This is a genomic window from Viridibacillus sp. d25.2, from assembly GCF_055456015.2.
Genome location: NZ_CM196652.1, coordinates 230,686 through 461,371, shown reverse-complemented (window position 1 = coordinate 461,371; position 230,686 = coordinate 230,686). Strand labels below are relative to the sequence as shown.

Annotated in this window: 211 protein-coding genes, 21 tRNA genes, 11 rRNA genes, 1 other RNA gene, 2 pseudogenes, 4 riboswitches and 2 other annotated features (2 of these 252 running past the window's edge); of the genes and pseudogenes, 52 read left to right on the top strand and 194 right to left on the bottom strand. The window is 37.3% G+C overall.

Going from position 1 to position 230,686, the window contains the following annotated elements:
* A protein-coding gene (gene floT, locus ACZLO7_RS02350) for a flotillin lipid rafts scaffold protein FloT (protein ID WP_464938991.1) crosses the window boundary here: on the bottom strand, positions 1–689 show its beginning. 862 nt of this gene lie to the left of the window's left edge; 689 of the gene's 1,551 nt are visible here — the first part of the coding sequence; it begins with the start codon at positions 687–689; its stop codon lies off the left edge, out of view.
* 18 nt (positions 690–707) lie between these two features.
* Positions 708–1,241 carry an NfeD family membrane protein gene (locus ACZLO7_RS02345; RefSeq protein ID WP_464939088.1) on the bottom strand — a complete coding sequence of 178 codons (534 nt, stop codon included), beginning with the start codon at positions 1,239–1,241 and terminating at the stop codon, positions 708–710.
* 238 nt (positions 1,242–1,479) lie between these two features.
* Here ACZLO7_RS02345 and ACZLO7_RS02340 point away from each other — a divergent pair, with 238 nt between their 5' ends.
* The 4 genes from ACZLO7_RS02340 to ACZLO7_RS02325 all read left to right on the top strand — a co-directional run bounded on the left by ACZLO7_RS02340 (position 1,480) and on the right by ACZLO7_RS02325 (position 7,286).
* Positions 1,480–2,100 carry a DUF47 domain-containing protein gene (locus ACZLO7_RS02340; protein WP_464938990.1) on the top strand — a complete coding sequence of 207 codons (621 nt, stop codon included), beginning with the start codon at positions 1,480–1,482 and terminating at the stop codon, positions 2,098–2,100.
* 14 nt (positions 2,101–2,114) lie between these two features.
* Positions 2,115–3,113 carry an inorganic phosphate transporter gene (locus tag ACZLO7_RS02335; RefSeq protein WP_464938989.1) on the top strand — a complete coding sequence of 333 codons (999 nt, stop codon included), beginning with the start codon at positions 2,115–2,117 and terminating at the stop codon, positions 3,111–3,113.
* A gap of 145 nt (positions 3,114–3,258) precedes the next feature.
* A complete protein-coding gene (locus ACZLO7_RS02330) occupies positions 3,259–5,376 on the top strand; it encodes an MMPL family transporter (protein WP_464938988.1) in 2,118 nt (705 codons plus the stop codon).
* A gap of 140 nt (positions 5,377–5,516) precedes the next feature.
* Positions 5,517–7,286 (top strand): IS1182 family transposase, encoded by a 1,770-nt coding sequence (locus ACZLO7_RS02325; protein ID WP_511261366.1) that lies wholly within the window; start codon positions 5,517–5,519, stop codon positions 7,284–7,286.
* A gap of 160 nt (positions 7,287–7,446) precedes the next feature.
* Here ACZLO7_RS02325 and ACZLO7_RS02320 read toward each other — a convergent pair whose 3' ends face one another.
* From ACZLO7_RS02320 to ACZLO7_RS02310, 3 genes are all read right to left on the bottom strand, one after another.
* Positions 7,447–8,052, bottom strand: a complete 606-nt coding sequence (locus ACZLO7_RS02320; protein WP_464940837.1) for an alpha/beta hydrolase — start codon at positions 8,050–8,052, stop codon at positions 7,447–7,449.
* A 658-nt stretch (positions 8,053–8,710) separates the two neighbouring features.
* Entirely contained in the window at positions 8,711–9,178 is a 468-nt protein-coding gene (locus tag ACZLO7_RS02315; RefSeq protein WP_464940836.1) for a hypothetical protein, read from the bottom strand.
* Between the two features lie 46 nt (positions 9,179–9,224).
* Positions 9,225–9,764 (bottom strand): histidine phosphatase family protein, encoded by a 540-nt coding sequence (locus tag ACZLO7_RS02310; protein WP_464940835.1) that lies wholly within the window; start codon positions 9,762–9,764, stop codon positions 9,225–9,227.
* A gap of 81 nt (positions 9,765–9,845) precedes the next feature.
* Positions 9,846–10,045, top strand: a binding site (T-box leader).
* 40 nt (positions 10,046–10,085) lie between these two features.
* Here ACZLO7_RS02310 and proS point away from each other — a divergent pair.
* Positions 10,086–11,516: a proline--tRNA ligase gene (gene proS, locus ACZLO7_RS02305; protein WP_464940834.1), complete on the top strand. Its 1,431-nt coding sequence runs from the start codon at positions 10,086–10,088 to the stop codon at positions 11,514–11,516.
* Positions 11,517–11,903: 387 nt separating this feature from the next.
* On the opposite strand, the gene ACZLO7_RS02300 is transcribed toward proS, so the two are convergent.
* Together ACZLO7_RS02300 and ACZLO7_RS02295 are read right to left on the bottom strand one after the other, a co-directional pair.
* Positions 11,904–12,524: an NUDIX hydrolase gene (locus ACZLO7_RS02300; protein WP_464940833.1), complete on the bottom strand. Its 621-nt coding sequence runs from the start codon at positions 12,522–12,524 to the stop codon at positions 11,904–11,906.
* Between the two features lie 9 nt (positions 12,525–12,533).
* A complete protein-coding gene (locus ACZLO7_RS02295; RefSeq protein ID WP_464940832.1) occupies positions 12,534–13,613 on the bottom strand; it encodes an AI-2E family transporter in 1,080 nt (359 codons plus the stop codon).
* Between the two features lie 208 nt (positions 13,614–13,821).
* Here ACZLO7_RS02295 and ACZLO7_RS02290 point away from each other — a divergent pair, with 208 nt between their 5' ends.
* Positions 13,822–15,675, top strand: coding sequence for an LTA synthase family protein (locus tag ACZLO7_RS02290; RefSeq protein WP_464940831.1), 1,854 nt, complete (start codon positions 13,822–13,824; stop codon positions 15,673–15,675).
* A 154-nt stretch (positions 15,676–15,829) separates the two neighbouring features.
* Here the strand turns inward: ACZLO7_RS02290 and ACZLO7_RS02285 are convergent, their stop codons facing one another.
* Complete coding sequence (locus ACZLO7_RS02285; protein ID WP_464940830.1) at positions 15,830–17,527, bottom strand: M3 family oligoendopeptidase; 1,698 nt, start codon at positions 17,525–17,527, stop codon at positions 15,830–15,832.
* Between the two features lie 210 nt (positions 17,528–17,737).
* On the opposite strand from ACZLO7_RS02285, the gene ACZLO7_RS02280 reads away from it, so the two are divergent.
* The gene (locus tag ACZLO7_RS02280; protein WP_464940829.1) at positions 17,738–18,775 is read left to right on the top strand and encodes a YecA family protein; all 1,038 of its coding nucleotides are present in this window, start codon (positions 17,738–17,740) and stop codon (positions 18,773–18,775) included.
* A 37-nt stretch (positions 18,776–18,812) separates the two neighbouring features.
* Here ACZLO7_RS02280 and ACZLO7_RS02275 read toward each other — a convergent pair whose 3' ends face one another.
* The 12 genes from ACZLO7_RS02275 to ACZLO7_RS02220 all read right to left on the bottom strand — a co-directional run bounded on the left by ACZLO7_RS02275 (position 18,813) and on the right by ACZLO7_RS02220 (position 33,590).
* Positions 18,813–19,226 carry an NUDIX hydrolase gene (locus tag ACZLO7_RS02275; protein WP_464940838.1) on the bottom strand — a complete coding sequence of 138 codons (414 nt, stop codon included), beginning with the start codon at positions 19,224–19,226 and terminating at the stop codon, positions 18,813–18,815.
* Positions 19,227–19,250: 24 nt separating this feature from the next.
* Complete coding sequence (locus tag ACZLO7_RS02270; protein WP_464940828.1) at positions 19,251–19,811, bottom strand: YdcF family protein; 561 nt, start codon at positions 19,809–19,811, stop codon at positions 19,251–19,253.
* Positions 19,812–19,907: 96 nt separating this feature from the next.
* A complete protein-coding gene (locus tag ACZLO7_RS02265) occupies positions 19,908–20,342 on the bottom strand; it encodes a GNAT family N-acetyltransferase (protein ID WP_464940827.1) in 435 nt (144 codons plus the stop codon).
* 14 nt (positions 20,343–20,356) lie between these two features.
* On the bottom strand, positions 20,357–21,070 hold the full coding sequence (locus ACZLO7_RS02260; RefSeq protein ID WP_464940826.1) for an AAA family ATPase: 714 nt from the start codon (positions 21,068–21,070) through the stop codon (positions 20,357–20,359).
* Between the two features lie 374 nt (positions 21,071–21,444).
* The gene (locus ACZLO7_RS02255; protein WP_464940825.1) at positions 21,445–21,582 is read right to left on the bottom strand and encodes a hypothetical protein; all 138 of its coding nucleotides are present in this window, start codon (positions 21,580–21,582) and stop codon (positions 21,445–21,447) included.
* Positions 21,583–21,707: 125 nt separating this feature from the next.
* Entirely contained in the window at positions 21,708–23,831 is a 2,124-nt protein-coding gene (locus ACZLO7_RS02250) for a cellulose biosynthesis cyclic di-GMP-binding regulatory protein BcsB (RefSeq protein WP_464940824.1), read from the bottom strand.
* Positions 23,828–25,099, bottom strand: a complete 1,272-nt coding sequence (locus ACZLO7_RS02245; protein WP_464940823.1) for a glycosyltransferase family 2 protein — start codon at positions 25,097–25,099, stop codon at positions 23,828–23,830. The genes ACZLO7_RS02250 and ACZLO7_RS02245 overlap by 4 nt, the downstream gene beginning before the upstream one ends.
* Positions 25,092–26,810: a DUF2334 domain-containing protein gene (locus ACZLO7_RS02240; protein WP_464940822.1), complete on the bottom strand. Its 1,719-nt coding sequence runs from the start codon at positions 26,808–26,810 to the stop codon at positions 25,092–25,094. Before ACZLO7_RS02240 ends, ACZLO7_RS02245 begins: the two co-directional genes overlap by 8 nt.
* On the bottom strand, positions 26,800–27,657 hold the full coding sequence (locus ACZLO7_RS02235; protein WP_464940821.1) for a diguanylate cyclase domain-containing protein: 858 nt from the start codon (positions 27,655–27,657) through the stop codon (positions 26,800–26,802). Before ACZLO7_RS02235 ends, ACZLO7_RS02240 begins: the two co-directional genes overlap by 11 nt.
* The gene (locus tag ACZLO7_RS02230) at positions 27,632–28,732 is read right to left on the bottom strand and encodes a glycosyl hydrolase family 8 (protein ID WP_464940820.1); all 1,101 of its coding nucleotides are present in this window, start codon (positions 28,730–28,732) and stop codon (positions 27,632–27,634) included. Before ACZLO7_RS02230 ends, ACZLO7_RS02235 begins: the two co-directional genes overlap by 26 nt.
* Before the next feature lie 710 nt (positions 28,733–29,442).
* On the bottom strand, positions 29,443–30,156 hold the full coding sequence (locus tag ACZLO7_RS02225; protein ID WP_464940819.1) for a YebC/PmpR family DNA-binding transcriptional regulator: 714 nt from the start codon (positions 30,154–30,156) through the stop codon (positions 29,443–29,445).
* 302 nt (positions 30,157–30,458) lie between these two features.
* On the bottom strand, positions 30,459–33,590 hold the full coding sequence (locus tag ACZLO7_RS02220) for an MMPL family transporter (protein WP_464940818.1): 3,132 nt from the start codon (positions 33,588–33,590) through the stop codon (positions 30,459–30,461).
* 392 nt (positions 33,591–33,982) lie between these two features.
* On the opposite strand from ACZLO7_RS02220, the pseudogene ACZLO7_RS02215 reads away from it, so the two are divergent.
* A pseudogene (locus ACZLO7_RS02215) lies at positions 33,983–34,267 on the top strand (IS5/IS1182 family transposase); the annotation flags it as partial.
* A 98-nt stretch (positions 34,268–34,365) separates the two neighbouring features.
* Here ACZLO7_RS02215 and lepB read toward each other — a convergent pair.
* The 16 genes from lepB to ACZLO7_RS02135 all read right to left on the bottom strand — a co-directional run bounded on the left by lepB (position 34,366) and on the right by ACZLO7_RS02135 (position 47,263).
* Positions 34,366–34,902, bottom strand: a complete 537-nt coding sequence (lepB, locus tag ACZLO7_RS02210; protein WP_464940817.1) for a signal peptidase I — start codon at positions 34,900–34,902, stop codon at positions 34,366–34,368.
* A gap of 201 nt (positions 34,903–35,103) precedes the next feature.
* Complete coding sequence (relB, locus tag ACZLO7_RS02205; RefSeq protein WP_464940816.1) at positions 35,104–35,376, bottom strand: type II toxin-antitoxin system RelB family anti-toxin; 273 nt, start codon at positions 35,374–35,376, stop codon at positions 35,104–35,106.
* Positions 35,377–35,496: 120 nt separating this feature from the next.
* On the bottom strand, positions 35,497–36,102 hold the full coding sequence (locus tag ACZLO7_RS02200; protein ID WP_464940815.1) for a lysophospholipid acyltransferase family protein: 606 nt from the start codon (positions 36,100–36,102) through the stop codon (positions 35,497–35,499).
* Between the two features lie 662 nt (positions 36,103–36,764).
* Positions 36,765–37,277, bottom strand: a complete 513-nt coding sequence (locus ACZLO7_RS02195; RefSeq protein WP_464940814.1) for a DUF2179 domain-containing protein — start codon at positions 37,275–37,277, stop codon at positions 36,765–36,767.
* Positions 37,278–37,410: 133 nt separating this feature from the next.
* Positions 37,411–38,304: an NAD-dependent epimerase/dehydratase family protein gene (locus tag ACZLO7_RS02190; protein ID WP_464940813.1), complete on the bottom strand. Its 894-nt coding sequence runs from the start codon at positions 38,302–38,304 to the stop codon at positions 37,411–37,413.
* A gap of 120 nt (positions 38,305–38,424) precedes the next feature.
* A complete protein-coding gene (locus tag ACZLO7_RS02185; RefSeq protein WP_464940812.1) occupies positions 38,425–39,447 on the bottom strand; it encodes a DUF4097 family beta strand repeat-containing protein in 1,023 nt (340 codons plus the stop codon).
* On the bottom strand, positions 39,444–39,764 hold the full coding sequence (locus ACZLO7_RS02180) for a PadR family transcriptional regulator (protein ID WP_464940811.1): 321 nt from the start codon (positions 39,762–39,764) through the stop codon (positions 39,444–39,446). The genes ACZLO7_RS02185 and ACZLO7_RS02180 overlap by 4 nt, the downstream gene beginning before the upstream one ends.
* 179 nt (positions 39,765–39,943) lie before the next feature.
* The gene (locus tag ACZLO7_RS02175) at positions 39,944–40,084 is read right to left on the bottom strand and encodes a hypothetical protein (RefSeq protein WP_464940810.1); all 141 of its coding nucleotides are present in this window, start codon (positions 40,082–40,084) and stop codon (positions 39,944–39,946) included.
* A gap of 34 nt (positions 40,085–40,118) precedes the next feature.
* A complete protein-coding gene (locus ACZLO7_RS02170) occupies positions 40,119–40,310 on the bottom strand; it encodes a hypothetical protein (protein WP_464940809.1) in 192 nt (63 codons plus the stop codon).
* A 171-nt stretch (positions 40,311–40,481) separates the two neighbouring features.
* Positions 40,482–41,504: a S66 family peptidase gene (locus ACZLO7_RS02165; protein ID WP_464940808.1), complete on the bottom strand. Its 1,023-nt coding sequence runs from the start codon at positions 41,502–41,504 to the stop codon at positions 40,482–40,484.
* An 83-nt stretch (positions 41,505–41,587) separates the two neighbouring features.
* The gene (locus ACZLO7_RS02160) at positions 41,588–42,280 is read right to left on the bottom strand and encodes a toxoflavin lyase-like VOC family protein (RefSeq protein ID WP_464940807.1); all 693 of its coding nucleotides are present in this window, start codon (positions 42,278–42,280) and stop codon (positions 41,588–41,590) included.
* Positions 42,281–42,524: 244 nt separating this feature from the next.
* Positions 42,525–43,529: a GTPase gene (locus tag ACZLO7_RS02155; protein ID WP_464940806.1), complete on the bottom strand. Its 1,005-nt coding sequence runs from the start codon at positions 43,527–43,529 to the stop codon at positions 42,525–42,527.
* A gap of 78 nt (positions 43,530–43,607) precedes the next feature.
* Complete coding sequence (locus ACZLO7_RS02150) at positions 43,608–44,663, bottom strand: phosphotransferase family protein (protein WP_464940805.1); 1,056 nt, start codon at positions 44,661–44,663, stop codon at positions 43,608–43,610.
* An 11-nt stretch (positions 44,664–44,674) separates the two neighbouring features.
* A complete protein-coding gene (locus ACZLO7_RS02145; protein ID WP_511261416.1) occupies positions 44,675–45,235 on the bottom strand; it encodes a TetR/AcrR family transcriptional regulator in 561 nt (186 codons plus the stop codon).
* A 19-nt stretch (positions 45,236–45,254) separates the two neighbouring features.
* Positions 45,255–46,031 carry an SDR family oxidoreductase gene (locus ACZLO7_RS02140; protein WP_464940803.1) on the bottom strand — a complete coding sequence of 259 codons (777 nt, stop codon included), beginning with the start codon at positions 46,029–46,031 and terminating at the stop codon, positions 45,255–45,257.
* A complete protein-coding gene (locus tag ACZLO7_RS02135) occupies positions 46,031–47,263 on the bottom strand; it encodes an acyl-CoA dehydrogenase family protein (RefSeq protein WP_464940802.1) in 1,233 nt (410 codons plus the stop codon). Before ACZLO7_RS02135 ends, ACZLO7_RS02140 begins: the two co-directional genes overlap by 1 nt.
* 1,000 nt (positions 47,264–48,263) lie before the next feature.
* Between ACZLO7_RS02135 and ltrA the strand changes: the two genes are divergently transcribed.
* On the top strand, positions 48,264–49,526 hold the full coding sequence (gene ltrA / locus ACZLO7_RS02130; RefSeq protein ID WP_511261415.1) for a group II intron reverse transcriptase/maturase: 1,263 nt from the start codon (positions 48,264–48,266) through the stop codon (positions 49,524–49,526).
* 55 nt (positions 49,527–49,581) lie between these two features.
* Here the strand turns inward: ltrA and ACZLO7_RS02125 are convergent.
* Together ACZLO7_RS02125 and ACZLO7_RS02120 are read right to left on the bottom strand one after the other, a co-directional pair.
* Positions 49,582–50,894 (bottom strand): IS3 family transposase gene (locus ACZLO7_RS02125; RefSeq protein ID WP_464939532.1). Its coding sequence is split into 2 segments (ribosomal slippage): positions 49,582–50,450 and positions 50,450–50,894, totalling 1,314 coding nucleotides; the frame shifts between segments, so codons are not numbered across the junction.
* 117 nt (positions 50,895–51,011) lie between these two features.
* Complete coding sequence (locus tag ACZLO7_RS02120; protein WP_464939531.1) at positions 51,012–52,043, bottom strand: YecA family protein; 1,032 nt, start codon at positions 52,041–52,043, stop codon at positions 51,012–51,014.
* Between the two features lie 92 nt (positions 52,044–52,135).
* On the opposite strand from ACZLO7_RS02120, the gene ACZLO7_RS02115 reads away from it, so the two are divergent.
* A complete protein-coding gene (locus ACZLO7_RS02115; protein WP_464939530.1) occupies positions 52,136–52,609 on the top strand; it encodes a VanZ family protein in 474 nt (157 codons plus the stop codon).
* Positions 52,610–52,665: 56 nt separating this feature from the next.
* Here the strand turns inward: ACZLO7_RS02115 and ACZLO7_RS02110 are convergent, their stop codons facing one another.
* The 6 genes from ACZLO7_RS02110 to ACZLO7_RS02085 all read right to left on the bottom strand — a co-directional run bounded on the left by ACZLO7_RS02110 (position 52,666) and on the right by ACZLO7_RS02085 (position 59,178).
* On the bottom strand, positions 52,666–53,997 hold the full coding sequence (locus tag ACZLO7_RS02110) for an FAD-dependent oxidoreductase (protein ID WP_464939529.1): 1,332 nt from the start codon (positions 53,995–53,997) through the stop codon (positions 52,666–52,668).
* Positions 53,998–54,048: 51 nt separating this feature from the next.
* Complete coding sequence (locus ACZLO7_RS02105) at positions 54,049–55,521, bottom strand: PH domain-containing protein (RefSeq protein WP_511261379.1); 1,473 nt, start codon at positions 55,519–55,521, stop codon at positions 54,049–54,051.
* The gene (locus ACZLO7_RS02100; RefSeq protein ID WP_464939527.1) at positions 55,518–56,012 is read right to left on the bottom strand and encodes a PH domain-containing protein; all 495 of its coding nucleotides are present in this window, start codon (positions 56,010–56,012) and stop codon (positions 55,518–55,520) included. The genes ACZLO7_RS02105 and ACZLO7_RS02100 overlap by 4 nt, the downstream gene beginning before the upstream one ends.
* Before the next feature lie 89 nt (positions 56,013–56,101).
* Positions 56,102–56,959 carry a putative RNA methyltransferase gene (locus ACZLO7_RS02095; RefSeq protein ID WP_464939526.1) on the bottom strand — a complete coding sequence of 286 codons (858 nt, stop codon included), beginning with the start codon at positions 56,957–56,959 and terminating at the stop codon, positions 56,102–56,104.
* A 192-nt stretch (positions 56,960–57,151) separates the two neighbouring features.
* Positions 57,152–57,496, bottom strand: a complete 345-nt coding sequence (locus ACZLO7_RS02090; protein WP_464939525.1) for a DoxX family protein — start codon at positions 57,494–57,496, stop codon at positions 57,152–57,154.
* Between the two features lie 311 nt (positions 57,497–57,807).
* On the bottom strand, positions 57,808–59,178 hold the full coding sequence (locus ACZLO7_RS02085) for an MATE family efflux transporter (RefSeq protein ID WP_464939524.1): 1,371 nt from the start codon (positions 59,176–59,178) through the stop codon (positions 57,808–57,810).
* A 169-nt stretch (positions 59,179–59,347) separates the two neighbouring features.
* Positions 59,348–59,452: riboswitch (TPP riboswitch) on the top strand.
* Between the two features lie 97 nt (positions 59,453–59,549).
* Between ACZLO7_RS02085 and tenA the strand changes: the two genes are divergently transcribed.
* Genes tenA through thiW form a run of 5 tightly spaced genes read left to right on the top strand, consistent with a single transcriptional unit; the run spans position 59,550 to position 63,015 of the window.
* Positions 59,550–60,239 (top strand): thiaminase II, encoded by a 690-nt coding sequence (gene tenA, locus ACZLO7_RS02080; RefSeq protein WP_464939523.1) that lies wholly within the window; start codon positions 59,550–59,552, stop codon positions 60,237–60,239.
* Entirely contained in the window at positions 60,239–61,048 is an 810-nt protein-coding gene (gene thiM / locus ACZLO7_RS02075; RefSeq protein WP_464939522.1) for a hydroxyethylthiazole kinase, read from the top strand. The genes tenA and thiM overlap by 1 nt, the downstream gene beginning before the upstream one ends.
* On the top strand, positions 61,045–61,881 hold the full coding sequence (gene thiD, locus ACZLO7_RS02070; protein WP_464939521.1) for a bifunctional hydroxymethylpyrimidine kinase/phosphomethylpyrimidine kinase: 837 nt from the start codon (positions 61,045–61,047) through the stop codon (positions 61,879–61,881). The genes thiM and thiD overlap by 4 nt, the downstream gene beginning before the upstream one ends.
* The gene (thiE, locus tag ACZLO7_RS02065; protein WP_464939520.1) at positions 61,874–62,527 is read left to right on the top strand and encodes a thiamine phosphate synthase; all 654 of its coding nucleotides are present in this window, start codon (positions 61,874–61,876) and stop codon (positions 62,525–62,527) included. The genes thiD and thiE overlap by 8 nt, the downstream gene beginning before the upstream one ends.
* Positions 62,524–63,015 carry an energy coupling factor transporter S component ThiW gene (gene thiW / locus ACZLO7_RS02060; RefSeq protein ID WP_464939538.1) on the top strand — a complete coding sequence of 164 codons (492 nt, stop codon included), beginning with the start codon at positions 62,524–62,526 and terminating at the stop codon, positions 63,013–63,015. Before thiE ends, thiW begins: the two co-directional genes overlap by 4 nt.
* A 66-nt stretch (positions 63,016–63,081) precedes the next feature.
* Here the strand turns inward: thiW and ACZLO7_RS02055 are convergent, their stop codons facing one another.
* Both ACZLO7_RS02055 and ACZLO7_RS02050 read right to left on the bottom strand, forming a co-directional pair.
* On the bottom strand, positions 63,082–64,008 hold the full coding sequence (locus ACZLO7_RS02055) for a 1,4-dihydroxy-2-naphthoate polyprenyltransferase (RefSeq protein WP_464939519.1): 927 nt from the start codon (positions 64,006–64,008) through the stop codon (positions 63,082–63,084).
* Positions 64,009–64,184: 176 nt separating this feature from the next.
* Positions 64,185–64,787, bottom strand: coding sequence for a nitroreductase family protein (locus tag ACZLO7_RS02050; RefSeq protein ID WP_464939518.1), 603 nt, complete (start codon positions 64,785–64,787; stop codon positions 64,185–64,187).
* Positions 64,788–64,913: 126 nt separating this feature from the next.
* Between ACZLO7_RS02050 and ACZLO7_RS02045 the strand changes: the two genes are divergently transcribed.
* The 9 genes from ACZLO7_RS02045 (at position 64,914) to ACZLO7_RS02005 (ending at position 71,924) form a co-directional block, all read left to right on the top strand.
* Positions 64,914–65,258 (top strand): winged helix-turn-helix transcriptional regulator, encoded by a 345-nt coding sequence (locus tag ACZLO7_RS02045; protein WP_464939517.1) that lies wholly within the window; start codon positions 64,914–64,916, stop codon positions 65,256–65,258.
* A gap of 66 nt (positions 65,259–65,324) precedes the next feature.
* A complete protein-coding gene (gene asnB / locus ACZLO7_RS02040; protein ID WP_464939537.1) occupies positions 65,325–67,160 on the top strand; it encodes an asparagine synthase (glutamine-hydrolyzing) in 1,836 nt (611 codons plus the stop codon).
* Between the two features lie 588 nt (positions 67,161–67,748).
* Complete coding sequence (locus tag ACZLO7_RS02035) at positions 67,749–68,504, top strand: DUF2087 domain-containing protein (RefSeq protein WP_464939516.1); 756 nt, start codon at positions 67,749–67,751, stop codon at positions 68,502–68,504.
* A 19-nt stretch (positions 68,505–68,523) separates the two neighbouring features.
* Positions 68,524–68,871 (top strand): GIY-YIG nuclease family protein, encoded by a 348-nt coding sequence (locus ACZLO7_RS02030; RefSeq protein ID WP_464939515.1) that lies wholly within the window; start codon positions 68,524–68,526, stop codon positions 68,869–68,871.
* Positions 68,872–68,925: 54 nt separating this feature from the next.
* Positions 68,926–69,025, top strand: a riboswitch (guanidine-I (ykkC/yxkD leader).
* 60 nt (positions 69,026–69,085) lie between these two features.
* Positions 69,086–69,421 (top strand): DMT family transporter, encoded by a 336-nt coding sequence (locus ACZLO7_RS02025; protein ID WP_464939514.1) that lies wholly within the window; start codon positions 69,086–69,088, stop codon positions 69,419–69,421.
* On the top strand, positions 69,421–69,735 hold the full coding sequence (locus ACZLO7_RS02020) for a DMT family transporter (RefSeq protein WP_464939513.1): 315 nt from the start codon (positions 69,421–69,423) through the stop codon (positions 69,733–69,735). Before ACZLO7_RS02025 ends, ACZLO7_RS02020 begins: the two co-directional genes overlap by 1 nt.
* Before the next feature lie 87 nt (positions 69,736–69,822).
* Positions 69,823–70,326, top strand: a complete 504-nt coding sequence (locus tag ACZLO7_RS02015) for a GNAT family N-acetyltransferase (protein WP_464939512.1) — start codon at positions 69,823–69,825, stop codon at positions 70,324–70,326.
* A gap of 166 nt (positions 70,327–70,492) precedes the next feature.
* A complete protein-coding gene (locus ACZLO7_RS02010; protein WP_464939511.1) occupies positions 70,493–70,927 on the top strand; it encodes a GNAT family N-acetyltransferase in 435 nt (144 codons plus the stop codon).
* A 256-nt stretch (positions 70,928–71,183) separates the two neighbouring features.
* Positions 71,184–71,924 carry a hypothetical protein gene (locus ACZLO7_RS02005; RefSeq protein ID WP_464939510.1) on the top strand — a complete coding sequence of 247 codons (741 nt, stop codon included), beginning with the start codon at positions 71,184–71,186 and terminating at the stop codon, positions 71,922–71,924.
* A gap of 342 nt (positions 71,925–72,266) precedes the next feature.
* Here the strand turns inward: ACZLO7_RS02005 and ACZLO7_RS02000 are convergent, their stop codons facing one another.
* On the bottom strand, positions 72,267–73,151 hold the full coding sequence (locus ACZLO7_RS02000; protein WP_464939508.1) for a DMT family transporter: 885 nt from the start codon (positions 73,149–73,151) through the stop codon (positions 72,267–72,269).
* Between the two features lie 265 nt (positions 73,152–73,416).
* On the opposite strand from ACZLO7_RS02000, the gene ACZLO7_RS01995 reads away from it, so the two are divergent.
* On the top strand, positions 73,417–75,060 hold the full coding sequence (locus ACZLO7_RS01995) for a pyridoxal phosphate-dependent decarboxylase family protein (RefSeq protein WP_464939507.1): 1,644 nt from the start codon (positions 73,417–73,419) through the stop codon (positions 75,058–75,060).
* Positions 75,044–76,741: a methyl-accepting chemotaxis protein gene (locus ACZLO7_RS01990; protein ID WP_464939506.1), complete on the top strand. Its 1,698-nt coding sequence runs from the start codon at positions 75,044–75,046 to the stop codon at positions 76,739–76,741. The genes ACZLO7_RS01995 and ACZLO7_RS01990 overlap by 17 nt, the downstream gene beginning before the upstream one ends.
* Before the next feature lie 67 nt (positions 76,742–76,808).
* On the opposite strand, the gene ACZLO7_RS01985 is transcribed toward ACZLO7_RS01990, so the two are convergent.
* Positions 76,809–77,591 carry a tyrosine-protein phosphatase gene (locus ACZLO7_RS01985; protein ID WP_464939505.1) on the bottom strand — a complete coding sequence of 261 codons (783 nt, stop codon included), beginning with the start codon at positions 77,589–77,591 and terminating at the stop codon, positions 76,809–76,811.
* A 280-nt stretch (positions 77,592–77,871) separates the two neighbouring features.
* On the opposite strand from ACZLO7_RS01985, the gene ACZLO7_RS01980 reads away from it, so the two are divergent.
* Both ACZLO7_RS01980 and ACZLO7_RS01975 read left to right on the top strand, forming a co-directional pair.
* Complete coding sequence (locus ACZLO7_RS01980) at positions 77,872–78,291, top strand: MarR family winged helix-turn-helix transcriptional regulator (RefSeq protein ID WP_464939504.1); 420 nt, start codon at positions 77,872–77,874, stop codon at positions 78,289–78,291.
* Positions 78,292–78,307: 16 nt separating this feature from the next.
* Positions 78,308–79,504, top strand: a complete 1,197-nt coding sequence (locus ACZLO7_RS01975) for an MFS transporter (protein WP_464939503.1) — start codon at positions 78,308–78,310, stop codon at positions 79,502–79,504.
* Positions 79,505–79,615: 111 nt separating this feature from the next.
* On the opposite strand, the gene ACZLO7_RS01970 is transcribed toward ACZLO7_RS01975, so the two are convergent.
* From ACZLO7_RS01970 to ACZLO7_RS01960, 3 genes are read right to left on the bottom strand one after another with little or no spacing between them, the layout of a single operon-like run.
* Positions 79,616–80,008, bottom strand: a complete 393-nt coding sequence (locus ACZLO7_RS01970) for a VOC family protein (protein ID WP_464939501.1) — start codon at positions 80,006–80,008, stop codon at positions 79,616–79,618.
* 56 nt (positions 80,009–80,064) lie between these two features.
* Entirely contained in the window at positions 80,065–80,400 is a 336-nt protein-coding gene (locus tag ACZLO7_RS01965; RefSeq protein WP_464939500.1) for an ArsR/SmtB family transcription factor, read from the bottom strand.
* A gap of 2 nt (positions 80,401–80,402) precedes the next feature.
* On the bottom strand, positions 80,403–80,837 hold the full coding sequence (locus tag ACZLO7_RS01960; RefSeq protein ID WP_464939499.1) for an SRPBCC family protein: 435 nt from the start codon (positions 80,835–80,837) through the stop codon (positions 80,403–80,405).
* Between the two features lie 183 nt (positions 80,838–81,020).
* Between ACZLO7_RS01960 and ACZLO7_RS01955 the strand changes: the two genes are divergently transcribed.
* The 4 genes from ACZLO7_RS01955 (at position 81,021) to ACZLO7_RS01940 (ending at position 84,986) form a co-directional block, all read left to right on the top strand.
* Positions 81,021–81,701 (top strand): response regulator transcription factor, encoded by a 681-nt coding sequence (locus ACZLO7_RS01955; RefSeq protein WP_464939498.1) that lies wholly within the window; start codon positions 81,021–81,023, stop codon positions 81,699–81,701.
* Positions 81,698–83,077 carry a HAMP domain-containing sensor histidine kinase gene (locus ACZLO7_RS01950; RefSeq protein WP_464939497.1) on the top strand — a complete coding sequence of 460 codons (1,380 nt, stop codon included), beginning with the start codon at positions 81,698–81,700 and terminating at the stop codon, positions 83,075–83,077. Before ACZLO7_RS01955 ends, ACZLO7_RS01950 begins: the two co-directional genes overlap by 4 nt.
* Before the next feature lie 131 nt (positions 83,078–83,208).
* The gene (locus tag ACZLO7_RS01945) at positions 83,209–84,300 is read left to right on the top strand and encodes an ABC transporter permease (protein WP_464939496.1); all 1,092 of its coding nucleotides are present in this window, start codon (positions 83,209–83,211) and stop codon (positions 84,298–84,300) included.
* A complete protein-coding gene (locus tag ACZLO7_RS01940) occupies positions 84,300–84,986 on the top strand; it encodes an ABC transporter ATP-binding protein (protein ID WP_464939495.1) in 687 nt (228 codons plus the stop codon). Before ACZLO7_RS01945 ends, ACZLO7_RS01940 begins: the two co-directional genes overlap by 1 nt.
* A 389-nt stretch (positions 84,987–85,375) precedes the next feature.
* Here ACZLO7_RS01940 and ACZLO7_RS01935 read toward each other — a convergent pair whose 3' ends face one another.
* The 13 genes from ACZLO7_RS01935 to ACZLO7_RS01875 all read right to left on the bottom strand — a co-directional run bounded on the left by ACZLO7_RS01935 (position 85,376) and on the right by ACZLO7_RS01875 (position 96,798).
* Positions 85,376–86,026 (bottom strand): YgaN family protein, encoded by a 651-nt coding sequence (locus ACZLO7_RS01935; protein ID WP_464939494.1) that lies wholly within the window; start codon positions 86,024–86,026, stop codon positions 85,376–85,378.
* A gap of 233 nt (positions 86,027–86,259) precedes the next feature.
* Complete coding sequence (locus tag ACZLO7_RS01930) at positions 86,260–86,367, bottom strand: DUF1541 domain-containing protein (protein WP_464939535.1); 108 nt, start codon at positions 86,365–86,367, stop codon at positions 86,260–86,262.
* A 70-nt stretch (positions 86,368–86,437) separates the two neighbouring features.
* On the bottom strand, positions 86,438–87,277 hold the full coding sequence (locus tag ACZLO7_RS01925; RefSeq protein ID WP_464939493.1) for a DUF2785 domain-containing protein: 840 nt from the start codon (positions 87,275–87,277) through the stop codon (positions 86,438–86,440).
* A 154-nt stretch (positions 87,278–87,431) separates the two neighbouring features.
* Positions 87,432–88,280: a hypothetical protein gene (locus ACZLO7_RS01920; protein ID WP_464939491.1), complete on the bottom strand. Its 849-nt coding sequence runs from the start codon at positions 88,278–88,280 to the stop codon at positions 87,432–87,434.
* Positions 88,281–88,338: 58 nt separating this feature from the next.
* On the bottom strand, positions 88,339–88,890 hold the full coding sequence (locus ACZLO7_RS01915; RefSeq protein ID WP_464939490.1) for a histidine phosphatase family protein: 552 nt from the start codon (positions 88,888–88,890) through the stop codon (positions 88,339–88,341).
* The gene (gene fosM, locus ACZLO7_RS01910; RefSeq protein WP_464939489.1) at positions 88,890–89,309 is read right to left on the bottom strand and encodes a FosM family fosfomycin resistance protein; all 420 of its coding nucleotides are present in this window, start codon (positions 89,307–89,309) and stop codon (positions 88,890–88,892) included. Before fosM ends, ACZLO7_RS01915 begins: the two co-directional genes overlap by 1 nt.
* Positions 89,310–89,348: 39 nt before the next feature.
* Positions 89,349–89,873: an AAA family ATPase gene (locus ACZLO7_RS01905; protein ID WP_464939488.1), complete on the bottom strand. Its 525-nt coding sequence runs from the start codon at positions 89,871–89,873 to the stop codon at positions 89,349–89,351.
* A gap of 134 nt (positions 89,874–90,007) precedes the next feature.
* On the bottom strand, positions 90,008–91,834 hold the full coding sequence (kimA, locus tag ACZLO7_RS01900; protein ID WP_464939487.1) for a potassium transporter KimA: 1,827 nt from the start codon (positions 91,832–91,834) through the stop codon (positions 90,008–90,010).
* Positions 91,835–91,943: 109 nt separating this feature from the next.
* A riboswitch (cyclic di-AMP (ydaO/yuaA leader) is annotated at positions 91,944–92,088 on the bottom strand.
* 427 nt (positions 92,089–92,515) lie between these two features.
* Positions 92,516–93,610 carry a hypothetical protein gene (locus ACZLO7_RS01895; RefSeq protein WP_464939486.1) on the bottom strand — a complete coding sequence of 365 codons (1,095 nt, stop codon included), beginning with the start codon at positions 93,608–93,610 and terminating at the stop codon, positions 92,516–92,518.
* 77 nt (positions 93,611–93,687) lie between these two features.
* Entirely contained in the window at positions 93,688–94,539 is an 852-nt protein-coding gene (locus ACZLO7_RS01890) for a C39 family peptidase (protein WP_464939485.1), read from the bottom strand.
* A gap of 568 nt (positions 94,540–95,107) precedes the next feature.
* Positions 95,108–95,467 (bottom strand): MmcQ/YjbR family DNA-binding protein, encoded by a 360-nt coding sequence (locus ACZLO7_RS01885; RefSeq protein ID WP_464939484.1) that lies wholly within the window; start codon positions 95,465–95,467, stop codon positions 95,108–95,110.
* 103 nt (positions 95,468–95,570) lie between these two features.
* Complete coding sequence (locus ACZLO7_RS01880; RefSeq protein WP_464939483.1) at positions 95,571–96,047, bottom strand: GNAT family N-acetyltransferase; 477 nt, start codon at positions 96,045–96,047, stop codon at positions 95,571–95,573.
* A 133-nt stretch (positions 96,048–96,180) separates the two neighbouring features.
* Positions 96,181–96,798: an NUDIX hydrolase gene (locus tag ACZLO7_RS01875; RefSeq protein ID WP_464939482.1), complete on the bottom strand. Its 618-nt coding sequence runs from the start codon at positions 96,796–96,798 to the stop codon at positions 96,181–96,183.
* 452 nt (positions 96,799–97,250) lie between these two features.
* Between ACZLO7_RS01875 and ACZLO7_RS01870 the strand changes: the two genes are divergently transcribed.
* The 4 genes from ACZLO7_RS01870 (at position 97,251) to ACZLO7_RS01855 (ending at position 99,680) form a co-directional block, all read left to right on the top strand.
* On the top strand, positions 97,251–98,168 hold the full coding sequence (locus tag ACZLO7_RS01870; protein ID WP_464939481.1) for a S8 family peptidase: 918 nt from the start codon (positions 97,251–97,253) through the stop codon (positions 98,166–98,168).
* An 11-nt stretch (positions 98,169–98,179) separates the two neighbouring features.
* Complete coding sequence (locus ACZLO7_RS01865) at positions 98,180–98,338, top strand: YvrJ family protein (RefSeq protein ID WP_464939480.1); 159 nt, start codon at positions 98,180–98,182, stop codon at positions 98,336–98,338.
* 450 nt (positions 98,339–98,788) lie between these two features.
* Positions 98,789–99,382, top strand: a complete 594-nt coding sequence (locus ACZLO7_RS01860; RefSeq protein ID WP_464939479.1) for a sigma factor-like helix-turn-helix DNA-binding protein — start codon at positions 98,789–98,791, stop codon at positions 99,380–99,382.
* A gap of 76 nt (positions 99,383–99,458) precedes the next feature.
* Entirely contained in the window at positions 99,459–99,680 is a 222-nt protein-coding gene (locus ACZLO7_RS01855; protein WP_511261378.1) for a helix-turn-helix domain-containing protein, read from the top strand.
* 359 nt (positions 99,681–100,039) lie between these two features.
* Here the strand turns inward: ACZLO7_RS01855 and ACZLO7_RS01850 are convergent, their stop codons facing one another.
* The 10 genes from ACZLO7_RS01850 to ACZLO7_RS01805 form a co-directional block, all read right to left on the bottom strand.
* Entirely contained in the window at positions 100,040–100,375 is a 336-nt protein-coding gene (locus ACZLO7_RS01850; protein ID WP_076034731.1) for a zinc ribbon domain-containing protein YjdM, read from the bottom strand.
* A 311-nt stretch (positions 100,376–100,686) separates the two neighbouring features.
* Positions 100,687–101,379, bottom strand: a complete 693-nt coding sequence (locus ACZLO7_RS01845; protein ID WP_464939476.1) for a YjjG family noncanonical pyrimidine nucleotidase — start codon at positions 101,377–101,379, stop codon at positions 100,687–100,689.
* Complete coding sequence (locus ACZLO7_RS01840; RefSeq protein ID WP_464939534.1) at positions 101,376–101,837, bottom strand: DMT family transporter; 462 nt, start codon at positions 101,835–101,837, stop codon at positions 101,376–101,378. Before ACZLO7_RS01840 ends, ACZLO7_RS01845 begins: the two co-directional genes overlap by 4 nt.
* Positions 101,838–101,863: 26 nt before the next feature.
* Complete coding sequence (locus tag ACZLO7_RS01835; protein WP_464939475.1) at positions 101,864–102,562, bottom strand: Crp/Fnr family transcriptional regulator; 699 nt, start codon at positions 102,560–102,562, stop codon at positions 101,864–101,866.
* A gap of 49 nt (positions 102,563–102,611) precedes the next feature.
* Positions 102,612–103,037: a DMT family transporter gene (locus tag ACZLO7_RS01830; RefSeq protein ID WP_464939474.1), complete on the bottom strand. Its 426-nt coding sequence runs from the start codon at positions 103,035–103,037 to the stop codon at positions 102,612–102,614.
* Between the two features lie 167 nt (positions 103,038–103,204).
* Positions 103,205–104,116 carry a DMT family transporter gene (locus ACZLO7_RS01825; protein WP_464939473.1) on the bottom strand — a complete coding sequence of 304 codons (912 nt, stop codon included), beginning with the start codon at positions 104,114–104,116 and terminating at the stop codon, positions 103,205–103,207.
* Between the two features lie 189 nt (positions 104,117–104,305).
* The gene (locus tag ACZLO7_RS01820) at positions 104,306–105,469 is read right to left on the bottom strand and encodes an iron-containing alcohol dehydrogenase (protein ID WP_464939472.1); all 1,164 of its coding nucleotides are present in this window, start codon (positions 105,467–105,469) and stop codon (positions 104,306–104,308) included.
* An 843-nt stretch (positions 105,470–106,312) separates the two neighbouring features.
* Positions 106,313–107,290 (bottom strand): ring-cleaving dioxygenase, encoded by a 978-nt coding sequence (locus ACZLO7_RS01815; protein WP_464939471.1) that lies wholly within the window; start codon positions 107,288–107,290, stop codon positions 106,313–106,315.
* Between the two features lie 75 nt (positions 107,291–107,365).
* Positions 107,366–107,800: a MarR family winged helix-turn-helix transcriptional regulator gene (locus ACZLO7_RS01810; RefSeq protein ID WP_464939470.1), complete on the bottom strand. Its 435-nt coding sequence runs from the start codon at positions 107,798–107,800 to the stop codon at positions 107,366–107,368.
* 214 nt (positions 107,801–108,014) lie between these two features.
* On the bottom strand, positions 108,015–108,533 hold the full coding sequence (locus ACZLO7_RS01805; protein WP_464939469.1) for a YhcN/YlaJ family sporulation lipoprotein: 519 nt from the start codon (positions 108,531–108,533) through the stop codon (positions 108,015–108,017).
* Positions 108,534–108,837: 304 nt separating this feature from the next.
* On the opposite strand from ACZLO7_RS01805, the gene ACZLO7_RS01800 reads away from it, so the two are divergent.
* Entirely contained in the window at positions 108,838–110,577 is a 1,740-nt protein-coding gene (locus tag ACZLO7_RS01800) for a methyl-accepting chemotaxis protein (RefSeq protein ID WP_464939468.1), read from the top strand.
* A gap of 79 nt (positions 110,578–110,656) precedes the next feature.
* Here ACZLO7_RS01800 and ACZLO7_RS01795 read toward each other — a convergent pair whose 3' ends face one another.
* From ACZLO7_RS01795 to ACZLO7_RS01755, 9 genes are all read right to left on the bottom strand, one after another.
* Positions 110,657–112,477: a S9 family peptidase gene (locus ACZLO7_RS01795; RefSeq protein ID WP_464939467.1), complete on the bottom strand. Its 1,821-nt coding sequence runs from the start codon at positions 112,475–112,477 to the stop codon at positions 110,657–110,659.
* Between the two features lie 197 nt (positions 112,478–112,674).
* On the bottom strand, positions 112,675–113,763 hold the full coding sequence (locus ACZLO7_RS01790) for a DUF418 domain-containing protein (RefSeq protein ID WP_464939466.1): 1,089 nt from the start codon (positions 113,761–113,763) through the stop codon (positions 112,675–112,677).
* A gap of 356 nt (positions 113,764–114,119) precedes the next feature.
* Positions 114,120–114,716, bottom strand: a complete 597-nt coding sequence (locus ACZLO7_RS01785) for a TetR-like C-terminal domain-containing protein (RefSeq protein WP_464939465.1) — start codon at positions 114,714–114,716, stop codon at positions 114,120–114,122.
* A 26-nt stretch (positions 114,717–114,742) separates the two neighbouring features.
* Complete coding sequence (locus ACZLO7_RS01780; protein ID WP_464939464.1) at positions 114,743–115,447, bottom strand: MBL fold metallo-hydrolase; 705 nt, start codon at positions 115,445–115,447, stop codon at positions 114,743–114,745.
* A gap of 188 nt (positions 115,448–115,635) precedes the next feature.
* The gene (locus ACZLO7_RS01775; protein WP_464939463.1) at positions 115,636–116,661 is read right to left on the bottom strand and encodes a DUF4179 domain-containing protein; all 1,026 of its coding nucleotides are present in this window, start codon (positions 116,659–116,661) and stop codon (positions 115,636–115,638) included.
* A complete protein-coding gene (locus tag ACZLO7_RS01770; RefSeq protein WP_464939462.1) occupies positions 116,658–117,230 on the bottom strand; it encodes a sigma-70 family RNA polymerase sigma factor in 573 nt (190 codons plus the stop codon). The genes ACZLO7_RS01775 and ACZLO7_RS01770 overlap by 4 nt, the downstream gene beginning before the upstream one ends.
* A gap of 229 nt (positions 117,231–117,459) precedes the next feature.
* The gene (locus ACZLO7_RS01765) at positions 117,460–118,017 is read right to left on the bottom strand and encodes an isochorismatase family protein (protein ID WP_464939461.1); all 558 of its coding nucleotides are present in this window, start codon (positions 118,015–118,017) and stop codon (positions 117,460–117,462) included.
* A 300-nt stretch (positions 118,018–118,317) separates the two neighbouring features.
* Positions 118,318–118,638 carry a YnfA family protein gene (locus tag ACZLO7_RS01760; protein WP_464939460.1) on the bottom strand — a complete coding sequence of 107 codons (321 nt, stop codon included), beginning with the start codon at positions 118,636–118,638 and terminating at the stop codon, positions 118,318–118,320.
* Positions 118,639–118,905: 267 nt separating this feature from the next.
* The gene (locus ACZLO7_RS01755) at positions 118,906–119,379 is read right to left on the bottom strand and encodes a DinB family protein (RefSeq protein WP_464939459.1); all 474 of its coding nucleotides are present in this window, start codon (positions 119,377–119,379) and stop codon (positions 118,906–118,908) included.
* A gap of 228 nt (positions 119,380–119,607) precedes the next feature.
* On the opposite strand from ACZLO7_RS01755, the gene ACZLO7_RS01750 reads away from it, so the two are divergent.
* The 3 genes from ACZLO7_RS01750 (at position 119,608) to ACZLO7_RS01740 (ending at position 122,813) form a co-directional block, all read left to right on the top strand.
* Positions 119,608–119,919: an ArsR/SmtB family transcription factor gene (locus ACZLO7_RS01750; protein ID WP_464939533.1), complete on the top strand. Its 312-nt coding sequence runs from the start codon at positions 119,608–119,610 to the stop codon at positions 119,917–119,919.
* An 80-nt stretch (positions 119,920–119,999) separates the two neighbouring features.
* The gene (locus ACZLO7_RS01745) at positions 120,000–121,175 is read left to right on the top strand and encodes an MFS transporter (protein WP_464939458.1); all 1,176 of its coding nucleotides are present in this window, start codon (positions 120,000–120,002) and stop codon (positions 121,173–121,175) included.
* A gap of 215 nt (positions 121,176–121,390) precedes the next feature.
* Positions 121,391–121,490, top strand: a riboswitch (purine riboswitch).
* 156 nt (positions 121,491–121,646) lie between these two features.
* Positions 121,647–122,813, top strand: a complete 1,167-nt coding sequence (locus ACZLO7_RS01740) for an MFS transporter (protein WP_464939457.1) — start codon at positions 121,647–121,649, stop codon at positions 122,811–122,813.
* Positions 122,814–123,055: 242 nt separating this feature from the next.
* Here the strand turns inward: ACZLO7_RS01740 and ACZLO7_RS01735 are convergent, their stop codons facing one another.
* Positions 123,056–123,607 (bottom strand): GNAT family N-acetyltransferase, encoded by a 552-nt coding sequence (locus ACZLO7_RS01735; protein ID WP_464939456.1) that lies wholly within the window; start codon positions 123,605–123,607, stop codon positions 123,056–123,058.
* A 366-nt stretch (positions 123,608–123,973) separates the two neighbouring features.
* On the opposite strand from ACZLO7_RS01735, the gene ACZLO7_RS01730 reads away from it, so the two are divergent.
* From ACZLO7_RS01730 to ACZLO7_RS01720, 3 genes are all read left to right on the top strand, one after another.
* Positions 123,974–124,867 carry an ABC transporter ATP-binding protein gene (locus ACZLO7_RS01730; protein ID WP_464939455.1) on the top strand — a complete coding sequence of 298 codons (894 nt, stop codon included), beginning with the start codon at positions 123,974–123,976 and terminating at the stop codon, positions 124,865–124,867.
* On the top strand, positions 124,860–125,594 hold the full coding sequence (locus ACZLO7_RS01725; RefSeq protein WP_464939453.1) for a hypothetical protein: 735 nt from the start codon (positions 124,860–124,862) through the stop codon (positions 125,592–125,594). Before ACZLO7_RS01730 ends, ACZLO7_RS01725 begins: the two co-directional genes overlap by 8 nt.
* 145 nt (positions 125,595–125,739) lie before the next feature.
* Complete coding sequence (locus tag ACZLO7_RS01720) at positions 125,740–126,465, top strand: ABC transporter permease (RefSeq protein WP_464939452.1); 726 nt, start codon at positions 125,740–125,742, stop codon at positions 126,463–126,465.
* A gap of 607 nt (positions 126,466–127,072) precedes the next feature.
* Here ACZLO7_RS01720 and ACZLO7_RS01715 read toward each other — a convergent pair.
* The 50 genes from ACZLO7_RS01715 to ACZLO7_RS01470 all read right to left on the bottom strand — a co-directional run bounded on the left by ACZLO7_RS01715 (position 127,073) and on the right by ACZLO7_RS01470 (position 168,837).
* Positions 127,073–127,918 carry a DUF2785 domain-containing protein gene (locus ACZLO7_RS01715; RefSeq protein WP_464939450.1) on the bottom strand — a complete coding sequence of 282 codons (846 nt, stop codon included), beginning with the start codon at positions 127,916–127,918 and terminating at the stop codon, positions 127,073–127,075.
* Between the two features lie 348 nt (positions 127,919–128,266).
* Entirely contained in the window at positions 128,267–128,791 is a 525-nt protein-coding gene (locus tag ACZLO7_RS01710; protein WP_464939449.1) for a GNAT family N-acetyltransferase, read from the bottom strand.
* A 383-nt stretch (positions 128,792–129,174) separates the two neighbouring features.
* Positions 129,175–130,977, bottom strand: coding sequence for a glutamine--fructose-6-phosphate transaminase (isomerizing) (gene glmS, locus ACZLO7_RS01705; protein ID WP_464939448.1), 1,803 nt, complete (start codon positions 130,975–130,977; stop codon positions 129,175–129,177).
* 517 nt (positions 130,978–131,494) lie between these two features.
* Positions 131,495–132,007 (bottom strand): type 1 glutamine amidotransferase domain-containing protein, encoded by a 513-nt coding sequence (locus ACZLO7_RS01700; protein WP_464939447.1) that lies wholly within the window; start codon positions 132,005–132,007, stop codon positions 131,495–131,497.
* Positions 132,008–132,276: 269 nt separating this feature from the next.
* A complete protein-coding gene (gene glmM / locus ACZLO7_RS01695; RefSeq protein WP_464939446.1) occupies positions 132,277–133,629 on the bottom strand; it encodes a phosphoglucosamine mutase in 1,353 nt (450 codons plus the stop codon).
* 47 nt (positions 133,630–133,676) lie between these two features.
* Positions 133,677–134,978, bottom strand: a complete 1,302-nt coding sequence (locus ACZLO7_RS01690) for a CdaR family protein (protein ID WP_464939445.1) — start codon at positions 134,976–134,978, stop codon at positions 133,677–133,679.
* On the bottom strand, positions 134,975–135,817 hold the full coding sequence (gene cdaA, locus ACZLO7_RS01685; protein ID WP_464939444.1) for a diadenylate cyclase CdaA: 843 nt from the start codon (positions 135,815–135,817) through the stop codon (positions 134,975–134,977). The genes ACZLO7_RS01690 and cdaA overlap by 4 nt, the downstream gene beginning before the upstream one ends.
* A 114-nt stretch (positions 135,818–135,931) precedes the next feature.
* Positions 135,932–136,552, bottom strand: coding sequence for a zf-HC2 domain-containing protein (locus ACZLO7_RS01680; protein ID WP_464939443.1), 621 nt, complete (start codon positions 136,550–136,552; stop codon positions 135,932–135,934).
* 13 nt (positions 136,553–136,565) lie between these two features.
* Entirely contained in the window at positions 136,566–137,129 is a 564-nt protein-coding gene (gene sigW / locus ACZLO7_RS01675; RefSeq protein ID WP_464939442.1) for an RNA polymerase sigma factor SigW, read from the bottom strand.
* Between the two features lie 257 nt (positions 137,130–137,386).
* Positions 137,387–138,292 (bottom strand): arginase, encoded by a 906-nt coding sequence (gene rocF, locus ACZLO7_RS01670; protein WP_464939441.1) that lies wholly within the window; start codon positions 138,290–138,292, stop codon positions 137,387–137,389.
* 291 nt (positions 138,293–138,583) lie between these two features.
* A tRNA-Lys gene (locus ACZLO7_RS01665) sits at positions 138,584–138,656 on the bottom strand.
* 12 nt (positions 138,657–138,668) lie between these two features.
* Positions 138,669–138,743 (bottom strand) — tRNA-Gln (locus ACZLO7_RS01660).
* Positions 138,744–138,773: 30 nt separating this feature from the next.
* Positions 138,774–138,857 (bottom strand) — tRNA-Tyr (locus ACZLO7_RS01655).
* An 11-nt stretch (positions 138,858–138,868) separates the two neighbouring features.
* Positions 138,869–138,944 (bottom strand) — tRNA-Val (locus ACZLO7_RS01650).
* Between the two features lie 27 nt (positions 138,945–138,971).
* Positions 138,972–139,046: transfer RNA gene (locus tag ACZLO7_RS01645), tRNA-Glu, on the bottom strand.
* A 145-nt stretch (positions 139,047–139,191) separates the two neighbouring features.
* Positions 139,192–139,264, bottom strand: a tRNA-Thr gene (locus ACZLO7_RS01640).
* A 13-nt stretch (positions 139,265–139,277) separates the two neighbouring features.
* Positions 139,278–139,352, bottom strand: a tRNA-Asn gene (locus ACZLO7_RS01635).
* Positions 139,353–140,012: 660 nt separating this feature from the next.
* Positions 140,013–140,128 (bottom strand): 5S ribosomal RNA (gene rrf, locus ACZLO7_RS01630).
* A 110-nt stretch (positions 140,129–140,238) separates the two neighbouring features.
* Positions 140,239–143,168 (bottom strand): 23S ribosomal RNA (locus ACZLO7_RS01625).
* A 96-nt stretch (positions 143,169–143,264) separates the two neighbouring features.
* A tRNA-Ala gene (locus ACZLO7_RS01620) sits at positions 143,265–143,340 on the bottom strand.
* Between the two features lie 13 nt (positions 143,341–143,353).
* Positions 143,354–143,430: transfer RNA gene (locus ACZLO7_RS01615), tRNA-Ile, on the bottom strand.
* 97 nt (positions 143,431–143,527) lie between these two features.
* Positions 143,528–145,080 (bottom strand): 16S ribosomal RNA (locus ACZLO7_RS01610).
* 148 nt (positions 145,081–145,228) lie between these two features.
* Positions 145,229–145,304, bottom strand: a tRNA-Ala gene (locus ACZLO7_RS01605).
* Positions 145,305–145,324: 20 nt separating this feature from the next.
* Positions 145,325–145,401, bottom strand: a tRNA-Pro gene (locus tag ACZLO7_RS01600).
* A gap of 4 nt (positions 145,402–145,405) precedes the next feature.
* Positions 145,406–145,482, bottom strand: a tRNA-Arg gene (locus ACZLO7_RS01595).
* Between the two features lie 32 nt (positions 145,483–145,514).
* A tRNA-Leu gene (locus ACZLO7_RS01590) sits at positions 145,515–145,603 on the bottom strand.
* Positions 145,604–145,609: 6 nt separating this feature from the next.
* A tRNA-Gly gene (locus ACZLO7_RS01585) sits at positions 145,610–145,684 on the bottom strand.
* A gap of 25 nt (positions 145,685–145,709) precedes the next feature.
* A tRNA-Leu gene (locus ACZLO7_RS01580) sits at positions 145,710–145,794 on the bottom strand.
* Between the two features lie 22 nt (positions 145,795–145,816).
* Positions 145,817–145,892, bottom strand: a tRNA-Lys gene (locus ACZLO7_RS01575).
* 12 nt (positions 145,893–145,904) lie between these two features.
* Positions 145,905–145,980, bottom strand: a tRNA-Thr gene (locus ACZLO7_RS01570).
* Between the two features lie 15 nt (positions 145,981–145,995).
* Positions 145,996–146,071: transfer RNA gene (locus ACZLO7_RS01565), tRNA-Val, on the bottom strand.
* A 9-nt stretch (positions 146,072–146,080) separates the two neighbouring features.
* Positions 146,081–146,196, bottom strand: a 5S ribosomal RNA gene (gene rrf / locus ACZLO7_RS01560).
* A gap of 127 nt (positions 146,197–146,323) precedes the next feature.
* Positions 146,324–149,253: ribosomal RNA gene (locus ACZLO7_RS01555) — 23S ribosomal RNA — on the bottom strand.
* A 184-nt stretch (positions 149,254–149,437) separates the two neighbouring features.
* Positions 149,438–150,990, bottom strand: a 16S ribosomal RNA gene (locus tag ACZLO7_RS01550).
* Together the 16S, 23S and 5S rRNA genes with 11 tRNA genes alongside form the textbook arrangement of a ribosomal RNA operon.
* A gap of 563 nt (positions 150,991–151,553) precedes the next feature.
* Entirely contained in the window at positions 151,554–153,038 is a 1,485-nt protein-coding gene (gene lysS, locus ACZLO7_RS01545; RefSeq protein WP_464940544.1) for a lysine--tRNA ligase, read from the bottom strand.
* Between the two features lie 169 nt (positions 153,039–153,207).
* Positions 153,208–154,236, bottom strand: a complete 1,029-nt coding sequence (dusB, locus tag ACZLO7_RS01540; protein ID WP_464940543.1) for a tRNA dihydrouridine synthase DusB — start codon at positions 154,234–154,236, stop codon at positions 153,208–153,210.
* 29 nt (positions 154,237–154,265) lie between these two features.
* A complete protein-coding gene (locus tag ACZLO7_RS01535) occupies positions 154,266–154,472 on the bottom strand; it encodes a helix-turn-helix domain-containing protein (RefSeq protein ID WP_464940542.1) in 207 nt (68 codons plus the stop codon).
* Positions 154,424–154,945 (bottom strand): 2-amino-4-hydroxy-6-hydroxymethyldihydropteridine diphosphokinase, encoded by a 522-nt coding sequence (folK, locus tag ACZLO7_RS01530; protein WP_464940541.1) that lies wholly within the window; start codon positions 154,943–154,945, stop codon positions 154,424–154,426. Before folK ends, ACZLO7_RS01535 begins: the two co-directional genes overlap by 49 nt.
* Complete coding sequence (folB, locus tag ACZLO7_RS01525; protein WP_464940540.1) at positions 154,942–155,310, bottom strand: dihydroneopterin aldolase; 369 nt, start codon at positions 155,308–155,310, stop codon at positions 154,942–154,944. The genes folK and folB overlap by 4 nt, the downstream gene beginning before the upstream one ends.
* Positions 155,311–155,351: 41 nt before the next feature.
* Positions 155,352–156,203, bottom strand: coding sequence for a dihydropteroate synthase (gene folP, locus ACZLO7_RS01520; protein ID WP_464940539.1), 852 nt, complete (start codon positions 156,201–156,203; stop codon positions 155,352–155,354).
* Positions 156,203–157,039 (bottom strand): aminodeoxychorismate lyase, encoded by an 837-nt coding sequence (gene pabC / locus ACZLO7_RS01515; RefSeq protein WP_464940538.1) that lies wholly within the window; start codon positions 157,037–157,039, stop codon positions 156,203–156,205. Before pabC ends, folP begins: the two co-directional genes overlap by 1 nt.
* On the bottom strand, positions 157,039–157,632 hold the full coding sequence (gene pabA, locus ACZLO7_RS01510; protein WP_464940537.1) for an aminodeoxychorismate/anthranilate synthase component II: 594 nt from the start codon (positions 157,630–157,632) through the stop codon (positions 157,039–157,041). Before pabA ends, pabC begins: the two co-directional genes overlap by 1 nt.
* A complete protein-coding gene (locus ACZLO7_RS01505) occupies positions 157,629–159,008 on the bottom strand; it encodes an anthranilate synthase component I family protein (RefSeq protein ID WP_464940547.1) in 1,380 nt (459 codons plus the stop codon). Before ACZLO7_RS01505 ends, pabA begins: the two co-directional genes overlap by 4 nt.
* Positions 159,009–159,224: 216 nt before the next feature.
* Entirely contained in the window at positions 159,225–160,154 is a 930-nt protein-coding gene (gene cysK / locus ACZLO7_RS01500; RefSeq protein WP_464940536.1) for a cysteine synthase A, read from the bottom strand.
* Positions 160,155–160,485: 331 nt separating this feature from the next.
* On the bottom strand, positions 160,486–161,367 hold the full coding sequence (hslO, locus tag ACZLO7_RS01495; protein ID WP_464940535.1) for an Hsp33 family molecular chaperone HslO: 882 nt from the start codon (positions 161,365–161,367) through the stop codon (positions 160,486–160,488).
* A gap of 18 nt (positions 161,368–161,385) precedes the next feature.
* The gene (locus ACZLO7_RS01490) at positions 161,386–162,150 is read right to left on the bottom strand and encodes a type III pantothenate kinase (protein WP_464940534.1); all 765 of its coding nucleotides are present in this window, start codon (positions 162,148–162,150) and stop codon (positions 161,386–161,388) included.
* A gap of 120 nt (positions 162,151–162,270) precedes the next feature.
* A complete protein-coding gene (gene ftsH, locus ACZLO7_RS01485; protein ID WP_464940533.1) occupies positions 162,271–164,292 on the bottom strand; it encodes an ATP-dependent zinc metalloprotease FtsH in 2,022 nt (673 codons plus the stop codon).
* A gap of 129 nt (positions 164,293–164,421) precedes the next feature.
* Positions 164,422–164,964 carry a hypoxanthine phosphoribosyltransferase gene (gene hpt / locus ACZLO7_RS01480; RefSeq protein ID WP_053418361.1) on the bottom strand — a complete coding sequence of 181 codons (543 nt, stop codon included), beginning with the start codon at positions 164,962–164,964 and terminating at the stop codon, positions 164,422–164,424.
* Between the two features lie 29 nt (positions 164,965–164,993).
* Positions 164,994–166,406 (bottom strand): tRNA lysidine(34) synthetase TilS, encoded by a 1,413-nt coding sequence (gene tilS, locus ACZLO7_RS01475; protein ID WP_464940532.1) that lies wholly within the window; start codon positions 166,404–166,406, stop codon positions 164,994–164,996.
* 16 nt (positions 166,407–166,422) lie between these two features.
* Positions 166,423–168,837, bottom strand: a complete 2,415-nt coding sequence (locus ACZLO7_RS01470) for a SpoIIE family protein phosphatase (protein ID WP_464940531.1) — start codon at positions 168,835–168,837, stop codon at positions 166,423–166,425.
* A gap of 183 nt (positions 168,838–169,020) precedes the next feature.
* Here ACZLO7_RS01470 and ACZLO7_RS01465 point away from each other — a divergent pair.
* Together ACZLO7_RS01465 and ACZLO7_RS01460 are read left to right on the top strand one after the other, a co-directional pair.
* Positions 169,021–169,094, top strand: a tRNA-Met gene (locus ACZLO7_RS01465).
* 39 nt (positions 169,095–169,133) lie between these two features.
* A tRNA-Glu gene (locus tag ACZLO7_RS01460) sits at positions 169,134–169,205 on the top strand.
* A gap of 243 nt (positions 169,206–169,448) precedes the next feature.
* Here the strand turns inward: ACZLO7_RS01460 and ACZLO7_RS01455 are convergent.
* From ACZLO7_RS01455 to ACZLO7_RS01425, 7 genes are all read right to left on the bottom strand, one after another.
* Entirely contained in the window at positions 169,449–169,880 is a 432-nt protein-coding gene (locus tag ACZLO7_RS01455) for a S1 domain-containing RNA-binding protein (RefSeq protein ID WP_427752959.1), read from the bottom strand.
* Between the two features lie 125 nt (positions 169,881–170,005).
* The gene (locus ACZLO7_RS01450; RefSeq protein WP_464940530.1) at positions 170,006–170,428 is read right to left on the bottom strand and encodes an FtsB family cell division protein; all 423 of its coding nucleotides are present in this window, start codon (positions 170,426–170,428) and stop codon (positions 170,006–170,008) included.
* Positions 170,429–170,506: 78 nt separating this feature from the next.
* Complete coding sequence (gene yabQ, locus ACZLO7_RS01445) at positions 170,507–170,935, bottom strand: spore cortex biosynthesis protein YabQ (RefSeq protein ID WP_464940546.1); 429 nt, start codon at positions 170,933–170,935, stop codon at positions 170,507–170,509.
* Between the two features lie 32 nt (positions 170,936–170,967).
* Positions 170,968–171,267, bottom strand: a complete 300-nt coding sequence (gene yabP, locus ACZLO7_RS01440) for a sporulation protein YabP (RefSeq protein WP_038179281.1) — start codon at positions 171,265–171,267, stop codon at positions 170,968–170,970.
* A gap of 580 nt (positions 171,268–171,847) precedes the next feature.
* Positions 171,848–172,138, bottom strand: a complete 291-nt coding sequence (locus tag ACZLO7_RS01435; protein ID WP_464940529.1) for an RNA-binding S4 domain-containing protein — start codon at positions 172,136–172,138, stop codon at positions 171,848–171,850.
* A 3-nt stretch (positions 172,139–172,141) separates the two neighbouring features.
* The gene (gene yabN / locus ACZLO7_RS01430; RefSeq protein ID WP_464940528.1) at positions 172,142–173,608 is read right to left on the bottom strand and encodes a bifunctional methyltransferase/pyrophosphohydrolase YabN; all 1,467 of its coding nucleotides are present in this window, start codon (positions 173,606–173,608) and stop codon (positions 172,142–172,144) included.
* 15 nt (positions 173,609–173,623) lie between these two features.
* On the bottom strand, positions 173,624–175,231 hold the full coding sequence (locus tag ACZLO7_RS01425) for a putative polysaccharide biosynthesis protein (protein ID WP_464940527.1): 1,608 nt from the start codon (positions 175,229–175,231) through the stop codon (positions 173,624–173,626).
* A gap of 223 nt (positions 175,232–175,454) precedes the next feature.
* Between ACZLO7_RS01425 and ACZLO7_RS01420 the strand changes: the two genes are divergently transcribed.
* Entirely contained in the window at positions 175,455–175,784 is a 330-nt protein-coding gene (locus ACZLO7_RS01420; protein WP_464940526.1) for a hypothetical protein, read from the top strand.
* A 42-nt stretch (positions 175,785–175,826) separates the two neighbouring features.
* On the opposite strand, the gene spoVT is transcribed toward ACZLO7_RS01420, so the two are convergent.
* From spoVT to metG, 23 genes are all read right to left on the bottom strand, one after another.
* Complete coding sequence (spoVT, locus tag ACZLO7_RS01415; protein WP_038179271.1) at positions 175,827–176,363, bottom strand: stage V sporulation protein T; 537 nt, start codon at positions 176,361–176,363, stop codon at positions 175,827–175,829.
* 82 nt (positions 176,364–176,445) lie between these two features.
* On the bottom strand, positions 176,446–179,973 hold the full coding sequence (mfd, locus tag ACZLO7_RS01410) for a transcription-repair coupling factor (protein ID WP_464940525.1): 3,528 nt from the start codon (positions 179,971–179,973) through the stop codon (positions 176,446–176,448).
* Positions 179,974–180,118: 145 nt separating this feature from the next.
* Positions 180,119–180,346 (bottom strand): anti-sigma-F factor Fin, encoded by a 228-nt coding sequence (locus ACZLO7_RS01405; RefSeq protein WP_464940524.1) that lies wholly within the window; start codon positions 180,344–180,346, stop codon positions 180,119–180,121.
* Between the two features lie 61 nt (positions 180,347–180,407).
* Complete coding sequence (gene pth / locus ACZLO7_RS01400) at positions 180,408–180,965, bottom strand: aminoacyl-tRNA hydrolase (RefSeq protein WP_464940523.1); 558 nt, start codon at positions 180,963–180,965, stop codon at positions 180,408–180,410.
* A gap of 150 nt (positions 180,966–181,115) precedes the next feature.
* Entirely contained in the window at positions 181,116–182,291 is a 1,176-nt protein-coding gene (dltD, locus tag ACZLO7_RS01395; RefSeq protein ID WP_464940522.1) for a D-alanyl-lipoteichoic acid biosynthesis protein DltD, read from the bottom strand.
* Entirely contained in the window at positions 182,288–182,521 is a 234-nt protein-coding gene (gene dltC, locus ACZLO7_RS01390; RefSeq protein ID WP_427752947.1) for a D-alanine--poly(phosphoribitol) ligase subunit 2, read from the bottom strand. The genes dltD and dltC overlap by 4 nt, the downstream gene beginning before the upstream one ends.
* A 17-nt stretch (positions 182,522–182,538) precedes the next feature.
* Positions 182,539–183,708 carry a D-alanyl-lipoteichoic acid biosynthesis protein DltB gene (gene dltB, locus ACZLO7_RS01385; RefSeq protein WP_464940521.1) on the bottom strand — a complete coding sequence of 390 codons (1,170 nt, stop codon included), beginning with the start codon at positions 183,706–183,708 and terminating at the stop codon, positions 182,539–182,541.
* The gene (gene dltA, locus ACZLO7_RS01380) at positions 183,705–185,225 is read right to left on the bottom strand and encodes a D-alanine--poly(phosphoribitol) ligase subunit DltA (protein ID WP_464940520.1); all 1,521 of its coding nucleotides are present in this window, start codon (positions 185,223–185,225) and stop codon (positions 183,705–183,707) included. Before dltA ends, dltB begins: the two co-directional genes overlap by 4 nt.
* A 17-nt stretch (positions 185,226–185,242) precedes the next feature.
* Complete coding sequence (locus ACZLO7_RS01375; protein ID WP_083446292.1) at positions 185,243–185,389, bottom strand: teichoic acid D-Ala incorporation-associated protein DltX; 147 nt, start codon at positions 185,387–185,389, stop codon at positions 185,243–185,245.
* A gap of 226 nt (positions 185,390–185,615) precedes the next feature.
* Positions 185,616–186,206: a 50S ribosomal protein L25/general stress protein Ctc gene (locus tag ACZLO7_RS01370; protein ID WP_464940519.1), complete on the bottom strand. Its 591-nt coding sequence runs from the start codon at positions 186,204–186,206 to the stop codon at positions 185,616–185,618.
* A gap of 84 nt (positions 186,207–186,290) precedes the next feature.
* A complete protein-coding gene (locus ACZLO7_RS01365) occupies positions 186,291–187,250 on the bottom strand; it encodes a ribose-phosphate diphosphokinase (protein ID WP_464940518.1) in 960 nt (319 codons plus the stop codon).
* Positions 187,251–187,272: 22 nt separating this feature from the next.
* Positions 187,273–188,643 carry a bifunctional UDP-N-acetylglucosamine diphosphorylase/glucosamine-1-phosphate N-acetyltransferase GlmU gene (gene glmU, locus ACZLO7_RS01360; protein ID WP_464940517.1) on the bottom strand — a complete coding sequence of 457 codons (1,371 nt, stop codon included), beginning with the start codon at positions 188,641–188,643 and terminating at the stop codon, positions 187,273–187,275.
* A 480-nt stretch (positions 188,644–189,123) separates the two neighbouring features.
* Positions 189,124–189,420, bottom strand: coding sequence for a septation regulator SpoVG (gene spoVG / locus ACZLO7_RS01355; protein ID WP_053418378.1), 297 nt, complete (start codon positions 189,418–189,420; stop codon positions 189,124–189,126).
* Positions 189,421–189,740: 320 nt separating this feature from the next.
* Positions 189,741–190,115 carry a RidA family protein gene (locus tag ACZLO7_RS01350; protein ID WP_464940516.1) on the bottom strand — a complete coding sequence of 125 codons (375 nt, stop codon included), beginning with the start codon at positions 190,113–190,115 and terminating at the stop codon, positions 189,741–189,743.
* Positions 190,116–190,132: 17 nt separating this feature from the next.
* The gene (gene purR, locus ACZLO7_RS01345) at positions 190,133–190,945 is read right to left on the bottom strand and encodes a pur operon repressor (RefSeq protein ID WP_038179243.1); all 813 of its coding nucleotides are present in this window, start codon (positions 190,943–190,945) and stop codon (positions 190,133–190,135) included.
* Positions 190,946–191,001: 56 nt separating this feature from the next.
* A complete protein-coding gene (ispE, locus tag ACZLO7_RS01340) occupies positions 191,002–191,868 on the bottom strand; it encodes a 4-(cytidine 5'-diphospho)-2-C-methyl-D-erythritol kinase (protein WP_464940515.1) in 867 nt (288 codons plus the stop codon).
* Between the two features lie 239 nt (positions 191,869–192,107).
* Entirely contained in the window at positions 192,108–192,290 is a 183-nt protein-coding gene (locus ACZLO7_RS01335; RefSeq protein WP_076035404.1) for a small, acid-soluble spore protein, alpha/beta type, read from the bottom strand.
* Positions 192,291–192,418: 128 nt separating this feature from the next.
* Entirely contained in the window at positions 192,419–192,682 is a 264-nt protein-coding gene (gene veg, locus ACZLO7_RS01330) for a biofilm formation stimulator Veg (RefSeq protein WP_038179237.1), read from the bottom strand.
* Positions 192,683–192,839: 157 nt separating this feature from the next.
* Positions 192,840–193,721, bottom strand: coding sequence for a 16S rRNA (adenine(1518)-N(6)/adenine(1519)-N(6))-dimethyltransferase RsmA (rsmA, locus tag ACZLO7_RS01325; protein ID WP_464940514.1), 882 nt, complete (start codon positions 193,719–193,721; stop codon positions 192,840–192,842).
* Complete coding sequence (rnmV, locus tag ACZLO7_RS01320; RefSeq protein ID WP_464940513.1) at positions 193,714–194,280, bottom strand: ribonuclease M5; 567 nt, start codon at positions 194,278–194,280, stop codon at positions 193,714–193,716. Before rnmV ends, rsmA begins: the two co-directional genes overlap by 8 nt.
* Before the next feature lie 178 nt (positions 194,281–194,458).
* Entirely contained in the window at positions 194,459–195,505 is a 1,047-nt protein-coding gene (locus ACZLO7_RS01315; protein ID WP_464940512.1) for a 3D domain-containing protein, read from the bottom strand.
* Between the two features lie 130 nt (positions 195,506–195,635).
* Entirely contained in the window at positions 195,636–196,406 is a 771-nt protein-coding gene (locus ACZLO7_RS01310) for a TatD family hydrolase (RefSeq protein ID WP_464940511.1), read from the bottom strand.
* Between the two features lie 341 nt (positions 196,407–196,747).
* A complete protein-coding gene (gene metG, locus ACZLO7_RS01305) occupies positions 196,748–198,715 on the bottom strand; it encodes a methionine--tRNA ligase (protein ID WP_464940510.1) in 1,968 nt (655 codons plus the stop codon).
* Between the two features lie 350 nt (positions 198,716–199,065).
* On the opposite strand from metG, the gene abrB reads away from it, so the two are divergent.
* On the top strand, positions 199,066–199,344 hold the full coding sequence (gene abrB / locus ACZLO7_RS01300) for a transition state genes transcriptional regulator AbrB (RefSeq protein ID WP_464940509.1): 279 nt from the start codon (positions 199,066–199,068) through the stop codon (positions 199,342–199,344).
* A gap of 144 nt (positions 199,345–199,488) precedes the next feature.
* On the opposite strand, the gene rsmI is transcribed toward abrB, so the two are convergent.
* The 18 genes from rsmI to ffs form a co-directional block, all read right to left on the bottom strand.
* Positions 199,489–200,361 carry a 16S rRNA (cytidine(1402)-2'-O)-methyltransferase gene (rsmI, locus tag ACZLO7_RS01295; protein ID WP_464940508.1) on the bottom strand — a complete coding sequence of 291 codons (873 nt, stop codon included), beginning with the start codon at positions 200,359–200,361 and terminating at the stop codon, positions 199,489–199,491.
* Entirely contained in the window at positions 200,358–200,621 is a 264-nt protein-coding gene (locus ACZLO7_RS01290) for a GIY-YIG nuclease family protein (RefSeq protein WP_464940507.1), read from the bottom strand. The genes rsmI and ACZLO7_RS01290 overlap by 4 nt, the downstream gene beginning before the upstream one ends.
* The gene (locus tag ACZLO7_RS01285) at positions 200,605–201,354 is read right to left on the bottom strand and encodes a tRNA1(Val) (adenine(37)-N6)-methyltransferase (RefSeq protein ID WP_464940506.1); all 750 of its coding nucleotides are present in this window, start codon (positions 201,352–201,354) and stop codon (positions 200,605–200,607) included. The genes ACZLO7_RS01290 and ACZLO7_RS01285 overlap by 17 nt, the downstream gene beginning before the upstream one ends.
* 62 nt (positions 201,355–201,416) lie before the next feature.
* Positions 201,417–201,782 (bottom strand): DNA replication initiation control protein YabA, encoded by a 366-nt coding sequence (gene yabA, locus ACZLO7_RS01280; protein ID WP_464940505.1) that lies wholly within the window; start codon positions 201,780–201,782, stop codon positions 201,417–201,419.
* Between the two features lie 22 nt (positions 201,783–201,804).
* Positions 201,805–202,623: a PSP1 domain-containing protein gene (locus ACZLO7_RS01275; RefSeq protein ID WP_464940504.1), complete on the bottom strand. Its 819-nt coding sequence runs from the start codon at positions 202,621–202,623 to the stop codon at positions 201,805–201,807.
* Positions 202,616–203,620 (bottom strand): DNA polymerase III subunit delta', encoded by a 1,005-nt coding sequence (gene holB / locus ACZLO7_RS01270; protein ID WP_464940545.1) that lies wholly within the window; start codon positions 203,618–203,620, stop codon positions 202,616–202,618. The genes ACZLO7_RS01275 and holB overlap by 8 nt, the downstream gene beginning before the upstream one ends.
* 67 nt (positions 203,621–203,687) lie before the next feature.
* Positions 203,688–204,125 (bottom strand): YaaR family protein, encoded by a 438-nt coding sequence (locus ACZLO7_RS01265; protein WP_464940503.1) that lies wholly within the window; start codon positions 204,123–204,125, stop codon positions 203,688–203,690.
* Positions 204,126–204,144: 19 nt separating this feature from the next.
* Complete coding sequence (gene darA, locus ACZLO7_RS01260; protein ID WP_427752926.1) at positions 204,145–204,474, bottom strand: cyclic di-AMP receptor DarA; 330 nt, start codon at positions 204,472–204,474, stop codon at positions 204,145–204,147.
* Positions 204,475–204,546: 72 nt separating this feature from the next.
* The gene (gene tmk, locus ACZLO7_RS01255) at positions 204,547–205,173 is read right to left on the bottom strand and encodes a dTMP kinase (RefSeq protein WP_464940502.1); all 627 of its coding nucleotides are present in this window, start codon (positions 205,171–205,173) and stop codon (positions 204,547–204,549) included.
* Positions 205,174–205,969: 796 nt separating this feature from the next.
* A 5S ribosomal RNA gene (rrf, locus tag ACZLO7_RS01250) occupies positions 205,970–206,085 on the bottom strand.
* A gap of 99 nt (positions 206,086–206,184) precedes the next feature.
* A 23S ribosomal RNA gene (locus tag ACZLO7_RS01245) occupies positions 206,185–209,114 on the bottom strand.
* A gap of 184 nt (positions 209,115–209,298) precedes the next feature.
* Positions 209,299–210,851 (bottom strand): 16S ribosomal RNA (locus tag ACZLO7_RS01240).
* A 389-nt stretch (positions 210,852–211,240) separates the two neighbouring features.
* The gene (locus ACZLO7_RS01235) at positions 211,241–211,519 is read right to left on the bottom strand and encodes a pro-sigmaK processing inhibitor BofA family protein (protein ID WP_464941277.1); all 279 of its coding nucleotides are present in this window, start codon (positions 211,517–211,519) and stop codon (positions 211,241–211,243) included.
* Positions 211,520–211,578: 59 nt separating this feature from the next.
* The gene (locus tag ACZLO7_RS01230) at positions 211,579–211,794 is read right to left on the bottom strand and encodes a YaaL family protein (RefSeq protein WP_427754202.1); all 216 of its coding nucleotides are present in this window, start codon (positions 211,792–211,794) and stop codon (positions 211,579–211,581) included.
* 18 nt (positions 211,795–211,812) lie between these two features.
* On the bottom strand, positions 211,813–212,409 hold the full coding sequence (gene recR / locus ACZLO7_RS01225; RefSeq protein ID WP_038181014.1) for a recombination mediator RecR: 597 nt from the start codon (positions 212,407–212,409) through the stop codon (positions 211,813–211,815).
* Between the two features lie 11 nt (positions 212,410–212,420).
* Positions 212,421–212,741, bottom strand: a complete 321-nt coding sequence (locus ACZLO7_RS01220) for a YbaB/EbfC family nucleoid-associated protein (protein ID WP_390395659.1) — start codon at positions 212,739–212,741, stop codon at positions 212,421–212,423.
* 29 nt (positions 212,742–212,770) lie between these two features.
* The gene (gene dnaX, locus ACZLO7_RS01215; protein ID WP_464941276.1) at positions 212,771–214,552 is read right to left on the bottom strand and encodes a DNA polymerase III subunit gamma/tau; all 1,782 of its coding nucleotides are present in this window, start codon (positions 214,550–214,552) and stop codon (positions 212,771–212,773) included.
* Between the two features lie 144 nt (positions 214,553–214,696).
* Positions 214,697–214,963, bottom strand: an RNA gene (gene ffs / locus ACZLO7_RS01210) — signal recognition particle sRNA large type.
* A 269-nt stretch (positions 214,964–215,232) separates the two neighbouring features.
* Here ffs and ACZLO7_RS01205 point away from each other — a divergent pair.
* Positions 215,233–215,325, top strand: a tRNA-Ser gene (locus ACZLO7_RS01205).
* Positions 215,326–215,526: 201 nt separating this feature from the next.
* Here the strand turns inward: ACZLO7_RS01205 and ACZLO7_RS01200 are convergent.
* From ACZLO7_RS01200 to ACZLO7_RS01185, 4 genes are all read right to left on the bottom strand, one after another.
* The gene (locus tag ACZLO7_RS01200) at positions 215,527–216,063 is read right to left on the bottom strand and encodes an LOG family protein (RefSeq protein ID WP_464941275.1); all 537 of its coding nucleotides are present in this window, start codon (positions 216,061–216,063) and stop codon (positions 215,527–215,529) included.
* Positions 216,064–216,218: 155 nt separating this feature from the next.
* The gene (locus ACZLO7_RS01195; protein ID WP_464941274.1) at positions 216,219–216,890 is read right to left on the bottom strand and encodes a deoxynucleoside kinase; all 672 of its coding nucleotides are present in this window, start codon (positions 216,888–216,890) and stop codon (positions 216,219–216,221) included.
* Positions 216,890–217,525: a deoxynucleoside kinase gene (locus ACZLO7_RS01190; RefSeq protein ID WP_464941273.1), complete on the bottom strand. Its 636-nt coding sequence runs from the start codon at positions 217,523–217,525 to the stop codon at positions 216,890–216,892. The genes ACZLO7_RS01195 and ACZLO7_RS01190 overlap by 1 nt, the downstream gene beginning before the upstream one ends.
* A 175-nt stretch (positions 217,526–217,700) precedes the next feature.
* Positions 217,701–218,843 (bottom strand): glycosyl hydrolase family 18 protein, encoded by a 1,143-nt coding sequence (locus ACZLO7_RS01185; protein WP_464941272.1) that lies wholly within the window; start codon positions 218,841–218,843, stop codon positions 217,701–217,703.
* 89 nt (positions 218,844–218,932) lie between these two features.
* On the opposite strand from ACZLO7_RS01185, the pseudogene tadA reads away from it, so the two are divergent.
* The 3 genes and pseudogenes from tadA to ACZLO7_RS01170 form a co-directional block, all read left to right on the top strand.
* Positions 218,933–219,409 (top strand): annotated as a pseudogene (tadA, locus tag ACZLO7_RS01180) (tRNA adenosine(34) deaminase TadA); the annotation flags it as partial.
* Between the two features lie 21 nt (positions 219,410–219,430).
* A complete protein-coding gene (locus ACZLO7_RS01175) occupies positions 219,431–219,886 on the top strand; it encodes an SF0329 family protein (protein ID WP_464941280.1) in 456 nt (151 codons plus the stop codon).
* An 18-nt stretch (positions 219,887–219,904) separates the two neighbouring features.
* Complete coding sequence (locus ACZLO7_RS01170; RefSeq protein WP_464941271.1) at positions 219,905–220,489, top strand: SF0329 family protein; 585 nt, start codon at positions 219,905–219,907, stop codon at positions 220,487–220,489.
* 16 nt (positions 220,490–220,505) lie between these two features.
* Here ACZLO7_RS01170 and serS read toward each other — a convergent pair whose 3' ends face one another.
* The 3 genes from serS to pdxS all read right to left on the bottom strand — a co-directional run bounded on the left by serS (position 220,506) and on the right by pdxS (position 223,644).
* Positions 220,506–221,792, bottom strand: a complete 1,287-nt coding sequence (gene serS, locus ACZLO7_RS01165) for a serine--tRNA ligase (protein ID WP_464941270.1) — start codon at positions 221,790–221,792, stop codon at positions 220,506–220,508.
* Between the two features lie 120 nt (positions 221,793–221,912).
* Positions 221,913–222,127 (bottom strand) — a binding site (T-box leader).
* A gap of 31 nt (positions 222,128–222,158) precedes the next feature.
* A complete protein-coding gene (pdxT, locus tag ACZLO7_RS01160) occupies positions 222,159–222,755 on the bottom strand; it encodes a pyridoxal 5'-phosphate synthase glutaminase subunit PdxT (RefSeq protein ID WP_464941269.1) in 597 nt (198 codons plus the stop codon).
* A gap of 1 nt (position 222,756) precedes the next feature.
* Positions 222,757–223,644 (bottom strand): pyridoxal 5'-phosphate synthase lyase subunit PdxS, encoded by an 888-nt coding sequence (gene pdxS / locus ACZLO7_RS01155; RefSeq protein WP_464941268.1) that lies wholly within the window; start codon positions 223,642–223,644, stop codon positions 222,757–222,759.
* A 103-nt stretch (positions 223,645–223,747) separates the two neighbouring features.
* Here pdxS and pdxR point away from each other — a divergent pair, with 103 nt between their 5' ends.
* Positions 223,748–225,157 carry a MocR-like pyridoxine biosynthesis transcription factor PdxR gene (gene pdxR / locus ACZLO7_RS01150; RefSeq protein ID WP_464941279.1) on the top strand — a complete coding sequence of 470 codons (1,410 nt, stop codon included), beginning with the start codon at positions 223,748–223,750 and terminating at the stop codon, positions 225,155–225,157.
* A 35-nt stretch (positions 225,158–225,192) separates the two neighbouring features.
* Here the strand turns inward: pdxR and ACZLO7_RS01145 are convergent, their stop codons facing one another.
* The 5 genes from ACZLO7_RS01145 to ACZLO7_RS01125 form a co-directional block, all read right to left on the bottom strand.
* Entirely contained in the window at positions 225,193–226,509 is a 1,317-nt protein-coding gene (locus ACZLO7_RS01145; RefSeq protein ID WP_464941267.1) for a D-alanyl-D-alanine carboxypeptidase family protein, read from the bottom strand.
* Between the two features lie 137 nt (positions 226,510–226,646).
* Positions 226,647–228,113 carry an IMP dehydrogenase gene (gene guaB, locus ACZLO7_RS01140; RefSeq protein ID WP_464941266.1) on the bottom strand — a complete coding sequence of 489 codons (1,467 nt, stop codon included), beginning with the start codon at positions 228,111–228,113 and terminating at the stop codon, positions 226,647–226,649.
* Between the two features lie 105 nt (positions 228,114–228,218).
* Positions 228,219–228,698 carry a glutathione peroxidase gene (locus ACZLO7_RS01135; protein ID WP_464941265.1) on the bottom strand — a complete coding sequence of 160 codons (480 nt, stop codon included), beginning with the start codon at positions 228,696–228,698 and terminating at the stop codon, positions 228,219–228,221.
* A 287-nt stretch (positions 228,699–228,985) separates the two neighbouring features.
* Positions 228,986–229,101 (bottom strand): 5S ribosomal RNA (gene rrf / locus ACZLO7_RS01130).
* A 99-nt stretch (positions 229,102–229,200) separates the two neighbouring features.
* A 23S ribosomal RNA gene (locus tag ACZLO7_RS01125) occupies positions 229,201–230,686 on the bottom strand; it runs 1,444 nt beyond the window's last position.

Sequence of the window (230,686 nt, the reverse complement as noted above, 5' to 3'; positions counted from 1 at the left end):
GCACGTTTAATACGTGTTTCTTTTTCCGCTTCCGCTGTTGCAATGTCAGCATCGCGTCTCACTTGTGCAATTCTTGGCTTCCCTAATGAATCGAGGTAACCATTTTTATCACGTACATCCTTGATTGTAAACGATACGATGATCAAACCCATTTTCGCTAAATCTTGTGATGCAACACGTTGGACTTCTTGCGAGAATTTATCACGGTTTTTATAAATCTCTTCAACTGTCATAGAACCTAAAATTGAACGTAGATGCCCTTCTAAAACTTCCTTCGCCTCATTTTCACGTTCTTCTTTTGGTTTTCCTAAAAACTGTTCTGCTGCTGTCGCAATTTCAGAAATTGATCCACCAATTTTTATGATAGCAATACCATCAGCCATTACTGGAACACCTTGCTCTGTATATACTTCAGGTGTAGTGACTTCTAGTTTACTAGATAATAAGCTTAGTGGTTCTGCTTGTTGGAATACAGGGAGTACAAATGTACCTCCACCACGAATAATTTTAATTCGATTTCCTGATTCGTCTGTATGTACATTTTTTGACCCTAAATAACTACCTGTTACGATGAGTGCTTCATCTGGACCTGCAGTCCGATATTTTGTTACGTAAACACCGATAATTGCTAATAATATGAAAGCTACAATGCCAATTACGACTAATAACCCTATATTTCCGAAATCCATTTCATTTCCCCCTTTAATCTATTTTGAAAACATTGGTTCATATGCTCTGACATACACCGTGCCTTCTTTTACATCTACTATAAGGACCTGTTGATTATACTCAACTTCTTCATTATCAAAACCTACAGCACGTTTTGAAATTAAGCCATTAACCGTTTCAATAACAACCTCGCCGAACCCATCAATAGGGATAGGTACAATCACCTTCCCAATTTGCCCAGCCAATGACTCATCTGTATACGCCATTGATACTTCCGCAGATTTTAATGGCAATAAAATAAAGAAATAAAGAAGAACACTTAATACGGTAGAGATAATTGTTGCCATTAAGATGATCATGATACTAGAAAATGCCGTTAAACTTTCAAAGATGAAACCAATTGCTGCAAAGAATGTTAGAAAAGAAAGAATAACCGCTGGATTAAAAAACGGAATACCTTCTCCAACACCATCAATCACATCTCCAAAAAATAAAAATAAGACCATGCATACTGCAAAAATTATTAGGGAATATAAATATACTTGTTGGATTGCTATACCAAACAGTTCTATTAGACTCACCTCTCATACTTATGTTATTTTCCTTACAATACGTTATACGGTTAAACAGCAGGAAAGTTTCATTTTTCAAATAATTTACACACTTTATATATAAATATTACTTATATTACGGGAATGTAAATTTTAGTCGAAATCATGTAAATAATGTGGGGATTCCTAAGGCATTTTGTTATGATTGTGTAGCGTCAAAAGAGATTGATAAGTTGATATTCAACCTAGGAGGATTCACATGTTTAGCTCAAAAAAACAAGACCCTTTTTTTGCGTCGCTGTTGAAAATTGCAGAAACAGTTAATGAAGCTGTACATTATGCAAATGACTTTAAAATTACAAGCATCGCAGATTTAAAAGAGCTTAGCGTATCATTAAAACAGTATGAGACCGATGGAGATAAATTAATTCATGAATTAATTTTCATGTTAAACAAATCATTTATGACACCGATCGAACGTGAAGACATATTAGAATTAGCTGTACGTATGGATGATGTACTTGATGGTATTGAAGGCTGTATTGCCCACTTTGAAATGTTCTCTTTAACAGAGGTAGACGACTATATGCGCGACTTCCTTAAATACATCGTAAAAAGTACAGATGAAATAGTCGCAGCTATGGGACATTTAACAAATAAAAAACTGATCGATATGCGTGATCATTCCATCCTCATTAAAGACTATGAACGCAAATGTGATGAAGTTCTTCGCACATCTATTAAACAACTATTTTTACACGAAAAAGATCCTATTCGCATAATTCAATTCAAAGATATTTATGAACAACTTGAAGAAGTAGCTGATTACTGCCAAGATGTTGCAAATACAATGGATACAATCATAATGCGTAACGCCTAGGAGATGTAGATATATTGGATACTGTTCTATTTTTAACCATTCTAGTTGTAATTTTCGCATTATTATTTGACTTCATTAATGGTTTTCACGATACTGCAAATGCTATCGCAACAGCAGTTTCTACACGTGCATTACCCCCTCGTGTAGCTGTCTTAATGGCTGCAACTATGAACTTTATAGGTGCAATAACATTTACAGGCGTAGCAAAAGCACTTGCCAAAGATATTGTTGATCCTTTTGCAATTGATAATGGTGTTGTAATTATTTTAGCTGCTTTACTGTCCGCTATTATTTGGAACTTAGTAACTTGGTATTATGGTATTCCATCTAGTTCATCACATGCTTTAATCGGCTCTTTAGCTGGTGCAGCAATTGCTGCTGCAGGTTTTGCTGCATTGAACTATGAAGGTTTTATTAAAATCATTAAAGCATTAATCTATTCACCATTTATCGCCATCATTGCTGGTTTTATCATGATGTCCCTTTTCAAAGTGTTATTCAAAGACTTGAACTTGTACCGTACGAATAAGGGATTCCGTAGACTACAGATTTTCACTGCAGCAGTACAATCTTTTACCCACGGTACTAATGATGCACAAAAATCAATGGGTATTATTACAATGGCTTTAATCGCTGCTGGTTTACAAACTGGTGACGATATTCCAATGTGGGTACGTATTGCAGCTGCAACTGCAATGGGTTTAGGTACATCCATTGGGGGTTATAAAATTATTAAAACGGTTGGCGGTAAAATTATGAAAATCCGACCTGTTAACGGAGCAGCCGCTGATTTAGCTTCTGCAGCTGTTATTTTTGGTGCTACACAGCTTCACTTACCTGTAAGTACAACACATGTTATCTCTACTTCTATTATGGGGGTTGGTTCAGCTCAACGTGTGAAGGGTGTTAAATGGGGCGTAGCAAGAAAAATCGTTATTACGTGGATTATCACTTTACCAACATCAGCAATAATGGGAGCAGCTATCTTTTTTGTTCTCAACTTATTTTTCTAATACCTACCTTAAAAGGTTTCCATTCGTTATTGGATGGGAATCTTTTTTTGTGCAGAAAAACTTTTGATTGATTAACGACAAAATACGACAAAATGTTTTACACTAATAAATAGAGAGTTGTTTGAGAAAGGTGGTACACATAAATTTGCAAAGCTTATCTCGGTTTATAACAAAATATTATAAATTAATCGCTACAGTTTGGTGTGCATTATTCATCATTTTCGCATACTTTGCTATTCAATTACCCGGACAATTGCAAGGGGATGGATTTAAGGTTAACGGGGACCATCAAGAGGTAATGGACGAACTGACAAAAGAATTTGGTTTGCCTGCTGAAACTATATTTGTCGTATTTGATAAAGTCAAAGACAAAGATATTAAAGCGACCTTACAGAAAATCGAAGAGGTAGAAGAAATCGATTCCATTCAATCTCCTTTAAACGTCGCTGATCTTCATAAAAAAAATATCTCCTATGCCATTTTAAATTTTGATAATACCGTAAAGGATATGTCAGTTGTCGTAACGAAAATAAGAGACAATATAAACGGTAAAAAAGGAGTTACTATTACAGGTGGATCGGTAATTTCATCGGATCTTAACACAGCCAGTCAAAAGGATTTAGCTAATGCAGAAGCAATCGGATTACCTATTGCTGTAATTGTGTTATTACTAGCATTCGGTAGTGTTGTCGCTTCCATTCTACCAATTGTAATTGGCATTATTACTGTCGTATCCGCATTTGGCATACTATCTATGTTGAGTGGACAATTCGATTTATCCATTTTCATCATGAATATTATTCCTATGCTCGGACTAGCACTCAGTATAGATTTCGCATTGCTATTTATCAATCGCTATCGTGAAGAAAGATTGCAATCAACAATTGGACAAGCTGTACAAAAAACGATTCAAACAGCGGGTCGATCAATTATCTTTTCTGCATTCTGTGTCATGATTGGTCTCGGGGCAATGATTGTTATTCAAGTGGAAATCTTCCATAACATCGCACTTGGTGGCTCAATCGCGGTTTTCCTAGCTGTCGTTGCTTCATTAACGTTGTTACCTGCAAGCATATTGCTATTGGGTGATCGCTTAAATAAATGGACCATTATTCGGGTGAAACCGAACAGCGTATCACGTTGGCACAGTTTTGCTACAATGGTCATGAAACGCCCAGTAATAGTTGCCATTATTTCCTTGATAATCTTAGGAATAGGCATTGTCCCAGTGAAGGATATGAAACTAACTATTCCACAAATGGATGCTTTACCAACTTCATATGATGCACGTACTTCTTTTGAGAAGCTACAAAAAGAGTTTGATTTAGGCAAAAATTCCACAGTTTATCTATTAGCAGAACGTGAAGATGGCTGGGGTTCTAAAGCCGGTTTAAATGAGCTCTTAGAGTTGCAACAAGCATTACAGAAGGATGCTTTAGTACTCGATGTGAAGACCATTTTTACGGAATCCAAAATCAATCACGTTGATGTTTGGCAACAAAGCATGAAAAACCCCTCTGCTAGTGAACAACTAAAACCATTGCAAGAAACATTTATACATGACAAACAGTTATTTATCCCAATTACACTGGATGCTAAAGGAGCTTCTACAAAAGCACAAGATTGGGTACGGAAGTGGTCGGATAAAGATTTAAATATAAACTTTAAACTTGGTGGAGAAGCTAAATTTAATCAAGAAATTTTTGATGAAATTTCAAATAAAATCATCGTAGCCTTATCCATTATCATAGTTTCAACATTTTTTATTCTAATGCTTGCATTTCGTTCTGTATTAATTCCGATAAAAGCGATTTTAATGAATATAATTGGTTTATCATCTGCTTTTGGGATTCTCGTTTATATCTTCCAATATGGAAGTTTTGGAATAGAGGAAGGGACAATTGTATTGATCATACCTGTTATCACGTTCTGTCTTGTATTCGGCTTAAGTATGGACTATGAAGTATTCCTTATTTCAAGAATTCAAGAAGAGTATGAAAAAGGTGCGAGTAATACACGCGCTACGATTGACGGACTTACCTCTACAAGTAAAATCATTACATCTGCTGCATTAATTATGATTGTTATTACCGGAGCTTTTGCCTTCACTGATGTAATGCCCGTGAAGCAAATTGGAGTAGGTATAGCCATAGCAATCGCTATAGATGCTACGATTATACGTTTAATGCTTGTACCCAGTCTTATGAAATTATTAGGTGACTGGAACTGGTGGATGCCGTTCCAAAAGAAAAATCATAAATAAAAAAGAGGGGCTGTCCCAAAAGTCGGTGAAAACCGACTTTTGAGTGCAGCCCTATTTCTTTAAATTTAAATACAAAAAAATCGCCTTTTCTTGTAAAATGTAAGTGACAAAACAAACAATTACGGAAAGGGCGATTTTTTATGAGCAATCCAAAGACTACTAACGAAAATTATAACATGACTCAAACAACGCTTCCACTAGAAATTGGGGAAGAAACTCTCGTTTCTAGAAATCAAAATGAAAACCCTACATTCATTCCATATAATAACCAACAAAGTATATGCCTCTTCGATCTTCAAGACCTTATTCCAATTAATCATATTGCGCGAGTAGTGGATGAAATGATCGAAGGAATAGACGATGAATACTTCTTCGAACCATACAAAGGTGGTGGTCGCAGTGCATATCATCCTAAAATGATGGTAAAAGTCCTTCTCTATGCGTATTCGCAAAAAGTATATTCTTGCCGAGAAATCGCCAAATTACTGAATGAAAATCTCCCAGCAATGTGGCTAGCTGCGATGCAAAAACCAGATTATCGTACAATTAACCGTTTCAGAACATCGTTTATGGTTGAACGAATTCAACTATTATTTGAAAAAATGATTCATCAACTTATCGAACAAAAGTATATAACAATGGAAAACTACTTTTTAGATGGCACAAAGATTGAAGCTAACGCTAATAAGTATTCTTTTGTATGGAAAAAAGCAACAACTCGTTTTGAAGAAAAACTGAAAGAGAAAATTGATGAGACTTATCAATTTATTCAATCTGTCGTAAAAGGGGATGAATGCTCTATCGTGAGTGAGGACAACCAGTCCTCTATTACGCCAAAAGAGAAGCTAGAACAAGCAGAAGAGATTCTTACACGCCAAATCAGCAAGCAAACCAAAGAATTCCAAGATGAAACAGAACCAGAAGCCCGAAAGGAAAAACGTAGAAAGTTAAGCGAATCCAAGAAACTCAAAAAGCAAATTCGTGAAGATTTTCGTCCACGCCTTGAAAAGTATGAATACCAACAACAGTTATTCGGTGAGCGCAATAGCTATTCTAAAACGGATACCGACGCCACATTCATGCGGATGAAAGAAGATCACATGCAAAATGGACAATTAAAACCGGGTTACAATATACAAATGGCAACAGAAAATCAATTCATTCTTTTTTATACTCTGCATCAACGTCCAACTGATACACGATGCTTTATTCCACATTTGGAAGAATTGAAAAAATCATCCGTTCCGTTCCCAAAAAACGTCATAGCAGATGCCGGTTATGGAAGTGAAAGCAATTATCTCTATTCAATGGACCAAGAATTTCAGGCATTGATTCCTTATGGCACATTTTTAAGTGAACAAAAACGAAGTTATAAAAAAGACATTCGTCATGCAAGTAACTGGGTTTACAACGAACAAGATGATACATACATATGCCCTAACAATCGAAAAGTACCTTTTAAACGTTATTCTACACGTACAGATAAATATGGTTTTTCACGAGACTTCAAAATATATGAATGTGAAGATTGTACAGATTGCCCATTGAAAGCACAATGTTCAAAATCTAAAGGGAATCGACAGATTCACTACAATACCGTTTATGAAGAACTCAAAGCAAAAGCACAAACTAGCCTTTGGTCTGAACCAAACGCACAAATTTACGCTCGACGGAAAATCGAGGTAGAGAGTGTATTTGGTCATATCAAGGGCAATCGGTCGTTTCGTCGATTCTCACTTCGAGGTTTAGAAAAAGTGAGAACGGAGTACGGCATTGTGGCAATGGCCCACAATTTACTGAAAATAGCTGGAATCCTCCAGCTATTTTCACCAAAACAGAGAAAAACGAAAAAAGTTCCAAAGAAAAACAGTACGTTTTTCTTTGGAACTTTTATTTTAGGGACTTATTAGACAGCCCCTTAGACTTTAGACAAACTCGAAGAAATTCGAGTTCAACTACGGTTCTATTTTATATTAAAAAGACCGTTGATTTCCGCTGCGGCGGACGCCAAGTTGCTTCGTCGCTATGCTCCTGCACATACTGAAGCAACCTGTTAATAATCAGGTTGCTTTAAAAGTGATTAGCATACCAAGTTTTTGCTGCATTTAATTCATCGTGTGTTAATTGATGACCGTAATCACTCCAATATACTTCTACTTCTGCACCAGCTGATGTTAATAACCCTTCTAAATCTTTTGATTCTTGAGGAGGGCACATATAATCATTTTTTCCAGCACCAATCCAAACGGGAAGCTGTGACAATGCCGGTACTTTAATGTCTCTTCTTGGAACCATTGGATGATGCAAAATAGCACCTTTCACAATTGACCCATTATGAAATAACAAACTACCTGCAATGTTTGCACCATTTGAATAGCCGATTGCTACTACATTATCGCGATTAAAGCTATATTGTGTTGCTGCATTATCGATAAACTCAGCCAATTCCTCTGTTCGAACCTCTAAATCGGCCATATCAAAAACACCTTCTGCTAAACGTCTAAAAAAACGCGGCATTCCATTCTCTACAACATTTCCTCGTACACCCAAAAGTGAAGCAGTTGGATCAATCTCTTTCGCTAAAGCAATTAAATCATGCTCATTACCACCAGTACCGTGCAGTAATAACAACGTGGGCTTACTATCATCAGTACCTTTAATAAAAACATGTTGCATGGAGAATCCCCCTATCTATGTTCTATAATGAATATCTTGAATTCGAGATAATTATAGATTGAACAGTACTAGGAGTCAATGAATATGCTTTGGAACCTTGTGTTGGATGATTCTTATAAAAAAATTGAATTGAAAGGACAATCAATATAGCTACAATTATCACGACACTTATTAATGCAATAACTGTTTTTTTGCCAGACATAAATTTCCCTACTTCCTTTAGCATTCCTTTGCGAGAACTATCCGATCTCGACATTGTATGCCATTTTCAAAAATTTATTCTTTATAATTCTTTGTAAAATAATCATGTTCATTTGGATCAAGCGGTATCCACATTTTTGATACAGCGCCAGTTGACCGATGCTATGGTTACTAATTGCAATTAAAATTGACGATGACCACTAGCTATCGATTCACTAATAGCGTACTGGACAAACGACTTACCGAAGATTTATCCTTGTCACTTTTCTGCTGCAGCAACGTTCATTATTTCAATAGTTTCTCTTTTATGAGGCAACAAAACGACCACCCCAACATACTCACCCAACATACTCGCGATATAACAATTACCATCATGAATATATTGTGCAATCATGTGCTCAGACGGATCAAGTCCATTGGTGATCGTTCAGTTACCGCAAATAAACGCTATGTTAACTCATTTTTTAGACGGCTTAAAGCCTTCAGAATATAAATAGTTTTCCGCATCTTCTTGTGTTCCGAAGCTTTCCTCTAAATTGAAGCCATGATAAACATTCCAGAAAGGATCTTCTTCTACTAATAGAAGTTGGTCGTCATTACGGTTACGCCAACTTTGTTCAATTCTTACTTCAGGAACTACTTCATCAACTTCAGAAAGATACGTAAGGGAATCTTCAATAATTTCACGCAGCTCTTGCTCAGAGAAATCACGAATATTTACTAGACCGCGGTCATCTGCTTTATAGCGTAGTAAATCTCCTACGTAAACAAAACCATTACCATTTGGATGTAATTTTTCTACTACAATTTTTTTCTCATATTGGCTACCATCAAAGTGATAATTTAATCGTTTCATCGAAATTTCTTTACGTGTTAATTGAGGGAAACTTTCGATGATCGCTTGTTTTTGTTCAAATGTTAACATAATTAACTCCTTTTTCGTTTGCATTCATCTTTTAGTATAGCATTTTTTATTCATCAATTCGCTTTATAGCAACATCTTGTCCATCTTTAGTTAATAAAAATACATCGGGGTTTCTCATAGCTTTCCAACCTGTGAAGCCAAAATCCGGATTGTATTTTGTGATGAGTAAGGATAAAATATTGCCATGTGAAATAATTGCGGAATCCTCAATAGATGACTCGAATAGTTCTTCAATCAATTGTTCAATTCGTGTGACTGCTTCTTTGCTTGACTCTCCACCTATGTATTTCAAGTTTTCATCAAGAAAGGTTTGTTCCAACTTTTCAATCCAATCATCAAAATTTTGTGTACTTAATATGCGTTCAGTTAATCTTTCATCCTGTTCAATTTCTATTTGCACTTTCTTGGAAAATGGTTCTATTGTTTGGATTGCTCTTGTAAATGAACTAGAAATAATTCTTTTTATATCGTATTGCTGTAATCTCTCTGCTAACTTTTTAGCCTGTTCAATACCCTCAACCGTTAACGTCGCCTCTACTTCTTGACCCATAGCCTTACAATGGCGAATAATATAAATTTTCTTCATTAACAATCCCCCACTCTTTTGAATATTATTATAAATCATTGACATACTATTCGGACAATATTATAATCACAAACAACAATAATTGAAACAAAGACAAGGATTAGTAGAGAATGGTCTGTTTTTAAAGAGAGAGGATTGATTGCTGGAAGATCCTTATTTACAGCTTCTTGAACCTACCTTTGAGTTCATCATTGAAAAATGATGCGGCGACAGTCGTTAACATGTTTGAGAGTAGAGCTTCGCTTTAAATAAGGGTGGTACCGCCGTAATGGGTCCCTTATTTAAGGCGGAGCTTTTTATTTTTAGGAAGAGGTGTTTATTATGGCAAAACAATTTGTAAAAGATGTAACAGCAATGGATGAAGATTTTGCACAATGGTATACAGACGTTGTGACAAAAGCTGATTTAATCGATTATTCAAGCGTTCGTGGTTCTATGATTATCCGTCCATATGGCTATGCATTATGGGACAATATCAAAAATGAGCTAGATGCAAAACTAAAAGAAACAGGTCATGAAAATGTCTATATGCCTCTTTTCATACCTGAATCCCTTTTACAAAAAGAGAAGGATCACGTTGAGGGATTCGCACCCGAAGTGGCATGGGTTACGCATGGTGGAAATGAAAAATTACAAGAGCGCTTAGTTGTACGTCCAACTTCAGAGACGCTATTTTGCGAACACTACGCTAATATAATTCATTCTTATCGCGACTTACCAAAGCTTTATAATCAGTGGGCTAATGTCGTACGTTGGGAAAAAACGACACGCCCATTCTTACGTACACTTGAATTTTTATGGCAAGAGGGCCACACTGCTCACGCTACTCAAGAAGAAGCCCAAGAAGAAACATTACGTATGTTAAATGTGTACGCTCAAATTTGTGAAGAGTACTTAGCAATTCCTGTATTAAAAGGTCAAAAAACAGAGAAAGAAAAATTTGCAGGTGCTGAATCAACTTACACAATCGAAACACTAATGCATGACGGGAAAGCACTACAATCTGGAACATCTCATAATTTTGGAGATGGTTTTGCACGTGCATTTGATATTAAATATCTTGATAAAGAAGGAAAACAACAATTTGTTCATCAGACATCTTGGGGTTTCACGACACGTATTATTGGTGCACTTATTATGGTTCATGGCGATAATCGTGGTCTAGTTGTTCCTCCACGTATTGCGCCAACACAAGTAATGATTGTACCAATTGCTCAACATAAAGAAGGCGTACTAGACTTTGCTTATGATTTAAAAGAACGTCTTGGTAAAGTGGCGCGAATTGGAATTGATGCCAGTGATAAAAAACCTGGTTGGAAATTCAATGAGTACGAAATGAAAGGTATACCGTTACGTCTAGAAGTAGGGCCAAAAGACATTGAAAATAATCAAGTGGTTTTAGCTCGTCGTGACTCCGGAGAAAAAATTATCGTGCCACTTGATGAACTAGAATCAAAATTACCATCATTACTAGAAGAAATTCAAAATGATTTATACAATAAAGCTCTAAATCATCGTAAAGAAAATACATTTACCGTTCAGACATTTGATGCATTCAAAATTCAACTTGAAGAAAAACAAGGATTCATCAAAGCTATGTGGTGTGGTAATCAAGCTTGTGAAGATAAAATAAAAGAAGAAACAAGTGCAACTTCACGTTGTATACCATTCGAACAACAACAGATCTCAGAAACATGTATCTGTTGCGACAAACCAGCAGAAAAAATGGTCGTATGGGCAAAGGCATACTAAATGCTGAAGGCGCTCGTATAGCTGCGAGGTCGTTGGAAGGCGGAAGCCAAAGTCGCTCTTAGACTTTGAGCGCCCGACTGAAACGACCCAAGCAGCTAGCGCCTGAAGCTGGATAATTCTAAATGCTGAAGCGGCCCGTTCAGCCCCGACAAGCACTGGAAGGCTCGAATCAAAAGCATCACTTCAGCTTTTGACCGAGAGACTGAAGTGACCTCGAGGGGCTGGCCGCTGAAGCTGGATATGCTGGTTAAGGTATACAACCTAAGTTCGCGACGTCCTGTCGCAACGGTTGCATGACCAACATCCTGTTGGCCCTAGTCACCCATGCAATAACCGCTTAACTTAAAAAAGAACAAAAAAGCACGTTGCAAACGCAACGTGCTTTTCTTATAGAGCCTCACTTAATTTAGCCAATACATGATCCATATAAGATGCATTATGCTCAACAAAATCAGCGTGTGTAGCATTTTTCACAAGAGGTACTTTCTCTCCCTCTTCATTTACTTCAAAACCTTCGACATATAAGGTACTACTCCTACCCGAGTAAAAATCATGCACTGTTCTAAGCTCTGCTCGAACGATGCCAGCAACTTCTTCCTCTTGCAATTGGAATCCATCAAAGTCTGTATCACTAAACGCATAGTACACATGTGCAAATTCCATATCAATCATCGGTGGCTGTTGGATACTTGTTTCAAATACTCCGAGCTTTTTCATATCATTAACCGTAAGTGGGAGACCAAGCTCTTCCTGTAATTCACGAATACCATCCTCAGCTCGCTCACTCGCTAGTAAATGCCCAGCCGCTGTAATATCAAACTGACTTGCATAATCTTTCTTACAAGCACTTCTGAGTTGAAAATAAAGATAAAACTGTCCTTCTATCTTACTAACAAGCCAGCAATGGAAAGTCTCATGCCATAAACCTTTTGCATGAACCTCCGCTCTAGTTGCCTCACCGATATGTTCATGGTTTCTATTAAATATCCTTAATAGTTCACTATCCATTGCGATCACCTAAACATTTTTCGTGGCGGCTGAACGGATCGCTTTTCTATGTTCATAAATATTTTTCACAATAACTTTCCCAACAGCATAAGCTGGTACACCTAATAAAATGCCTAGGAATCCAGCTATGTTACCTGCGGCTAAAATAATTGTAATTACAGTGAGTGGATGTATATCTAGTGATTTCCCCATAACATTTGGAGTAATTAAATTACTATCAATTTGTTGTGCGACTAATGTGACTACGCACACCCAAATGGCTAGCTTTGGATCTTGTAAAAAGCCAATTATTAGCGCTGGTACAAAAGCAATCCATGGCCCAATGAATGGAATAACATTCATAAAAAATGCAAAAACGACTAATAACAACGCGTAATCTAATCCAATAATTAAATAGCCGATATACATCATAGTTGCTAATAACAAACTGATTAGCAACTGTCCTTGAATATACGAACGAAGTACATCATCTATATCTCCCAATGTTTTCTTAATCCATTCACGACGATTCCCAGAAAACATTTTATAAATTGATGGTGCAAATTTTTCGTGATCCTTCAACATGAAGATAAAGAAGAATGGCACTAATATTAAGATAAATGTCCACGAAACAATTGTTTGTATTAATTGCACTAAAAATACGCTTGTCAACATTGCATACTTTTGTATAGAGTTTGCAACCCTATCAATCGCTTCATTTACTTGTGGAGGTAAGCTTCTACTATTATCTTGAATATAGTTTGCCATGTTCATAATTTCATGCGCAAGATTTGGTGCACTCTTTACTAAATTATTCGTTTGCTCTGACACAGAGGGGGCAATCATTAAGGCAAAACCACCAATAGCTGCTATTAAAGCGAGGATAATAGTTAAAATACTCGCCCAACGCGGAAGTTTACGCTTTTCTAAAAAACGCTGAATAGGTTCTGTTATGTAATATAAAATTCCGCCAAGTAAAAGCGGTGTGAAAATTGCGCTCGCAATAATAATCACTGGATAAAACAAATGTTGAATTTCTAAAAAATACTTAACTATTAATAAAGCGAGTAATAAACCCACGCCTGCTTGAAACCATAATTTTTTCGTCACAAAAATTCACTTCCTTATCGCCTAAAAGGCCCATTTTATCATTAAGTATACGATATCTTATACTGGAAATGAAATCTAACAATTACAATAAAAAATATAATAATACAATAATCCTAAAAAAATTAAGTAATTTCAGAGACATTGGTTGATTTTCCAGTTGGGTGTTGTTACGTTAATTAGTAGAACTTTACATAAAGGTGATGGTGTAATGAAAAACAATTGGGCTCATGTAGCCAGGAAATATTTACTACATCCATATACTCTCATTCTCATCGTATTACTTGTGAAAATAATCGCATTTCGTACGGTGATTTTCCACAACCGCTCTATAACACAAATTGTGTTAATAGAGTATCCAATGTGGGCTTTGGCACTGACACTTGTCGTCGTGTTATTTAAAAAGCGCACATGGCTTGCTATATGGATTTTTAACGCTATTTTATCTACATTATTTATCGTCATACTGTACTACACTCGGTATTTTTCAACATTACCTTCATATTATGATGTCAAGCAAATTTACCAATCTCATTCAGTCGGAGGAACCGTTGCCTTACTTGGAACCCCTTATGACTATCTATTTTTCTTGGACATTATTCTAGTACTTCCTTTGATTCGCTATTTTACAAAAGACAAACAGTCACTACACTATAATGGAGCTAGAAAAGGGCTACTTACCCTCACATGTATTTGTGTCATAACGACAGCACTTGCATTTAGACAACCACTTATTGACGTATCTTATTTCGCCAAAGAAAACGGTTACTTGCAATCGCAGGTTGTTCAACTCTATGCACGGAGCTTTGGTATCGCACTCGCTACTAAAGAAAAGCTAAGCGATGCCGATCTTGAAAAACTAAAAGGCAATGATTATGTACCATTTAACAAACACAATACATTTGGAGTTGCCAGAAACCGCAACGTCTTTGTAATTCAAGTAGAATCATTACAAAACTTTGTTATTAATCGTAATATTAATGGACAAGAAATCACACCTAATCTTAATAAATTATTAAAAGATAGTGCATATTTCAATAATGTTTACCAACAAATCGGTGCAGGTAACACTTCAGATGCAGAATGGGTTATGCATACAGGACTTTATCCTGAAGGAATGGATCCTACTGTTAACTTGTTAAAAGATACTGAAGTTGCATCCTTGCCACAAATGCTAAGTTCTAAAGGTTATGGTACAGCGACATTTCATGCAGATGATATATCGTATTGGAATCGTAATAAGCTATATCCCGCACTTGGTTTTGAACATATTTATACCTCTGAGGATATTCCAGAACAGCAAATTATCGGATTTGGCCCTGCAGATGAAGTAACATTCCATTTTGCTGAATCTCAAATTCAAAGCTTGTTGCATCAATACAGGAAAATTTATGCAAATATTATTACTCTAACTAGCCATACACCATTTAAGATGCCGGAAGAGTATAAATATCTAGAATTACCAACAAACTTTAATGACACTTATGTCGGGAACTATTTACAATCAGTTCGTTATACAGATAGGCAAATTGGACAGTTTGTTGCTAATCTAAAGCGTTTAGGACTATATGATAATTCTGTTATTCTCATTTACGGCGATCATTCTGGTTTACATGGAAAACCTGTTACAGAAAAAGACCAAGTACTATTGGAAGATTTGCTTGGTCACCCTTACAATTTCAACGATAGATTCATAGTACCTGTTCTATTTACGGCGCCTGGTATTTTTGACAGTGAGCAGATTACACATCTTGGTGGACAAACAGATTTAATGCCTACACTATTGAATTTACTAGGCATTGAACCTACTTCACAGCTCATAGGACACAACTTATTCCAATATGAACATAATCTACTCGGTATGCGGTATTACTTGCCAGGGGGCTCTTATATAAGTGATCACACGATGTATATCGCACCGAGCGCCCAACACCCCGCGTCATTGTTGATACGGGAAACAATGGAAAAGGCAAAACTCACGAATCGTTCACAGAAAAACATTAATAATACGTTATCAATTCTGCAATATTCCGATCAACTACGTCGAGAGCAAATCGGACAATAAGAAAAAAGCCTTATTGAATATCAAATTCAATAAGGCTTTCCTTATGCATATATAACTCTTTCCTTTAACTTTTCACTTCAACACTCTTATTCATTTCTAATAAAGTAAGATTATATACTTATAAAACGTAAGTGGAAGGTTTACCGAATATCATTTACAATTTGTCATCCTCAACTGTATTTAGGTATTCTTCAATCGAATCAATAACAGATTCAACACAACCTTCTTCAAATGGTGATACTAGATTCGCTTCCGCTACAAGTTTAGTGAAAGATTGTGAACCGCCTAATTGGCAAAGGTGGATATAATCTGCCCATGCTTCCTCATGATTTTCTCTTGAACGTTTCCAAAATTGGAATGCACAAATTTGCGCTAGCGTGTAATCAATATAGTAGAACGGGCTAGCATAGATATGAGCTTGACGCTGCCAGAAACCACCTTGCTCTACATACTCAATACCATCATAGTCACGATGAGGCAAGTAAATTCCCTCTATTTTCTTCCATGCTGCCTTTCGTTCTGCTGGTGTCATTTCAGGGTTCTCATAAACAATATGTTGGAACTCATCTACTGCTACACCATATGGTAAGAATAATAATGCACCGCTTAGATGAGCGAATTTGTATTTCTCTGTATCTTCTTTGAAGAATAGCTCCATCCATGGCCATGTGAAGAATTCCATACTCATAGAATGGATTTCACAAGATTCAAATGTAGGCCAAATGTATTCCGGGATACCAATATTACGGCTTGTATATACTTGGAAAGCATGGCCTGCTTCATGTGTTAACACATCAATATCACCAGAAGTGCCATTAAAGTTAGAGAAAATGAACGGTGATTCGTAATCATCGATAAATGTACAGTAACCGCCCCCTTCTTTCCCTTTCTTAGCTACTAAATCCATCAAATCATTATCAATCATAAAGTTGAAGAATTCTGAAGTTTCCGAGGATAACTCTTCATACATTTTTTTACCGTTATCCACAATCCATTCCGGTGTTCCCTTAGGTGTCGCGTTACCTGTTAAGAAGTTCAAACCTTCATCTTGGTATTTTAATTTATCTACACCTATGCGTTTGGCTTGGCGTTCATATAACTTATTCGCTACAGGAACAATATAATCTCGAACTTGATCACGGAACTTTTTCACCATGTCAGCGTTATAGTCAATACGATTCATTTGAATATAACCTAGTTCTACAAAGTTTTTATATCCTAATTTCACAGCCATTTCATGACGGACTTTTACGAGCTGATCATAAATATCGTCAAATTTCGTTTCATTTTCTTTAAAGAAACCAAAGCTTGCTTCTTTTGCTTTTTTACGAGTGTCAGCGTTTGTCGATTCTCCATAAGGACCTAATTGTGCAAGCGTTAATACTTCACCGTTAAAGTCAATTTGAGCTGAAGCTACTAATTTAGAATACTCCGAAGTTAGTTTGTTCTCTTTCTGCATTAATGAAATGAGCTCTGGTGAGAACGATTTAATTTGGAATTCAGCTAGATCAAATAGCTGTTCTCCCCATTTTTCTTGCAATTCTTGTTTAAATGCTGAAGTTGTTAGTGCTTTATAGTACTCAGTGATTAGTTCATCCATCTCTGGACTAATTTCATCAAAGTAATCTCGTTCTTTTTGATAAAATTCATTGTTCGTATCGATAGAAGCACGAATTTCTACTAAAGTAGATTGCGTAGTGAAACTATTACGTAAATTATTAATAGCACCGATAACTGAACTCTGTTCTTCTACTGTTTGAGCAGCTTTAAATTCCTCTAATAGTTTGTGAAACTTACTTTTAGTAGCAGCTAAATCAGGTTGGTTATATTCATAGTCTTTAAAAGTTGTCATATGTATCCTTCTCTCCTTTATCTTTCGATAGTCGAAACGTTAAGTTTATTGTTCAATATTTTCAGAAATATTGCAACTATTATTGTCGTAATTAGTTAAAAAAATGGTATTTAATTACTTATTTAAAATACTCCGTCTAAAAGACTTATGTTTTAGCTCATTTTGTGCTAACCTATTTTCATGCCTAATTATAAAGTGAGGTGCTTTACATTGATAGGTCGTAACGATCCTTGTCCATGTGGCAGTGGTAAAAAATACAAAAAATGTTGTGGTAAAAGTGCAGTAGGCGATATTTCGACACTTGTAAGTGAAGATATCGATCGCATCGTAGAAGGTTTTGTAAAAGAATCCTTTAATACAGCTGACTATCATGCATTAGAAAAACGCAATAATCAATGGCAAAACGCATTAAATCATGCATTTGCAGACAGCTTAATAGATACAATTGCTATGGAAACATATATTTATATTGATCGCCCGAATTTGTGGAGAAACTATTTAAATAAACAATTAGCACAACCTATTCGTCCTCAAGTAAAAGATATTTTATCAGCTTGGTTAACTCCAGCCTTCTTACTTGCAAAAGTTGAATCGCAAAATGGCGAATTAATTACTCTAATAGATGAAGTATCTAAAAAACGTTACTTGATGACCGGCTCACCATCTAAGAAATTCAGCGGTAACTGGTTATTCGGTATTTTCATGCCGGATAAACGTAAAGGTGAAAATGGCTTAACTGCAACAAGTAGCGTTATTTTCATTCCAAATGACAAAGTTAACATTACACAAGCTTTACGTAATAAGCTTGAAAGTAACATCACTGATTCATTTGAATTGTACAAAACGTTCCTAGAAGCTGTTGCCCCTGCGATGCAATCAGAAGTGGCATCTACTGTAGTAGAAGAAGTACCTGTAACTAAAACTGTAGAAGAAGAGAAAACAGTAACAGAAAGTAAACTATCACCTTTCCAAACTGAAATTCTTGAACTAGTACAGCAATACGTAACTGAACACAATCTATCTGCAGATGCATTTACTGCCTTACTACAACAATATCTAGAACAAAACACAGTAAAAGCTAAAAAAGCGAATACTGTCGCTGCAGGTGCAGTACTTGCTGGACAAGCTGCTGCTATCATTCCTGAAGGCGGTTTAGTTAAAGTCAAAGATGTTGCAGCATACTACGAAGTATCCGCTTCATCTGTATCAAAATATCGCGACCAAATTAGCGAATTTTTAGCACAATAATAAAAAGGCGATCCATTTATGGACCGCCTTTTTATATTTATTTTAACGCTCGAATGAACTCCTGTAATAACGGTACATCGTCAGAATACGACATCGTTAACGCCGAAAGCTCTTCTCCCTTTTTCCATGCAATTTCATATATTAAATTGTCGGGATCTGCAATAACTTGCTCTCCACCTATAATTTCCACATGAAAATAATGTACGTCAATCTCAATACCTAGCGCTTTAAGTTCGTTTGACTTCGTATAAAGTTCTCTTATCACTTTTACTTCATAACCTGTCTCCTCAAAAAATTCTCGACGACAGCACTCCTCAAACGTTTCATTACCTTCGACACCACCACTAGGTACTGTCCACTTCTTCTCTTCACCTGGTGCGGCTTGAAGTACCATTAGTACTTCTCCGCTGTCATTTAGACAAACTCCTGCCGCACCTTGCCATTTATAAATACTCACTTAACAGCCTCCTATTAACTACTTCCCTAGTATATACGATTTTACTAATGCAAAACGTTCACGGAAGCGTACCTTTGCCTCAATAATTTTTGGCGTTTTTGCTGCAACGACATCCACTTTAAGATTCAGTCGATTAGCAAGCATCTTGGCTCTTTCTAAATGATAATCACTTGAAATGATTGTTAGAGAACTAATATCCTTATTCAATAACTCTAAAGAATAAACAATATTCTCATAGGTAGTTGTTGCTTTTTCCTCTATTAAAATACGGTCAGAACTTAAACCACGCTCTTCTAGATATGCTTTCATAACAGACCCTTCAGTAGCATCTTCATCCGGCCCTTGCCCACCTGAAACAATCAATTTGACTTGAGGATATTGCTTTGCATATTGAAGCGCAGCATCTAAACGATAGGAAAGCGATTTTGAAGGTACGCCCCCCTTCTTCACTTTTGCACCTAGCACCAGTGCATACTCATTCGAGCCATCCGCTATCGGCTCTGCTCCTTCTGAAAGCCATCTAGTTGTCACAACCCAAAACGTTACACCAGCAACGACAACAATGCCTCCTCCAATCATGAGAAGCCTCCTCATTAAACGTTTCAACATACCAACCTCTTCCACTTTTTATTTATAAACGAGAAAGATGATGGAAAAGATTCACAGACAAAAGAATTATAAATCTTTTTCTAATATTATTTTATGTGTACCCTTTTTACTTTTAAATGTTTCGATTACATTAAAACCATACTTAATATTAAGTATAAGCATCGCTCGACGGTGATTTCTCCCAATTGTGCGAATTCTTTTATATCCGCTCTCCTGCACTATTTTATGTTGTAGCTCCATTAAACGAGAAGCGATTCCTTGGCCACGGTAATCGGAATGAACTCCACCAAGCCAACTATAAAATTTTCCTTCTTCTATCGCATACCCTAATTTGAAGCCAGCTAGCCTAGTGTTATCCATAGCGACACAGCACAGCAATTGAGGTTTCTCCTTCAACTCACTCACCTCAAGCTCCGCGCCTTCAAACACATACTTATGAAGCTCTTGTATACCTTTGACTATCTCTTCATTAGAAACTCCCTTGAAATATGTATAATTCATTTTTCTCTCTCCTTCTAATCATCCGCAAAAAGTTCCTGTAAGATAGCTTCCCTATTATCTAAAAAACGCTTTGTTAAAATATAATGCAATGTTTCCTCATAACGTACTTCTTGAATAGGTTGACTATCAAAATCATAAATAGCCGCTCCTGGATAACCAAGTAAAATAGGTGAATGTGTTGCAATAATGAACTGTGCTTCTTGCTCTAGATCTTTCATAATACGCATTAAAGATAATTGTCTAGCAGGCGATAATGCTGCTTCGGGCTCATCTAATAAATAAATAGCTTTTTTACCGAAACGATTTTTGAAAAGTGATAAAAACGCCTCTCCATGTGATTGTTGATGTAATGATTTCCCACCATATGCCTTTAAATGATCGGGATCCGAATCGATATATGATGCAAACTCATAAAACGTCTCTGCTCGGAGAAAAAAACCATTCATCACTTTTGGTGACCATGACAACCGTAAATGATTACCTAAAACAGATTCTGCAGCATGAACCTCATATAAATTGTTGCGGCTTCCACCTGCTGTATTAAACTCGCATTTATCGGCGATACCCTCTAATAATGTCGATTTTCCAGAACCATTTTCACCGACTAAAAAAGTTACATTTTGCGTAAATTCTAATGTTTCAAGTGATTGCAAAGAAGGAATATTGAAAGGGTACTCATGTGAATTTTCAAAGCCTTCTCTTAGTAAAGTTACTTTCTTTAGAAACATGTCATTTTCCTCCTTCTGAATATCATAATTATATTAAAGATACCCTAAGAACTATGAATGCTCCAAGGGTATTTAAATACTATCTATGAATATTAATTATAATCTGCTTTGTAGAGTGCGACATGGAGCTACCTATCGTTGCAGGCATTGCCAAAAGATTTCAATCTACGCACTCATATAATATGGGGGGACTCCTATTTTTTCTCCAATTCGTTCTGAGATTAATTGTACTTCTCTTAAATGATTCGAGACCGATTGTTCCATCGAATCTGATTCGCGTATATGGGCTATGGCATTATCAACTAAGAATTTTGTTGATTATTCATAATTGCATTGTACCAATTTTTTTCTAATTTAGCGGTACTTTCTTATTCCTAATCGAATGACTTTTGAGACGTTAGGTCGCGTGCGGAATTTGATTGTTGCACTATCTCGGAGGATTGTTGCGCTAACTCCATCGATTGTTGTGTTATCTCGACTGATTGTTGCACTATCTCCATCGTTTGTTGCACTATCTCACCCGATTGTTATTTAGCAGAATATTCACGTCCTTATAAACTTTCAGCTCAATGAGTTCAAAAGTAATTCATTCTCAAAAAAGACTAGCCCATTAAATGTAGACTAGTCTTCTTTCCAACTATCTTAACTTCTTTTGTTTTCTTCTTTTTATCCTAAAAATCAAAAGTCCAGTCAACAGAAGTAATCCTGCAAATCCAACAATCCACCATTTTGAAACTGAGTTATTACTTGTCTCATGTTCACCTTGAGCTTTTAGTTGATTATTTGCTTTCACGTATTCAGCATTAGTAAAAAACTGCTTATTACTAGATTGTACGACTACCGTTGCTAATTTATCTGTGTTTATCATTTCATCAAGAAATTTATTCTCCATAAAACCTGGAGTTGACCCTTGATGATCAATGACAAGAATTGAATTGTTACCTTGACTCCAAGGATTTTTTTGAATCCAGCTAAATTGTTCAGCTGTTTCTGAAACAAAACCTTCATCAGATAATACAGCCCTATCTCCCTTATAAGTAACTATTAAATCATTTACCTTTTTTTGTAGTAAAGGTTGTTCTAGGGGGCCTCCGATAAATATAACATTCGCTTTCTCAACATCTTTAACCGTTACTTGATTCGCCGCTTTTAATTGTATAGTAGGATGTTGAGCACCTTGTAAAATTGCACTATATAACTTTTCTAATTGCTCATCTGCAACATCTGTTTTTTGAGGTAAAACAACAATCGGCATCCCCTCATCACTTACAAAAGGATAAGGAAACGCAGCAAATGTTGTCATCTTTGACTCATTGGCATTTTGCATTGGAAATACAAAAGAGCTCTCCTTCTCAATGTAAACCCAACGCTTCTCATCTGTTTCTTTACAAGCGTCGTTAACACTTAAGCCGGTAGTTTGGAATTGCAAATCAAGCAAACGATTATCCTTTATAACTTTAGCATCAATTGGTACTGTCACGGTGTAAGTACCATCCTTACTTTCCCCTAATGTCCGTAGATTTACTGAATGAGGTGTATTATTTACATTTACGATTAACTCGATATTCGTATCATTATCTATTTCCGTTTGCTCTTTTAATGATGTGATACTTTCTGATTTCTTTAATTTCAAATTTAGTGTAAATGCTTTATTTAATGGAACATTAGCTGACACGTGGTAATAATAATGCGCGCTATTACTACTTTGACTATCAAGCGTAATATTCTCTGCACCAAATTGTTCTAAGGTAGCACTTCCACTCTGTATCGGTTGCAGCTGCTTTGGTAATTCCTTTACTGACAAATCATAGCCACTCAGTTGTTTTGAAAATTGTGGATTAGTTAAAACTGCGATTCTTTCTTCTAAATCAGTCGCAGTGTTTGCTGTTACAAACATTGCTGAATTTTGTTGCTGTCCTTGTTTTAATGTACGAATGGATAAGTTAAGTGCATCTGCGGTTTGCTTCACATTAGCATCTTGCCATAGTTTTTTAATAGTTGAATTTGAGAATTCAGAGGGTACACCGATAAATACTACATTCTGATTTAATTCTTTTATTTTAGATTCTCGAGTAATTTGTACGACGTTTTTTCGAACTGACTGATTTGCCAAAAAACTAGTCAGCTGAAGTGCGCTATTCAACGTGCTTGTTGAAGCCTTATCCGGCATAACAATATAGACAGGTTGTCCCTCAGTTCCAACAAAATTAGCGGGATACTCCCCTAACGTAACATCGGATTTCTTCACTAGACCACTTAACTGATAATATGAATTAATGTTAAGTGTAAGCCAATTAGCTGAAGTTCCTTGCTTAACGCATATACCTTCTTTTAATACACCATAATATTTAACAGTGACAGCGTGAATACCTTCTTTTAAAGTGTCATCTTTAAGAGGAATAATCATTTCACGTACAGGTTTGTCCCCATGAATCGCGATTGATTTGACCATTTTATTATCCACACTAACTGATAGTGACGATGGCGCAATCAATAATTCTGAATTTTCGGTATTCAGTACAATTTTACTTTCTTTCCCTTTTGCATCTCCTACTAATTCATAGTAGAAAGTGACCTCTCCTGCTGGGCCATTTAGCGTAATGGGAGCATTGGTAATCGGTTGACGTGGGTTCGTGTCTTTAACATTATTCACCTTTAATCCGTCCACTGAAATCGTAGCACTAGCCTCACTCTTTACAGGAGTAATTGCCACTAGGATGATGCATAATAAACCCGCTATTAATAACTGATATCGCTTCATTTTTTTTCCCCTTTATCTTTTTGTTCAAAGCGCTCTGTTTTATACCATTTTACTTCTTGTTTAAATAACACCCTTTTCATTTCTAGATATAATGAATAGACAACTAGTACGATCCACATTTGTGAATACGTAAAGTACATTAATATTACATAAAAGAAATTTGTTCGGTTCATCTCAGCTTTTTCTATACTCAGCGTTATCATTACCTCAGCTAAGAATAGCAGGAATGCTAGAACCCATAGAGCAAGAGCTACATTACCAATTGAGAGATTTAAATCATAGAAGAGATTAATGATAAAAAGAGTATTTGATAAAATAACACCGAAGAAGAATAGGAAGTACGTAAAGAAAAAATAAAATAAATCAAAAATAATACGTTTACGTTTTAACTTAAAAAATTGTCCCAAGAACTTAAGAACAACATATTGATTTCCTCTTGCCCAGCGAGTTCTTTGCTTCCACCAAACATTTAGTGTTTCAGGTTCTTGCTCCCATGTTATAGCCTTAGGGAAAAATCGAATATGGTAACCCTTATTGTAAACGCGAATGGTTAACTCAGTATCCTCAGCTAATGCTTTAACATCCCAGCCACCAAGTTCTTCTACAATACTTCTTCGAATAGCAAAGTTAGTCCCCGGAATAGTTGCCACTTTGAACCATTTAAATCGACCACCTTGCGCCATCCATTGAAAACAAATCGTTTCAATATTTATAAAACGAGTAAGCCATGTTTTAGCTGCATTGATAACTCGAAATTTACCGACAACTGCGGCTCCTTTTGGATCATTTACTAAGCCCATTACTAGATACCACACCGACATTTTCTCCGGTGTATTATCAGCATCATAAACAACAATTACATCACTAGATGATTTTCTTAATGCTTCATTTAATGCTGAAGATTTGCCCTTCCCCTTATTTGGAGGCTCTGTTTCAATGACCCGAATAAAGGGGTACCTTTCTGTATATTGCCTAGCAATTTCACCTGTTCTATCAGAAGAATTATCATTTATAACTATTACTTCGAGTTTCTCTTTTGGATAGTGTAACCGCGACATTGCTTGCAAAGTTTGCCCAATTACAACCTCTTCGTTATGTGCCGGTATAAAGACACTTACCGTCGGCAGATCAACCATTTTCTTTTCCCATTTAGGAATAACACGCTCATATGTCCTAAAATGAAGATAACCGCCTTGCATTAAAAACATATGGTACAAAAGCATAATCCATATTAAGAATAGCGCAATGTAAAATAATATATTAGCCATTAAAATTTCGCTCCTCAAACAATCGTTTTCGCAGCTTTGTACGCAAGCTAACAACATAGATAAAGAATGCTATTACAAATAATGCGACGATAATTGCTAAAATCCATAACACCATTTCAAATGGATTCTCTTCCATTCTTTGCTTCACCTTGTCTGTCCATTTAATGTGAGAGACTACTTTTAGCTCTCCATTTTCCTTTTGCTGAATCATAATTTTATCAGACCGAACAGTTTGGTTCGTTTTTCGTAAATCGAGCCATTCTATATTAGGTACTGCTTCCATTAAGCTCACCATTTCCGGTAAGTATTCCATCCCAAGATACGGATGATAAAATCCTCCAATAACCGAACCAGGAACTTGTTGCACTTTTTTTATATTTTCTCCTATAGTTTTTAATGGGTTCGGCAAACTAGGATCAATAAAACCAATTGTCTCAGGATATAAAGTCATATCTTTTAACAAAGAAGGCTGGCCGATCATCAACGGAGAGCCCATCCTTTTCCATGTATCATCTGATAATTGAATTTGCCCAAATATGGATGTAAATTGTTTTGCAATGAATTGATATCCTTCGGAGCTCATAGCATAATGTGGCGCTTCAAAGGATATCGGGTACAATTGCAACTCAGTTAATTTTTCAATGGAGCTCTTCACCCTCTCTTCAATATATTGCTTCTCTATCTCATCAATAGATTCAATATATTGTTGAAATGCTTTTTCCGTTGTAAAATCAGCTCTTTTTCTTAATTTTTTTGGTTCTTCTTCAGCATTAATAGATGAAATTTTTTGGTTATTTATAGAATCCCAAAATTCGAAACCTTCTCCTGTTTCTGTATGACGATACGTATGTGTATAGCCATGTGCGATAACCATTCCACCTTTTTTTTGTAAATAGCGCAATACTTTAACGAGTTCTTTTTTATCCTCCAATTGAACTTGTTCTCCAGTCTTACTATTAACATAGACAGGTATAATAGCCATATAAAAAGGAATCCCCTTTTCTGCTAAATATTCCCCAGTTTCTTTCACAAGCTTCGGGTCCGAAATAGGAGAAATATCTTCTAAACGGATATATGCCATATGATTTAAGGGGGCTGGCAAATCAAGTAGGTTAAATAATTCTCGTGATAAAATATAATTGTCATTGGACATAAAGTTTGATTTTGCAATGAAAGACGTATTTCTATCTTTCACAATAACAGGATATTTGGCATCTAAATTAGTACCTTCAACTAGTACATCACTGCCCTTTGGTGGCTTTACATATTCTATATTCGTTAGCTTAGAAAGAGGCTCTCCATCCAAAGTACGTAATGATTGGACACCCATAAATCCCCATTTCTCAAACCGAGGTAGTTGCTCAGCATTTTTCCCGAAAACAATTAAATGACCATTAAATTGTTTTACTGACCTTAAAAATTCTGTTGGTAACTTGCCCTTATCCTCTCCAACAAATACCACAACATCTGTATCTTTTATGATCTCTGACGTTACTTGTTGAACACTCATTAACTGAATTTGGTCAGTTATTCCCGCAAAAATGGCTTCAAGCAGAATGGTATCAGAATTGGCAATGCCATTTGCTGATTGATAAGCCATTACTATAGTAGGTTTCTTCTGTTCTGTTGAGGCTTTAGCGAATACAGGTATGCTTTGAATACATAAAACAATTAAAATGGATAACACTAAAAATAATTGTTTATAATTCATAAGAGACCATCTCACTTTCAACTCTATTAACAATCTCCTCATATGAAGTATCTAGTTTCGGCTCATATACAAAATAACCCGTACGGAATGTCAAAGTTACATATTTGTGATTTAATAACTGATGCGTTTTAATTTTGCTAGCCAGTTTATCAATTACTAAGTCAATTGAATTACCACCTGTTTCCGTCAATAGAATAGCAAAACGATCTGTATCATACCTAAACTTTTTATCTGTCAAACGCATTGCCTTATCCATCGTTTGAGCTAATCCTTGAAGTAAATGCTTCGTTTCTTTATCACCATAAAGTCTATTAAAATCTTTTAAGTGGTCAATCTGTAATAGAATTAAAGTAAAAGATTTACCGTAACGGTCAACACGCATCATTTCTTCTTTTATCGCCATTCCCATTCGATAGTTGTTATCAAAACCTGTTTCAACATCGACTGCGACAAAATTGCGCACTTCTTCTTGTAAACGCTGATTAATCTTTTCCTGGGCAATAATTATTTCTTGCAGACGCCCTGCAATTAACACCAAAACAATCAGCATTAGCCCATATACCAAAAACAGCTGTACCGGCATTGTAAAGCTAATTGCAATTGCACTATTAGTAAAATTAAAATAAAGCAAAACACTACCAATAATAAAAATAAAAATTAAACTAAAAACCAAACCCGTTACTGTTCCAAAAAATAAGCTTACAATAATTAATATGATTAGAAAAATATATAAAAGAATTCCTTCTCGTTCATAATTCAACATGAAATAAGAAGGAATTTGCAATAACAAAATAAGAATCGTAATTAAGAACAACGATTGCTTATTTATGTTTAAAAACTGCCCCATTCAGTCCCTTCCTTTCTGCAATTAAAGGCAATAAGTTATCAAATGCATGTGTTTCTTGCGTGTATACATCAATGTACCCACCGTAATATTCCTGTTTTTTATTACTTTGTTGTAAAATCTGCATTCTATTATAAAGTTGCTGCGCAAACTTTTTATCACCACGTTCTAATGAAAATAAGATGCCCAATGCATAAACGGAAGCAGCTTCATAATTTACTGTTGGTTTAAGTGTCTCTGCATCATAACGACCAAATAGTTTTCCTCCATTTGTATCAAAAGCAATTTTCAAGCATTTCAGCAGCTTGTCCGTGTTGCCTTTCCATTGAGACAAATGATACCCGACATATAGCTGGTCAATTAAGTTGATTTCTTCATCATAGTAATAAGTAGCTTTTTCCACATCGTAATACTTTGGGTAAAATCCATTCTTAGAGAGCGGAGCCTTTAATAGTAAATTACGGTTTGCTTCATATACATCAGAGGATATTAATCCCGCACTTTGTAAATGATCAAAACCAGACGGAATGATATAACTAATTGTCACTTCGTTACTTTGCTTCTTACTTTTTAAATCTACATAATCAACCATTAGCTTATTTTTCATTTGGATACTAACAAAACTTTCCCCTATTTGTTGAGCCATTTTTGTATACGCTGGTTTTTTCCATCTCTCACCTGCATTAAACAAAGCATCTACAATGCGTAAATCATCAATAGCAGCATTTACAGTGGCTTTCTCTTCTCCATTTAGCTCCCAAGCAATTAAATTATCTTTAGTTAAAAAACAATGGCGGAGTACTTCAACTTGATTGTGAAACTGATTAAAGCTATCTCTTTCTACCAAATATTGCATCCATAATCCTACTGATTCAGATAAATAATTATTAGTTCGATCTGTCAAATTGGTTTGTATGCGGCCATTCTCTTGGATAAGATACTTTCGGATAAATTCTTCTGTTTCAACTTTAGCCAACTCCGCTTGGAGCATCGTTATTTGCTTATCAGATTGTTCAAATGAAGAACACGAGGTTAAAAAAAGTGGAAAAAATAGCAATAGCATTGTAAGGATTCTCATATATAATACCCTTCCTATCAGGTCTACTGGTTAGCCAAAATTAGGTAAACCGATTACCACGTGTATCAATCCCCCTTTAATGGCTTTATTAAACATCTGGTGAGTTCCCCTAATACTTATGAGTTATATTAATTAATTGAAAAAGATATATCTAAATAGAGATCACACTTTTCAATAATTAAAAACAAAATTAGTATAAAAACAGTATTTCAGACCTTGTTATTATCACATTTTTACAATTTCCCATACTTCTCAATACCATTTTACTGTTTTATATTTTATTTCCACAATGTAAAATTAGGTATATTTTATTATACTAGAAGTAATTTCCTCTGATATTTTGTAATAATTCTATCTAGAATGGCTGTTTTTTTCTTACTAACATATAAATACAACATTTATCTTTGCATAAAAAAAAAGCACCTCTTAGTCGAAAATCGACTTTTGAGATACATCTCATGATTTTTTTAACTTTTTTGCGAGTGCTCCAATTTTAGTTGTCCTCGCTCGAATTGACTTTCCTCAGCACCTTATTTGATATAAGCTTGGTGAGTTTTCTCGCTCCCTAACTCTTTTAACGCTTCTCAGACTTCTTGCACCGTCATTATTATCACCTCATAGAGTAAATAAAAAGCCAGTGGCTGAATTGCCACTGGCTTTAGGATGTCCAGGTCATAAACTGCATTTCTTGAACCGAGATTCCTCAAATATTAAAGTTCAACATTGTGATAAACTTGTTGAACATCGTCAAGATCTTCTAAAGCATCAATTAGCTTTTCGAATTTTGCTAGGTCATCGCCTTCAAGTTGGATTTCAGTTTGTGGAAGCATTGTTAATTCCGCTACTGTGAATTCCGTAATACCTTGAGCTTTTAAAGCTTCTTGTACTGCGTTGAATTGAGATGGTTCAGCATAAATAATTGTTGCTTCACCTTCATCAAATACATCACGTACATCAACATCCGCTTCGATTAGCATTTCAAGAACTTCCTCAGCTTCTTTTCCTTCAATACCGAATACAGCTGTAGGGTCGAACATATAAGCTACAGAACCGCTGACACCCATGTTCCCGTTGTTTTTACCGTATGTAGCACGTACATCTGCAGCAGTACGGTTAACATTATTTGTTAAAGCGTCAACAATGACCATTGAGCCATTTGGTCCGAAACCTTCGTAACGTAGTTCGTCGAAGTTTTCGTCCCCGCCACCTTTAGCTTTATCAATTGCACGATCAATAATATGTTTTGGTACACTGTATGTTTTTGCACGTTCTAAAACAACTTTTAATGCACCGTTAGATTCTGGATTAGGTTCCCCTTGTTTAGCAGCTACATAAATTTCACGTCCAAATTTAGCGTTAATACGGCTTGTACTTTGGTCTTTAGCAGCTTTTTTCTCTTTAATATTGTTCCACTTACGTCCCATGTATTTTCACTCTCTTTCAAATAGTCTACATATAAATGACGCGTAGGCGTCGCCTTTTGCCCACTTGAGGATAAGCCATTAATTTACTGTAGTATTATACACTATTTTCATAGCAATTAATATATTCGTCAAATGCGAAAAAGAGGCAAAACTAGTCTTCTTTCTTATTTTTCAGCGTTTTATACCTTTTTCTAGTTCCTGTAAGTCTTTAGCATTGGAAGTATTGGAAAACCATATGCAATTAAAAATATAAACTCTACGCATCTCTTTTAAAATGGCAGGGTAGCTTATACTAAGTTATCTCAATGAGTTTTTTTATTGTTAGATTTCCGTTTATTGCCTATATGTCTCAGCTTATGCGTTAGACCAAACATGCCCGGTATAAATATTGGCATCAATAGTAAGCTCATTAAGACAAGTCCTACTATGACAACTAGCGCTACTTGAATCAAGGTTAAAATACCTGAAGGAATCAGCGCTGCAAATGTACCACCTAAAATAATAGCTGCTGATAATACAACTGCTCCCATATTCTTTGCAGCTTCTATAATTGCTTCACTCGATTTCTGTTCAATCTCGTTGTATCGCATCATTAGAAAGATACTATAATCTACTCCTAGTGAAATCAACATAATGAAACCAAAGAAAGGGACATTCCAGCTTAGAGTATCAATATCTAAAATGTATTTACTAATTAATTCGCTAATTCCAAGTGATGAATAATAAGCAATAATTAATGAAGCTATAATAATTATAGATTTCCAAAAAGAACGTGTAATGATGACTAGTACAATTCCGATACCGACAAGCATAATGATAATAGTCCTCGTAAAATCACTACTTGAAATATCTTGCAAGTCTAAATTCTGAGAAGATTTACCACCCACAGCGATTTTTGTATCTTTCAATTCACCCGTTTTTGAAACTGATTCAATCCGTTCATTGATTTTCTCAACTATGTGCATCGCTTCTTTTGAATATGGATTAACATCAAGAACGACCATTAATCTTGTCAATTTTCGATTTTCTGACATGTACATAGCCAAGCTTTTTTGGAAATCTTCACCCTCTAAAAGATTCTTAGGCACAAAGAATTTTGCAGTAGAATTTGAATTACTAACATTCCCTAAATAATTTTGTGCATTTGCTAGACCAGTACTAACTTCATCTAAACCATCAGTACTATCTGAAAGACCTTTTTGCAAAACTTTCATATGATTTTGTAAATCCGAAAGCCCTGACTTCAATTGTTCCTGACCATTATTAATTTGGGTTAGTCCTGTTTGTAACTGCGGTAGATTACTAGTAATTTTCCTTGAACCAGACTCCCCCTTATCTAACCCCGTTTTTAATTCCCCTGCTCCATTTTTAAGTTGCTTCACTCCCTGTTCAACATATGTTAAACCGTTATTAATCTTTGATAATGAAGTATTCGCTTTATTAAATGAATCCATTGCATTTTTGTACTGTGGCTCAATTCTATTCATTTGATTTTTTAATATAGTAAGCTCTAGTTGACCTGCTCGTGCTATGTGTAAGGTTGTTCTTATATTTTTATCATTTTCTAATTCGGGGTTTGATTTGATCAAAGCCCTCATAGAGATTTCAATCTGTGTATACCCTTGTCTAGCACCACTAATTGCGTCACTCAATGATGAAAAATACTGTGAAAATGTATTCATACCCTTATATAGATCTGCGTAACCATCCTGTAATTGCTTGGAACCATTGGACAATTTCTCAATATTACTATTTAATTCATGAAGACCTGTTTGGATTTGACCTGCTCCTGTTACTCCATGTTGGAAGCCATTCGTTACTTTTTCCATAGCAGAATTTAAAGCCAACATACCTGATTTAACTTCCGTCGTACCATCAATCAACTTTTGAACATTTTGAATTCCATTATCATTGGCTCTACTAATCCCATCCTCAGCTGTTGATAAACCATCATGAATTGCACCTATACCCTCTTTTGCATTTCCTAACCCGCTATTTACTTGATCGGTTTGACGATTCAAGTAAAGCTCCTTTACCCGGTTTCCTTCAGGCCTAGTTGATGAGTATACTTTTGAGACTCCATTTATTTCTGCAATAGATTGGGTCAATTCATCAAGTGCTTGTAGAAATTTTTGGTTATCCAAGGTCTCTCTTCCTTTAATAACGATATTAGTTGGAGATGAGAAACCTGATGGGAAGTGCTCTTCAATAACTTTAATTCCTTGCTTGGATTCATAGCTATCAGAAATCTCTAATAAGTCATTGTAATTCAATTCCCCTGAATTTTTCAGTATAAAAGGTGTACATATAACGGCTACTAAAAGCAACCATAAAATGGGTCTTAAATAAGCATGCCTCGCTAAAGTTGACCATAATTTACTGTTACCCTGTCCTTCGAAATTTCTAATTGGCCAGAACATTTTTTTACCTAAGAAAACCATAAAGAATGGATTCAACGTGACTAGGACAAGTAATAAGCCCCCCACACCAACTGCTACGAGTGAACTCGCCTTGTATAAAGGGAAATCTGAAAGGCTTAATGCTATAAAACCTATAAAGACAGCCGCTCCACTATAAAGGACAGTTTTTCCAGCCGTTTTATAGGTTGCTTTTACAGCTACTAAATTATCTCTTGTATCTCTAAGTTCTTTTTTAAATCGTGTGTACAGTAAGATGTTATAATCTGTGCCGATGCCAAATAGTGCTACAACTAGGAATACTTGCGTGAAATTGGAGAATGGAAAATTCCACCTATCCACTAAATGCGCAATAGTTCCTAAAGACACGATGTACGCTATACCGACTGTTACTAAAGAAATTAGCGGAACTATCGGTGAACGGAAAACTAGAATTAATACAACTATGATGAAAACAATGGCAATAACTTCTGTCTTCTTAACACCTTCTTGTGTAGATTTTGCAAAATCTCTAATTACCAAGTCGTTTCCAGTTAAATATGTATTTACATTTTCCATTTGAAAATATGTATTTAATTCTTTAACAATGTTAGAAAGTTCACCTTGCTTTTTATCGATAGAAAATTGTGTCAAAATAGTTGTCCCATCTTCTGAAACAAGTTGTGATTTCAGTTCTTTACTGTCTGTATGTGCCATTATTGCTGTAATACCTAAATCATCTTCATGACTTTTTAAACGAGCTACTACTTTATGAATTTCTTCTAATTGCTCGACAGATAATTCTTTATTCGTATCACTATGGAAGACTGCGGTGAGATAATAGTGGTGTTCACCACTATTATCATTCATTTCTTTCATCATCTCAGTTGCAATTCCACTTTGTACTGTATTACCTATATTTATTCGCCCTTTTTCCTTAACAAGCCTATCCATATTGGGCATTGTTAAAACCATGACTATCGTTATGATTAACCATGCTACTAATGCTACCGACCTAACATTTATAAACTTCTTCAACCTTTTACACCTCTTATTCTAAAAAACGGAACCTTATTAAACACTTTCGCTTGTTTAATCACTTTCGGTTACCGGATCTTTTTCACTACCATTTTTTAATGTATATTCCATATCTATTATAATTATTTGATACAAACAAATATATATAAATAGTTTTTTATTATTTTTAAAGGGATTTCTTGAAAAAGTCCATAAAATGAATTTTTCTTCGATGTCGTTAATTTCCGTTCCGGCGGACGCTTTCCTGGGGGCGAACCTTGAGCCTCCTCGTCGCTAACGCTCCTGTGGGGTCTCAAGATGTTCGCTGGTTCCCCAAGGAGTCGCCGCCTACACTCCAATCAACTAGTTTTATCGTTTTTTTGAGTTTTCCATTCTTTCCGTTTCATACCTAGCCCTTTAAAGATGGCCGTTATAAAGACGGTGCCAAAAGCAAAACGTATTCAGTTTCAATAAAATCCACCGAACATGATGAGCAAGCAACTTTTCAAGAAACGGAAAGATTCAAAGACTTAGCAAAAAAGCGCTATAAAATTGAAGCGAAGAATAGTGAGTTGAAAAATCCCCATGGCTACAATACGGCAAAGTCGGCGGGTTTATTTGGCCTGGGAGTCCAAGGAGCTACAACAATATTCGCGGTGAAATTGGAACGTATCTTAAAGGTAATAAATGAAGAATAAGGGAAATATCAAAAAAACACCGGCACTTTTTGTTCAAAATCGAACAAAAAGTACCGGTGTTTACTAATTGAAGAACATTACATTTTAAAAATGTTCCCTTACTTAGATATTGATATAGGGAAAAACTTAAGCTTTACTTCTCCATTCACTGCTTTTTTTGATATAAAACCATATTCCCTACTATCTGAGCTTTCCAAACGATTATCTCCAAGAACAAAATAGCTATTGGCAGGTACTGTTTTTTCATCAGTCAATTCTTCTAATGTAAAATCATATGTAAAGTGGCCTTCCAATAAATTTTCTTTCTTCGCATCTAAATAAGGTTCATCATACGCTTTTCCATTTATGTAAAGAGTGTCATCCTCCATTGCCACATGATCACCTGGTAAGCCAATTACCCTTTTTATATACTTCTCATCTGAGTCTGGCGCATCAAATACAATAATATCAAACCTTTCAATACGGCTTAATTTGCTTACTAACACTTTATTGTCATTGACATATGTTGGTTCCATTGACTCTCCCTTAACTGTAATAGGCGCAATTAAAAACTGGCGACAAACAACAGCGATAATTACAGCAATGAGAATGGGACGTAACCATGAAAGTAACTCTCTCTTTTGACTTTTTTTCACTTAAATTCTCCCCTTACTAAAGATATTTCTTTATAGCTTAACATTAGTTATATTATCCCATCTACCATCTCATTAACGCAATTTTTTCACAAAAAATATTTTAAGAACAACAGTTAAATCGCTTTTCCGCGTAATTAGACCTAAAAAAAACGCCATATCATAGCTGATATGGCACACAACGATAGTGTTCCTCTATGTATTTCAATAATCCTTTAATACAATAAGATGTTCTTCCGTTATCCCCAAAACATCATAAACCTTTTGTAAAGTCGATTCACGTACTTTTGTATCTCCACGTTCAATTCGACTTACCGTCTTCTGTGTCACATTTGCCTGTACGGCTAATTCAGACTGCGTTAGTCCAACTGACATTCTATGTTTGAAAATCAATTGACTACGCTTTTCTGCCATTACTTCTAACGGAGACTTACCTCCAAATTTCTCGTCTTTTTCATAAAAATCAACAGTAACCATACGCTCCACCCCTAAAAGAAATTGTGTATTAACGATTCTTTTTAGCTACTTTAAAGTTGATTTGCCCTCGCAATAAGTAGATATACTCTATTATGTTATATAGTCACTAACTGATGAAAATCAGTTAGCATCATGAGCAATTTTCTCTTCTAGCTTCTTCTGTAACGTAGCTAATTGTTCTTCAAGAAGATGCGTAAATTCTTCTCTTCCAGCTTTACCTTTAGCCGTAATATAAATGGGTTCACCATAAATAAGGTAGCCCTTTTCACGAGCAAACACTTCATGCGGTGTATTCGGCCCAATATATGCAGCTGGTACAATGGGTACTTTTGATAATTGAGCAATTGTAATCGCACCCTGCTTTAGAGAGTTTCCTTCCGCATTTCGTGTTCCACTTGGGAAAATCCCTACTACTTCACCATCTTTTAACAACTTCATTGGTACTTTAATTGCGCTTGGACCTGGATTATCGCGATCTACAGGAAAAGCATTCATCTTCGTAATAAACCAACCTAACAGCTTATGATCAAAAAGTTGCTTCTTAGCCATGAAGTGAATAGGTTTCGGGTATATAGAAACACCAAGATTCAAAATATCAATCCAACCTGTATGAGTACAAGCTATAATGTAACCACCCTCTGTTGGCACATGATGCTTGTCAAAAACTTTCACTTTATTAAATAAACCTAAAAATTTTACTACAAAAAGACCTACAAATTTATACACTTTTCTACTCCTTACTTAACTCCATGAATATCTATCTTCAGCGATATTCATTTACTACGATTGTTACTATTTTGAAGAGACCTAATATCCTATACTAGAGATAGTATCTACAAAAGAAATTATATTCAAACGATAGCAACGAATAGGTGGCTCATACATTGAATCCATAATTCTACATTCCCCTACCTATTATTGTAATCTATATTTATAAAATTTGTAGCCAATGTACAAAAAAATGTAAAAATTAATTGTTTTTTCAAATATTTTAAGTTAAACGAGGTATTTTATGCGAAATCGAGCTGCAACAGTCATTATAAGAGCTTTATTGCTGAGCGAGCCGCGATTAGAGAAACATTAGAAGAGCTAGGTGTCCACCTCAGGATAGGGAATACCCCACAATTATTCTATTAAATGGTACACGATATTATTTCATAGCTCAAACCATAGATGGCAAATTTGGCACCAAAAATGGAAGAGAATTCACAAATTCTTCAATTGAAAGTGGTACATATGAAGCTGTCTGGATGCCTCTTACGAAAATAAGTGAATTAGATGTACGCCCAATAGAAGTAGTAAGGATCCTTATGGGCAATAATTCTTCCAACTAAAAAGCATCATAAAGTCTAAAACTTAGACGATATGATGCTTCTTCTCTATTCAACTTAGCGCATTTGCTTCACTAAAAATCCACCATTGAGCTTACTTGGCTCATATGAAATAACAAATGCCTTTGGCGATATGCCTATTATTGTTGCACGTAATTTTGCTTCATTTTTGCGCTTTGCTATTACTGTCATACTTATTTTCTTACCATCCTTGCCATCTGCAAACCATGAAGTGACGCCATACCCTTTAGTACGCAACTCTCCAACTAGTGCTGCTTCACTTGCATCGACTATTACTTCAAATAGTACATAACCTAATGCCAAGCGCTGTTCAATTAAACTTCCCGAATATACCCCTAATCCCCAACCTAGACAGTAAGCAGCGATATTCCATGGATTATCCAGATTGTCTAATACGATAGTTAATCCCATCAAATAGATAAATACTTCTACCATTGAGAGCAGAGACGCAACTTTCGGATAACCTTTAATGACCAAAATCAGCCGTAGCGTTGTTAAAGTCATATAAGAAATGTTAATCACAATGATTAGTAAAATCATTTCAACCATAGTTTTCAACTCCTAGTCGCATTCAGCATAAATTCTTTACATATATTTATAGTTCCCGAAGAATAGATTTATACACTTAAAAATGAAAGAAGCCACTTGTAAAAAAGTAGCTCCTTTCATTCCGATAATTTATTTAAATGGTTTTGTGATGAATCTCCTGGACAAGTTTGTGGACAAGTTGTGGAAAACTACTATTCAATGTAGTAAATGTATACCCTGCTGATTCTGCTTTTGATGTCTCCATATACCATGAATTTGGAATATTATAAGGAGAAACATTTGCCTGTTCCACTTCAGCTGAAACAATCGCCTTTTTTCCGACTTCTTCTTCAATAATTTCTAACATTTCAGCTAATGAATAAGTGCCTTTTAATGTCGCATTTATTGGCCCAGTAACATGCCCTAGTCCGACCCATCGTAAGAAAGAACCTGCTTCATCAGATGAGATAAAAGACATACGTGCTTCTGTATTAACGATTCCTATCTCTTCTTCATTTTTCACATGATCAACATGGAAAAGTAATCTTTCTGTATAATCCTCTTCGCCAATTACAATTGGGAATCGAATCGCTGTTACCGGAAACGTTGCTTTTTGGAAAAATACAGCTTCTGCTAAACGCTTTCCTTCCCCATATGAAAATGCATTTCGATCTCCAATTTGAATCGGATAATTATACGGATCAAAATCTTCTTCTATTTTAGCTACCCCATCTGCTGGATAAACAGATAATGTCGATGTAAAAATATAATGGCCTACATTTTTTTCAAAGATAGCACAAGCTACTGCTGCATCATCTGGTGAATAACAAATATTATCATATACAATATCCCATTGTTCATTTCCTACTGCTGATTTAAGCGCTTTTGCATTGAGTCTATCTACTTTGATTTGTTTTACCTTATCACCGAATGGGTTGGCTAAATTTCCTCGTGTAGCAATTGTTACATCATGTCCATCCTTCACTAATAATTCAACTAATCTCTTGCCAAAAAAACGCGTGCCACCTAATACTAAAATTTTTTTCATAATCTCTCCCCCTTACGAAATAAGAAATTACTACCAATTCCATTTTATCAAATATTGCGTCATTTATATATTTTTAACCAGAGCAAAGCCCCCTGTACATTCTGCACAGGAGGCTAGTTATTACCTTTTTGCAACGGTAATGCTACCATTATCTGTTTTTAAGGAGATTGGTAATAAACCATTCCCCAAAGTTACTTTTTTCGTCTTCTCACCGAAAATTATACTTTTCCCCATATCTTTTTTAGTCTGAATCGTAGCATTTTCTGGCTTTTCTTTTACGTATAATTGAATGCTTCCATTGTCAGTTTCCAATGAGATAGGTTTAGTGATAATAGGGATAAAAGCTTCAATACGACCATTATCTGTTTCTGCTTCAATGGTACCTGTTACTTCTTGTATTTCGATTCGACCATTATCTGTTTTAACCTTAACTGTCTCTGTTTGTACATGATGTAACTCTATACGTCCATTATCCGTCTCACCCGTTAATATCTTACATTGAACATCCTTTAGTGTAATACGACCATTGTCAGTTTCAACATGTAAGTTAGTCGCAGCACTATCTGTTAATAAAATTCTGCCATTATCCGATTCAATATGCATTAGAACAGCATGTAATTGCTCCGCTTTTGTCGCACCATTATCGTTATCAACGCGAATCATATCATACATACGTTTAGGTAATTTAATCGTCACTTTAGGTGCGTTTCCAAATGTTAAAATAATGCCAAATGCGAACCACTTTTTCTTCTCTTTAATAACGATTTTCAATGTATCTCCGACAATATCCATTGAAATCAGTTTATTGCTTAGTTGCTCTTTCATATCCACATATGCACGATCATCAGGTGATGGAACAATATCTAAGTCTGCAAAATCAGCCTCTATACTTACTTTCGTAAAGTATTCCCCTTTAGGCTGTTCCTCCGTTACCTTCATATCTTCTTCACCATAGGCCTTCAACAATTCCTCAGCAATATGTGATGGAGTCCCAAGAGCATCTATGATTGCAGTATCCGATTTCCCTTCACTTCGACCATTTGAAAAATACTCACGAAAATCACGAATAATGTCCTGTCTTTCTTCTTGCTTTAAACAATCCAACTCTTTTTCTAGTGCTTGTAAATAACGTTCCTCATTCATTTTGCATCCCCCTCATGGATTAAATGATTTACTCCAGTGATAAATGAATCCCATTCTTGACGTAATTCTTCTAGATAAGTTAAGCCCAGCCCTGTAATCTGATAATACTTACGTGGCGGTCCTTCAGTTGATTCCTTTAAATAAGTGGTAAAGTAGCCTTCCTTCGTGAGACGGCGAAGCAATGGATAAACAGAGCCTTCGGAAATTTCAATTTGATGTGAAATAGCTTGCACTAGCTCATATCCATAATAGTCCTGCTTTTCAAGCAAAGCCAATACACATAAATTTAAAACACCCTTTTTAAACTGAACGTTCATTTAGCTTCCTCCTTCACTACTGTTTATTAATCAGTACTATAACATATGTCTATTATTCATTGCAAGGTACTGAATTTAATAAAAATGCTATAATTTTTTGAAGGATAGCGCTTAGCCCATAACTACATCATATATATGCTTACAAAAAATACAAATGCCGCTACACAATATACCAGTATTTATGACCAATGATCGATTTTTTTAAGTTCATGCATGCCACTAAAGGGCATAGCTATTCCTAATGGTAGCATCATGTATGGCAGTCCTGTCACAAGGCTATAAATTGCTAGTACAATCGCAATTACACTAAAAGCAAACAAAAAGCTACCTCTGGTGAGATAGCTTTTGTAACAGTTATGCTTTTTTCTTCGAGTCTTGCTTTGCCAAAAATATAAAAAGTCCTATTAAGCTAATGATGTTCAAAGTCGTGCCGCTAATTAGTAATATCCATTGCATCGTCAAAGGTAAATTACGTGTCATACCAAATGTGATACTAAGAGAGCCGACAGCGATTAACACCATGTATAATGGTAAACCTTTTAACAAATTACATCGCCTCTTTATTTGAAAATTTCAGTCTTATTTATTTTGATAGTACCACGATAAATATGAATCTGCTACAAAAAGAAATTAATACTTCACAACAATATGTTCCGTAATTTTTGTTAAAGTAAATTACCTTTCTTTTTGATCAACGAATACATTTTTCAACATTATTTATTGTACAGCCGTCTCTAAAAGGCGAAATTCAATTCTGTTATCATTTGCTTGGATTGAAGCTTGAATACCGTTTGGTAAAATGCACATTGGATCCGTGTGACCAAAGTCAGCGTTATAAACAATCGGAAAATCAAACCCTTCTGTAGCTCGTTGTAAAATAGCTTGCAATAACCCATTATCATGATCTTCCCCGAAACCTACCGATGGATGGAAACGACCTATGACTAACGCAGAAATTTTATCATATATCCCCATATGTCGGAGTTGTGTAAAATAGCGATCTATTGATTCTGGACACTCACCTTCATCATCTTCTAAACATAAAATTGCTCCATCCACATTTGGAAAGTATTCTGTTCCAGCTAAAAGCAACATAACCCCAACATTACCTGCAATAATCTTACCCATGGCTTCTCCCTGATTGAAGATTTGCATACCCGAGTTAATTTCTTTAACGCGCTCCCTCGTATCTTTCTTGTCCCAAGATAATGACTCCAATACACGGTATGACGAGCTATTAATCTTAACAGTATCTAACTCAACCAATGTTTTTTTAAAATAATCATTTGTATAATCCATCAATCCATTGAATTCACCTAACTGTGGTAATATCGCGGGCCCCAAATATGTAACGAGTCCTGTTTTTTCATAAATAGCACTATGTAAAGCCGTAATATCACTATAGCCCATAAAGATTTTCGGATTATTTTTTATCAGTTCATAATCAATTTTGTCTATTAGCTGATGTGAACAAGTCCCACCAATTGTTGTAATGATTGCATCGATTTTCGGATTACTAAACATCTGATGTAAATCATCCAACCTTTCAGCTACTGTTCCTGCCATATAATGCTCAATTTTGCTCGCATGCTCACCGACGACTACGTGATATCCCATTCTCTCTAGAGCTTTTATACCTCTTTGGAAACGTTTTGGACAAAGCGCGGCTATACCTGAGGATGGTGCAATAATTCCAATTGTACTACCTTTTTTTAATCTGTTCGGTTTAATAATAGTCATGAATATAACCTCCTGTCTAAACACTTTTATTAACTTTAATACGAAATTTATAATAAAAAGCTGCCTTGGCAGCCCTTTTAAAATCAATATTTAAACCCACTTAAAACGTTCCCCTGTTTATTCACCTTAATAAATCGGCCGTCTTCTAAAATAATCTCCAGTGGATAACTTTTTGCTTCTTTCTTCGAAAAATACCATTGTCTCTTTGTAGGACCTAATAAAAGAAAGGCGCCTTCCTCCCTTTTACCTAAAAAGTTCAAAGCATTAGGATTTAGCGGTTCCTCATCTGTTGATACGATGCCATGCTTTTGCAACTCATTACCGACAGTCAAAGTATCATCTGTTGTAATATTTATTTCACTAATATTTAATAGATTTCTCGCGGAAAAAGATCTGGTTAGTTTTGTTTGTGGAGAACTGCCATAACGTGAAATGAGCTCGACAATATTCCCTGTTGGATCCTCGAAATAGCATGAGTAAGCCTTAGCTGATTCAAAATGCACCTCATCACTACCCTCTTCATCATTATTTAAAGATACTAACTGCATAATCCATTTTTTAGCTTCTACAAACAAATTACCTGGTACATTGAATGCAAAATGATAAAATGGAGTACCTTCCGCTTCATATTCTTTAAATTCTAAAACACTTCTACCAACAGCTATTTCAAAACAATTAATACTTTCATTTAAAAGCTCAAAACCTAATTTCTCTACATAAAAACCCCTTGTTTCTTCTAACTTAGAACTATACAAATTTACTTTTTGAATAATCATCCCAGTCCCTCCAATCGATACTTTCAGCATACATGAATAATATCGTTGAGTTATACCATCAATTGGATGAAATCTCTTTCCTTCTATTGAATGAGAAAGCTACTGCTAAAGTGTCCTATGAACAATGTAGCAATGGCGTTAGAAAAGCATTTTCAAAACTCCACTATCACCTTTTTGATGTGGACCAAAATCAAAAAAAACTGTACTACATATCCTTTACAGATTTATAGCACAGCATGTATTATTACTTTTTCTTTTGTTCTTTTAAAAAAGTTTCATATAGCGGTTTTAGCGTTTTTGAATTGATATCCATATTATTTTCATATGCATATTTCACTGCATAACCGAGTGCAATTGTCATTCCACCTGCTACACTAGCACCCACTACAGTACCTGCGCCTGGTACAAATTTTACAATTTGTCGGAAGATCGTTTTCCCAACATTTCCAACAATCGTTGCGATAATCATTTCTTTTGCCTTGTCTTTAGAGATAGGCTTTCCATAAAGCGTAGATAATTTCAGCATCATCCCTACTTGCAAAGTTGTTAGAGGGACAAAATCAGCTCCGGGAATCGGTACTGCGCCAATTGCCGCTGCCGATGCACCCGCGCCTAAAATCCACTTTTTCGCAGTAGCTGACTTATCGGCCATATGGGAAGCCATCAAGATATCTTTTTTTTTGACCTCTAAAAGTTCAAGTATCTTCTCTTGTAACATAGACATATTTTCACCCGTGCGAGAGGAAATCGGTGTCACGGGATACTTATAATTTGTATGATCTTGTACATATTTCACAAGGCTCGGTATATCATCAGCTGCATCAATTTTATTGAGCACTAAAATTATATCTTTATTTACTGCACTTATTTTCTTTAGTGAAGCAAGCTCAGTTTCCGAAAGTACAGTACCTGCTGCATTAAGGAAAAATAGCACGACATCTGCTTCATGGAAGAAACTCATCGTTATATCAGAGTTTTCACTTTTAATATCATCAAGTCCTGGAGTATCGACGAAAACAATTTTATCTTTGTATATATACTTTCTAATTTGTTGTGTTTCACCAGGTTTTGCGCCTACTGGTGCCACATCGTTACCCATTAATTTGTTTACCGTTGAGGATTTCCCGGCATTTACATCACCTATCATGGCTATCAAAATTTCCCGATTCAGTTGGGCATTAATTTCTTCTGATTTTTCTTCAAAAATACGATCAAATTCTGCATCTGTAAAAGGTTGATTTGAGTTCATCTGTTATAACCTCCTGAAGGCTGGACAATAATTCTCATATTTTAAAGCTATATCAGACCTCTTAAAAATGCAAACTTTTTACTTTTCTGCACTTTTGAATGCTTGTTTTATAAGTACTTTTGAAAAATCGCCCATATGTGCAAACCGTGTATCTTTCGTCTGGCCATTATAATAGCGATAATAAATTTGCTGACAAATGACGGCTAATTTAAAATAAGCAAATGTTAAATAATAATTGATATTGGATACATCTCGTCTACTTTTTTCAGCATATCGAGCAATAAATTCCTGACGTGAATAGAATCCTTCTTTTACCGTAATTGGTGGCTCACCTAAACCATATAACATCATAGTTGGATCATCTGCATGCATCCAATAACTTAGTGCTACCCCAACATCTGCTAACGGGTCGCCCACTGTAGTCATTTCCCAATCAAATAGTCCGGCCATTTCCTCATACTCTTTTGAAAACATTGCATTATTCAACTTATAATCATAATGAATAATTGTCGGTTCACTAGATTGAGGTAAATGCTCAATAAGCCATGTTGTTAGCTCATTGACTTCTTTTATATCAGACGTTTTCGCCTTGTCATAACGACTAATCCATCCCTGAACCTGTCTCTCCATAAAACCATCAGGCTTTACTATTCCTGTAAGTGCTGTTTTTTTATAATCAACTGCATGTAATGCCACTAACTGATCAACCATCACTTCAGATACTTTACGTGCCACCATGACTTCGTCAGTCGTACCTTCAGGAAACTCTGTGTCTAAGACCACACCTCTTCTTCTTTCCATAATGAAGAAAGGGCTACCTATAATCGTCATGTCATCTGAATAAATAATTGGCTTTGGAGCAACAGGAAATACAGGGTGCAATGAGGACAGCACTTTAAATTCTCGCTCCATATCATGTGCCTTCACTGCCACAGGACCTAATGGAGGTCGTCGTAATACTGCCTCCCATTCTCCAATTGTAAGTACATATGTTAAATTAGAATGCCCTGTACCAAACTGGCTAACCATAAGATTCCCTTCAGGTAAACTCTTTAAATTGGCATGTAGAAACGTTTCAAGTTTTTTAATATTCAGCTCTTCGCCACTACGCATAGGTATCGTATCTTGTATCATGAAAAACCCTCCTAGCTTTGAATTCCCTGTAAAATAAATGACGTGTATTGAGTCGCTAACTGCTTTGAAGTGATATCCCCATCAGAATCAAACCACTCATAGCTCCAATTAGTTACTCCTAACACAGCAAACGCCGTCAGCTTTGGCACAAGCCCCGCCTTAAACTCCCCTACGGCCTGACCCTGCTCAATTATTTCTTCAACTCGTATACGGAATAAACGACGCTTCTCTTTAACAATAACTGCATGATCTTCACTTAAATGACGCATTTCTCTAAAATAAACTCGCGCATAAGAACCTTGCCGTCCAATATCAAAAATAAGCATCTCTACAATTCTAGTAAGTTGTTCTGTAAAACTGCCTTCACTTTTTATAATTTCTTGCTGCCTAAGCAGTAAATCATCAATATAATACTGATGAATATCCATTAATAGCGCTTCTTTACTCGAGAAATAATAATAGAATGTCCCCTTAGTCACATTAAGAGCCTGTGTTATATGTTGAATTGATGTAGAGCTAAAACCCTTTTGCTCAAATAATTGTATACTCATTCGAATAATATCGTCTTTCACCATTGTCAAAACCCCTTACTTAAATAACAGCGCTCATCCCACCATCAACCATCACAACATCACCCGTTACATAATCGGATGCCTTCGAAGCTAAAAATAATGCTACTCCTTTTAAATCTTCATCCGATCCTAATCGCTGTAGCGGAGTCGCGTCCATAATATAATCCATTCCACGTTCTATCAATACAGAAGACATTTTCGTTGGGAAAAATCCTGGTGCAATGGCATTAACATTTATATTATGCATTCCCCATTTTGCTGCTAAATCCTTCGTCAACGTAATAACCGCACCTTTACTCGTGTTATAGCCAACTGTATCCATAAAATCTGGATGCGTTCCAGCAACACCTGCAACTGAAGAAATATTGATGATTTTGCCAGACTTCTGCTCAATCATTACTTTACCAACAGCTTGGCTCATTAAGAATGTCCCATTTACATTGACATCCATCACCTTTTGCCATGCCTCATAAGGCATTTCAATAACCGGTGCCCCCCATGAAGCACCACTATTATTTACTAAAATATCAATTGAACCAAATTGCTTCACAGTTTCCAAAACGACATTTTTCACATCATCGGGGTTTGTCACATCGCAGGCCAGTCCAATTGCACGCACTCCAAATGTCTCAAGCTCTTCACTCATTTCCTTACAAGCTGTAACTTTTCGAGAACATAGCACGACATTAGCTCCAGCCTCTGCAAAGCCTCTTGCAATTTGGGCACCTAATCCTCGTCCTCCTCCAGTGACAATCGCCGTTTTACCTTTTAAGCTAAAAAGATCCATTACACTCATTACACTCTCTCCTTTACTTTAGAGACATGCTTTTTCAACTCAATTTTCGCAATTTGGTTGCGGTGTACTTCATCAGGTCCATCTGCTAATCGCAAAGTTCTTGAGTTTGCCCATTGTGCTGCTAATGTAAAATCTGAGCTCACCCCAGCCGCTCCAAATGCTTGAATAGCACGATCAATGACACGGAGTGCCATATTTGGCGCTGTTACTTTGATCATAGCTATCTCAGCCTTCGCTTCTTTATTGCCAACAGTGTCCATCATGTAAGCGGCTTTTAACGTTAGTAATCTAGCTTGTTCAATATCAATACGAGATTCAGCTATACGCTCACGAATAACCCCCTGCTCCCCTAATGTCCGATGGAAAGCCGTTCTCTCCTGCACACGTATACACATTTCTCCAAGAGCCCTTTCGGCTGCTCCAATTAGACGCATACAATGATGAATTCGCCCAGGTCCTAGTCTTCCTTGAGCAATAGCAAAACCTTTGCCTTCACCCCAAAGAATATTTTCTACAGGTACCCTTACATTCGTAAACGTCACTTCTGCATGTCCTTCGGGTGCATGATCATAACCAAATGCCGATAACATACGCTCAATTTTTACACCCGGTGTGTGAAGTGGTACTAATATCATTGATTGTTGTTCATGAATTGGAGCTGATGTATTTTTATGTTTCCCCATGAAAATGGCAACTTTACAGCGAGGATCTCCGCCTCCAGTCGCCCACCATTTACGTCCATTTAATATATATTCATCACCATCTCGTACGATACTTGCTTCAATATTAGTAGCATCACTTGAAGCTACGTCTGGCTCCGTCATCGCAAAACAAGAGCGGATTTCCCCAGCTAATAATGGTTCTAACCACTGCTTTTTTTGTTCCTCTGTACCGTATCGTACGAGTACTTCCATATTGCCTGTGTCCGGGGCATTACAGTTGAAAATTTCAGGTGCGATAAGTGAACGTCCCATGATTTCACAAAGTGGAGCATACTCTAAGTTAGTCAAACCACCACCATACTCACTATCTGGCAAAAACAAATTCCATAATCCTTGATCCTTTGCTTTTTGCTTTAGCTCTTCCATAATTGGTGGAATCTCTAACCAGCGATTGTCTTGTGCCTTTAACTGTTTCGCATATACTTGTTCATTTGGATAAACAAACTCCTCCATAAACGCTGTTAACTTCTGTTGTAAAGCTATTACTTTGTCTGAATATGAAAAATCCATCACCATTAGCCCCCTTATTATTTAACAACTTACATACTGATCGGTCGGTATGTTAAATGACTGAATATTCATTCACATTAAAATCATATCGTTTATATGAATAGATTGCAAGTATTGAATTAACAATTTTAGGTAACTGGAGAAGCCTCTGAAAGCGATTGGTAAGCTTCGGAAAAACTTATCTATCCTATATTTTTATTGGCTTGGAGAAGCGTCCTCTCGACTCCCGCGGGATCAGCGAGACAGACGAGACCCTACAGGAGCGTAGCGACGAAGCGGCTCGGCGCTCGCCCGCGGTAAGCGAGCCGTAAGCTTCGGAAAACTTGATCTTTCCTGTATACAAATAAAAAGACTGTAGATAAACCTGATCTGACCCAATAAAGTTAGACATATAGTTTAAGCAGCTTCTAAGATCTGAGTTCGGTATGCTATCGGACTCAGATCTTTTAATGTGCGCTCGGCATGCGTATGAACTATAGGGTGTAAGTCCCGAACCCCGAAGACAGAAGTAGAGGTTAGCCAAGAGCAAGGGTGTCCGTGGCGACGCGGAATCTGAAGGAAGCTGGAGGCAAAACACCGGTCCGAGGAACACAAATCTCATATAAGGCTAGGTATGATTGGATGAGTTTGCATTACAAAACAAAGTCCTTTCTGTCGAAGGTCATATCGAGTAAATGAGGCGGATAGATGGTGTGAAAGTGCATACGCTTACCCGGGGAGGTCTGATGGAAACGTGAAGTACCCTTCATAACCTACTTGGTGACAAGTAGCTGAACCATCAGAAGTCAGCAGAGGTCATAGTACGATTGGGTCTAGAACTAATCGGAAGGACTGAACAACTAAGAGAGAATAGCCCTTGGCATTCCATCTTGAATGAATGAACACAGAAAACAGAGACCTCACGCTTAGAAAGTAATGGTGAAGTCCATGAGGGTATTTGCGGAGGGTGTAGTTCAGGTGGGCATAAGAAGACAAGCTATTCACGGAAAGGAACGAAATGGTGATGTTGAATCAAATTCTAGCACGTCCGAATATGATACAAGCATTAAAGCGAGTGGAAGCGAATAAAGGAAGCCATGGAGTAGACATGATGCCCGTACAAACCTTACGTCAGCACATCCTCGAAAACTGGGAATCTATTAAAGCTCAAATTCTAACGGGAACCTATGAACCGCAACCAGTACGTCGTGTCGAAATCCCGAAACCAGACGGCGGTGTGCGTCTATTAGGGATCCCAACCGTGACAGACCGTTTGATTCAACAAGCTATATCGCAGATATTATCAAAGGAATATGACCAAACTTTCTCGGACAACAGTTATGGATTCCGACCAAATCGGAGTGCTCATGACGCAGTCCGAAAAGCGAAGGGTTATATGAAGGAAGGATATCGTTGGGTTGTAGATATGGATTTAGAGAAATTCTTTGATAAGGTCAACCACGACCGCTTAATGGCAACATTAGCAAAAAGAATTCATGATAAATCATTATTAAAACTTATCCGTAAATATCTCCAAGCAGGTGTCATGATAAATGGAGTTGTTTCAAGTACAGAGGAAGGAACACCGCAAGGTGGACCATTAAGTCCACTTCTTTCTAATATCGTGTTAGATGAGTTGGATAAAGAATTAGAGAAACGTGGTCATAAATTCGTTCGCTATGCAGACGACTGCAATATCTATGTGAAAAGTAAACGTGCGGGAGAGCGTACAATAGCAAGCGTACAGCGATTCGTCGAAGGAACACTACGCTTGAAAGTGAATGAGTCCAAATCAGCGGTAGACCGACCGTGGAATCGAAAATTCTTGGGTTTTAGTTTTTCACACAATAAAGAACCAAAAGTTCGAGTGGCGAAAACAAGCCTTCAACGAATGAAGAAGAAAATACGAGAAATTACCTCTAGAAAGATGCCATTTCCAATGGAATATCGTATCGAGAAATTAAACCAATATCTAATTGGATGGTGTGGATATTTTGCGCTCGCAGATACACCTTCGGCATTCAGTAAATTAGACAGTTGGATTAAAAGAAGGTTACGAATGTGTCTTTGGAAGAATTGGAAGAAACCCCGAACCAGAGTCAGAAATCTCATTCGTTTAAAAGTTCCATACGGAAAAGCATACGAATGGGGAAATACCCGAAAAGGATACTGGCGCATCTCAAAAAGCCCCATATTACACAGAACCCTTGACAATTCCTATTGGGAAAGCCAAGGGCTGAAAAGTCTGCAAGTTCGTTACGAAACTTTGCGTTATTCATCTTAATTGAACCGCCGTATACGGATCCGTACGTACGGTGGTGTGAGAGGTCGGGAGTTAATCACTCCCTCCTACTCGATTTTGCCTTCATACGTTTGTGGTTATAGTAATAAATATAAGCATCTAATTCCTTCTCAAAGTGCTCCATACTTTCAAACTCTTGGAGGTAAAGTAATTCAGACTTTAATAAGCCAAAGAAGTTCTCCATGACGGCGTTATCTAAACAATTTCCTTTACGGGACATGCTTTGTATAATGTGATAATCTTTTAACGTTTTTTGATACTTCTTCATTTGATAATGCCATCCTTGATCGGAATGGAGGATGACCTCATCTTCTGGTTTTAGGTGTTTAATCGCTTCATCTAACATATCTCCAACAAGTCGATAAACTGGCCGTTCCATCACTTTGTAGGTAATAATTTCACCGTTACATAAATCAAGGATAGGGGATAAGTAACGTTTCTCCCCAAATAAATGAAATTCTGTTACGTCTGTTACCCATTTTTGATTCATTTTCTTTGCTTGAAAATCTCGTTGTAAAATATTTGGGGCAATTCGACCAACATGCCCCTTATAAGAACGATACTTTTTCATGCGGACTAAACACTTTATACCTATTTCGTTCATGAGGCGGTTGATTGTCTTTGGGTCGTGAGAAAATCCATGTTTTTTTAACTCTTTTGTGATACGACGATAACCGTAACGTCCTTTATGTTCATGATAGATAGACTGAATAGCGTTTTTCACCTTCGAGTACTTGTCTTCTCGATTCAAACGTTTTTCCCAATAATAGTACGTACTACGTGGAATATCAGCGACTTTGATTAATGCCACGACCTCATAGGTTGACTTTAGTTCATAAATTACTTGCGCTTTGATTTTAGTTGTAATTTTTCCTGCATTTGAACTAAAGTATTCAACTTTTTTAAATACGCATTCTCCATTTCGAGTTGTTTAATTCGTTCTTCAAGCGCTTCAACGGAACCTTCAACTTGTTTTGACTTTTTTATTTCTTTTTTCATGGATGGTCGCCCCTTTTTCTTAGAAATGAGGGCATCTAATCCATATGTATTAAAATTTTTTCTCCATGTCCGAATTAAAGCTGGAGAAGAAATATTAAACATTGCGGCTGCGTCGTAAGAGGATGTACCCGTTTCATATATATAATTAAGTACATCTATTTTAAACTCCGCAGAATAACTTGTATAGGATTTCTTAAAACCTTCCTCTCCTTGAATATGATATAAGCGAACCCATCCTTGAATCATTTGATAAGAAACTTCAAATATTTTTTGAAGATCCATATAGCTGTATTTTTCTTCTAGGTAAAGACGGGCAATAAATATTTTCTCTTCGGCAGTAAAATTAGCCATAAAAAACACCCCATAAATGTTAGTTTGGTGTCTAACATTTACGGGGCAGTTCAACCCGAATATCTCCGAGTCTGTCTACAGTCTGAAGCTGCTTCATGAATTGAAGTAGCTTTTTTGTTAATTATTTTTTTCAGTATAATAAGTCGTTAGCTCATTATAATATTTGTTTAATGAAGATGGAGAAACCTCAAAGTTTTCAGCGATTTCTTTTACTGTCATTCCAAGTGATTCAAATAATTTTTGCTCTTCACCAAAACGAATTGCACCAGCTGCAATTGCTACAGCCTTACGTGCTTTCGGTTGGCGCTCTACAACATAATCTTCTACAATTTCAAGAACTGGTCTTGGGTCTTGTCCTTTACCTTCTAAAAACTCTAGTACACGTAAAAATACATCTGCTTCAAAGTCGGTAAATTCTCCACCTTCAAAGCCAGCTTCGCCTAACTCTTTCCAAAATCCTAGGCTATTTTCTTTCCAATAAGCTTCTTCATTTAAGTCTGATTGTACTTTAAACGCATCTGCTAATTTTCCGAATACAGCGTTATGATCTTTAGGGAAGAAAATCATACTTGATACCGCTAAGTAATGCGCTTCTTTATTTGAGCCATCTGGCAAGATAAAGCAAAATACATGTACGCCTACAGGAACAGGCTTGTCACTTTCGCGACGCAAGTATAGTACTTCATCCGTTAAAATATTTTGTACTACCATATAGTCTTCTTCAATCGCTGTCACTTCAGCAACCATCATTGTTGGATGCTCCCAAGTGTTTAATACAGTTAAAGTTGATGGGCGTACTATTTCTTTTTTCACTTTTTGCAAATATCCTTGCCAAATATCCGTTCTATCATGGAAGAAATATGCGTCTAATGCAATGGCTTCAATCATATCGTCTAATAAATATTTACCTACTGCATCATGCCATTTCTTCGCTACTTCAGCAAACTCAGGAATGTCGCTACGCAACGGATACTTATCATAAAATGTTTGCAATACTCGTTCTAGTTCTTCTGCGTATACGGTTTCTACTGTGACTGCTTCTTTCTTCTCACAGCATTTTTTGTATTTCTTACCACTACCACATGGACACGGTTCATTACGTCCGGGCATTCTAACACGTCCTTTATCATTTAAGTGCTTTTTTAGCATACCATCTTTCATGAGATTGCAAAAGGTTACAGTATAATTACCATTTTCGTTCCCCGACTGAAAATCCTGTCGATTTATGGTATGGTTCTTATATGAAAAAATTTATTCCACTACTCATATTACTGTTTGTTATTTTCATCTCGTCTAGTCAGAGCTATGAGCAGCAATCTATCGTACCTTTATTACGTGATTGGTTTCCAAATGAACCGCTAAGACCTCTATTATCTCTATTAGAAATTCCTTATTGGGGTATTATTGTATCAGTAGACGAGCGCGGCTATTATTACTTTTTAGAATTTTTAATCCGAAAAGCAGCACATTTTGGTATGTTCGGATTAATAGCGATAACATTATTTATTGCCTTACCAAAACATAAATTCCGCCTATTTACTGCAGCCCTTCTAACATTTTCATTAGCGGCACTTGATGAGTTTCATCAATACTTTACAACCGGTCGTACAGCCACTTTCCAAGATGTGATGTTGGATACGGCAGGTGCTGTCATATTTCTCATACTTTTCAAATTCATACTAGTATTAACAAGAAGAAAATCCGTAGAGGCTTAATGTCTCTACGGATTTTTGCTTTATCTAGAAGCTGAACTATAAACCAACTGTCTATATTATGATTTTCGTTTTGCAATCTGTTGAATTGGATCCCAGACTCCATTATAAGGTGGTGCATAGGCAAGATCCAAATCCAATAAATCATTCAGAGTCATTTCATGATAAAGTGCTGTTGCAAAAACATCTATGCGTTTATCAACACCATTACCACCGATAATTTGTGCTCCAAATAATTTCTGCGTTGTTTTTTTATAGATAAACTTCAGTTCCATTTCCTGCTTACCAGGATAGAAACCGGCAATATCTGTCGCCTTTTGCTTATACACTTCATAATCTAATCCTAGCTTCTGGGCCTCTTTTTCCGATAACCCCGTTCGACCTAAAGTTAGATGAAAGAATTTCACAATAGAAGTACCAACAATTCCTTTGAAAGTTTCAACAACACCAACCATATTCATACCTGCAATACGCCCTTGCTTATTCGCTGTCGTTCCAAGTGGAGTATAAGTATTCTTCTGCTTAATCCGATGAAAATGACTAGCACAATCACCAGCAGCATAAATGTTTTCTATACTTGTCTCCATATATGCATTTACCAAAATTGCGCCATTTTGCATCATATGCATACCGGTACCATCAAGAAAATTTGTATTAGGCCTTACTCCAATGGCAGCTAGTACAAAATCAGTCTCATACTCTCCCTTATCTGTTACAACTGTTTGCACCCTAGCTTCGCCCTTAAAGCCTTTCACTTCTTCATTGAAGATTAATTCAATCCCATTTTTCCTCGCCTCTTCATGAATGAGTTCCGCCATATCTTGATCGAATATTTCAGCTAACTGATTACCAAGTTGAATAATACGTACCTTCTTACCAAGTTCCGCAATACTTTCAGCCATTTCTAAGCCTATGTTGCCACCACCGATGATGGTTACCTGTTTAACAGAATCATTTAAATCATTTAAAATAGCCTTTGCATCAGGAATAGTTTTTAACGTATGAATCCCAGCCAAGTCAGCCCCCTCAAAGTTAGGGAAGATTGGGTTAGCACCAGTAGCAATAAGTAAACGGTCATACGAAATTTGAAAATCTTCATTCGTTTCAACTACAACACCAGATACCGTTTTCGCCTCGGAATCGATACTTGTCACATCATGTCCTGTTCTAGCATCAATACCATACTTCGTCCGAAACGTTTCTACACTACGCGCGATTACATCGTTTGTTGATGGGATTCGGCCATCGATTACATATGGCAAACCACATTGCCCATAAGAGTAAATACGCCCCCTATCCAATGTTGTTACTTCAGCTTGTTTATCTCGACGTACAATTTCCATCGCTGCGCTCATACCTGCAGCATCTCCGCCAATAATTACATATTTCATATACTTTCACCTCTGCTTCCATTATTCCCATTCTATAATCATTAAAACTAATTATTGCATTTTAACTTCTTGGGTTCTATCCATGTACCAGTTAAAAAATTCAGATGCAACCTCTTGAGGTACGTCAAGAAGTTCCTTATGTAACACTGGTTTTGCTCTGTTTACCGTTTTAATTGAGGCCACGTTAAAGTACCGCTGTAGCTTCGAACGTTCTGTCTTCACTTCTATTACTTGACTACGCTTTGTAATAAATAATACGGTAGAAAATCCACCTGTTTTCATTTGTATGAAAGACTCATTCAATATATATCGACTATTTTTAAAATCTAATATGCGCGAAGAATAAATAATTAGAAGCAAAGCTATCGAAATCCACCATAATGAAGGCTTGAAATACCAAATTACTGCCGTTGCAATAAGCCAAATATAGCTTGGGCGAATCACTCGAATCCAAAGTACCTTCTTCGGCATTTCATGCATATTCTCTTCCACTTGATAATCTGGCAACAGCTCACTTATCAATGTATATGCCTTTCTCACCGGTAAAAATGGATACAGTGTATTCGTCTCTACTTCTCCAATTGTAGTATTACCTGCACTTATAAGTTTTACCTCGGCAAGTCCTAAAATCCTCTTTATGAAAGACTGCGAAATCTCAACAGCCTGTACCTTCTCTTTGCGAATTGAAAATATTGATTCATTGAAGACGCCTTTTTTTATATAAACCTTCTGTGTATCTGATGAAATTTCATATTTGCCGTACTTTATAAAGGTATGAACCATACCAATTGCAATAGAGATTAGTAGTAAGCCAATAATAACAGCTGCTAAGATTGCCCAACCCCATTTCAAAGCATCTGTCACTTCATCCTTAAACATATCGAATTTAACAACATCATCTAGTTTAAAAATGATTGGAATTAAAATTAAAAAGCTAAGTGAAGTAAAAGAAGCCTTCACCAAATCTTGTTTTGATGGTGTAAAGTGAATAGTCTTTTTATCTTTCAGCTCTTGCTCTAATGAATGCTCCTCAAAAATCCCAGCTTTATATTCCCTAATAATTTCCTTATGTGAACAAGTTTCTGTAACTGCTCTCTCTAAACTTTCTGCTTCAGCTCTAGAAATTACATCAAACGTAATGGAACTTTCATCACCAGCAGCTGCTGTTTCTACAGTCAATGAAGTCACTTTAAAAAGTTTATGAAAAACAGTCGTTTGGTGTTGGACATTCTGTACTTTTAAAAATGGAATAGTCCGCTCACTTTTCGAAAAAATCCCGGACTTAATATAGATAGCATTATCCTTTATCGCATATCTATATGTTAGCCATTTACCGATACTCATAAAGAGCGTTATCACAACATAAGCCAAGAAGAGCCATTTTGCTGTTTGAATCCACCATTTATCAGACCCCATATTCAATAAAAAAATAAATATAAAAAAGATTATATTATTTTTAATTAGGTTATATAGATCAAATACTAGAACGAGCGGATGTAATCTTTTCAACGGTTGCACCATCATTCCACTTCCTTAATTTTTGCATAATGTGCAATTTGATCACGCAATTCAAAAGCCTCTCTCTCAGAAATCGCGGGAATTGCATGCTCGGATCCCATAGTTCCAATCTGAATCGAATACAAGCCATATTTACGCAAGAAAGGCCCTTGATTCAATTCTACAGACTGTACCTTTGTCATTGGAACCAGTTCATTCACCTCTTTTAAAGCACCGTACTTCAATTGAATAAAATTCTCATCCACATCATAGCGCCAATACTTTTGCTTTAATGTTGGCTTGAACAAAATCTCCCAAATTGCCGTTAAGACCGTCAATATTAGAAGCCCCAAAATAATCCAACCGATCCATTCCTTCCACTCAAAACGTATATGTAAATAGTAGAGGATCCCAAGTACTGTAAGAATCCCGGCATTTGCTAACGTCTCAGTTATACGCCAAACCTTTACAGCCTCTTTTGAAATACTTCGCTGTGGCGCTTCAATTTTTAAATACATCAAATCACTCCTTCTTTATGCAATACGGATAAGATAAGGAAAAAGTTTCTAAATAAAAAATATCCCCCGCTAAAATGCGGAGGACTATCTTATATTTTTCCAACTAATATATCTAAATCAATCGTAATTTCAGTTAAATCTATAGCTGTATCATCATTTTTTTGGTGCCAACCCATCGGTGTCATATGCATTAATAGAGGCACCAATTCCTGATCTATTGCTATAGTTTGTGTAATACGCTTTATCTCTACTTCACTGAAATTCTCTTTGAATCGTTCAACAGTAAGTTCATTTGAATAGGACTCTTTTTCAGAATCCGCGAAAAACATAGCGCGTAATTGCTGTAAATATCCACTTTGTGGCACGATTTTAATAACCATTCCATTCGGCTTTAATAGTCGTTTAAACTCCGTATAATTTGCAGGTGATAAAATATTCAAAATCGCATTAAAACTTGTTTGTTGATATGGACTTTTTGCTAGGTCGCCGACACACCAAATCATGTCATCGTAATTGCGCCCTGCTGCAATAATTCCTTCTTTTGCAATATCAATACCTACTCCAATAAAACGCTTACCAGCTTGCTCCTGGAAGTTATTTTTTATGCTTGCTAAATGTGACCCTTCTCCACATCCCGTATCTAATACAACAACATTACTATTCATCTGCTTCAGTAAATCACAAATCGCTGTATGCATCGATGCATACAAACCACTTTCGATAACCTTCTTACGTGCTTCAAATAAATCTTTCCCATACATTGAAGTCGCAGCATGTGTCATGAAATTCACATAGCCTTGCTTTGCAATATCAAAAGAATGTCGATTGTCACAAACAATACTACAATCTTCAGTCACCATCATCTCATCCCCACAAACAGGACAAGCAAACATTCCTTGACGCTCCCTCATATAATTCGCGCTCTCTACTTTTCTCGGCAATGCCATGCCAAACACCTCGTTCATTAATCTTCTTTTCCAAGTATACAAAACTAAGCGATGATTGGCTAAGGATAAAATATGAAGAGGCAGTAGGCTGAGCTCTAATATTCTTCCGGCTCATATCAATGAGTCTGACGGAAAATCACCTATAATCAAAAAATCACTGATGACTCAAAGCCATCAGTGATTTAGCTTTTTCTATAAGTTCAAAAATAATACTCCAAATGCAAGCAAACCTAGTACGATAATTGGCAATGTTTCTTTTATAGAATCTTTCACACGAACATGTGTTAGAACGCCACCGATTGCTGTAACTGCTAATAATGCAGCTCCAAAAATTGCCCATTCATTAATCCAGAATCCAACAATCAATGAAATAGCAGCAACTAGTTCTACCAATCCCGTTACAACACGGAACCATTGTGGCAGGCGCCAACGTTGAAAACCTTCAACGTGCATTTTTGAGCCGCTTACTTTCCCTAATCCCGCTATCAAAAATGCAGCAGCTAATAAACCGTGTAAAATCATTAATACGATTTCCATCTTACTCCCCCCCCTTCATTAAATAGAGGCATTTTTTCACACAAAAAGACGGCACACTTTCTTAATTAATTCATTATTGAATATTGATTGTTATAAAAAAACGTGTAGTTTTGAACTTTATTTTTCACTTGTAAATTATTATACTTACAACTGTACAATCTTGTGTGGACTTTTATTCTAATTGTAATATTAACTCTCTAACTTCTTGATTAGCACTAACCCCTCTCATCAAAAATCCATAAAAAAAACGCTAGCATCAATACGCTAACGTCCTTTTTCTCACTACAAGCTATATACAATGTCTAATCAAACTATTTCGTTTTGTCAGGAGAAACCAGAGCATACCTTTCCCAACGACGACTTTTCCACCTAAAGAAAACTAAGATAGCTCGGAACCATTCATCTGCCGCAATTGCTAACCACACGCCCACTAAACCCATATCTAATTGGAATACAAGTAAATAACCAAGTGGTAAGCTCATACAAACCATCGAGAAAAAACCGATGACTAACGGATATTTGGCATCACCTGATGCTCGTAACGAGTTAATAATTGTGATATTAAATGTACGTCCTGTTTCTAGCAAAATGCTGCACACTAACACTGCCGCACCTATTTTGATAACCTCTGGATTATCAGTAAAGAGTCGCATTAATGGATAGCGGAAAATAACGACTACTGCGACCATCACTACTGTAAATAATAACGCCCATTTCAAGCTAATCCATAATTGTTTATAAGCCGTATCCTTTTCATTAGCACCTACATAACGACCAACCATTATTGCGGTACCCGTTCCAATCGCTATGGCAAATAAATAGGTAAACATTGAAATATTATACGCATATTGCCGAGCTGCCAGTGACTCTGTTCCTAAATACGTCACATAGTATAAGAAGACAATTTGACAACCTTGGTACATCACCTGCTCAAATGCAGAAGGAAGGCCAATTTGCAGAATCTTACTGATATATTCTTTTGATAATGACACGTAGTATTGCAATTTAATACGTACCTCTAGTGCTTGATACAATAACCAAAAGAATACTAATAGGGCCAAAATACGGCTGACAACTGATGAAATGGCCGCACCTTGCACACCTAGTTCAGGGAAGCCAAGTTTACCGAAGATCAAAACATAGTTCCCTATTACGTGAAAAATATTCATTCCAAGTGACACATACATCGTCTGTTTGGTCCAACCATGCACGCGAATAATCGCTGCTAATGAATTTATAATTGCTTGCAGGAAGATAGCTCCTCCAACAATAAATAAATATTTACTAGCATACTCAAGAACATCACCTTGTAAATTCATTGCAATCATAATATTTTTTGAGAAAATAACAAAAGCGACACTCATTATTAGGCCAATAACTAAATTCAACGAAACAGCTAATGCTGTAATTTTGGATGCTTCCAAATAACGCTTAGACCCTAAATATTGAGCAACAACAATCGATGCCCCATTCCCTATTACTTCCAAAATCAATATTGCTATATGAATGTATTGATTAGCGGCACCGACACCTGATACTGCATCATCTGACAATGCGCTCAACATAAATGTATCAGCGAGCCCCATCAACATAAATAAAAATACTTCTAAAAATATCGGCCATGTTAAATGAAATAAATTCAATTTCTCTTCTGGCCCCTTCACTGTTGCAGATACACCCATCCGCTCACCTTACTTTCTAATTTAAAAATTCGGATAGGCTGTATCTTAACATAGAAATAAGCTCATAGCTATGTCATATGCCATTTATTACAATCTATTTACTATGGTTAATTTATACCTTGCTTATTCCTTTATTTATGTTATATTGTTGTTGAAAACTAAATCGCTTTTTAACCACTAGGGGAGTCATATAATTGGCTGAGACGCAGAGTACTGCGGACCCTTGGAACCTGATCTGGCTCATACCAGCGGAGGGAAGTGGCGCTATCAGTCTATTTTGTTTCATTGAAAATGATTGCTTGCCGCCTACTGACACCGATCAGGAGGCGGCTTTTTGTTTTCAAAAAACAAAAAATTTGGGGTGCATAGAGATGACATTTTGTGAAGAAGTAAGACTAGAATGCAATGATTTATGGGAAGGTAGCTTTCATCATCCATTTGTAAAATCACTTGCGGCAGGTACATTACCACTCGACATTTTCCAATATTACGTACAACAAGATGCTTATTACTTAAGCCATTTCGCAAAAGTGCAAGCACTAGGAGCCGTAAAGGCAAATGATTTACATACTACACAACGTTTTGCCAAACATGCTGAATCAACATGTACTGCAGAAATGTCACTTCATGAGCAATTTTTTACTATGTTAGATATCACGGATGAAGAATTCGCATCATTTGAGCCAGCACCAACAGCTTACGAATATGTTTCTCATATGTATCGTACAGCAAATAACGGTGACCTCGCTGACACTCTAGCTGCACTACTTCCTTGTTACTGGCTTTACTATGAAATTGGGGAACGTCTAAAAGATTCACAACCTAATCACCCTATTTATGATAAATGGATTCAAACATATGGATCTGAATGGTTCGGAGAATTAGTAGAGGAACAAATTAATCGCATGAATGACCTTGCTAAAGATTTACCTCCTACACGTATTCAGCAGCTAAAAGAACATTTCCGTAAAAGTAGTTATTATGAATGGCACTTTTGGGAAATGGCGTGGACGAAACAACAATGGACAATTGGACAATACGAACAGGAGCTTACTAAATAATGTACAAAAAGCATTTACTAGAAAAGCTGCGTGTTGAAAAACCGTTAATCCACAATATTGCAAATGTTGTTGTTGCCAATTTCCAAGCAAATGGTCTCCTCGCACTTGGTGCTTCACCTATGATGGCAGAAGGAATTGAGGAAGTAGCTGAAATGGCTGCCCTAGCCGACTGTACAGTTCTTAACATCGGTACACTTGATCAAGGAACTGTATCTTCTATCATTGAAGCGGGCAAAAGTGCCAACAAAAAGGATATTCCCGTTGTCCTTGATCCAGTTGGTGTAGGTGCTAGTGAGTTTCGTAAGCAATCGGTGACAACTATTTTAAAGGAAATTAAAGTTACAGCTATTCGCTGTAATTTAGGAGAACTTGCTGCACTTGGTAATGTCGAATGGCAATCAAGGGGAGCCGATGCTGGTGAAGGGCAAATAGATGTACAACTAATTGCCAAAGAAGTAGCCAATCGAAATAGCTGTATCGTTGCAGTCACTGGGGTTAAGGATACGGTAACTGATGGACAAACGACAATTCAAATTGAGGGCGGACATGACTTTATGCCACTAATTACAGGCTCTGGGTGCTTACTTAGCGCAGTGACTGGTGCATTTCTTGCTGTTTCAGAGGGACAACATTTGCAAGCAACCGCGAGTGCGCTATCATTTTACAAACAAGTTGGCGAAAAGGCAGCACAAACAGCCATTGCTCCTGGCACTTTTGCAGTCGAATTAATTAACAACTTATATTCTATTATTTCAGAAGATTTACGTGACAACATGATAGTTGTAGAAAACGAAGGTATTCAATTATGACAAGAAACGTTGCTATGACAATTGCAGGATCTGATAGTGGTGGTGGCGCTGGAATTCAAGCCGATTTAAAAACGTTTCAAGAGCTTGGTGCTTTCGGTACTTCAGCAATAACAGCTATAACTGCACAAAACACTTTAGGTGTTCATGACGTTTATGCCGTCGGCGTTAAAAATGTCGTAAGCCAAATCGAAGCTATACTCAACGATTTTCAGGTAGGCGCTATTAAAACCGGTATGCTTTTTTCAGCAGAAATCATCCACGGTGTAGCAGGTACATTAAAAGATTATGATCAACCAATGCTCGTTATTGATCCCGTCATGATTGCAAAAGGTGGAGCTTCACTTTTATTAAATGAGGCAGTACACACTCTGAAAACTGAGCTTCTACCACTTGCAACCATTGTTACACCTAATATCCCTGAGGCTGAAGTGCTTACAGGTTTAACAATTGTATCAGATAATGATGTAGAGAATGCTGCGAAGAAGTTAATTACAATGGGCGCGAAAGCCGTTGTCTTAAAGGGTGGACACCGTGATACAAAAAGTTATGCTGAAGATTTATTTTTAACAGCAAACGGAGAACGTTTCATTATGCGCTCTGAAAGAATCCATACGAAAGATACACATGGCACTGGTTGTACATTCTCAGCTGCTATAGCAGCCCGCTTGGCACAAGGCTTTACCGCTTCGGATGCAGTGATTGATGCGAAATATTTTATCCAAGCTGCTATAGCGAATGGGCTACACTTGGGTGCTGGCCATGGACCGACAAATCATTGGGCTTATCGTGAGCTTTCAGAAAAGGCACGAAAGGAAGTTTTAATCCTTGAATAGAGAACAACTTCAACTATATTTCATTATGGGGAGTCAAAATGTCGGAGAACGTGATCCACTCATTGTTTTAGAAGAAGCTCTACGCGGCGGTATCACCTTCTTTCAATTCAGAGAAAAAGGAGAAAACGCTCTTATTGGCGAAGATAAAATAATTTTTGCTAAAGCATGCCAAGCTCTATGTAAAAAACATGGTGTGCCTTTCATTGTCAATGATGATGTAAACTTAGCAATTGCTTTAGATGCAGATGGTGTACATGTAGGCCAAGATGACGCTAATGCTAATACAGTTCGGGAAAAGATTGGGGCGGATAAAATATTAGGAGTCTCTACACATTCATTAGTAGAGGTTACTGTAGCTATTGCCGCAAGCGCTGATTACGTTGGTATTGGTCCAATTTACTCCACCACCTCTAAGGCGGATGCGAAGTCCCCTGCCGGTACTACTTTAATTGAACAAACAGCGACTAAGTATCCCACTTTACCGATTGTTGGTATTGGCGGTATTACAATTGATAATTGCCAAACGGTTATCAGAGCAGGAGCAGATGGCATTTCACTCATCTCTGCTATCGCAACACATGAAAAACCTTTTGTAGCTACACGGCAACTACTACATGTCTTGCAACAGGTGGCGAAAATATCATAACTTCACGCAAAACGACTATAGCTATGTTTGTCGCTATTGCCATTGCAGGTTCTGTTTTTGTGTCATTTCCAGCGGGAATCGCACGTGCTTATCCAGTTCAACACGCTGTAAATGTCCTAGCTGCTGTAATGCTAGGACCTGGACCGGCTGTTCTTATTGCATTTCTTACTGGACTTGTTCGAGTAATAACCGGCACTGGTTCCTTACTAGCTTTTCCTGGTGGTATGATAGGCGCTTTTTTAGCAGGAATGCTCTATAAGTATTATCGGAAAGTATGGCTAACCGCTGTAGGAGAAGTATTTGGTACAGGTATACTTGCCTCATTGATTGCTATACCATATGCCAAAATAATAATGGGCACTTCATTCACCGCTCTTTACTTTATGCCAGCATTTCTTGTCTCGAGTGCCAGCGGTGCTCTGCTTGGTTGCATCATAGCAGTTCGACTAAAGGAAACAAAATTTGCTCATCAATTGCAAAAGCACTAAATATATTCACAAAAAAACTGTCTAACAATCTCATTTGATTGTTAGACAGTTTTTTCATTTCATCAATTAAGTTAAATAACTTAATACTAGTCCCACTGACAATAAAAATCCAAAGAATGTATTTGTCAATGCAGTTGATTTCATCGCAATCCCCTGCTTAGGGGGATTATTTACGCCCTCTTTAAATGCCTTAATTGCCTGTAATGGTTTTGGAACACTTATTAATACAACAAGTAACCACGGGCTAACAGTACCTATAATAATCAGTGCGATTATCCATACATAAGACACAACAAATGAAAATGCTAGTAAATTGACAGCCTTTTCACGGCCTAAAAGAATTGCTAGTGTTTTACGTCCACCAATTGTATCTTCCTTAATGTCACGAATGTTGTTTGACATATTAATGCCTCCAACTAATATACCCATTGGAATCGATACTAAAAGACTTGTCATACTGACGGTTCCAGCTTGTATAAAGTATGAAATTAATACAAATCCAATCCCCATACTAAGACCTGCAAATAGCTCTCCAAACGGTGTATAAGCAATTGGGTAAGGCCCACCAGTATATAAATAACCGATTGCCATACCTACTGCGCCAATTGCAACTAGCCACCAGCTACTACTCATACAAATATATACGCCGAGTACAACAGCGACTCCATATAATGCTAGTGCAAAAGCTAGCACTGTAGAAGGTTTAGTACCGTGGCGTACAAGCGCACCACCAATCCCTACAGAATCAGCTGTATCTAATCCACGTTTAAAATCATAGTATTCATTGAATAAATTGGTTGCAATTTGTAGTGCTAAACAGCATACAAGCATTGCCACAAAAATCAATATATCTATGTTCGTATCGAACATAGCAAGAACTGTACCAAGAATAACAGGTACAAATGTTGCTGTTAAAGTATGTGGACGAGTAAGTTGCCACATCAACTTAGCAGTACTAATCTCTTCTATATTCTGATTACGATTTTGACTCATAATCAACTTCCTTTCATATTAAACTACAACTACTCTATATTAACTGATTTTCAAGTATCACGCCAAAGGGGAAATTTCTAATAGATTGGGTAGATTCTTTATAGATTACTTGATCCGCATACATTACAAAAAAACTGCTCCTAAGTCAAACTTAGGAGCAGTCCAAAATTCATTTCTTATTTAAATACTTTCACTCGGTCTTCAATAGGTGAAAATTGTTTTTCTCCAGCTGCAACAACAGGTTTACCGAAAGGCATTTCAGCAAGTAATTTCCAGTCTAACGGAATATTCCACTCGCTTTTCACTTTATCGTCAATTAGTGGATTGTAATGTTGTAAAGAGGCACCAAAACCTTCTTGTTCAAGTGCAGTCCACACTACATATTGCACCATACCTGATGATTGTAAAGACCAAATCGGGAAGTTATCAGCATATGAAGGGAATTTTTCTTGCAACCCTTTTACAATGGATTGGTCTTCGAAAAATAACACCGTACCATACCCTGCACCAAACATGTTCATTTTCTCTTCAGTAGGCGCGAAATCGTTAGCTGGTACAATTTGGCGCAATGTTTCAGTTGTGATGCTCCATAATTTCGAATGTTGCTCACCTAACAAAACAACTGCACGAGCTGTTTGAGAATTAAATGAAGACGGTGTATGTTTTACTGCATGTTCAACGATTTCTTGAATTCGTTCATCGGATACGATTGCTTCATTATTAATTACATATACGCTACGACGTTCCTCTACAGCTGTAGCAAAATCTTTTTTAGTCATTTTATAAATCCTCCAATTAATGTATATTTCTTAACTGAAATCTATTATGATGTATCTAGTTACGAATTGTAAGTAGGCACATTAATTAAACATAGTATCAAAAATGATACTAATGGGAGGCAAGCCATGTTAAACGGTCAAAAAAATCCACATCAATGCCAAATGGTTGTTGCATTAAATATGATTGTCGGCAAATGGAAACCCATTATTTTAGATCACTTATTACACGGGGAAGCGCTTAGATTTAATGAACTAAAAAAACTCATTCCAGATATCACGCAGAGAATGCTTACAATGCATCTACGTGAATTAGAAGGACAAGATATCCTAACACGAACTGTATACCCACAAGTACCACCAAAAGTAGAATACCAAATCACCGAATATGGAATGACACTTCAACCTATTTTAAATACGATGCAGGAGTGGGGCGCCAATCATATTGAACATATGAAGGAAAAAGAACGATAACCAGCGCACATCCTCCGCCCAGTTCGCATACACTACGTAACGACTAGAAGCAGAGGATGTGAAATGATGTGTGGTATCACAGGATGGGTAGATTTCAAAAAGGATTTACGACTGCAAAAAAATGTTTTACATACCATGACTAAAACATTAAAAAAACGTGGCCCAGATGCAGAAAACATTTGGACGGAAACACATGCAGCATTTGGACATCAAAGACTCATCGTCATAGACCCAAGTGGTGGCGAGCAACCAATGACCCGTTCAAAGAGCGGCACTAACTACACACTTGCTTATAATGGGGAACTCTATAATACAGATGAATTACGCCGTGAACTACAAAAACGTGGTTATCACTTTTCATCTAACTCAGATACCGAGGTTTTACTTATAAGCTATATTGAATGGCAAGAGCAATGTGTCAATCATCTAAATGGCATTTTCGCATTTGCTATTTGGGACGATATTTCTGAAAAGTTATTCATTGCACGAGATCGACTTGGCGTAAAGCCACTCTTCTATACAAAGCAAAATAGTGGCTTATTATTTGGCTCTGAAATAAAAGCTCTTCTTGCACATCCAGATATTCAACCAATCATTAAACATGAAGGACTTGCTGACGTCTTCAGTCTTGGACCTTCTCGTACTCCTGGCAAAGGAATTTTCCACAATATAAATGAATTGAGACCAGCTCATGCACTTACTTTTACGAAGGATGGTCTTCGTATATGGCGCTACTGGAACGTGAAAAGCTCTGAGCATACAGATTCCTTCGATCAAACTGTTACCAATGTGCGTGACCTTGTGACAGATGCAGTAGAGAGACAGCTGGTTTCAGATGTACCCCTTTGTACTTTTTTATCAGGTGGATTAGATTCCAGTATTATTACAGCCATAGCTGCAAATAAATATAAAAAAGATGGAAAGGAAGCTCTTCATACCTATTCCATCGATTATGAAGATAATGCAAAGTTTTTTGAATCAAATGATTTTCAAGTTTCCACAGATGCCTTCTGGATTCAAAAAATGACCGACACGTTTAAAACGGTCCATCACTCTGAAATTATTACACAACAAGAACTAATTGATTATTTGAAAGAAGCAGTACATGTACGCGATGTGCCTGGCATGGCTGATGTAGACTCATCCCTATTATGGTTTGCAAAAATAGTTAAAAAAGACTTCACGGTCGGTCTGTCAGGCGAATGTGCAGATGAAATATTCGGTGGCTATCCTTGGTTTAAACAACCATTCACCAACTTCCCATGGATTCGTTCCATTAATGAACGTGAATCTATCCTACGAACTGAATGGCTACAAAAGCTAAATATCCCAGACTATATGCGAAATGCTTATGAAGAATCAATTGCCGAAACACCTCGATTGGATGGCGAATCTCCCGTCGACGCAAAACGACGTGAATTGTTCTATCTCAACATGATTTGGTTTATGACGACATTATTAGAGCGCAAAGACCGCATGAGTATGGGCGCTGGCCTTGAAGTACGGGTACCTTTTGCAGATCATCGCCTCGTAGAATATCTGTGGAATATTCCCTGGGAAATGAAATCCACAGGAGATATGGAAAAAGGCCTTTTACGAAAAGCGATGGAAGAACTTTTACCAAAAGAGGTGCTCTATCGACAAAAGAACCCATATCCCAAAACATATCACCCTGCTTATACAGCCGGAGTTCAGCAATGGCTTAAAGAAATTCTTCAAGACAAAAACTCAATTTTACATGAATTCTTTGAACGTAAACGTCTAGATAGCCTTATAGAGTCTGGTGGTACCTCATTCAAAGTCCCTTGGTTTGGTCAATTAATGGCTGGCCCTCAACTTCTAGCTTATTTAGCACAAATCCATACATGGTTTGAAGATTATCAAATTCAAATTAAGAATTAATAAAAAAACAGGTACAAATGAATTTTAGCCATGGCGGAAACGATTAATCGTTTCTGCCATGGCATTTTCTTCGATGCCGTTAATTTCCGTTCCGGCAGACGCTTTCCTGGGGACGAACCTTGAGCCTCCTCGTCACTAACACTCCTGCGGGGTCTCAAGATGTTCGCTAGTTCCCCAAGGAGTCTCCGCCTGCACTCCAATCAACTAGTCTTATCGCTTTTCTGAGTTTTTCATTCTTTCCGTTTCACACCTAACCCTTTAAAGATAGCTGTTATAAAGACGGTGCCAAAACAATTTTCTGATTTCTCCAGAGTTATACCTGAAATGATTAACGAATATAAGCGTTCTGGATAGAACTTTGCAAATACAGTTGCAACAATCGCCTTGAACGATAACATTCATATGTAATAACAAGATACTTCAATCCCCAAATCTATTATTAAAACTCACATCATCCATTTCTGTTTATCACACCCAAGATGTTAATCATTGACAAACAACAAACGAAGTTTTATTATGTTTATAGAATGACAAACAACAATAACTAAAGTTTGCATATAAATAAACAGGAATTGAAGGTGTTTATAAATGGAGATTTCAGAACTATTTTGGAATGCATCAATTGATCAACTAAAAAAAGGGTACTCAGAAGATACTCATTGTTATACTTGCCTTCTTTGCGGTGAACAAATAGAAAAAGGCATTATTTATCCTCAAAATGATGTTCTATATGAAGCGGAAAAGTATATGCAAATGCACATAGAAGAAGTGCATCAATCAGTTTTTGCTTATTTAATTGGACTCAATAAAAAGATGACGGGTCTAACAGAGCATCAAAGTAATTTATTACGTCTATTTTACGCAGGAAAAACAGATGCTGAAATACAAGAAGAATTAGAAATCGGTAGCGCCTCTACAATCCGTCACCATCGTTTTGCCTTAAAAGAAAAGGAACGCCAAGCGAAAACATTTTTAGTCATGATGGAACTATTAAAGGAAAAAGATATGAACGCACCAAAATTCGTACCTGTTCATAAAACTGCGACGATGGTTGATGACCGTTATAATGTCACCGACAAAGAACAGGATGAAGTGTTAAATAAACTTTTCCCTGAAGGTACGAATGGACCTTTACTACGCTTCCCGAAGAAGGAAAAACAAAAACTTATTATTCTACGTGTGATTACAAATCGATTTGATAGCGAAACAACTTATACAGAAAAAGAATTAAATGTTATCCTCAAGCCAATTCACGAGGATTATGCAATGATCCGTCGCTATTTAATCGAATACGGCTTTTTAGATCGTAAAGCAGATGGCAGTGCATATTGGATAAAAAAATAAAGAAAGTAGGAACTTCATAATGGACCGTCAAAAAGAACTCAAACAAATTTATAAAGAAACTCCCGTCCAATCAGGTGTTTATAAACTTACCAATACAACTAACAATAAAATCTATATCGGTAGTACAAACAATTTAAAGAGATTGAACGGTGTACAATTCATGCTGAAAATGAATAACCATACAAATAAAGCCCTCCAAGCAGATTGGAACAGCTTTGGGGAGGCTTCATTTGAAATTGAAATTCTCGAAATACTGAAGGAAAAAGAAGAAGGCTACTTCGATGTAAAAAAAGAATTAGCAAAACTTGAAGAGCAATGGATCGCTAAATTAGAACCATTTGGAGAACGTGGTTATCTCGATAACTAACCTTCTTCCTTGAACTTTTTGTTCCTTTTCAGTACAATTAATTTAACTTGATACTACAATGATTTCTAGGGTTCCGTAGCAAAATGCTAGCCTGGTCCGAGAGAAATCTCATAGCCATATAGCTATGCCACGGAAGGATAAAAGCCTGGGAGACTACTGATATTTCAGTGTCGCCTAGGCTTTTTTTATCCAAAAGTTAGAAAGGATGAATGAGATGAACAAACATTGGTTAATTGTGATTGTAGCATCTGTTTTTGAAGTTTTATGGGTTGTCGGATTGAAACATTCATACAATATTTGGACTTGGGGAGGGACAGCAATTGCCATTGTCTTTACCTTTTATTTATTGCTCGTCGCAGGCCGCTACTTACCTGTCGGCACGGTATATGCCGTTTTTGTAGGTCTTGGGACTGCAGGCACTGTCATTACAGGCATTTTGTTTTTCGATGAGCCATTTAAAATCTCGAAAATTTTGCTCATTATATTATTACTTGTTGGTGTGATGGGCTTGAAGATTGTCACAGACGATAAAAAGGAAGGTGTAGAATAATGGCTTGGTTTGCATTAATTGTCGCTGGAATTTGTGAAATTTTCGGTGTGGCTATGATGAACAAATGGCAATATGAAAAGAAAATTTCTATTATGCTAAGCCTAATCGCAGGATTTTCAATTAGCTTTTCTTGTCTCTCTTATGCTATGAATACAATTCCAATGGGCACTGCCTATGCTATTTGGACTGGAATCGGCGCTTCAGGAGGAGCACTCATTGGCATTTTCTTTTTTGGCGAATCAAAAGATTGGAAACGTATTTTATTCATTACGATGGTGCTAAGTGCAGCTGTAGGTCTAAAACTAGTATCATAAATTATTTTCAGATAATTACACCATCTCTATGTTATATAGAATATAATATTTTCAAGTATTAAAATCTATTATAAAAGAGGTAACCATATGGCAAAACTAGTTGTGATTGATACAATGTATCCCACTGATTGGGAGGAAGTTGAGGCTATTTTTATCGAAGGCATTGAAGGCGGTAATGCAACGTTCCACACAACTCCCCCTACCTGGGAGCAATGGGATGCTGGACATTTAGAAGATTGTCGCTTCGTGGCACGCGTGAACGGAGAAATCGTTGGATGGATCGCACTTAGTCCGTTCTCAAATAATACATTCCATAAGGGTGTAGTTGAAGATAGCATTTATATTAGTAATCGTGCTCAAGGAATGGGCGTTGGTTCGAAGCTATTAAAAAAATGCATCGAAGAAAGTGAAAAGTGTGGTATTTGGACAATTCAATCACAAATTTTCTCTGAAAATACCGCAAGCATATATTTGCATCAGAAGTATGGTTTCAGAGAGGTTGGCGTACGCGAACGCTTTGGTCATTTAAATGGCGTTTGGCGTGACGTTACCTTACTTGATAGAAGAAGTACGATTGTAGGTCAAGACTAAAGAAGACACCGTTTCTATTAGGAAGCGGTGTCTTCTTTCCATTTATTAATGAGCTTTCCAACCTTCATCTGCACAATTAATAGAGATTCTTCACACAGCACCTGTTAAAATAACTTATAAGCCAGATAAATTTTCGGAATAATTAAAAATAGAGGAGCTGAATTATATGAAAGCGCACAAAATTACAACACAAGAAGACTTACAAAAAGCATTTGATATTCGGGTGAAAGTATTTGTAGAAGAACAAAAAGTACCTGCTGAAGAAGAATTAGATCAATTTGATCATCTTGGCGGTGAATGTCAGCATGTTCTTATTACGAATCATGATGGTCAAGCAGTTGGAACTGGTCGCGTTCGTTTAGTTGATGGCGTTGGTAAAATACAACGTGTCGCTATTTTAGAAGAATATCGTAAACATGGCCTAGGTCGTATTATTATTCAAGCTTTAGAAGATATAGCAAAAGAATTAGGTGCTTCAAAAGTAAAATTGGATGGTCAAGTTCAAGCACAAGGCTTCTATGAAAAATTAGGCTATCACGTGGCATCTGATATTTTTCTAGATGCAGGTATTGAACATGTATTAATGATAAAAGAAGTTTAAAATTTCAAAGAGCTGTCCCCTATTATTTTTTCAAGGTATAAGCTGAAAATATTATAAATAGAATGTCACACATCATATGCATAGAAATTAAAAGGATAGAAGAGCTTGAATAAATTCGCTCTATCTATCCTTTTTTTACTACAAATGACCCTAAACTAATTTGTTCGTTCATAGAGTAGTCGATAGCACACTGAATTTGATGAAATTTCGAAGTATAATTAATGGAAAATATTGGAACAAAGGGGATTGGATGAAGGTGAAAAAATATTTATATGTAGGGATTATATTTGCAATGTTCGTATTAACGGGGTGCAATGAAAAGGTAGAAACAGAAGAACAAGTTAAGAAAGAGGATACAAAGATTGCGCCTGTTAATCAAGCAACAGAAGATAAGACTGTATCTGATATGAATGAAGAAAAACCAAAAATCCCTTTAAAATTAACTCAAGAACAAAAGGAAGAATATCATAAGCAATATGTAAAAATCGTAGAAAAAGTGAATCAACAGAAATTAGGAACGCAGCTGGGAGTATCCTCAATAGATGAATTTAAAGCAGAAGATTGGGTAGTTCCGAAAGTGTTTGCAAAAAGGGTTCAGGAACACGTGGATGGCTTTTTGGAAGAGGAACGTGAAGCGTTGGCTGCTATGACAACGAAGAAAAATCAAGATGCTACCCAAGTAAGCGGTGGTTGGGCATTAGAAAAATATATTTATGTTGCAGGTATATTATCTCGAATTGAGGTTATAGGAGATTTTGAAACTCAATACAGCGAATATAGAAAAGGCCAAGTATTTGCAGGAATAAACAAGCTATCAACGCAAGTAGCAACAGGTTCTAACGGAACGTGGGAGCAAACATCTTACAAAGCCTCTTTGCTAGATGGTGGCCAAACGTATAGCATTCGTATTGAAGGTATTCACCATTTAAATAATTTATCAATTGATAAATTATTTACTATAGAATTTAGCTGTGGTGAACTTGGAAATATACATTGATATATAAAGAAACATTTTTTGTGAAGAAATGTACAAACGGGGTGCGTTAGTTGAAAAAGAGACAGCAATCGCTGTCTCTTTTTATTACTTAAATAATTCAAAATGAGCCGTAACCCATTTGTTTTCATTTTCTGAAATATACTGTTCAGCAAGAATCAGTCTTTGAGCAAGTTCTTGCTTTGATAGTTTCATATACTCCCTATGAAGAAGTAAGGGTAACTGCTTGATACGCCAGTTTCACTAACTCTGTTTCATCAACTTCTGGTTTTATATTACTTCTCTGTTCAAACTTATCAACTAGTATCACATTATTAAGTTTCAATGAATCAGATTTAATAACTTTTATACTTGTGGTAATTCAACAATCTGTTTACTCGGCTTAATTAACGTATAAATAATACCTGCGAAAATAAGTGCTATTCCAGCTGTTTGCAACAAAGTAGGTCGGAAATCTAAAATCGCTATATCTAATAGAATAGCTACAACTGGATCTACAAAAACTAACGCAGACACTACAATAGTAGACAACTTACGCAAGCTATCAAAAAACAAATAATAAACAAATCCAGTATGTATTAAACCTGTCCCCAAAATGTACATCCAATTTGAAGTTGTCAGTCCTTCAAATACCCCATAATCCATAAAAGGCAATAAAATAACAATTCCAACCGCGGTCTGTACAAATGTCATAGCATAGGCACTTAGGTGAGTTATACCCTTTCCTACAAACATCGTTAATGCATAACAAAGTGCAGACAGCATCGCCCATACAAAGCCTGAAGTAAACAATACTTTAAAAGATGTAAACTGATCTATTCCTATAATAAAAATGCTCCCAAGGAAACATACAATAACAGCTATGACTGCTTGAACCGTCATTCTTTCCTTCAAAAATAAACTCCCTAAAATCAACACGAAAATAGGCGCTAAATTATAAATTGTAATAGCTACTGAAATAGACATTTCTTGAAACGCTTTAAATAAAAACACCCAATTCAACACCAAAAATACACCACAAATAAGTGTTTGGATAACCTCCTGACGTGACCACTGTTCAGTTTTATGACCGCCCGTAAAAAACCACATACCGCCTAAAAACAATGTCGCACAAATACAGCGAACAAATACAAGCTCCTCTGCTGGAATTCCTGTATTCACTGTAAAAAAGCCGATGGATCCGAATAATGCCATCGCAATAGTCATCTTGATCATTGCGGCTATATTCATAACATTTCAACCTCTCCTATATTTTTAATATTTTGTTAATTATTTTATATCATACCACTTATTATATTGGTAACCTACATTGAGTTATTAATAGTTTTAAAACACTGAAAATTCTATATATAATTACTATTTGATTCGGCTTAGTTGATTATATATTCCTACTATATACGCTATATTTTTAGTGTATTAAGAACTAAATCTGCTATAATACAATTATGCTTTATTAACCATTTTCATAAAAATTTATTTTAGAGGTGTTAAAAAAATGCAAAAAATCCAACAACTTTTCCCTAGTGAAGACGGGAATCTAGAACAACGCAAAGAGCTTTTACACTATATCGAAAAGATTTTCACATCACTTGATGAATTAAAAGATCCAGAAAAAAGTACATTAGGTCCAATGCAAGAAAGGTCCGCTAATTTCTATAAAGAGTTGATTGAAAACTATGAAGTTCCAACGAAAGCAGTTGGAATGGACAACGTAGTAAATGACTTAATCGACTTAATGAAAGGTCACCCATATCACACAAGAAAATTCGTAACAAATGTTCTGCCAATGGCTAGTATTCCTGGTATCATCGGATTATTAACAACAACATTATTAAACGGTAATAATTTATGGGATGTTTATGGGCCAGCTGCAGCTGAAAGTGAAGTAAAAGTTATCGGTATGATGTCGAAACTTGTTGGCTATGATTTCACACAAAGCTGGGGTTATACAACTTGGGGAGGACAAGGTGCAGTATTTAGTGGATTACGTCTAGCAATCGCAAAACAATTCCCACATGCTAAAGAAGAAGGCGTTCCACGTAATTTATATTGCTTCGCTTCCGAAAATGCCCACTATAGCTTATTAAAGTCTGCTGAAGCTGTTGGTATCGGAAGTAATAACCTAATACGAGTAAAAGCAACTAGTGATCATTCAATGGATTTAAACGATTTAGCAAATAAATTGGAAGAAGTAATCAATAAAGGTGGTATTCCTGTCTATATCGTTGCTACTACTGGAGCAACAGATAGTTTTGCAATTGACGATGTCAAAGCTATTAAAGACCTCACTACTAAAGTTGAATCTAAATACGACTTAAAACCAATTCATATCCATGCTGACTCAGCATTAGGTGGATTCTATTCCTTCTTTAAATCTTATGATTTCGATACAAATCCACTGCAATTCGAAGAAAATGTACTTGCAAGCTTACGAAGCATTAACGAGCGTATGCAACATATCTCACTAGCTGACAGCTTATGCTTTGACTTCCAAAAGCTTGGGCAAACACCTTACCTAACTAGCTTATTCTTAGTCAAAGAAGGAAAACACTTCGGATTACTCGATTTAGAAGATTTTGATACGCCTTATGTTGGGAATAGAGGATATGGTAGTTATCATACAGGATACACATTAGAATGCTCTCGTATGGGTAGTTCAATAGCTATTTACGCTGCCCTAACTGCTTTTGGTGTAGAAGGATATCAACAAATATTAGCTAACTACGTTCGAGTTAACCTAGCCTTCAGAGACAAAATTCAGAAACAACTTCCTAATATTTCTGTAGTTAATGATTCTAATATCGGACCAGTAACAGCGTTCCGTTTATATCCAGAAGGATTAGATTGGTCTCAAGAAAAAACAGGTACTTTCACATTAGAACAAGTTCAAGCTATTAATAATCTAAATCAATCTCTATTCGAAATACTAGGTCATAATCGTGAAAATGTTTTCTTTGGGGATACAACGAAGGTTTGTACAATCGCTGTAAATGATTCAGAGGACATGATTCCTGTTGCGGCTGCGAAGCTTTTTGCTATTTCGCCTTACACAGAAGTTCAACATTTAGACGAAATGGTAGCTTCTATTTCACAGGCAATTCAAACTTTGGAGGAGTCTAACGTTGAACTTGTTTACTAAATTCAAAAGCTCAATTTTGTATAAATATATATTTAGTTTTGTAGTACCAATTGCGATATTCTCAATCATTTTCAGTATTGCATTGTTTTCATTTTCAACGCACGTTATTAACAACTATGTCATTGTTCAATTTGAAAAAAGCCTTACTTTAATATCAGATGAAATTATGTCTGACCTTGACACTGAACTTGTTACTAGCGCAGACAAAGATAATAACGCAAATTACGAAAAATTACTTAAGATTTTAAATGAAAAACAAAAAGAGTTTGGTATTGAAAATACATACGTTCTCTCAAACTCAAACGGTAAGGAGCATATAATCGCTTTAAGTAATACCGATAATCATAATGAAAACTATACTTTTAGTGATGATATGTTTAATGCCATTAAAGACCAAAAATCTCAAACTAGTAATATTTACAAAGACGAGTTTGGTGTCCATAAATCTATATTTGTTCCATTTGAAGGCACAGATATTATTTTCGGAATTGATATGGACGCTTCCTTTATTTCATCACTACAATCACAAGTATTAATGGTCTGCTTTGGCTTGACTCTAATCTTCATAGTACTTGGGGCAATTATCGCTTACATCATTAGTAAACGCATTACAACTCCTATCGTTTCAGTTGTAAAATATGTGGAGGAAATTGCAAAAGGTAATCTAACATTAGATCGTTTAAAGGCTAAAGGACAAGATGAGGTTGCACAATTGTCCGAAGGCGTTCATAAAATGGCAACCGATTTAAGGTCGTTAATCAGTTCAATTGCAGAAAATGCAGAGCAGGTTGCTGCCACTTCTGAGGAACTTACCGCTAGTTCTGAACAAACAAATGAATCGATTAAGCAAATTACAGAATCAATGCAAGAGGTAGCAGCTGGTTCAGAAACGCAAACAAACTCTGTAGAAGAGATGAATACTACCGTTGCGACGATTTCTAGCAAAATGAATCAAATCGCTTCAAGTACTGAAGACGCATCTGCAAAAGCACAAGAAACTTCTCAAATCGCTACAAGTGGAAATACGATTATCAACAACGCCGTAGAGAAGATGAACACTACCTATGATGCCATTCAAGAAACATCAGCTGTAGTGAATCGACTAAGCGATAATACAAAAGAAATCGGTAATATCGTGACACTCATAACAGAAATTACAGATCAAACAAACTTACTAGCTCTAAATGCTTCAATTGAAGCAGCTCGTGCAGGTGATCACGGTAAAGGATTTGCTGTAGTTGCACAAGAAGTTCGTAAGTTAGCTGAACAGTCTCGTGATGCAGCAAACGAAATCAGAACTCGGATTGAAACAATACAAACCGATTCAACAGACGCCGCCGAATCAATGGCTATTAGCTATGACAACTTAAGAGACAGTGCCACAACATTCGAAAATGCAGGCGAAGCTTTTGAGAACATTGTGACATCTGTAGAGCAAGTAAACGCTCAAATGACTGAAGTGAATAACGCCATAGAGAATATGAATAAGGGTGTCGAAGATATTGCCCAGTCGATGGACCAGGTAAGCGTCATTTCTGTCGAAACATCAAGTAGTATTCAAAATGTAGCTGCGGCTTCAGAAGAACAATCTGCAAGCATCGAAGAAATTACCACCTCTTCAAATAATCTTGCTCAGATGGCTGAAACGCTACACCGTACCGTTCATAAATTTAAAATCTAAAATATTAAAATCCCCTATTACCTTATTAATTTCTGGTAATAGGGGATTTTAATTTAGCCTTATAAAATTATTCCAAACAATAGTCTTGTAGTGCTTTTCTTTTTTCCATTGTCAGCCCAAATTCTTTTTCAAAGAATATATTATAATCTCCATAACATTCTTTAATGGCATCAAAAGTAGCTTGTAAATACTGCTCTTTAGCGCTCATGATATCACCAAAATGCTGTAATTGTTCCTCATTTAAATGTTGCGACAATACAGGAATCATTGCATCTTGTACCGGCTTCATACAATCATTAGTTATTAAATAATCCTGCATCACATTCTCCTCATCTACACCTAATGCAAGTAAAATAAGTGCACCACCCACACCAGTACGATCCTTCCCAACCGCACAATGATGTAATAGGCCAAGATTTCCAGGGTCTTGAATGATGTCCATCAAACGCTTATACGACGGATTGTTCAAGGGTAAATGTGCATAGAGCTTTGTAAATACGTCAGCATTCACAGTTTGTAGAAATGCTCGATTATCCATGTCCTTTAAAGAAGAGGTTGGCATTTTAAAGCCTACATCACCCTTTGCAGGAATACGCTCGTTGTGAACATTTTCAAATTGCGGATCCGGTTTAGCCTCCGCCTCCCGATCATCTCGATAATCGAAGATCGTCTTAATTCCGAGTGAATTAAGAAGCTCATGATCAGCTATAGTCATTTTATGTAACTCACCGGAACGATAAAACAGCCCATATTTTACATTGCGACCATCTGTTGCAGGGTATCCTCCCATATCTCTGAAGTTTACGACTTGGTCAAACGGTAACATACGATTTCCATTATCTATAGACATATTACATCCCACCCTATTTAATATTAGAATATTCTATATATATTAGAGTAGCATTTTTCAAAGTAAGAAGGAATGTTTAAGGCATCTACTTCAAATTAAGATTTTTAAAACCGAAGAATGCAGCACTAATGCTCAAGAATTATAAGTATAAACTGCAAAAAATGCCTAGACCATGAACAGTCTTGCATCTTTTTTTAACTATATCTAGACAAATGATAAAAAAAGGTTTAACATTCTAATAGTTACTTAACCTAACTAACTATATGGAGGACGCCTTAAAATGAAACCACACCAAGCCTTTTTCCACGAATATCGTATGATGTACCGCCCATTCATCAATAAATTAAATGTTTATTTGGCGAGCCATCAACTCTATAGTTCTCAATGGGCTATTCTACGACTACTCATTAGCGAAAAATCTCTTACACTAGTTGAAATCTCTAATTCTTTGAATGTCGAAAAACCAACCACTACTAGAATGATTCAGAAATTAAACGAACTTGGTTATGTAACTACTGTACCCGGTAAGGATAAACGTGAGAAAAAAGTACAGTTGACTTCATTAGGACATGATGTATGTAAAGATGTACAAGTAACAATTGAAAAATTCCAACTTGATGCATTAGAGGGTATAAGTGTAGAAGAACAAATAATCGTTAGTAAAGTTCTCGAAACTGTACGAAATAATCTATTGAAATAGGAGATGCGAAAGAAGAATGTCTAAAGAAAAACTATGGACAAAAGATTTTATCATTGTTTCATTAATTAACTTTCTAATCACCTTAATCTTTTTCATGTTGATGGTAACCATTGCATCATTTGCAAAATCAGAATTTAATGCCTCAACAAGTATGGCAGGCTTAGTTTCTAGTATTTTTATTATAGGAACATTAATCGGTCGCTTAGTTACTGGACGGATTATTGGAGATGTAGGAAGTAAGAAAACGTTACTAATCGGCCTAATTGCTTTTTCAGCTACAACGGCTTTGTACTTCGGTGCATTTAATCTACCACTATTACTAGCAAATCGTTTCCTTCATGGGCTTTCTGTTGGAATTGCCAGTACCGCAACAGGTACAATTATTGCTCAATTAATTCCTCCTACACGACGTGGTGAAGGTATTGGTTATTACAGTATGAGCGCAATTATGGCAACTGCAGTAGGACCGTTTATTGGTATTTTACTCACTCAAATGTTCCCGGATTTCTATATGATTTTCTTAATTAATCTAGGGTTATCTTTCATCTGCTTAGCCACTTTCTTACTTGTGAAAGTTCCACAACAAGTAGCAACTAAATCTCCTCAAAACGATAAAGCTTCTACTTCAGGATTTAAACTTTCAAACTTTATCGAAACGAAAGCAGTTCCTATCTCATTTGTAGCTCTAGTAATCGGCTTTAGTTATTCAGGAGTAATGTCATTCCTATCATTCTATTCTGAGTCTATTAATCTAGTCACTGCTGGTAGTTACTTCTTCCTTATTTATGCAATTGTCATTTTACTCTCAAGACCATTTACTGGACGCTTAATGGATACAAAAGGTGCAAACATAATCGTCTACCCAAGTCTCGTCATCTTTGCAATAGGCATGCTATTATTCAGCCAAACAAGCTCAGGTATTGTTCTGCTTTTAGCTGCCGCGTTGATTGGTCTAGGCTATGGTAACTTTAATTCCATTGCCCAAGCGCTTGCGATTAAAGTAACACCGAATCATCGATTGGGATTAGCAACTTCCACTTATTTTATCTTTTTCGATTTCGGTCTTGGTGTAGGACCTTATTTACTTGGCTTCCTAGTACCTGTAATTGGCTATCGTCATCTATTTCTTTCAATGGTAATAGTGATCTTAATTTCAATCGTTCTATATTATTTTCTACACGGTCGAAAGGATAAAGCGTTCCTGCAAATCTGATAATAATAAAAGGTCTGCCCACAACATACCGTATGGGCAGACCTATATATAGATACCGTTCCGACAATTAATAGTTATGCCTATTAAAATGCTTTTCAAATCATCACACAATTATTCAAATGTAAGTTGCCAAGAAACACCGAATTGGTCGACTATCCAACCAAATTTCTTGCTAAATCCATAATTATCTAATGGCATTAACTCACTACCCCCATCAGATAACTTGCCGTATAAATAATCTATTTCCTTCTCTGAATCACAAGTAATATAAAGAGAAAATGATGGTGTAAAAGTGAAATCGTGTTGTATATTACTATCAATACACAAAATCTCCTGCCCTTTTAGTGAAAATGCAGCTTTCATTACACTACCCTCAGTTCCAGTTTCATTAGCCCCATAACGGGTAATACGTAAAACCTTTGAATCTGGAATTAAAGAAACATAATAATTCATGGCTTCCTCAGCATTCCCTTGAAACATTAAAAACGGTGTCACCTTTGTCATCTTCCCCACCCTTTCACTTCTCTTACTATCAGATGAATAGTTTTTACATTTACCAACTACTCTGTATCTGTTATAGTCTCATTTTCTACTACGTACTTTAGTTTTATTAATTTGTTATTCCAAAATTGCTCATAGAAGGCTAGCCATTGTTTCAATTCTGTTAATGGTTCTGGTTGAAGCATGTAGATTTTTTCTCTACCTACTTTTGAGCCGCTAACAAGTTCAGCATCTGCAAGTACATGAAGATGCTTAGCAATTGCTGTACGGCTCATATCAAAATGAGTAGTAATTTCTGCTATAGACCTTTCCTTTGTAGCTAATAATTTTAGCACTTCCCTACGAGTTGGATCAGCAATTGCTTGGAACACATCATACTTTTCTGCAGCTGACATACTTATCCTTCAACCGCTTGTTTGAATTTATGCTGAACAATTCCAACCCAACCTTGTTCCATAGTGTCTCGAATAATTGCACTCGGTTGTTGAGCTTTGGTTACAATAGTATCAGGATACTTCCATCCACCGTGAATAAGCGTAAATTCCGTTTTCTCTCCTAATGCTTTTAAAATGAAAGTTACAACCCAGCCATCAGTATCCCATTCAAAAGATAAGCGATTCGGTTCATTGATTTCGATTACTTTACATGGTGAAGGTCCGAATGGGGATTGTATTTGGAACTCATGGCCTTTTTCTAATTTAAAATTATTTGGCATAAACCAGGCTTCAATTCCTTCTGCAGTCGATACATAATCCCATACCTTTTGAATTGGCGCATTAACTAATACTGTTTGTTTAATATCTTGTAATGTCTCTTGCTTATTGTTTGTCATTGATATTCTCCTTTTTCTACCACTAATATAAAACCATTTGGTTTCGTATCAACGATTATATACAACCATTTGGTTTCATGTCAACAAAGATAGCTGAATTATTCTTGTGATTTCAATTATCTACTGAAGTACTATATGATTATTATTCAAAGGCATTGTTATAAATTGGAGGGGCAAAAATAAATGACCAGCATTCTAATTGTGGATGATGATGTAAATATTCTAAATTTGGTAGAGGTGCATTTACAAGATGCTGGATACCATGTATATAAAGCAAATGATGGTATGGAAGCATTGCGCATTCTTAAAGGGGTGCTCTGTGATTTAGCAGTTATCGATGTGATGATGCCCTATATGGATGGCTATTCTTTAACAAAAGAGATACGTCAGCAGTATGATATTCCTGTCATCTTACTAACTGCCAAAAATCAAATTACCGATAAGGAAAGAGGCTATGATTCCGGTACAGATGATTATCTTGTAAAGCCATTTGAACCACAAGAATTACTGTTTCGTATTAAAGCATTATTACGCCGTTACGATAAACAAATTGATGATTCTGTCGCTCGTCTAGGTGACATCTCAATAAATAAATCAAATTATGAAGTGCAAATTGGTAACCGCACAATATTTTTACCATTGAAGGAATTTGAATTGATGTATTTTTTAATGTCTCATCCTAAACAAGTATTTTCTAGGGAGCATTTAATCGAACAAGTTTGGGGATTAGACTTTGCAGGTGATGATCGTACGGTCGATGTTCATATTAAACGGCTACGTGAGCGCTTTTCAGATTTAACAGAAACCATTCATATTAAGACTGTACGCGGAATCGGTTACTTATTGGAGGACAAAAGTATATGAGATCCCTCTACTTTAAATTCATTATGTTGACTATTGGCATTATGCTACTAAGTGGCTTGCTATCATTCTTCATATCCAATACGTATTATCAACAGAAGCTAAAACCATTTAACGATGCAAAGAATACAAAAATCGCCTTAGATATTGCTGAATTTGCGGAAAAACATCCGACCACTGACTTAAAGGATTACCTTGAAAATGTGTCATTCATCGGCTATCAACTGTACTTGATAGATCCATCTCTAAAAGGTACTTATTTTGGGGCAGATTTTCGCGTAAAGGAATTGCCAAATTCTACGGTAGATCAAGTGTTAAACAATGAGATTTACCACGGACTTCTTCATTTTCCACAAGAAACATTTGTCACTGGTTTTTTTGCAAATGAATTGAAAAATACGGTTGGAGTACCATTAACACATGATAACAAACAATATGCACTCTTCCTTAGACCAGACATAAAGTTACTTTTCAACGAGATGCATATATTATTTGGTTGGCTATTTGCTTTAACAATAATATTAAGTATTTTAATGGTACTCATCAGTACAAAATATTTAGTAAAACCTATTACTAAATTAACAAAAGCAACGAACTCATTAGCCGAAGGGAAGTTTAATGTTGAGCTCGATATTAACCGCAGTGATGAATTAGGAAAGCTAGCAAATAGCTTCTCCCATATGGCAAATCAATTAGAACAATCTGATGATATTCGCAAAGAATTCATATCAAATATTTCCCATGATATTCAGTCGCCACTTTCGAATATTAAAGGTTATACAAACTTAATAGGAAAAGATAGCCTGCCATCTAAAGATAAAGAAAAATATATTGCAGTTATTAATGGCGAAATAGAAAGACTTTCTACTCTCACCAAGCAACTACTACTTCTCTCATCTTTAGATCAAAATGAAGATATTATGAAGAAAAAAACATTTAATGTAGCAGAGCAAATTAAAGAACTTGTCCGCCAATATCAATGGGCGATTGGAGAAAAAGGAATTATGCTCAGTTATTCTCTGCCAGATTTCGAAATTTCAGGCGACCCATTACTACTCAATACCGTTTGGGACAACCTCTTAACAAACGCGATAAAGTACAATAAAGAAAATGGTAGCATTGATATAGCCATAGCGAAAAAAGATTCATCGGTTACCATCAATTTTCAAGATAAAGGGATCGGTTTATCTGAGAAAGAACTTAAGAGGATATTCGATCGGTTCTACCGCGTAGATACTTCGAGAACTCAATCTGTTGAAGGCTCTGGACTCGGTTTATCTATCGTTTCATCCATCGTTAAGTTGCATAATGGGAAAATAGTTGTTAAAAGTGAGGAAAATGGAGGTTCGACCTTTTCTGTGACATTACCCATTCAATAATATCGTCAGTTATTATCTTGTGGACTTCTCCACAAATAATAACTGACTTTTTTTGTAATTTTTTATTCATACTCCGTTCATATTCAAGATGTACATTATGGGTATAGCAAAGAAAGGCGGATGAAGTAGATATGTTTTCTCTTTCATTAAAAGAAATTAGGTTTTTTAAGCTTAGATATTTATTAATCGGTTTTATCATGTTTTTCGTTGCCGCATTGGTGTTTATCATTAGCGGATTAGCAAACGGTCTATCATCAGATAACGCATCTTCTATACAGAATATGAATGCATACGCATTTTACTTAGATAAAGATGCAGACAATCGCCTTGATCGTTCTCGCTTTGACAAAAAATCATTAACTGATATCAATGATAATAAAGATATTCAAACAGTGGGTCTACAAATGTTTTCTTTAAAAAAAGTAAACTCAGATAAAAAAGTTGACGTAAGTATGATGGGAATTGACCCAAATAGCTTCCTAATGCCTAAAGTGACAGAAGGTTCAACTATAGAATCATCTAAAGAACCAACAATTGTTGCTGATAATTCGTTAAAAAAACAAGGGATTGAAATTGGCGATAAATTATACGAAGAAAACTTAGAAGTTACTTTTACAGTAGTCGGCTTTACTGAAAAACAAACGTTCAGTCATACACCAGTAACTTTTGTAAATAAAGCAAGCTGGGAAAAACTTTTTGCATCAAAACAAAGAGTAACTTATAACACAATTGTTATAAAGGATGCTGATACAGATTTACAAAAAGATGTATCATCTACTATAAAAGATGGGGTTTGGGTAGAAAAAGGCAATGTCATAAACGGCATACCTGGTTATGATGCTGAACAAAGCTCATTATTCATGATGCTAGTATTTCTAATCATAATAGCAGTATTCGTTTTAACAGCTTTCTTCTATATTATGACGATTCAAAAAGTTAATCAATTTGGAGTTTTAAAAGCAATTGGTGCAAAAAATAGTTTTCTCATTGGTTCTACAATTATACAAGTAACTATCTTATCCATTGTGAGTATTGGTGCGGCAATCGGTTTTGCAGCAATCTTACAAACTATTATGCCAAAGGGTATTCCATTCGTCTTTGACTTTGGCTTAATCCTGATATTCTCTGGTGTTTTATTTATCGTGTCGATTTTCGGTGCGCTACTTTCAAGTGCTAGCATTGTAAAAGCAGATCCATTACAAGCTATGGGGAGGGCAGAATAATGACTAAAATTCCTTTAGAACTAAAAAATATTCGTAAAGTATTTCAAGACGGTGAACAGGAAGTTGAAATTTTACACGACCTTAATTTCCAAGCAATTAAAGGTGAGATTATTGCTATACTCGGTCCATCAGGTTCAGGTAAAAGTACAGTCCTATCTATTGCAGGAGCACTTCTGAGCCCGGATGGTGGAGAAATGATCGTTAACGGCGAAAATATAGCACACTATAACGATAAACAAAAAGCAGAAGTACGCTTACGTTCAATCGGCTATATATTCCAAGCTTCTAATCTAGTTCCTTATTTAAAGGTAAAAGATCAACTTAAATTAGTAGCTGAACTTGCAGGCTCTTGGAATAAGGAAGCACAACAGAGAGCAGATGGATTATTAGAATCAGTGGGTCTTGCTCATCGCGCAAATCACTTTGTACAGCATCTATCTGGTGGTGAAAAACAACGTGTCGCGATTGCACGCTCATTTATGAACAACCCCGATATTATTCTTGCTGATGAACCAACTGCTAGCCTTGATTCTGAACGTAGTAGCGAAATCGTTGCACTCATCGCGAAAGAAGTAAAAGAAAAAAATAAAGCTGCTGTAATGGTGACACACGATGAAAGCATCTTATCTTATTGCGATAAAATCTATGAAATGAAAAATGGACAGTTGGCATTAAGAACAACATAAAAAGGTGACACAGTCTACTGTGTAGCCTCAGATTGAAGACAAAAGGCAGTTGATTGAGCTCATTCCAACTGCCTTTAAAATTTTTCCTCATCAAATTTTTCTTATTGTCAAAAGTAGTACACCACGAGTGCCAATTTTTACACTTTTAAGATTTGGAGAAGCGTCCGCTCGACTCCTGCGGGAAAAGCGAGACAGACGAGACCCTACAGGAGCGTAGCGACGAAGCGGCTCGACTCTCACCCGCGGAAAGCGAGCGGTAAGCTTCGGAAAACCTGTTCTATCCTGTTTACAAATAAAAAGACTGTAGAAAACTCATTTTCCCCGAGTTTGTCTACAGTCTGACGCAACACAGTTCAATAATGTGTCGTGCCTTTACTATTGACTATATTCTACTTTTTTATAAATTTACTTTTTACGATATAAACTTCTTTATAACCAGATAGCTCTTTGATTATTTTTTCAGGATTCTCGCTAAGTTCCTCATAATTGTAAGACTCTGTTTCATTAGAATGTCCATAAATCATATAACCTAGTATCATTTCTGACTCAATATTTTTCTCATCCGCAATTGTACTTTTCCATACGGTGAAAGTTTGGTCAGATGCCATATATGGTAGCTGGGTTCTTATACTACTTGAGTTACTTCCATTTCCAGAAGTCACACTCAAATTTAATATATTGCCCGTAGTGGCATCGACTTTTTTAATTGTATTCAAAATGATGGTACCACTGCCTTCGACTTCAGAGTTAAGTAGTAAAACTTCGGACTCGGCTAACTTCCCCTTTTCATATGCCTCAACCCATAACTTTAAGTGATTGTAGGATTTGTCTATTTGATATTCATAAATGAGATATTGTTCCGTAGTTCTTTCTAGTATAGTTTCCTCCCTTGCTGTTAACTTAGGGTATTCCATCGTATTCTTTTCCGTAAACAAAACTTGCCGTTCACTCAGTTTATCAATAGCTTTTTCTTCAATACTACAAGCACAAAGTATTAATATACAGCCTATTAATACTGTCCTTCTTTTTAATGCGCTCATTCATTCCCCGTCCTTCTAAAAAGTGCATGGCTAACGCCTTAACACCATAATATATAAGACAAATAACGATTTGATTTCTGTAGAACATTTTTAGGCAATTAAATATGTTACTGTTCTTGAAAGTAGTAAATACATTTTATAGTTTTACACTTCCTCTACTTTGTAAATCTTATAATTACTATTCTACTTAAATAAAAAATACCCTTTAGATTTAGAAATCTAAAGGGTAAATATTACTTAAATATTAATTCACTTTCTGTAACCATATAAACTGTTGTTGATTCTCCTGATTCGATTTTAGCAGCTTCACTATACATTCGTTTCATATGTGAAGCCATTATCTTAACTTCTTTAGGGTTTCAGTAATTTATCGTTAGCACCATTAAATTCTTGTTGAATGGACCTTTCTACTTAACCCAATTTAAAATGTTTAGCAATATTCATATATACAACGCCTTCTAATTTCGGCATAATCTTTTTAATTTTCAATGCAAAATATAATGTTTTCATAAAATGGAGTGTGCAGGTCCTCGCTTTAAAATAAGATTGATCATATCCTCTGCTATATAGATGATGATCTAACTTATCAAAGACCTGTTCTGCCCATTCAATAAGCACTTCTTCTGGAACACCTTTTTCCATCATTGCTTCAATCACTACGATTAAACGCTCTTCTTCATCATCTACATAAACAGCATTTTTCCAAAGGCATTCTTTTATTGCTTGTAGTATTGGTGGTGCCATACGTAGTTCAAAGGCTGGATGACGAACTGTTGCAGCAGCTAAATCAGCACCATGCGCAATACTGTGTGCCCATCCCTTACCATCTATAAACCCTCGAATATCGCGTTCTTTTTGTAAATAGTGACCGCTTTTCTCTAAATATGTAGCCAACTCCTCATTAGATAAGAACCCTAATTCCGCATCCGTTGTTAAAATACCTGTTAATAATAGCGCTGTAAAAGAACGCGTTAATACTGTATCACTCTGCTCATCACCTATTTGGAAAAACAAATATTTCTCCGATACAATCTCTCTAAACATAAAATGCATTTGCTCATGTGTTAGTAACCGGTCTGCAAGCATCTCCATAAATGTTCTATAAATCAACTGATCACGTAGTTCAGCATCTACAGCACCAATTTCCTGTAGCATATTTGAAAGCAACTCATCTCCTTGCTTAGCAATCACAGCTTTACGTTCTAATATGGGCATCGATACCCAATCTATTAAAATCTTCTTTAACTCCATAATACCCTCCATTAATTACCTTCATTTTCACTGTGTACATTATGCCATGAACACTAGAACAGCTGCATTAGAAATTAAAAAGTCACCTATCATTCAAATATTGATAGATGACTTATGTGAACCGTTGTTATGTACATAGATGATATTCCTATTATTACATCTTTAATGCATGTAACCATTTTTCAACCATTTGTTTAAAATCATCTCGCCCCCAAGCAATAATTGCTCCTATTTCCCCTAATGAAGCTACCTGCTTTTGAAAGAAATCATCTGCTAAAAAGTACGCAAGGCGCGTGTGTTTGAATTTCTTCCCACCATTAATAGAAAACCACTCGTAAAATAATTCTTTAGAGTTTAGTTGTAGATAATCTTCAAGAAATGCTCTTTTAATGTCATCATAATTCGCCTGAGCAAATAATAACCACTCTTCTCCATCCTCATCGTAAGAAAAATACTGATGAGGAAATAGGTGTGGAACGGCTTGGCGAGACAAATGCGTAGCAGCGCCTTCTTGGTTTAGCCAGGTGAGAGGATTGATCCAATCGATTTTGTTCCAATCGATTTTATTCCTATCTGAAATAATATTATGAGTTGCATGACCGAACTCGTGTGCCACGATATATTCCAAATGACTAATTCCTGGAGATAATTTCTCTAGCGCGAAACTAATGTTAGGAATAATTTCTCTATATGTATAAGCATTCGAACCATAACCACCAATTAGTAGGTTTACATCTATCGGAAACTCTACGTCATATTTTTCTTTATAGCTTAATTCTATTCTCTCAATAATAGGAACAATTCTTTCGCTAACTAATCTAATGTTCTCGAAATTATGTTCATATTTACTTATCGATAGCAAATGGCGTTCTTCTGTATTTTTGCAGTGATACAAAAAATACTCTTGAAATATTTTAGGATACTTTTCGTAGTAGCTTTTTAAACAGCTACTTGTGGGCTTGTAATTTTCTAAAAAATATTCAGTCGTATCAATTATCCTCATCTACTAATCTCCCTCTCAAAAATATCAATTATGAATTACAAATTAATTGAAGAAGGCTCTAATGAATATGTTCTATCTCCATTAACTTCTCACCTTCAAAAGACAACCTATAGATATCCGGCATTTGGAGCTCCTTCCAAAATTCAAAATTATATTTTGAATCAAAATAATTCATAATTAGTACCATTAAATTCCCATGTGTACCAATCATAATGTTTTTATCTTGGTAGGTATGGAGTACATTCATTAAACCTTTTATACCTCTTGCCTGAGCCTTATGATTTGATTCTCCTCCATCAAATGCAAAACCTGGTTTTTGCCAAACTTTTGTTATTACTGAAGTAAAATCTTTTACTTTCCCTTGAGCCAATTTACGCTCTTGAAAAGTCTCATCTAGCTTAATTTCAGCATTATGATATTTTGCTAGAGGTTCAATTGTTTGGACCGCTCTTCTATAAGGGCTAGATATGAATGTATCAATTTTCTCTAATTTAAACTTTTCTAAAATGCTCTTAGCTTTCCTCAGCCCTTTTTCGGATAATGGTCGTGATAATTCATCCGGTGTATATACTGAATGTGCATGCCGTACAAAGTAAACATTAGTTGTCATTAATAAAACTCCATATGCTCTTTATCTTGCCTATAATAATTCATTCTGTCTTGTAAAGTACCTGTATGAAATTCGAACTTATGACCATCTAAATCGGTAAAATAGATAGATTTCTTATCTCGTTGATTCCTTTGCCGACCTGATAGTATATTTACATTTAAATCTTTCAGTTTTTCATACATGGTATCAAAATCTGATTCCTTTATTGAAAAGGCAATATGAGTATAGGACTGATGTATTTCATCGCGCGGAATATCTTCTTCTGCATTTAATGCTAGCCATATACCACAGACATCAAAATATGCTGTGGAACGTCCCTTTATTAATAACTTTGCATCAAATACATTTTGATAAAATTCAATGGACTTTTCTAAATTTGAAACAGAAAATAATAGATGGTTTATTCCTTGAATCTCCACAAAATCTACCCCTTACTAATTCATTTTCATATACAAAGACTAATTTAACTTCTCAACAATTTCTTTAATTATTTCAGTTAAATTTTTATCTTCAGTATTAATGTAATGTGAGAAGTCATTATTTTCGTATGCTGCTAAACATTGATCTGTTTGCTTAAAACACCAATCCCCTTCAACTTCTCCCCGCTCTAACAGTCGTTTATGAATCGTCACTTTGGTGGCTGTTAAACAAAAATGATACACTTCTTTATCTACTATATGTAAGCCTTCCATAATCTCAGTAAAATATTCAAAGTTTCTAATAGTCATAGGAACAATCAATGTCTTCCCATATTGATTTTGAAGACCTTTCGCTGTTTCCACAAATAACTTTCTCCACAATATAAAATCTTGAAAATCTCCACTAGGTGCCTCTATTTTCTTTATATTGTTAGGCAAAATATTTCTAAGCATAAACCCTACTTCTTCCGGGTCAAAAATAATACTCTCTTCTAAATTCGTATGCAATTGTTCAGAAACACTTGTTTTTCCAACACCAAATGCGCCATTAATTAAAATAATCATAGAATCTCCTTTATTCGTGTCTTTAATCAAAATATATTTGTAAGGAAAAATAAAGCCCTGTATTTAAATACAGGGCTTTATTACATATATACTAAGTGTATTATATATTCGGTAAAACTTTATAACATCCTCCTTTACTTTTGCAAATGGAATGGAACTGTGATGAGAACTACATTTCTTCGGTATAGTAAAGACGTGTGTATTAATAGACTCGATTGGTTGTGAAGAATATTATGCCAACCTTTCTTAGGCAAAAATTGTGGAATCACAACAGAAACTTGATAGTTCGATTTGCTCGCAAGTCTTTCAGCTTTGTCTATGAATTTTGTTAGTGGTTGCACAATACTGCGATACGGCGAGTACAATGTCACCAACTTCACATCAGGCTGCCACTTCTTCCACTGCTCCTCAAACTTTTTCGTATCCTCTCTTTCAAATGCAATATAAACCGCAATAATTTGATCAGCTGATAATGATTTAGCATAATTTAATGAATTTCTTACGACCTTCGTAATGCCTGCGACAGGAACAATAATAACATTTCCTTCAATCGGTGGAATTTGTTCATCTGCTACTAATCTGAGCTGTGGTCCAACTGAATCATAATGTTTTTTTATACGGTGGAAAGCAAAGATAATGATTGGTAAGAAAACAAAGACTGGCCAGACTTCTGAAAGCTTTGTCACAAAAAACACAATCGTTACAACAAATGAAATTATCGCACCAACTGAATTGATGATTAATTTTGTTACCCAGCCTTGAGGTTTTTCTCTTATCCACTTTACAATCATTCCTGTTTGAGACAAGGTGAAAGGAATAAACACCCCAACAGCATAGAGCGGAATTAAATTCTCTGTAGTGCCATTAAAAACGATGATTAATAGAATTGCTGCCAAACTCAATAAAATTATTCCATTAGAATACCCTAAACGATCTCCTCTAACTTGAAACATTCTCGGAATAAATTTATCTTTTGATAGATTCACAGCTAGTAATGGGAATGCAGAATATCCTGTATTAGCAGCTAGCACCAATATTAATGCTGTTGTCCCTTGAATGAAATAATAAACTATATTGCGCCCAAAGCTCGCTTCAGCGATTTGGGAAACAACAGTTGATGTCGCGCTCGGTACAATGCCGTAATAATAAGCCAGGAAAACAATCCCTGAAAATAAAACAGCCAATAATCCACCCATTGCCATTAAAGTTTTCGCTGCATTTACTGGTGCAGGTTCTTTAAAATTTGGAATGGCATTTGAAATTGCTTCGACACCTGTTAAAGCAGAACTACCTGAAGCAAAAGCCTTTAAAAAAATAAACAAGCTAAGTCCTGCGACAGGCGTACCAATTGATGTATGCAAGCTCGGTGATACATTACCTGTCACTACATTAAAGATTCCTACACCAATTAAGATAAATAAAGCTAACACAAATAAGTACACAGGATATGCTAAAACAGATGCTGATTCCGTCACGCCTCTTAAATTTAAAATCGTTAATAAGATAACAAATACAATGGCAATCTCTACATTATACTCATGAAGACTTGGAAGCGCCGATGTTATAGCATCCGTTCCAGCAGATACGCTAACAGCCACCGTCAATATATAATCGACTAGTAATGAACCTCCAGCAACAAGACCTGGATTAACTCCGAGATTTTCTCTCGATACAACATAAGCTCCTCCCCCATGAGGATAAGCATAAATAATTTGACGGTATGATAGGATAAGTGCTGTTAAGAGAATGATAACGCCAAATGCAATGGGTATTGAATACCATAACGCAGCTGCTCCAACCGTTACTAAAACGATCAATATCTGCTCAGGACCATACGCTACAGATGATAAAGCATCCGAAGAAAGGATCGCCAATGCTTTCGTTTTATTTAACCTTTGTTCACCCAATTCAGTTGATTTCAAAGGTTTACCAATCAAAAATCTTTTCAATGACGCTTTCATATTTCTCACCCAATCTAGAGGATTTTCTACTTTTAGTGAATAAAAAAAGCCTACAGGTCATCAACAAATAGACCTGTAGACATTAGGATTTCTGTCTAACAAGCTCCACCTTCCTTCTCATATAACGCTTACGAGGTTAGCTGTCGGATTCGGACCTTGAGTAGCCCTTCCTTCTTCAAAGGATTCACCCCTAGGATTACATTACAATCCTCAAAATGGTTCCCCCGTGTTTTTCACTTCAGCGATTTAGAAATTTGAAACTGATGTAATATTACTCCCAAGTTTTAGAAAAGTAAATAAAAATTTTTTTTACAAATAAAAAGTGACTTTTCTCAATGAAAAATCACTTCAAACTGTAGACATACTATTTTAGTTTACTCGCCTATTTTGGTTTGTTTAAATAAACAAATCAAAACTCCCTTACAATTAGACCATTCTCATACAAGATATTTTGAAAAAAACCCGTATGTAAAACATTCATTCTTTTCAATTCTGCAATGCTCAAAAAAGGGGCCGTCCCAAAAGGGGTAAATCAGCCGAAAAAAGCAAATAAAAAACCAAAGATGCTGTTAAATCAGCATCCTTGGTTTTTAAAATGAGGAGCCTAAGAGTTAAAACGAGACTTATTAGACAGCCTCTTTTACATAGATTATTTGTCTCTTTAGCACCTATTACTATTTGTTATTGTAATTTGGATGTAATAACCAATCTTTTTTTGAGTAATTTTTTTTTGAACTCTATATCTTCTATGCGCATCAAATAAAGTCCGTTTTCAACAGACATATCAAATATGTTATCTTCAGTTACTTTCCCCATTTTCTGTATACCATTTTCAGTAATTTTATACCTTTGGAAATAATTGTTCGCTTCAGTATGAACAAACACTTGATTATTATCTGTAGCCAAACTATCAACCCCCATGTACTTATCTGAGAATTCTTTCGTTTTCTTCATTTTAGTATCATAGAAAATTAATTTATTATCTGAAAAATCCTCGGTAAAAAATGCAAAAAACGTTAGCTGATAATCATTTAATGCTCGCAGTCCTCCAATCTTATTATACGGACTTTTAAATACATCTAGCTTTTGTTTCTCTATGTCGAATACATATATATATGCACTATTATTTTTCCAATCAATAAAAAATAATTTTCCTTCCTTAGCTGATAACTGAGAGTTTTCTAGACTATGAATATTTAGTTTATGAATAGTTTTATTTTCATGCGTTATAAGATTATATGTATTCACATATGATTGCTTTTTTTTGCTATCATGATAAATCCACGAAATATGATTTTTTGACAAAACAGGGAATTCATTTTTTATGAACTTCTTATTTGCATCTGTAATCATCTCTATCTTTTTTGTGCTCTTGTTCATAATATATATATTCGTCTGCTCTCCAAAATCATCACTATCTACCCACGTTAGCCAATCCGCATTTGTACGTACACCTTGTACAGAAGGTTCTTTAAATTTTGTTGTAAAAAGTGTTGTAAGCTCTTTTGTTGTTCTATCATATTGAACTACTTTATTAGACATTCCTGAAGAACTTTTATCGTCAACACTCATATACACATTATTTTCATAAGCTGCATATGAACTTATCTCATTATAGGGTAATTTACGGTTCACATTAAAATCTTTATCTTCGATATGAGTAGTTACTGACCATTCATCCTTTTCTTCAGCCGAAGAATTTGCTTTGTATAGATAAAAGCTACAAGATGAAATCAATACGATTATTATAAAGATCCATATTTTTTTAAAAGACATTTAGAAGGTATCTCCTAACCTAATATTAAATACACACATGAAATGTTTAGAGTATTTCATGTTCCAATTCAAAATACTTACCAAACCATAACTGGATTTTTTGCAGTTTTGATATTGGCTTCGAATACAGCCCTTGCTACTCCCTTTGCACTTCCTGTCGTCCCTAATTTAGACCAATAAATCCCACCAAAAGCTACCTTATTATTTGTATTTTTATCAATAACTGTTACATGATTCGAATCAACTAATCTAAATTGATCCTTTCCTTGATCATAACCACTTACAATTACATAATGTCTATAATTTTTTGGAGCAAGAACATATCTCGATAACTTTTCTGTGTGTAATAATAAAATAGGTGCATTAGTTTTTGCTCTTAAGGTGTTTTTCACACGATTTTCTAATGTTACCGCTGGTTTATCAAATTGTGCTATATTTCCTACTATGTATGGATTACTTTTAAAACCATAAGTCGTTTTATACGCATTCAGCCCAGTAGCTAAACTTGTAGACGTTGTTCCTGATTTTTCAGGTAATACACCAATCGTCCACCCAAAAGTTTTCTGTTCAGGTAACTTCGTAGAATCGCCACTTTTTGCTTTATGGAAAGCCAAAGTTTGCACTCCAGCTGCAACGCCGCAAAAATTGAAATGTTCTTGCTTTTTATGTGGAACATTTATAGTGTAGTATTCATTTGCTCTTGCAGCCATTCTTTTTCCTTGAAATACTTGTTCTTCCTTTTCAATTTGTTCATCTTTTGCTTTTTCGAGCCCTTTATAATATTCTTCATTCTGAATATAGTTTTCATCTATAAGAGAAGCACCACTATCCATCTCGGTCTCCACTTGTTCTGCAAAAACTGAATTTGGTATTATCAAAGAAACGCTCAATAATGCTACTAATCCAAAAATTCTAATTTCCCCATTCATACAACTAGCTCCTTTTTAATATACATTTTTGATTTATAATACTCTTCTTAGCTTATTTTATGATTACATAAACTAAACACTTACAACGCAGTTATAAAACTCCAAGTTACCTACCCTAACTCTAATAATTCAAAAGAGAAAACTATAGAACATATACTCCCATTTAATAAACTTTCGCTTACATTACAACACTAACATTGGAATCATTTTACTTCAATGGTAAAACTGAAATGCAGAATATTACCATTATTAACAAATCTTTATAGGTGGAATTTTTACATGCTACTAAGTATGAAGAATTTTTCATCTTGAATTTGATTAATTAATTACAAAAAAAGCAGAACCATACTCCTTAACTGTTAATCCTGATTTAATCCCCTTGGTCATACTCGTTCATCAGAGACCTGAAAATATGGATGTCAAAATACCTTTTAATATTTATTATTAAATTGAAAAAGTACAACGATTTTTCTAAAAATAAAAAACTGACTATTTTAGCCAGTTTATTCAAAGAATTATTTTCTTTATTTATCACTACTTCATGCCCTTAGGAGATCTATTTTAAAGATTATTCTGCTACAATTTCTTTTTGGGCCTTCTTAGTTAATTTTTCAAAAATTAAATTATATGAATGTAAAATTAGCTTCTCAAATACATCGGCAGGTAAATCTGATTCCAAATATAATGAATTCCAATGTGTTTTATTCATATAATACCCTGGGATAATGCTCTCATAAGTCTCACGTAACTCTACAGCACGATTAGGTTCACATTTTAAAGTTATAATAGGCTTTCCTTCAGAATCTCCTCCTAACATCGCAAACATCTTCCCACCTACATGATAACGATCTGCTTGCCAATCTACTTGGTAATCATGAGTTATACCCGGTAACCCCTCACAAAATGATTGTAGATTTTTTCTATCCATTAAAAGTACTCCTTTATAAAATAATCATTCCTGTATAGTGTTGAAATAAAGTTGATCATTATTAATTTATTTTCACCCCTCACAACTATTAATTGAAAAACCATTATAGATCTTTCTTAATCATTACAATAAATTCAGTTGAATCGTTACGAAACTCCATAAACCTAACAAAACCAAATTTTTCATACAGGTGAATAGCCCTCTGATTAAATTTAGCAACAGTTAAACGTAATGGTAGATAATTTTCAGCTTGAATGTAATTAAGTATGAATGAAAAGAAGTTATAACCATACCCTTTGCCTGTTAATCCTGGCTTCATCCCTACGCCGATATCAATCATTTCTTCTGAATAGGTACCAAACTGTGAACCACTTGGTACTTGTGCAGATTGTCCAAAACAAAAAAAGCCTACCAATTCCCCGCTATTATTGACTACGGAGTAATATGAGTTATCTAACATCTCATTTAATGATTCTGCATCTAATTCGTTGTTATAAAAATCATATGGTGCTGCATATCTCCAACCTAATATTTCTTTTGCAAATTCCATATTCATATTCCCAACAGATAATTGCTGCATTGACTCTCCACTTCCTTATAGAATTACAATAATTTATACATATACATCTCATTCACAAACTCACCATCAATCAATAGCGCTGTAACCTTTGCACCCTCGAAGTCAAATTATAAATCACTATTACTAAAATAAATTAATCTAAATAAACGGGTTCTTGTAGATCATTTCGACTTTTAAACACCCACTCAATTTGCGATTTTGTATTCCGAGCTGTTGATAAAATTGGTAATTCATTTTCAGAGAAAAAAGCCACGGCATTTGTTTCGATGCCTTCCATTGGTTCTCCACCAATTATTTCACATTGAATAAATATTTTATAAACATGATAAAGAGAAGGAGGATGTGGATGGCACTTCTTATCTAGTACACCCAACAACTTAACTACTTTTACATCAAACCCTGATTCTTCTTTTACTTCTTTCACCGCGACTTCACTTGGCGTTAATCCAATGTCAGCCCAACCACCTGGTAACGCCCAGTCACCATCAGTATTTTCTCTAACCATTAATAGTTTATTATCTTGAAAAACGACTGCTCTAACATCTACTTTCGGAGTGGCATAGCCGGTTTCATTTACAAATAGATCCTTTATTTTTTTCTTATCCATTCCTGTTTGATGTGACAACATTTCAACGCTAATTTTCCTTATTGACTCAAACCTTTCCAAGTCGTAGACATCTTTTGAATAAGTTAACCCCGCCTGTGCAATGGATTGAAGTTGTTTTGCCCATTCAAGCCATTTAGGTTCCATTGATCATCACCATCCTCCCTAACTAATGTAGTTATATAAAACATACCTAAATTTGTATATTATGTAAATACATAAAAAAACAATTAATCCGTTCCTCATGCAAAACATGAATACTCGTTTAACCGTTTATCAACTGCATCTCAACCAAATTGAAGAGCTCTACACTTTACTTCCTTATGCCTTTCCCCTCCTATTTTCCTGGACAGTCTATTTAAGTATCCAAATTTAAGGTCACCATAATGATATTAGACCTAAATTGATTAACTATTTTGATAATTTATTCTAAATATCTCTTTAAAGAATATAACGAAGAATAAAGGAGGAATTTAAAAGACCAAATTAATCATTGCCTAGGAAATATCCGTCAAGACATTGCTTTGTTTAGTATGTTTTGCCCTATGTCATGTGAATTTATTTTGTACAAAAAAACTAATATGAAAAGGATGGATACTATGCCGAAAATCGAATTAGGTAAATACAAAATTTTATCATTTTATAATGAGTTAGAAGTTGTTCCTCCTGGAGTAGATCTCATCAAAGCTAGAGAGGTTTGGACAGAGGCTTCCGAAGGTAGTGGAGTTGTTGTAGCTATTTTGGATACGGGTATTGCCACACATCACCCAGATTTAAAAGCTGCCATTATTGGTGGATATAATTTCACAGATGATGATAATGGGGATCCGAACATTTTTGAAGATTATAATGGACACGGTACACACGTTGCTGGAATTATAGGAGCTAGAAATAATGGGGTAGGTGTGATAGGTGTGGCTCCTAAATGTAACCTATTAATTTTAAAAGTTTTAGATAGAAAAGGTTCTGGTTCTTACGATCAATTAATTGAGGCTTTGAATTATGCGATGAAATGGACAGGTCCTAACGGAGAAAAAGTAAGCGTAATTAATATGTCGCTAGGAGGTCCTACACATACAAATGAATTATATAAAACAGTAAAAAATGTATATGATGCCGGTCTCATTATCGTTGCAGCAGCAGGAAATGGTGGTGATGGTGATTCTGAAACATACGAAATATCCTACCCCGCTTTTTACGAAGAAACACTTTCAATAGGCTCTGTTAATAACGATTTAGTTCCGTCAGTTTTTTCACATACTAATTTAAATCTAAAATTCATGGCGCCTGGTGAAGATGTTTTATCAACTCACCTAGATGGGAAATATGTAAAATTAACTGGTACTTCAATGGCTGCTCCACATGCTTCGGGAGCAGTTGCTTTAATCTTAAATCTCATACACAAATATGACCAAATGCTACTCCCAGCACAAATTGAGAGATATTTTAGTAGTCATTCAAGCAAAATGGATTTCCCTATCAGTCAAGTGGGCAATGGCTTTATCCAATTAAAATAGGAGGGGTTAATATGGGAACCGATGCAGATTGGGTTTATTTAATCTCGAATCTTGGATTTCCAATTGTAATGACAATATATCTATTAATACGATTTGAAAAAAAACTAGAACGATTATCAACTGGGTTAGACTATCTCCGGGAAGTAATTGTTCAGAAAAAAAAAGGGTGAATTAAACAATTGAATCTCTTGTCATAACTCACCAAGCTGTGATTATTAAAAGGGTCATAATATATGAAAGCAGCATCGACAGTTACTAGATAGTTCAAAATTTAAAAGAGAAAAACAAAGGAATTATGACCCTTCTAATCTAATTTTATAGTTAGAATTTATCATTAGTTGCTTTTTGTATAAAAAAGTTAGAAGTCCTATTATCAAAAATCATTATTTATTTTTAATAATGATATGCGTTTTTCATTAAAAATGATAAAAAAGATACATTTTCATTTCAAACATGTGTGTTATCGTTAAAATTAACATAATTATTAAATTTAACCATAAACTAGAAATGTAAAATAATTCAAAAACAACTTTTGCACTTATAAAAATTCTAAATTTCATAATAATATTTCTCGATCAATTTGTATTATATTTCTCTTTCACATGAAAGGAGGAGTGTAGATGATGACAGTTAGAGAAGAAGAATTTTTCAAGAAATATGATGCTATGATGAAACAACCTATTATGAAAGAATTCTTAAAAAGTGGCGAAAACCAACATATTTTTAATAAGGCAATCAATGATATGGACAAAGAAAGTATCGAACAACTAAATGCTTCCTTTCGCAGATATTATAAAAACATTATCCTAATTTCTTATATTTCAAAAACCATCCACTTTTCTGCAATTGAATTTGATAAAAAGTTACGTAACTATTATAAAAAGAATCTTCCTATTCCCGGTGTAACTGAAGAATCCATCGCTCAAGAAAAACACCTATTAATGGACCTTCTGATGTCGACCGATGAAGATACTACTTTTATCAATTTTCAACAAAAACAAAAAAACATTAGTGACTATATTGCTAATGCACATCTTAATTCTAAAATGAAGTTGCTATCAAATAAGCAATTACGTATTTTAGAATTAATCTACATTCATAATATTAATAACAAACAAATCGCAAAAATATTAAATGAATCTGAACAAACTATTTCATATAACCATCAAGCTGCTTTAAAGAAATTAAGAAATGCATGCAAACAAGGGCAATAAAATAAGGCACTACCTTTTCATTCTATACGTAAATTATTATGTTTTGTTTTTAGATTTCAGAAAGAAATGGGGGAATATGATGGAAAACCAAATCTTGCATGAAGTAGAAAACAAAGACCTAGAACGATTACTAGAAATCTTTAGACCTGCTATTAAGAAAAGTTTGATTAACACTCGTATGCAAGAGCGAGAAGATTTGGAACAGGAGATCAGTATGAAGATTTTAGAGAAATTAAATTATCTTCAAGAAATACAAACACCTGATTTTTTTGAGTTTATCGAATATAGTGTAGATTAATTTGATATGAGCCGATTCTATAGTTTCATAATCATAAGCGTCCCTCTATACGAAATGCTAATGATTTGGTTCTAGTAAAGAATCCGTAAGATCATTTTGGTAAGCCCAAAATTTATAAACAAGAGGGAACGTGTCCATATTGCTCATAAGCCTTCAGACGATTAAGTTAAAGATGGATAATCTCCGCAAAAGGCAACGAATAAAGGACGAGTTATGTTAGTGCCCCCTATGTAGTAGGCACTTACTATAGCTAAGCCTGCATTTGTTGTCTTTTTATATTCCTTTAACTTAATGGAATAAAAAAGAACTCATTTTGATAAAGTACTACTCAAAATGAATCCTCCTATAGCAATCTGATATTAAATCTTTTTAACGAATTCAGATTTTAATTTCATTGCTCCAAAACCGTCGATTTTGCAATCAATATTATGATCCCCTTCGACTAAGCGGATGCTCTTTACTTTTGTCCCGATTTTCAGTACAGAAGAGCTACCTTTTACTTTAAGGTCTTTAATAACAGTAACTGAATCACCATCGTTTAGGACGTTTCCATTAGCATCCTTGATGACTTTTGTATCTTCACTCTCTTCAGATTCTAAAGTCCACTCGTGTGCACACTCCGGGCATACAAAAAGACTTCCATCCTCGTAAGTGTATTCTGAATTACATTTTGGACAATTAGGTAAATCTAACATAGTGTTATTTCCTCCGTTCGTTGTGGTCCATTCACCCCTGAAAGGATTTATAGTGCTCTGTAAAAAAAGCCATTACGAGCTGGACATACTAAAGTTATATAGGTTGTTGCTTACATGCTTATATACTGTCATAGTCTTCTCATATTTACAAGCATTCCTTGCGTTCCCTTTTTTGCCAAAACCGCTGTCATTTCTTATTTCCTCTAAAAATCTTCTTTCTCTTCAATCTTATAAAAATAACGAAACGCTCGAAAATACAGCTTTGAAGCCGCATTCCGAACGCCCTAACTACAGTAATTAATCTAAAATCATTATTTTCTTTTTAGTATTTGATATAACTCTTCAAGTTTTTGAATTTGATAAGTTGGCATAATTTCAGTATTGTTTGGCTTCATATGCGCGTTAAACCAACACGTATCAATACCTGCTAAATGTCCACCTTTAATATCTGAACTTAAGGAATCTCCGATAATTAAAGTATCCTCTGCCAATATGTTTGGAATTCGTGCAAAGACGTAATCAAAGTATTCTTTCATCGGCTTTTGGAAACCTGTATCTTCTGACACGAAAATATCCTTAAATAATGTATGTAATCCTGAAGCCCGTAGACGTTTGTCCTGTGTTTTGGAAACACCGTTAGTTACAATATATAAGTTATATCTATCTTGAAGGCTTGTGATTAACTCCAAGGCACCTTCGATAAGCTGATGTCCTTCTTCTAAATGGGTTCGATAATTTTTTTCTAATAAGGGACCATCCACCTCTTTACCATACTCTTTGAATAGAAGAGCAAAGCGTGTATTTACTAACTCATCGCAATTGATTTCGCCCTTTTCAAAAGCACTCCAAAGACCTTGATTAATTTCCTTATAACGCTTTTCGATTTCGTCTGTTAAGATTATTTTTTGATCTTTAAAAAGTAAGTACAATGCCTCTTTCTCTGCTACACCAAAATCTAATAACGTATCATCTACATCAAATAATAAATTCTGATATTTTTTCATAGTTGCTCCCCTGCCTCTACTGTTCTTCCACCAAATTTATAGACAATTATGCCACCAGCTATGACTAATACTCCTAGTAACTGCTGTAATGTAAAAGGAACTTGCTCTAGCCCAAACCAACCTAGTGAGTCCCATAATAATGCGAAACAAAGTTGTGATGTCAGTACAATTGAAATGGCATATGTCGGACCAAGCAATTTAATACCATTCAAAATGCAGGTAACGACACCAACACCGATTAACCCGCTGAACCAATACCATGGTTGCATATTTTGTAAATTAAATAAGTTTCCACCCTCAACAATTAACCCCACCATCAGTGATGCTAAAAACCCCATTCCTAACACCAATGTTGTTGAAGCCCAAGAACCTGTATGTTCATTTACTTTGCTATTAAAAATATTTTGCAAACCAACTAATGAACCTGCTACAAGCGCTAATATTAACCCTACAATCATCATTGTTACTCCTCTCTACGTTTATTTCATTCATAAATATTGTGATTGGCCAGCGTGCTCAATGCCTCACGATTTGTTACATTGATTGAGTCTTTTGTACGTTCAATTAATCCTTCAGTGCATAATTGCTGAATAACTCGATTGAGATGTCTGTAACTCGTTCCAATTAAATCCGCTACATCCCTTAAACTATTTGTACTTAGTCCTCCATCATATTGTGCGTCGGATTCATCAAAAGAAATGGACAACAAATAACTAGCTAATCGTACTTCTACTGGATATAGCAAATTAAAGCTAAAAAAGTTTGATTTTATATGGAATTTTCTTGAAATGGTTTCGAGTAAGAATTGCAATAATGGCGTATAATCGCTCCCATACTTTTTTAGCCATTGATATTGAATACCGATCATAATAACAGGCGAAACGGCTTCAACTGTATTTATGATATCTATATCTTGAACGTATTCAATATCTCCAATGAGATAAAGTGGATTCTTAAAGGAGAGGATTAATTTTCTACCTTCCAAGGAGGTAGTAAACACTTTGATTTTCCCCTTCACAAGTATATAAAGATAATGCGACGAATCTCCCTGCGAACAAATATCTTCCCCTTGGTCGAAGCTATAAAGCGATAAATGCTCTATTAAAGACTCATTGAAAATAGATTCTAATTGATAAGCTTTTAAATAATGATTGAGTTGCTCATGATTCTCTATTTTCTTCATGAACCATCTACACCTCCTATACTTTCGTCTTAATCATTCTAAAATTTTCTTATAAACCTAAAATAATAACTCCAGCTACCATCATTCCAATGCCAATAAACTGTGGTAACTTCATCTGTTGTTTTGCCACACCAAACCAACCTTTAATATCAATAACAAAAGTTAAACCGAGCTGGGCAATGAGAACTGCTGATATAGTTAGCGTAACACCAATCTGATGAATCGCCGAAATATTACTAAAAATAATTATGGCGGCAAATGCCCCACCAACCAAATAGTATGGTTTTACTTTTTTGAACATTTGCAAGTTGCCGTCTCTGACAAAAAGGAAGATTAGTAAAGCCATTACAAATCCCGTTAATTGCGTTATTGTCGCAGTTTGCCAAGTACCAATATCTTGACTAATCCGTGCATTAGCTACCCCTTGTAGCGTAATAAAGGCTCCACCTAAAAAAGCAAAAATAATTCCCCGCACATTCCTCTCCCCCATTCAAACTGTTCTCTCTATTAAAAAACACATACGCTTATCTTGAAAAGGACATATGTCCCTACCGTATTTAACTACATATAAAAACCCCAAAAAGGGATTATTGAGCATCCACAATTTGAGGTTATTTCTGCTATATTAATTAACAACTTGCTTTATAGATGCTTATGCTCTACACGCCGAACAAAGGAAAAACCTGCTTCTGGGCGATTAATTAAATAAATACTGATTAAGATCAATACAAGTCCTAACAATAGTGAATATGTAAATGGTTCATTTAAGAACAGCGTACCAATGACTACAGCAATTAGTGGTACTAAAAATGTAAAAGAAGATACTTTGCTTGATTCACCTGAACTCATTAAATAGAAATAAGCTGCTGTAGCACCTGGGACAACGATAACCGCTCCGAATAATAAACAACTAATGTAACTAAAATTCCATATTATATCTGAAATATGCTCAGTTGCTATTCCACCCATACTTAAGATTGTCCCACCAATAATACTTTGAATCGCGACAAGCCATAACCCATGTACTTGTGTACTTGTTTTTTTAACAAATACAACGCCAACTGCCCAGCCAACACCGGTAATAAGCGCTAACATTATACCGAATAATGATACATTACCTGTAAAACCATCTAGCGATACTGCGGCTACTCCCGCGAAACCTATAACCAGCCCTACAACTTTTATCGCAGATAATGATTCGTTTAGCCACATCCAAGCTAGAATTGGTACTAATACTGGTTGTAAATAAACAATTACTGAATATAAACCTGATGGTAAATATTGCAGACCAACTGTTTGTACACCATTAAATATAACGGTATTCAATAAGCCGACTATCACGTAAACTTTCCAATTCTTTTTCCATTCAATTTTGCGCCATTGTGGTAATAATATTCCGGCCAATAAAATACCACCAAATAGGGTACGCATTCCGGCATATAACAAAGGTGGTGTATAGTTAAGAGCTAATTTGTATATCGGCCAACACATTCCCCAAGCGATGACCACAAATGTGATTAATAAAGCGGTTGTTGCACGTGATTCTTTCTGCATCCCTGCATCTCCTTTTGCTTTTGACAACGCTCCAAATATGGCAGATTCTTTTTATCCATCTACTATTTTAATATTCATTATTATATCTTAAGATAGACTCCATTTATCTATTATGTGGGGAAATAAAAAAGAGCCAATGAGAAATAATCCTCTCTATGGCTCAAATATATATAATCTAATTTTCCAACATTACATTGAAGCGCGATAAATATCCATTACATCTTCTTTGTTCAGTTTTGCGAAATTACCGAATTCACCATAAATCATTGCTTTGTCTGCCATAATCTCTAGTTTGCTATCATCAATATCATAATCAGCTAGACGTGATGGAGCCCCGATGCTGTTCCAGAATTCGCGTAATTTCTGAATACCTTCTAAGCCTGCTTCTTCATCAGTTTTCCCTTCAGGATCAACACCAAATACTCGTACAGCCAATTGTTTAAATCGTGCTGGTTTCACTTTTAGATTGTGTTCCATCCAATGAGGGAATAGAATCGCAAGTCCACCACCATGAGGAATATCATAAACTGCAGAAACGGCATGCTCAAGATTATGAGAAGCCCAGTCTCCACGATAGCCCATATTTAATATTCCATTTAATGCCATAGTGCCGTTATATAAAATCGTTGAACGATACTCATAATTTTCAAGGTCAGTTAACAACTTTGGTGCAGTCTCCATGACAGTTAACAATAAAGATTCGCACATACGATCTTGGAAAGGCGTGTTTTCTTCAAGATGGAAATAATGTTCTAATACATGCGACATCATATCTACCATTCCATAAATCGTTTGATTTTCAGGAACTGAGAAAGTATTAACTGGATCTAAAATTGAAAACTGCGGGAATGTTACAGCACTTCCCCAACCATACTTCTCTTGAGTTTCCCAATTCGTAATAACAGAACCAGCATTCATTTCAGAGCCTGTTGCAGCAAGTGTTAATACCGTTCCGAATGGAAGAGCTTCTGTTGCAAATGCTTTTTTAACGACTAAATCCCATGCATCTCCGTCATATTTTGCTCCTGCTGCAATAAGCTTCGTACAATCGATTACACTACCGCCTCCAACTGCTAAAATAAAATCGATATTTTCAGTTTTACAAATATCAATCCCTTTTCTAGCTGTTGTAAGTCGAGGATTAGGTTCTACTCCAGAAAGCTCAAATATCTCTGCGCCTATTTCATTTAACATATTCATCACATTGTCGTATAGACCATTTCTTTTAATACTTCCGCCACCATAAACAACTAATACCTTTTTACCGTATTTCGGCACCTCGGTTTTTATCTGCTCTAACTGTCCTTGTCCAAAAATGAGTTTCGTAGGATTCCAAAAAGTAAAATTTTGCATATAAAAAACCTCCTTATTCTTCCTTAATTATATATTTTATTTTCAGAAACCAACAATTATTTGACTGCATCACAATAGAATTTTATTTGAACTCTGTATTTGTAAAAAGCCGATTTAAAACATCACAAAAACTCCAATTCTCCAAAAAATCCACTGGTAAAATTTAAAGAGAAGTTTCTTCAGATTTACCAACGGGATACTCATCTAAAAAATAATCCCCTATAAAACACAGAGGGCACTGAAAAAAGATGTACTGTTCTCCAATAGTAAACACCGGCACTTTTTGTTCGATTTTGAACAGAAAGTGCCGGTGTTTTTTGTATTCCCCTTATTATTCATTTAATAGCTTTAAGATACGTTTCAAATTCACCGCAGATATTGTTGAAGCTCCTTGGACTTTCAGGCCAAATAAACCCACCGATTTTGCCGTATTGTAGATGCAGATTTTTCTACACACTATTCTTCGCCTAAACTTTATAGCGCTTTTTCTCTAAGTCTTTGAATCTTTCCGCTTTTTGAAAAGCTGCTTGCTCTTCATGTTCGGTTGATTTTATGGAAACTGAATACCTTTGCTTTTGTATGCGTGGCATCGTGTGTGTGAACCGGAAAGAATGAAAAACTAGGAAAAAAGATAAACTAGTTGATTGGAGTGCAGGCGGCGACTCCTTGGGGAACTAGCGAACATCTTGAGACCCCGCAGGAGCGTTAGCGACGAGGAGGCTCAAGGTTCGCCCCCAGGAAAACGTCCGCTGGAACGGAAATTAACGGCATCGGTTTTCGTTTGATTTTCCAAATAATTTATTAAAAATGCTCATTTTTCCACCTCTTAGATTACTTTAAATACTATTCTTTAATGAATTCTTTTGTACTTCTTACTGTATCGATTGGACGAACTAACTTTTCGATTTGCTCACGTTTTGGTTCTAAAAACGGAGGTAAAGATAACTTTTCTCCAAGAGTATCATATGGTTCATCTCCCATAAAACCAGGACCATCTGTTGCGAATTCAAATAAAATTCCTTGTGCAACTCTCACGTATAATGACTCGAAGAAATGACGATTAACGTATCCTGAAGTGTTGAATCCAAAGCCTTCCATACGATGAATCCATTCTTCTAGAACAGAATGGTCTTCTACTCGGAAAGCGGTATGATGAACTGATCCAAATCCTTGTTGCGCTTGAGGGAGAGCGGAATTGTGTTCTACAACAACTTGTGCACCATTACCTCCCTCGCCAACTTCAAACAAGTGGAATGATCCTTCTTGATTAATTTCTTTAAATGCTAATGCCTTTTCCAACATTTCCTTAAAGTAATCAAAATTAGCGATGCGAATAAAGATTGGTCCTAATCCTGTAATTGCATGTTCTAGAGGAACAGGTCCATCTTGCCATGGTATTCCACTAGCAACGCCTTTATTGTTTTCATCAGAAATTAATTGATAGCGTTGATCGTCAAAATCTACAAATGAAAGCGTCTTTTTACCAAATTGTTCACTAATGCCAGTATGAGCTACTTCTAGTCGATCAAAACGTTTTACCCAATAATCTAATGCTGCATCATTTGGTACACGGAATGATGTTTTTGAAATTTCATTTGTACCATGTACACCTTTTGGAATACCAGGGAAATCGAAGAATGTCATATCCGTTCCTGCACTCCCTTTATCATCAGCAAAAAATAAATGATACGTTTGAATATCGTCTTGGTTTACAGTTTTTTTCACTAAACGCATACCTAAAACATATGTGAAAAATTCGTAGTTTTTTTCCGCACTACTTGTGATAGCTGTTACGTGGTGAATTCCTTTTAAATGGTTCATATTGTATTCCTCCATGATTATATTTAGTTTAACCATACTATATATCTCGAATTCGAGATATATAGTTAAAAAAATTTATATATCCTTAGCGTGAAGACCAATTCTCTTAAAAAGCTCAATAGCAACTTCTACTTCGTGTTCGGATAGTTCTTCAAAGATAGCATTTACTTTCTTTTCATGTTCGGGAAAAGCATTATCCATAAATCCCCTTCCTGAATCTGTAATCGTAGCATAAGTTACTCGACGATCATCTGGACAGGCTCTACGTCGTACTAATTCTTTTTTCTCTAATTTATCTACAACGTAAGTAATACTACTACTTGCAATCAAAATTTTCTTACCAATATGCTGTATGGGCTGCTCACCTTTATGGTAAAGCAATTCTAACACTGCAAATTCGGTTTGATTTAAACCAAATTGACTCATGTCTTTTCTCAATACATCTTGAACAGTTTGCGTTGCTCGAAGCAGTACAGTCAATGCTTTGAGATTATTATTTATCTGCAACATACTTTTTCCTTTCGAAGAAACACATTATCTCGAATTCATTTATCTTGAATTTAAGATAAATTTAACAGAGTTTTTTTATCCTGTCAACAGTTTGATTTATATATTATTAAGGGATACAGATTTTCACTTCATCAATATTGCAAAGAGAAAGAACCTGTTTTGAAAAAACCAATCAAAACAGGCTCTACATACCAGTTGTCCGTTATGTTTATACTTAATGAGCAGTAGGGAATACCCTTTTTATCATATCGGAGAATTCTTTGAAGATTCCTTCAATAGGCTCGTTAGCATTGATTTTATCTCTGTAATCATTCATTTGTTTTACAACATCTGGATTCAATGACACATATACATTTTTCAAATTAGTGTCAACCTCTTTTGCTAAATCTGCAATTTTTTTCTCTATCTCTTTGTTTCCTTTAGTTCCCTCTTTTAGCATAACAGCCACATATGCATTTTTCTCAAATACAATAGCAGTAGCCGTGTCCACTTCTTTCATTTCTGTTATTTTTTCTGCCACGTCATTTGCTAATTTAAGTTTATCTTCATTTCCTTTAGTCGTTTTTTCTTCAGTAGTTTTCTCTTCAGTCGTTACATTCTTATCATTGCTTGGTGTTGTAGCATTATTTTGCACTTCATTTTTGGCTGGATCATTGGAGTCCCTATTCGTTCCGCATCCAACTAAAGAAATTGCAAGAAGCACCGCCAAAGAAATTTGTATAATTTTACTCAATATAAATCCTCCCTTAAATATGTCAGTGAGGTTAGGTTGTACTATTTTGTATTGATTATTCCTTGCTTGAGCAAACATATAAAAAAAGTTAATGTAGCAACAAAAATCCATGGAAATTATAGGCCATTTAATATGATGAAAATTAAGGATCTATTACAGTTTTTAGCATTAATTTTATTTTATAGCGCTAACTTAACTTCATTAATAATTGTAGAAAAATGTCGATATTATTTAATATAAGGTAAAAGTTCCACCGATTTCATATTTAACAATATAAAAAAAATTATATTAATGGAGATGGAAAATGAACAAAATTAAGGTGTCACTCAAACGAAAATTGATTATTCTATGTACCCTTTTATTAATCATTCCTACAACAATTATAGGATTCAGTACATACTCTACTTCCAAAAAGGAATTAACTTCATCTGGAATAGAAGAACTACAACAAAATACAAATATGGTCATCGCTATGATTTCTGTATTAGATCAAGAAGTTAAAGACGGAAACCTTACTTTAGAAGAAGCTCAAGAAAAATTAAGAGTTGAATTATTTGGAAAAAAAGACGCCGACAATAAACGGCCTATAAAAAAAGAATATACAATTAGAGAAAACGGTTTTGTATATGCCATTGATGAAAATGCAATTAACGTGATGGACCCTCGGAACGAAGGTGCAGAACTCATGAATACAGAAACGGAAGACGGCATATTAATCGGGAAAGAGCTTTTAAAAGCCGGAGAAAAAGGCGGTTATATTACTTACAAATGGATGAATGCCAATACAAATAAAATTGAAGGAAATATAGCCTACGCTCAGAAAGAACCTTATTGGGGATGGACGATTACCTCAAAATCATTTGAAAAAGAATTTAACAGCGGCGCCTCTAAAGTTGCTATCACGACAAGTATTATTGGAGGCATAGCAATTATTATTGGGATCATTATCGCGTACATATTCTCCAGCAGATTAACGAAGCCAGTTACACAAATTAGCCGTGAATTAAATCGAACAGCTTCTGGTGATTTTTCAGGGGAAGATGTGGAAGTTACTACTAATGATGAAATTGGTGTACTGACAAATGATTTTAACACTATGAAATCAAACATGAAGGCGCTTCTCATTCAAATAAATCAATCATCAGAGCATGTGGCTTCTTCAGCTGAACAACTAACAGCTGTTGCAGATGAAACTAGCAAAGCGACAGAGGAAATAACAAATTCTATACAGCTTATTGCTAGTGGCTCAGAAGAAAGCACAAACAGTCTATTAGAAAGTTCACAATCTCTGGAAGAAGTGACTATAGCAATTCAAAATTTAGCAGAGAACTCCGCAGATATATCTGAAGTTGGAGCAATGATTACTTCCCAAACACAACAAGGGAATGTCTACGTCGAACAAACAGTAAAACAAATTAACTCAATCCACCAAAAAGTTAATGAAAGTGGTGAAGTTCTTCAATTACTTGATTCAAGTTCGACCGAAATCGGCGAAATCTCTAAAGTAATTAACGATATTGCTGATCAAACCAATTTATTAGCATTAAATGCCGCTATTGAAGCTGCCCGTGCAGGTGAACACGGAAAAGGATTTGCCGTCGTTGCAGAAGAAGTTCGTAAACTTGCTGAGCAATCTCAAAGGTCTTCTCAACAAATCTCAAATTTAATACAAGATATTCAACTTAATATGTCTCGTTCTACAGAATCGATGAATAACGTCAAATTAGAAGTAATAGATGGGCTAGATATTGTCAGCAAAACAGACGCAAGCTTTAAGGAAATTGCCAGTGAATTGCTAAGTATGAAAGAAAAAGTAACTGATATGGCCGCTACTGTAGAGGAAATGTCTGCTAGCGCTCAAGAGGTTGCCGCTACTGTTTCTAACAATACACACGCAACAAGAGAAGCTTCGCAACATTCTCAAAGAGTAGCTGCAACAACGGAAGAACAATTAGCAGCGATGCAGGAAGTCTCCACTTCTACAAAATCGTTGTCTACGCTTGCTGTTGAATTGCAAGATTTGATTAGCAAATTTAAAATGTAAAATAACCTTGAAAACTAAATATCAAAAAATCATAAAGGCTACTTTTCGTTCAGTATTTAAAACGAAAAGTAGCCTTTATTTAAATTTCAGTATTAGCTACCATTTTTTCATTAATGCTATGTGTATTAAAGAATTCGAGTATTTTCTCGTACACGTAAATTTCATTCGCCTTTTTCGTGAATCCATGTCCCTCATCTTCTAGTACAGTATATTCCACTTCTCGCCCTTTTTCCTTTAACGCAGCTACAATTTGGTCAGATTCCTTCTGAACAACACGAGGATCATTCGCCCCTTGAATAACTAACATTGGCTTCGTCATACCGTCTAAATACGTAATTGGTGAATCAGCTATTAATCTATCCTTATCCTGCTCTGGATCACCTATCCATTGCTTCATAAATGGTCCCCAAAACTCCGGAACAGACTCAATAAATGAAAATAAATTACTTGGACCAAAAATATCGACAACCGCTTTAAAGTAATCTGCGTGACGGCCGTGTAGGAGAAGTGCCATATAGCCGCCATAGCTACCACCTAAAAGCAGCATTTTATCACGATCTGTATAGCCTTTTTCAATAAGCCAATCAATCCCTGTAATATTATCAAGACGAGGGCCATGGCCCCAATCACCCTCAACCATTTTCATAAATTTTAAACCGTAGTTTGATGAGCCTCTAAAGTTAGGTGCAAAAATAGAGTATCCTTGGTTAACAAGGAATTGGAACATTGGTCGAAATGATTTACGTTCTATTGATTGTGGACCACCATGTGGCCATAAAATAACATAACCATTCGAATTTTCTTCCTTCGCCTTGAACAAGAGTGCTTCAATTTCTAAACCATCAAACGATGGATAACGGAGGACTTCGGGTTCCACTAAATCCGCTTCTCGAACACCTGGTACTCTATAGTGAGTTAACTCCAACCATGAACTTCCCTTTTCCTTTGAAACAAAGATATTATTCGGCTTCGTAGCCGTTTTGCCAAGCAAATATAAATGTCCGCTTGGCATGATAACCATTTTCTCAATAATATCTACAGGTATTTCGATTTTTTCATTTTTTCCATCTGCAACTGTATAGCGATAAAGACGATCCTCTACACCATAAGACCCAACAATATATAGTGCATGCTCCTCTTTCGAATAGTAAATTTTTGTAAAGTCTTCTTTTTCTAATTGAAGCACCTTTTTAAATTGTTTTGACTGAATATCAAATTTCGCTAAATAGCTAAGATCGTCATCGTAGTTTGTTAAAAAATAAATTTCGCCTTCAGAAGTATATATAAGATCGGATACTGTATGCTGCTTATCCGTTGGTGGTGTAAGCAATACATCTTCAACATCGGTCTGTACATATGCTAATGAATACGTATTACCAAACGATTTAATATAAACAAATGATTTTTCTTCAGGACTAACTGTAGCGATAAAAGTAGGCGCAATACTACCCTCTATAAGTTTCTTTTCCTTTCCACTCTCAATGTCATAAACTAGACTATTTAAATAAGTCGAATTTCCAGCTGTAGTTGAATAATAAAGATGTCTACCATCCTCAGTCAAATGTGCGTAGAAATGACGCTCTCCCTCAATATAGCGAATTGGTACTAGGCTTCCTCCCTCAGGTGCAATTGCATAAATTTGACTATTTTCATCGCCATCTTTATCAAATCCAGCTAAAAGGAATTCACCTGTTTTCGAATATGTAATAAAGTTTGAAATTTGATTATTAAAAGTCATTTGATATGGAAATTTTTTCTCTACATCCATTCCCCATAGATTAAAATGTCCATTAAAATTAGTACTTAATACAATCTGCTTTTCATCAGGACTAACCGCAAAATCACTAACCGTTAAATTTTGTAAAAATTGCTTAATGTTCGTCTTTTCAAACTGAATCATAGCTATTCCTCTTTTCTTAAAATTTGTTCTGTTTAATTTTTATTAAAGGTTTCCATTCCTTAATAAATCAAAGAGATATCTAAATATTCTAATTTTTATTATACAAGATAAAAAGGAAAAAATAAACCAAGTTCCCAATTAACTCCATCTTTTTTGGAACTCCATTTGTTTTTAAATGACTTAATCGTCACTAAACACTATTTGGTTAAATATCTCATCAAGTATTCTACTGGTCCCCTTGAAAATTTCCGTTGCCATAGTGTACTAAATAAAATACATACTATATAGAACATAATGCAAAAGCTGTATATGAAGGTTAGTGATTGATGCTCAGCTCGACCAATCCATTCTAGAAAGCTTACACCAATAAGAATATGTGCAATGTAGTGTGTTAATGTCATTTGCCCAGAGGCAGTGATTGATGTAACAAGCTTACTCTTTGTAAATCGCTCAGTAATGTATAAGGCAACGATTAAAATGATTAAAGCTGAACCACTCGCAGAGGTAATATAAAGAATACTCGGCAATATAGGACCTGTATTAAACAAAAATTCCGCTACTTCCGTTGTTAACATGGAGGCAGCTTGAGAAATCAATATCTTTGACAGAGCTTCTGTAAGGAAAAGAATTATCACGCCCACCAATAATAGTTTTCGGCGTACTTGATTACTTTTCAGTTCAAGACTACCTATGATAAATCCAATTAATATAAAAGCGAACCACGGGAAAATTGGATGGTAGCCATTAATGAGAAGATTACGCAAAAATCCTTTAATAGTCCAAAAATCCACATAATCCATATACAATGCATCAGGATTCCATCCTACAAAAACATCAAATGTTAACTGTATACATTGCGCAATCATAACAACTACAATCGAAATGATTAAGAGCACTTTTTTAGGAAAACTAATTAAGAAACCTATGAAAAATAAATAGCCCCCGTAATAATGGAGAATATCGCCGGTCCACCCTACCATATACAATCCCAAACCTGCTATAGATAGAAATAACGCACGCTTCCAAATAACGATTCGCATATCTCCAATCAATTGCTGATCGTGTCCTTCTCTTGCCTTACGAGTCATTAACGCAATACCTATACCCGCAAGTAATACAAAAAGTGCTGAAGCACGCCCTTCAAAAATCGTAGTCAAACGAACTAACCAATTAGGTCCATTCGTCTCTGCACCAGTAATAACAGTAAAATTCACTATGAACATGCCAAACATTGCTAAAGAGCGAGCGAAATCGAGTCCTGTAATGCGGCCTTTAGTTTTACTCATGTCATCCATCCCCCAAAATTTGATATCCATAACTGTTGAAAAGATATCAAATTATAATTTACCTATCGTTAGGTAAATTATAATTGAGCAATAAATCTTTTTCAACATAAATACTTCAATAAAAAATAGCCCTAAACGATATCAACTGCTGATATCATTTAGGGCTAACATTATTATGAATTGAAAAATAAATGTTAGGGAAAGTAATTTCATTTTGTCTAGCAACTTCTTTAATCACTAAAAATTACTTTATTAATCACTCAAATAATTAGCGCTAATTATAAAACCGTCATACCCTTTCGCCAATTGTTTGAACAGCCGTAGAATCGGTTGACCTGTTAGTAATGTCACCTGAATTATTCCTCCTGTTCAAACGTACCTTCATTAATAACAACTGTATGAATACCTTCAATAAAAGTATTAATGAGAATTAAAAAACTTTTATCAATATCTAGCGGCATTCCAAAACCACCCATTTGCTCAATAGAAGTAAATCCATGTAGTATACTTCGTAATCCTCGGACCATATGAATCGCTGTTTCCTCCTGCAAATTGTAGGCTTGTAGTACTTGAACAACTAACTGTACGACTAAATCATGGGCTTGTTGTAATTCTTTATCATCAGCATCCGGAAAACGATTGCTAGCGTCATAAAGCCCAGGGTGAGTTCTGACAAATTGAATATACGCCTCACTCACTGCACGTACTGCTCCATCACCCGATCTTCCTACTGCAGCCTGAAGCATATATTCATAAAGTTTTTTAACCCCATGAATTGCTAGCTTCTGCTTCAATCCATTTAGACCTTCAAAATGATTATATAAGGAAGGAGGACGTACTCCTAATTTCTCGGCTAATGAGCCTAGCGAAAATTGATCTAAACCATTCTCATCAGCTAACTCTGTTGCTTTTTCTAAAATAATCGATACATCTAATTTCATACGACGAGTCATTTCATTGTCACTTCCTATTTAGATTGTTAGAACTTTTTCTCTGCTTCCGCTATTGCCTGCTCTATTTTAGCCCCTGGTTGCTTCAGCATTTTGCCATGCCCTACCGCAAGCAGACTTGGTTGATAACTCATCAATTTCTTTGCACTCTCAAGAGCTATACGTTTATCCCATGTAGCTAAAGCTGGAAACGGGAATAAAGCATTCATTAACCCAGATACTACTATCTTTCCTCTTGTTATAAAGGCATCACCTGCAATCAGACTACGATTGCGTGTATCTAAAAGAGTTATGGATCCAGGTGTATGACCTGGCGTCGCGATTACTTCTAGTGAACCAATGCGATCGCCGTCTTCTAATAATAAATCTGGTTTAGTTTTAATATTTTTTGGAACTCCACCACGAATTGGTTTATCTTTTTCATTTGGTAACAAGGTGGAATCCCCAGCCAATAATAAGGAATCCCTAGAAGAAATGCTTACTTGAGCGTTTGGCAATAATTCTTTCAACGCATCTAATGCACCTATATGATCATTGTGCGCATGGGTAAGTACAATTCTTGTAATCGGTTTGCCAATACGCTCGGCAGCATCCATTATCCCCTTTGTGCTGAAAGGTAGGGCTGCATCAATCAATGTAAGTTCATTTTCCTCCTCTACTAAGTAACAATTAACTGGAAATACACGTGGCATAAAAGACAGTTGAAATACTGTACCAATTTTCGTAATTCTCATCCTCTATCAAACTCCTTTTCCAAAAAACTAATCTTTATATCATATTAACTAATTGAATTAGTTTTTGCAATATTATGTTTTATAATTCAGAAATAAATTTTATTAGGCTATAAATAAAAATAAATCCATTTCGAAATTAATCGAAATGGACTTTTATATTTGTACGAATTCTTGGTTTTTATAAGGACTTAATCAAGAGGAATCTCAATTGTCTTCATTTTATATTTTTCGTGACCCTTTCCTTCTCCTAAACTCAAAACCATGGTCGGCACAATGTAGAGCTTTGTAGCTTTTTCATCAATTACTCCCATTGTTTGACTCCATTCAGCAGTTGCACCATTATCAAAACTTGCGCCACCATTATCTTCAACGTGATATACATTGCCAACATCATCACGAATTTCAAGAGTAGGACTTGTCAATTGCCATTTTTTTAATATCGACGATTCAGTAATTTGTTTCAAACTAATAATCGTTGAAACATTTGTTTTACGAATCTCATTAACAATTAATGTCATACCTGCTTCTGTCATAGATTGATTAACTAACTGAATTTCATCTTGAATTTTCTCTAGTTCAAAATTAAATTTCCAATCTCCATTAATTGTTTTATCAGTTATATCATTTGTATAACTTTTAGGAGACCACTTCACTTGAACTTTTTCTAGGTCTTTTTTGAATGTCGGAGTTACACGCGCCAAACCTACATATTTTGTTGGACTAATTTGCTGAATTGTATCGCTCCCAGCAGTGGTAATACTACCTTCAACATCAAAGAACTGCCCAATCCGCGGATTTACACCTAAATCACGCTCTGTTTCAAGTGCGTAGGTTATTGTAATTGTATTACCATCATAAACAGCATTTTCAATCATCATCGTAATGCCATTGCTCATTTGTACTTGTTTAATATCAGTTGCGTATTCTGAATATTTTTCATAAAACTTATCATTATCAGAAGTAAAATAATTGATAATATTTTTTATCAATGGAATTTGTGATGCTACACTCGGCATCGCAAAACTAACTGTTGTTGCACTTCCAACGAATATCATTAATGCTACAGCAACAATACGCCAAACTGGTTGTTTTGTCTTTATTATTTTTTTATTAATGATACGCTTCTTCACACGTGCCTTTTCAATATCCGTTACGTCCATTGGCTCAATATCTTCAACATTTAAATTGGCCCACTTTTTATACTGATTTGTCATGTCCATCGCTCCTCCAAACTCTTTGTTATGGAATATGCTAGCTTTCTCTTCCCACGGTATAAGCGGTTATCTACTGCCGCTTTCGATATAAAAAGAGCATCTGCAATTTCGCCATTCGCCATTTCTAGGAAATACTTCATTGTGAATATATCTCTATCCACAGGTTCTAATTTACTTAGTTCAAACAGCAACTCATTTCTCTCTTCACGCTGCAAAATTTGATCTTGTGTTAGATTTCCTGAAGCAAAATTATCTGTACCATCAAGAACTTGCTCCTTCGCTTGCTGTTTCTCTATAGCTCGGTATTGGTCAATCGCTTTATACTTTGCAATCATGCCAATCCATTTTTTGAATTCGATTGCATCACCCTTAAATTGCGTTGATTTTTGCCATACCGATAAAAAAACATCGCTCATACACTCCTCCACTAAATCTACTTTCCCAAGTGGTTGTAAAATTTTATAAACAATTGCTTTTATAAAAGGCATATGCGTATCAATAACATATTCAAGTGCATCTTCATCTTGTTTCTTTAAACGCTTAACAAAATTTTTCTCTGAAATTCTCATGGCATGATCTCCTTTTTAAATTGAAAAAGCTTTCTCACTATATACAACGAACGTGATCTATTAACATTCTCATATTTTAAAAAATAAAATAAGCATCAACTATAAATTCACCATCTGTATCCATATTAAAACTTTCTTTGTTCTAAACGATAAAAGCATCCACTTTGAAATTAATCAAAATGAATGCTTTATTTAAAATGGGTAGTAAGAAGAGTGAACCCCAGTTTATTTATCTATAATTGTTATGCGTTGGTTTAAACAAATCTTCACTACTATTTCTAACAACGGAAAAATTATCTACATTATAATGACCATGTAGAATTTCATTATGATGATTAATTATCTTATCAGCAGATAAGTTTGTAGCATCCGTTGTTGAATGACCATCTTCAACTAAAGTTACATCAAAATAATTTACCGTTGCAGTTCTAACAGCGGTATCAATACAATGTTCTGTTTTACATCCCATAACTACTAAATGCTCGACTTCATGATCTTTTAAAAAGTCCAATAACGGCGTTTTATGGAACGAATTAGTAGCCTCCTTATCAAATACTTTAGCAGTTGGCGGCACTTTAATTTGCTCATGAACTTGAAATCCGTTACCTTCACCTTGAGCAACATCTTTATCTCTCATAAAAATGACTAATGCATCCGACTCCACTGCTTTATTTATAACCGAATTGATATTATTCAACAGACTCTCTTTATTCAGAACGCTTTGCTCTTTTTCATTACCCTCAATTAACTCTTGTTGAGCATCAATCACTAGTAAAGCTTGTTTCAATAGAAAAACCCCTTTGCATAAAAATTTCATTAACAATCTAAGCTACGTTTTAGCTTTATTATTTATAACGTTAGCTTAGAAACAGTTACATATTTTAAGTTATATTTCTTTATTTTATTTCGCTAACATAGCAATACAATCCTCTTTTTCAACATCACTTTTTCTTTGGATTTACTCAAAAAATGGATAAATAAAAAAGCATGTGTTTCAATGGTTTGAAATAACATGCTAGATAGCTATTAAATTATTCGATTGCCTTAGGATTTTTATAGAGCCAATAAGTTGCTTAGTCAATGCAATTTAATTACGGGGAGCCCATAGCATGACAGAAACCCCAACTAAACAAATAATTGCACCAATCCAATCATATAAATCGGGCGCTTTCTTATCAACTCCCCATCCCCATAAAACTGATAGGATGATAAAAACACCCCCGTATGCTGCATAAACTCGTCCGAACGAAGGGAAAGATTGAAATGTTGCTACAACGCCATATAAAGCTAGGGCTATACCCCCGAAAATCCCAAAATAAAATGGTCTTCCTTCTCTAAGCCATAGCCAGATAAGGTATCCTCCACCTATCTCACCTAACCCAGCTAATAAAAACAATATTATAGTCATTTTAATCACTCCATATTCAATAAATAATAAAATAAAAATTCATAAACGTGGACCTATAACTGCACGTTTATAAACTTGTGCAGGTCCAATGGGATTTATGATTCACTCTTATCTATCTTATTTTAATAGTTAAACTATTAGCAAGGTATCTATAAAATCTACTGAATAGTTCTTTTTTTACAACTTCCCCCGAAAAGTTTTTCATGTGCTTAATAGTACAAGAAAAGCCCACCAAAAGAGGTGAGCTTTTACATCAAATAATTGATATTATGATTGCATTTCTTTTGTTGGTCCCATTACACCTGGCACTGTTAATCCCGCTTGGCGTAATAGTACTGTCATTTGACCAAGATGATGTGTTTGATGGTCAATTACTGCACGTAATAGTTTTCCTCGCGCAGTCGGCCCTGCAAAACCATTTACTTCTTCAAGTAATGCTTCATCTGTTAGTTTTGCTGTTTCTACTTTATAAGCCTCTATTACTTTCTCATATGCATCAACAATTTCAGCTACATCTGTAGGTGCTTCTTGATCACGACCAGGTCCTGGTATTTGTAGTCCTGCGAAATGACCAAATGCTGCTCCAGCACCGACTAAATGCCAAGCCAACCACCCAAGAGTACTATGTCCTTCCACAATACTTTGGTCTAACTTGTCATTCGTCATCGCTTTAAATACGCTTAACGCACTTGCTGAAGACGCAGACCAATCTTCCAGAAAATCTTCTACTTTACGATACATATTCTTCACTCCTATTCCGAATTATGTTCTACGGCTTTATCATATCGAAATGAACGTAGGATATGCAATTTTAAGGTTTCAGGAGATACATTTTCATTTGAAGTTCTTACTTAATTAAGAAAGATATTATAAAACCTCTGCGGTGAAATACTGGTTTTAAAGCTTACTACTTCTTTCCCAATTTCTTTTTATATTTACAAATCTATAAAATTAGATATAATGAAATACATGGAACCTTTATTGATTTATAAAGCTTTATCTAATGAAACTCGTAGTCAAATTATGTTGTGGTTAAAAAATCCAGAGGAATTCTTTGATGAAAGACCTTATTTAGAACAAAACATCAATTTCCAAATTGGTGTATGCGTAGGAGATATTCAAGCTAGAGCAGGACTTGCACAATCTGTTATTTCTAGTTATTTATTAACTATGCAAAAAGCTGGTTTGTTGGAATCTGAGCGAATTGGAAAATGGACGTACTATCGTCGGAACGAAAAAACAATACAAGAATTTTCCGAGTACATCAAAAAGAAACTATAAAAGGAAGGGAGGTCTTTTTTTGATTTAACATATCTATAATTATAGATATGTATATATATGAATGGAGGAATACATTTAAAATGAAGAAAATTAACCCGTTGCTAATCATTATTCTAGCTTTAGGCGTATTCGGCATTATTACTACTGAAATGGGTATTATAGGTGTCCTACCCCAGGTCACTAAAAAATTTAATATATCGACTTCACAGGCCGGATTACTTGTAAGTATATTTTCTTTAGTCGTTGCCATTTCAGGTCCATTTCTGACGTTACTTGCTTCTGGTATTAACCGTAAAGTCATTCTATTAACTGCTGTTTTTATTTTTTCGATTTCAAATATTGTTTATGCCTACACGACTATGTTCGATGTGATGTTAGTTTTCCGTATCATCCCTGCTATTTTTCATCCTGTCTTTTTTTCAGTTGCCCTCGTGACAGCAGCTAATCTTGTCTCTCCGGAAAAAAGTAGCAAAGCAGTTACAAAAGTTTTCTCCGGAATAACGGTCGGGTTTGCATTTGGCGTGCCTTTGACTTCTTACCTCGCGGAAAAGATTTCATTAGAAGCAGGTTTTCTGTTTGGAGCTGTTGTTAGTATAATTGCTTTCATAGGAATACTAGCTTGGCTTCCCTCCATGCCTGTTAAGGAAAAATTGTCTTATGGAAAGCAGCTTGGAATATTACGTAAACCCCAATTGTGGCTAAATATCGTGACAGTTATTTTTATCTTTGCAGCTATGTTTTCTGTGTACAGCTATTTTGCTGAATATCTAAGCCAAGTGACTCATATGAACGGTTCATGGATTAGTATCATGTTGATGGCCTTTGGTACAATCATGATTTTCGGAAATTTTTTATTTGGAGAGTTTTTGCACAAAAGCATTACAAAGACCGTTATCATGTTCCCTCTGCTATTTGCAGTAGTATACTTATTTGCTTTTTATCTGGGTTCATATTTCATTTCGATGGTTGTGATCGTGTTCGTTTGGGGGGCAGTCCATTCTGGGGGGCTTATTGTCAGTCAAGCATGGTTAACGACTGAGGCAAGAGAGGCTCCAGAATTCGGCAATAGCTTGTTTGTCTCATTTTCCAATCTTGGAATTGCTGCTGGAACTTCTATAAGTGGTTGGTTTATTTCTCACTTTGGAATACATAATTTAATCTGGGTTGGAATTACATTTTCACTTCTTGCTTTCATACTAATTATGTTAAAAATACAAATTTCCAAACCGAGTGCATCGGAAATAAACATGCGTTAAACTAACTGGAATCGTTAGTTACATAAATCCACTCAGTAATAGATTGTTTTATTTAATGAACAGAAAGTTAGGACAAGCTTATCAGTTTTAGAATGGACCATTCTTATTTAACGTAATTTTCTAATGTTATTATCAATATTCGTGTCGAATGATGCGAAATTTATGCTTGAGTAATATCGAATGGTATGATAATCTGGAAAACAGATAAATTGTCTTAGAAATTAATTGAAATTATATGTATAACCTCAATAATACGGCTTGAGGGTCTCTACCAGGAACCGTAAACTCCTGATTACAGAAAATGTCTTTTCATTTTTTGTAGTCAGGAGTTTTTTGTTTTCCAATATTAGGTATTAATCTATTTAAAATTTGTGATGAGCAACTCATAAGTAAATATAATTTCAACTTGAGATTGATGAGAAATAACTAGTATACATTTTATCAATTTAGAAGATAAAGGAGAATTTTGTAATGAATCTAAAAGTATTTATACTCGCAGCTTCTACTGTTGCAGTAGGGTTGGTTGAATTAATAGTAGGTGGAATATTACCAATTATCGCCGATGATTTAAATGTAACACTTGGCACCGCAGGACAACTTATTAGCGTATTTGCTCTTGTTTTTGCCATTGCAGGTCCTGTACTTCTTACACTGACTGCGAAAATTGAACGGAAACGTTTGTATCTTATTGCATTGTTTATTTTTTTCCTTGGAAATTTGATGACATATTTTAGCCCAAACTTTTCTTTAATAATGGTTTCGAGAATTATTACTGCAATGAGTACAGCACTAATTATTGTACTTTCGCTAACAATTACAGCGAGGATTGTTGAACCTGCTCATAGATCGAAAGCTATAGGAGTTATTTATATGGGCATTAGTTCTTCACTTGTTTTAGGAGTACCTCTTGGGATTTTGATTAGTAATGCTTTTGGATGGCGTATTATATTTCTCGGGATTGCTTTCCTATCAATCGGATCTATGCTTCTCATCCATACATTTTTAGAGCCGATACCTACAGAAGGAGGGATTAAGCCGCTTTCTGTACAATTAAAAGCACTTGGAAGTTTTAAAATAGCTAGTGCACATCTTGCAACAATGTTTACTTTAGCAGGACATTACACAATTTATGCCTATTTCACACCTTTTTTAGAATCCACTTTAAATCTTGATCAATATTGGATAAGCATATGTTATTTACTATTTGGTATTTCAGCAGTATGTGGCGGGGCATTTGGGGGAGCACTAGGAGATTGGCTTGGAGCTCCTAAAAGCATTTTACTAGTTATTGGCTCCTTCGCCGTAGTATTATTTTTACTACCTCTCTCTACTATTTCACTTTTCGTTTTCCTAGTGGTCATGATGATTTGGGGGGCACTAAGCTGGAGTCTTGCTCCACCTCAACAAAGTTATCTTATTCAAACTGACCCTAATACTTCTGATATTCAACAAAGTTTTAATAATTCTGCTTTGCAAATTGGTATTTCATTAGGATCTGCAATCGGTGGTATTGTACTGCAGCAAACAGGTTCAGTCACAAGCACAGCACCGGTTGGAGGAGCAATCGTAATTATAGCTTTACTATGTGCGATTTTTTCTATAACCAGACCTGCTTTAACAACCAACGAAGCTAAGTGAGTAAATGAGAAGAAATTCAAAAAAATATCCTGAAATTAACTTAACCAAACATTAAAAGAAGGTTGTTGATGAGCACAAACACTCGTCAGCAACCTTTTTTAGATTTTCAAAGGTTTGGACCTTGATGAAAAAATTACTAATTCAAATGTACTCAAGTATTAAGAATAGATGAAGCTTTTTAGATGGTCGAAATACAGCAAAAAACCAAAAAGAATCCTTATTTCTCTTCAACTAAACTACCCCTATAGTTCTATTAAGTTAATAATCCCATAATATACTAGATCTTCATATCGATTTTCTTTCCTCACTTGGTCAATTAATATCCCTTCTCTTTTCATGCCTAATTTTTGTATCACTCTTCCTGAAGCTGGGTTTGAATTAAAGTAACGAGCAAATACTTTATGATATTGCTTTTCATCAAATGCAAATTGTAATATAGCTTGCGCTGCTTCTGTAGCATATCCATTTCCCCAAAATTCTTCACCAATCCAATAGGCTATTTCACCATTATCAAACTTTTGGTTGTTTGATAGCGCTATAGCTCCATATAATTCTCCGCTTTCCTTATCTGTTATAGCAAATTCATATGATTTATTAGCATTAAAATTATCAAGATGATGTTCAATCCACGATAAAGCATCTTCTATAGCGTATGGATAAGGTAGGTACAATGTATTTTTATAAAGATTATAATTATTACAAAGTTTAGTAACAGCTACTGCATCAGATTTTTGAAACAGTCTTAGTACTATCCTTTTAGTGGTAATTATTTTATTTTGATTATCATATATCATAAAAAATCCTCCCTACATCGTATGAGATAGTACTAATATCGAGTAAGTTAATTGCACAAATATTACTTCCCCAATTTTTCTCCCCACTCTAAATGACTTCAATACTAATCCTAACTCTTCCATCTTTCATCTACTCCAACAATAGTTGTTGCCAAAACATCCTTGAACATCCATAATTATAATATAATTGTATTATATCTAAAATATGTATATTGCTAAATGGTAAATATACGCTTTTATACCCTATTCAAATTCGTAAACACGCACTTTTTGGTCTAGAAAAACTAGTTGATTCTTCAACCGTGTGAATCGACTCGAAATTCTATCAAAAAAAGCCCTTACTACTAATATACGAGGAGAATAAAAATGAACAATATCTTAACTGTTAATAATCTTACAAAAGTATATAAAGGAAAAGCAGCTATTAATGATGTTTCTTTTAATATAAAAAAAGGCGAAGTAATAGGTCTAGTCGGCCCAAATGGGGCTGGTAAAACGACACTAATGAAAATTATTGTTAACATTATTCAAAAATATAAAGGAGAAATAACTTTTTCTAATTCAAATACTAGAAAGAGACGCATCGGTTGTATCATTGAAAATCCTTGTTTCTATCCTAATTTAAGTGGGCTTGACAATTTACGTTATTTTGCAGAATTTTCAGGTGGATATAATGAAAGTGAAGTAAACGAAATTATTGAAATGATGAAAATAGACGGTTTTATAAATAAAAAAGTGAAAAATTATTCCCTAGGTATGAAGCAACGTTTAGGAATAGCGCAAGCTTTACTAAATTCACCTGACCTTCTAATTCTAGATGAACCAACTAATGGATTGGATCCAGAAGGTGTAGTAGAAATACGAAACATTATAAAGGACATTGTTAAAACTCGACAAATATCGGTTCTTATATCCAGCCATATATTATCTGAAATCCAAATTATTTGTGATCGAGTACTTTTTCTCAAAAATGGTAATTTAATAAAAACAATTGATTTAAAGCAGGATTCTAGTGGAAATCTTCAATATAAAATTGAGACCAAATCACCAAAAGATTTGGAAATTTTCTTTTTAAATTCGCGTATCCCAGTATTAAAAACAGAGGGAAATTCAATTATCTTTGAAACTAATAGAGACTGTATTGAAGATTTAATTTTTAAAATCGCCAACAATAATTTAAAATTTTCAGCCATTTACCCTTTACAAGAAAATTTAGAATCGCAATTTTTCGAACTTTTAGGAGGGAATAAAATTGGCTAGTTTGCTTCGATTATCTTTAATAGATTTCAGATATATTCTAAAAGCAAAGGAGCTATGGATTTCCTTAACTATAGTAATTGCATATACATTATCTCTTTATTTCTATTCTATAAATTCCAATCAGCCAAAAACGATTGATACCTATTATCAAATAATTAATGACTTGTCTTTTTATATTTTCATTATTATCCCCTCTTTAGTTCTTTCTAAAGACTATGCATTTAAAACATCAAGAATTTTATACACTGGTGCTTTTTCTAAACTTACTGTAGTACTTAGTAAAATGTTTTCTGTTTTAATATTTTATTTTCTTTTTAGTATAGTTCATCGTTTAGGGGCAAATAGTTTGTGGATGATAAATCAGAAGGTTTTCTCATTTGAAACACTATTAAGTGGATTACCAATTACTATTGTTATTTATATGATTATTGGTATATCTACATGTCTTCTTGCTTTTCTAATCACTTTAATAACGTATAGCAGAATGGCGACATTAATTGCTATGTTTACTTTCTTTATTATTGAAAAATATTTACGTGGGATATTGCTTTTGATTTTTCCTAATAGGGACATAAAACTTATTTTAAATCACAATCCGATTGCTATATCAATTGAAGCTTTACAATACAATACTATCACTCTCATGGATTGCTTTATTGTATTATTCACATCAATATTTATAGGATTTATTACTTTGATTGTATTGCAAAAAAAAGAAATTAACTAGGAGTATTCCTGCTTAAAAGTTTTCCAGGAGCTTGAAATAAAAAAAACTCTTGTATAATGCATGAGTACAGCCAAAAAGATTTTTCGCTACTCGTAAAATGGGTAAAACCTTTGAAATATCATCATTTGTAGAGGGAGCTTTCAAAATGAAAAATATTTGGAAGATAGAACTAAAGAAATTACATGGTAAATCAATCTATTTTTTTCTACTATTATTTTGTATATTCACCACACTAGACAATATTCTTTATTATAAGCTTAATATCGATAAACCTGATTTAACCGTCGGTAACTTTGGTGTCTCTTTATTTTTAACCCAACTATATTTAATTTACCTTGCAAGTACTTACATTACATCTGATTTTAATTTAGGTACTTCAAGATCATTGTTTACAGGCGTATATTCTAGAGCGCAAATCATTAACTCTAAAACTATTTTTTTGATGATTTTTAGTATAATTTTAGGCATTGTTAATGTAATGATTGGAATAGTACTTCAAGTTATAATTATTTCAGAAATATCATTTTCCGAAATCTTTATGGATGCTATTAAAATTATATTAATTTACGGACTTTACTTCTTTAGTGTCCTATCATTTACTTTATTCATTTCATCTATTTTTCTAAATAGCCTTTACACAATGGTTATAAACTATGTTGCTTTTATATTTGTTGGAGAGTTAGCCGCACAAGCTATCAAAAGAGATTCTATAGCATTAACAAATCTTATTGAAACATTACCATTTTATTTAGTAACGAATGGTTTTAATCATCTTAATTATTCTATAGTTGCAGCATCAATTTTAATCGCTTTTAGTCTTTTAATGTATGGAATGGGCTTGGTTATTTTCCGTAAAAGAGACTTATTATAATAATAGAAAAAAAATAGGTTCTTGCGCAAATATGGCTTGTTAGAAACAATGACCTCGTTGAGTAAAGTTTGATTAAAAGCCTCCCCAAGCCCACATTTTGATAAATAAAAAAATCCGTTTTGAAAAAAGATAAATCATTTTCCACTGTTGATCTTCAACAAACGCTCTTGCCTTGTTCGGTTAAAGGTATGCTTAATTTTGGAAAGTGAATAATTAAAAATAGCTCCCGATTATTTTTCAACACTCGCTACTTTTTTTAGTTTTTTATCATCAAGAATTTTCAACAATAGACTACAAGAAAAAATAAACGACATTACACCAGTAATAGCACGCATTACAAAGGTATCATTAGGAAAGTCAAATAAAATGTAACTTAAACAATATATATACGATATAACTATAATCGATTTTAATAATGTCTTTTTCATGGATTACTCCCTCTTCAAACTGAACTTTTTACACTACAAATATCGAAATACTTATTCTTTTATTATACAGAGAAATCAAAAAGATGGTTTTTTTCATCTCCTTTCTTTTTTTTCTTAACATAAAAGGGGCAATCGCTCAGCCAATTCTCCGTGACTTTCGGGACAACCCCTCTAATCATTTAACTGATAGAAAACCTGTTCAATTTTGCCTCAGTACCAAGCATGGCAGTGTTAAGCTCATTCCCTCGGCTATCTTGTCCCCTTCTGAAATAGAGACTGCGTAAAAAATTCTTGCTGTTCACGCGAGTAATCACCTGACTGCGACTTCTCGGCAAATTGCAGCATTGCGCTAAGCCGCTAATCCAATCAGCGATTTCTTGATGTGGAAGTAACTCTTTGTCAATCATCGTATCCACGATGTTGACCAACCGCTCATCATCCTCATCGCTAAAAATGTGTCTACCATTATGAAGCATGCCAGAAATAGCGACTAGAACCTCACGCAACATTGCGACGCTGCTCTCCTCGCACTGCACCAGCTCGACAAAAACATCTGCACCGTGAGACGCGCCGTGAGCCCAGCCTCCTACTGAAAGGTAACCTCGCAGATCCTTCTCCTCTTTATAGTAACTGAGCATTGCATGCATTAATTGCTCAATTTCCGCTTGATTGAAAAATGGATTCTGTCTGTGGCGTTGCACAATCAAAGCGATAGGCAAGGCAGAGAACGTCCTTGTAAAAACTGTCTGATCATCCTCGCTGCCAATATTATAGAACAAATGATTCTCATCAGTCAGAACAGCTAAGAGGCTACGCAACTCCTCTCCACTGAACCTATTCTCTTCCTTAATCCACATATAAAACATTGGATAAATCAGGTTATCCCGTAATTCTGGCTGAAGATCGCCAATATATTGAAGTAACAAAGGTAAGAAATCTTGATGCTGCTCACCTTCGCGTAACTGATACTCATCCTTCTCAATTCTTTGCAAATCCAGCATCAATTTGGTCCTTGTATCGCTCATTTTCCCATCCCTCTCAGTTTAATAAGAACAGCAACGCTACTTCAACTAAAATTCTTGTTAGTTTAAGTTGAAGTTGAAGTAATGATTAAAAAATACTGATTTACAGCGTTATTAATTGTCTATATACGGGCGTTTTCACACATATATCCCATCTACGTAATTATCTGAAAATATTATTGTAGCTAAGTTTATATACATTTGCATAAAAAACTCCATAATTAATGTCCATACAAAAAGCCACAAGCGTTGATTTAACAACATTCGTGACTTTTTACTAGTACAGAGCTAACAAAATCGATGTTTATTATGGGTCAAGTTGTGATAACTTATATTTCTTTCTGAGAGATCCTATTTTACTAAGGATTCTGTTAATTTCCCATCTAGATTTTTAATCGCCAACATCGAGTTATCCTGAATGATGCCTGTATCTACAAAACCAAATGAAGCGTATAACGTTTTAGCTTTGACATTACTTGTATGATAAAAGAGGTTTACATATTCTGCTTGCCCATATGGCATATTTTCAATATCCATCAATATTTTTTCAAAAGCAAGTTTACCATACCCTTTTCCTTGGTAACTTTTATCAATCATATTGTGCCAAATAAAATAACTCTTCTTACCATAGAAAACTTCATTTTCAAATGATTCATGATCCATCGTATCGTAAATATACATCAAAAATCCAACCATAGTATTATCAGCATAAATGGCTAATGGATTCGCTGGTATACCATCTGTGTTCAACATATGAGCATCTGCAAAGCATCTGAGGTTAGTAGTTTCTAATATAAATTCTTTCTGGGTTTCTCCAACTTCAAGTGCTATTAATTCATCTATGTTATCCCCGGTTATCTTTCGTAATTCAATCATTTTTATCTCCTCTCCTACGTCAAACTACTTCCACATCTAGTCTAAAACATAATAAACTAAATTTCCATCATTAGCAAATTATGGTACTTAAATATTTTCCCATGCTAACTCTTTTTCCCCGGTTATTTCTAACCCTTATTACGGAAATGGCCCTATTGTTGAACAAAAGTTAAACAACATTCTTCAACTAAACTGCCCCTAGCTCAATGTTCTTCAAGTAAAGCACCCCTTTAGTTTAAGTACATTTCTTCACAATCTTAATAGTGATATTAACATAAATATCCAACAAAAAAATCACCTCACCTCTAAAAATCTATAGAGGTGAGATGATTTTAATCAAACTTTTTTATAAAGCTACACTTTATTTCAAATAGCAATAACTCCTACTCAACCGTAACCGATTTAGCCAAGTTACGTGGTTTATCTACATCACAACCGCGATATAGTGCTGCATAGTAGCTTATAAGCTGTAATGGCACTACTGACATAAGCGGTGTTAGTAATGAGTGTACTTGTGGTAGGACAATAGCGTCGCCTTCTTGCTCCATGCCTTCCATAGAAATGATGCATGGATTAGCACCACGTGCTGTGACTTCTTTAACGTTGCCTCGAATGTTCAGGCTAACTGGTTTTTGCGTTACGAGTGCTATTACTGGTGTGCCTTCTTCAATAAGAGCAATTGTTCCGTGTTTTAGTTCTCCCCCAGCAAAGCCTTCAGCTTGGATGTAAGAGATTTCTTTTAATTTCAGTGCACCTTCCACACTTACGCAGTAATCAATATTACGACCGATGAAGAATGCGTTACGTGTTGTCGATAAATAGTCTTTAGATGCCATTTCAAAGACTTCTTTTGAGTCGACGATTGACTGAATTGCATTCGCTACGATAGCTAACTCTTTTTTTAGATCAAAGTTTACTTCAATCCCTTGAGTCTTAGCTTCTACATAGGCGGCAATTGCTAGTACCGCTACTTGGGCTACATATGCTTTAGTAGACGCTACAGCGATTTCTGGACCTGCATGTAAGAGCATTGTATAATCTGCTTCGCGTGACAGTGTTGAACCAGGTACATTTGTAACTGTTAACGCTGGGTAACCAAGCTCTTTAATCTTCACTAAAACTTGGCGACTATCTGCTGTTTCACCAGATTGTGTGATGAAGATGAATAGCGGTTTTTCAGATAGTAGTGGCATATTATAGCCGAATTCGCTTGAGATATGCACTTCAACTGGAATACGTGCGATTTTCTCGAAGTATTCTTTCCCTACTAAACCAGCGTGATAGCTTGTGCCGGCTGCAATAATATATAGGCGATCTGCTTCGTGTAATGCTTCTGCAATGGCAGGGTCGATAGCTAGTTCACCGTGTTCGTTTTCATAAGCTTGAATAATTTTACGGACAACACTTGGTTGTTCGTCAATTTCTTTTAACATGTAGTGAGGATATGTGCCTTTTTCAATGTCGCTCATATCTAACTCAGCTGTATAAGGTGCACGTTCTACTACTGTGCCATTTAGATTTTTAATCGTCATAACTTCTTTACGTACAATTACGATTTCTTTGTCATGTAGTTCTATGAATTGATCTGTTACTTGTAACATTGCCATAGCATCTGAAGCCACCACATTGAAACCTTCGCCAATACCTACAAGTAATGGGCTTTTATTTTTTGCGACGAAGATTGTTTCTTCTTCCGCTGCATCCAGTAAAGCAATAGCATATGACCCGTGTAGTAAAGATAAGGTATGACTAAATGCTTCTTCTGTTGTCATTCCATCAATTACAAACTTTTCGACTAACTGCACAATAACTTCTGTATCAGTATCAGATTTCATGTCCACGTATTGTAATAATTCGGCTTGCAATAAATGATAATTTTCAATAACCCCATTATGCACAAGTGTAAATCGACCTGATGCACTTTGATGTGGGTGCGCATTTAATTGATTTGGTACGCCATGAGTTGCCCAGCGTGTATGACCGATTCCCGTGTTAGCCAAAACATCTTCTTCTACTACTGCGCGTAAGTCAGCGATACGTCCTTTTTCTTTAAAGACAGTAATTCCTGCTTCATTACGAAGTGCGATACCTGCAGAGTCGTATCCGCGGTACTCTAATTTCTCTAGGCCTTTTAATAGGATTTCTTTCGCATCCAAAAAGCCGATATATCCAACAATTCCACACATATTAAATTCCTCCGAAGTTTGCAAAATTAGCCGCAAGAAAGTATACCTCGTCTTCCTAAGAAGTCGGGGAAACATTCTTATGCTGCTGTGACTTTGCCGTTTTGCTTTTTTGTCCATTTGATTACTCAAACGTTTTATAAGCAAAATTTCGATCGGGCAATGGCGATCGGGAGGCATCCGCCGAAACTTTCGATACTCCTCCACCTCGTCTGCTGAAGATCTGTGTCGTCCAATTTCTTCAGCGCTGGCGCTATAATTGTTTTCCTTTGTTTTATGCGCTCCTTTTGATTCCTCCTTTTGCGCAGCTACTATTTTAGTATAAAGATTAACCCTTTAAACAGCAGCAACTTCATCATACTGAAATCAGTATTCATAGTCAATCAGAAACATGCAATGAAAAGGTTTACAAGGGAAAATAATATTTCCCACTATATTATACGTTCAAATAACACTTTTTGTTCCTCCATTTCCATTAAAAGAAACCGTTAAAGTCTACACATTAACGGTTTCTCCATCATTATTTTACCAATAATTTTAGTAATTCCCTATTGAATGCTGGGATGTCATCAGGCGTTCGACTTGTTACTAATTGATTTTGGCATACAAATACTTCTTCGTCTTTATAAATCGCTCCTGCATTTTCCATATCCACACGGATAGATTTATAACCAGTTGCATCGCGACCATCCAAAGTCTTCGCAGATATTAACAATTGTGGACCGTGACAAATTGCAAATACGGGCTTTCTTGCATCCATAAATGCCCTTGCAAAGTTGACGAATCGATCATCATCTCTTAGTAAATCCGGTGAAAATCCACCCGGAATAAATAATGCATTAAAGTCTTCTGGTTTCACTTCATCAATGCCATAATCAATTTTTACCTTTTTACCATGCTTACCTTCTATTTGATTACCTGCTTCTTTTTCAATTGTAAATACTTCATGTCCAGCATCTCTCATTGCTTTTGCAGGATCTGTAAATTCCATATCTTCAAACAGATTCGTTATGACTGTTGCTACTTTTGCCATTTCCAATCACTCCTTAGTTGTTTGTTGAATAAGGGTACGTATCAACCCTACACTAAAACTATTCCACATCTAGAGTAAATTAAACATTAACATTTCATTTCAATGCTGGCTACTGATTCGTACGGATCAACTTTAGCTATTCTCCAGGTTGCTAGCCTACATGACATACTCGATTTTTTCTGCGCGTCAAAGATAGAAGAGAGTGATTTAAGTGTTTTAAAATACAAAAAGGGTAAGCATCTAAAAATATGCTTACCCTTTTCCTCTTTTTATTCAGTTAAACCCATTTCTTCTTTTACAACAGCTGCAATTCGTTCTGCATAAGCTTCACAGTTCTCAGTTGTTGATGCTTCGACCATTACACGAACTAATGGTTCAGTTCCCGATGGTCTAACAAGAATACGGCCATTGCCATCCATCTCTTGCTCTACTTCAGCAATTACTGTTGCTACTTTTGCATTTTCGGTAACAGCGTATTTATCTGTTACTCGAATATTAATTAGCTTTTGAGGGAAAATCGTCATCTCAGCTGCTAGCTCAGATAATGTTTTACCTGTTAATTTCATTGCATTGACGAGTTGTAGACCTGTTAACAAGCCATCACCAGTAGTGTTGTAATCAAGAAAAACAATATGTCCTGATTGCTCTCCGCCGAGGTTGTAATCGCCTTCGCGCATAGCTTCTACAACGTAACGGTCACCCACTGCAGTTTGAATACTTTGCATACCATGTTCTTCTATACCTTTATAGAATCCCATATTGCTCATAACCGTAGAAACAACTGTATCTTTGTTTAAACGTCCTTTTTCTTGGAAATGTTTAGCGCAAATGTACATGATTTGATCTCCGTCAACGATATTACCCTTTTCATCGACAGCGATTAGACGATCACCATCACCATCAAAAGCAAGTCCAACATCTGCACCTTTTTCAAGAACCAATTTAGCTAGTTCTTCAGGGTGTGTAGAACCTACACCTTCGTTAATATTTAAACCGTTTGGTGAAGCACCCATCGTTGATAAGTCTGCTTCTAAATCTGCAAATAGGTGTGCTGCAAGTGAAGATGTTGCACCATGTGCACAATCTAATGCGATATGAATCCCTGTAAACTCTTCTTCTACAGTTTGTTTCAAGTACTGAATGTATTTTTGACCGCCTTCAAAATAGTCACTTAATGATCCTAAGTCACCACCTGTTGGACGTGGTAATTCATCTTGTTCTTGGTCTAATAAAGCTTCAATTTCCGCTTCTTGTTCATCAGTAAGTTTAAACCCATCAGGGCCGAAGAATTTAATACCATTATCTGCAACTGGGTTATGGGATGCTGATATCATAACACCTGCTTGGCCACTCATAACGCGTGTTAAATAAGCCACTCCAGGTGTACTAATGACACCAAGTCGCATTACTTCTGCTCCTACAGAAAGTAAGCCGGCTACAAGAGCTCCTTCAAGCATTTGCCCAGATATACGTGTATCACGACCAATTAATACTTTTGGACGTCCTGTGGCTTCTTTCGTTAAAACGTATCCACCGAAGCGACCGAGTTTAAATGCTAACTCAGGCGTCAGCTCACTATTGGCGACTCCGCGGACGCCGTCTGTACCGAAATATTTACCCATTTTGTTCTCTCCTTCAAAACTATCTACGATTCTTCAATCAAATTCTTTTAAGATATTTGTTCTATTCGAAGATTGGCGATGTTATTAGAAAGTGACCAGGTCAGATTTCTTGGTCCATCAACTTGAATAGGTAGCTTATGATTTCCAGTCTGCTTATCTTCTGCTTCAATATATAAATCGAAATCGTTGATATCTAGACTCGCTAACTCTTTTTCATCACCTTTCACAGTTAATGTAACTGTGCCGTTCTTTGGTGTGATAAAGTCACTACGATAACCCTCATCTAGGTTTCGAACTTCAACTGCTACATTTTTAAATTCTTTTGAACTTATTATTGATGAAGTCTCTTCCTCGTCAGTCTGTTTTTCTTCGTCTTTATTTACTTCTTCATTAGAATTCGTTTCATTTTCCTCAACTATAGCTTGGACTTTTATGCTGTCCTCAGACAGCCTTGAAATACCCTCTGGCTTATCAATATTTACTTTAAAGGTACCAGAGTTTTTGATTTTAGATACATCCACATCCACATTAAGTTGTTTCGTATTTTCAAGAGCTGCCTTTGATCCGAATAAAGTCATCTTGCTCGTTATAGGCGTTAATGACTTTATCGTGATATCTTTACCTGGCGTCCCTTTTTGATTTAGGATGACAGGTACTTCCTTAGTATACTCTCCAATGGCAACATTCACTTTAATTTTCGCTGGCTTCACTTCTACATCTAATTTGTTCATATCACGATCTAGTATTTTGACATACGCTTCTTGTTCGAAGGAATTCTTTAATCCTTGTTCACCAGTAACTGTCGCTTTTACGTAGCTTATGCTATCTATTGCACTTTTAGCGCCAGTAACTGTTACTGAATTAGGATTCGCTGTCATACTTTTCACGTAATAGTCTTCTGCCAGTAGTTTTTCATTAATTTCAGGATCGATTTTAAATGTTCTCGTTACTCTTTCTTCAATCGAAATATCAATTGTTGATGGGTCCATTTGTACTGATAGTTTATCAGAAAAATTTTCATGTTGAATAGTTACTTTATGTTCCCCAATTGTTTGCTTACGTAAATCTACGAATACCGTATAATCACTTACTGCCTTCGTTTGAATAACGATGGCCATTGGACCTTTGATTGTAACATCTACGGTTTTTGGAACTCCTGTGACGATTAGACTCTCATCATCATAGTAAACCTGTACGGGTACATTATGAAGTACGTCCACATGTGTCCCTGATGAAAAACCATCAGAACCATTTTTTTCACCTGGCTGAACCGTAAAGAATAGGAGCATTGCTAATGTCAGGGCAGTAATTCTTAAAAACCATGGGCTTTCAATTAATTTATCCATCATTTTTTATTCCCCCTCCAGCTCCACTTAGAGGTATTTGTTGCATCTTGCTCAGGGCCAAACCACGCTTTACGTAAACGTGCTTCAAATTCTTCAATTGATAGATCGCGGTGTAAGTCGCCATTAACCGTTAAACTAATTGCTCCAGTTTCTTCGGATACAATAATTGTTATGGCATCTGTCACTTCACTAATACCTATGGCAGCTCTATGACGGGTACCTAATTCTTTTGAGATAAATGGACTTTCCGATAATGGTAAATAACAAGCAGCAGCAGCTATTTTATTCTTTTGAACAATTACTGCGCCATCATGTAATGGTGTATTAGGTATGAAGATATTAATCAGTAATTCAGACGAAATTTCAGAGAACATCGGAATCCCTGTTTCAATATAATCGTTCAAACCTGTTTCACGTTCAATCGAAACAAGTGCTCCAATACGTCTCTTCGCCATATAACTAACAGATTTGGACATTGCGCTTACTAATCTTGTACGTTCCTCATCTTCTTGTAAATTACTGCGGGCAAATAGCTTACCGCGGCCAATTTGTTCAAGTGCCCGACGTAACTCCGGTTGGAATATGATAATAATGGCAAGGAAACCAAAATTGATAACCTGTTGCATCATCCATCCTAGCGTATTAAGACCAGCGTAAACAGTAATAATCCTAATAATAATAATGACGAATATTCCCTTTAATAATTGGACAGCTTTTGTTCCTCTTATCAAAGTTAAAATTTTATAAATAACAAACCATACTAAAAGAATGTCCAGAATATTCATTAACATTCTAATCCATACATTTTCGGTTAATTGTGTAATTTCATTAATAAAAGACATGTGGATCCCCCACTTTTCTAGCGAGTGCATATGTGTTCAGTATAGCACAACTCTTACTTTACTTGCTGAGATGAAACAGAAAAGTCTACCTCAAAAGTAGACTTTTCATTTGTTTTATTCGTTTTTATCTAAAAATGAAAGTAACTCTTTCCCGCCATTTTTAATTTTATACCAAAGCCATTCAAATGCTTGATTGATCTCGTCTATTTGACCTGTGACATTTGCTGTTGAGGCCATATATTGACCATTAATCACGGTGATATTACCATCTACCGCACCTTCTACAATGATATCTCCGTTCTTGACTACGATATCGCCTGTCACAGTCTTCCCTTCAGGTACGATGACAGTTTGCCCCTCTACAACTAGGTTTGGCTGCTTGGTCACTGAAAATTCTTTATTATCATTAAAGCCTGTAAGAAGTGAGGCACTCATTAAGATACAAAACATTGCTGCTGCAACAAATATAGGATGGCGGCGTAGCCATCTTTGGACACCGGCTCCTGATCTTCCTTTAGGTAGACGTACCATAACGTTTTGCTTGAAATCCAGAGGTACTGAAACGACGGCAGCACTTTTGACAAAGGCAATTGTGCTATTTAGCTCCTGCATATGTTGTCGACAGTTATCACAGCTTTGCAAATGTGCTTTTAGCTCGATTTCATGTTCACGACTAATATCACCATCTAAATATTCATGCATGTATTCACCAATATGTTTTGGACACGCATTCATACTGAAATCCCTCCTACAGATTGCCTAATTGTTTTCTCAGAGCTTCGCGCCCCCTGTGAATTCGAGTTTTGACTGTCCCAAGTGGCATATCCAAAATCTCGCTGATCTCTTGCAATGGCAATTCTTCTATATACTTTAAGACAATGACTGTTCGATATTTGTCTGGCAACTGGCTAATTTCATATTGAATCCGCTCCTGTAGCTCCATTCTTTCTACTTCTTCTTCAGGTAACCTGTCTGTTGAAGAAATTTGAGAATACATATCTAGACCGTCCGTTCCAGCAACTTGTGCATCTAAGTAATAGTCCGGTTTCTTTTTCCTTATACGGTCTATACATAAATTTGTCGCTATACGGTACAGCCAAGTCGAAAATTTTCGGTTTAAATCAAAAGTGTGAAGATTAATATACGCACGGACAAATGCCTCCTGCGCTATATCTTCTGCTTCATGTTGATTGCCAAGCATGCGATAACAAACTTGGTACAGCTTTTGCTGGTAGAGGCTCACAATATCAGAATACACACTTTGATCGCCTTTCAGCACTTGTTTTATTCTCTTGTTGATTAACGCATCCATTGTGATTTCCCTCCGCCCATGCGGCTGTTATTCTATATACGAATTGCCTATAGATTAAGTTTCATTTTTTGATTTTTTTTTAAAACTGCTCAAAGAATCTTCCTTCCATAATTATAACAAATATGTAAGTGAAAATGATTCGAATTCATAAGAAACTTCTCTTTTCAGGACTAAATTACTTGTCAATAAGTTCCCTTTTTCCAAAAACCCTAACTTTTCAGCAATTAAAGAAGGACGGGCAGGCCCGTCCTTCTTTATCACACTAATTTTTCACCGAATAACGATCCCATTAAAGCGACCGCTACATCTGCTGTTTTATTTTTTTCATCTAAGATTGGATTTACTTCCACAAATTCAGCTGAAGTAATCATTTCGCACTCATGTAACATCTCCATTGCTAAATGACTCTCACGATATGTAATACCACCCGGGACAGGTGTACCTACCCCCGGAGTATATAGAGGGTCGATGCCATCTAGATCTAACGATAAATGTAATCCATCTACATTTTTTTCCCTCAAATAAAAAATTGCTTCTTGCATGACACTCGTCATACCTACTCGATCAATCTCATGCATCGTATATACTTTAATCCCTTTTTCTTTTATTAATTCACGTTCTCCCGGATCTACAGAGCGGGCACCAATAATAACAATATTCTCAGGTTTTACTTTAGGTGCATAATCACGAATGTTTACAAGCTTTTCATGACCTAGTCCAATACTTACAGCTAGTGGCATACCATGAATATTTCCTGTTGGTGAAGTATCACTTGTATTCAAATCTGCATGCGCATCATACCATATGACACCTAAATTCTCATAATGATCTGATAAACCTGCAAGCGTACCTATTGCAATACTATGATCCCCGCCAAGAACAAGTGGAAAATGATTTTGTAAAACGACATCATGTACTTTATTAGCAAGCCTTGTACTGGCTTCAGTAACAGCTGATAAATTCCGTAAGTGTGTATCGCTGGATACCTCACGTTCAGATACCCCAATCTGAATATCACCCTCATCTATTACGCCATATCCTATTGCTTCTAATCTTTCTACAGCGCCAGCATAACGAATAGCACTTGGCCCCATATCAACCCCACGACGTGCTTGTCCTAAATCCATTGGCACACCTATTAATGAAATATTTAATTTATGCATTTTTTTATTCCCCCTTTGTGAACTACCTATATTGTAAATGCTACACTCGTGTTGGCTCAACCTAACAAAATTCTGAATATTTATACAAAACTTCAGATGCAATTGAGAGAATAATGTTGCAACTTAACAAAGTACTATACTACTCTTCAGATTTTAAAAATTGTATCCATTAGTAGATATACAAAAATGCGTACATTCCAAAGAAAATATCATTGGAGAAATACTTTATTTTAACCACAAAAAAACCCCTCTCTACACGAAGTAGAAAGAGGTTGAAGTTTTATATGAAAGTGAGCCATGTAGGATTCGAACCTACGACCCTCTGATTAAAAGTCAGATGCTCTACCAACTGAGCTAATGGCTCATATAATTAAAATGGCTGGGGTACCTGGATTCGAACCAGGGCATGACGGAATCAAAATCCGTTGCCTTACCGCTTGGCTATACCCCAACAATGAATAATGAATATTTATATAAAAAATGGTGGAGGGGGACGGATTCGAACCGCCGAACCCGAAGGAGCGGATTTACAGTCCGCCGCGTTTAGCCTCTTCGCTACCCCTCCGAAAAAAAATATGGTGGAGGATGACGGGATCGAACCGCCGACCCCCTGCTTGTAAGGCAGGTGCTCTCCCAGCTGAGCTAATCCTCCATGGATATGTAAAATAGTTATAAAAAATGGTGACCCCTACGGGATTCGAACCCGTGTTACCGCCGTGAAAGGGCGGTGTCTTAACCGCTTGACCAAGGGGCCATTGATACTGTACTGCTTAAAACAGGACAAGAATTATATTAACATCTTTCAAATAAAAAAGCAATACTTAATTTGAAAAATATTAGAAATTTCATCTTGCAATACAAATTTCGATATATTTTTACTTCTAAATAGATGATTTGAAAGCTTCCAACCGGGCTCGAACCGGTGACCTCTTCCTTACCATGGAAGCACTCTACCTGCTGAGCTATGGAAGCATAGACAAAAAAATGGCTCCGAAGGTAGGACTCGAACCTACGACCGATCGGTTAACAGCCGATTGCTCTACCACTGAGCTACTTCGGAACAATAATATTATCGCTTCTTTAGATGTTTATTTTGTCGAATATAAATATTATTATAACAGCATATTAAAACATTTCAAGCTATTTCTGAAAAAACTTTTAATTATTTTGCACTTAAATATACCTATATATTATTATATGAATCCTATCTATTATAAAGGCTTTATTTGAGCGTTTTACGCGGTTTTAATCAGCATCTAAGGTTAGATTACTAACACGTAAAAATTACGCTCATAGAGGCTATTACGATGGTAATATCATAACAATTTTTCAGTCATATTATCATTGAATTCTTACCTTTATTGATAAATCCATTTTCTTTATATAATTTCTGTGCCACTATATTTTTTCACTAACTGCTAAACTATTTCATCTATATAATGAAATTTCTATTAATTTATATTAGCAACTGAGATAGTTACTTTGTGCGTTATAAAATAGTCTTAGTACAGCCTCACACCAATATTAATTTATTATGTAATACAAGAATGCTCACTAACTCCCCATTAAGAAATACGACAATCGCATTGGCGTTTTTATCTGATGATAAAAAATTTAATATGAGTTTTTAGAAAAAAATCAAGGATTTTACAACTATACATATTATAAGTATTTTCTATATAAAAAAGCACAACTGATTAAATCAGCTGTGCTTTAGTTTGCCTAGCAACGTCCTACTCTCACAGGGGGAAACCCCCAACTACCATCGGCGCTAAAGAGCTTAACTTCCGTGTTCGGCATGGGAACGGGTGTGACCTCTTTGCCATCATCACTAGACTATATTCGACTTCAAATACACATCGCATTACTCGTGTCTTGAAACTCTCATTTGGAGAACTTGTTCTCTCAAAACTGGATAAATTACATTGAAGTTCGCTAAGTAAAATTTGGTTAAGTCCTCGATCTATTAGTATTCGTCAGCTCCGTATGTCGCCACACTTCCACCTCGAACCTATCTACCTCATCGTCTTTGAGGGATCTTACTTACTTGCGTAATGGGAAATCTCATCTTGAGGGGGGCTTCATGCTTAGATGCTTTCAGCACTTATCCCGTCCACACATAGCTACCCAGCGATGCCCTTGGCAGAACAACTGGTACACCAGCGGTGTGTCCATCCCGGTCCTCTCGTACTAAGGACAGCTCCTCTCAAATTTCCTACGCCCACGACGGATAGGGACCGAACTGTCTCACGACGTTCTGAACCCAGCTCGCGTACCGCTTTAATGGGCGAACAGCCCAACCCTTGGGACCGACTACAGCCCCAGGATGCGATGAGCCGACATCGAGGTGCCAAACCTCCCCGTCGATGTGGACTCTTGGGGGAGATAAGCCTGTTATCCCCGGGGTAGCTTTTATCCGTTGAGCGATGGCCCTTCCATGCGGAACCACCGGATCACTAAGCCCGTCTTTCGACCCTGCTCGACTTGTAGGTCTCGCAGTCAAGCTCCCTTATGCCTTTACACTCTACGAATGATTTCCAACCATTCTGAGGGAACCTTTGGGCGCCTCCGTTACTCTTTAGGAGGCGACCGCCCCAGTCAAACTGCCCGCCTGACACTGTCTCCTACCCCGCTAAGGGGCATGGGTTAGAAGTTCAATACAGCTAGGGTAGTATCCCACCAACGCCTCCTCCGAAGCTGGCGCTCCGGAATCTCTGGCTCCTACCTATCCTGTACAAGCTGTATCAAAATTCAATATCAGGCTACAGTAAAGCTCCACGGGGTCTTTCCGTCCTGTCGCGGGTAACCTGCATCTTCACAGGTACTATAATTTCACCGAGTCTCTCGTTGAGACAGTGCCCAGATCGTTACGCCTTTCGTGCGGGTCGGAACTTACCCGACAAGGAATTTCGCTACCTTAGGACCGTTATAGTTACGGCCGCCGTTTACTGGGGCTTCAATTCGCACCTTCGCTTGCGCTAAGCACTCCTCTTAACCTTCCAGCACCGGGCAGGCGTCAGCCCCTATACGTCACCTTACGGTTTTGCAGAGACCTGTGTTTTTGCTAAACAGTCGCCTGGGCCTATTCACTGCGGCTCTCTCGGGCTTTCACCCTACTAGAGCACCCCTTCTCCCGAAGTTACGGGGTCATTTTGCCGAGTTCCTTAACGAGAGTTCTCTCGCACACCTTAGGATTCTCTCCTCGACTACCTGTGTCGGTTTGCGGTACGGGCACCTTTTACCTCGCTAGAGGCTTTTCTTGGCAGTGTGAAATCAGGAACTCCGGACATACGTCCTCGTCATCACAGCTCAACGTTATAGAAATGGGATTTGCCTCATTTCACGCCTCACTGCTTGAACATGCATAACCAACAGCATGCTTACCCTATCCTACTGCGTCCCCCCATTGCTCAAATGGTAAATAGGTGGTACAGGAATATCAACCTGTTGTCCATCGCCTACGCCTATCGGCCTCGGCTTAGGTCCCGACTAACCCTGAGCGGACGAGCCTTCCTCAGGAAACCTTAGTCATTCGGTGGACGGGATTCTCACCCGTCTTTCGCTACTCATACCGGCATTCTCACTTCTAAGCGCTCCACCAGTCCTTCCGGTCTGACTTCACAGCACTTAGAACGCTCTCCTACCACGGACATCTAAGATGTCCATCCACAGCTTCGGTGAATTGTTTAGCCCCGATACATTTTCGGCGCAGCGTCACTCGACCAGTGAGCTATTACGCACTCTTTAAATGATGGCTGCTTCTGAGCCAACATCCTGGTTGTCTAAGCAACGTCACATCCTTTTCCACTTAACAATTACTTTGGGACCTTAGCTGGTGGTCTGGGCTGTTTCCCTTTTGACTACGGATCTTATCACTCGCAGTCTGACTCCCGTGCATAAATCACTGGCATTCGGAGTTTGTCTGAATTCGGTAATCCGGGATGGACCCCTAGTTCAAACAGTGCTCTACCTCCAGGATTCTCTATCACGAGGCTAGCCCTAAAGCTATTTCGGAGAGAACCAGCTATCTCCAGGTTCGATTGGAATTTCTCCGCTACCCACACCTCATCCCCGCACTTTTCAACGTACGTGGGTTCGGGCCTCCAGTAAGTGTTACCTTACCTTCACCCTGGACATGGGTAGATCACCTGGTTTCGGGTCTACAACCACATACTCATTCGCCCTATTCAGACTCGCTTTCGCTACGGCTCCGTCTTCTAAAACTTAACCTCGCATGTAATCGTAACTCGCCGGTTCATTCTACAAAAGGCACGCTATCACCCATTAACGGGCTCTAACTACTTGTAGGCACATGGTTTCAGGATCTATTTCACTCCCCTTCCGGGGTGCTTTTCACCTTTCCCTCACGGTACTGGTTCACTATCGGTCACTAGGTAGTATTTAGCCTTGGGAGATGGTCCTCCCAGATTCCGACGGAATTTCACGTGTTCCGCCGTACTCAGGATACACTCAAGAGAGAATGAACTTTCAACTACAGGGCTGTTACCTGCTCTGGCGGGCCTTTCCAGACCGCTTCGTTTAACTCATTCCTTTGTAACTCCATATAGAGTGTCCTACAACCCCAAGAGGCAAGCCTCTTGGTTTGGGCTATTCCCGTTTCGCTCGCCGCTACTCAGGGAATCGATTTTTCTTTCTCTTCCTCCAGGTACTTAGATGTTTCAGTTCCCTGGGTCTGCCATCAAGACGCTATGTATTCACGTCAAGATACTGCTCCATTACGAACAGTGGGTTCCCCCATTCGGAAATCTCCGGATCAAAGCTCACTTACAGCTCCCCGAAGCATATCGGTGTTAGTGCCGTCCTTCTTCGGCTCCTAGTGCCAAGGCATCCGCCATGCGCCCTTAATAACTTAACCTAAAAGTTAGTTATTAAGCCTAAAAAACTTAATAATAAAAAATGTGTTACTTAATTTGCTTCAATGTCGTTTTATCCAGTTTTCAAAGAACAATATTGGTGGAGCCTAGCGGGATCGAACCGCTGACCTCCTGCGTGCAAGGCAGGCGCTCTCCCAGCTGAGCTAAGGCCCCAAAAAAGAAAAAATGGTGGGCCTAAATGGACTCGAACCATCGACCTCACGCTTATCAGGCGTGCGCTCTAACCAGCTGAGCTATAGGCCCCTTTTTCGGAAAAAATATAAGGTTATTATGAACCTTCAAAACTGAACACAAGACGTTAATCGACAGATCCAAGATCTGTTTCCGTAATTATCCTTAGAAAGGAGGTGATCCAGCCGCACCTTCCGATACGGCTACCTTGTTACGACTTCACCCCAATCATCTATCCCACCTTCGGCGGCTGGCTCCATAAAGGTTACCTCACCGACTTCGGGTGTTACAAACTCTCGTGGTGTGACGGGCGGTGTGTACAAGGCCCGGGAACGTATTCACCGTGGCATGCTGATCCACGATTACTAGCGATTCCGGCTTCATGTAGGCGAGTTGCAGCCTACAATCCGAACTGAGAACGATTTTATGAGATTAGCATACCCTCGCGAGTTAGCGACTCTTTGTATCGTCCATTGTAGCACGTGTGTAGCCCAGGTCATAAGGGGCATGATGATTTGACGTCATCCCCACCTTCCTCCGGTTTGTCACCGGCAGTCACCTTAGAGTGCCCAACTAAATGATGGCAACTAAGATCAAGGGTTGCGCTCGTTGCGGGACTTAACCCAACATCTCACGACACGAGCTGACGACAACCATGCACCACCTGTCACCAATGTCCCCGAAGGGAAAACTCTATCTCTAGAGCGGTCATTGGGATGTCAAGACCTGGTAAGGTTCTTCGCGTTGCTTCGAATTAAACCACATGCTCCACCGCTTGTGCGGGCCCCCGTCAATTCCTTTGAGTTTCAACCTTGCGGCCGTACTCCCCAGGCGGAGTGCTTAATGCGTTAGCTGCAGCACTAAGGGGCGGAAACCCCCTAACACTTAGCACTCATCGTTTACGGCGTGGACTACCAGGGTATCTAATCCTGTTTGCTCCCCACGCTTTCGCGCCTCAGTGTCAGTTACAGACCAGAAAGTCGCCTTCGCCACTGGTGTTCCTCCAAATCTCTACGCATTTCACCGCTACACTTGGAATTCCACTTTCCTCTTCTGCACTCAAGTCTCCCAGTTTCCAATGACCCTCCACGGTTGAGCCGTGGGCTTTCACATCAGACTTAAGAAACCACCTGCGCGCGCTTTACGCCCAATAAATCCGGACAACGCTTGCCACCTACGTATTACCGCGGCTGCTGGCACGTAGTTAGCCGTGGCTTTCTAATAAGGTACCGTCAAGGTACGTTCAGTTACTAACGTACTTGTTCTTCCCTTACAACAGAGTTTTACGATCCGAAAACCTTCATCACTCACGCGGCGTTGCTCCATCAGACTTTCGTCCATTGTGGAAGATTCCCTACTGCTGCCTCCCGTAGGAGTTTGGGCCGTGTCTCAGTCCCAATGTGGCCGATCACCCTCTCAGGTCGGCTATGCATCGTTGCCTTGGTAGGCCGTTACCCCACCAACTAGCTAATGCACCGCGGGCCCATCTAGTAGTGACAGCCGAAACCGCCTTTCAGCATTTTGCCATGTGACAAAATGGATTATTCGGTATTAGCCCCGGTTTCCCGGAGTTATCCCAATCTACTAGGTAGGTTGCCCACGTGTTACTCACCCGTCCGCCGCTAAATCAGAAGAAGCAAGCTTCTTCATCATTCGCTCGACTTGCATGTATTAGGCACGCCGCCAGCGTTCGTCCTGAGCCAGGATCAAACTCTCCATAAAAGTAGTTTGAAAGCTCATTAGCTTTGCTAGCGTATCATCCGAAGATGATATCTATTTTTTGTTTTGATCCACCAACAGAGTTGATGTCCAAAAACATTTATTGATTAACGTCTTGCTTGTTCAGTTTTCAAGGTTCATAAGTTATAAATGGTGGAGCCTAGCGGGATCGAACCGCTGACCTCCTGCGTGCAAGGCAGGCGCTCTCCCAGCTGAGCTAAGGCCCCGTATGGGTTGAAAGTAATAATGGTCGGGAAGACAGGATTCGAACCTGCGACCCCTTGGTCCCAAACCAAGTGCTCTACCAAGCTGAGCTACTTCCCGTTAATGGCGCGCCCGGCAGAAGTCGAATCCACAACCTTCTGATCCGTAGTCAGACGCTCTATCCAATTGAGCTACGGGCGCATATATTATCACTTATATTAAATTAAAAGAAATGGTGCCGAGGACCGGAATCGAACCGGTACGGTAGTCACCTACCGCAGGATTTTAAGTCCTGTGCGTCTGCCAGTTCCGCCACCCCGGCATATTTTGGAGCGGAAGACGAGGTTCGAACTCGCGACCCCCACCTTGGCAAGGTGGTGTTCTACCACTGAACTACTTCCGCAATATGCTGATAAACTTAAATATTATGGTGCGGGTGAAGGGAGTCGAACCCCCACGCCTTGCGGCGCTAGATCCTAAGTCTAGTGCGTCTGCCAGTTCCGCCACACCCGCATATAATTTTTTTAAAAATAAATGGTGAGCCATGTAGGATTCGAACCTACGACCCTCTGATTAAAAGTCAGATGCTCTACCAACTGAGCTAATGGCTCATATAAAATGAATGGTGCCGGCGAAAGGAGTCGAACCCTCGACCTACTGATTACAAGTCAGTTGCTCTACCAACTGAGCTACACCGGCATGATTTATTAAAAATGGTGGAGGATGACGGGATCGAACCGCCGACCCCCTGCTTGTAAGGCAGGTGCTCTCCCAGCTGAGCTAATCCTCCATATTGTTCGCCTAGCAACGTCCTACTCTCACAGGGGGAAACCCCCAACTACCATCGGCGCTAAAGAGCTTAACTTCCGTGTTCGGCATGGGAACGGGTGTGACCTCTTTGCCATCGTCACTAGACTATTTTTAAAGACAAGAATTATTATAACACCTTTTATTTAAAATAGCAAGTGTTTTTTCTTTTTTCAAAAGAATTTCTTGTTCTCTCAAAACTGGATAAATTACATTGAAGTTTGTTAAGTAAAATTTGGTTAAGTCCTCGATCTATTAGTATTCGTCAGCTCCGTATGTCGCCACACTTCCACCTCGAACCTATCTACCTCATCGTCTTTGAGGGATCTTACTTACTTGCGTAATGGGAAATCTCATCTTGAGGGGGGCTTCATGCTTAGATGCTTTCAGCACTTATCCCGTCCACACATAGCTACCCAGCGATGCCCTTGGCAGAACAACTGGTACACCAGCGGTGTGTCCATCCCGGTCCTCTCGTACTAAGGACAGCTCCTCTCAAATTTCCTACGCCCACGACGGATAGGGACCGAACTGTCTCACGACGTTCTGAACCCAGCTCGCGTACCGCTTTAATGGGCGAACAGCCCAACCCTTGGGACCGACTACAGCCCCAGGATGCGATGAGCCGACATCGAGGTGCCAAACCTCCCCGTCGATGTGGACTCTTGGGGGAGATAAGCCTGTTATCCCCGGGGTAGCTTTTATCCGTTGAGCGATGGCCCTTCCATGCGGAACCACCGGATCACTAAGCCCGTCTTTCGACCCTGCTCGACTTGTAGGTCTCGCAGTCAAGCTCCCTTATGCCTTTACACTCTACGAATGATTTCCAACCATTCTGAGGGAACCTTTGGGCGCCTCCGTTACTCTTTAGGAGGCGACCGCCCCAGTCAAACTGCCCGCCTGACACTGTCTCCTACCCCGCTAAGGGGCATGGGTTAGAAGTTCAATACAGCTAGGGTAGTATCCCACCAACGCCTCCTCCGAAGCTGGCGCTCCGGAATCTCTGGCTCCTACCTATCCTGTACAAGCTGTATCAAAATTCAATATCAGGCTACAGTAAAGCTCCACGGGGTCTTTCCGTCCTGTCGCGGGTAACCTGCATCTTCACAGGTACTATAATTTCACCGAGTCTCTCGTTGAGACAGTGCCCAGATCGTTACGCCTTTCGTGCGGGTCGGAACTTACCCGACAAGGAATTTCGCTACCTTAGGACCGTTATAGTTACGGCCGCCGTTTACTGGGGCTTCAATTCGCACCTTCGCTTGCGCTAAGCACTCCTCTTAACCTTCCAGCACCGGGCAGGCGTCAGCCCCTATACGTCACCTTACGGTTTTGCAGAGACCTGTGTTTTTGCTAAACAGTCGCCTGGGCCTATTCACTGCGGCTCTCTCGGGCTTTCACCCTACTAGAGCACCCCTTCTCCCGAAGTTACGGGGTCATTTTGCCGAGTTCCTTAACGAGAGTTCTCTCGCACACCTTAGGATTCTCTCCTCGACTACCTGTGTCGGTTTGCGGTACGGGCACCTTTTACCTCGCTAGAGGCTTTTCTTGGCAGTGTGAAATCAGGAACTCCGGACATACGTCCTCGTCATCACAGCTCAACGTTATAGAAATGGGATTTGCCTCATTTCACGCCTCACTGCTTGAACATGCATAACCAACAGCATGCTTACCCTATCCTACTGCGTCCCCCCATTGCTCAAATGGTAAATAGGTGGTACAGGAATATCAACCTGTTGTCCATCGCCTACGCCTATCGGCCTCGGCTTAGGTCCCGACTAACCCTGAGCGGACGAGCCTTCCTCAGGAAACCTTAGTCATTCGGTGGACGGGATTCTCACCCGTCTTTCGCTACTCATACCGGCATTCTCACTTCTAAGCGCTCCACCAGTCCTTCCGGTCTGACTTCACAGCACTTAGAACGCTCTCCTACCACGGACATCTAAGATGTCCATCCACAGCTTCGGTGAATTGTTTAGCCCCGATACATTTTCGGCGCAGCGTCACTCGACCAGTGAGCTATTACGCACTCTTTAAATGATGGCTGCTTCTGAGCCAACATCCTGGTTGTCTAAGCAACGTCACATCCTTTTCCACTTAACAATTACTTTGGGACCTTAGCTGGTGGTCTGGGCTGTTTCCCTTTTGACTACGGATCTTATCACTCGCAGTCTGACTCCCGTGCATAAATCACTGGCATTCGGAGTTTGTCTGAATTCGGTAATCCGGGATGGACCCCTAGTTCAAACAGTGCTCTACCTCCAGGATTCTCTATCACGAGGCTAGCCCTAAAGCTATTTCGGAGAGAACCAGCTATCTCCAGGTTCGATTGGAATTTCTCCGCTACCCACACCTCATCCCCGCACTTTTCAACGTACGTGGGTTCGGGCCTCCAGTAAGTGTTACCTTACCTTCACCCTGGACATGGGTAGATCACCTGGTTTCGGGTCTACAACCACATACTCATTCGCCCTATTCAGACTCGCTTTCGCTACGGCTCCGTCTTCTAAAACTTAACCTCGCATGTAATCGTAACTCGCCGGTTCATTCTACAAAAGGCACGCTATCACCCATTAACGGGCTCTAACTACTTGTAGGCACATGGTTTCAGGATCTATTTCACTCCCCTTCCGGGGTGCTTTTCACCTTTCCCTCACGGTACTGGTTCACTATCGGTCACTAGGTAGTATTTAGCCTTGGGAGATGGTCCTCCCAGATTCCGACGGAATTTCACGTGTTCCGCCGTACTCAGGATACACTCAAGAGAGAATGAACTTTCAACTACAGGGCTGTTACCTGCTCTGGCGGGCCTTTCCAGACCGCTTCGTTTAACTCATTCCTTTGTAACTCCATATAGAGTGTCCTACAACCCCAAGAGGCAAGCCTCTTGGTTTGGGCTATTCCCGTTTCGCTCGCCGCTACTCAGGGAATCGATTTTTCTTTCTCTTCCTCCAGGTACTTAGATGTTTCAGTTCCCTGGGTCTGCCATCAAGACGCTATGTATTCACGTCAAGATACTGCTCCATTACGAACAGTGGGTTCCCCCATTCGGAAATCTCCGGATCAAAGCTCACTTACAGCTCCCCGAAGCATATCGGTGTTAGTGCCGTCCTTCTTCGGCTCCTAGTGCCAAGGCATCCGCCATGCGCCCTTAATAACTTAACCTAAAAGTTAGTTATTAAGCCTAAAAAACTTAATAATAAAAAATGTGTTACTTAATTTGCTTCAATGTCGTTTTATCCAGTTTTCAAAGAACAAGGTTTTGAAGATCATTTTACAATGAGCCTTCAAAACTGAACGCAAGACGTTAATCGACAGATCCAAGATCTGTTTCCGTAATTATCCTTAGAAAGGAGGTGATCCAGCCGCACCTTCCGATACGGCTACCTTGTTACGACTTCACCCCAATCATCTATCCCACCTTCGGCGGCTGGCTCCATAAAGGTTACCTCACCGACTTCGGGTGTTACAAACTCTCGTGGTGTGACGGGCGGTGTGTACAAGGCCCGGGAACGTATTCACCGTGGCATGCTGATCCACGATTACTAGCGATTCCGGCTTCATGTAGGCGAGTTGCAGCCTACAATCCGAACTGAGAACGATTTTATGAGATTAGCATACCCTCGCGAGTTAGCGACTCTTTGTATCGTCCATTGTAGCACGTGTGTAGCCCAGGTCATAAGGGGCATGATGATTTGACGTCATCCCCACCTTCCTCCGGTTTGTCACCGGCAGTCACCTTAGAGTGCCCAACTAAATGATGGCAACTAAGATCAAGGGTTGCGCTCGTTGCGGGACTTAACCCAACATCTCACGACACGAGCTGACGACAACCATGCACCACCTGTCACCAATGTCCCCGAAGGGAAAACTCTATCTCTAGAGCGGTCATTGGGATGTCAAGACCTGGTAAGGTTCTTCGCGTTGCTTCGAATTAAACCACATGCTCCACCGCTTGTGCGGGCCCCCGTCAATTCCTTTGAGTTTCAACCTTGCGGCCGTACTCCCCAGGCGGAGTGCTTAATGCGTTAGCTGCAGCACTAAGGGGCGGAAACCCCCTAACACTTAGCACTCATCGTTTACGGCGTGGACTACCAGGGTATCTAATCCTGTTTGCTCCCCACGCTTTCGCGCCTCAGTGTCAGTTACAGACCAGAAAGTCGCCTTCGCCACTGGTGTTCCTCCAAATCTCTACGCATTTCACCGCTACACTTGGAATTCCACTTTCCTCTTCTGCACTCAAGTCTCCCAGTTTCCAATGACCCTCCACGGTTGAGCCGTGGGCTTTCACATCAGACTTAAGAAACCACCTGCGCGCGCTTTACGCCCAATAAATCCGGACAACGCTTGCCACCTACGTATTACCGCGGCTGCTGGCACGTAGTTAGCCGTGGCTTTCTAATAAGGTACCGTCAAGGTACGTTCAGTTACTAACGTACTTGTTCTTCCCTTACAACAGAGTTTTACGATCCGAAAACCTTCATCACTCACGCGGCGTTGCTCCATCAGACTTTCGTCCATTGTGGAAGATTCCCTACTGCTGCCTCCCGTAGGAGTTTGGGCCGTGTCTCAGTCCCAATGTGGCCGATCACCCTCTCAGGTCGGCTATGCATCGTTGCCTTGGTAGGCCGTTACCCCACCAACTAGCTAATGCACCGCGGGCCCATCTAGTAGTGACAGCCGAAACCGCCTTTCAGCATTTTGCCATGTGACAAAATGGATTATTCGGTATTAGCCCCGGTTTCCCGGAGTTATCCCAATCTACTAGGTAGGTTGCCCACGTGTTACTCACCCGTCCGCCGCTAAATCAGAAGAAGCAAGCTTCTTCATCATTCGCTCGACTTGCATGTATTAGGCACGCCGCCAGCGTTCGTCCTGAGCCAGGATCAAACTCTCCATAAAAGTAGTTTGAAAGCTCATTAGCTTTGCTAGCGTATCACCCGAAGATGATATCTATTTTTTGTTTTGATCCACCAACAGAGTTGATGTCCAAAAACATTTATTGATTAACGTCTTACTTGTTCAGTTTTCAAGGTTCATTATGTTTGCCACTTCGTTAGCGACATTCAATATTATATCGTAATAACATTTCGTTGTCAACAACTTTTTTAAGTTATTTTCAAATCGTTGTTTCAACTTTGTTACCGCTGCTTGTTTATCAGCAACTTTTATATCTTATCAAATTCACTACTCAGTGTCAATAACTTTTTTAAGTTATTTTCAAATCATTTTGTTAGCTAAATTAGCAACTCAATTAATATACCACTATATTAATATTAACGCAATACCTTTATTTAAAAAGTTAAATCTTATTTATTAGTATTAGGAGTTCACAAAAATAGCTTGTCTTCTATTGTAATAAACTTTTTAGTGATTTTCAAACAAAAAGCTAATCAGTCTAATAGAGCCTAAATAAAAAGACTCTAGTTTTAACTAGAGTCTTTTTTATAGGGCAACCTTATTGTTTAATCACGCGGACGCATTGTAGGGAATAATAATACGTCACGTATAGTTTGCGAATTCGTTAACAACATGATTAAGCGATCGATACCGATACCTAAACCACCTGTTGGCGGCATACCGTACTCTAAAGCCTCAATGAAGTCATCGTCCATTTCATGCGCCTCGTCATTACCTGCTTCTTTTTCAACAATTTGTGCTTCAAAGCGTTCACGTTGATCGATTGGATCATTTAATTCAGTAAAGGCATTTGCATGCTCACGGCGCACTATGAATAGTTCAAAACGATCCGTGAAGCGCTCGTCTTCAGGATTCTTCTTAGCTAATGGAGAGATTTCCACTGGGTGACCATAGATAAATGTAGGTTGAACTAATGATTCTTCTATTTTTTGTTCGAAGAATTCATTAATAATATGCCCTACTTCCATAGAGTCTTTAATCTCAACACCATGTTCTTTTGCATGTGCTTGCGCTTCTTCTTTAGTCATTGGTGCCCAGAAGTCTACCCCTGTAGCTTCTTTAACTGCATCTACCATGTGTAAACGAGTCCAACCTGGAGCTAGGCTAATAACATCGGCGCCATATTGTACATCAGTTGTACCTAATACTTCTTGCGCTACATGAGAAATTAAATTCTCTGTAAGCGCCATTATGTCACGGTAGTCAGCATACGCTTCATATAATTCAATCATAGTGAATTCTGGATTATGGCGCGTTGACATACCTTCATTACGGAATACACGTCCAATTTCATATACCTTTTCAAGTCCACCAACAATTAAACGTTTTAAATGGAGTTCAATAGCGATACGCATATATAATTCCATATCTAATGAATTATGATGCGTAATGAACGGACGTGCAGCTGCTCCACCTGCAATTGCATGTAGCATCGGCGTTTCAACTTCAAGATATCCGTTACCATCTAAGTAACGACGAATTGCTTGAATAATTTTAGAGCGAGTAATAAAAGTTTGTTTACTTTCTTCACTCGTCATTAAATCTAAGTAACGTTGGCGATAACGTTGCTCTACATCTTTTAAGCCATGGAATTTCTCTGGCATTGGACGTAGTGATTTAGTTAGGAAAGTAAACTCTAATGCTTTCACGGAAAGTTCTCCTACTTGAGTACGGAAGACATTACCACGAATACCCACGATATCTCCTAGGTCCGCTTGTTTAAACAATTCGTATGCTTCTTCACCAATAGCATCTTTACGAACATAAATTTGTACTTGTCCACCCAAATCTTGAATATGCGCGAAACCCGCTTTACCTTTACCGCGTTTAGTCATAATACGACCTGCGATTACAACTTCATGTAAATCTTCTTCTAATTGCTCTTTAGTGAAATCCACATACTGTTCTTTTATTTCATTTGATAAATGCGTACGTTCAAAACGGGCACCGAATGGATCTAAGCCGTTTTCTCTAATAGAAGCCATCTTTTGGCGTCTCACCAAAATTTGGTCATTTAATTCTTCAGACACGATATTCACTCCTCATTTTTTGTTCCGCTATGCAGTCCATAATGTACTTATTGTACACAATTTCGCTTGACGATTCACGTCTTTATCATCATTTACTAGTAAATACTTCATATTCCATTAGCTCATAAAGAAAAAAGCCGCCACTTTAAAAGGACGGCTAGGAATTTTATTAAATAATGTGGATCGCTTTTTCCGTAGCTTCTCGTTCTTCAAATTCTACTACTAAGCCATTTAGTAATGTTCTCAATTCTAATGCTGTCTCTGTTTGGTTAATGGCATTACGAGCTTTACCGTTACCACGAATACCTTTTAAGTACCACGAAGCATGTTTACGCATTTCACGAACAGCTACAACTTCACCTTTTAATGCCATTAGGCGTTCAAAGTGAAGTAGACATACGTCGATTTTCTCACGAACACTCGGTTCATCAATTAATTTACCTGATTTCAAATATTCCACTGTTTGATACATCATCCACGGATTACCTAGCGCAGCACGACCGATCATAACGCCATCTACTCCAGTTTGTTCAAGCATACGCTTAGCATCTTGTGGCGTTTCTACATCTCCGTTACCAATAACAGGAATATTGACATTCTCTTTTACCTGACGGATAATATCCCAGTTCGCATGCCCTTCATACATTTGAACACGTGTACGACCGTGGACAGCAACTGCCGATGCTCCAGCACGCTCAACCGCTTTTGCATTGTCTACCGCAAAGACATGCTCATCATCCCATCCAATACGCATTTTCACGCTGACTGGTTTTTTCACACTGTCTACTACTGCCGCTACCATTTCATATACTTTATTTGGATCTAGAAGTAATTTCGCTCCCGCTTCACATTTGATGATTTTATTTACAGGGCAACCCATATTGATATCGATAATGTCAGCTGTTGTATTTTGGTCTACATATTTAGCCGCTTCTACAAGCGTTTCTTTATTGCCACCAAAGATTTGTAATGAAAGTGGATTTTCACGCTCATCGATATAAAGCATATTCAACGTTTTATCGTTACGATAAACAATCCCTTTGTCTGAAATCATTTCAGCGTATACTAAACCTGCTCCAAATTCTTTTACTGTTAGGCGGAAAGCCGAGTTACAGATACCTGCCATCGGCGCAAGAACTACTCTGTTATCCATAACAATATCGCCAATTTTGAACGGCTTGTCATTAGTTAATGTCATGCTGTGTCTCCCCCTTTTTTAGTAGGAGATTATTCTCCACCTTTTAATTCGTTCATATTTATATCAAGCGCTGTCGCTATGATTTGTAACTGTTCTTCTGTTGGCAATCGATCCCCACGTTCAATTTTACCTAAAATAGAAGTAGACAAACCAACTTTTTTTGCAAATTCGACCTGCTGAATTCTTTTTAGTTTTCGAAATGCACGAATTCTTCTACCCCAGCGATCGTTTTCCATTGTCGTACGCCTTCTTTCCCAACACTAGATAGCATAGATCGCAATGCTTCGTTTGTTTTAGGATATATGAGATCTGGTGCGATTTCCAATAGTGGCACAAGAACAAAAGCTCGTTCTTGCATTCTAGGATGCGGAACAACTAGTGTCTCTGTTTCAATATTGTCGTGATTATAAAGCAAAATGTCAAGGTCTATCGTTCTCGGACCCCACCGAACTATGCGAATACGCTTCAACTCATTCTCGATCGCTTGGCACATTTCTAGTGTTTTTTGCGGATTCAACGAAGTATGAATTTGCACAACTATATTAAGAAATGCATCTTGGTCTGTAAAGCCAACAGGATCCGTCTCATATACAGACGACACAGCCATGACTTTCACTTCAGGATGTTCAGTTAACAACTTAACTGCACGTTGCAAAGTTTGTAGCCGTTCTCCTATATTAGAACCTAGAGAAATAAAGGCTTCGTTCATTGAAACTCACCTCTTGTCAATTCAACAGACACTTCACGGTAATGTCCTGGAATTGGTGGATCAGGTTTAATCATCTCCACACGCAACCCCTTTACTTGATCTTCGTAAGTAGCTAAAATACGAGTAGCAATTTGCCCTGCAACAGCTTCGATTAGTTTATACGGTTTACCTTCAACGATTTCTTTGCAGATCATATAAACTTCTGCATAGTTCACTGTATACTCAAGCTCATCCGTTTCACCAGCTCGTTGTAAATCTACCGCTAGAGATAGCGATACCCTAAAACGCTGACCAATAGCAGTTTCAGCAGCCAACACACCGTGGTAGCCATAAAACTCCATATCTTTTACATGGATATAGTCCATAGTTAACACTCCACTCCATCATTGGATATTTTTTAATTTTTTTATTCTACATCTGGTTGTTTACCCACTAAGACATCCATCATCCGTGTCATACGCGTAATTTCTTTAACATCATGTACACGTACCATATGGCAACCTTTATCGATTCCAAAGCAAACTGTAGCACCCGTACCTTCTACCCGTTCAGTAACAGGAAGATCTAAGATATTACCAATCATTCTTTTTCGAGACGTTGCAAGTAATACGGGATAACCCATTTCTACTAATTGCGGTAAAGCTTGCATCATTAACACATTTTCGTGATGTGATTTAGCAAAACCAATCCCTGGGTCTAACCAAATAAGCGCATCAGGTACTCCAGCCTCTTTGGCGATTTGCAAACTCTTTTCTAAATCAGCTTTTGCTACCTCCCAGAAGTTTTCCCCGTATTCTTCATTGTCACGATTATGCATTAAAATAATTGGCACATTTAATTCTGCAGCCACATTAGCAATTTCAGAGTCGTACTTAGCTCCCCATATATCATTAATTATATGAGCACCGGCTAAGACAGCTTGTCTTGCCACTTCCGCTTTATATGTATCAATTGAAATTAATACTTTCACCTCTTTACGGAGTGCCTTTATAACAGGTATAACACGATTCAATTCTTCCTTAACCGAAATTTGAGTATGCCCTGGACGCGTTGATTCGCCGCCAATATCAATAATCTTCGCGCCATCTGCTACCATTCGCTTTGCTTGTACGACTGCCGCTTCTAAATCGTTATATATTCCGCCATCAGAAAAAGAGTCTGGCGTTACATTTAATATCCCCATCACAAACGTCTCTTTATGGAAGTCGAGTACATGCCCATCGATGGTTAATGGTCTTGTGTATTTGTCTAGGTTCATCAAGATCTTCCTTTCGAATCATTTATACTTTTAACATACTGCTCATGAAGAGCTTTGTAAATCGGCCCTTTATTTCCCAGGAAACTTTTCCCCTGCAATGAGCGAATTGGAATAAGCTCTTGAATGGATGTTGTGATAAAGCATTCATCCGCTTTTTCTAAATGCTCTCGAGTATAGAAACCTTCTATAACAGATATTTGATTTATCACTTGCTGGCGTGTAATACCTGGTAAAATACCTGTTTCAATAGAAGGTGTATATACCTTACCATCGGTCGCCCAAAAAACATTTGATGTAATACCTTCTGCTACAAAACCTTCTTCATTAACAAAAAAGCCTTCTAACTCAGCTAAAGATGGTAGTTCAAATCGAGCCAGCACATTATTCGCATAGTGATGTGATTTATGACGGATTGATTGCTCTGGTGAATTACGCTCTGTATTTAACCATATCGCTGATTTCTCTTGTCCTCTCACCATTTTAGGTAAAGGTTTACGAAAGACAATAACAGTTGGCTCCGTATAGCTAGTCGGCTTTAATCCGATATCATGTGTACCCGCGGATACATTCAAACGGAAATAACCATCTTCCCCATCACAACGTTTGTTCAACTCACGAATAACAGTTAACAATTCATTAAAGTTATATGGTAATACGATATGATAGTCATCTAATGCTCGTTGCAGTCTTTTACAATGCTCTTCCCAAAGAAATACATCTCCTTCATACGTACGAAACGTTTCAAAGAAACCTAATCCATACAAAAAGCCATGATCAAAAGGTGAAATTCTAAGATCCCCACTCTGCACATACTCCCCGTTCATCCAGCACCACATTAGTTACCACTTCCTTCAGTAACCTCGCAATAGCACTCGATAAAGTTCCGCAATATCTTCTTACCTTCCTCTGTCATAATCGACTCCGGATGATACTGAACACCCTCAATCGAATAATCCTTATGACGAATCCCCATAATCTCGCCTTCTGCTGTAGAAGACGTAATTTCAAGGCAGTCAGGTAAAGTTTCACGTTCAACGATTAATGAATGATAACGGGTTGCTTGGAATGGATTTGGTAGCTCACTATTTACACCTTTATTATCATGCTGTACAGGTGACGTTTTTCCATGCATTAAACGTTCTGCACGAATAACTTTCCCGCCAAAGACTTGCGCAATCGCTTGATGACCTAGGCAGACACCGAAAATAGGAATCCTCCCTGCAAAATGAGCAATGATTTCTAGACTCCTACCGGCTTCATTTGGGCTACACGGTCCCGGAGAAATAACAATCATAGTTGGAGCAAGCTGCTCAATATCCTGCACCGTTAGCTCATCATTCCTTTTTACAATAAGCTCCTGTCCAAATTCACCGAAATATTGTACGAGATTATAAGTAAATGAATCGTAGTTATCAATCATTAGAATCATACATTACACTCCTCTGCCATTGCCTTCGCTTGCCATAAAGCCTTTGCCTTGTTTAGCGATTCGATATATTCATTTGCCGGAATGGAATCGATCACAATGCCTGCACCTGCTTGAATATAAGCCATTTCTTCTTTAATAAAAGCTGTACGAATGACGATATTAAGTTCTAAGTCACCATTGTATCCTAGCCAGCCGATTGATCCTGTATATAATCCTCGACGAACCGTTTCAAGTTCCTCAATAATTTCCATCGTACGAATTTTTGGCGCACCTGTTATTGTGCCACCAGGGAATAACGCTCTTACAACATCTGCATTTGAACAGTTTTCACCTACAATGCCTCGTACATTCGAAACAATATGCATAACATGGGAATATCTCTCGATCACCATAAATTCATTCACTTCAACAGTTCCATATTTTGATACGCGCCCTAAATCATTCCGCTCTAAATCAACTAACATAACATGTTCAGCGCGTTCTTTTTCATTATTAATTAATTCTTGCGCCAAGCGTTCATCTTCAGTGACATCTTTACCTCTTGGACGAGTCCCAGCTATCGGGCGAGTTGAAAGCTCTTGGCCTTTCTTCTTCACAAGTAATTCAGGAGAACCTGAAACAACGGCAAATTCAGGAGATTGGATATACGCCATGTACGGAGATGGGTTAAATGAACGTAGCGCCTCGTACATTTGCATAGGTTCAGCTCCAAGCTCCTTTGCCTGTCTAACTGACAGGTTCACTTGGAACACATCGCCTTGCGCAATATAGTTTTGTACTTTACGGACAGCCTCTTCAAAAACATCAGCCGATAGCGATACTTGTAGCTTTGCCACATCATGCACCACATCCGTTGCTACTCCCTTTGTAAACTCTTGAGATTTCAGACCACTTTCGCATGCTAATTGCCATTCGCGTGCACGTTGCTCAAGGTCAACACCGCTAGTTGAAAGCTTCATTAAATGAACTTGTTGCTTCACTGCATCAAGAACAGCCCATTCATCGAATAGATAAAAATATAAATCCGGTATTTGCAAATCATTCTCCGCTAGATTTGGTAGATTCTCAATTTTCCTCGCGTAATCATATGAGATAAATCCAGCTGCACCACCTTGGAAATCAAGTAAATCTGCATTAACAGGCAGCTTATATTCTGCTATTAAAGCTTCTAACAAATGGAGCGATTCTCCTAGTCGCGTTTCCTCTTGTCCATTACGCCAAGAAATATGTAAACCTTCATCCGTCGAACGCACTACCGCCATCGGGTTCCACCCAGCCACTGACTGCTGACCACCGCGACCGCTTTCTAATAACAAATGGTATTGCTCATCTTTTACAAGTTCCTTAAACGCATAAAAGAACGACTGCTTGTCCATCGAAAATGATGGGTAGTTAATTAATGATAAGCTCAAGAACTCTTCCTCCAATTAATAAAATTTATATTTTAAATCCACAAATTTCGCTTTATAAATTACACCAACAACTAACAGTATATGAAAATGAAAGTCAGAGAGCAAAGTTCTAGAGAAAATATAAACAAAAATAAAAAACGAGGCACGAATATGCCCCGCTTAAAAGTTAATGAAGTTGAATTAGTCGTCAAAGTGGTATAGAGGCGTACTTAAGTAACGCTCTCCATTCGACGGAAGAATCGCTAATACGTTTTTGCCTTTACCTAGACGTTTTGCAGTTTCGATTGCCGCAAAAATAGCTGCACCAGATGAAATACCACCTAATACACCTTCTTCTTTAGCAATTTTACGTGCTGTATCAAATGCAGCGTCATTTTCCACAGGGAAGATCGAAGTATAAACTTCAGTATTCAACACCTTCGGAACAAAACCCGCACCGATCCCTTGAATTTTATGAGGTCCCGGTTGTGCTCCAGCTAATACTTGAGAATCTTTTGGTTCTACTGCGATAATTTCAATTTCAGGATATTTTTCTTTCAATACTTCTCCCACACCTGTAATTGTACCACCAGTACCAACACCCGCGATAAATGCATCCAGATTTAAACCATCAAATGCCTCAACGATTTCTGGGCCAGTTGTTAAACGGTGGACCTCAGCGTTTGAAGGGTTTTCAAATTGTTGTGGGACGAACCAGCCATTCTGTTCAGAAAGTTCATTTGCTTTTGCAATTGCACCTTTCATCCCTTCGGCTCCAGGTGTTAAAACAAGATCTGCTCCGTAAGCACGTAGTAAATTGCGACGTTCCATACTCATTGTATCCGGCATTACTAACACCGCTTTATATCCTTTAGCAGCTGCTACCATTGCAAGACCAATACCCGTATTACCACTTGTCGGCTCAATTAATGTGCTTCCTTCTTTTAACTTACCAGCTTTTTCAGCAGCTTCAATCATCGCTAAAGCAATACGATCTTTAACACTACTGCCCGGGTTAAAGTATTCTAGTTTTACGTAAACATTACCATCATTTGGTCCTGTTACATTATTCAATTTCACGATTGGCGTTTTACCAATTAAATCTGTTACTGAATTAACTAATCTACTCATCTTTTGTTCACTCCTAATTCCTAGTAATTTTATAGGTTTTAAATTATCTTGATTTTACAACCTATTGGTTACCTTTGTCAAATGAAACACTATTTACTCTACTAAAAACGCAAACTATTTTCCTTAATAACATTTACCATCCAATAGAATCAAAAACATTATTAATTATACAGGTAATGGCTCATTTCATTTATAAAATAAATAAAAAGGCTACTCTACACTCCATAAATGTAGAATAGCCTAGAAATCTTTACTTTATAGTCTTTAAAATATAAATGAAATAGCTATCTTATTAAGATATAGATGAATTTATAATCACTTTAACTAACCCTTAAGAATTAATCTCCGTTATAAACCCTTCTAATTCTTCTTTTGAGTATTGGTACTTCTCTTGACAGAAGTGACAATGTGCCTCCGCTTTCCCATCTTCTTCAATCATATCACGGATTTCTTTTTCGCCTAAGCTAATAATAGCCGCACCAAAGCGCTCTTTTGAACAGCTACATTCAAATTTCACTGGTAATGAATCTAGCATTTGAACATTTTCTTCACCTAGTACAGCTTTTAAAATTTCTTCAGGTGTGTATCCTTTTTGAATCATCTTAGAAACCGGCTCGATTTTCGATAAATGACTTTCAATCGCGGTAATCGTTTCATCATCTACACCAGGTAGAAGTTGAATAATGAATCCACCAGCAGCCAGGATAGAATCATCTGTATTTACTAATACACCAAGACCTACTGATGAAGGCACCTGTTCAGATGTAGCAAAATAATATGTGAAGTCTTCTGCAATTTCACCAGAAACAATTGGCACTTGTCCTGAGAAAAAATCACGTAAGCCTAAATCTTTTACAACTGTTAATGCACCTTCAGTACCGACCGCACGACGTACATCTAATTTCCCGTGTGGGTTTAATTCAAATTCCACATGCGGATTTGTTACATAACCACGAACTTCACCTTTTGCATTCGCATCAACAATCATCGATCCAATCGGTCCATTACCTTCAACTTTAACAGTGATTTTATCTTCACCTTTTAACATCGCACCCATCATAACTGCAGCAGTCATTGTACGACCAAGCGCTGCAGAAGTTGTTGGCCAAGTATCATGACGACGTTGTGCTTCCCCAACAGTTTCAGTTGTACTTACCGCGAACGCACGTACACTATTATTAAATCCTAATGCTCTTACTAAATAGTCTCCCATTCAAATATTCCTCTTTTCTTATTGATTTCTCTTATATATTATTCGCAATCCCTTTAATGTTAAAAACGGATCAACAATATCTATAATTGTAGATTCCTTCGCAATCAAAGATGCAAGTCCACCAGTTGCAATCACAAACGGTTCTTTCTTACTTTGTAATTTCATACGACTAACGATACCTTCAACTTGCCCAACATAACCATAAACGATACCGGATTGCATAGCAGATACCGTATTCTTCCCGATAACATTACTAGGTCGCATAATTTCAACACGCGGCAATTTAGAAGCACGTGCAAATAATGCTTCTGTTGAAATATTAATCCCAGGTGCAATTGCCCCACCCATATAATCACCTTTATCATTCAAATAACAATAGGTTGTTGCCGTACCAAAATCCACAATAATCAGTGGCGAATCATACTCATGAAGTGCAGCTATAGCATTCACAATACGGTCAGCACCAACTTCTCTCGGATTTTCATATTTGATATTAAGACCTGTTTTCACACCAGGCCCAACAATCAATGGCTCTAGCGAAAAATACTTACGACACATCGCCTCTAATGAAAACATTATCGGAGGCACTACTGAGGAAATAATAATTCCTTCTATATCAGCAAAAGATAAATCCACATGTGCGAACAATGATTTAACCTGCATTGCATACTCATCTTCTGTCTTATGCGGGTCAGTCTCCATACGCCAATGATGCATAAGTTTGTCATCGTTAAATATACCAATGGAAATATTCGTATTCCCAGTATCCATTACTAAAATCATCGAGCCTAGCCTCACTTACATACAGTTTTCTGAAAGAATCATACCATATCTCCTACTAATAAAAGAAGCTGATTGCCTTATGCAAATGCAAAGGTCAATCAGCTTCTAATTTAATAGCTATTATTTTCGTTCTTCTTGAATACCGTCATTTGATGTTCCATCCTGCTTTTCAGTAGGTAGGTCACTTGATGTTGGATCAGCAGTCCCAAATACATCAAGCTTTTCTTCTTTAACTAAAGTTACATTTTTAGATTCATTACTTTCAAGTACTAGATCAGCTTTTTTACCATTATTTTGGTTATAAGGTCTGTCTGGCAATGTACCGTGGTCTTTTAGATGTTTAATCTGTTCTGCATCTAATGTTTCAACTTCAAGTAGAGTTGTAGCAATAAGATTTAGAAGATCACGATTTTCAGTAAGAATTCGTTTTGTACGATCATATTGTTCTTTTACCATGTTTTGCATTTCTTGATCAATTTCATAAGCAATTTTATCTGAATAGTTTTGTTCAGAATTGATATCTCTACCTAAGAAGACATTGCCTCCTTGGCTTGAACCAAATTGCAATTGACCAAGCTTATCACTCATACCGTATTCGGTAACCATTGAGCGAATAATACTAGTTACACGTTGGAAGTCATTATGAGCACCTGTTGAAACTTCGCCAAAGACGATATCTTCAGCTACACGTCCACCTAGCAACCCTGCAACTTTATCAAGAAGCTCAGGTTTAGTCATGAAGTAACGATCTTCTTTTGGAAGCATTACAGCATAACCGCCAGCTTGCCCACGTGGGACAATTGTTACTTTATGAACTTTTTCAGCTTCGTCCAATATTAATCCAACAACAACGTGACCCGCTTCATGGAATGCAACAATATTACGTTCTTTTTTAGAAATGACACGACTCGTTTTAGCAACACCAGCGATTACACGATCTGTTGCTTCATCGATATCGCCCATGTCAATTTTCTTCTTATTCGTACGAGCAGCTACAAGTGCAGCTTCGTTTAATAAGTTTTCTAAATCTGCACCAGAGAAACCAGGCGTACGTTCAGCAATTGCTTTTAAGTCCACTGATTCATCTAAAGGTTTTTTACGAGCGTGTACTTTAAGAACCGCTTCGCGACCTTTTACATCTGGGCGTCCAACTGTAATTTGACGGTCAAAACGACCTGGACGTAATAATGCAGGATCTAGAATATCTGGGCGGTTCGTTGCAGCGACGATAATAATACCTTCGTTTTCACCGAAACCATCCATTTCAACAAGTAATTGGTTTAATGTTTGTTCACGTTCATCATGACCGCCACCTAAACCTGCGCCACGTTGACGACCAACTGCATCAATTTCATCGATGAAGATGATACATGGTGCGTTTTTCTTCGCGTTTTCGAATAAATCACGAACACGTGAAGCACCCACACCAACAAACATTTCAACGAAGTCAGAACCACTAATAGAGAAGAATGGTACGCCAGCTTCACCGGCTACCGCACGTGCTAGTAAAGTTTTACCAGTACCAGGAGGTCCTACAAGTAGAATCCCTTTTGGAATACGCGCTCCAATATCATTGAACTTAGTAGGATCTTTTAAGAAGTCTACTACTTCTACAAGTTCTTGTTTCTCTTCGTCTGCACCAGCTACATCAGTAAAACGAACTTTTTTCTTTTGATCGTCATACAGCTTAGCTTTACTTTTGCCAAAGCTCATTACACGATTACCGCCACCTTGTGCCTGATTCAATAAGAAGAAGAACAGGATAAAGATGATGATGAATGGAATAATTCCCGTAAAGAACTGGATCCATCCACTCGTTTCAGGAGCAGGTAAAAAGTTTATTTTCGAGTTGTTTTTTGCCGCAGCATCAATTTTATCCATTACTGCTTGGTTATCACGAGGTACATTCGTTACGAAAGACTCACCTTTTTTGTAACCCTCTAATTCACCTTTAACGACATAAACCAATTTGTCAGGCTGTAACTCCGCACGGGTTACTTTGCCTTTATCTAGTGCTGTAATGAACTCGTGATACTGAATTTCTTTCGTCGGTTGGTTTTTGTTATTAAACGTACCAAAAATCCCGATGATCACGAGGAAAATTAATAAATATAATATGGTGTATCGAAATATTCGATTCATCCCCAGCCTCCTCACAAGGTAAACAGAAAAACTATAGTAAATCTTAACATATGAACATTAAGGCGTACAACGATAAGCATTTCGAAAAAGAAGTTTCAATGTAAAATTGTCAAAATTTTAACATTGTTATTAAAATGAATAAACTTCTTTCTTTAATACCCCAATGTATGGTAAGTTACGGTATTTTTCTGCGTAGTCTAAACCATATCCTACAACAAATGCATCTGGTACTTCAAAACCTACAAAGTCAGCTTTTAAATCTACTTTGCGACCAGTTGGTTTGTCTAATAATGTAACGATTTTAATTGATTTTGCTTTGCGATATTTGAAAAGGTCTACTAAGTAACTTAGTGTTAGACCACTATCAATAATATCTTCTACGATTAAAATGTCGCGACCTTCAACACTTGTGTTTAAGTCTTTTACGATCTTCACTTCTCCAGAAGATACAGTTGCATTACCGTAACTAGTTACATCCATAAAATCCACTTCAACGTATGTGTCGATTCGTTTCATTAAATCAGCCATGAATGGCATTGCACCTTTTAGTACACCAATCATTAAAGGAAACTTCTCTTGATACTCCTCCGTTAAGGATTCCCCAATTTCACGGATTTTAATTTGTAAATCTTCTTCTGAAATTAATACTTTCTCGATGTCTTTTTGAAGCATCTTAGTTCCTCCTTGATTGTATATAGACACTACAAACTTTGTTGATCTACGATGAAGAATGCATCATCAGTAGAACGTTTGCTATAAGAAAAACAATTACCTATACGAAGACCAGGAAGCGCAATAACCTCATCTTCTTGCGTAACAATAACCGGCCATTCATCTCTTAGCGTCATGGGTACCTTCTCATCAATGAATAGACGTGATAAGCGCTTATGTTGATTCAAGCCAAGTAAATTGATACGGTCTCCATTTTGTCTATTCCGGACATATAACGGCAATGAGAGCAGTTCAATTTGAAAAAAATACGTCTTTGCGGACGGGGTAGTATCAGATGGCCTTTCATCAGATAGCTTTCCTATGTATACACGCAAATTGTTCGTCAAATTCGTCCATGTATTAAGCGTAACCATTAAAGGCGACTTTTCTACACTTGAAATTTGTTTTTTCTTGATAATTAGCTCATCATATTGACGAATTGCTACTACATCTTTTGGTAAATGCAAAATTACATTTCCAGCCGTCGATGAAGTCTGTTCGAGAATAGAATTCCACAGAGTATAACTTTGTACAATGGTTGTATCTTTATATAGATATTTTAATAGTAGTAGAATGATTCTTCTTTGTAAAGCGAGTGGCTTATTTTGGAATGCTTTTATGCAAATTCTCCATGAATCTTCATTTTTTTCCGTTACAACATCATGGAAAGCATCTTGTGCTAAACTTTGCAATAAATCTTCATCCGCTTGCGCCTTTTCAGTATACTGACGAACTGCATCAGCAACACGTGGATTTTCACCCTCTAATAACGGCACAACATGATGACGTATTCGATTACGTGTGTAAGAATCCTTTTTGTTACTAGAATCTTCTCGATAAGCCTGTTCATTTCGTTGTAAATAAGTATGAATGTCATTCTTCGTCACAGCTAAAAATGGACGTATAAGATGTCCGTTTGCAAATGGACGTTCTCGTTTAATCCCAGTAATACCAGAAGCACTTGAACCTCGGGTAAGCGCCATTATGACGCTTTCCACCTGATCATCTGCATGGTGCGCAACGACAAGATGCGTACTTGTACTTTCTAACATAACCTTCTCGAAATACCGATAACGCTCTCTTCGGCATATATCCTGCAAATTCCCCTTCTCACGTTGTAAAATTTCAGGAATAGGTATATCAATAGCATAAACAGGAATGTCACGCTCTTGGCAAAACACTTCAACAAATTGACGATCACTGTCAGCATCTTCCCCGCGTAACATATGGTTTACATGAATCGCTGCAACAGATACACCCAGTCGGTCTTTCTCTTTATACAAAAAATGCAGAAGTGCCATTGAATCGGCACCTCCCGAACAAGCTACGAGAAGACGGTCACCTTCATTACATAAATGGTAATGCTTCATGTATTGATAAGCTTTTTGTTCGAGTTGCTCCATCTTCTCACCTCATTTACTATCTTACCATTCTTTGCTCAGAAATAGCCGACGAAGATGGTTTAAATAGAGACCAATTTGATATTTTATGTTCAATTCGAATTGCAACCAATGTGCAGTCATCATTTGGTACATCTGTACCTCGGAAAGCACGTAAAATAGACGTACACATATCCTCAGCTGGACAATTCTCCAGCTCCCGCAAATGATGAATTAGTTTTCTTTCCTGCTCTTCCCAAGGTTTATTCTCAAAGAACAAACCATCCGTACACATGAAAATGATATCCCCTGCTTTTAATGACACTTGATCTGCTTCTACTGAAAACGATGTCAAAAACCCTACCGGCTCACTCTTACTCTCTAGTCGAATACACTTTTCTCCTCTTACTAAATAAGTTGCCATACTCCCTGCTTTCCAAGACCATAAGGTGCCGACTTGTAAATCAACAAGCGCAAAATCCATCGTCGCGTACATATCACTATCATTTTTTAAAGACATGACATAATGCAAAGTGTGCATAGCTGTTTCAGGTGCCATTTGATGGTGCATACATTCACGCATTAACCGAATGAGACGTCTACTTTCTTGATGCGCCTTTTTACTATGTCCCATTCCGTCTGATAACATAACGGCCGTAAGCCCTTGATGAAGCGGGAAAACGGCGTGCGAATCACCAGAATAAATTGTATTCTGCCTCGAAGACGTATACACATCATAAGACATTTGGAAACGAACTGAAGATTGGAATGTCATCTGCAAATGTGGATATGGACTATCCTTCAGAGCAGTTCGTGCAATTTCAAACGGTTCATTAAACACACTTTGTAAAATAGGTAGTACTAAGCGCTCTGCTAATGTTTGATCTGTTTCCCACATTGCTTTTTTCTCTGGCAAACAGCAGACAATTTTCCGATTCCCTGCCTCGTTTGATAAAATATCTACTTGGAAATGTTCAATTCCAGCAAGCTTCAGCTCATCTGATAGCTCGTCCTCTTTATGTTGAAAAGACACTGTCTCCCCCGTCATATCATTCATCACCATATCGATATGCTGGCACATATCCCTCAATTGCAAGGCAATCATCTTACGCCCGTGGTAAAACTGACCGCTAAGCTGCTTTTGTGAAACTTTCTCTTCAAGCGCTGACAAAAACGCCCCAGATTTCACACATTTATAACGAATTTTCTCATCAAGCTGTAGTTTCGTCGCAGCATTTGCAGTAGCACTTGCATCAAGCCACCTCTGCATTAGATCCGGCATTTCACTTTTACTATTGCTCCAACAATTATCGTACTTAAAGCAGGCTTGGCAAACTGCAAGTGGTTGCCCCTGCCTCTCTTCCACTACATTCCTATTCACATTCCCAAAACGATCATGTACAAGCTCTTTCATAAAATCTACAAAGTGATGGAAATCTACAAGCTTCGTATTGAGCCTTTCCGTTAACCACTTTTGCCTTTCTAAAAGCACTTCATCGCGATTTGGATATAGTTGATTTTGCCAATATATAACCCACCTCTGTGGGAAGATGAAAAATAACAGAGTAGCAAACGCAATGGACATAAAGAATGTGTAATCAAGTGGTAGTGTCGCATCATACAATGCAAAAAAGACACTTGCCATTATGCCTCCTATTGCGATCCAAAACCTACCGACATTTTTGCAAACTCCTGCAAATAATCCAGTTACAGCATATACTGCCATCATTCCACTAAAAGATAATTGAGATAAACTAAGTATCATACCGGTTAGGACTGCAACAGCTGTTGCTAATGTGACACCGCCAACTAACGCAGATACAAGTATGAGTAAATGCATGGCAATACGAGTTACTGATAGAAAACTAAGTACCACTCCATCCATGGCCGTTAAAATCACTGCACCGACAATTAATGCCGCACCTACCCTTTCAAAAGACCACTTGGCTGTCATTAACTGATGCATCGGGAGGAAAAGGAGTCCCAAAAATAAAGTCATGAAAATTGATAGCGCGCCTTCATATCCGACATACAGCCATACAAGCATTGGGGGATGCCCACTATACGATATATATTGCCAAGCTATTTGAACCGTCAAAATACTAAACCCTACTATTACAGGAAGTGGCAATCGTTTAAATGGGGTTTTTAAAAGGAGTAATAAAAACAACAATTCCAATATATGAATTGTTGTTTGCCCGAGACCTAATGTAAGACTTCCGCATAAACCTCCTACCAATGTCCAACTTGTCCACCTTGGATATCTAGTAAATGCAATTGCTGCAATCGGTAGGAAGAATGGTACTGTTGCTTCAAATAACACAGCTTGAGATAAGTAAAAGGAACAAAATAAAAACAATATGGACAGCCATATTCGATACTTTCGCTTAGCTACACTTGCCCATGTATTCCTAATTGCTTGGTTCTGTGCTATTCCTTCATGCCACATCTTCATAAAACAACCTCCTCCTGAACATTGCCATCATTATAGACTGAATATTACATAAAGTTTGTCTTTTTGTGTTTTCACGAAAAAAAACTTTTCGACGAGAAATTGCTTTTTTAAAGAAAATATTTTCATAAAACAGCTTGACACTTACATATGTTATCTTGTATTATTTATTATGTTGTTTAGAACGGCGGCGTAGCTCAGCTGGCTAGAGCGTACGGTTCATACCCGTGAGGTCGGGGGTTCGATCCCCTCTGCCGCCATACTTTTTTCATTTAGGTCATCTGCGCCAATATTTTTTTGGCCCCTTGGTCAAGCGGTTAAGACACCGCCCTTTCACGGCGGTAACACGGGTTCGAATCCCGTAGGGGTCATCATTAAAAAGCAACTTTCTCACCACGAGAAAGTTGCTTTTTTATTTGTCTATTAAGTACGGTATATAAACATAAGTAGCAAATCATCTACAGAGGTGTCGTTATAGGCGAATTTTAATTTATATGTATTGCATTTAATAGTACAATTCGTCAGGTATTAACAATAAAAAAACAATCCATTGCATACATGGATTGTTCAAAGGTCTATTTCACACTTTTTCTACGATTAAAATAGCCAGCAAGTTACCCTCTTCTTGCGCCGCGGCCACCACGTTTAGATTCTGTAGCGCGTTTTAATGTTGCAAGACGATCTTCACTGTCTTTTAAGAAACGTGCCATTTTTTGTTCAAAATTCTCTTTTGGTTGATGACGATTATCATTACGATCATTTGAACGATTATTATGACGTGGGCGTTGAGGGCGCTCTGGTCGCTCTGGTTGTGGTTTTGCTTTGCGAATAGATAAACCAATTTTACCATCCGCTTCGACATTCATTACTTTAACCTCAACCATTTCTCCAACTTTCAAATGTTCGTTGATGTCTTTTACATAATTGTCTGCAACCTCACTAATGTGCACCAGACCTGTTGAGCCATTTGGCAGCTCTACGAATGCTCCAAAATTTGTGATACCTGTTACCTTACCTTGTACCTTGCTGCCTACTTCAATTGACATAAAAAAAATGCTCCTCCTTAATAAATAAAGCGACTTTGTAAGTCATGTAATCAATTTATGAATCTTAAAAAAAGGTTAGATTCTCACTTCTAATTATAGCCAACAAAAAAAGAGTGTCAATAAGACTACTCCTTCGAATTCCCATTTTTCTCATATTTTTCAGTATTTTCTGGAATTGAGAAAATGATTTCACCTTTTTCAGAAAGGAAAAGCTCTTTACGCGCTAGTTTAGCGATATAATTATCGTCATTTAGCTTCGAAATTTGAATTTCCAATTCCTCTTGTTGGTCTTGGGCGTCTGAAAGTTTTTGGGTTAGCTCGATTTTTTGTTGCTCTTTTTTAGCGAGCGCCTTCTTTTGATTTATTAATGTAAATATTAGGGACCCCGTAACGAGAACAAACACGATTGCGAAAAGCGCTAGTCTTCGATAAAGACGTTTTTTCATAGCTCGTTTTTTCTTTTCCTGCCGTTCCATGGACTCGATGTATTCTCGACGAATGGCAGCAACTGAATTTTCACCATTAGCTTTTTTGTTACGATTATTCATCCTCGTTATCCCTCCCTAAATACTAATTCTTTTAGCTTCTTAGTTGTTATTGTATGTGTATTCTCCATTATAACGAATTTACCTTGTTTTTTTAAGTCTTAACTTTTTAGTTTTTTTAACCAGTGGCCTAAATGGTAACAGTAGGAGCCTTACAACACGCATTAGGGCGCGGATTATCCACCTTATGATAGAAATAAAAAAATTGAAAATCAACCATAGTGGCCTAAGAAAAATACTGTATATTAAACCACCTCCGAATCGAAATAACGATTGGAAGTATAACTGATAACAATAAAAACCTGCGAGCTGCGCTATTGGATCAACAATACGCCATTCACCAGCTCGCACTTTAAAGAGTAAATAAAAGCTAGCTATACCGAGCAAAAGCCAAGTTGTCAGCTCTAACGCTATATAACCTTTTCTTCTGAATGACCGTGGGGGTGCATAATATTTAATCGTACGTACTAAATCTATACATGCTGCTCCTACAATTCCACTAGCAATCATGACTAGAAGGCTGAGAAATTGCGCTGTTACGGTCATCCAAATATTTTATGAAGGAAGCTTTTAGACAAGCCGTTGTCTTCGTCATCATACTGTAGCGTCTTCACTGTTCCCTCAAGTGTCAATAAACCCTTGTCTACATCCAAATGGACAATACGCAATTCCTCACCTCGGATGAGTAAATGTCCTTGCGAAGTGTGCACTAAAAACTCTTCTTGATCAAAGCGCTCGATTGATTTCACCGAAGTGACATCCATTCGTTTGCGATTTCTGACCGTTAGCAAATGATCCCCTGTTGGAATTGTGTACGTTGCATTATCCGGCTGTAACGTCAATGATTCCCCTCCCTTGTCCTGTCTTTAAACTATATGCTGTGGACAAACCCTTTATGATAAAACTGCTAATTTCAATTCAAAAATTTGTTTATAGATAGTTTTCTCTAAGCGCTTTGTAGTCATTTCCATACTATTTTAGCGTTAACTCTTTCAACATTCGTTCTTTATATAGATAAAAGAACCCCTATAACAATGCATTGCTTCGTATATTTCCCTTTCTATGAATCCATATAAAAGATATATTCTTATTCATTAATAATTTGTAGTTTCCACCCTATCATGATTACTGGTAAGAGATACTTTAGAGAACTTAGCTTTGAAAGCGGCTAATAAAAAAAGGTTGTCCTAAAAGTTTGTAAATCCTACTTTTCAGGGCAACCTCATATAAAATCGTTCAAACATAATATAGATAGATACTTTAGAGAACTTAGCTTTGAAAGTGGCTAATAAAAAAAGGTTGTCCTAAAAGTTTGTAAATCCTACTTTTCAGGGCAACCTCATATAAAATCGTTCAAACATAATATAGATAAATACTTAATATACTATTTCTCTATAAGCAATATCTTCTTTTTAAATTCACCTAGTTCTCATCATCGATAAATTGTGGCTCGATCTTCTCTAACTTTTCTTCTTTTATAATCGTAAACATTCTTGCAGCATCTTCTTTTTTCACTGTATCTTTCAATTCCTCAACACGTGCTGTTACAACCTTTTGGCCGAAACGGATTGCGAGCTCATCACCAACTTTTACAGCTGTGCTTGCCTTCACTATCTTACCATTAATCGTAATACGCCCTTGATCAGCCACCTCTTTTGCTAATGTGCGACGTTTAATCAAACGTGATACTTTCAAAAATTTATCTAATCTCATTTTTTATTTCCCTCCTTGTAATTTCGCTTCGTTCCAAAAGGCATCTAGTTCCTCAAATGTGTAAGCTTTGAAATCCTTTTTACCAGCCATTACTTGCGCTTCAACATATCCAAAGCGACTAGCAAATTTCTGATTGGCATGGAGCATGGCATCTTCAGCTGAAATTTTATAAACACGTGCTATATTCACTAACGTAAATAGTACATCACCAAATTCATCGAAACGTGTTTCATTCGTTCCATTCGTTACTTCAGCTCGGAATTCCTGCCATTCTTCGGAGAATTTTTCCCACACACCCTCTGTTGTAGGCCACTCAAATCCGACTTTTGCCGCTCGCCTTTGATAGTTATAAGACGTTTGTAGTGAGGATGTTGCTCTGTATTCACCTTTTAATAAAGGTTCTATTATTTCACTATTTACATTTTCTTTACTTTTGATTTTCTCCCAATTGGCGTTTACTTCTTCCACATTTTCTACTGTAACATCACTAAACACGTGAGGGTGGCGACGAATCATTTTTGTGCTCACAACTTCTAATATATCTTCTAGGTTGAAGAATCCTTCATCTTCGCCGATTTGCGCGTGTAAAAATATTTGTAATAGTACATCACCAAGCTCTTCAATCATATGCTCATCATCTTGCTCATCGATTGTTTGTAAGAACTCATGTACTTCTTCTAGCATATATCTTTTCAAGCTTTCATGCGTTTGCTGTTGATCCCAAGGGCAACCATTAGGGCCACGCAATGTCGAAATTATCTCACGGAAAGTCGACCATTCACGAAGAGCTTCATCACGACTCGTTACAGGAGGCACGTAGACAGTTGTTAAGTTATCAATTTCTGCTGCACGATCTAATTCGTACAAAGGAACTGTGCGTAACTTTTCACCTTGCGAGCCTGCTGCAGTGACGATTGTAACTGGATAGTCCTCACGGTATTTTTCCATCAAAGTCAATTTCACTTCTGAGGCACTGAAAGTATCATATACTTGGGCAATTAGTAGATGTTGCTTCATATTCACTTCATGCGCTGAAAAAGTTGTTCCATCTACTAATTGAAAGCCATCGATTGGGTCGATACGCAATGCACCGAAAATCGGATCTAGGAAACTTTGACCACCCTCAATATTCAACCTCACCTTTCCTTCTTTTTCAGCTTCGATTAAAAGTTGGACAGTCAACTCCGCTACAAGTGGATGTCCAGGCACCGCATACATTATGTCTTCTTTTTCCACATAACTTAAAAGCGTTGCTACAATTTCCTCATAAACTGGACGGAAATCATCGTGCTTTTCATATATATGATCAAAGCTTTCAAATTCGATTCCTTCAGTTACTAACTCATTTAGTACTGGATGGTCTATCGTACGTACATATATTTTCTTTGCCTGTTGTAGCTTGCGATAAACACCCATTTGTAGTTGTTCAAAGTCACTAGCTCCAAGGCCGATTACTGTTAATTGATTCATAATTTCCACCTATCCTTATTTCTTTCGTTGTAGCCATAATTGATAACTGGCCATCCTGCGTCCAAACGGTAGTAAAAACCATTCCCTACTCGCTAGAACTCTATACTTCGCGATGATTGTTAAAAACACAAAGGCCCCTATCAATGCCGCTGAACTACCAGTCAAAGCGGCATTCAAACGCGAAGGTAAAGATGTAAAGAGCCACTGTTCTGCAAAATAACACCAAAACAGTACGCAGCCTACCATGGCAATTGACGCTAGTGCAGTCCATATATAAAAGCGTGAAGGTGCAAAGCGGATTGGTCTAACTTTTTTAAAATAATAGATCAAACCAATAGCTGAACATATTAAACCTAAATTACTAGCATACACCGCGCCTATGATACCCCATCTTATAATAAACAACTTATTACAAAGCACTTTCACTATAAAACCTACTATTAGTATTAAAGTCGGTATTTTTAATTTCCCTAGTCCTTGAAGCATAGCCGTTAGCGTTAGAATAAGGGACAACCATATAATTTGCACCGCAAACACTATCAGTACATTAGATAATTCACGTGTTTCAAATAGCATCTCATTTACATATGGCATAACTAGCATCAAACCAAGCATCGCAGCAAGACCGAATAGCAAGGCAGTACGGTAGGTCAATTGGATAAATCGTTCAGCTCCTCGTCCATTGTCCTTTTTTGACGTATGAGCAACAAGAGGGACAATTGCGAGAGATAATGATGTTGCAATAACAAGCCCCACCTGCACAAGCGGTTGGCCCCTATCGTAAATCCCCTTTGTTTCCATTGCCTCTACGGTTGGTATTCCACTTTTAGTAAGTGTTTCAAAAACAGTAAATGAATCAACTAATTGAAAAAACAACAGTAAAAGACCACTCATACTTACTGTAATGCTTAAAATTGTCAATTCCTTCAACACAGGGAAGATAGCTATCTTTTTCCTTACAACTATTTTGTCCCCTTGCTTAAACTTTTTAAAATATATCCACAATAAAATGATACCAGCTAATTCACCAACAACAGTGCCAGCCATCGCCATTTGTCCCGCCTGATACAAGGAAGAAGTTGTCTTCATTACAATCCAAGTACCACCTAAAATAACAAGGACACGGACAGTTTGTTCAACCACCTGTGCATAGGCAACTGGTGTCATAATACCGCGCGCTTGAAATAATCCTTTATAAACAGCAAGCGCTGGCATACATAGTGTCACAAACGCACCTGTACGTAAAAGCGAAGCTAAAGCTGGATCGCCCATCCATTTTGCAAATAAATCTGCACCACCAAATAGAATTACGAAGAAAATTATTGATAAAACACTTAAATAATAAAATATGACGCGTAAGAGTTCCCGACGCCATGATTCTCCATCACGATCTTCAGCATCAGCAAGCATTTTAGAAATGGCGACAGCAAACCCACTCGATGTCCAAACAACGAAAATCGCTACAAATGGATATACTTGCTGATAAATATAAAATCCTTGATCCCCAACTAAATTTTGAAAAGGGACTCGGTACATCATGCTCAGTATTTTGACAAACAGAGCTGCAAGCGTTAATAACGCCACACCTTTCACATATACCTTCATTCCCCACTTCTCAGGCATTACAAATCCTCATTCCTATAAAACGTTCAATAAAATCCATAATAATATAAATGTCATCAGTATAGCATATTGATGCTTATCCATAAAAAAACAGGTTACCGATATTAAAACACTATATTAATCAGAAGAATATCAATGAATTATAAATTAGTAACTCTTAGTTCAATTCCAGTAAAAGAATCCGATAAAGTTATTAACTAAAAAATACAGAGGAGGTATTACTTTGAAGTTGAATGTCACCAATATTAATACATTTCATAACGCAGCAAAATTTAATCAGCCACATATGCTACAGACCTCATATATTCACGTTGCACTAAAATCAAAATCGCAAAAAAATAGAGTTATCACTGAAAAAGAAAATGGTTATGTACGTCAATATCTCGTCAAAGATGATGGCTCAAAAATTTTAATTTCTGAAATGCGAGAGGATACGACGCAACAGACACGTACTCATAATGAATCAAACGACCGCTCAAATGCAGACGCTTTAATGCAGTTTCTTAATTCTCCTTCAATTGTACATCCTTCCAGTATTAAAACGATAAAATAAAAAAGTCTCCCTCGCACAATTGCGAGGAAGACTTTTTTCATGTTAATCCAGCATTTGTTTGGCAAGAAAGTGTGCTGCAGTTTCAGCTACCTTTTGCTCCGAGTCACCGATAAAATGCACCTTTGACAATATATAAACAGCGCCAATTGGGTCACCTGACACGATAATCGGTGCCACACAATAAGATTTTATTTGCTCAACTTGACCTGGAACTAACTCTACAGAGCTTTCATGCTTCTCAACTAGAATAGATCGTTGCATAATACTTTCTTCAGCAAATGATGAAAGCTGTCTATTAACGTAATCCTTTTTTGATACACCTGCTACAGCAATCATTTCATCACGGTCGCTAATTAACGCTGCTGTGCCAAGCGTTTCATATAACGTTTCTACATACGAAGTTGCAAAGTCACTCAATTCGCTAATAGGTGAATATTTCTTTAAAATAACTTCCCCTTCGCGATCCGTGAATATTTCTAACGGGTCGCCTTCACGAATGCGTAAAGTCCTTCTTATTTCCTTTGGGATAACGACGCGACCTAAATCATCAATACGTCGTACAATGCCAGTTGCTTTCATTCGTGTTGCCTCACTTTCGACAAAATATAGTTATACTTGTCCTAGTATGGTTCACAAATGGGCAATCTATGCAAAAAGGGTATTACTCAGCAACAGGTGCAGATTCTTCCCTTTTTGCAGTTGGCAAAAGTTTCATAATAGCTTCTAAAATATCAAATGGTAATTGTTTATCCGTTTTGCGCTCGTCTATTGTTAGTAATAGCTGCTGCCCATCCATCCGGAAGCCAACAGCACGACCGAACTTCAGTGATTCTGAGACAACTTTTGCACCGTCTATATTCGCGGTACCTTGCTCTGAAATCTGAATAGTGATTACCTTATTCATTTCTTTAATTGAAGTGACTCCAGTTTCCTTAGCCCAAATTTTCATTCGTGCAATGCGTAACAAACGTTCAGTTTCAAATGGAATATCTCCAAATCGATCTTGTAATTCATCAATGATTTCCACATAATCATTTTCAATTTCCATCGCTTTTACACGTTTATACATTTGAATTTTTTGATAGCCATCTGGAATATATTGATCTGGAATGTATGCATCATATGGCAAAATAATTTCGATTTCAGGTATGTCTTCTTTTTTCGTACCACTACGTCGTTCTTCTATTGCTTCTTCAAGCATTTGTGAGTACAGATCAAATCCGACGGAATCGATAAAGCCATGTTGTTGTGATCCTAGTAGATTCCCTGCACCCCTAATTGATAAATCACGCATAGCAATTTTAAACCCAGATCCAAGTTCTGTAAATTCCTTAATCGCTTGCAAACGCTGCTCAGCTACCTCTGTCAGTACTTTATCGCGTTGGTACATGAAGTAGGCATATGCAACACGATTGGAGCGCCCAACGCGCCCACGTAACTGATAAAGCTGCGATAAACCCATGCGATCTGCATTGTGTACAATTAATGTATTCACATTTGGAATATCAATACCTGTTTCAATAATTGTTGTCGTGACTAGCACATCATAATCTCCGTCCAAAAATCCAAGAATAACGGATTCTAGCTCAGACTCAGTCATTTGTCCATGTGCAAAGCCGACACGCGCTTCAGGTACGAGTTCTTGAATCTCTTGCACCTTTTTCGCCATATCTTCAACACGATTGTATAAATAGAATGTCTGCCCACCGCGTGACATTTCACGTTCAATAGCTTCACGCACTAGCGCACCACTATGCTCCATGACATACGTTTGAACTGGGAAGCGATTTGCAGGTGGTGTTTCGATAACAGATAAATCACGTACACCAACCATCGACATATGCAATGTCCGAGGTATTGGTGTTGCTGTTAATGTTAATACATCGACGTTCGTTTTTAATTGTTTGATTTTCTCTTTATGCGTTACACCAAATCGTTGTTCTTCGTCAACAACGAGTAGTCCTAAGTCTCGATAAACAACATCTTTAGATAACAGCCTATGAGTACCGACTACGACATCTATCGTACCTTCTTTTAAGCCTTTTAAAGTTTCTGCTTGCTGTTTTTTTGTACGGAAGCGGCTAAGTAAACCAATAGAAACTGCCTGCTCTTGGAAGCGTTCTACCATCGTTTCATAATGTTGCTGGGCTAATATGGTTGTAGGTACAAGAAAGGCTACTTGCTTTCCATCCATAATCGCTTTGAAGGCTGCACGAATGGCGACTTCAGTCTTACCATATCCAACATCACCGCAAACAAGTCGGTCCATTGGACGCTCACGTTCCATATCGTGTTTGACTTCACGAATAGAACGTAATTGATCCTCCGTTTCTTCATAAGGAAACGCAGCTTCAAAAGTACGTTGTTCATCACCATCCAAAGTAAAAGCAAAACCTTTTTCAGCTTCACGTTTTGCATATAATTTGATTAAGTCATCAGCAATATCTTGTACTGCAGATGATACTTTACTTTTCGCACGTTTCCACTCTGCTCCGCCTAGCTTATGTAACTTCGGATCACGGTCCTCAGACGCAACATATTTTTGGATTAAATCAATTTGATCGACTGGTACGAATAATTTATCATCTGCTCGGTAGCGAATGTGTAAATAATCTTTATGCGCCCCTTTTACTTCTAAAGTTTCGATACCAATATATTTCCCAATACCGTGGTGAATATGAACGACGTAATCGCCCGGTTTGATTTCAGTATAACTTTTTATACGCTCGGCATTTGTCATTTTCTGAGGACGCGCTTTCTTTTTTTGCTTTTGTTTAAAAAGCTCCTCTTCCGTAACAATCGCTAAACGTTGTAATGGGAGTTCGAATCCAGCTGTTAATGCACCTTCAATTGCATAAACGCCCGCTCCATTCGGCTCACCTAGTTGTATATGAATATCGTAATCATCCAACACTGTTTGCATTTTCCGTAGACGATCTTTTCCTTCCGCCACAAAAAGTACAGTAAATTTCCCTTGCTCCCATCGCTCCATTTCATTTTTCAATAGAGGTATCTGTGCATGGAAATGCTGCATCGGTTTGCATGAGAAACTTGTAGCTTTCTTAAATTGCACACCTGAAAATGCGCGCGTAAATAGGGCAAAGAACAATTTCGGCTGATTTAGCATCGCTAAAATTTCTTTCAGTGAATAGGATGGTTTTACAGCATGCACCATTTTACCTTCTTCAAGAAGGCTCAAGAACCATTCCTTCTCTTCTTTCTCCCACGCATCCATTACTTCTTGTACTCTGCCTAACTCATCAAATACAATAAGACTATTTCGGACAAAGTAATCACCTAAATAAGATGGTTTATCATATAAAAGTGAACCATATTTATTGGCGTAATCAGGTAAGTTACCTTGCTTTAGCATTTCAATATCAGCTTGGATGTTTTGATAGAGTGCTTCTTTAACATCTTGCGCTTTTACTTTACGTAAGCTTTCTGCCAATGCATCCTCTAGTTTTTCAGCCAGTATTAATCTATCTTCTTGCGTTAAAACAAATTCTGCCGCAGGCAAAATACGCACATCTTGTAGTTTATCAATTGAACGCTGATCATCAGCAGAAAATGTTCGGATTGAATCTACTTCTGTATCGAATAATTCAATACGCACTGGCACTTCCATATAAGGTGGATAAATATCTAAAATACCGCCGCGCAATGCAAATTCTCCTGGTGTTGTCACCATCTGACCACGCGTATAACCCATTACAACAAGCTGATTCAACCAAACCTCCACATCAATGTCGTCACCGATTGCCGTATGAAGGCGCAAATCAAGCCATTCCTCTTTTGGAGACATCATTTTGCGTAGACCCGCTATCGGAATAATATAGACTCCCTTTTGTTCATGTAACATATGGTCAATTGTTTCAATTCGTTGCGCTCTTAACTCAGGACTTGCAATCGACATATCAGCTGCAATAAATTCATCAGCTGGATAATAATGAACGAGATCCTCACCCATTAGTTTTACTAAATCATCATACATTTTCTGCGCCTGCAATAAATTCGGAGAGATAATATAAATTGGTTTTTCTATCGCTCCATAAATTGTATCTAAAAATGCTGGGCGTGCACTTCCAGAAAGGCCCGTAATTAACTGAGGACCATTATCTTTCTGCAAGTCTTCCAATAATTTCGTTATATGCATATCTTGAGAGAACAATTTACGTAATATCTCCAAATGAAGCCCTCCTTCCTGTAAAAAATATAATGACCTCACTCGCTCTATTTATATTTTACGAGTAAATAATCTATCTACTTCATATTCCTTTTGCATTCGTATACAGAAAAAGGCCTTGGACGCATAGCGCCCAAAGCATTCTTCGTTATTGTAGCCATTTTTTTAACGCATAATAATCTGGAAATTGTTTTAATGATTCTTCACATTGCTCACAAATACAATCGACCGTTGTATCTCCATTATGGTCTTTATGAATGTATTGTTCTGCCTCTTCTTTATTTAATTGATGTAGCTTACGGACACTTTCCTCTGAATCGAAAGGCAGTAGCCCAACCTCAGTTTCACAGTGCCGACAACGATAATGAATTGCCATATGCAACATGCCCTCCTTTATAAAAAGTATAGACAGCTGCATAGCAATTTATGCTCATCTATTAATTAAATTGGTTCATAACATCTATGAATGGTTTGCCCAGTGCATATTCACAAGCATCCGCTGCTTTTTCAAAAGCAGCTTGAATCAAAGGTTGATCTTCCTTCGAAAACCTTGAGAGAACGTAATCAGAAACCTTCATACCAACAGGCGGACGGCTAATACCAATACGAATACGGTTAAAGTTTTGAGTACCTAAATGCTGAATTAATGATTTTATACCGTTATGCCCGCCAGCACTGCCCTTTTGACGCAGTCGTAATTTTCCTTTATCTAGATCTAAATCATCATAAATAACAATGATATCTTCCACATCAATATCAAAATAATCCATGATTGGCCCTACGCATTCGCCGGAGATATTCATATACGTAAGCGGCTTCAATAGCATTACTTTGCCTTCTGGGCGATGAATGGTGCCGTACATACCATTAAATTTTGATTGATTTAATGATATGCCCCATTTTGCTGCTAATATGTCGATGGTATCAAAACCGACATTGTGGTGTGTATGTTCATATGTTTTCCCCGGATTGCCGAGACCAATTATTAGTTTCATAATAGCATCTTCCTTTTCTGCCTAATCCATGCTATTTTATCACATACCGTTGGATATTATGAAAAAATGCAATTATTAGTGGTTTTTCGACTTTTTGTTATGAAAAAAAACGCTCTATCATAAAATGATAAAGCGATTTCCTTTATACGACTATTGTTTCCAATAATCGGCCATTTCTCGGTCGAGATATACCCAACCTTTCCATGAAATATGAATTGTATCACTGATAAAATGAGGCTCGTACTCATAACCAGTAAAGTCAATGAGTGGAAAACCTGCACTTTTCACCTGCTTATTAATCTTAGCGTAATATTCCTCACGACGCTCTTTTGGGAATCCCGCATAATCATACCATTTGCCATTTACAGGAATAGATACGAACATTGGCTTCGCTCCAGCATCCTTTAGTACATCTAAGACCATTTGAAAATCTTCATACTCAGGTGACTCAGTATAGCTTTCGTGTTTACGGAAGTCTTTGAGTTCATCTAACTTAAACTCAATCTTCTTTTTAAAATACTTATCGTTAATGGATAAATCATTTGTTGTAATTCGCTGACTACCATATTCATCTGCATGCTCCGTCAACTGCTCAAAAGATTTCCCAGCAACCATTTCTGGATTTGCATACATTTTTTTGCTTGGTTTTCCAATGATGGAGTAGTACAAATCCTTTTTCTCCATTAACTTTTTATTTATTAAAGCTACCGGTTTTGCTAAAGCTGCTTTTATCGGATACTTTTCTCCATCTGTTAATTCATTTTCATAAATTGTTGATAAAACAAAGTCTCTTTGTACACTATCAAACTGTAAAAGACGCTCCATTGCTTTTTTCTTCAATTGAGGATTCATCTTATTATTCAAAGCTAAATCATAGGACTGCAACATCGAATAGTTCGGTGAGAAATGGAACTCATCAACCCCCACCTCATTAAACCATTGCGGTGAAATGATGAATACTAATTTCTTACCCTTTAAATTTTCCTCTTGTGCTGCAAAATTCATAAAATGATGAATTGATTGCGTACCCCCACGGCCATATAAATACGTCGAAAAGCCTTCATCATTCGCTTTAAAGTAGTTATATGGATGGAATGGATCAAAGCGATTCAGCTCAGATGAGCCATAGATCGGGAACATATTCGGGTCTTTTAGTAAACGATTTTGAAAATACTCCCCTTGGAACATCAGCGGATTCAAAGCGGTTTTTGAATGCTCGACATCTTTATCTGAGATTAAAAAACCGAGCCATTTATTTGGTATAAACAAAAATACTAAAAACAAGATTACCGCAATGATGAGCGGTAAGAAGGCATACTTTCTCATACACGCTCAGCTAACTGATCTGCGATACGATTTGGTGTATTCCACTCCTCGCGTGTAAACTCTGTAATTGATACTGAAATACCTAATTTTTCTTCAACTTCTACTAAAAATGTAATGATACCAAACGAATCTAATAAACCTTCTTCAAACAAATCGATATCAGGTTGCTCTACAACAACATCTTCCTGACATACTTCTGCTAATAATTCATATACTTTTTGTTTTTCCATCTTAATCTAACTCCTCTTTATTTAAATAGTTGTCCTGAGAAAATGTAAAAGCCAAAGCAAATAAAGTTAAATGTTATAAACACGGATACAACATGTGTCCATTTATTTTTTGGCCATAGTTTATGTTTTCGATTCCATCGATCGAAGAAATCATATCCAACAATAAGCGCTGCATGATACAAGCCATAAATAACAAAGTGCCATTCTAGCCCATGCCATACACCCATAATGAAGAATAATAGGAAATAACCAATATTAGAAACGGTATAACGGTTTTTAATCCACTTTTTCTTTGTCATCCAAAATACAAAACGCATATATACATAGTCTCTAAACCAGAATGATAGACTCATATGCCAACGATTCCAAAAGTCTTTAATATTTTTACTAATGAATGGCATGTTGAAGTTTTCTGGTGTTTTAACGCCCATCAAGTAGCTTACCCCTATAGCAAAGGCGCTGTAGCCTGCAAAGTCAAAGAATAGATAAAAGCTGTAAACATACATATACGCTACGTTAGCCCAAAATGGTGAATGAATATATGTTGCGTGATCTGGTAAGTACACAAGAATTTTGTTGTAAATTAAAAACGCTAAAATAAATTTGTATAAGAACCCTCGGAAAATACTATTAATTCCTAAGTATACAAGCTCTTTATACTCTTCTTTAGAAAAGGTCTTATTAACATCCTTCTCAAATCTTCTCCAACGGTCAATCGGTCCTGAAGAGACAGTCGGGAAAAATAGTAGGAAGTAAATAAGCTCACCAATTGGTAAGGTCTGCTTCTTCATTAAGCCGTCACGTGTTTCAATAACGATCTGCACGGACTTAAATGTGATATAAGAAACACCAAGGAATCCAAATAGATTATTCAAGTCAAGCAATGGTAATACCTTCACAAGCACTAATGGCAATATTGCCAATACAACCATCATACAGAATACAACTGTATTGTTACGTTCTTTTCTGTAATGATGATAACCTTTAATTAGAGTAATTTGGAAAATCGTAAACAAAATAATAGATATTGCACCGGTCTTCGAATTTCCAAAAATAACGGCCAATATAACAATAGACACAAGCATATTATAAATTTTAGATGATTTACCTAACAATCCAAGAATAATTGTAGGTAATAGTAAAATACCAATTAAAAAGAAAAATATAAACGAGCCATATGGAATCATACCATAACCTCAGCTACTAATTGCTTTCTATTTATTTTACCGTTAGATGTCATTGGTAACTGATCGCAGTAATTAAATTTTCTCGGAATCATATATGCTGGTAAACCTTTTGCTAGTTCTTTTTTTATAGCGCTCGATAATTGATAGTCTTTTTCGAAAGAGTGTCCTTTAGGCACAATATATGCTGCTAAGAAATCAATAGCCTCATTTTTATATACCGGTACGACTACACAAGAATCTACATATTGGCATTGTAATAAATGATTTTCAATTTCTTCGATTTCCATTCTATAGCCATGAACCTTCACTTGGAAATCCGCACGACCACTATAGAAATGTAAACCTTTTTTCTGATACCCAACATCACCTGTACGATATGCTTGTTGTCCTTTATATTCAAAAAAGGCTTTTTCAGTTAATGTTTCTTCCCCTAGATATCCTTTACTAACACTTGGACCAATTATAATCATTTCACCTTTTTCACCATCAGGCAATATTTGATTATCCTCATCTATAATAAGCATTTGAGTATCAGCTTTTATATAACCTATTGGTAATGCAGTATGATTATTTAATAATTCTTCAGTCACTTCTATTGCCGAAATAGCTACAGTTGCTTCTGTTGGTCCGTATGTGTTGAAAATGCGCGCGTTCGGGAACAATTTCAATAACTTATTTGCAACTTCTACCGGCAATACTTCTCCGCAAAATAGAAACGTATTTAATGATGGCAACATCTCATTCGAAAAGTCAGGATTCATTAAACACATTTGTACAAATGATGGCGTCGATGTCCAAACGTTTGTTTTAGACTGTGCTAACTGCCCAAACAATATCTTCGGATTTGCAATCATCTCTTTTGTAATTGCGAATAATGTAGCACCTGTAGTTAGAGCAGGATAAAAGTCCATTACAGATAAATCAAATGAAAATGGTGCTTGATTTAAAAACACTTTACTATCTGTTATTGGGAAGTCTGTATGCATCCAACTAACAAAGCTCTCTAAATTTCGCGCTGTAATTTGCACACCTTTTGGATTTCCTGTGCTGCCAGAAGTATAAATAATGTAAAAGTTCTCATTTTCTTTCACCCAAGTAGAAGATGACAGCACTTTGGATTGTTCATTAATTATATTTTCTAATTGACCTTCCGACATGGAAGGAATTGATGACTGCTGAAGAGAATCTCTTTCTAGATTCTCTGTTTCAATGAGAAACGCTGCCCCTGAGCACTCTATAATTCTTTGAATGCGTTCTTTTGGAATTGATACATCCACTGGGATATATGGATGACCTGATTTGACCACTCCTAAAAAAGAACTGATCATCATCGGCGCCATATGACCATATACAATAACAGGCGCTTGCTTTGGGAGATTTAAAGTGGTTAAATACGTGGCTAATGATTCTGACTGTTTCCATAAATCTCCGTAACTTAATGTTGCATCTCCATTTTGAAATGCAATAGAATCCTCATTATTTAAGGCTATATTTTGAATAGCCGAAAGTATGTTCAATGGAAACCCTCCTAACTTTAAAATTCTGTATATATGAATGGCCCTGCATTCATATCATGAAAACCATATAAAAGAACGAGTAAAATGAGAATCGCCAAGTAATAGATCGTCCGCATACCTACATACGTTACAGTATGATTCCAAAGCTTTCTTACTTTCTCCATCTTATTTACCTCACATTTCTACAATTTAATCATTTACGATACACCATTTCGTCTATTATTACAATATCGTGTCAATACCATTACATTAGACGTAATGAAGTAAAAGTTGTTCCAACGCTCAATCAGAAGGAGACCTAAAGACCACATTTCTTCAAATAACTAGTGATTATAATAAAGAAAAAGACTTACCATACTTATCTATAGATGGTAAGTCTTTTTATGAAATTTATTTCGTACCGATAATTGCTGCAGATGTTGCTTCTTCATCAGCTTTAGGTGCCGATACGGTAACAAGAAGGCAATCATCAGTATCTAGAATTTCAAACGTTGATATACTACGAATATCACCAACAACTAAAGTGTCACCAATTTCTAATGTTGAAATATCAACTTCTATTGATTCTGGAATATCTGATGGCCTTACCTTAACAGTAACTTCACGATTAGGCTGTTGAATAACGCCACCTTCTTTTGCACCTACTGAATCGCCAGTAAGATTTACTGGTACACTCACTTCTAAAGCATTTGACATATTAACCGCTAAAAAATCTAAGTGGACTAATGTCCCCTTCAATGCACATTTTTGAGCTTCGTTTAATACAGCATTTAATTTTTTACCATCAATTTCTAATGTTACTATGGAGTTTTTACCATCTAAGCGTAATGCTTTTTCATACTCCCTTGCACTAATCGCAATTGGAGTTGCCTCTGTCTTATAACCATATACCACAGCTGGCACAAAACCTCTTTGTCGAAGTTCTGTTAGAGTAGAATGATTTCCAACCTCACGCTTTTTTGTAGGAACTACAATACTCATATAGATACATGTCTCCCTTCCTAGTTAACATAGTCACATTAATATATGTACCTCGTTAGCTAGGAATTCAAACATTTACCTTTATTAATCGAATAAAGTACTTACAGATTTATTTTCATAGATTCGTACGATTGCATCAGCTAATAATGTTGCTACAGATAGTTGTTTGATTTTCGGTGATTTTTTCTCATCCGGTAATTGGATAGAGTTTGTAATCACTAATTCTTTAATAACAGAGTTATCAATACGTTCGATAGCTGGACCTGATAATACAGGGTGTGTACAGCAAGCGTAAACTTCTTTCGCACCAGCTTTAACTAATGCGTCAGCACCGATTGTAATTGTACCTGCCGTATCAATAATATCATCGATTAGGATTGCTACCTTACCTTCAACGCTACCAACAATATTCATAACTTCTGCAACGTTTGGACGCGGACGGCGTTTATCGATAATAGCAATTGGAGCTTTTAAGCGATCAGCCATTTTACGGGCACGAGTTACACCACCGTGGTCTGGTGATACGATAACAACGTCTTCTGATTTGAAGCCTTTTGCTTTAAAATGATCAGATAGTAACGGTACACCGATTAAGTGATCCATTAAGATATCGAAGAAACCTTGGATTTGTGGAGCATGCAAGTCAAGAACAATTGCACGAGTAGCTCCTGCAGTTTCAAGTAAGTTAGCAACTAATTTAGCCGTAATCGGTTCACGTGCACGTGCTTTACGGTCTTGGCGAGCATAACCATAGTAAGGTAATACTACGTTTACTGTGCGCGCTGAGGCACGTTTCACGGCATCAACCATAATAAGTAATTCCATCAAATTTTCGTTTACTGGAGCTGAAGTAGACTGCACGATAAATACGTCACAACCACGAATACTTTCCTCAATATTAATTTGAATTTCTCCATCACTGAAATGTTTAACAGAGCATTTCCCTAGCTCGACACCTACTTCTTTAGCAATTTCTTCAGCTAAAGGTATATTTGAGTTTAATGAAAAGATTTTTAACTTTGAGTTGGCATATTGATACGGCATGATGGCCTCCTGGTAATTTTAGTTATTTTAAATTTAATTTGGTAACGTAATTATCTTTGTTTTCTTGTCTAGAACGTGCAATCGCTAGTGCATCAGCAGGTATGTTTTTTGTAATTGTAGAGCCAGCTGCTACATATGAGCCTTTTCCTACCGTTACAGGCGCAACTAAATTAGAGTTACACCCCACAAAAGCATTATCTTCAATCACTGTTTTAAACTTGTTTTTACCATCATAATTGACAGTAATCGTACCGCAACCTATATTGACTTCCTTACCTACTTCCGCATCTCCTAAGTACGATAAGTGAGACACTTTACTACCGTTGTCAATTTTTGCTTTCTTTACTTCAACGAAGTTTCCGATTTTCACATGGTCACCCAAATCAGAATTTGGACGGATATGCGCAAATGGACCAACAGATGTATCTTCGCCGATAACGCTATCACGTACTACAGATGAATGAACAGTTGTGCGATTTCCAATACGGCTATTTTGAATATGGCTATTTGGACCAATGATACAATCTTCTCCAATGCTTGAAGCACCTTCTATAATAACGCCCGGTTGGATGACTGTGTCATGACCAATTTGCGCATCAACACTTATATATGTGTTGTTTGGGTTAATAATCGTCACCCCGTTACGCATATGTTGTTCATTAATTCTAGCACGCATTATTTCTTCGGCTTGAGATAAAGCAAAGCGGTCGTTGACACCAAGTGTTTCAGCAAAATTTTCAGTTACATATGCTGCAACTACTTCACCTTGTTTTTGTAAAATTTCAATGACATCAGGTAAATAGTATTCACCTTGAGCATTATCATTTTTTACAAGTTTCAACGCAGCAAATAACGCTTTATTATCAAAGCAATAAGTGCCCGTGTTGATTTCTTTTACTTGTCGTTGTTCTGGTGTAGCATCTTTTTGTTCAACAATTTGAGCAACCTGTTGATCTGTAGAGCGAAGAATTCGACCATAGCCAGTAGGATCTTCAGCGATAGCAGTTAAAATTGTTGCCTTTGCATGATTAGATTCATGATGCTCGAACAACGCCTTCATTGTTTCGGGGCGGATTAAAGGTGTATCCCCACAAATAACAATCGTTGTGCCTTCTAGCTCTCCAAGGATCGGTTCTACCTGTTGAACAGCATGTGCAGTACCAAGCTGTTCCGCTTGCAATACATACTCACTTTTTTCACCAAGTTGTTCCTTTACCTTTTCAGCGCCATAACCTACGATTGTTACTATACGTTCTACATCTAATGATTGAATATGATCAACTACATGTTCAACCATTGGTTTTCCACAAACCGGATGAAGAACTTTATATAATTTGGACTTCATACGCGTACCTTGGCCAGCAGCCAGAATAACGGCATAAACATTCGTCATTTCGCAAGTCCTCCATTTTAGCTGATTTTCTCCTTTGACTATAAAGCAAATTTAGTTTATTTTCAAGGCTTCTCCACTTGACAAAACTATGACAAACAATTTATTATTAAAATCTTTTGTTTTTTTATAAAAAAATTCCAGTAACTATACTTATAAATAAGAAAACACTTTAAAGTGTTCACCACCTAATAAACAGCAATTACTCTATAATAATCAAAATTATAAAAACTACTTCCAAATTATCTTCATTTACTCTCCAAGTTGATACATTTATTTATATATGCTTAAAAGTAAAATTAATTAAAACCTAAACACCCCACTCATATATGAATTATTTTTGATAAATTTTTAAAAAGAAATCTCATTCTTTTGTATAATAGATTCCAGCTGAAAGATTTCCTCTTTTCATTAAACTAGCAAGCATAAAAATCTGATATAAAAAAAGAGCCCATTCATATGAATGGGCTCTAAATTTACGGATTATTGAATTTCTTGATGCTCTTCATAAACCGTCGCATCTTCATCACTCGACTCTTCGTAAGCTTTCAGTACAGCTTCTTGAATTTTTGTACGAGTTCCAGAATTAATCGGATGTGCAATGTCACGAAACTCTCCGTCTGGTGTACGTTTACTAGGCATTGCTACGAATAGCCCTGCATTACCATCAATGACGCGAATATCATGCACTACAAATTCGTTGTCAAGTGTGATGGAAGCAATGGCACGCATACGTCCATCAGTTTGTACACGTCGTAATCTTACATCTGTAACTTCCATTCTCTCACCACCTCTCATCTAAGATGCCAAAATGACTCTATCTACTCTAATTCTATGTAAATTTATATATTCCTTCTTTTTCCTTATTTTTATTTTTTAATAATTTCGAATGTTTACAATCCTATTAATCAATTATGCCGAGGCATAATTGCGTCCGGAATCGGTCGGAGGCTTTAACTTATAATCACCTTAAATCATTTATTCAGTATACTTTCCAACAAAATAATGATTCTATAAAAAAAAAGACTATCAAATAAGCTCAACAGCTTATTGATAGTCTTTCCATATTTTTTTAGTCGTTTCTCGCACCTAATTGGTACTTAGCCGATTACTGCAATGACTTCAATTTCTACTTTTGCATCTTTAGGCAGACGCGCTACTTCTACAGTTGTACGAGCAGGCTTATGCTCCCCAAAGTGCTGAGCATATACTTCATTCATTGCTGCAAAATCATTCATATCCGCAATAAATACCGTTGTTTTAACTACTTTTTCTAAAGAAGTGCCTGCTTCTTTAAGAACTGCTTTTAAATTCTCAAAAACTTGGTTTGTTTGTTCAGTGATGTCACCATCTACAAACTCTCCGGCTGGTGTTAACGGAATTTGACCTGAGCTATAAAAAACATTATTTAAAATCATACCTTGTACGTATGGGCCAATTGCTGCTGGCGCATTTTTTGTTGCTACTACTTGCATCTTTCATTTCCACCCTTCTAAAAATAGTTTCCTTCACTTAAAGCAATTGTACGATCCTTTTCATTCACTTCTTTTAATTTTACAAGTGAATAATAATCATCTACTAAGCGCTCGTCAAGATGTTCGGCCTCTACTAACACAGCGATGCCAGCTAGTGTACAGTCGAATTCTTCTAATAAGTTTTTCATGCCATTCATTGTACCGCCAACTTTCATAAAGTCGTCGGTAATAAGTACGCGTTGGCCACTTTGCATGCTACGCTTTGATAGTACCATCGTTTGAATACGACGCGATGAACCAGATACATAGTTAATACTCACAGTGGAGCCCTCTGTCACTTTGTTATCACGACGAACTACAACTACAGGTACATTTAAATGTCTCGCAATAGCGTGAGCAATCGAAATACCTTTTGTTGCTACTGTCATAATAACATCTATTTCTTTATCGCAAAATGCCGAAGCAAATACTTTTCCAACACGATTCATTAACTCGGGATTACCAAGTAAATCTGTCATAAATAAGTATCCACCTGGCAATAGTCGATCTGAATGACTTAACTCTTTTAAAAGCTCTTGCATCACTTCTTTAACAGCCTCTTCTGGCATTTTAGGAATATACTTTACTCCCCCAGCTGCTCCTGGAACAGTCACAAGTAGTCCAATCCCTCTTTCCTCAAATGTATCTTTAACAATCGATAAATCTTCACTAATAGAAGATTTAGCCGATTGATACAATTCTGCGAAAAATGTAAGAGGGATTAATTGCTGTGGATGCTCCAATAAATAATGCGTCATGTCAACAAGGCGTTCGCTACGCTTCCATTTCATGAAATCCTCTCCTAAACACGAATGATTTATACAAAAAATACCACAATTATACGTATTTAAGCAAGCGAATCGCGATCTCCAAGCATACGAATTGCATATACTTCATCACAGAAACCTCTTAACCCATTATAAATACGACTTACACGTGCCTCATTCTGTACGAGGCCAAACACCGTTGGACCGCTACCACTCATTAATACGGCATCGGCTCCAAAACGTTTCATTTGTTCTTTAATCACTGCTACTTCTGGATGTAATTTTAATGTAACCGTTTCTAATACATTCCCGACTGTATCACACAGCAATTCATAATCATCCGCTTCAATAGCTTGAATCATTTGTTGTGTATTCGGATGGACAACCTCTTCCACGTTTAAACCACCATAAACAGCCGCTGTTGAGACGCCAATCGTTGGCTTAGCTAGTACTACCCAGCAACTTGGAGGCGCTGAAATAGCCTTTATATGCTCTCCTCGGCCTGTTGCGAGCGCAGTACCTCCATAAACACAAAAAGATACATCAGAACCAATCTTAGCTCCTAACTCTGCGATTTCATCCATAGTTAAGTTTAAGTTCCATAATGTATTTAAGCCTTTCAAAGTTGCGGCAGCATCACTACTACCTCCAGCTAGTCCAGCTGCTACTGGAATATGTTTTTCAATAGTAATAGATACACCTTTGTCTATATTGTATGTATCTTTTAATAATTTAGCTGCTTGATAAGCTAGGTTTCTTTGATCATCAGGTACAAAACGATCTGTCGAATGAATTTTAATAAGCCCATCTTTTCTAGTTCTAAGGCCAACTCTATCAGCGAGATCAACCGTTGTCATAATCATCTCTACTTCATGGTAGCCATCAGGACGTTTGTAAAGTACATCTAGTGTTAAATTAATCTTGGCAGGTGCTTTTACGTAAAGCATAACGCTGCCCCCTTCCTAGCAGGTTTTATATAAAAAAAGTGATTCTTTTATTCGTGCTTTTTTCACTGATTATTATTCTACCACAGGAAGACCTTTGTAAATAAACTTCTACCTTAGCAATTGAGAGATTTTTATCCCAGTTGAATCTTTGTGTAAAAAATGAAAAGCTACCTCACAGTTGAAAGCTTAAGCTGTGAGGTAGCCAGTTGTCAGTTCATCAATTTTGGCCAATCATCAATCTACTTTGATTTCGCTTCTTCAGCTAATTGCTGTTGTGCCATTTCGATTGCTCTTTTGACCATGTTACCGGCATCTCGTGATTTGATCCCGCCCCATCCTTCTCGCTCTACTACATCGTAAAATCCAAGATCTTTTGCGATTTCTTCTTTCAAACGATCCGACATGATACGTTTTCTTGCCATCCGAAATTCCTCCTTAGATGACTGACAATTATAGTATGTTCAAAAAAAAAACAAAAACACTCATAAAATATTCTTACGCAAAGAATACGTTACAAGTGTCCGAAAAAAATATTCGATTATAAATGCACTTACTTGGCGATGACCAATTCTTTGATGTCATCGTCAAATGTAATCTCTACTGCTTCTGTTAAAATATCTGTGTAGCTGTAAGAAACTCGCTCAAAAGCGTTTTCATCTTGATCAAGATCAACTACAAATACTGCGCGATATGTTTCACGTAATATTCCAGCGCGCTCAACCGTTTTCTTGCGACCACCGTTTGCTTTTAATTGCAAACGTCTACCCAAATGACAATCTAACGACTTCTTAATGTCGGCTAAAGTTTTTGGCATTTTCGCTTACACCTCACTATAAACCATTATACATTAGGGAATCTAATTCGTCAAGTCAAATAAATTATTTTATCAATCCACAATAGTGATGTCAATTGTTTTTTGTTCAAAAATCTATATTTTTTTTACGAGTGTTCAGAGATTGTAACAGAAACGTTTATTGACGGAAGGTAGGATAAAGTGCATCAGCCAGCTGTCCAAACTCAATAATAGATAGAGTTTCACCGCGACGAGTTGGGTCAATATTACAATCAGATAGTGCTTTTAGAATTTTTTCTTTCTTTTCTTTACCGTTCGGCAACTGTGATTGTAAGTTATTTAGAATCGTTTTACGACGTTGCGCAAATGAACTTCTTGATACTTCAAATAAGAATTCTTCATCTATTACATCTACTGGTGGCTCTGCATGACGCGTTAAGCGAATCACTGCTGAATCTACATTCGGCTGTGGCATGAAAACAGTTTTTGGTACAATCATCACTACTTCAGCTTTCATGTAATATTGGATAGCAATCGATAATGACCCATACGCTTTTGTACCAGGCTGTGCCGAAATACGATCTGCTACTTCTTTTTGCATCATCACGACCATACCACGTATAGGTAGTTTCTCCATTAATAATTTTAGTAAAATAGGAGTTGTTACGTAGTAGGGTAAATTCGCCACTACCATAATGTCTTTGTACTTCGCAAATTCCGAGCTTAACTCCTCAGCTACATTTGCTTTTAAAATATCCGAATGTACTACTTTCACATTATCATATGGGCTTAATGTGTCTTCTAGAACTGGTAATAAACGTTGATCAATCTCAAACGATACAACCTGCCCTGCTGAGCGAGCTAAATGCTCCGTTAAGGCGCCTATACCAGGACCAACCTCAATTGCCACACTATCTTCTGTTAAATCAGCATAGCTTACTATGTTACGAAGAATATTAGGGTCAATTAAAAAATTTTGCCCTAAACTTTTTTTGAATGAAAAGCCATATTTCTTTAAAATCTCTTGCGTGCGTAAAGGCGTTGCAATATCTTTATGCATTTTGTTCCTCCTGATTTATCTGTGTAATTGCTTCTCCGAATTGCTCTAAAGTTATTTGAAACATTTGTAATCGTTTGTGCAATTGTTTGCCATTCGTTGAACCTATATTTAATAATTCACCTATTCGTTCTCTACGTGCTTTTGCATTAGGATGTGATAATAGCTGTGCCATTATTAAATCATCTAATGTGATAATCTGTACATCCTCTTTTGCCCCTCTTTGTGTATAAACATTTGAAAGGGCATAACGAATATCTCCGTCTTTTGCATGTTCTATACCTAGACTTTTACCGTTTTTGGAAATCGTTTTCTTTTTCGGTAAAAATGCATGTTTTACATCCGGCACTCTTTGTTCAATAATCGCACGAATACGTCTCCCTGGATAATCTGGATCCGTAAAAACGATGACACCTCGTTTTTCTTGGGCATGTTGAATTCGTTGTAGAACTTCCTCTGAAATAGCGGAACCGTTCGTTTCGATCGTATCTGCATGAACAGCCCGTTTAATTGCTGTCGTATCGTCTTTTCCTTCGACCACAATAAATTCCTTTATTTCCACGGATATCTTATCCTCTTTTCTAAAATGTCCTTTGACTATTTTACTGCTTTATTACTTATATTGTACAGTAGCTTGAGCAAGATGACTCGTTTTCACTCGGCAAGACGGTTCCCAATAAAAAAAGCTCCCCTTACAAATGCAAGGAAAGCTTTTCATTTCTATATGTTAAACGACAGTATTAGTTTAATACTTTTATTTTAACTCTTTTACGACCCCAATTATAAACAGCTTGCTTATTTGAAATAAAGACATCGATTTTGCTTCCTTTAATCGCGCCACCAGTATCCCCAGCAATTGCATAGCCATAATCTTCGACCCAAACTTTAGAACCTAACTTAATAACTCTTGGATCAACCGCAATTACTTTTATATTCGGATTTTTTCGTAAGTCGATACCTGTAGCCGTTTTGCCCGAACAACCGTTACAGAAAGCTGTATAAGCTGTAGCTGTTACATACATAGTTTGACCACTAGACGGCTCGTCCGAACGAGATGGTGTCCTCCGTTTTGAAACTTTTTTAGTGGATGTTAAATATTTTGACGAAACATAACCCGTTTTGCCTTTATATTTAACTTTATACCAAGAACCCTTTTTACCTTTGTACGTCACTTTTTTTCCTTTTGGAATCGTTAGAAGCACTTTGTATTTTGTACCTGCACTTTTCCGTAAATTTAGGCGACCTTTAGTTTTATAGGTTTTGGCTTTGCTAACTTTGGTAATCTTGTTATTACTAACGTCAGTTGTGGAGCCCTTAGAGCCTTCCACCACATCGGTGACCTTTTGTACTCGAACATCAAAAGCCGTTGTGTTAGGTGTTTTAGCTAGCGCCTTAGTTTTTTGTTGTGCGCGTTCTATTTCGCCTGACTCAACTATTGGTTGCTTTAAAAAGTCAGCGACCGTAGTCGAAGTGGTTCCTGCCATCTTGTTGCTACCATCACCTTGGATGGTTAAATTTAATGCCTGTTCATACGAATTTTTATTATTATTTTTAAAATTCGTATTCACTGAGGTTTGTATTTTATCATTGTCGGATGTTTTAACTCCGGCAATATTGTTTTGTGCTGTAACTTCTTGATGATCACCGTTTACCACGGTTGTGTTTGTACTTTCGAATAAATTCGAAGCTACGAAAGCAATTACTAGTGCGATAGACAATACCATCATCACTGTCTGCTTACTCCTCAATGATCTTGAAAACAGGTTTTTCATGGAATTTTTTGTCATGAAAAACGCCTCCTTATCACTCGTTGGATTATATAGACCTTCTTTTTAGCTGTCAACACCTAAGATTTTTCCCTAATTTTGACAACACAGCAAGTTTTCCTATCCGAAGTAAGGGAGGCGACCCTGCATTTTATTTTGTAATTTTATAAAAACGGTGGGCATTGGCGGTTGTTGCCGATGCTACTTCTTCTACCGATATTTCCTTTAGGCGCGCTATTTCTTCTGCTACTAACGGTACTAATGATGGCTCATTTCTTTTACCTCGATGTGGGTGAGGGGCCAAGTAAGGAGCATCTGTTTCAATCATCAAATATTCAAGTGGAATTTCTTTTGCAACTTCTTTTGGTTTTTTTGCATTTTTGAACGTAACTGGACCACCTAAGCTGATCATGAAATTCATGTTGATGCACTCTTTTGCAATTTCTACGCTACCGCTATAACAGTGCATAACTCCGCCTGTAATTTCTGCATGCTCTTCTTTCAAAATGCGCACACAATCTTCTGTTGCATCACGATTATGAATGACGATTGGTAAATCTAATTTTTGTGCCAATCGAATTTGTTTACGCAATAACTCTTGTTGTATTTCTTTTGGTGATTTATCCCAATAATAATCAAGTCCTGTTTCACCGATTGCTACTACTTTAGGATGGGCTGCTAATTCCTCAATCCATTGTAAATCCTCTTCTGTGCAGTCAATTGCATCTACAGGATGCCAACCGATTACAGCATACAAAAATGGATATTCATCAATCAACTTCATCGCTTTTTCAATTGTTGGTCTGTCAAAACCTACGACAACCATCTCTTTTACGCCAGCGTCTAATGCGCGTTGGATTACTTCTTGCAAATCCTCTTCATATTGGTCTGCATTTAAATGCACATGTGTATCGATAAACATCGTCATTCTCCTCACAGTAGTTTTATTTTAGACAAAGAACAGATTTCAGAGTTGTCATTCATATTACAATTTGATTACAAAGACTTTCTGAATTGTTTCATTAACCATATAAAGGAATATTTATAGGCATTTAAATTTCACCATGTTATTTTTATACTAATACCATATTCCAAAAACACAATTTCACAAAAAAATATCATATCCATAAATAGAACCAAGAGCCTACTAAATCATACAGTAGGCTCTTGGTTTTTCTGACAACTTAAGAAAAATAGCGATTTTTAAGGGATTTTAGGCCCCCTCATTATCAACAACATGATTCTTTAGTAGTTATTATATATTTATTTTACTTTTGCACCGTTTTCTAGTTTTTGATCAACGGTTGCTAAAGTTAAAATTCCATCTTTACTTCCTGCCAAAACCATACCTTGAGAAAGTTCACCACGAAGTTTTACTGGTTTTAAATTAGCAACAACGATAACTTTGCGTCCGATTAATTCTTCTGGTTTGTAATACTCTGCAATCCCTGAAACAACTTGGCGTTGCTCATAACCTAGATCCAATTGTAGTTTTAATAACTTATCTGCTTTCGGTATTTTATCGCATGCAGTGACAGTTGCGACACGAAGATCAACTTTCATAAAATCTTCAATAGAGATTTCTGGTACATCTTCTTCTTTTTTAGCTACCACTTCTTTTTTAGGTTCTTCAATTGGTTGAACTGAACCTCGCATTTGTTCGCGAATATAACTAACTTCTACCTCGTTATCTAGACGAGGGAAAATTGGCACACCTTTTTCAATGACTTTTTTACCAGTTGGAATTGCACCAAATTTATTTAGTGTATCCCAAGCCAATAATTCATCATCTAATCCAAGCTGTTCCATAATTTGTTTTGGTGCATTTGTCATAAATGGTTGAATCATAACTGCTATTTGTCGTAAACTTTCTGCTAAATTGGCCATTACAGTTGCTAATTGGCCTTTTAACGCTTCGTCTTTAGCTAAAACCCATGGTGCTGTTTCATCAATATATTTGTTTGTACGCGAAACTAATGCCCATACATCAGAGAGAACTACACTAAACTGCATTCTTTCCATATTTTCTTCGTATTTCGCTTTTGTGTCCACAGCTTGAGCGACAAGTGCCGCATCAAATTCCGTTGGTTCTAAACCTTCAGTTGGTATGTGTCCGTCGAAATATTTGTTCATCATAGAAACTGTACGGTTTAATAAGTTACCAAGGTCATTGGCAAGATCAAAGTTTGTTCGTTCGACAAACGATTCTGGTGAGAATACCCCATCTGATCCGAATGGTAACTCACGTAATAGGAAATAACGTGTTGCATCCAATCCATAACGCTCAACGAGCATTTCAGGATATACAACATTACCTTTAGATTTCGACATTTTGCCATCCTTCATCATTATAAAACCATGAGCAAATACTTTTTTAGGTAATGGTAAATCTAGAGCCATTAAGAAGATAGGCCAGTAAATTGTATGGAAACGTACTATATCTTTACCAACAACATGTACATCGGCCGGCCAGTACTTTTTGAATAATGTATCGTCGTTAGATAAATAGCCTAACGTTGTAATATAGTTTGTTAAAGCGTCAACCCATACATAAATAACATGTTTTGGATCTCCAGGAACTTTAATTCCCCAGTCAAAAGAAGTACGTGAAACAGATAGGTCTTCTAAACCAGGTTTGATAAAGTTATTGATCATTTCGTTTTTGCGAGATTCCGGTTCAATAAACTCTACATTATCTTCATAATATTTCAGAAGGCGATTAGCGTATTTCTTCATATTAAAGAAATACGATTCTTCTTTTACTTTATGAACAGGGCGGCCGCAGTCAGGGCAGTTGCCATTATCCAATTGTGATTCAGTAAAGTATGATTCACACGGTGTACAATACCAACCTTCATATTCCCCTTTATAAATATCACCGTTGTCTAGGAATTTTTGAAAAATCTTTTCAACAGCGTCTGTATGACGTTTTTCTGTTGTCTGGATAAAATCATCATAAGAGATGTCCATCAACTTCCAAATAGCTTTTGCTGATTCAGCAATTTCATTCACATATTCCTGTGGTTCTTTACCAGCCTCAGCTGCTTTTTCTTGAATTTTTTGACCATGCTCGTCCATCCCCGTTTGGAAACGAACGTCGTATCCTCTCAAACGTTTATAGCGTGCGATCGTATCAGAGGCTACAGTTGTATATGCAGTCCCGATATGAAATTTACCACTAGGGTAATAAATAGGTGTTGTTATATAGAATGTTTTCTTTTGATTGTCCACGAAAACTTCCTCCAGTGCTCTACAGTATACTTTCTATTCTAACCAAGTACGAAAAACCTTTCAATCAAAGATTATAAAACGATAATTTGACGAAATTTGTCGAATATTAATTTTCGAATTCGAGATACTTAAATATAGCAAAAAACTCTTATAATTTAGGCTTTTTCGAGAGGTAAAGTCAAAATTATATGTAATTACTACTTAAAGAACGGAATTTATTTGAAAAAAAATATCATTTTTAAACAAAAATAATTGACGTTTATGGCATTAGTTGGTATGATAAACAACAGACACAGAATCTATGTCGAAATTTGACGAAAAATCATAATAATATAGGAGGAATTCTTGTCATGAAATCTACTGGTATTGTCCGCAAAGTTGATGAATTAGGTCGCGTGGTTATTCCTATCGAACTTCGCCGTACTCTAGGAATTGCTGAAAAAGACGCTCTTGAAATTTACGTTGATGATGATAAAATCATCTTAAAAAAATATTTACCTAATATGACTTGTGCAGTAACAGGCGAAGTGTCTGATGATAACTTCCGTCTTGCTGGTGGTAGCTTAATCCTAAGCCCTGAAGGCGCTGAGATCCTTGTAAAAGAAATCCAAAATAAATTAACTAAATAATTTAGAGGATTTGATTATATTCGAGCAACAAGTTGTACAATAACAAATAAATTATTACCTACCTTGTTTTTCAAATGTGATTTCATATATAGAAAACATCCGAAATATTCGCCATTTCGGATGTTTTTTATTTTATAGAACGTATTATTCTACATGATAAGCTTGATACACATCTCGCTTAGCAAGGCCTCTTACTTTTGCCACTTCTTTAATAGCATCTTTAGATGATAGCTGCTGTCCTTCTATTAACTTATTTATGTGGTCGACAACCGTGAGCTCGTCCCACCAAGCTACTTCCTTTTCTTCATCAGCATTTGCATTACCTTCTAAAACAATACAAAATTCTCCCCGAATTTCACTTTCAACTGCCCACTCTAATGCTTCATCAATTGTACCTCTTAAAAACTCCTCAAATTTCTTTGTCAATTCGCGCGCTAAAACAATCCGACGATTACCAAGAGTCGCCTGCATATCCTTTAACGTATCTTTCAAACGGTGAGGGGCTTCATAAAATAAAATTGTCTCTTGTCGTTTACTTAATTTTTCTAAAGCATCTTTACGTTCTTTCTTTTGACGACTCAAAAATCCATAGAAGAAGAATGGTTGAGGGATTAAGCCTGATGCGATTAGAGCAGTGATAGCTGCGTTAGCACCTGGTATGGGTACTACTGCAAAATCTTCTTCAATTGCCTTTGCAGCAATATCTGCACCTGGATCTGATATACACGGTAAACCTGCGTCACTTACTAATGCAACTGTTTTGCCTTCACGTAAATAGTTTAGAAGCTTTTCACCACCATACTCCTTATTATGATCATGGTAACTAACAAGTGGTGTAGCAATTTCAAAGTAGTTACAAAGTTTCTTTGTATTACGTGTATCTTCTGCTGCGATGACATCAGCTTCTTTTAGAATACGAATAGCTCGCATAGTCATGTCTTCTAAATTACCAATAGGTGTAGCAACTAAGTATAGGCAACTCGCCTTTTCATGCATGGCGCTTTTTTGTGATTTCACAGTTCTCCGCTCCTTATATGGTCAATCTTTTGTTTCCGTGTTAATTGTTTGAATGCGTATTCAGCTCGCATTGCTTCTTGCTTTGTCTCGTAATCTTCAAAGTAAATGCAACGTACAGGTAAACGCGCTCTTGTATACTTAGCACCTCTGCCTTGATTATGGACACTGATGCGATGTTCTAAATCATTTGTATAACCTGTATAGTAAGTTCCATCACCACATTCGAGAACATACATGAGATGCTTATTGTTCTTTTCCATATAGCATCTCTCTCACTTCAGCTGTATATTCACCATCTTCTCCATATACATAAAGAGGAGGCAAAATCTTTAAATCTGGCTTGCCATCTTTGATTCCTTCTATTAATAAGGTATTTGCTTCTTTCCCAGCTTTCGGATAAACAAAGCGTATACGTTTTGGCTCCAATCGATTCGCTCGCATTGCGGTTACAATATCAAGTAAACGACCAGGACGGTGGACAAATGCGGCCTTTCCACCTTGTTTCAACAATTTACTTGTAGAAAAAACCATTTGGTCTAACGTTAAATAAATTTCGTGCCGTGCAATAGCGACATGCTCTTTCAAGTTTTTATCACTTGCCTCATGCGCAGGGAAATAAGGAGGATTACATGTCACAACATCATACTTTTCCGCGCCAAGTACAGATGCAATTGTCTTCACATCACCTTGCATAATCTCAATTTGTTCTTCTAATTTGTTATATTGAACACTTCTTTGAGCCATATCAACAAGGCGTTCTTGCAGTTCTATTCCAGTAATGTGCCCTTTTGTCCGAGCACTCAAAAATAATGGAATAGCCCCATTACCAGCGCATAAATCAATAAGCTTTCCTTTTTGATAAGGTACATTTACAAACTTTGCAAGTAACACTGCATCAAGAGAGAATGAAAACACCGATGGACTTTGAATAATGCGTAGATCCTCTGCTAAAAGATAATCGAGTCTCTCATCTTCTTTCAACCATTGTTCCATATTATTACCTCCAACATAGCAAAAGACTGACCTCCACTTTTAAAAATGGAATCAGTCTTTGTTTAGCCGTTTTGTTTATTTAAAAATGATAGGCAGAATAAACAATCCTCACCCTTACGTGAACCTCCGAAATGGACATGACATACATGGTATCCTTCATGATACAGGCGCGCTAGATTATCATAACCTTCACCAACATCAATGATTTCTACCTTTTTCGCTGAAACGTCTTTAATAACCTTTCCCTCTGGTTTAGAAGAGAGTACTTCCTCTAGACGTGTGCGAAGATGTCGATTCTCCATCTGGAGCGTTTGATGCTCTTCCATCATGAGTGCAACAAATTTCTTCAGTGCCTCAAATTGTTTCTGCATCGATTCTAGCTGTTGTTCGAACTCCATAACAGTATCTAAGAAATTACGGTCCTCCACTCAAGCCACCTCATTATTTCCACTATTGGACAGAACTTTTTTCGTGTTGTAAAATTTCTTCCAATGTATAATCCAAAATACGTTGTTGCTCAGAAAGCTCTACTTGTAGCACACGTTCTAATATATTCATACCAACTACTTTTCCACTACCATCTGGCGTTGTAATTAAAGCACCAATATCAGGCATTTGCTCTCTAGCTTCTTCATACTCGTCGTTTTCATATTTCAAGCAACACATTAAACGACCACATAACCCTGAAATTTTGGAAGGGTTAAGTGATAAATTTTGATCCTTCGCCATTTTTATAGAAACTGGTTCAAAATCACCCAAAAATGTAGAACAACATAACATTCTTCCACATGGACCTATTCCACCAAGCATCTTCGCTTCATCTCTCACACCTATTTGACGAAGTTCAATTCGTGTGCGGAAAATAGCAGCTAAGTCTTTTACTAACTCTCTAAAATCTACTCGACCTTCCGCTGTAAAATAAAAAATAATTTTATTGCGGTCAAATGTATATTCAACATCAACTAATTTCATTTCTAGTTCATGGTCTGTAATTTTTTCTGTTGCCAATTCAAAAGCACGTTTCGATTCAATAGTATTTTCATCAACTTGGAAACGGTCGCGTTCATCAGCTGGTCGTACAACTTGCTTTAATGGTAGTACAACATCACTTTCACCTACTTGTTTCATTGGGACGACGACTTTGCCGTACTCAATGCCACGTGCAGTTTCGACAATTACATACTGACCCTTACTTAATAGAAATTCTCCAGGGTCAAAATAATATATTTTACCCGCTTTTTTAAAGCGAACACCAACTACGTTATACAAAGGATTTTCCCTCCTGCAGATTCAGCATAAGCTGCTCCATCATCAGCGTTCGGTTCATGTTGCGCTGTAATTGCTGACGAGCTTGTAATATCGCCTGCAACTGCGTCGATAAACGAGTATACGTCGTCTGCAATGCAACTTTCTTCCAATACGATAACCAATCTGGATACGTACACACTGCTTCGGGATTTGCTTTAATCGCAACAATGTCACGAAATGCAAACAGCAGTAAATCTAATGCCAACTCCATTTGCTCTTTCTCTTTAAATAGTGGCAGCCAATCCTCGTGTACTGATAACATAGATTCATGTACATTAGTAAAGGTTGCTTCTACCAATTTTAACACTGTTTTTCGGGCATGCGCAAACTCATCATCTTTTGATAGAGAAAAAGCTTCCTCTAAATCGCTTGTCAACATGCTAACAGTAGCGGCCATTGAAGCCGTAATTCCCCCCGCTACAAGCTCTTTATTCATTGTTTCTCTCGATATTCCCTGAAATTTAATATGTTGGCAACGCGATCGAATAGTCGACAGCATAGCATTTATATTATCTGTAATGAAAATTGCCGTCACAATACCTTCAGGTTCTTCAAGAAACTTTAATAATTTGTTAGCAGATTGCGGATTCAAATGGTCAGCCTCATGAACGACATATACTTTTCGCCCTGCTTCTAGGCCTGTCTTATTCATCTCATGTAACAAAGCCTCAATTGCTGCTACTTTAATAAATTGACCATCAGGGTATATTTGGTGGAAATTTGGGTGATTTCCTGATTTTATGCGCTGACAATTTCGACATGTTTCACATGGAACATTTTTCCGAGGTTCCTCACAAAACATTAGTTGCACAAAGAAATGCATTATAGCTTCAGTTCCAGAACCTTTTCCACCTTCAAATATGTAAGCATGACCCAGTCTTTTTTTATCGAAAATTGTTTGGAGCTGCTTCATCACTACAGGTTGTAATTTTAGTAGCTCTTCAGCTGTCTGCACCATCATTCATCACCTTTTCATTGTTTGAAAAAATCCCGTGCTCCGGAGTTCCGAAAGACACGGGGTTTATTTACGTATATAAGTTGATTAACAACCCTTTAATCTCGCCTATTTTACTTAATAATTCAACGGAGTCTTTTTCCTGGTCTAAAATGTCTTCTGTCAATTCGATAAGCTTTTCATCAATTGTTGATACAACCTTCAATCGTCGACCTTCACCAAAACGATTCCATGTATGTGATTGTTTAAGCTCCATACCATGATCAACAGCTTCTTTTAAGAAGCGTTTTACAAACATTTTAAATTTAGCTAAGTCACGTAAATTACGAGATTTGGCAATACGATCGCCAGCTGTTGATATATCACCTAATAGTCTTGTTAGTTGCTCTGTTTGCAATCGCTGCCCTTGCTTCACTACTACATCGCCAAAACGTGTTACGGGTTGATGATTTGGTAGTGGCTGACGCGATTGATCTAAGCCTGTTCGTAAGTCTTGATTAATTTTCAATTACCTCTCGCCTCCATTATTAGAAATGGTGGAACTGTTCAATCGGTAATACGAAAACGGTAGCTCCCCCAACCTCAACTTCTACAGGATATGGAATATAAGAATCTGCATTCCCACCCATTGGTGATATTGGTGCAACCATTTGTTCACGAGCACGACAATTATCACGAATGACATCTAAAGCTTTTGAAACTAATGAATCTTCAGTACCTATAAGGAATGTCGTATTCCCCGAGCGCAGGAATCCCCCAGTACTTGCCAATTTTGTTGCACGAAACTCATTTTTCGTTAAAGCGTTTGAAAGACGGTTACTATCCTGATCTTGTACAACTGCTACAACTAATTTCATCGGCACTCACTCCTTAGTTAAATAGGTTCTTTTAATAATTATAACACAAACAAGCTAATTTCTTCATTTTCTTTATAGTTCATTTTTCAAAATTTCCCAAACATTCTCTACGACTTCATCTAAATTTTTACTTGCATCTACTATTCGAAACCGCTCTGGATTTTGATTTGCTAACAATTTATACGCTTCACATACTTTTGTATGGAATGCTAAGCTCTCTACATCTAAACGATTTACTTCACGTTCACTATGCGCATTAATTCGTGCAAGACCAACCTCTGGCTCTAAATCAAATAATATCGTCAAATCCGGCATTCTATCGCCAATAGCAAACTCATTGATAGAACGCACCCCTTCCATTCCAAGTCCTCTAGCATGTCCCTGGTAAGCTAATGATGAATCGATAAAGCGATCACACAATACTGGGATACCTAAAGCTAAAGCTGGTTCTACCTTCTCGGCAAAATGCTGGCTGCGAGCAGCTGCATATAATAGAGCCTCAGTCCTTGCGTCCATTGCTGTATGGGCAGGATTTAAAATGATATCGCGAATCTTTTCAGCTATTTCGTTGCCCCCTGGTTCACGTGTAGCAACAAACTTCTTTCCCTCCCTTTGTAGCCTTTCAACAACCATTTTCAAAACCGTAGTTTTTCCCGCTCCCTCTGGTCCTTCAATTGTTATAAATAAATTTTTCTTCATTATTATATGTTCCTCCGATAACGGATTAGTTTCGATTAATTTCTATTTACTCTATTATACAATATCTATTCTTAAAACCCGCCACTCATGCGTTATTTCACAGAACAAAAAATTCACTACACATAAGATAGACTTTATTTACCCTATTTCAAATTATTTCGATCCACTATATCTTACATTTTTTCACATTCTTCATTTTGATATATAAATAGATTTCTGCTCATTCTCGATTAATCCATAATGTCATAGGTGATTTGCTAATTAGAACATTATAGTATCTTGCTGTATATTGTGGTAGTCCCCATCTTAAATATAAACGCCATACCCATCATACCTTTTGCTGATTCACTTGCAAATATTATACCCAGTCTATATTATCTCTATTAAGGAATAACCATTTCTGTGGCGCTAGAAGATACAAAATTTCTCCTAACACTTACTTAACTTCAATATTTCTAGTTTTGGCTAAGTCTGAAACAATAAATAAAGCCACCCTAGAAATATTCCTTAGTTGAGGTAGACCTTCTAATAAAATACAATTTTCTACATACTCCCTAAAAGGTTAGTTTGCAAACATCTTAGCTGTTAGTTCTGTGCAATAAACGTTGATGCTACTGTATTCACATTAATGCCGTATTTCCCCATTCCACCTTAACCTGAACAGTACGTAGTGGGTTTAAAACATTTTAATTCAACATATATAATAGCAACTACTAAGGCGACTTTATAAGTAATTACATTTCCCAAAGAACCAATAAAAAAAGCACAACTGATTAAATCAGCTGTGCTTTAGTGTGCCTAGCAACGTCCTACTCTCACAGGGGGAAACCCCCAACTACCATCGGCGCTAAAGAGCTTAACTTCCGTGTTCGGCATGGGAACGGGTGTGACCTCTTTGCCATCATCACTAGACTATATTCGACTTTCAATACATGTTGTATTGAAACTCTTTTATAGAGAACTTGTTCTCTCAAAACTGGATAAATTACATTGAAGTTCGTTAAGTAAAATTTGGTTAAGTCCTCGATCTATTAGTATTCGTCAGCTCCGTATGTCGCCACACTTCCACCTCGAACCTATCTACCTCATCGTCTTTGAGGGATCTTACTTACTTGCGTAATGGGAAATCTCATCTTGAGGGGGGCTTCATGCTTAGATGCTTTCAGTACTTATCCCGTCCACACATAGCTACCCAGCGATGCCCTTGGCAGAACAACTGGTACACCAGCGGTGTGTCCATCCCGGTCCTCTCGTACTAAGGACAGCTCCTCTCAAATTTCCTACGCCCACGACGGATAGGGACCGAACTGTCTCACGACGTTCTGAACCCAGCTCGCGTACCGCTTTAATGGGCGAACAGCCCAACCCTTGGGACCGACTACAGCCCCAGGATGCGATGAGCCGACATCGAGGTGCCAAACCTCCCCGTCGATGTGGACTCTTGGGGGAGATAAGCCTGTTATCCCCGGGGTAGCTTTTATCCGTTGAGCGATGGCCCTTCCATGCGGAACCACCGGATCACTAAGCCCGTCTTTCGACCCTGCTCGACTTGTAGGTCTCGCAGTCAAGCTCCCTTATGCCTTTACACTCTACGAATGATTTCCAACCATTCTGAGGGAACCTTTGGGCGCCTCCGTTACTCTTTAGGAGGCGACCGCCCCAGTCAAACTGCCCGCCTGACACTGTCTCCTACCCCGCTAAGGGGCATGGGTTAGAAGTTCAATACAGCTAGGGTAGTATCCCACCAACGCCTCCTCCGAAGCTGGCGCTCCGGAATCTCTGGCTCCTACCTATCCTGTACAAGCTGTATCAAAATTCAATATCAGGCTACAGTAAAGCTCCACGGGGTCTTTCCGTCCTGTCGCGGGTAACCTGCATCTTCACAGGTACTATAATTTCACCGAGTCTCTCGTTGAGACAGTGCCCAGATCGTTACGCCTTTCGTGCGGGTCGGAACTTACCCGACAAGGAATTTCGCTACCTTAGGACCGTTATAGTTACGGCCGCCGTTTACTGGGGCTTCAATTCGCACCTTCGCTTGCGCTAAGCACTCCTCTTAACCTTCCAGCACCGGGCAGGCGTCAGCCCCTATACGTCACCTTACGGTTTTGCAGAGACCTGTGTTTTTGCTAAACAGTCGCCTGGGCCTATTCACTGCGGCTCTCTCGGGCTTTCACCCTACTAGAGCACCCCTTCTCCCGAAGTTACGGGGTCATTTTGCCGAGTTCCTTAACGAGAGTTCTCTCGCACACCTTAGGATTCTCTCCTCGACTACCTGTGTCGGTTTGCGGTACGGGCACCTTTTACCTCGCTAGAGGCTTTTCTTGGCAGTGTGAAATCAGGAACTCCGGACATACGTCCTCGTCATCACAGCTCAACGTTATAGAAATGGGATTTGCCTCATTTCACGCCTCACTGCTTGAACATGCATAACCAACAGCATGCTTACCCTATCCTACTGCGTCCCCCCATTGCTCAAATGGTAAATAGGTGGTACAGGAATATCAACCTGTTGTCCATCGCCTACGCCTATCGGCCTCGGCTTAGGTCCCGACTAACCCTGAGCGGACGAGCCTTCCTCAGGAAACCTTAGTCATTCGGTGGACGGGATTCTCACCCGTCTTTCGCTACTCATACCGGCATTCTCACTTCTAAGCGCTCCACCAGTCCTTCCGGTCTGACTTCACAGCACTTAGAACGCTCTCCTACCACGGACATCTAAGATGTCCATCCACAGCTTCGGTGAATTGTTTAGCCCCGATACATTTTCGGCGCAGCGTCACTCGACCAGTGAGCTATTACGCACTCTTTAAATGATGGCTGCTTCTGAGCCAACATCCTGGTTGTCTAAGCAACGTCACATCCTTTTCCACTTAACAATTACTTTGGGACCTTAGCTGGTGGTCTGGGCTGTTTCCCTTTTGACTACGGATCTTATCACTCGCAGTCTGACTCCCGTGCATAAATCACTGGCATTCGGAGTTTGTCTGAATTCGGTAATCCGGGATGGACCCCTAGTTCAAACAGTGCTCTACCTCCAGGATTCTCTATCACGAGGCTAGCCCTAAAGCTATTTCGGAGAGAACCAGCTATCTCCAGGTTCGATTGGAATTTCTCCGCTACCCACACCTCATCCCCGCACTTTTCAACGTACGTGGGTTCGGGCCTCCAGTAAGTGTTACCTTACCTTCACCCTGGACATGGGTAGATCACCTGGTTTCGGGTCTACAACCACATACTCATTCGCCCTATTCAGACTCGCTTTCGCTACGGCTCCGTCTTCTAAAACTTAACCTCGCATGTAATCGTAACTCGCCGGTTCATTCTACAAAAGGCACGCTATCACCCATTAACGGGCTCTAACTACTTGTAGGCACATGGTTTCAGGATCTATTTCACTCCCCTTCCGGGGTGCTTTTCACCTTTCCCTCACGGTACTGGTTCACTATCGGTCACTAGGTAGTATTTAGCCTTGGGAGATGGTCCTCCCAGATTCCGACGGAATTTCACGTGTTCCGCCGTACTCAGGATACACTCAAGAGAGAATGAACTTTCAACTACAGGGCTGTTACCTGCTCTGGCGGGCCTTTCCAGACCGCTTCGTTTAACTCATTCCTTTGTAACTCCATATAGAGTGTCCTACAACCCCAAGAGGCAAGCCTCTTGGTTTGGGCTATTCCCGTTTCGCTCGCCGCTACTCAGGGAATCGATTTTTCTTTCTCTTCCTCCAGGTACTTAGATGTTTCAGTTCCCTGGGTCTGCCATCAAAACGCTATGTATTCACGTCAAGATACTGCTCCATTACGAACAGTGGGTTCCCCCATTCGGAAATCTCCGGATCAAAGCTCACTTACAGCTCCCCGAAGCATATCGGTGTTAGTGCCGTCCTTCTTCGGCTCCTAGTGCCAAGGCATCCGCCATGCGCCCTTAATAACTTAACCTAAAAGTTAGTTATTAAGCCTAAAAAACTTAATAATAAAAAATGTGTTACTTAATTTGCTTCAATGTCGTTTTATCCAGTTTTCAAAGAACAAGGTTTTGAAGATCATTTTACAATGAGCCTTCAAAACTGAACGCAAGACGTTAATCGACAGATCCAAGATCTGTTTCCGTAATTATCCTTAGAAAGGAGGTGATCCAGCCGCACCTTCCGATACGGCTACCTTGTTACGACTTCACCCCAATCATCTATCCCACCTTCGGCGGCTGGCTCCATAAAGGTTACCTCACCGACTTCGGGTGTTACAAACTCTCGTGGTGTGACGGGCGGTGTGTACAAGGCCCGGGAACGTATTCACCGTGGCATGCTGATCCACGATTACTAGCGATTCCGGCTTCATGTAGGCGAGTTGCAGCCTACAATCCGAACTGAGAACGATTTTATGAGATTAGCATACCCTCGCGAGTTAGCGACTCTTTGTATCGTCCATTGTAGCACGTGTGTAGCCCAGGTCATAAGGGGCATGATGATTTGACGTCATCCCCACCTTCCTCCGGTTTGTCACCGGCAGTCACCTTAGAGTGCCCAACTAAATGATGGCAACTAAGATCAAGGGTTGCGCTCGTTGCGGGACTTAACCCAACATCTCACGACACGAGCTGACGACAACCATGCACCACCTGTCACCAATGCCCCCGAAGGGAAAACTCTATCTCTAGAGCGGTCATTGGGATGTCAAGACCTGGTAAGGTTCTTCGCGTTGCTTCGAATTAAACCACATGCTCCACCGCTTGTGCGGGCCCCCGTCAATTCCTTTGAGTTTCAACCTTGCGGCCGTACTCCCCAGGCGGAGTGCTTAATGCGTTAGCTGCAGCACTAAGGGGCGGAAACCCCCTAACACTTAGCACTCATCGTTTACGGCGTGGACTACCAGGGTATCTAATCCTGTTTGCTCCCCACGCTTTCGCGCCTCAGTGTCAGTTACAGACCAGAAAGTCGCCTTCGCCACTGGTGTTCCTCCAAATCTCTACGCATTTCACCGCTACACTTGGAATTCCACTTTCCTCTTCTGCACTCAAGTCTCCCAGTTTCCAATGACCCTCCACGGTTGAGCCGTGGGCTTTCACATCAGACTTAAAAAACCACCTGCGCGCGCTTTACGCCCAATAAATCCGGACAACGCTTGCCACCTACGTATTACCGCGGCTGCTGGCACGTAGTTAGCCGTGGCTTTCTAATAAGGTACCGTCAAGGTACGTTCAGTTACTAACGTACTTGTTCTTCCCTTACAACAGAGTTTTACGATCCGAAAACCTTCATCACTCACGCGGCGTTGCTCCATCAGACTTTCGTCCATTGTGGAAGATTCCCTACTGCTGCCTCCCGTAGGAGTTTGGGCCGTGTCTCAGTCCCAATGTGGCCGATCACCCTCTCAGGTCGGCTATGCATCGTTGCCTTGGTAGGCCGTTACCCCACCAACTAGCTAATGCACCGCGGGCCCATCTAGTAGTGACAGCCGAAACCGCCTTTCAGCATTTTGCCATGTGACAAAATGGATTATTCGGTATTAGCCCCGGTTTCCCGGAGTTATCCCAATCTACTAGGTAGGTTGCCCACGTGTTACTCACCCGTCCGCCGCTAAATCAGAAGAAGCAAGCTTCTTCATCATTCGCTCGACTTGCATGTATTAGGCACGCCGCCAGCGTTCGTCCTGAGCCAGGATCAAACTCTCCATAAAAGTAGTTTGAAAGCTCATTAGCTTTGCTAGCGTATCATCCGAAGATGATATCTATTTCGTTTTGATCCACCAACAGAGTTGATGTCCAAAAACATTTATTGATTAACGTCTTGCTTGTTCAGTTTTCAAGGTTCATTATGTCACAGTCGATATATAGTCGACTTACAATATTATATCAGGATAACTTGTCGTTGTCAATAACTTTTAAAATTTCTTTTTTCTAAGTTATCATCCTAATAAGTCACTCTGTTTCAGCAGCAACTTTTATATTATATCAACTACACTTCTCAGTGTCAACAACTTTTTAAAGTTGATTTAAAATTAATGCGTCACTTCAATTAGCAACCTAACTAATATAACACGCTTTAAAGGTGTGCGCAAGTCTTTTATCAAAAAAAGTTGTAGTAGATTGATATTGCTAAAACAGAGGTTACTCCGGGTATGCCTAGTAGTGCAACCAACAAGCTCGAGAAAAAATTAATAGGGACAAACAATCCTGCAAAACCTAATAAATAGTGCAGCGCAAACAACAGTACAAAAGAAAACGCTATACGGAACCAAAAAATTGATAACCATTCCATTGATTTAACCCAATGCTTTCTTGTTCTCATTAATAGGAAGAAAAAAAACAACACCCCTGCGAAACCAACAATCGGTTTCCACATCATATATGTCCAACTCCTTTTAGGCTAGTAGTGAACTATATGATTGGGATGCTGTTTTTAATTCATTTTCTTAATAAGATTTTTCGAATACGTGCTTCTTTAAATAAATAGAAGTGTTTACTTTCAGCGATTTTACGCTGCGCGATTGTATCTAAATCATAATCATCTAGTAAACCTTCAATCTCTTGCGTATACTGCCAGTCTTGTTTAGTTTCCCTCATTAGAACCACTAACTTCTCATCAAATTCATGACGTAGCTTTTGTTTACGAAAAAACATCGTGTTTCGCCCCTTGCTTTACAGTTCACGTCTTCCTTCTAACGCTTTTGATAAAGTTACTTCATCGGCATATTCCAAATCGCCACCTACTGGTAAACCATGAGCTATACGAGTTGTACGAATACCAGATGGTTTTACAAGGCGAGAAATATACATCGCAGTAGCTTCACCTTCTATAGTAGGGTTTGTAGCCAAAATCAATTCTTGTACTTGATCATCTTGTAATCTTTTTAACAATGTAGGGACATTAATATCTTCAGGACCTATACCATCCATTGGCGAGATTGCACCATGAAGCACATGATATAGACCGTGATAGTCACGCATCTTTTCCATAGCAATCACATCTTTAGGATCTTGAACAACACAGATTGTCGAAGCATCACGTTGTTTATCCTGACAAATATGACATGGGTCCACATCAGTAATATGACCACAAACTGAACAATACGTTAAATTACGTTTAGCATCAACTAAGGCTTTTGCAAAAGATAGAACAGTATCTTCTTTCATTGTTAACACAAAAAACGCCAGACGAGCCGCGGTTTTTGGCCCGATACCTGGCAATTTCATAAAACTATCGATTAATTTTGATATAGGTTCAGGATAATGCATATCAATTCCTCCTAGAACATGCCGGGAAGATTCATGCCTTTCGTGAATTGTCCCATTGTAGCATTTGTAGTTTCGTCTACTTTTTTGATTGCCTCATTTGTAGCAATGATAATTAGATCTTGCAACATTTCGATATCTTCTGGATCTACTACTGATTCATCAAGAATAACGTCAGTTACTTTCTTCTCACCAGATATAACGACTTTCACCATTCCTCCACCAGCAACACCTTCAAAAACCTGAGTAGCTAATTCCTCTTGAGCTTCCATCATTTTCTTTTGCATTTTTTGCATTTGTTTCATCATGTTATTCATGTTTCCCATACCACGCATATTAGTTTCCTCCTCAAAATAATTAAAATTCACTCTTCTAAAACTTCTACAAAACCTTTACCAAAAAACTCTTCTGCTTTTGAAACAAGCGGATCCTCAGAAGGAATCTGCTCCTCTACAAAAAGAGGTTCTGTCATATCGTTTACATTATCTGCAGGTGTTTCTTCTGATGAATGTACCTGTTTGTCCAGACCATGCTGACGAATGAAGTCTGCACGTATTTTCAGCCAATTATCCTCAGGCACTACAACGATTTCATAAGCTACACCTGTTAGTGGTTGTAAGATTGTAGACATCGCTGAAAATGTACCATTATTAGTACCGATTGTGCAATAAACTCCCTGTTTTAATTTTAACACAAACGCATTAGAAGATGCTGCAACAGGTTCAGCGTCTTCCAAAAGCGCTGATTGCGATTTTTGAAGTTGATTTAGCACATCAGACCATGCTGATTTTATCATTTGCAAATCTTTTTTCGTCGCCACTTTTAGTACTTCTTGGATACGCCCGACATTAATTTTCATGCCACTATCCACTTTTGGGCGTTGTCTTTGTTGAGCAGGTGCTGTATTTAGGTGTTGTTGGCCACCTTGCTGAAGTTGGTGAACAATTTGTTCTAATGAGGCAATTTTCGCTTCAAGATCTGCAACATTTAGCGATTCGCCAGTTTGTTGTATTGCCATTTGGCTGTTTGCTTGGACAGGCACTTGAATATTTGGTTGGCCTGTAGTAAATTGCGCCATTTTTAACAAGGCTGTTTCTAAGTATATTTTGGAATGATGTGAAAAACGCATTTCTTGTTGTGTTTTCGAAAGTATATCAACATAGCCGTATAATGCATCCGTTGTAAATTGATTCGCTAAAGTTTTGAATTTTTCATCTGATGAAGCAAGCTCAAGTAGGTCCTCTAAATCAGGTGCTGTTTGAATTAGTAATAAGTCACGGAAAAATGTGATGAGATCCTCTGATAAGCGAACTGCATCTTTCCCTTCACTTATTAGTTTTTCTAACAGCGCTAGTATTTGTGCAATATCTTTATCACCTAACGCTTTTGCTAAATCATAGAATACTTCCTGGCTAATAGACCCTGTGACGAACAAGGCATCTTCTAGGGTTAGCTTGTCTCCACTGAAAGATACGACTTGATCCAACATGCTCAAAGCGTCACGCATACCACCAGCAGCAGATTGAGCAATGACTTTCAATGATTGTTCATCATATTGTAAATCTATATCTTCTAAAACAATTTTCATGCGTTCCAATAAGTCTATAGAAGAAAGTCGTTTGAAATCAAATCTTTGACAACGTGAAATAATCGTCGCAGGCAGTTTATGCGGCTCTGTTGTCGCCAATATGAAAACAACATGCGCAGGCGGTTCCTCTAAAGTTTTAAGTAATGCATTAAAGGCGCTCGTAGATAACATATGAACTTCATCTATGATATACACTTTAAAGCGGGCACTGGCAGGTGCAAAACGTACTTTTTCAATAATTTCCCGCATTTCTTCCACACGAGAATTTGATGCCGCATCAAATTCAATTACATCAGGATGTGATCCATTTGTGATGCTAATACATGTTTTACATGTATTACATGGTTCCTCAGTTGGTGCATGCTCACAATTTAATGCTTTTGCAAATATTTTCGCAGTACTTGTTTTCCCTGTACCACGAGGGCCAGAGAATAAATAAGCGTGCGTCGTTTTATTGGCAAGGAGAGCATTTTGGAGTGTCCGTTTAACATGTGACTGTCCTGACATTTCTCTGAATGATTGCGGGCGATACACACGATAAAAAGCTTGATACGTCAACGTTTCCCTCTCCTTTTTCGCCGATTAGTTGAATGTATATATTATACCATAAGAGCACTTGTTAAAGTCTCATGATAACTTTAGATAAAGAAAAAACTCATTCGCCGAAAACGACGAATGAGTTTGAAATTTGCACGATAAATGCCGTGCACCTTCCTTCGACAGCCGTACATAAGCGTTACTTTTGTCGTTAGCTCTGATTAGGCAACCCTACGGCACATGCGATAAGCCGCTTAATGCTGCTTCCTTCCGGACCTGACATGGTTCGCGGGTACGCATTGCGTAGGACCCAATCGTCAACACTACGTGCAAAAGGCAGACCAAACATACGGGCAGCCTTGGAAAAGGACTTCAGTCTCGCTAGAGCGGATTGCGAGTTATAGGACACCGCTACCTTCCCACCTAGCACGGCATCTATTAGTATACGAAGAATAATGAAAAAAATCAATATAAAAGCTTAAAACGAAAAAAGACAATTAATAGAAGCATGGTTTTAATATCAATTAACCTAGCATTCCAAGCTCCGTTTCACCCTCTAATTAAAGTTATTTTCAATTAAAGTTATTTCATAAAAAAGAGTTCTCAAATATTAATTTAATTTTTTTAACAAAAAGTGTTGACTAGATATTTAATACGTGATAAAGTATTACTTGTCAGAACGACAACAACATATTTTCTTCGGAGGAATACCCAAGTCTGGCTGAAGGGATCGGTCTTGAAAACCGACAGGCGGGTCATACCGCGCGGGGGTTCGAATCCCTCTTCCTCCTCCATTTTATTTTTAAAAACACGCGCATAATATTGAGATTGTATTCGTTGCTAAAGTGACGAATCTTTTCTCTAATACATATAGTCAGAAATTTTAGAAACAAACACTTGTGTTTGTTTCTTTTTTGTCTTTTCATAAAAAAGAGCTGCCTGAATTAATTTAACTTATTCCCTTACTTTAAAGAACATAAACCTATAAGTCATCATTATAATTTATTTATGAATAGCATTAGCTCTTCAGGCGAACTTACGACTCCGATTTGATCCTGTTGTTTTTTCAACATGAAACCCTCATCTACAGTATGTTGTAAATGTGCTTGTAAAGAATCATAATAATGATTGATATTATATAAACAAATTGCTTTTGTATGTTGACCGACTTGAGAAAGTGTTAGAACATCGAAAAACTCATCCATCGTCCCTGCTCCACCTGGTAAAGCGATAAAAACATCTGCTAACTCAATCATTTTTGCCTTACGTTCATGCATTGTTTCTACAAAAACTAACTCTGTTAAGCCTTGATGTGTAACCTCTTTCCATTGCATAAAAGTTGGCATTACACCAACGACTTCTCCTCCGTGCACTAATACCTCATCTGCCACTTTTCCCATTAAACCTATAATTGATCCTCCATAAACAATACCAATTCCGTAATTAGCTAAAAATTTACCGAGCTCTATAGCTTTTTCCGCATATATGGGATTCTCCCCCATTCTGGAACCACAGTAAATTGCTACTCTCATAAAATGCACCCCCTCTAATGTAAAAATATAAATTAAAGCTTCTATATATGATTAGTTTCCAATTAATTTTTTTATCTCCCCTTTCAATATCCCCAAACTTGGGATTTATAGTTATAAAAAAGGCTGTCATTTTTATGACAGCCTTTCTAAAGTAATTATTTACGACGTAAATGCGAAGTCTGCTCCATAAAGTGACTAATACGTTCCACAATCACTTCCACTGTATCTGGATTTTTCATCAAATCATAATCATTAATATCTAAACGTAACACCGGGCATGCATTAAAACCATCAATCCAGTTTTCATAACGCCCATGCATTTCATACCAGTAATCCTTTGGTGTTTGTTGTTCCATAGGGCGACCGCGCTCTTCAATACGCTCTAAGATGTCTTCAATAGGGCCTTCCAAGTAAATTAGTAAATCTGGATGTGGGAAATAGGGTGTCATGACCATTGCATCAAATAAATTTTTATATGTTTCATAATCGATTTTGCTCATTGTTCCTTTTTCTTCATGCATTTTAGCAAAAATTCCAGTGTCTTCATAGATTGAACGATCTTGTATAAAGCCACCACCATACTCAAAAATTCGCTTTTGCTCCTTGAAGCGTTCTGCTAGGAAGTAAACTTGTAAATGGAAGCTCCATTTTTCAAAATCATCGTAGAACTTGTCCAAATAAGGATTGGAATCGACTTTTTCAAATGAAGTACGGAAATTTAATGCATTTGCTAACGCCTTCGTCATTGTCGATTTGCCAACACCTACTGTTCCTGCAATAGTAATAACTGCATTAGCAGGAATGCCGTATTTCTCTCTTAAATTCATTACTCGAAACTCCCTTTTTCTAATGTTTCTTTAACAGTTTTTAAGATTTTTTGTAAATCTAATGGGTTTTTTACAAAATCAATTTCATCACCATTGAAACGTAATACCGGTATGTTTGGGTTTTGTTTTTCAAATCGCTCTATAAATACATGATAATCAGCTACGAGCTGCTCCATATATTCTCTTGAGATCATTTTTTCAAACTCACGGCCTCTCATTGCAATTCGTTTCATCAAAGTATCCACGCTTGCATAAAGATAGACGACTACATTTGGACAGGGCATATCAACAGTTAAAATTCGATAAATCTCCTCGTACTTGTGGAATTCAGACTCTTTTAATGTCCGTTTCGCAAAGATTAAATTTTTAAATATGTGATAATCTGCAATTGCAGCTTTTTCATGCGATAGTATATGGTTCTTTATATCTGTTAATTGCTTATAGCGATTACATAAGAAAAACATTTCTGTTTGGAAACTCCACTCATCAATGTCTTCATAAAATTTATTTAAAAACGGATTTTCGTCCACAATTTCTTTTAGTAAGTGAAACTGAAAAGTCTCAGCAACTTTTTTAGAAAGCGACGTTTTTCCGACGCCAATTGGCCCCTCAACCGTAATAAACGGTACAGGCATCAGAAGTCCCCCTTCATCGTCTTTTTTAATCAGTGCCTATCATTTTATCATATCAACATAAAAAGCAGAAGTAACTCTTTTAGGACACATGGTTTATAAAATAGCATATACTTCAAACTCTAAAATCATCATGTACGTGCAAAAAAACCCCCAGTATCAACTGAAGGTTTTATCATTACCGTTTTTTCACGTGGAACATCTCTTGTAAAAGTGCCCAATTTTGTGGAAATGCAAATCCCATATGCCAATAACTAATACCTCTTAGCTTTAATTCCTTCAGCAAATTAAACTTTGCTTTAATAGAGCGTGCATCTTCAAACCATACAACATGCTCCACTCCATTATTCCAATAATGAAAGAAAGGTGCCTCAGCAATTGGATCATATGAAATTGCTGCGTTTTGATTTCTCGCCAGGGCAACGGCCTGTTGAGGACTCAACCCTCTCGCAGGTGGATTTCCTGATTTATATGGTAATGTCCAATCATAGCCATATAAATTCTGCCCCATCATTACTTTATCAGCAGGGATTTCGCTTACGCTATATTCCAACACCTGGCGTACAGGACCAATTGGTGATACTGCCATTGGCGGACCTCCGCTATATCCCCATTCATAAGTCATGATGACAACAAAATCAACGGCTTCACCTATCCCTCTATAGTCGTGACCCTGATACCACTTACCTGGTTGATCCGCACTTGTTTTGGGTGGAACTGCCGCTGAAATCGTCAATCCTTGTGCATGAGCTCTTTGTCTAAACTTTTTTAGAAAATCAACATAACGTTTTTTATCTTCGGCTAATAAGTATTCAAAATCTAAATGAATATCTTTTGCCCCTTTATTGGAAGCCTCGCTTAAAGCCGCTCCAATGATTAAGTCTTGTAAGGTAGTATCGTTTAAAATCGTATGTGCTAATGTATCACTAAAGGCGTTATTCTCTATATTTGTTAATACGATAGCCGTTGCAGACTGATTAGCTTGCGCTATCTCTGGTATGCTTCCCCATTCCAGTGGCGTAAGCGTACCATCACGCCGTACTTCATATGAAAATGGCATCATATAAGTTAAAAGTGGCGCCCGTTTTCTTACCTGTGCTATTAAGCTTTCTGGAAGTTGAGTTGTATACCACTCAATATAACCATTTGTATCTATTGTAGGGCGATTTGGATTTGGCGTTTCAGGTAAAACAAGTGCTTGCCCAATAACTAGAACATCTGGATCCGGGATTTCATTAAGCGCAACAATTGTCGCAACTGTCGTGTTATGCGCCCTGACAATACTATATAAGCTATCACCTTGCTTCACTACATAAATCAAATGCAACCTCCTCTAGCATTATTTCTCCAGTAATATATGCGAAGTGGGTTCAAACCGTGCTACACTATTTGGCAAGGAGCGATGAATCTATGGACGTATTAAAAAAAGATCTAAACTTTATGCAATTAGCCATTGAAGAGGCAGAAAAAGCTGCTGCACTAGGAGAAGTCCCAATCGGGGCTATCATTGTCTACAAAAATGAAGTCATCGCTAGTGCACATAATTTACGTGAAACCTCGCAGAATGCAGTAACCCATGCTGAACTCATGGCAATTCAACAAGCTTGTGAGAAAATCGGTAGTTGGCGCCTAGAGGACACAACTCTCTACGTTACTTTAGAGCCTTGCCCTATGTGTGCAGGTGCGATTTTACAGTCTAGAGTGCCGCGTGTCGTTTATGGTGCTAGAGATAGTAAAGCAGGCTGTGTAGATTCACTCTATCGTTTACTGAGTGATTCAAGATTTAACCATACATGTGAAGTATCTGAGGGTATTTTAGCAACTGAATGCGGCCAGTTATTAAGCGATTTCTTCAGTAGTTTACGTAATAAGAAAAAATCGGAGCGTGCAAATTCTAACTCTAAAGTAATTTCTTTCACAAAGTTAAAATCAGCTGTTGAAAGTTTCTTATGTGAACCATTACAAAGGAAGATTGAACTACAATCAGCCTCAAATAATTATTCACATGATGATAGACCACACATTTGGTTAACTCTAAATAAAGACAAAATTTTTAGTTCTGCTGACTTATCATATATTAATGAACAACTACAAGATCAATACAGTTCCGATATACTCTCTACAAAAGTAGATATAACTCAACAAGATAACATGACCTGCTTACATTTATATGAAGCATTTACTCAATATCCTCAACTATCGATTGCAGATGCGCTAGCTTCCACAAACCCAATTATCCGCGCTTATGCATTGCTTGACCGCCGTGTGGGGAAACGGAAATTAAAAAGCATGCCTGCTCCACAACCTTCATTTGAAAGAAAATTTTATCAAATTCGTTGCGATGCGGAAGGTATTCATTACTAAACTTTAGGGAGATAACCTATGCAATTTAGCAAAATTAAAAAGCGTTATGAAAGCTTTTTATGCGAAAAATTACAAGGACGCGTAAAACTATATGCTAATGTTTACCGTACAGCACACGATGGACCAGCAAGTGTGTGGCTCACTCTAGATAAACGAGAAATCTTAAATGCTGATGATTTAAGCTTCATCGTCCGAAGGAACAATTTGTACGAGCAAATAAAAGGAGATCGTACGCTCAAATCGATACCCTATAATAGAGACTTCAATGTAATGTTCAAATCCCCTGAAAGACAAGCATTAGTAGCTGCACACGATTTAGCTGAAGCGACTTTAATAGCACAAGGAAAGTTCGAAAGCTTTTACTTGTATGAAACAATCATGCAATATATGCAGATATCTATTGAGGAAGCATTACTATTGGAAAACCCACTCATTCATGCTCTAGTAATGTTTGATTATCGTTTAGGAAAACGTAGATTACAGGCATTAGATATGACAGAAGTTCACCCTACTATCCAGCAATTTTATAAAATCCGCTGTGAGGCTGAAGGTATTTTTACCAAAACAAAAAAGGCTAATGCATGGAGAGCTCCAGCGCATTAGCCTTTTCGTTTATATCTTACTTAGTTGGTGCTTGGATTACTTCTTTACCACCCATATAAGGACGTAACACTTCTGGAATTACAACAGAACCATCAGCTTGTTGGTAGTTTTCAAGAAGTGCTGCAACCGTACGGCCGATTGCAAGACCACTACCATTTAATGAGTGTACGTATTCAGGTTTTGCTCCTGCTTCGCGACGGAAGCGGATGTTGGCACGACGCGCTTGGAAATCTTCAAAGTTAGAGCAAGAAGAGATCTCACGGTACGTTTCTTGAGCTGGAATCCATACTTCTAGGTCGTATTTCTTCGCAGCAGTGAATCCTAAATCTGATGTACACATTTTTAGTTTACGATATGGTAAGCCTAAAAGTTGAAGAACTTTTTCAGCATGACCTGTTAATTTTTCTAATTCATCATAAGAATCTTCTGGTTTTACAAAACGCACAAGTTCTACTTTGTTAAATTGGTGTTGGCGAATTAATCCACGGGTATCACGGCCTGCAGAGCCTGCTTCAGAACGGAAGCAAGAGCTATACGCTGAGAAACCTTTTGGTAAAATATCTGCATCTAAAATTTCATCACGGAAGAAGTTTGTTACTGGCACTTCTGCTGTTGGAATTAAGAAATAATCTGTATCAGCTAATTTGAAGACGTCTTCTTCAAATTTTGGTAACTGGCCAGTACCTGTTAAGCTATCACGGTTAACGATTACTGGTGATAGCATTTCTTCATAACCATGTTCTTCAGAATGTAGATCCATCATGAAGCTCATTAGTGCACGCTCTAGACGAGCGCCTAGGCCACGGTAAAATACGAAACGGCTACCTGTTGTTTTTGCAGCACGTTCAAAATCAATAATATTTAAATTGACACCTAGATCCCAATGTGCCTTTACTTCAAAGTCAAACTCAGGAATATCTCCCCATTTTGCAATTTCTACATTGTCATCTTCAGTGTCTCCAACCGGTACACTTTCATGTGCAATGTTGGGTAGGCGCATCATCATATCATGGAATTTATCTTCTACTTCGCGAAGATCCATATCTAATGCTTTAATGTCATCGCCAACTTTACGCATATGTGTAATTTCAGCATCAGCATTTTCTTTATTACGTTTCTTTTGAGCAATCTGCTCAGAAACTTGATTTCGCTCAGCTTTTAATACTTCCGTTTTTGCAATTAAATCACGGCGTTGTTGATCTAATGTTTCGAACTGATCAAAATTCCCTAAATCCTCGTTACGGTGAGATAGCTTTTCTTTAATTTCCGTATAATTTTCACGGATTCGTTTAATATCTAACATATGTCCATTCCTCCAGTTTCACAAATTCGATAATAGAAATGTATCGAAGTTTTATCATAAAACAATACTTTAGGTCTAGGTTATATTAAAAATAAACAACAAAAAAGCCCTCATCCCCATGAAAGGGACGAGAGCATACCCGCGTTGCCACCCTAATTGATTGCACCTAAATACAATCCACTTGTTTCATAACGGCTTGTTGGCCGGCTACAGCTTACTAACGATTCAGCTGAGCAACTCCAGGACGGATTCACAAGGTTTTTTATCGACTTGCACCAACCGCCGACTCTCTATGAAAAAACTTACTTGCTACTACTTCCTATCATCGTGTTTAATTTGAAATTTAACCATACTTTACAATAGATTTCATTGTTTTGCAAGTTTGCTCAAAACACTTTGCTCAACCATCTGCACAAAGTACACCATGATTCGTTGGTCCTCTGTCAATTCCGGATGGAATGAACAACCTAAAAACTGCCCATCTCTCGCTAAAACAACACGTCCGTCATGCTCTCCCATTACTTCTGCATTTGCTCCTACAGATACAATATGAGGTGCACGTATAAATACAGCAGGGAAATTTTCACCTATGTGTTTTAAAGTGAGAGGTATTTCAAAGCTATCAACCTGTCTACCAAACGAATTACGTTTAACAACGACATCCATTACACCAATATGAGAAGTTTGTTGACCCATGACGTTTTGTGCCAATAATATTAATCCAGCACAAGTACCGAACATTGGTTTACCCTCTGCAGCAAAGTGACAAAGCGGCTCCATCATATCATAACGGTCAATTAGCTTCCGCATTGTTGTACTTTCACCACCTGGTAGTACAAGGCCATCAAGCTCCTTTAGTTGCTCTGCATGCTTTACAATGATTGCAACAGCTCCGGCTGCTTCAATTGCCTGAACATGTTCACGTACAGCACCTTGCAATCCTAAAACACCGATTTTCACCATCTTACCAGCCTCGCTCTTGCATACGATCTTGCGGATTTAAGCGAGAGATTTCAATACCTTTCATCGGGACTCCAAGTTCTTTTGAAATTTCAGCGATTAATTTATAGTCTTTATAATGCGTAGTCGCCTCTACAATAGCTTTTGCAAACTTAGAAGGATTTTCAGATTTGAAGATACCTGAGCCTACAAAGACACCATCTGCTCCAAGCTCCATCATTAATGCTGCATCAGCAGGAGTAGCTACTCCTCCAGCAGCAAAATTCACAACCGGTAATCGACCTAAACGATTGATTTCTAACAGTAACTCATAAGGTGCACCTAAAATTTTCGCCTCTGTCATCAATTCATCTAGTGTCATATTTGCAACTTTGCGTACCTGTGCATTCACTTGACGTATATGTCGAACAGCTTCAACGATATTACCTGTTCCTGGCTCACCCTTTGTACGAAGCATCGAAGCCCCCTCACCAATGCGACGAGTTGCTTCACCTAAATCACGGCACCCACAAACGAAGGGTACTCTATAATCGCTTTTTAGTAAATGGTATTCTTCATCTGCCGGAGTTAATACTTCACTTTCATCTATGTAATCTACACCCATTGCTTCTAATACACGTGCTTCAACAATATGACCAATACGGGCTTTCGCCATTACGGGAATGGATACTGCAGCCATCACTTCTTCTACAATACGAGGGTCTGCCATACGCGCTACTCCACCAGCTGCACGAATATCAGACGGCACACGCTCAAGTGCCATAACAGCAACAGCACCCGCTTCCTCCGCAATCTTTGCCTGCTCTGCGTTAATTACATCCATAATTACGCCACCCTTTTGCATTTCTGCCATTCCGCGTTTTACTCGATCTGTACCTGTTTGATTTGCCATTTCCATCGCCTCCATTTTCTTGTATGATGTTAGTATAATGAAAATTGACCATATAGAAAGACTCAGTTTATATGTAAATCACATGGTCAGAAGAGGTGATATGATGGATATGCTTATGTTCCAGCTAGAAAAAAAATCTAATAAACCTATGTACGAACAGCTCTACGAAGGCATTAAGAAGGGTATTATAGAGAGTACAATTCCAATTGAATCTAAACTTCCTTCAAAAAGAAAATTAGCTGAATTTTTGAATATTAGCCAAACGACAATTGAACTTGCTTATGCACAATTGCTCGCAGAGGGGTTTATTGCATCAAAGCCTCGTGTCGGCTATTTCGTAGAAGCAGTTGAGGAACTTGCTTACATAGAAAAAGACATTCCACATCCAGTGATTCCATCTCCCTTATCCCGTGAAACATTTGAGATAGATTTTAATCCTGGACAAATTGATACAGAATCCTTCCCATTCCACCTTTGGAGGAAATATGCGAAGGAAGCAATTGATGAACAATCACAAGGTTTATTACTTATTGGTTCACCCCAAGGAGAGCAAGAATTACGCGAAGAAATTGCCGCTTATTTATATCAATCAAGAGGCGTTATATGTGCACCTAATCAAATTGTAATTGGCTCAGGGACGGAACAACTTATGCCTATGATAATTCGCCTGCTAGGGGCTTCCTCACGCTTTGGAATTGAAAATCCAGGTTATCCATTAACTCATCACATCTTTAAGCAAACAGATCGCCCTGCAATACCTATCAAAGTCGATGATGAAGGTCTATTGGTCAACACTTTAGAGAACTCTAAAGCTAATGTCGTCTACGTCACTCCTTCACATCAATTTCCGACAGGCGCAGTATTATCTGCCTCACGCCGAGCACAGCTTTTAAACTGGGCTTCCCAAAAAGACAATCGTTATATTATCGAGGACGATTATGATAGTGAATTTCGTTATATTGGGAAACCAATTGCCGCATTACAAGGAATGGATAAAAGTGACAGCGTGATATATATAAGTACCTTTTCAAAATCACTCATGCCTTCACTACGTATTGCCTATTTTGTACTACCACCAAAATTAGTAGGAGTGTACAATCGAGCATTTAATTACTATACATCGACGGTACCGCGCTTCGAGCAATATATTCTCGCACAATTCATGCGAGATGGCCATTTTGCGAAGCATTTAAATCGAATGCGTAAAATCTATCGTAAAAAATTAGAAAAGCTTACAACGGCTCTAGAACCGTTTTCACCAACTGTTAAAATTTCCGGTGAACAAGCAGGTATGCATATCGTATTAACAATTTCCCACATGAAAAATGCAACAGAATTGAGAGATTTGGCACAAAAAAAAGGTATTCGCATTATACCCATCCAGGAGTATATGATGGATTCAATCCTAAATGAGCAACCTACACAGTTTCTACTTGGTTTTGGTGGAATCAAAGATGAAGACATTAGCCAATCTATACAACAATTAATGGCGGCTTGGGAAATTAAAGCATAAAAAAAGGCAATCATAATGATTGCCTTTTTTCTATATTAGAATATTTTATTCCATAAATCAGAGAAGAAATTACCAATACCTTTGAAAGCTCGTGAAATCCAGCTAGATTGCTCAACAGTATCTGTAGTTACGACCTCTGCATTGTTTACCTCTCCATCAATAAATCCATAATCTTTACCTTTTGTTTTATTGATTTCAACATGCCCAACAACAGCACCTTTTTTAACAGGTGCATTTAGTTCTTTTTTATCTAAAACTAATTTTGGTTTATATAAATCTTTGTCCGCAGTTTTCACCATAATTGAGATGGCTTCTTTTGTAGCAATATTCACTTTATCTTCTTTACCATCAACAACAGGTATAGTTTTTTGTCCTTTAAATGAATAGTTGGCTGGAACAAGTTCTTCTGTAGTAAATTGATTGAAACCATAGTCGAATAATGCGCGGGTAGCATCAAAACGAGCTTTAGGTGTCCCTTCACCTTTAGCATCTACAGCATCCAAAACAACAGCGATTAAACGAGTCCCGTTGCGCGTTGCAGTGCCTGTGAAACAGTATCCTGCATAATTAGTTGTACCAGTTTTTAATCCGTCTACACCTTCATATTCAAATACAAGACCAGGGAGCATGAAATTCCAGTTCGACATTTTAATTGCATCGTCTGTACCTTCACGGAATGTTTTTTTCGCAATGCTTGAAGTTTTCAATACATCAGGATGATCTTTTAATAAATGATATGCTAATTTCGCAACAGATTTTGCGGGCATCTTATTCTCAGCAGTTTTACTTGTACCCGCTGGCTCCATACCGGCTAGTTCTGAGTTATTTAAACCTGTTGAGTTAACGAAAGTATAATTTTTTAAACCCATTTTTTTTGCTTTTTTATTCATCATGTTCACAAATTCTGTTTCTGAGCCAGCAATTGTTTCTGCAATTGCAATAGTCGCTCCATTTGCTGAATAAATTGCCATTGCTTCATACAATTCACGAATTGAATATTCACCGTCAGCACGTAGAGGGACGTTACTAAGTGCACGATTTTGGGAAATTTTATATGTGTACTCCGTCACTTTATATTTTTGATCCCAAGTAATTTTACCTTCATTAATTGCATCTAGTAATAGATATTCTGTCATCATTTTTGACATACTAGCAATTCCTAAAGACTTGTCCGCATTCTTTTGGTATAAAATTTTGCCTGAGTCTGCATCGATTAAAATGGCGCCTTTTACACGCAAATTAAGCTCGTCTTCTGCATTCGCTGCTTTAGGTATTGTTACAAACATACTTAACAGCAGAGCAGATACCATGATTAATCGTAACCATGTGTTTTTTCTTGATGTTTTCACCATAATACCTCCATATGTGTTCATATTACTCTTCTTACTCCGCTCATTTTAACATAGAATCAGTGCTAGCAACTACGGCGGATTAAAAAACACCCTTTCTACATCAAGTTTGACGTAGAAAGGATGAGAAAGTTTCGAAATTATGAGATTGAATAGTTTGGTGATTCTTTCGTAATTTGAACATCATGTGGATGACTTTCACGTAAACCAGCGCCAGTCATACGAACAAACTGTGCATTTTCACGTAAATCGCGGAGATCTTTCGTACCGCAATATCCCATGCCTGAGCGAATACCCCCAACTAATTGGTGGATTGTATCTGCTAGAGGTCCTTTGTAAGGAAGACGTCCTTCAATACCTTCTGGCACAAGTTTTTTCGCATCTTCTTGGAAGTAACGATCTTTTGAACCTTTTTCCATAGCTCCTACTGAACCCATGCCACGATATACTTTAAAACGACGTCCTTGGAAGATTTCAGTTTCTCCTGGAGATTCAGAAGTACCTGCAAGTAAGCTACCTAGCATTACTACATGTCCACCAGCTGCTAAAGCTTTAATAATATCGCCAGAGTATTTAATACCACCATCAGCAATAATTGTTTTACCCAGTTTACGAGCTTCTGCTGCGCAATCGTAAATTGCTGTAATTTGAGGTACACCAACACCTGCTACGACACGTGTTGTACAAATAGAACCTGGTCCGATACCTACTTTAACTACATCAGCTCCAGCTTCGTAAAGAGCTTTTGTAGCTTCAGCTGTTGCAACGTTACCAGCGATAATATCTAAATCTGGGAATGTTGCACGAATATCTCTTACTACTTCTAAAACACCTTGTGAGTGACCATGTGCTGTATCGATTACAATTACATCTACTTGTGCATCCACTAATTTTTGTACACGAACCATAGAATCTTTTGTAACACCAACTGCAGCGCCTACAAGTAAACGGCCTAAATGGTCTTTAGCAGCGTTCGGGAATTCCATAACTTTTTCTATATCTTTAATCGTGATTAAGCCTTTTAAGACGCCTTCATTATCTACGATTGGTAATTTCTCAATTTTAAACTGTTGAAGTATTCTTTCTGCATCGTCTAAAGTTGTTCCGACAGGAGCTGTAACTAGATCTTCTTTAGTCATAACTTCATCGATTTTTTGAGAGTAGTCTTGTACAAAGCGTAAATCACGGTTTGTAATAATTCCTACTAATTTAAGGTCTTTTTCGTTATTTACAATTGGAACACCGGAAATACGGTATTTACCCATTAAATGTTCTGCATCAAATACTTGATGAGATGGTGTTAGGAAAAACGGATTTGTAATAACTCCATTTTCAGAGCGTTTTACTTTCTCTACTTGATCCGCTTGCTCTTCAATGCTCATATTTTTGTGGATAATACCAATACCACCTTGACGAGCCATAGAAATTGCCATTGGTGCTTCTGTTACTGTATCCATTCCAGCACTAATAATTGGGATATTCAATTTAATTTTTGGTGTTAAATTAACTGATAAACTTACATCTTTCGGTAATACTTCAGAATGTGCTGGTACAAGCAATACATCATCAAATGTTAAACCTTCTTTGGCAAATTTCGTTTCCCACATTTCGGTAACTCCTCCTGTTTTGTAAAAGAATATTAATTGTAAGATTAACAACGTGGCTATTCACTTGTCAAGGACTCTGCAATAAATAAGATTATTTCGAATTTTTTACTTCAGTACAGATTTTAAGTCATTTTCAATTTTAGTAGGTGAAGTTTGAGGTGCGTAACGCGCTACAACCTTACCATCCTTATTAATTAAGAACTTAGTGAAATTCCATTTAATAGCCTCCGTTAGTAATCCTTTTTTCTCTGAAATTAAGTGTTTGAATAATGGATCAGCATTGTCACCCTTCACATCAATCTTGGCAAACATAGGAAAACTCACTCCGAAGTTTCTTTGGCAAAATTGCATTGTTTCATCAATATTAGCAAACTCTTGATTATTAAATTGATCACAAGGAAAACCTAAAATCTCAAATCCTTGTTCATTGTATTTTTCATATAATTCTTGTAGTTCTTTAAATTGTGGTGTAAAACCACATTTACTAGCTGTATTTACAATTAACAATGTTTTACCCGCGAAACCACTTAAATTCTGCAGCTCACCATCTATCTTCTTGACCGAAAAATCGTAGATTACCGTCATTTCTCTAAACCTCCAGTTTGAATAAATTCTGTTATTCTATTTAAATATATTCATTTAACCTTATGCCTTATCTAATATTTGTTCAAGGAAAACGATTTTAACAGGGACAGGGTATTCAAACATAAATTATATAGTTATATATGATTCCCTGAATATTAAACTTTATTCTAGACTCAGTAATGTATTTTTAGAAAATATATATTTTCTAAATTCGAGTGAAATATTGTACTTAAGTATTAATATGTATAAAAAAAGCACAACTGATTAAATCAGTTGTGCTTTAGTGTGCCTAGCAACGTCCTACTCTCACAGGGGGAAACCCCCAACTACCATCGGCGCTAAAGAGCTTAACTTCCGTGTTCGGCATGGGAACGGGTGTGACCTCTTTGCCATCATCACTAGACTATATTCGACTTCCAATACATGTTGTATTGAAACTCTTTTATAGAGAACTTGTTCTCTCAAAACTGGATAAATTACATTGAAGTTTGTTAAGTAAAATTTGGTTAAGTCCTCGATCTATTAGTATTCGTCAGCTCCGTATGTCGCCACACTTCCACCTCGAACCTATCTACCTCATCGTCTTTGAGGGATCTTACTTACTTGCGTAATGGGAAATCTCATCTTGAGGGGGGCTTCATGCTTAGATGCTTTCAGCACTTATCCCGTCCACACATAGCTACCCAGCGATGCCCTTGGCAGAACAACTGGTACACCAGCGGTGTGTCCATCCCGGTCCTCTCGTACTAAGGACAGCTCCTCTCAAATTTCCTACGCCCACGACGGATAGGGACCGAACTGTCTCACGACGTTCTGAACCCAGCTCGCGTACCGCTTTAATGGGCGAACAGCCCAACCCTTGGGACCGACTACAGCCCCAGGATGCGATGAGCCGACATCGAGGTGCCAAACCTCCCCGTCGATGTGGACTCTTGGGGGAGATAAGCCTGTTATCCCCGGGGTAGCTTTTATCCGTTGAGCGATGGCCCTTCCATGCGGAACCACCGGATCACTAAGCCCGTCTTTCGACCCTGCTCGACTTGTAGGTCTCGCAGTCAAGCTCCCTTATGCCTTTACACTCTACGAATGATTTCCAACCATTCTGAGGGAACCTTTGGGCGCCTCCGTTACTCTTTAGGAGGCGACCGCCCCAGTCAAACTGCCCGCCTGACACTGTCTCCTACCCCGCTAAGGGGCATGGGTTAGAAGTTCAATACAGCTAGGGTAGTATCCCACCAACGCCTCCTCCGAAGCTGGCGCTCCGGAATCTCTGGCTCCTACCTATCCTGTACAAGCTGTATCAAAATTCAATATCAGGCTACAGTAAAGCTCCACGGGGTCTTTCCGTCCTGTCGCGGGTAACCTGCATCTTCACAGGTACTATAATTTCACCGAGTCTCTCGTTGAGACAGTGCCCAGATCGTTACGCCTTTCGTGCGGGTCGGAACTTACCCGACAAGGAATTTCGCTACCTTAGGACCGTTATAGTTACGGCCGCCGTTTACTGGGGCTTCAATTCGCACCTTCGCTTGCGCTAAGCACTCCTCTTAACCTTCCAGCACCGGGCAGGCGTCAGCCCCTATACGTCACCTTACGGTTTTGCAGAGACCTGTGTTTTTGCTAAACAGTCGCCTGGGCCTATTCACTGCGGCTCTCTCGGGCTTTCACCCTACTAGAGCACCCCTTCTCCCGAAGTTACGGGGTCATTTTGCCGAGTTCCTTAACGAGAGTTCTCTCGCACACCTTAGGATTCTCTCCTCGACTACCTGTGTCGGTTTGCGGTACGGGCACCTTTTACCTCGCTAGAGGCTTTTCTTGGCAGTGTGAAATCAGGAACTCCGGACATACGTCCTCGTCATCACAGCTCAACGTTATAGAAATGGGATTTGCCTCATTTCACGCCTCACTGCTTGAACATGCATAACCAACAGCATGCTTACCCTATCCTACTGCGTCCCCCCATTGCTCAAATGGTAAATAGGTGGTAC

What these genes read in the sequence shown, in the direction of transcription:
- ACZLO7_RS02235 (WP_464940821.1), bottom strand. Translation starts at nt 27,657, where the DNA reads ATGGGGCAGTTTTTAAACATAAATAAGCAATCGTTGTTCTTAATTACG.
- ACZLO7_RS01885 (WP_464939484.1), bottom strand. Translation starts at nt 95,467, where the DNA reads ATGGATAGAAAAAATCTACAATCATTTTGTGAGGGGTTACCGGGTATA.
- purR (WP_038179243.1), bottom strand. Translation starts at nt 190,945, where the DNA reads ATGAAATGGAAGCGTAGCGAACGCCTTGTTGACATGACGCATTATTTA.
- ACZLO7_RS01755 (WP_464939459.1), bottom strand. Translation starts at nt 119,379, where the DNA reads ATGTATCGTAAAGTAGAAGATTTTCTGGAAGATTGGTCTGCGTCTTCA.
- ACZLO7_RS01370 (WP_464940519.1), bottom strand. Translation starts at nt 186,206, where the DNA reads ATGAGTATTGTAGTTCCTACAAAAAAGCGTGAGGTTGGAAATCATTCT.
- ACZLO7_RS02155 (WP_464940806.1), bottom strand. Translation starts at nt 43,529, where the DNA reads ATGAACTCAAATCAACCTTTTACAGATGCAGAATTTGATCGTATTTTT.
- ACZLO7_RS01815 (WP_464939471.1), bottom strand. Translation starts at nt 107,290, where the DNA reads ATGAACCATTTAAAAGGAATTCACCACGTAACAGCTATCACAAGTAGT.
- ACZLO7_RS01770 (WP_464939462.1), bottom strand. Translation starts at nt 117,230, where the DNA reads ATGAGAATTTCAGAGAAAAATTTTGTTAAGCGTTTAAAGAAACAAGAT.
- ACZLO7_RS02085 (WP_464939524.1), bottom strand. Translation starts at nt 59,178, where the DNA reads ATGGGTGTATCTGCAACAGTGAAGGGGCCAGAAGAGAAATTGAATTTA.
- rocF (WP_464939441.1), bottom strand. Translation starts at nt 138,292, where the DNA reads ATGCATAAATTAAATATTTCATTAATAGGTGTGCCAATGGATTTAGGA.
- ispE (WP_464940515.1), bottom strand. Translation starts at nt 191,868, where the DNA reads ATGCTTTACGTAAAAGCACCTGCCAAGATTAATTTAACACTAGATGTA.
- veg (WP_038179237.1), bottom strand. Translation starts at nt 192,682, where the DNA reads ATGCCAAAAACTTTAGCCGACATTAAGAAGTCGTTAGATTGTCATTTG.
- ftsH (WP_464940533.1), bottom strand. Translation starts at nt 164,292, where the DNA reads ATGAATCGAATATTTCGATACACCATATTATATTTATTAATTTTCCTC.
- ACZLO7_RS02315 (WP_464940836.1), bottom strand. Translation starts at nt 9,178, where the DNA reads ATGTTAACATTTGAACAAAAACAAGCGATCATCGAAAGTTTCCCTCAA.
- ACZLO7_RS02225 (WP_464940819.1), bottom strand. Translation starts at nt 30,156, where the DNA reads ATGGGACGTAAGTGGAACAATATTAAAGAGAAAAAAGCTGCTAAAGAC.
- ACZLO7_RS01855 (WP_511261378.1), top strand. Translation starts at nt 99,459, where the DNA reads ATGATGGAAAACCAAATCTTGCATGAAGTAGAAAACAAAGACCTAGAA.
- ACZLO7_RS01230 (WP_427754202.1), bottom strand. Translation starts at nt 211,794, where the DNA reads ATGTTTTTTCGTAAACAAAAGCTACGTCATGAATTTGATGAGAAGTTA.
- ACZLO7_RS01425 (WP_464940527.1), bottom strand. Translation starts at nt 175,231, where the DNA reads ATGCCTGAGAAGTGGGGAATGAAGGTATATGTGAAAGGTGTGGCGTTA.
- folK (WP_464940541.1), bottom strand. Translation starts at nt 154,945, where the DNA reads ATGAACGAAGCCTTTATTTCTCTAGGTTCTAATATAGGAGAACGGCTA.
- tenA (WP_464939523.1), top strand. Translation starts at nt 59,550, where the DNA reads ATGACATTTTGTGAAGAAGTAAGACTAGAATGCAATGATTTATGGGAA.
- ACZLO7_RS01975 (WP_464939503.1), top strand. Translation starts at nt 78,308, where the DNA reads ATGTCTAAAGAAAAACTATGGACAAAAGATTTTATCATTGTTTCATTA.
- dltB (WP_464940521.1), bottom strand. Translation starts at nt 183,708, where the DNA reads ATGATTCCATATGGCTCGTTTATATTTTTCTTTTTAATTGGTATTTTA.
- ACZLO7_RS01875 (WP_464939482.1), bottom strand. Translation starts at nt 96,798, where the DNA reads ATGGAACCTAAATGGCTTGAATGGGCAAAACAACTTCAATCCATTGCA.
- ACZLO7_RS01925 (WP_464939493.1), bottom strand. Translation starts at nt 87,277, where the DNA reads ATGGAGTTAAAGAAGATTTTAATAGATTGGGTATCGATGCCCATATTA.
- ACZLO7_RS02160 (WP_464940807.1), bottom strand. Translation starts at nt 42,280, where the DNA reads ATGATTATTCAAAAAGTAAATTTGTATAGTTCTAAGTTAGAAGAAACA.
- yabN (WP_464940528.1), bottom strand. Translation starts at nt 173,608, where the DNA reads ATGAATCAATTAACAGTAATCGGCCTTGGAGCTAGTGACTTTGAACAA.
- ACZLO7_RS01680 (WP_464939443.1), bottom strand. Translation starts at nt 136,552, where the DNA reads ATGAATGCGTGTCCAAAACATATTGGTGAATACATGCATGAATATTTA.
- ACZLO7_RS02190 (WP_464940813.1), bottom strand. Translation starts at nt 38,304, where the DNA reads ATGAAAAAAATTTTAGTATTAGGTGGCACGCGTTTTTTTGGCAAGAGA.
- pth (WP_464940523.1), bottom strand. Translation starts at nt 180,965, where the DNA reads ATGAAACTAATAATTGGTCTCGGCAATCCGGGGAAAACATATGAACAT.
- ACZLO7_RS02260 (WP_464940826.1), bottom strand. Translation starts at nt 21,070, where the DNA reads ATGTTTCTAAAGAAAGTAACTTTACTAAGAGAAGGCTTTGAAAATTCA.
- ACZLO7_RS02285 (WP_464940830.1), bottom strand. Translation starts at nt 17,527, where the DNA reads ATGACAACTTTTAAAGACTATGAATATAACCAACCTGATTTAGCTGCT.
- ACZLO7_RS01220 (WP_390395659.1), bottom strand. Translation starts at nt 212,741, where the DNA reads ATGCGTGGTATGGGAAACATGAATAACATGATGAAACAAATGCAAAAA.
- ACZLO7_RS01710 (WP_464939449.1), bottom strand. Translation starts at nt 128,791, where the DNA reads ATGATTGAATTACGAAAGATAACCGGGGATAACATAGATGAATTAATA.
- ACZLO7_RS01845 (WP_464939476.1), bottom strand. Translation starts at nt 101,379, where the DNA reads ATGAAAAAATATCAGAATTTATTATTTGATGTAGATGATACGTTATTA.
- ACZLO7_RS01450 (WP_464940530.1), bottom strand. Translation starts at nt 170,428, where the DNA reads ATGAATAATCGTAACAAAAAAGCTAATGGTGAAAATTCAGTTGCTGCC.
- ACZLO7_RS01310 (WP_464940511.1), bottom strand. Translation starts at nt 196,406, where the DNA reads ATGTTTATCGATACACATGTGCATTTAAATGCAGACCAATATGAAGAG.
- ACZLO7_RS01785 (WP_464939465.1), bottom strand. Translation starts at nt 114,716, where the DNA reads ATGACTCGTCGTATGAAATTAGATGTATCGATTATTTTAGAAAAAGCA.
- ACZLO7_RS01895 (WP_464939486.1), bottom strand. Translation starts at nt 93,610, where the DNA reads ATGTCTTTTAAAAAAATATGGATCTTTATAATAATCGTATTGATTTCA.
- ACZLO7_RS02025 (WP_464939514.1), top strand. Translation starts at nt 69,086, where the DNA reads ATGAACAAACATTGGTTAATTGTGATTGTAGCATCTGTTTTTGAAGTT.
- darA (WP_427752926.1), bottom strand. Translation starts at nt 204,474, where the DNA reads ATGAAATTAGTTGTAGCAGTTGTACAAGATCAGGATAGTAACCGTCTT.
- glmS (WP_464939448.1), bottom strand. Translation starts at nt 130,977, where the DNA reads ATGTGTGGAATTGTTGGATATATCGGCTTTTTGGATGCGAAAGAAATC.
- ACZLO7_RS01955 (WP_464939498.1), top strand. Translation starts at nt 81,021, where the DNA reads ATGACCAGCATTCTAATTGTGGATGATGATGTAAATATTCTAAATTTG.
- ACZLO7_RS01810 (WP_464939470.1), bottom strand. Translation starts at nt 107,800, where the DNA reads ATGTTGCAGATAAATAATAATCTCAAAGCATTGACTGTACTGCTTCGA.
- ACZLO7_RS01870 (WP_464939481.1), top strand. Translation starts at nt 97,251, where the DNA reads ATGCCGAAAATCGAATTAGGTAAATACAAAATTTTATCATTTTATAAT.
- ACZLO7_RS01890 (WP_464939485.1), bottom strand. Translation starts at nt 94,539, where the DNA reads ATGAATGGGGAAATTAGAATTTTTGGATTAGTAGCATTATTGAGCGTT.
- ACZLO7_RS02300 (WP_464940833.1), bottom strand. Translation starts at nt 12,524, where the DNA reads ATGGATAGTGAACTATTAAGGATATTTAATAGAAACCATGAACATATC.
- abrB (WP_464940509.1), top strand. Translation starts at nt 199,066, where the DNA reads ATGAAATCTACTGGTATTGTCCGCAAAGTTGATGAATTAGGTCGCGTG.
- recR (WP_038181014.1), bottom strand. Translation starts at nt 212,409, where the DNA reads ATGCATTATCCTGAACCTATATCAAAATTAATCGATAGTTTTATGAAA.
- ACZLO7_RS01505 (WP_464940547.1), bottom strand. Translation starts at nt 159,008, where the DNA reads ATGGACAAGCAGTCGTTCTTTTATGCGTTTAAGGAACTTGTAAAAGAT.
- ACZLO7_RS01315 (WP_464940512.1), bottom strand. Translation starts at nt 195,505, where the DNA reads ATGACAAAAAATTCCATGAAAAACCTGTTTTCAAGATCATTGAGGAGT.
- ACZLO7_RS02055 (WP_464939519.1), bottom strand. Translation starts at nt 64,008, where the DNA reads ATGAGTCAAAATCGTAATCAGAATATAGAAGAGATTAGTACTGCTAAG.
- ACZLO7_RS01795 (WP_464939467.1), bottom strand. Translation starts at nt 112,477, where the DNA reads ATGATTCAGTTTGAAAAGACGAACATTAAGCAATTTTTACAAAATTTA.
- ACZLO7_RS02105 (WP_511261379.1), bottom strand. Translation starts at nt 55,521, where the DNA reads ATGATGGTGCAACCGTTGAAAAGATTACATCCGCTCGTTCTAGTATTT.
- serS (WP_464941270.1), bottom strand. Translation starts at nt 221,792, where the DNA reads ATGTTAGATATTAAACGAATCCGTGAAAATTATACGGAAATTAAAGAA.
- ACZLO7_RS02010 (WP_464939511.1), top strand. Translation starts at nt 70,493, where the DNA reads ATGAAAGCGCACAAAATTACAACACAAGAAGACTTACAAAAAGCATTT.
- ACZLO7_RS01200 (WP_464941275.1), bottom strand. Translation starts at nt 216,063, where the DNA reads ATGAGAGTAGCAATTTACTGTGGTTCCAGAATGGGGGAGAATCCCATA.
- ACZLO7_RS01865 (WP_464939480.1), top strand. Translation starts at nt 98,180, where the DNA reads ATGGGAACCGATGCAGATTGGGTTTATTTAATCTCGAATCTTGGATTT.
- ACZLO7_RS02135 (WP_464940802.1), bottom strand. Translation starts at nt 47,263, where the DNA reads ATGGATTTTTCATATTCAGACAAAGTAATAGCTTTACAACAGAAGTTA.
- ACZLO7_RS01780 (WP_464939464.1), bottom strand. Translation starts at nt 115,447, where the DNA reads ATGAGAATTACGAAAATTGGTACAGTATTTCAACTGTCTTTTATGCCA.
- ACZLO7_RS01735 (WP_464939456.1), bottom strand. Translation starts at nt 123,607, where the DNA reads ATGATATATGATAATCAAAATAAAATAATTACCACTAAAAGGATAGTA.
- ACZLO7_RS02340 (WP_464938990.1), top strand. Translation starts at nt 1,480, where the DNA reads ATGTTTAGCTCAAAAAAACAAGACCCTTTTTTTGCGTCGCTGTTGAAA.
- ACZLO7_RS02320 (WP_464940837.1), bottom strand. Translation starts at nt 8,052, where the DNA reads ATGCAACATGTTTTTATTAAAGGTACTGATGATAGTAAGCCCACGTTG.
- spoVG (WP_053418378.1), bottom strand. Translation starts at nt 189,420, where the DNA reads ATGGAAGTTACAGATGTAAGATTACGACGTGTACAAACTGATGGACGT.
- ACZLO7_RS01840 (WP_464939534.1), bottom strand. Translation starts at nt 101,837, where the DNA reads ATGATTGTAGGGTTAATATTAGCGCTTGTAGCAGGTTCATTAGTTGGT.
- ACZLO7_RS02095 (WP_464939526.1), bottom strand. Translation starts at nt 56,959, where the DNA reads ATGGCATTGCCGAGAAAAGTAGAGAGCGCGAATTATATGAGGGAGCGT.
- ACZLO7_RS01700 (WP_464939447.1), bottom strand. Translation starts at nt 132,007, where the DNA reads ATGGCAAAAGTAGCAACAGTCATAACGAATCTGTTTGAAGATATGGAA.
- ACZLO7_RS01170 (WP_464941271.1), top strand. Translation starts at nt 219,905, where the DNA reads ATGCAATTTAGCAAAATTAAAAAGCGTTATGAAAGCTTTTTATGCGAA.
- ACZLO7_RS01970 (WP_464939501.1), bottom strand. Translation starts at nt 80,008, where the DNA reads ATGACAAAGGTGACACCGTTTTTAATGTTTCAAGGGAATGCTGAGGAA.
- ACZLO7_RS01490 (WP_464940534.1), bottom strand. Translation starts at nt 162,150, where the DNA reads ATGATTTTAGTAATGGATACTGGGAATACGAATATTTCCATTGGTATA.
- ACZLO7_RS02265 (WP_464940827.1), bottom strand. Translation starts at nt 20,342, where the DNA reads ATGAATTATACATATTTCAAGGGAGTTTCTAATGAAGAGATAGTCAAA.
- sigW (WP_464939442.1), bottom strand. Translation starts at nt 137,129, where the DNA reads ATGGATGCGTTAATCAACAAGAGAATAAAACAAGTGCTGAAAGGCGAT.
- dltD (WP_464940522.1), bottom strand. Translation starts at nt 182,291, where the DNA reads ATGAGAAAGTATGCCTTCTTACCGCTCATCATTGCGGTAATCTTGTTT.
- ACZLO7_RS02045 (WP_464939517.1), top strand. Translation starts at nt 64,914, where the DNA reads ATGTTAAACGGTCAAAAAAATCCACATCAATGCCAAATGGTTGTTGCA.
- ACZLO7_RS01190 (WP_464941273.1), bottom strand. Translation starts at nt 217,525, where the DNA reads ATGCCTGTACCGTTTATTACGGTTGAGGGGCCAATTGGCGTCGGAAAA.
- ACZLO7_RS02250 (WP_464940824.1), bottom strand. Translation starts at nt 23,831, where the DNA reads ATGAAGCGATATCAGTTATTAATAGCGGGTTTATTATGCATCATCCTA.
- ACZLO7_RS01915 (WP_464939490.1), bottom strand. Translation starts at nt 88,890, where the DNA reads ATGACAACTAATGTTTACTTTGTACGGCATGCACATTCAGTATATACA.
- ACZLO7_RS02110 (WP_464939529.1), bottom strand. Translation starts at nt 53,997, where the DNA reads ATGAAATATGTAATTATTGGCGGAGATGCTGCAGGTATGAGCGCAGCG.
- pabA (WP_464940537.1), bottom strand. Translation starts at nt 157,632, where the DNA reads ATGATTCTAATGATTGATAACTACGATTCATTTACTTATAATCTCGTA.
- pabC (WP_464940538.1), bottom strand. Translation starts at nt 157,039, where the DNA reads ATGTGGTGCTGGATGAACGGGGAGTATGTGCAGAGTGGGGATCTTAGA.
- ACZLO7_RS02245 (WP_464940823.1), bottom strand. Translation starts at nt 25,099, where the DNA reads ATGGCTAATATATTATTTTACATTGCGCTATTCTTAATATGGATTATG.
- ACZLO7_RS01905 (WP_464939488.1), bottom strand. Translation starts at nt 89,873, where the DNA reads ATGATTATTTTAATTAATGGCGCATTTGGTGTTGGAAAAACAAGTGTT.
- pdxR (WP_464941279.1), top strand. Translation starts at nt 223,748, where the DNA reads ATGGATATGCTTATGTTCCAGCTAGAAAAAAAATCTAATAAACCTATG.
- folP (WP_464940539.1), bottom strand. Translation starts at nt 156,203, where the DNA reads ATGAACCTAGACAAATACACAAGACCATTAACCATCGATGGGCATGTA.
- ACZLO7_RS01730 (WP_464939455.1), top strand. Translation starts at nt 123,974, where the DNA reads ATGAACAATATCTTAACTGTTAATAATCTTACAAAAGTATATAAAGGA.
- holB (WP_464940545.1), bottom strand. Translation starts at nt 203,620, where the DNA reads ATGGTGCAGACAGCTGAAGAGCTACTAAAATTACAACCTGTAGTGATG.
- ACZLO7_RS01760 (WP_464939460.1), bottom strand. Translation starts at nt 118,638, where the DNA reads ATGACTATAATATTGTTTTTATTAGCTGGGTTAGGTGAGATAGGTGGA.
- pdxS (WP_464941268.1), bottom strand. Translation starts at nt 223,644, where the DNA reads ATGGCAAATCAAACAGGTACAGATCGAGTAAAACGCGGAATGGCAGAA.
- ACZLO7_RS02230 (WP_464940820.1), bottom strand. Translation starts at nt 28,732, where the DNA reads ATGAGAATCCTTACAATGCTATTGCTATTTTTTCCACTTTTTTTAACC.
- ACZLO7_RS01715 (WP_464939450.1), bottom strand. Translation starts at nt 127,918, where the DNA reads ATGAGCGATACAAGGACCAAATTGATGCTGGATTTGCAAAGAATTGAG.
- ACZLO7_RS01745 (WP_464939458.1), top strand. Translation starts at nt 120,000, where the DNA reads ATGAAGAAAATTAACCCGTTGCTAATCATTATTCTAGCTTTAGGCGTA.
- ACZLO7_RS01690 (WP_464939445.1), bottom strand. Translation starts at nt 134,978, where the DNA reads ATGATGGATAAATTAATTGAAAGCCCATGGTTTTTAAGAATTACTGCC.
- ACZLO7_RS02325 (WP_511261366.1), top strand. Translation starts at nt 5,517, where the DNA reads ATGAGCAATCCAAAGACTACTAACGAAAATTATAACATGACTCAAACA.
- ACZLO7_RS01985 (WP_464939505.1), bottom strand. Translation starts at nt 77,591, where the DNA reads ATGTCTATAGATAATGGAAATCGTATGTTACCGTTTGACCAAGTCGTA.
- ACZLO7_RS01335 (WP_076035404.1), bottom strand. Translation starts at nt 192,290, where the DNA reads ATGGCAAGAAAACGTATCATGTCGGATCGTTTGAAAGAAGAAATCGCA.
- thiM (WP_464939522.1), top strand. Translation starts at nt 60,239, where the DNA reads ATGTACAAAAAGCATTTACTAGAAAAGCTGCGTGTTGAAAAACCGTTA.
- ACZLO7_RS01950 (WP_464939497.1), top strand. Translation starts at nt 81,698, where the DNA reads ATGAGATCCCTCTACTTTAAATTCATTATGTTGACTATTGGCATTATG.
- ACZLO7_RS01880 (WP_464939483.1), bottom strand. Translation starts at nt 96,047, where the DNA reads ATGCAGCAATTATCTGTTGGGAATATGAATATGGAATTTGCAAAAGAA.
- ACZLO7_RS01235 (WP_464941277.1), bottom strand. Translation starts at nt 211,519, where the DNA reads ATGATGTGGAAACCGATTGTTGGTTTCGCAGGGGTGTTGTTTTTTTTC.
- ACZLO7_RS02240 (WP_464940822.1), bottom strand. Translation starts at nt 26,810, where the DNA reads ATGAATTATAAACAATTATTTTTAGTGTTATCCATTTTAATTGTTTTA.
- dltC (WP_427752947.1), bottom strand. Translation starts at nt 182,521, where the DNA reads ATGGAAAAACAAAAAGTATATGAATTATTAGCAGAAGTATGTCAGGAA.
- ACZLO7_RS02270 (WP_464940828.1), bottom strand. Translation starts at nt 19,811, where the DNA reads ATGATTGGAGGAGGCATTGTTGTCGTTGCTGGTGTAACGTTTTGGGTT.
- hpt (WP_053418361.1), bottom strand. Translation starts at nt 164,964, where the DNA reads ATGCTTCAAAAAGACATCGAGAAAGTATTAATTTCAGAAGAAGATTTA.
- ACZLO7_RS01935 (WP_464939494.1), bottom strand. Translation starts at nt 86,026, where the DNA reads ATGAGCGCATTAAAAAGAAGGACAGTATTAATAGGCTGTATATTAATA.
- ACZLO7_RS02185 (WP_464940812.1), bottom strand. Translation starts at nt 39,447, where the DNA reads ATGAATGAGGAACGTTATTTACAAGCACTAGAAAAAGAGTTGGATTGT.
- tmk (WP_464940502.1), bottom strand. Translation starts at nt 205,173, where the DNA reads ATGAAGAAAAATTTATTTATAACAATTGAAGGACCAGAGGGAGCGGGA.
- ACZLO7_RS02140 (WP_464940803.1), bottom strand. Translation starts at nt 46,031, where the DNA reads ATGAGTGTAATGGATCTTTTTAGCTTAAAAGGTAAAACGGCGATTGTC.
- ACZLO7_RS01835 (WP_464939475.1), bottom strand. Translation starts at nt 102,562, where the DNA reads ATGAAGAAAATAGAGAATCATGAGCAACTCAATCATTATTTAAAAGCT.
- ACZLO7_RS01350 (WP_464940516.1), bottom strand. Translation starts at nt 190,115, where the DNA reads ATGCAAGTAGTAGCAACAAAAAATGCGCCAGCAGCAATTGGCCCATAC.
- ACZLO7_RS01860 (WP_464939479.1), top strand. Translation starts at nt 98,789, where the DNA reads ATGATGACAGTTAGAGAAGAAGAATTTTTCAAGAAATATGATGCTATG.
- ACZLO7_RS01775 (WP_464939463.1), bottom strand. Translation starts at nt 116,661, where the DNA reads ATGACAAATCAGTATAAAAAGTGGGCCAATTTAAATGTTGAAGATATT.
- ACZLO7_RS01720 (WP_464939452.1), top strand. Translation starts at nt 125,740, where the DNA reads ATGAAAAATATTTGGAAGATAGAACTAAAGAAATTACATGGTAAATCA.
- tilS (WP_464940532.1), bottom strand. Translation starts at nt 166,406, where the DNA reads ATGGAGCAACTCGAACAAAAAGCTTATCAATACATGAAGCATTACCAT.
- proS (WP_464940834.1), top strand. Translation starts at nt 10,086, where the DNA reads ATGGCAAAACAATTTGTAAAAGATGTAACAGCAATGGATGAAGATTTT.
- ACZLO7_RS02165 (WP_464940808.1), bottom strand. Translation starts at nt 41,504, where the DNA reads ATGACTATTATTAAACCGAACAGATTAAAAAAAGGTAGTACAATTGGA.
- ACZLO7_RS01820 (WP_464939472.1), bottom strand. Translation starts at nt 105,469, where the DNA reads ATGCAAAATTTTACTTTTTGGAATCCTACGAAACTCATTTTTGGACAA.
- ACZLO7_RS02310 (WP_464940835.1), bottom strand. Translation starts at nt 9,764, where the DNA reads ATGAAGAAAATTTATATTATTCGCCATTGTAAGGCTATGGGTCAAGAA.
- ACZLO7_RS01375 (WP_083446292.1), bottom strand. Translation starts at nt 185,389, where the DNA reads ATGGAGAAAGTAAGAAAGCTTTGGAATCATACTGTAACGTATGTAGGT.
- ACZLO7_RS02030 (WP_464939515.1), top strand. Translation starts at nt 68,524, where the DNA reads ATGGACCGTCAAAAAGAACTCAAACAAATTTATAAAGAAACTCCCGTC.
- cdaA (WP_464939444.1), bottom strand. Translation starts at nt 135,817, where the DNA reads ATGTCTTTTATTAATGAAATTACACAATTAACCGAAAATGTATGGATT.
- ACZLO7_RS02150 (WP_464940805.1), bottom strand. Translation starts at nt 44,663, where the DNA reads ATGATACAAGATACGATACCTATGCGTAGTGGCGAAGAGCTGAATATT.
- kimA (WP_464939487.1), bottom strand. Translation starts at nt 91,834, where the DNA reads ATGAAAGCGTCATTGAAAAGATTTTTGATTGGTAAACCTTTGAAATCA.
- ACZLO7_RS01535 (WP_464940542.1), bottom strand. Translation starts at nt 154,472, where the DNA reads ATGGAAAACGATCGCTGGGGTAGAAGAATTCGTGCATTTCGAAAACTA.
- folB (WP_464940540.1), bottom strand. Translation starts at nt 155,310, where the DNA reads ATGGACTATATCCATGTAAAAGATATGGAGTTTTATGGCTACCACGGT.
- ACZLO7_RS01740 (WP_464939457.1), top strand. Translation starts at nt 121,647, where the DNA reads ATGAATCTAAAAGTATTTATACTCGCAGCTTCTACTGTTGCAGTAGGG.
- ACZLO7_RS01435 (WP_464940529.1), bottom strand. Translation starts at nt 172,138, where the DNA reads ATGAGATTAGATAAATTTTTGAAAGTATCACGTTTGATTAAACGTCGC.
- ACZLO7_RS02020 (WP_464939513.1), top strand. Translation starts at nt 69,421, where the DNA reads ATGGCTTGGTTTGCATTAATTGTCGCTGGAATTTGTGAAATTTTCGGT.
- ACZLO7_RS01195 (WP_464941274.1), bottom strand. Translation starts at nt 216,890, where the DNA reads ATGAATTTAAGAGAGAAATACGGCATTCCTGCTAATGCAGTTATTACT.
- ACZLO7_RS02035 (WP_464939516.1), top strand. Translation starts at nt 67,749, where the DNA reads ATGGAGATTTCAGAACTATTTTGGAATGCATCAATTGATCAACTAAAA.
- ACZLO7_RS02120 (WP_464939531.1), bottom strand. Translation starts at nt 52,043, where the DNA reads ATGCTAAAAAAGCACTTAAATGATAAAGGACGTGTTAGAATGCCCGGA.
- ACZLO7_RS01940 (WP_464939495.1), top strand. Translation starts at nt 84,300, where the DNA reads ATGACTAAAATTCCTTTAGAACTAAAAAATATTCGTAAAGTATTTCAA.
- ACZLO7_RS01960 (WP_464939499.1), bottom strand. Translation starts at nt 80,837, where the DNA reads ATGACAAACAATAAGCAAGAGACATTACAAGATATTAAACAAACAGTA.
- glmM (WP_464939446.1), bottom strand. Translation starts at nt 133,629, where the DNA reads ATGGGTAAATATTTCGGTACAGACGGCGTCCGCGGAGTCGCCAATAGT.
- ACZLO7_RS01290 (WP_464940507.1), bottom strand. Translation starts at nt 200,621, where the DNA reads ATGGAAAAGAACAATAAGCATCTCATGTATGTTCTCGAATGTGGTGAT.
- ACZLO7_RS01920 (WP_464939491.1), bottom strand. Translation starts at nt 88,280, where the DNA reads ATGAGGATAATTGATACGACTGAATATTTTTTAGAAAATTACAAGCCC.
- pdxT (WP_464941269.1), bottom strand. Translation starts at nt 222,755, where the DNA reads ATGGTGAAAATCGGTGTTTTAGGATTGCAAGGTGCTGTACGTGAACAT.
- ACZLO7_RS02090 (WP_464939525.1), bottom strand. Translation starts at nt 57,496, where the DNA reads ATGGAAATCGTATTAATGATTTTACACGGTTTATTAGCTGCTGCATTT.
- yabQ (WP_464940546.1), bottom strand. Translation starts at nt 170,935, where the DNA reads ATGATTGCTAGTGGAATTGTAGGAGCAGCATGTATAGATTTAGTACGT.
- ACZLO7_RS02290 (WP_464940831.1), top strand. Translation starts at nt 13,822, where the DNA reads ATGAAAAACAATTGGGCTCATGTAGCCAGGAAATATTTACTACATCCA.
- glmU (WP_464940517.1), bottom strand. Translation starts at nt 188,643, where the DNA reads ATGACGAATGTTTATGCCGTTATTCTGGCTGCTGGCCAAGGTACGCGT.
- ACZLO7_RS01850 (WP_076034731.1), bottom strand. Translation starts at nt 100,375, where the DNA reads ATGTTAGATTTACCTAATTGTCCAAAATGTAATTCAGAATACACTTAC.
- ACZLO7_RS02000 (WP_464939508.1), bottom strand. Translation starts at nt 73,151, where the DNA reads ATGAATATAGCCGCAATGATCAAGATGACTATTGCGATGGCATTATTC.
- ACZLO7_RS01145 (WP_464941267.1), bottom strand. Translation starts at nt 226,509, where the DNA reads ATGGTGAAAACATCAAGAAAAAACACATGGTTACGATTAATCATGGTA.
- ACZLO7_RS02180 (WP_464940811.1), bottom strand. Translation starts at nt 39,764, where the DNA reads ATGAACGTTCAGTTTAAAAAGGGTGTTTTAAATTTATGTGTATTGGCT.
- ACZLO7_RS02195 (WP_464940814.1), bottom strand. Translation starts at nt 37,277, where the DNA reads ATGGTTGAAATGATTTTACTAATCATTGTGATTAACATTTCTTATATG.
- dusB (WP_464940543.1), bottom strand. Translation starts at nt 154,236, where the DNA reads ATGACATTAACTAATGACAAGCCGTTCAAAATTGGCGATATTGTTATG.
- hslO (WP_464940535.1), bottom strand. Translation starts at nt 161,367, where the DNA reads ATGGGAGACTATTTAGTAAGAGCATTAGGATTTAATAATAGTGTACGT.
- ACZLO7_RS01135 (WP_464941265.1), bottom strand. Translation starts at nt 228,698, where the DNA reads ATGACGGTAATCTACGATTTTTCGGTCAAGAAGATAGATGGTGAGCTG.
- ACZLO7_RS01995 (WP_464939507.1), top strand. Translation starts at nt 73,417, where the DNA reads ATGCAAAAAATCCAACAACTTTTCCCTAGTGAAGACGGGAATCTAGAA.
- ACZLO7_RS01285 (WP_464940506.1), bottom strand. Translation starts at nt 201,354, where the DNA reads ATGGAACAATGGTTGAAAGAAGATGAGAGACTCGATTATCTTTTAGCA.
- ACZLO7_RS02115 (WP_464939530.1), top strand. Translation starts at nt 52,136, where the DNA reads ATGAAAAAATTTATTCCACTACTCATATTACTGTTTGTTATTTTCATC.
- ACZLO7_RS01365 (WP_464940518.1), bottom strand. Translation starts at nt 187,250, where the DNA reads ATGCCGTATCAATATGCCAACTCAAAGTTAAAAATCTTTTCATTAAAC.
- ACZLO7_RS02015 (WP_464939512.1), top strand. Translation starts at nt 69,823, where the DNA reads ATGGCAAAACTAGTTGTGATTGATACAATGTATCCCACTGATTGGGAG.
- asnB (WP_464939537.1), top strand. Translation starts at nt 65,325, where the DNA reads ATGTGTGGTATCACAGGATGGGTAGATTTCAAAAAGGATTTACGACTG.
- guaB (WP_464941266.1), bottom strand. Translation starts at nt 228,113, where the DNA reads ATGTGGGAAACGAAATTTGCCAAAGAAGGTTTAACATTTGATGATGTA.
- ACZLO7_RS01790 (WP_464939466.1), bottom strand. Translation starts at nt 113,763, where the DNA reads ATGAGTAAAACTAAAGGCCGCATTACAGGACTCGATTTCGCTCGCTCT.
- ACZLO7_RS01455 (WP_427752959.1), bottom strand. Translation starts at nt 169,880, where the DNA reads ATGTCAATTGAAGTAGGCAGCAAGGTACAAGGTAAGGTAACAGGTATC.
- ACZLO7_RS01965 (WP_464939500.1), bottom strand. Translation starts at nt 80,400, where the DNA reads ATGTCAGCTGCAGAAAAGTATGATGTGTTCCAAGCAATTGCTGATCCA.
- ACZLO7_RS02100 (WP_464939527.1), bottom strand. Translation starts at nt 56,012, where the DNA reads ATGTATTTAAAAATTGAAGCGCCACAGCGAAGTATTTCAAAAGAGGCT.
- spoVT (WP_038179271.1), bottom strand. Translation starts at nt 176,363, where the DNA reads ATGAAAGCAACTGGCATTGTACGACGTATTGATGATTTAGGTCGCGTC.
- ACZLO7_RS01945 (WP_464939496.1), top strand. Translation starts at nt 83,209, where the DNA reads ATGTTTTCTCTTTCATTAAAAGAAATTAGGTTTTTTAAGCTTAGATAT.
- thiD (WP_464939521.1), top strand. Translation starts at nt 61,045, where the DNA reads ATGACAAGAAACGTTGCTATGACAATTGCAGGATCTGATAGTGGTGGT.
- ACZLO7_RS01470 (WP_464940531.1), bottom strand. Translation starts at nt 168,837, where the DNA reads ATGAAGATGTGGCATGAAGGAATAGCACAGAACCAAGCAATTAGGAAT.
- cysK (WP_464940536.1), bottom strand. Translation starts at nt 160,154, where the DNA reads ATGAGTAGATTAGTTAATTCAGTAACAGATTTAATTGGTAAAACGCCA.
- ACZLO7_RS01825 (WP_464939473.1), bottom strand. Translation starts at nt 104,116, where the DNA reads ATGCAGAAAGAATCACGTGCAACAACCGCTTTATTAATCACATTTGTG.
- ACZLO7_RS01405 (WP_464940524.1), bottom strand. Translation starts at nt 180,346, where the DNA reads ATGGCAATTCATTATCGTTGTCGGCACTGTGAAACTGAGGTTGGGCTA.
- rsmA (WP_464940514.1), bottom strand. Translation starts at nt 193,721, where the DNA reads ATGCATAAAGATATTGCAACGCCTTTACGCACGCAAGAGATTTTAAAG.
- ACZLO7_RS01800 (WP_464939468.1), top strand. Translation starts at nt 108,838, where the DNA reads ATGAACAAAATTAAGGTGTCACTCAAACGAAAATTGATTATTCTATGT.
- ACZLO7_RS01750 (WP_464939533.1), top strand. Translation starts at nt 119,608, where the DNA reads ATGGAACCTTTATTGATTTATAAAGCTTTATCTAATGAAACTCGTAGT.
- ACZLO7_RS02050 (WP_464939518.1), bottom strand. Translation starts at nt 64,787, where the DNA reads ATGACTAAAAAAGATTTTGCTACAGCTGTAGAGGAACGTCGTAGCGTA.
- ACZLO7_RS01980 (WP_464939504.1), top strand. Translation starts at nt 77,872, where the DNA reads ATGAAACCACACCAAGCCTTTTTCCACGAATATCGTATGATGTACCGC.
- relB (WP_464940816.1), bottom strand. Translation starts at nt 35,376, where the DNA reads ATGGTTACTGTTGATTTTTATGAAAAAGACGAGAAATTTGGAGGTAAG.